The organism is Micromonospora zamorensis (genome assembly GCF_900090275.1).
Classification (GTDB): domain Bacteria; phylum Actinomycetota; class Actinomycetes; order Mycobacteriales; family Micromonosporaceae; genus Micromonospora; species Micromonospora zamorensis.
This window is the reverse complement of record NZ_LT607755.1, coordinates 3,934,758-4,165,443: the sequence shown is the minus strand read 5'-3', so window position 1 is coordinate 4,165,443 and position 230,686 is coordinate 3,934,758. Positions and strand designations below refer to the sequence as shown.

The following is a 230,686-nucleotide window of genomic DNA, read 5'->3' as shown; positions in this document are numbered from 1 at the left end:
TCACCCTCGGCGTCGCCGCCACCACCCCGCTGGACCTGGCCAACGCGTACGCCACGGTGGCCGCCGAGGGCACCTACTGCACACCGGTGCCGGTGGTCTCGGTGACCGACGCGGACGGTGCGAAGGTGCCGGTTGGTCAGCCGTCCTGCAAGCGGGTCATCGACGTCGACGTCGCCCGTGCCGCGACCGATGCGGCTCGCTGCCCGGTGGGCCAGCAGTCGGCGTTCGGGCAGTGCAACGGCGGCACCGCGACCGGTGTGAACGACATCCTCGACGGCCGGCCGGTGGCCGGTAAGACGGGCAGCTCGGAGCAGAACTCGACCGAGACGTTCGTCGGTTTCACCCCGCAGGTCGCGGTGGCCGGCATCGCCGCCAACCCGGACGACCCGGCCGACTCGGTGGGCTCCGCGGTGCAGAGCAAGGTGATCGACGCGGTCGCCCGGGTCATCGCCACCGCTGTGAAGGGTCAGCCGGAGAAGGCGTTCGCCGCACCCAGCCGCGAGTTGGCCGGCGAGGCGCGCCGCCCCGTGCAGCGTCCCGTGGTCCCGGAGCGTCAGCAGCAGCCGACCCAGGACCCCCGCTCGGCCCTGCAACGCTGGCTGGACCGTCGCGGCTGACGGTCTCAGCCCTTGCGACGGCGGGGGCGGTAGCTGGCGAGGGTGGCCGGTAGGCCGCGTCGGACGATCCCGGCCCAGTCGGTGTCGCCGCGCAGCACCGCCGCCGCGGTCTTGCGGGCCTGCTCGGCGGTGAAGTGCGGCGGGAGCATCAGCTCGGCCGGGTCGACCAGGGCGTTGATGACCACCGGCCGGTCGGCGGACAGCGCCCGGTCCCAGACGCCGGGGATCTGCTCCGGCGAGTCGATCAGCTCGCCGCGCAGCCCGAGCACCTCCGCCCACTGGTGGTAGGCGATGTCCGGCAACTGCTGGCTGTCCGGGAACATCGGCGTCCCCTCGCTGGAGCGCTGTTCCCAGCTGACGAACGCCAGGTCCCGGTTGTTGAGCACCAGCACCACGAACCGTGGGTCGGCCCAGCTCCGCCAGTACTTGGCCACGGTGATCAGCTCGTTGACGCCGTTCATCTGCATGGCGCCGTCGCCGATCAGTGCGACGAGCGGCCGGTCCGGGTGGGCGAACTTGGCGCTCAGCGAGTACGGCATGGCGCCGCCCATGGACAGCAGCGTTCCGGACAGGCTGGCCAGCATCCCGGGGCGGACCTGGATGTGTCGGGCGTACCAGGCGGTGGTGGTGCCGCAGTCGACGGCGAGCATCACGTCGTCGGGCAGGCGTTCATTGAGGGTGTGGAAGAGCAACTGCGGGTTGACCGGGTCGGCGGTCTGCTCGGCCAGGTCGCGTTGCACCCGCCGCCACGCTGAGGTGTTGTCGGCGATCTCCGCCCGCCAGGCGGTCGGCCCGGGGCCGGGGCCCAGCTCGTCCAGCAGGGCCCGCACTGTGGGGCGGGCGTCGCCGGTCAGGTTCACCTCGGTCGGGTACCGCAACCCGAGCTGGGTGCCGTCCAGGTCGATCTGCACCGCGCGGGCCTGCCCGGGCGGCGGGTAGAACTCCGAGTACGGCATGTTGCTGCCCACGATCAGCAGCCGGTCGCAGCCGGTCATCAGCTGCCAGCTTGGTCGGGTGCCGAGCAGCCCGATCGCGCCGGTCACCCACGACTCGCGGTGGTCGACGGCGGTGAAGCCGAGCAGTGCCGTGGCCACACCGGCCCCGAGTCGGTTGGCGATCTCGCGGACCTCGTCGCGCGCGCCCAGAGCGCCCTGCCCGACCAGCATGGCCACCCGCTGCCCGCCACGCAGCACCTCGGCCGCCCGGCGCACGTCCGCCGCCGGAGGCACGGTCGGCGTGCTGCTCGGCGCGTTGCTGGTCTGGTAGTAGCCGTGCGCGTGCGGCGGGTCCGGGACAGCCGGCTCGTCCTGGAGGTCCAGGGGGAGGATCAGGGCGGTGACGGTACGCCGCGCCAACGCCGTACGACATGCCCTGTCGACCAGGTGGCGCACCTGCGCGGGGTGGTCGAGCTGGGCCAGGAACGCCGCCGCCACGTCCTTGTAGAGGGCGAGCAGGTCGACTTCCTGGTAGTAGCCGCCGCCCTCGGCGGTGGTCGCGGTGTGCCCGACCAGGGCGACCACCGGTTGGTGGTCGAGCTTGGCGTCGTACAGGCCGTTGAGCAGGTGGATGGCGCCCGGCCCGCTGGTGACGAGGGCGCAGCCCAGCGGTCCGCCGCCGTACTTGACGTGGGCGGAGGCGGCGAAACCGGCGGTCTCCTCGTGCCGTACCTGGATGAACTGGGCCCGCTCGTTGGTGCGTTGCAGCGCGGAGGTCATGCCGTTGATGCCGTCACCGGGATAGCCGAAGTAGCGGTGCACACCCCAGCTGGCCAGCCGGGACACGATGTGGTCCGCGACGGTCGGGCGCCGGGGCAGGGCACCGGCCTCGCCCGGGGCGGTGTGGTCTGCGCTCACCCGGCTGATCCTTCCCGTCCGGTCCGATACTCCGCCGGCCATTCCCCTTCTTCTCCGGACAAACCACCCCGCCGGGCGGGCGTCGGAGGGCGGGGCTGGCCGTCCGGCAGAATCGTCGGGTGCCCGTCCACCAGATCACCGACCCCGACGACGACCGGATCGCCGACTACCGCGCGCTCACCGACGTCGAACTGCGCACCCGCTGGGAGCCGCCGCACGGCCTGTTCATCGCCGAGGGGGAGCTGGTGCTGCGCCGGGCGCTGCGCGCGGGCTACCCGGCCCGGTCGTACCTGGTCGACGCCAAGCGGGTCGACCAACTCGCCGACCTGGACACCGGCGACGCGCCGGTCTACGCCGCGACGCAGGACGTGCTGCAACGGGCCACCGGTTTCCACGTACACCGGGGGGTGCTGGCGTCGTTCCACCGCCGGCCGCTGCCGACGGCGGCCGAGGTGCTCGCCGCCGCGCGCCGGGTCCTGATCCTGGAGGACGTCAACAACCACACCAACCTCGGGGCGATCTTCCGGGGAGCCGCCGCGCTCGGCATCGACGCGGTGCTGCTGTCGCCGTCCTGCGCCGATCCGCTCTACCGCCGCAGCGTGCGGGTCAGCATGGGCGAGGTCTTCGCGATGCCGTACGCGAAGCTCGATCCCTGGCCCACGGGCCTGGATCAGGTGCGGGACGCCGGCTTCACGGTGCTCGCCATGACACCGGCCCCGGACGCCGTACCCATCCAGCGGTTGACCCCGGCGCAGCGGGAACGGGCGGCGCTGCTGCTCGGAGCCGAGGGCCCCGGCCTCACCGCGGCGGCCCAGTCGGCCAGCGACGTACGGGTGGTCATCCCGATGCGGCGCGGGGTGGACTCGCTCAACGTGGCCGCCGCCGCGGCCGTGGCGTTCTGGGAGCTGGGCCGCGACGACCCACCTTTCGGCGGCGCGTAACCCGCTTCTATTTGCATGGCCATGCGTCTTGACGCATAATCTTCCCTGTGTCCAAGGTTCTCACCTCCCTGCCCACCGGCGAACGTGTCGGCATCGCCTTCTCCGGCGGCCTCGACACCTCGGTCGCGGTCGCGTGGATGCGCGACAAGGGCGCGATCCCCTGCGCCTACACCGCCGACATCGGCCAGTACGACGAGCCCGACATCGGTTCGGTGCCCGGTCGTGCGCTCAGCTACGGCGCCGAGGTCGCCCGACTCGTCGACTGCCGCGCCGCCCTGGTCGAGGAGGGCCTAGCCGCGCTGACCTGCGGCGCCTTCCACATCCGCTCGGGCGGGCGCGCGTACTTCAACACCACGCCGCTCGGCCGGGCCGTGACCGGGACCCTGCTGGTGCGGGCGATGATCTCCGACGACGTCCAGATCTGGGGCGACGGCTCGACGTTCAAGGGCAACGACATCGAGCGCTTCTACCGGTACGGCCTGCTGGCCAACCCGCAGCTGCGCATCTACAAGCCGTGGCTCGACACCGCCTTCGTCACCGAGTTGGGTGGGCGTAAGGAGATGTCGGAGTGGCTGCTCGAACGCGACCTGCCGTACCGGGACAGCACCGAGAAGGCCTACTCCACCGACGCCAACATCTGGGGCGCCACGCACGAGGCGAAGACCCTCGAACACCTCGACACCGGCATCGAGACGGTCAACCCGATCATGGGCGTTCGGTTCTGGGACCCGTCGGTGGAGATCCCGACCGAGGACGTCACCATCGGCTTCGACCAGGGCCGCCCGGTGACGATCAACGGCAAGGAGTTCGGCAGCCCCGTCGACCTGGTGCTGGAGGCCAACGCCATCGGCGGCCGGCACGGCCTGGGCATGTCCGACCAGATCGAGAACCGGATCATCGAGGCCAAGAGCCGGGGCATCTACGAGGCACCCGGCATGGCACTGCTCTTCGCCGCGTACGAGCGGCTGGTCAACGCCATCCACAACGAGGACACCCTGGCGAACTACCACAACGAGGGCCGCCGCCTCGGCCGACTGATGTACGAGGGCCGCTGGCTGGACCCGCAGGCGCTGATGCTGCGCGAGTCGTTGCAGCGCTGGGTCGGCACGGCGGTCACCGGCGAGGTGACGTTGCGGCTGCGCCGGGGCGAGGACTACTCGATCCTGGACACCACCGGCCCCGCGTTCAGCTACCACCCGGACAAGCTGTCGATGGAGCGTACCGAGGACTCGGCGTTCGGCCCGTCGGACCGGATCGGCCAGCTCACCATGCGCAACCTGGACATCGCCGACTCGCGGGCGAAGCTGGAGCAGTACGCCTCCCTCGGCATGGTCGGCGGTGGGGCACCGCAGCGGATGATCGGCGCCGCGCAGGCAGCCTCCACCGGGCTGATCGGTGCCATGCCGGAGGGCGGCGCGGAAGCCATCGCCTCCCGGGGCGTCGCCTCCCCCGAGGACGAGGCGCTCGACCGTGCCGCGATGGAGTTCGGCGTCGACTGAGCCGCTGACCGGCTTCAGCGGCTGAGCCGCGGACCGGCCTCGGCTGCGGCGAGTCGAGATCCGGCGTCACGGACGGTAGCGTGTCGGCCGTGTTCCCTACCGTCCGTGAGGTCCTGGCCCTGGACCCCGTCCGCCACTTCGCGCCGCGCGTGGTGGCCGGAGACGCGGGGCTGGACCGACCCGTCCGTTGGGTGCACGTCGCCGAGGTGCCGGACATCGCCACCCTGCTCGGCGGTGGTGAGCTGGTGCTCACCACCGGCATCGGCCTGCCCGGGGACGACGCGGGGCTGCGCGCGTTCATCGGCGACCTCGCCGACGTCGGAGTCTCCGGGCTCGTCGTCGAGCTGGGCCGTCGCTACGTCAGCGGGGTTCCCCGGGTGATGGTCGCCGCCGCCGAGCGGCGCGGGCTGCCCCTGGTGGAGCTGCGCCGGGCCACCCCGTTCGTGCGGATCACCGAGGCGGTGCACGCGCTGATCGTCGACGCGCAGCTCACCGAGTTGCGCGCCACCGAGGAGATCCACCAGCGCTTCAACGACCTGTCCGTCGAGGGCGCCGACGCCGCCGAGGTCATCCGGCAGGCCGCCGAACTGTCCGGTTGCCCCGTGGTCCTGGAGAACCTGTCCCGGCAGGTGCTCGGGTACGACCCGGCGGGCGAGAGCGCCGAACTGCTGCTGGACAGTTGGGAGCAGCACTCCCGGCGGATCCGGCCGACCGGGCGCACCGCGTACGACCCGGACAACGGCTGGCTGGTCACGGCCGTCGGCGCGCGGGGGCAGGACTGGGGTCGCCTGCTGCTGCGCTGGCCGGCCAGCGGCGACGTTCCCGGCGCCCGGTCCAGTGAGCCGGCCGCCGCCCCGCCCACCCGACTCACCATCCTGATCGAGCGGGCCGCGTCCACCCTCGCGCTGGGCCGGCTGATCCGCCGCGACGCCGAAGGGCTGGAACGGCAGATCCACCGCACCCTGCTCACCGCGCTGCTCGACCACTCCCGGCCGGTGGACGAGGTCGCGCTGCGGGCCAAGGCGCTCGGTGTGGTGCTCGACCGCCGGCACCTGGTCGGCGTGATGGTCCGACACCGGGTCGAGGACCCGGTCGGGGAGAGCGGCCCGGAGGCGGGTCAGGCCCGGCTGCGGGACCTGTCCGAGGCCGTCGGCCAGGCACTGCGGGAGGCGAAACTGACCGCGCTGACCAGCGCGGTCGACGACAACTCGGTGGGCGCGCTGCTGGCTTTGACCGACCCGGCCACCGAGGACCGCGCGCTGTCCGCGTTCGCCGGCGCACTCCGTCGGGTACGCCTCGACTCCGCCGCCAGCCGGGCGACCTTCGGTGGCGACGTGCCCCGGTCGACTGCCGGCATCGAATCGTCAGCTGCGCCGTTCGCTGTCGATGTGCACCGCGGTGCTGGTCCGGGTGCCGTGATCGTGGCCGCCGGGTCCGGGGTGGGGAGCCTGCGCGAGGCCCGACGGTCGTTGGTCGAGGCGCGGCAGATCGCCGAGGCGGCCCGGCAGGACCGGCGGGACCTGCCGATCTTCCGCCTGCCGCACGTCGGGCTGGCCGGGCTGCTGCACCTGCTCCGCGACGAGCCCCGGTTGCAGACCTTCGTGGAACGTGAACTCGGCGCCCTGCTGGAGTACGACGCCCGCCACCCCCGGGAGCAGTTGCTCGACACCCTGCGCGCGTACCTGGAGCAGGGCCGCAACAAGACCGCGGGCGCGGCCGCCGCCCACCTGTCCCGGCCGGCGTTCTACGAGCGCCTGGCCCGCATCGCCCGCATCCTCGACGTCGACCTGGATTCGGTAGAGGCCAGCCTGTCCCTACACGTGGCCCTACTGGCCCTGGAAGCAGTCCGAACCCCCTGACCAGCCATGTTGATCAAGAGATTCGCGTCAGAAATCCCAGTCCTGCTGACGCAAACTTCTTGATCACCGGGGAGGGGCGGGGTGAAGCGGGGCGAGGGGGTGGGGTTAGGGGAGGGGGATCAGGGTTTTTGCGTAGGTTGGGGGGATGTGGTTGGGGCCACCGGGGGTGAAGACGTCCGAGTGGGCCACCGCCGACCAGGCGGTCGCCGGGACGGCGTCGACCAGGGCTCGGATCACCGGGGCGTCGCGCCACTGGTCCTGCTCGGCGAGCAGGCCGAGAGCCACCACCGACTCCTCGACCTCGCCCACGCACTCGAACGGCTTGTGCCCGTCCACACCCAGCAGCTCGCGGTAGCCGGGGATCTGCTCCGGGTCGGCCAGCAGGTCACCCCCGAAGATGCCCACCACCCGCTCGCGGGACATGAACGGCGCCATGGCGAGGAAGACGAACCGGCACTTCGGGCAGTTACGGCACCAGCGCTCGCTCGCGTCGTGCAGCTTGAACGCGGCGTTGCAGCTGGTCACCACGTCGTCGTACCGGGTGATCTCGGCGAACAGCCGGGCGATGTGCAGCTCCGACAGTGAGCGCAGCAGCGAGAAGTACGGTTCGGTCAGGCCGGCGTGCTCGGCCAGCGCCGCCCGCAGCAGCCCTTCCGCCTCGACGCCCTTGGACCACTGGTGGTTGATCTCGTGGCCGTCCCAGACCAGGTTCGGGTCGGACGCCGAGCGCTCGTTGGACATCACCACCGGGCCCAGCCCGTGCAGCACCGCGGTGGCGACCGCGATCAGCGAGTTGATGGCGGTGACCGGGATGTGCCCGTTCAGCGCGCCGGCCGCGTTCAGGTCGAAGAGCACCGGGTCGAGCCGCCGTCGGGCGGCCAGCGGGGTCAGCCCGGAGGCCTCGTTCACCGCGACGATCACGTGGTTCGGGTTGACCGAGAACGGCACCGGGTCCAGCTCGGCGCGGCGCAGCGCCTCCAGGCTGACGATCGAGTCCTTGCCGCCACCCACCGCCGAGAGGGGGCGACGGTCGGAGTCGTCGTACACGCGCGGGGGCTCCGGTGAGCCGGCCGGCACCTCCGGGCGCAGCTGGAGCACGTGCGGCAGTTGGTTGCGGTACGCGTACTCCGCGAGGCCCTTGGTGTAGACGGCCGTGACGTAGTCGACGGTGGCCGCGCCCAGCGGCGCCGGCAGCACGAGTCGGGGCGGCGCTGCGGCCTTGTAGTAACTGACGCCGGCGACGAGGTGCAGCACCTCCAGCACCCGACCGAGGGTCGCCACCGTCTCGTCCGAGGGTGGCTCGGCCGGCAGCGGGAGAGTGATCACCTCGGTGAATCGCTGCTCGCCGGTCGGGCCGGTCAGGGCGTAGTCGAACAACACCTCGCCGGTGGCGAAGTCGATCGAGTAGGACGGAAAGGTGAAGGCGTCCATCCGCCGGAGCTGCTCGTTGGGCACACGCCATACTAGGCCCTGGTTCGTCCGGCCGTGTCCGGACCGGGCCCGCCCTGCCGCCGCCGTGACCCCCGAGGAGAGCCCTGTGCGCCTGTCTGACCTGCGCGGACGTACCGTCGCCGTCTGGGGCACCGGTCGGGAGGGCCGGGCCGCTGTGACCGCCATCGCGGCGCACGGCCCGGCCGAGCTGGTCGCCGTCGACGACAGTGCGAACTTCCTGTCGCTGCCCTGGGACGGCCCCCTGGCCGAGGCGGCGCCGCTGGTCACCGGTGAAGCAGGCTTTGAACGGCTGGCCGCCGCCGACGTGGTGGTCCGCTCCCCGGGCGTGCCTCAGACCCACCCGTGGCTGGTCGAGCTGCGCCGACGCGGGGTCATGGTCACTCAGGGCACCGCGCTGTGGATGGCCGACCACGCCGCGCGCACCGTCGGGGTCACCGGCAGCAAGGGCAAGAGCACCACCTCCAGCCTGATCAGCCACCTGCTCACCGCGATGGGCCGGCCGAACGTCTTCGGCGGCAACATCGGGGTGCCGACCCTGGACCTGCCGGACGCGGAGCTGTACGTGCTGGAGCTGTCCAGCTACCAGTGCAGCGATCTCACCGACTCGCCCCGGGTGGCGGTGGTCACCGCGCTCTTCCCCGAGCACCTGGACGCGCACGGTGGTGAGCGGGAGTACTACCGCGACAAGCTCAATCTGCTGGCCCACAACCCGCAGACGATCGTGGTCAACGGCGGCGATCCCCGGCTCGCCGCCGAGCTGGGTGAGCTGCCGGCGGTCCGGGCCGGTCACCCCGACACCACCCACGTCGCCCCCGGCCTCGACGGCACGCCCTGGTTCCATCTCGGGGACCAGGCGCTGTTCCCGCGCGCCGTACTGCCGCTGGTAGGACGGCACAACGAGGGCAACCTGTGCGTCGCTCTCGCCGTGCTCGACGCGCTCGGCATGGACGTGGTGGCCGGCAAGGACCACCTCGCCGTCGCGGTCGCCGAGTTCCAGGGGCTGGCCCACCGGCTCACCGAGATCACCGACCCGTCCGGGCTGACCTTCGTCGATGACACCCTCGCCACCAGCCCGTACGCGGCGATGCACGCGATCGACGCGTACGACGGACGGCCGCTGACGGTGATCGTCGGGGGCACCGACCGAGGTCTGGACTACACGCCGCTGGCCGAGCACCTGGTCGAGCGGGAGCTGACGGTGATCGGCATCCCGGACAGCGGCACCCGGATCGTCGAGGCGCTCGCCGGCCTGCCCAAGGTGCGTACCGAACTGGTCGACGACCTGGTGGACGCGGTAAGGCTGTCCCGCGAGGTGACCCCGGCCGGCGGGGTCGTGCTGCTGTCCCCGGCGGCGCCGAGCTACGGCCGGTTCCGCAACTTCGAGCACCGCTCCGAGGTTTTCGCGCAGGCGGTCGCCGACACCGCCCGCTGAGTCAGCCCCGGTCGGCCGGGGTCGGGTCCGGCGTCTGCATGCCGGGCAGCAGCACGGTGTCGGCGTCGTTGTCGGGCTCCCTCGGCTCCGGTGCCTCGGGCTCCGCCGCGACGACCGGCGGGCGATTCTTGTCCGGGGTCCAGGCGAATGCGAGCGCTCCGCCGAGCAGGGCCAGCAGCATCCCGATGACGAAGCCGCCCAGGTTCGAGGTCAACCAGGAGACCAGCCCGAGCACCAGCGTGACAAGTGAGTAGAAGACCCTCTGCTGCGGGTTGGTGATCAGCAACAGCCCGCAGAGCACCAGGACGGTGGGCACCAGGTACGCGGCGAGCCCTTGCGGCCCGACGTGCAGCAGCACCCCGAGCGGCGCGCGCAGGGTCACCAGCATCTCCGCGCCGCCAAGGGCGATCAGCACCGCGGCGGTGAAGGGGCGGCCCCGCCGCCAGCGGCGCCACCGCCCGCGGGATCCGCGGGCGGCCGGCGCAGCCTGGTGTCGTTTTGCGCTCACGTCAGCACCCGTCTTGGGTGAACGCCATGCGCAGGTTGGGCAGGTTGAAGACGGCGGCCGTGGTGGCGTAGTTGTTCTGCCGCAGGTTTTCGATGACGATCGAGTCCGCCTGCTGGGAGAAGACGCCGGGGTTGCCCTTCACGCCGGGCACTTTGTCCAGGGTGCTGGCATCCTGGCCGATGTCGATGTTCTTGAAGGCGGCGTTGCCGGCGATCTCGTCACCGTCGACCACCAGGGTGCGGGCGCTGACCGGCTTGTCGCCGTTGCCGGCAGTGATCTTCAGGAAGACGCCGCCCAGGTTGATGCTCTGGCAGAGGTTCGTCAGCTCCGCCTTGTCGATCGCCGAGACCATCACCAGGACCTGCCCGCCGGTGTCGCCCTGGTTGGGGCTGTCCGGGATCATCTGGTCGAGGGTGGCGAACTGCTCGAACCCGGTGCCGGTGAGCTTGTCGGCGGTGACGGTGAACGGCATGCCCGAGATGGCGAACTGCGCGGCCAGCACGCCCTGGGCGGTGAGCACGATCATGCCGGCGGCGCCCGCCGCGACGGTGCCGAACGCGGCGGCGAACCGGCGCCAGCGCACACCGCTGCGCGGCGGACCGGGTTCGATGTGTGCGGTCTCCTCCGACATGGGGCTCTCCTTAGAGATCATTCATTGGTGACAATGGGAATTGCGACCCGGGATGCTGCGTATCGAGGCGCAGAGCCGAAGTTACCGCCGAGTAAAGGGCGGGTCAACAGCGTGTAGCGGCAGCCGGTTACGCGGTATCTGTGAAATGCGTCTAAAGTGAAAAACCGCTGCGGTTTCCGACCGTGTGATCAGGGCTGGAGGGTCGGCACGCAGGGCGCGGCCGTGCTCGGGCCGTCGTCCGGGTGTATTGGCCGGGTCGCCCGAGCCGCACCTTCGGTGCCAAGGAACGGCGCGATGGAGGCGTAGGTGAGCACCGGCAACAACTGCGGCAGTTCATTCGCCCGACCCTGCGCCACGCGGCCGCGGATGGTGGCGTAGACACCGCCGACCACTGTGGACACCAGCGCGTCGCGGTCCACGCCGGTGACCGCCGGTCCCGGGCCGGCGTCGGCAAAGAACCGGCGGAAGCTGCCGAGCAGCGCGTCCCGTTCCCGGCGGGCGTCCGGGCCGGCGGCGTCCACCTCGACGAGCGCCATCCGGGCGAACGCGGGCACGCTCGCCAGCACCTCCAGCAGGGTGCGCAGTGCGCCGCGGGCGGCGTCCGGCCAGGCCGGGCCAGCCTCGTGGTAGGCGCTGTCCATCAGCTGTGACACCACGGCGATGCCGTGTCGGTACGCGGCGAGGAAGGCGTCCTCCTTGCCGGTGAAGAGAGCGTAGAAGGCGGGCCGCGTCACCCCGGCGGCGTGGCAGATGTCGCTGACCCGAGCGTTGTCGTAGCCCTTCGTCGCCACCTCGTGCACGAGCCCGTCGAAGAGGCGGTCGCGCTGGGTCGCGGCCACCGCCTCGGCGGAGACCCGGCGCGGGCCGCGCTTGATCGCGCGGTCGGGGTCGCGGCCGGGACGCGCGCCCGGGAGGGGCACCGACGCCGGATGCGGGTGGCTCTGCGTGGTCAACTCATTGACCCCCTTTGATGCGTTGACTTTACGACCCTCCGGGGTTTATAACTTTCTCCACGCTCAGTTGTTGTTCCGTCACCTAAGGTGATCTCCCCCGGATGATCGCCCTGACTCGTCGAAGGAGGGCTCGATGGCTGTCATTATCGCCGAACACGAGCGCCCTCCCAAGGCCGAAAAGGCGCAGGTGAAGCGATTCCGTCGCAGTGCGCCACGCTGGCCCGCCACCTGAACGGCGGCACCTCCACCACCGTCGGCCGGCCCTGACCGCCGCCCGGCCTCCGCCACCACCGCCGGCCGGTCCCGACGGCCGCCCGGCACCCTCCACCACCGCCGTCCGTTACGGACGGCCCCAATCCCCGCCCGGGCGTCCCCGCCCGGCGGTGACCGCCTGTGCGGTCCGCTCATTCCCGTCCCACCGCGGAAGGAAAAACCATGCTCAGGTACGGAAGAATCGGCGGGGGCCTCGTGGCCCTCGCGCTGCTGACCGGTCTCGTCGCCGCCACGCCAGCCTCCGCCGACCCGTCGGCCGCGCTCGCCGGCAACGTGCTGACCTACCCCACGGCCGGCGGCACCGCCGTCGCCGTCAACGACGTCATCCAGGCCAGCCTCAAGACCGGCACCAACGCCACCTTCTACAACTCCACCTCCGGCACCACCGGGATCAAGTGCGCCGCGTCCAGCTTCAGCGCCAAGGTGCTGACCAACCCGACCGCCCCGGGCACCGCCACCGAGAGCCTCACCGCCCAGAGCTTCGGCAGCTGCACCACCAACGTGTTCGGCACCACCGGGGTGCAGAGCATTGCTCTCAACAACCTGCCGTACGCCACCTCCGTCACCAGCGCCGGCGTCGTCAAGATCACCGGCACCACGGCGGCGCCGGTCCAGAGCACCGTCGTGCTGAACTCGCTGCTCGGTACGATCACCTGCGTCTACCGGACCAGCACCAACAGCCTCACCGGCGCGGCGGTCAACACGACCAACTCGATCACCTTCACCAACCAGCCGTTCACCAAGTTCTCCGGTCCGTCCCTCTGCTTCGGCACCGCGTACTTCTCGGCGACCTACTCGCCGGTGCGCGACAGCACCAAGGGCAACGCCGCTGTCTACGTGAACTGACCACGGTCCACGGGGCCGGTGCGCGGCGACCCGCCGTGCGCCGGCCCTCCACGGCGGTCAGCCGGCGGTCAGCTCCTGGTGCAGGGCGCGCATCGAGCGGATCGCCGAGCGGATCTCCTGAAGGTAGCGGCCGGGGCTGAGCGTCGGCTCCGGCAGCCGATCAAGGTCGACCAGACCGGGGTCGACCCCGACCGTGTCGATGCCGCAGCCGTACGGCACGGCCAGGGTGCGCAGCGCGTCGCAGTGCTGGAACGGCACGTAGATCGGCGCGGTCACCAGCAGCACCGCGTCGTCGGGGGCGAGGCGGACGTGCCCGGCCCAGAACCGCTGGGTGTCCGCGGTGTGGGCGCGCCGTCGGTGCGGTTCGCTGGAGGGCGCCGCGAGCACCCGCACTGGTGGCAGACCCGCCGGGAGATAGGTGCGCGACGACCAGGAATGGTGCGGGTGATCCGCGTCGACCCCGTCCTCGACTGCCGGGGTGCTCACCCCGAACGCCAGCCGGACCGCCGCGTCCAGGGCGTCCACCTCGGTCACGCAGCCGGGCACCCCCGCCTCGGCCAACATTCGGTGTTCCCGGTCGGAGAGCGGTCGGAAGCTGCCCAGCACCGCCACTTCGCCGGTCACCCCCAGCCCACCGTCCAGCAGGCGCGCGGCGTACGCGACGCGGCGCAGGCAGGCGTGCGCCAGACCGCCCAGCACCACCAGGTGGGCGTACGCGGGCCGGGCTGGTGGCACGGGGCGGACGAGCCCGAGCGCGGCGGCGGCGGCGTGCACCAGCTCGACGGTGCCGGAATCGAGATCCGGCTCCCGGGCGTCGGGCCTCTCCCGGCCACCCCGGAAGTCCCAGTGTTCGGCGGAGAAATCGTCGAGGAACCGGAGCATGTCGGTGAGGTCACCGGCCGGCCACCTGCCCCCGAAGTGGTCGATCAGCTGGCGCAGCGGGTCGGCGCCCACCCATCCCTCGACCCCGTCGATCATCGCGGACGTGTCCGGGGCCCCGGCGGGCAGCGGAACGCCCGGCCCGAGGAGCACGGGCCGGGTGCGTACCGGCCCTGATCGTGGCGGGTCGGGGAACTCGAGCACCGTCGGATCGTACCGATCGGAGCGCACGGCCCGAGCCAGCCCGACCCGTCAGCCAGGGCGGTCGAGGGTTCCCCACCCCGACCTGAGCAGTCGCAGCACGCCCGCCCCGGCCGCGTACGCCAGGAGCGCCGGGACGGGGGTGCCGAGCGGCTCCGGGGCGCGGGCCGCCGTCGTGCTGTTGATCAGCAGCCCGGCCACCACTGCGGCGTATCCGGCGACGGTCAACGCGGCCCGGAACCGGCCGGCCCGCCCAGCGGTGCGGTGCCGGCCACTGCGCGCCTCCACCGGCCCGAAGATGACGACCAGCACCGACAGGACGACGGTGAGCAGCAGCAGCCAGGGCAGCCGCCACGCCCACCAACCGGCGGAGTCGACCGCCGGGGTGGGCAGCGTCCCGGTCGCGTCGAGCACCCCGATCAGCAGGATCACGGCGGTGAGGTGCCAGAGGAAGACGGTCAGCACCACCAGGTTGACCCCGATCACCACCTGCCAGGGGCGGGTCCGGTGCAGCAGTCGTTCCGCCGGGTTTCGGAGCAGCAGGATCAGGCCCAGCTGACCGGCGGCTACGGCCAGCAGCGCGACGCTGGGTGGCGAGGCGTTGTCGAGCCGTTCGCCGGGCACCTTGAGCATGGCCACCGGCCACGGGCCGAGCACGGTGAGCAGCACCAGCGCGCCCAGCCCGCCGACGAGGAACATCAGGCCGGCCCGGCGGGAGATGGGCAGTGTTCGGCGTACCCCCGGATGCTCGTGTGTCGACGGCCCGGCTGCGTCGGTGGACGGCGGCCCGGTCTGACCGGCGGCCGGCGGCTCGGCGCGGGTGTCGTGCCAGGCGAAGCCGAGCTGGTGGACGGCCAGCCATCCGAAGAGGTAGTTGCCGTAGCTCCACTCCTCCGGCCCGGTCAGCCGGCCGAGGTCGCCGAGGCCGACCAGGGCGACCAGCACCAGCGGGACGACCAGGCCGAAGCGGCGGTGCAGCGCGTACATCGGTGGGGTGAGCGCGACCACCGCCAGGTAGGCGACCAGGAACCACAGCGGGATGGTGGCGAACCAGAACACCTCGCGGATCCGGGTCGGGTCGGTGCCGACCAGCCAGGCGACCGCCGCCGCGGCGGTGAGGACCAGCAGCAGCACGCTGGTGGGGCGGATCAGCCGGGCGCTGCGGTCGAGCAGCCAGCCGGCGGCGTCGCCGCCGCGGGCCCGCAGCCTGGTCAGTGAGGCCGCGTTGGCATAGCCACCGACCAGGAAGAAGACGGGCATCACCTGGGCCAGCCAGGTCAACGGGTACGCCCACCGCAGATCGCCGAGCGCGGAGTGCCCGGTGGTCTGTCCGTCGGCGCCGCGCTCGATGACCGTGACGGCCCAGTGTCCGATAATGACCATGGCGATCGCGAGTGCGCGAAGCAGGTCGACGTACCGTTCCCGCCCGGCCGGGGTGCGCTCGGCCAGCTCGCGCAGACGGCGCATCGCCCCAGGCTAGGCGACCCGACCGCCGCCGGTGGCGATAACGGTTCGACCGTCAGGACTTGAAGTCCGGGGCTGGCTGTCGTAGAAATTCTTCAGTAACAGAGCATGAACTGAAGAGAATCAACGTGCCTCGCGCGGCGGCCGCCGTCCCCCTGACATCGGCGGTCCGCCCGACCCGACCCGAGGAGACTCGATGAACAGGCGTGACATTCTGCGGCGCACCGCTGCCGCCGGCCTGCTGGCCACCCCCGCCGCCGGTCTGCTGACCGGCTGCGCCACCGGAGGCGGTGGTGACAAGAAGGACACCAGCACCTACCAGGGCACCAAGAGCGCCCAGAACCCGCTCGGCGTGAAGGAGGACGCCCCACTCGAGGTGGTGATCTTCGGCGGCGGGTTCGGCGAGGAGTACGCAAAGGCCCACGAGGCCATGTACACCGAGAAGTACCCGAAGGCCAAGGTCAAGCACTCCGTCACGCAGGAGATCAGCAAGACCCTCCAGCCGCGTTTCGTCGACGGCACCCCGCCGGACGTGGTCAACAACTCCGGTGCGGGCCAGATCGACTTCAACGGCCTGGTCAGTCAGAACGCCATCGCCGACCTCGGCGAGCTGCTCGCCGCGCCGAGCCTCGACGTCCCCGGCAAGACGGTCCGGGACACCCTGCTGCCCGGCGCGGTCGAGGTCGGCTCGTACGACGGCAAGTTCCTGGTGCTCAACTACACGTACACCGCGTACGGCATCTGGCACTCCAGCAAGCTGTTCACCGAGCGCTCCTGGGAGTACGCGAAGACCTGGGACCAGCACATCGCGCTCTGCAAGGAGATCAAGGCCGCCGGCATCGCCCCGTGGACGTACGCCGGTCTGCACCCGCGCTACATGAGCTGGCCGGTGATCGCCACCGCGATCAAGCTCGGTGGCCCCTCGGTGGCGACCGCCATCGACAACCTGGAACCGAACGCCTGGAAGTCCGAGTCGATGCGGACCGCCGCGGACGCCTGGCACCAGATCGTCAAGGACAAGTACATCCTGGACGGCTCGTCCGGCCTGGATCACAAGCAGTCGCAGACCGCCTGGTGTCAGGGCAAGGCCGCCTTCATCTCCTGCGGCTCCTGGCTGGAGAGCGAGCAGAAGGACGTCACCCCGGCCGGGTTCAACATGACCATCGCGCCGACGCCGAGCCTGGGCAGCGGCGACAAACTGCCGTTCGAGGCGATCCGGGGCACCGCCGGTGAGCCGTTCATGGTGCCCGCCAAGGCCCGCAACCTCGCCGGCGGCCTGGAGTACTTCCGCACCATGCTCTCCAAGAAGGGCGCCCAGGACTTCACGAAGAAGGTCGCCAGCCTCACCGTGGTCGCCGGTGCCACCGAGGGCGTCGAGCTGCCGCACGGGCTGACCACCGTGGTCAAGGCACTCGACGCGTCCGGCGCCAACGGCTTCAACTGGGTCTACAACAACTACTACCGCAAGTTGGAGCGCAACCTCGTCGACGCCGCGTGCGGCGAGTTCTTCAGCGGCCGGATCGGCCCCGCCGAGTTCCTCGACCAGTGTCAGAAGGGCGCCGACTCGATCGCCCAGGACAGCTCGATCAAGAAGTACAAGCGAGCGGCCTGACCGCCCGGGCCGGTGGGGGAGAGGTCCCCCCACCGGCCGCACCCCCTTCGGAAAGGTCCCCTCGTGAGACATGGCAAGTGGCCGCTGATCGTCACGTTCCTGGTGCCGCCGGTGCTGCTGTACGTGTTCTTCGTCGTCTCGCCGTACCTGCAGGCGTTCCAGATCTCCACCACCGACTGGCTCGGCTACTCCGCCGACGCCAACCAGGTCGGCCTGGCGAACTTCAGGACCCTCTGGCACGACGACTACGTGTGGAACGCGCTGAAGAACAACGCGATCCTGCTGGGCCTGGTGCCGGTGCTGACCATCGTGCTCGGGCTCTTCTTCGCCAGCATGCTCGCCCTCGGCGGGCGCAAGGGCCGCGCCGGGGTGACCGGGGTACGCGGCGGGGCGCTCTACCGCACTGTGTACTTCTTCCCGCAGGTGCTCTCCGTGGTGATCATCGCGCTGCTCTGGAAAGAGGTGTACCACCCCAACCAGGGTCTGCTCAGCGGCGCCGTGCGCGCGGTCGGCCTGCCCGCGCCGACCTGGCTCGGCGACCCGGCGACAGCGTTCTGGTGCGTGCTGGCGGTGATGGTCTGGAGCAACGTCGGCTTCTACGTCGTGCTGTTCGGGGCCGCCATGTCGGCAGTGCCGAAGGAGATCTACGAGGCCGTGCTGCTCGACGGCGCGTCCCGGTTCACCACCCTGCGCCGGGTCACGCTGCCGCTGCTCTGGGACACCATCCAGGTCGCCTGGGTCTACCTCGCCATCTTCGCCCTGGACGGGTTCATCCTCGTGCAGCTGATGACCAACGGCGGGCCGAACTTCTCCACCGACGTGATCGGCGTACGGATGTACGACACCGCCTTCGGCAGCGAGACCAAGTTCGGCTACGCCTCGGCGATCGGCGTGGTGATGTTCTTCCTGACCCTCACGGTGGCGGTGCTGTCGCTGCGGGTCGGCCGGCGCGAACGGATCGAGTACTCGTGACCACTCTGGATCAGCCCACCGTGAACGCCCCGACCCCGGTTGCCAGACGGGACCGCCCGGTGCGGCGGGAACTCGGCCTGGCCAACGTCCTCTCGCACGGCTTCCTGGTCTTCTGGGGCCTGCTCACCGTACTGCCGCTGCTGTGGATGTTCATCAGCTCGTTCAAGACGAACGGTGAGATCCTGTCCGACCCCTGGGGTCTCCCCGGCGCGCTGCACTGGGACAACTGGGCGCGGGCCTGGACGGGCGCGCACATCGGCCGGTACTTCCTCAACAGCCTGGTGGTGGTGGCCGGCTCGGTCAGCCTCACCATGCTGATGGGCGCGACCGCCGCGTACGTCTTCGCGCGGTACGAGTTCCGCGGCCGTCAGGTCGTCTACTACCTGTTCGTCGGCGGCCTGATGTTCCCGGTGTTCCTCGCCCTGGTGCCGCTCTTCTTCGTGGTCCGCAACGCCGGCCTCTTCGGCACCTGGAAAGGTCTGATCCTGGTGTACGCGGCCTACTCGCTGCCGTTCACGGTGTTCTTCCTGACCGCGTTCTTCCGGACCCTGCCGACCACTGTGGCGGAGGCCGCGATGGTCGACGGCTGCGGTCACTTCCGGCTCTTCTTCCGGGTGATGCTGCCGATGGCGCGTCCGGGAATGATCAGTGTGGCGATCTTCAATTTCCTGAGCCACTGGAATCAGTTCCTGTTGCCGCAGGTGCTGATGCAGGGCGACGACTCCAAGTGGATGCTGGCGCAGGGGTTGTTCGCGCTCTCGGTCAGCCAGGGGTACGCCGGCGACTACGCGCGGCTGTTCGCCGGGCTGAGCATCGCCGTGCTGCCGGTGCTCGCGATCTACGTGGCGTTCCAACGACAGGTGCAGGCCGGCCTAACCGCAGGCCAGCTCAAGTAGAGCCCACACCCGACCGCCCCCGCCTGTCCCGTCCCACCCGCCCGTCCCGTCCGCCCGCCCAGCCCAAGATCCGCGCAACTTCGGTGAAACTGCTGCCTCAGCGCGCCGTGAGGCAGCAACTTCACCGAAAGTGCGCGGATCTTGCGCGTGCGGGGGCGGGTGGGGCGCACGCGCGAGGGAGGGCGGGCGGGACGGGGGTCAGGGGGCAGGGAAGAGGCGGGCGTGCAGGGCGGCCGGGTCGGTGACCTCGGGGAGGTCGCGGGCGGCGAGCCAGGCTGCGGCTGCGGCGCCGTCACCGGCGGTCCGTAGCGGCGCGTCCGGCCACTGGCGGGCGATCTCCATCCGGACGGCGGCGGCGAGCGGGGTGTCGGCGGTGAGCAGCCCGCCGCCGAGGACGACCGGTGTCACCGCGCCGGCCGCGCGGATGCGCCCCACGCTCTCGGCCAGGTGGGCGGCGGCCTCGGTGATCAGCGCGGTGGCGACCGGCTCGCCGTGGGTGGCGGCGTCGACGACCAGCGGCGCGAGCCGGGCCAGCTCGACGGGGGCTCGTCGGGTCACGGCCTGGATCGTGGCGTCCACGGTGGCCCGTGGGCGGGGGGCGATCTCGGCGCTGCCCACCAGCTCGGTGAGCACCGCTGTGGCCAGCGTGCCGGGTGTACGCCCGGCGTCCAGGTCGGCGAGCAGTCGGCGTACCGCTTCGCGACCGAGCCAGAAGCCCGAGCCCGCGTCGCCGAGGAGCCAGCCGTGGCCGTCGGCGATCCGGTCGAGCCGTAGGTCGTGGACCTGCGCGGTGATCGCACCGGTGCCGGCGATGAGCACGGTGCCGTCCGGGGCGGCGGTGCCGGAGGCGTACGCGACCAGGGCGTCGCCGTGCACCGCGTACGGGCAGCGCAAGCCCGCGTCCTGCCAGGCCTGGTCGAAGGCGGCCCGTCCGGCCGGGTCGGCGAGCAGTCGGCCGGCGCCGGCCAGACCGATGGTGCCGGCGACGACCCGCGCCGGGTCGACGTCGCTGAGCGCCTCGCGGAGCGCGGTCAGCAGCTCGACGGCGGCACGTTCCGCGCCGTGACTGGTGGGGTTGCCGCCGCCGGCGCGACCGGTGCCGAGGTGTTGCCCGGTGAGGGTCAGGACGGTCGCCCGGGTGGACGTACCGCCGATGTCGAGACCGACCACGGCGGTGTCGAGCTTCGGCACGGGTCTCCTTGCGCTGAACGGCGATCGGGACTGTTCATGCTGGTCGGCGCAGTCGTGGAGGGCAAATCCTGGCGGGCGCGGCGGCCTGTGCGCCAGGTAACAGTTTGAAAACTTCGCCCACGGTCTTGACATAGACAGTCGTTTAGTAAGAAATTTTACCACTAACAGTTAACAGTCCTTCGAAAATGCGAGGCGTCGATGGTTGATCAAGAGGTGGACACCGCTGCGGGGACCGCGGTGGTCGACGCCGATGCGATCGACCGGCGCAACGCCCTCGGATCGACCTCCGACGGGGTGCTGGCCCGGGTCCGCAACGGGCTCGCCGAACTGACCGGCGCCCTGCGCCGCGTCGCCGAGCACGTGCTGAGCGACCCGGAGGCCGCCGCCCGCTCGACAATCGTCGAGCTGGCCGAGCGGAGCGGCACCTCACCCGCGACCATCACCCGCTTCTGCCGGGTGATGGGCTTCGAGGGATACGCCGACCTGCGGCTGGGCATCGCCTCCGAGACCGGCCGGGCACGCTCCGCCGGCTGGACCATCGACATCGGACGCGAGATCCAGCCGGGCGACCCGCTCGCCCGGGTGCTCGACCAGATCATGGCCGCCGACACCCGGGCCATGCACGACACGGCCACCCTTCTCGATCTCGCCGAGGTCGAGCGGGCCGCGGTGGCGATCGCCGGCGCCAACCGGGTGAACATCTTCGGCGCCAGCGGTAGCGCCCTGGTCGGTGAGGAGATGCAGTTCAGCCTGCACCGCATCGGGGTTGCCGCGTGGGCGTGGAACGACGTGCACGAGGGGTTGGCCAGCGCCGCACTGCTGCGCGCCGGGGACGTGGCACTGGGCATCTCGCACACCGGGCAGACCCGCGAGACGATCGAGATGCTCGCCGAGGCGGGCAGCCGGGGTGCCACCACCGTCGCGCTCACCGGCTTTCCCCGTTCCCCGTTGGCCGAGCTGGCCGACATCGTGCTGCTCACGGCCAGCCAGGCGACCACCTTCCGACCGGATGCGCTCTCCGCGCGGCACCCCCAGCTCGTGGTGCTCGACCTGCTCTACATCGCCGTCGCCCAACGCACGCACGACCGCGCGCACGCGGCCTTCCGGCGCACCGCGCAGGCCGTCGACGGGCACAAGTCGGCGAAGGGATCCGTCTCATGATCAGCGCCCAGGGGTACGCCGACGCCGTCCGCCCCGTGCTCGACCGGTTGCTCGACTCGGAGGCCGACGGAATCACCCGGGCCGCCGATCTGATCGCCGAGAGCCTGCGCGGCGGCGGGGTGCTCCAGGCATTCGGCGCAGGGCACTCCGAGGCGTTCGCCGCCGAGCTGGTGGCCCGGGCCGGTGGGCTGGTCCCCACCAACCGGCTCTCGGTACGGGACCTGGTGATGCACGGCGACGCCCCGCGCGGCGTGCTCGCCGACCCCAAACTGGAACGCGACCCCTCCATCGCCCACCAGATCTACGCGCTCGCGGCGCCACAGCCGCGCGACGTGTTCGTGGTGGCGTCCCAGTCCGGCATCAACGGCTCGGTGGTCGAGCTGGCGGCGCTGGTCACCGAGCGCGGTCACCCGTTGATCGCGGTCACCTCGGTCGAGCACACCGCGCGGGTCGCCCCACGGCACCCGTCCGGGCATCGGCTCGCCGACCTCGCCGACGTCGTGCTGGACAACGGCGCGCCGTACGGCGATGCACTGCTGCCGCTCGAGGGCGGCGGCGCGGTCTGTGCGGTCTCCTCGGTCACCACGGCGCTGCTGGCGCAGCTGCTGACCGCGGAGGTCGTACGACGGTTCCACCAGGCAGGGGAGGTACCCCCTATCTACCTCTCCGCCAACGTCCCCGGCGGGGACGAGCACAACCTCGCCCTCGAGTCGCGGTACGCCGGGCGCCTCCGGCGCACGGCATGACCCGAATTTCACAAGGAGACACGACGATGTCGTTTACCCCCGAACACCCGGCCGCACTCGACCGTCGCACGGTTCTGCGTCGCGCCGCCGCCGTGGGCATGCTCGCCACTCCGGCCATCGGCCTGCTTGGCGCCTGCGCCACCAGCGGCAGCGACAACGACAACGAGCAGGTCGCCGGCGGCACCAAGAACGCCGCCAACCCGCTGGGCGTCAAGGAGGACGCGCCGATCGAGGTGATCATCTTCAACGGCGGTTACGGCGAGAAGTACGCCACCGACGTGCACGAGCCGCTGTACAAGAAGGCGTTCCCCAAGGCGGAGGTCAAGCACCAGGCCACGCAGGCCGTCTCCACCGTGCTCCAGCCGCGGTTCGCCTCCGGCAACCCGCCGGAGTTCGTGAACAACTCGGGCGAGAAGCTGATGGACTTCGGCGCGCTGGTCGCCGACGGTCAGCTCCAGGACCTCACCGAGCTGTGGGACGCCCCGTCGGTCGACGACGCATCCAAGAAGGTCCGCGACACCGTGGTGCCGGGCACCATCGAGGCGGGCTCGTTCAACGGCAAGCCGTACGTCCTGTACTACGTCTCCACCGTCTTCGGCATCTGGTACTCGGCCAAGCTGTTCAAGGACAACGGCTGGGCGCCGGCGAAGACGTGGGACGACTTCATCACCCTGCTCACCGCCATCAAGGCCAAGGGCATCACCCCGTACGGCTACGCCGGGGCGAACGCGGCCTACTACCAGTGGAACGTGATCCTCACCCAGGCCGCCAAGATCGGTGGCGTCGACGTTCTCAAGAACATCGACAACCTGGAGGATGGCGCCTGGAAGCAGGACGCGATCAAGCAGGCGGCCACGGCGTGGGCCGAGGTCGGCGCGAAGTTCAGCGACAAGAGCTTCGAGGGGCTCAAGCACACCGACGTGCAGCTGCGGCAGAACCAGTACAAGGTGGCCCTCTACCCCAGCGGTGACTGGCTGGAGGGCGAGCAGAAGAAGGACACCCCGCCCGGCTTCGACTACCAGCTCATGCCGGTGCCGAGCCTGACCGCGTCGGACAAGATGCCGGCCACGGCGCTGCGCGCCACCGCGGGTGAGGGCTACTTCGTCTCGGCGAAGAGCAAGAACCCCAAGGGCGGCCTGGAGTACATGCGCCAGATGCTGTCCAAGGCGGGCGCCAAGGGCTTCACCGAGGTGGTCAAGGCCCCGACCGTGGTCACCGCCGGCTCGGAGGGCTTCGCCTTCCCGCCCGGTGTGGCCAGCTCGCAGGCCGCGCTCAAGGCGGCCGGCCAGGACGTGTTCAACCTGTACTTCGACGGCTGGTACAAGGAGCTCGACACGGAGGCGCGGACCGCCACCAACGAGCTGATGTTCGGCCGGATCAACGCGGACGCCTTCGTGGAGCGAATCCAGAAGCGCGCCGACACGATCAAGAAGGACAGCTCCGTAGCCAAGTTCAAGCGCTGATCGATCGGAGCTAGGGTCATGCGGCACGGCAAGTATCCATTCGTGATCGGGTTCCTGTTCGCCCCGGTCGCGCTGTACGTGACATTCGTGATCTGGCCATACGCGCAGGCGTTCCAGATCTCGATGACCAACTGGCGAGGGCTGTCCGCCCCGCAGTGGGTGGGGTTCGACAACTACCGGAGGCTGCTTGACGACGGGGCCTTCTGGAAGGCGGTCCAGCACCACGGCGTACTGCTGCTTGCCCTGCCGCTGATCACCGTTGCCATCGCCCTGTTCTTCGCCTTCCTGCTGAACGTGGGTGGTAAGAGCAGCGGCGGGCAACGCCAGGGGGTCTGGGGGGCGAAGTTCTACCGGGTGGTGTTCTTCTTCCCCCAGGTCCTCGCGGTGGCCATCATCGCGGTGCTGTTCCAGATGGTGTACCGACCGAACGAGTCCGGCCTGATCAACGGCGTGCTGATGGAGTTCGGCCTGGAGCCGGTCCTGTTCCTGGTCAAGCCGAACCTGGCCCTCTGGTCGATCATCGCGGTCCTCGTCTGGCAGGCCGTCGGCTTCTACGTGGTGCTCTTCTCGGCCGGGATGGCCTCCATCCCGGGTGAGATCTACGAGGCCGCGGAGATGGACGGGGCGACCAAGGTGACCCTGTTCTTCCGGGTCACCCTGCCGCTGCTGTGGGACACCCTCCAGGTGGCCTGGGTGTACCTCGGCATCGCGGCGTTCGACGCGTTCGCCATCGTGGCTGTGCTCTCGGTGGACGGCGGTGGTCCGGACGGCGCCACCACCGTGCTGGCGATGGAGATCTACCGCAACGCGTTCGTCTACTCGAAGTACGGCTACGCCTCGGCGATGGGCGTGGCGCTGTTCTTCCTCACCCTCACGTTCGCGGCGCTGACGCTGCGGCTCACCAAGCGGGAAAGCGTGGAGTACTGATGAATCCGCAGTCGACGCTGCCGCCGACCCCGGCGGCGCTACCGCCGAAGACCGGTGATCCGTCCGACCCCGCCGGGCCGGGGCGTAAGGGCCCCCGCTCGGAGGTACGGCTCTTCGCCGGCCTGGGGCACATCGCGCTCGCCGTCTGGGCGGTGATCGTGATCGTGCCGATCCTCTGGACCTTTCTCGCCGCGTTCAAGAACACGAGCGAGATCTTCAGCAGCCCGTGGACGCTCCCGGCCGAGTTGCGCTGGGAGAACTTCGGGCGGGCCTGGACCAAGGCGAACGTTGGCCGGTACTTCCTGAACAGCGTCATCGTGGTCTCGTGCAGCACCTTCCTCACCATGCTGCTCGGCTCGATGGCCGCGTACGTGCTGGCCCGCTACAAGTTCTGGGGCAACCGGGCGGTCTACTACCTCTTCGTCTCCGGGTTGGCGTTCCCGGTCTTCCTGGCCCTGGTGCCGCTCTTCTTCGTGGTGAAGAACCTGGGCCTGCTGGACACCCACACAGGTGTGGTGCTGGTCTACACCGCGTACTCGTTGCCGTTCACGGTGTTCTTCCTGGCCGCGTTCTTCAAGACGCTGCCGTCGTCGGTGGCCGAGGCGGGCATGATCGACGGTTGTGGGCACAGCCGACTGTTCTTCCAGGTCATGATGCCGATGGCGAAGCCGGGTCTGATCAGTGTCGCGATCTTCAACATCATCGGTCAGTGGGCGCAGTATCAACTTCCGCTGGTGCTGCTCTCCAACGCCAAGGACAAGTGGGTGCTCACCCAGGGCATCGCCGACATCTCGGTCAACGCAGGCTACGAGGCGGACTGGTCCGGGTTGTTCGCCGCGCTGACCATCGCCATCCTTCCGATGATCATCGTGTACGCGGTCTTCCAACGCCAGATCCAGGCCGGCCTCACCTCCGGTGCGGTGAAGTAGCCGGTCACCGCAGCCGCTCGTCGGCCTGCGTGTGCCAGGAGCGCCACAGGTCCGCGTACGCCCCGTCGGCAGCCACGAGATCATCGTGGCTGCCGATCTCGGTGATCCGGCCGTCGGCCAGCACCGCCACCCGGTCGGCGTCGTGCGCGGTGTTGAGCCGGTGCGCGATCGCGATGACGGTCCGTCCGGCCAGCACGGCGGCCAACGCCCGCTCGGTCCGACGGGCGGTGCTCGGATCGAGCGCGGCGGTCGCCTCGTCCAGGATCAGCGTGTGCGGGTCGGCGAGCACCAACCGGGCCAGCGCGAGCTGCTGGGCCTCCGCGGCGCCGAGCTGCCGGGCGCCGTCGCCGATCGCGGTGTCCAACCCCGCCGGCAGGTCGTCGTACCAGTCCGCGCCCACGGTGACCAGCGCGGCCCGCATCTGCTCGTCCGATGCGTCCGGGGCGGCGAACGAGAGGTTGTCCCGCACCGAGCCGATGAAGACGTGGTGCTCCTGGGTGACCAGGGCGATGCGGCGGCGCCGCTCGGCGGGGTCGAGGTCGGTGATCGGGCAGCCACCGATGCTCACGACGCCCTGCCGTGGCGCGTCGATCCCGGCCAGCAGCCGGGCCAGGGTGGACTTGCCGGCGCCCGACGGACCGACGACGGCCAGCCGCTCACCGGGCTGCACCTCCAGGTCGATGCCGTGCAGCACGTCCGGGCCGCCGGAGTAGGAGAACCGGGCCCCGCGTACGACGAGCCGCTCTCCCCGCGACGTGGCCGTCCGGCCCGTCGGTTCCGCCGGGACCATGCCGACGCCGAGGACCCGGGCGTACGACGCGAAACCGCGCTGCGCCTGCTCCGTCCACTGCAACAGCCGGTCCAACGGTTCGATCGCCTGTTGCAGGTAGAGCGCGGCGGCGACCACCGCGCCGAGCGTGACCATGTCCCTGGAGAACAGGTAACCGCCGACGAGCAGGACCAGGGCGACCGGCAGCGGATAGCTGGCCTCGACGATCGAGAAGAACACCGTCCGCAGCGCGAGGGTCGCCCGCCGGGCCCGCCACACCTGGGTGATGCGGCCGGTGCCGTGCCGGATCCGGTCGTCGGTCAGTCGCAGCGCCTCCACGGTGCGGGCACCCTCGGCGGTGGTGGTCAGCGTCTCGGTCAGCTCGGCTGCGGCGGCGCCCTCGGTAAGGTACGCGGAGCTGGCCCGGCGCAGGTACCAGCGGGTCACCGTCACGATCGAGGGGAGCCCGGCCAGCGCTGCCAGCCCGAGCAGTGGATGCAGCAGGAAGACCGCCCCGAACAGCAACGTCAACTGCACCCCGGCGATGACGATGGTGGGCACCACGTCCCGGACGGTGGTGCCGACCGTCGCCACGTCGACCGAGCTGCGGGTGGCCAGGTCCCCGGAGCCGGCGCGCTCGACGACCGAGACCGGCAGCCCGAGAGTCCGGGAGACGAACTCCTCGCGCAGCTCGGCGACGGCCCGTTCACCGAAGCGGTGACCGGCGTACTGGGCGTATCGGGAGAGCAACGCGCTGACCAGGACGCAACCGGCGATGGCCAGCGCCAGCCGGTCCACAGTGGCCACTCCTGCGCCCGCGGTGACCCGGTCGACGATGGTGCCCAGCAGCCACGGCGGGGCGAGCCCGGCGACCGCGGCGGCGCTGTGCAGCGCCAGCACGATCCCGACCGCGCGGCGGTGCCGGCCGATCATGTCCCGCAACGCCTGGCGTACGGTGCGGCGGTCGGCCACCGGCAGCCGGTTCACCGGTACGCCTCCTCGGTGTCGGCGGCCTCGATGTCGGGATCGTCGCTGCCACGGGCCACCAGGTGCCGGTAGCCGGCGTCGGAGTCGAGCAGGTCGGTGTGGCTGCCGGTGGCGGTGATCCGGCCGCCGCTCAGGTGTGCGACCAGGTCGGTCCGGCCCAGCAGCAGCGGCGACGTGGCGATCACCACTGTCGTCCGCCCGGCCCGTGCTGCACGCAGCCGTTCGGCGATGCGCGCCTCGGTGTGCGCGTCCACCGCCGAGGTCGGGTCGACGAGGATGAGCACCTCCGGCTCGGCGAGGAGCGCCCGGGCCAGGCGTACCCGTTGGCGCTGACCACCGGAGAGCGTCCGGGCCCGGGCGTCGATCGGGGTGTCCAGACCGGCGGGCAGCGCGTCGACGACGTCCTCGGCGGAGGCGGCCCGCAGGGCCGCGCCGATCCGGTGGTCGTCGTCGTCGGCCAGGGGGCGCAGGATGTCGCGCAGTGTCCCGGCGAAGAGGTACGAGTCGTGGTCGGCGACCATGATCCGGGAACGGACCTCGTCCAGAGCGACCCCGGTCAGCGGCACACCGCCCCAGGTGGTGTCACTGGCGACGTACCGGCCGAGCCGGTCGGCCAGCGCCAGCCCTTCCGCCGGATCGTCGGCGGCCACACCGGTCAGCCAGCCCGCGCGTACGGTCAGCCCGGTCAGCGGGTCGTGCAGGTCGGCAGGACTGGCCGGCGCGGCCGGGGCTCCCGGTCGGCGAGGGTCGGGCACCGAGCCCGACCACCGACGACCCGGACCACCGACGTCGTCCGAGGTCACGTTGAGCAGGTCGGCGATCCGTCGGGCGGCGACCCGTCCCCGGATCAGCTGGTGACTGCCCTCCAGCAGGAACCAGACCGGCACGATCAGGGTCGCCACGTAGCCGTAGACGGCAACCAGTTCGCCGATCGTGACGTCACCGGTCACCGCCATCCGCGCCGTCAGCCACACCACCGCCGCCAGGAACAGCCCCGGGATGGCGACGGTCGCCGCGTCGATCCAGCTGTAGACCGCGCCCACCCGGTAGCCCTCGGCGCGCAGCTCCTGGGACCTGGCCGCGTACCGTCGGGCGAACAGGTCCCGGCCGCCCACCCCGGCGAGCACCCGCAGGCCGGCCACGATGTCGCCGGACCGGGCGGTGAGGGCTCCCTGCTGTTTGCGGTAGACCGACTCGGCCCGCTCCAGGCGGCGCAGCAGGGGCCCGACGACCAGCCCGACCACCGGCACTCCGACCAGCACGCAGAGCGCGAGCATCGGGGAGATCGACCACAGCACCACGGCGATGACCCCGTACGCGACGACCGCCCCGACGCCCGGCCCGGTCAGCGTCAGCACCTGCGCCGTCCAGTCGATGTCGGAGCCACCGATGGTGGACACCTCGCCCGCGGCGACCCGGCGCGGCAGCACTGCGCCGATCCGGGACAGGTGGCGCAGCAGGACCTCCGCCGAGCGGGCCTTGGCGTCCTCCCGGATGAAGGTCATCGTGCGGTGTCGCATGATGCCCAGGTAGGACAGGCCCAGTCCCGCGACGACGATGGCCACGACCCAGAGCGCCAGGGCGCGCATGTCGCGGGCGCGCAACCCGTCGTCGACGGCGCGGGCGATGAGGTAGGGCCGAGCCGAGAGGCCCATCATCCAGGCCGTGCCGAACAGGCTGCCGCGCAGCACCCGCCAGGGTTGGCGACGGGTGAGCCACCACAGGTATCGCATCGGTCCGCGGGTGTCCGGAGTGCCAGGATCGGGATGAGGGATCTGCGGAGGCACCAGGTCACGCTACCGAGCGCCACCGACACCCCACCGTCCCGAAACGGGTGAGGTGCGCCTCCGTTTCTGTCGGACGGGGGAGGCAGAATCACGTTCGTGCTGGTGGCGGTGGTGTCCGACGAGCGGGGTGGGGGAGTGCTGTGCCCGCTGGATGCCGTCGGTCGACCGGCCGGCCCGGCTGAGGCCGTCACCGACCTGGTCGCCGCGGTCGCCGCGCGGGAGGCCGCCGAGCATCCGCGCTGGGTGTGGTCCGGCGCCGCGTCCGTCTATCCGACGCTGCTGCGCGCCGGCGTCCGGGTCGATCGCTGTCACGACGTGGAGCTGACCGAGGCGTTGCTGCTGGGGCACGCGGGCCGCTGGGGCGAGCCGCGCTCGCTGGCTGCGGCCTGGGCCCGGCTGACCGGCGCGGCGGTGCCGCCCGACCCACCGCCGCGCGCCGCCGCGCCGCCCGGGCACGGCCAGGGCGCGCTCTTCGACACCCTGCCCGGCCCGTCGGGCCCGGGCATCGAGGCACTGACCCAGGTGTACGCCGACCAGCTTGCCCGCATCGCGACGACCGAGCACCCGGGCCGGTTCCGGTTGCTGGTGGCCGCCGAGTCCGCCGGCGCGCTGATCGCTGTGGAGATGGGCATGGCCGGGCTGCCCTGGCGGGCCGATGTGCACGACGAGATCCTGCACGAGCTGCTCGGCGAGGCGTCCCCGGTCGGTGGTCCGCCGCGACGGCTCGCCGAGCTGGCCGCTCAGATCGCCGGCGCGCTCGGCGTACGCCGCCTGCACGCCGACTCCCCGGCGGAGCTGCTGAAGGCCTTCGCCCGGGTCGGCGTGGAGCTGCCCAACACCCGGGCCTGGGTGTTGCGCGGGGTGGACCACCCGGCGGTGCCGCTGGTGCTGGAATACAAGGAGCTCTACCGGATCTGGACGGCTCACGGCTGGGCCTGGCGCGAGCAGTGGGTGCAGGGCGGCCGGTTCCAGTCGGAGTACGTGCCGGGTGGGGTCGTCTCCGGCCGTTGGGCCACTCGGGGCGGTGGCGCGTTGCAGATCCCGAAGGTGATCCGGCGGGCGGTGGTGGCCGATCCGGGCTGGCGGCTGGTGGTCGCCGACGCCGGCCAGTTGGAGCCTCGGGTGCTCGCGGCGGTGTCCGGCGACGCGCGACTGGCAGCGGCGGGCGGGGCCGGCGACCTCTATGCCGCGCTGGCGCGTGACTCGTTCGGCGGTGACCGGGCCAAGGCCAAGGTGGCCCTGCTCGGGGCGATGTACGGGCAGACCGGCGGGGCGGCGGTGCCCGCGTTGGCAGTGTTGAAGCGCAGCTACCCGACGGCGTTCGCCTATGTGGAGTCGGCGGCGCGCACCGGTGAGGCGGGCGGGCTGGTGCGCTCGTGGCTGGGGCGGACGTGCCCGCCGGGTTCGGCCGGGTTCGGTGATCCCGACGATGTCCCATCCGATCCGGAGGAGGCGGCCGACCCGCGCGGTCCCCGGGCCCGTGCCGCCCGGTCCCGAGGTCGCTTCACCCGCAACTTCGTCATCCAGGCCACCGCCGCGGAGTGGGCCTCCACGTTGCTGGCCACGCTGCGGACGGAGTTGTCCGGCACCGACGCCGAGTTGGTCTTCTTTCAGCACGACGAGGTGGTCGTGCATGCTCCCGCTGATCAGGCGGCTGCGGTCGCCGAGGCGGTCAACCGGTCCGGTGAGCGGGCCTCCGCGCTCCTCTTCGGTGCGACGCCGGTGCGGTTTCCGCTCGACCTGTCCATCGTCGACTGCTACGCCGACGCGGCCTGACCGACGGAGTGTCAGTGCCGGCAGGTGCCCGGCGTGTAACGGTTGTGCTATTTCTCCTTTTCGCCCCGCCACCCTCGGCTGGCTGTCCTCGTTGCAGTGTCCGTAGGAAGGGACGGGCCGGTCACGGTCGGTCCCGTGCTGGAGGGGGCGCAGCTGAACCGGATCGCAGGAATGATCATCGCGGCGGGTGGTGGACGACGGATCGGTGGTCCTGAGGCACTGCTGCACCAGGGTGACAAGCCCCTGGTCAATCAGATGATCGACACGATGACCGAGGCGGGCTGCGAGCAGATCGTGGTCGTGTTGGGCGCCGCCGCGGAACAGGTCCAGGAGACCGCCGACCTGGGCAAGGCCACCGTTGTGATCAACAAGGCGTGGGGCACCGGGGTCGGCTCGTCCATCCGGGCTGGCCTGGCCGCCATGGACGACGAGGGGATCGAGGCGGTGGTGGTGGTCCCGGTCGACATGCCGGGTCTGACCGTCACGGCGGTCAGCCGGGTGGCCGCGCTGCCGTACCCGGACGTGCTGGTCTGCGCCACCTACGACGGGTTGCGCGGCTACCCGATGCTCTTCGGCCGTCGGCACTGGCCCGGCATCGCCACCCTCGCCAGCGCGGACGTGGGCGCCCGACCGTACCTGCTGGCGCACAAGGACCAGATCGTCGACATCGCCTGTGACTCGGTGGCGGACGGCAGTCGGGCCGACACCCCCGAGCTGATGGAGCTGTACGGCCTGACCGTCCCGCCGCAGCGGGTCGGGGTCTGAGGCGGACTGAGTATCCGTACGGATGTGCCGGGTCGTCCACTGCCGATACTCGTTGCATGCGTCGACTCACCACCGCCCTGCTGTGTCTGGCCGTTCTCGTCGGCTGCGCCAGGCCGGGCGACGAGCCCGTGCAGGTCGGCCCGGCCGCAGACACCGGTTGGACCACCTACCAGACTGATGTCACGGCCGTCCGGGCCGGCGCGGATCCGCGCTCGCTCGTGCTGACCGTGGCGCTGCTGGGTGACGCGGATGGTTGCTCCCGGAATCCGCGAATCACCTACTTCACCGAGGAGAACAACCGCATCTACGCCAACGTGGTGCAGGATTCGCGCCTCTCCGGGGTGGTCGGGGCCTGTCCCACCCACACGCCGGGCGAGGTGACGTTGACAGCGCCAGGGCCGATTGCCGGCCGGACTGTCGTGCTCAACGAGCAGCCGTGGAAGCCCGACGGTGCGGGGTACCAGCGCTGCGACCCGACGTTCGGTTGTGATCCGATGCCGAAGGATCACTGTGACCAGGCGTGGGTCGGCGTCGTGGTCCGCGGCATGGACGTGTCCCGGCACTCGACCGGATCGGTCGAGGGCTGCGACGGCACCTGGCTGGTCATGACGGTGCCGTTCGATCCGGTGCCCTGCGGTGCCGAGGCGCGGCCCGGCTGCGACGCGTCGGTCAACGTGCGCCGCTACTTTCTGCGGTGGGCCGGCCAGGGCGGTTGGGAAACGATCGCCAACTCGACGGAGGCCGGCTGCGGACGTGTCCGCACCACCGAGCCGGCCTTCCCGAGGAAGCTCTGCGCCGACCTGCCCCGGCCGTGATCGGCGAAAGCGCGTTCCCGACGGCTCCGGGTCGAGCCGACGGTCCAGGAGGCGTTATGTCGGGCTTCCCGGAATGATGCCTGTGAGTCATCAGGATGACTCACAGGCATCACGCTCGTCAGGACATGGCCGCAAGCTCGGTGCGGCGTGGCGGGGTACTTCAGTCCTGCGCCGAGTCCAGCTTTCCGGTGGCGGCCAGGCGCTGGTACCAGTGGGCGCTGTCCTTCCAGGTGCGGACCTGGGTGTCGTAGTCGACCCGGATGATGCCGAAGCGGCGGTCGTAGCCGTAGCCCCACTCGAAGTTGTCCAGCAACGACCAGACGAAGTAACCGCGCACGTCGGCGCCCTGTTCGCGGGCGTCGGCCATCGCGCCGATGTGCCGACGCAGGTAGTCGATCCGCCGGTCGTCGTGGATCCGCCCGTCGGCCTCCACCACGTCGTCGAACGCCGCGCCGTTCTCGGTGATCATCATGGGCTGGCTGGGGTACGCCTGGTGCAGGCGCAGCAGCAGCTCGGTCAGGGCCGGCGGGTCGATGTTCCACCCCATCGCCGTGTACGGGCCGGGCTGCGGCAGGAAGTCGACGTTGTCCGCGGCGACCCACGGCGTCGACGTCGACGCACCGTGCCCGTCGGCGTCGGAGCGGGGCGACACCCCGTCCCAGGCCCGGACCAGGGTGCTGGAGTAGTAGTTGACCCCGAGCACGTCCAGCGGCACCGCGATCAGCTTCTCGTCGCCTTCGCGGACGAACGACCAGTCGGTGACCGACGCGGTGTCGGCCAGCAGGTCGGCCGGGTACGCGCCGTCGAGCATCGGGCCGAGGAACGCCCGGTTGGCCAACGCGTCGATCCGCCGTACCGCGTCGGAGTCCTCGTCGGAGTCGGACGCCCCCCGGATGACGTGCAGGTTGAGCGTCACCGACAGCTCGGCGGCCGGGGCCAGCTCCCGGACCACCCGACCGGCCAGACCGTGCGCGAGGTTGAGGTGGTGCACTGCGGCCAGCGCCGCCGCCGGCTCGGTCCGACCCGGCGCGTGCACGCCGGAGGCGTAGCCCAGGTAGGCCGAGCACCAGGGCTCGTTGAGCGTCGTCCAGGTGTGCACCCGGTCGCCCAGCGCACCGACGATGCCCGCCGCGTACTCCTGGAAGCGCAGCGCGGTCTCCCGCGTCGCCCAGCCGCCGGCGTCCTCCAGCTCCTGCGGCAGGTCCCAGTGGTACATCGTCGCCACCGGGCGGACGCCCCGCTCCAGCAGCCCGTCGACCAGCCGCGAGTAGAAGTCGATGCCCGCCTGGTTGAACCGGCCCGAGCCACCGGGCTGCACCCGTGGCCAGGAGATGGAGAACCGGTACGCGCTGAGGCCCAGGTCGGCGATGTGCCCGAGGTCGTCGGCCCACCGGTGGTAGTGGTCGGCGGCCACGTCGCCGGTGTCGCCGTTGAGCGTACGACCGGGTGTGTGGCTGTAGGTGTCCCAGATTGACGGCCCTCGCCCGTCCTCGGTGGCCGCGCCCTCGATCTGGTACGCGGCCGTCGCCGAACCCCAGACGAAGCTCTCCGGGAAGTGGTGTCGCGTCATCGTTCAGTCCCCTGGATCTCGCAGATGTAGCCCGTCGAGGTGCCGGCGACCAGTGCGGCACTGGCCGTTCCGTCCTCGTAGCGCACGTCGAACTCGGCGCCCGGCCCGTCCCCGGGTGACGGTACCCGTACGCGGGTCCGCTGCCCCTCGGCCGGTGCGTACAGCCGCAGGCGCACATCGTCGGCCCACTCGTAGTCCGGTCGGTCGTCACGGGAGCCGAACGGGATGACCGCGCCGGGCCGGGCCAGCACCGGCAGGCTGTCGAACCCGTGCTTCTCGGTGACCCACGCCGGGCCGGTGACCTGCGCGCCGCTGACCAGGTGTGTCCAGGTGCCGGCGGGCACGTAGTAGGTGACGTCACCGTCGGCGCTGAATACCGGGGCGACCAGCACGTCCGGGCCGAGCATGTACTGCCGGTCCAGGTGCGTCGTGGCGGGGTCGTCCGGGAACTCCACGACCATCGGCCGCATCATCGGCGTCCCGTCGCGGTGCGCCTCCTGGGCGGCGGCCGCCAGGTACGGCATCAGGCGGAGCTTGAGCTGGGTGAAGTGCCGCAGCACGTCGACGGCCTCGTCGTCGAACGCCCACGGCACCCGGTACGACCCTGAGCCGTGCAACCGGGAGTGCGAGGAGAGCAGACCGAACGCGACCCACCGCTTGAACACCACCGGGTCGGGAGTGCCCTCGAAGCCGCCGATGTCGTGGCTCCAGTAGCCGAAGCCGGAAGCGGCCAGGGACAGCCCTCCGCGCAGCGACTCGGCCATCGCGGCGAACGTCGACTCGCAGTCACCGCCCCAGTGCACCGGGAACTGCTGCCCGCCGGTGGTGGCCGAGCGGGCGAACAGGACCGCGTCGCCCTTGCCCCGCTCGGCCTCCAGCAGCTCAAAGACCGCCTTGTTGTAGAGGTACGAGTAGTAGTTGTGCATCCGCTGCGGATCCGAACCGTCGTGCCACACCACGTCGGTCGGGATGCGCTCACCGAAGTCGGTCTTGAAACAGTCGACGCCCATGTCGAGCAGCGCCTTGAGCTTGCCGGTGAACCAGCGGACCGCGTCCGGGTTGGTGAAGTCGACAAGCGCCATGCCGGCCTGCCACTTGTCCCACTGCCAGACCGAACCGTCGGGGTTGCGCACCAGATAACCGGCCTCGCGGCCCTCCTCGAAGAGGTACGAACGCTGCGCGATGTACGGGTTGATCCAGACGCACACCTTCAGGTCACGCTCGTGCAGCCGACGCAGCATCCCCTCCGGGTCGGGGAAGGTCTCCGGGTCCCACACGAAGTCGACCCAGTGGAACTGGCGCATCCAGAAGCAGTCGAAGTGGAACACCGACAGCGGCAGCCCGCGCTCGGCCATCCCGTCGACGAACTCGGTGACGGTCTTCTCGTCGTACGCCGTGGTGAACGACGTGGACAGCCACAACCCGTACGACCAGGCGGGGATCCGGGCCGGTCGGCCGGTGAGCGCGGTGTAGCGGCGCAGCACGTCCTTCGGGCTGGGCCCGTCGATGACGTAGTAGGTGAGCGACTGCCCCTCGACACTGAACTGGGTCTGCGTGACGACCTCGGAGCCGACCTCGAACGACACGTGCTCCGGGTGATCCACGAAAACGCCGTAACCGGCGCTGCTGAGATAGAACGGCACGTTCTTGTACGCCTGCTCACTGGCGGTGCCACCGTCGGCGTTCCAGATGTCGACGGTCTGCCCGTTCTTCACGAACGGGCCGAAGCGCTCGCCCAACCCGTACACCGTCTCGCCGACCCCCAGCGCGAGCCGTTCGTGCACGTGCCGGCGGCCCTCGGCGTCGGTGACGACGCCGATGCTGCGCCCGGTGGACGCGGTGACCAGCCGGTCGCCGTGCAGGAAGTCGACCCGCCACCCGTCGACGAGCGCGACCCGCGCGGTCAGCTCACCGGTGGTCAGCGTCGCGCTGATCCCGGTGACGTCGACGGTGACCGGGTGCGTGTCGCCGGTGCTCAGCCCGAAGTGCGGTTCTCGGGGCAGCCCGCCGGTGTGGTGGGTGATGGTCACCCCGATGACGCCGGGGGCGGGGGAGGAGAACCGGACGGTGACCAGGGGCCGGTTGAGGGTGTCGCCGCGTCCGTTGATCTGGCCGGTCGGTGCGAAGACGGTGAAGCCACGCTCGTCCGGCTCGACCGACTCCACGACGCCGGGGCGCAGGACGCTGACGCCGGGGCGCAGCTGCCAGTACCCGTCGGTGAACTTCACTTCTCGGCTCCTGCCGTGATGCCGCGCGCAAGGGTGCGCTGGAAGATGAGGAAGAAGAGGATGGCCGGCACGAGGCTGATCAGCGCGCCGGCGTTGGTGGTCGGAGCGTCCATCAGCCGGTCGCCCTGCAACGACGCGAGCGCGACCGGGATGGTCTGCGTCTGGTTGTCGATCAGCATGACCAGCGGGATGAGGAACTCGTTCCAGGTCCAGATGAAGAAGAAGATGAGCAGCACCGCGAGGGTGGGCCGCAGGTTGGGGAAGACCACCCGCCACAGCACCGTCCACTTGCCGGCGCCGTCCAGCGCGGCGGCCTCCAGCAGTGAGCGCGGGAACGTGCCCATCACCGAGGCGAGCAGGTAGGTGCCGAACGCGCTCTGGATGACGGTGAAGATGATGATCACCGCGAGTCGGGTGTTGTAGAGCCCGACCTCCTTGGCCACGTAGTACAGCGGGTAGATCAGGGCCTCCTGCGGCAGCATGTTGGCCAGCAGGAACAACCCGACGATCCAGAGCCGACCGCGGACCCGACCGATGCCCAGGGCGTACGCGTTGAGCAGTGACACGGCGACGCCGAGCACCGCCACCGAACCGGCGATGAGCGCCGAGTTCCAGAGCTTGAGCGGGAAGTTAACCTCGGTCCAGTACGTGCGCAGACCCTTGGTGTAGAACTCGCTCGGCCAGCTCAGCGGCCCGCCCGACGAGTAGTCACCGGGCGACTTGAACGCGTTGAGCAGCATGAACGCGAACGGCACCAGCATGACCAGCGCGCCGAGGATGACCAGGGCGAGCACCACCCAGCGGCTGACGCCCCGGTGGTGGCGGTCGGGTACGGGCCGGCGGACCGGCGCGGGGGCTCCAGTGATCGTCACGGCCATCTCAGAACCCCCGGTCCCGGCGCTCGCTGCGGGCCTGCATCCAGATGAAGACCACGGCCACCACAACGATGATCAGCGTCAGCACCGTGGAGATCGCGGAGCCGTAACCGACCTGCAGTTTCTTGAAGAACGTGTAGTAGGCGAAGTACGACGGGACGTTGGTGGCGTTGTCCGGACCACCCCGGGTCAGGGCGAAGATCGGCCCGAACACCTTCAGCGCGGCGATGGTGCAGGTCAGTGCCACCACGAAGGTTTCCGGCCGGATCTGCGGGAGGGTGATCGCCCGGAACCGGTGCAGCCAGTTCGCGCCGTCGACCTCGGCCGCCTCGTACAACTCGGGGTCGACCCGTTGAAGCGCCGCCATGAAGACGACCACCGGGTAGCCGATCTGCACCCAGATCATCACCGCCATCACGGCCGGCAGGGCCGTGCCCGGGTCGCCGAGCCAGTCGTGGCGGAGCGCGCCGAGACCCACCGCGTCGAGCAGGCTGTTGAACGCGCCGTCGGGGCGGAGGATCCAGCCCCAGACGATGCCGGCCACCACGACGGGCAGCACCTGCGGAAGGTAGAAGGCGGCCCGCAGCGCGGCGGCGGTGCGCGGCTTGAACCGGCGGCCGATGACGTCGAAGAGCACCGCGGCGAGCAGCAGCCCGAGCACTGTGGGCACCACCACCATCGCGACGATCATCCAGACGGTGTTGCGGAACGACGCCCAGAACACGTCGTCGTGCAGCAGTTGCTGGTAGTTGTCCAGGCCGACCCAGCGGGGGTCGCCGATGCCGGACCACTTGGTCAGCGACAGGTAGAGCGTGCCGACCAGCGGTGCACCGATGACCAGGAGGAAGAGCACCGCTCCGGGGAGCAGGTAGAGCCAGTACGCCGCGTCGCGGCCGCGGCGTCTGCGGCCGGGTGGCGGTGGGGTCGGGGCCGCCGCCGGTTGGGTGGTGGCGAGGGTCTCGGAGACTGCCATGGAAGATCCTTCCCGGCGGGGCGGGCGGGCGCGTGGGTTGTGCCGGTCGCGCCCGCCGCTCGCCGTGTCACTTGCCGGTGATCTCCTTGACGCCATCGGCGTACGGCTTGGCGATCGTGTCGAGGACCTGGTCGGGCGACTTCGAGCCGTTGATCAGGCCCTGGAAGCCGGAGACCAGGACGTCGTAGTAGCCGGGGACCGGCCAGTCCGGGTAGAACGCGAGCCCGTCGGACTTGCTGACCGTGTTGAAGTCCTCGATCAGCTTGCGGTCCTTCGGGTCGGTGATCTTCGAGGCGTCGGCGGCGACGGGAACACCACCGTTGTTGCCGATCAGGTCCTGGATCTCCGGACGCAGGGTGATGTCGATGAAGTCGTACGCCAGACTCTTGGCCTTGCTGTTCTCCGGCACCACCCAGAGGTTGCCGGAGGAGCCGGCCTGAAGGGTGTTGCCGGGGAAGAGGAAGGTGTCCCAGTTGGCCTTCATCTCGGCCTTGAACCGGCCGTACCACCAGCTACCCGACACGATCATCGGAACCTTGCCGCCGATGAAGGCGGTGCCCATGTCCTCGGCCTTGAGGCTGGCCGAGTTCTTCGCGACGTAGCCCTTGCGCACCCAGTCGGCGAAGGTGTCCGCGCCGTACTTGAGCGGGTCGGCCTTGAAGTCGACCGGGTTCTTGTAGAGCTGGTAGTTGTCGACGAACTGCCGGTCGCCCTTGGACAGGGCGAGCTGGTAGAAGAGCTGCCCGGCCGGGTATTCGGCGCCGGCCATGCCCAGCGGGGTGACGCCCTTGCCGACGAAGGTGTCCATCGCGGCGGTCATCTCGGCCATGCTGGTCGGCACCTTGACGCCGTTGCTCTGGAACAGGTCCTTGTTGTAGTAGACCGTGACGTACTCGCCGTAGTTCGGCACGCCGAACCACTTGCCCGACCCCATCACGCCCTTGTCGCTGTAGCGGGCGGTGGTCTGCAGGCTGGGGCTGAGCTTGCCGGCCCAGCCGCGCTTGTCGGCCTCGGTGCTCAGATCGGTGAGCAGGCCCTGCGAGGAGAGCAGGCCGGCGGTCGCGTTGCCCTTGTTGTACTCCATGATGTCCGGGCCTTCGGACGAGTTGATGATCATGCCCGCGTTCTGCTGGATCTGCTCGAACGCCTTGCGCTCGAAGCGCACCTCGACGCCCGGGTGCTCGGCTTTGAACAGCTCGATGGCCCGGTTCCAGCCGACCCCCATGGCGCTGTTCTCGCTCTCGTAGTGCCAGAGCTTGAGGGTCTTGGCGTCGCTGTCGTCCCCGTTGTCGTCACCGCCGCAGGCGGCCATGGCGGTCGTCGCGGTCGCCGCTATGGCGATCGCGGCGACGAGCCGGCGGAATCGCTGCATTACGATCCTCCTCGTCGAGTATCTAGCCGGTACTTCACTGGGCCCGTCGTCGCGTTGCAGCGCGGCGGCGGGCTGTTCCTACTGGTCAGCCCCCATGGGTTGGCGGCTTCGTGGTGCGGCGGTCGAGCCCCGGATCTCCAACGCGCAGGGCAGCAGTTGCTGGTGACGGTGGTCGCCGGGGTCATCCAGGTGGCGCGTCAGCGCCTCGATCGCGATCCGACCGATCGCCGAGCCGGGTGAGGTCATCGCCGTCAGCGCCGGGGTGGCCAACTCGGCGACCTGCGGCGAGGTGACCATCGAGACGACGGAGACGTCGTCGGGCACCGACAGCCCGCGGCCGCTCAGCTCACCGAGGATGCCGAAGATCGCGGTCTCGTTCATGGCCAGCACGGCGGTCAGCTCCGGGGCCTGCGCGAACGCGGCGGCCAGGGCCGCGCGCCCGCCGGCGGCGCTGTCCTCGGCCGCGATCATGACCGGCTCCAGGCCGTGCCCGGTCATGGCCGCGGCAAAGGCGTCACGGGTACGCAGCGCGGGCCCGTAGCCGCTGGCCAGCGTCGCGGCCGAGTGGTTGACGTAGACGATCTGCCGGTGCCCGAGGCCGACCAGGTGCGCGACGGCATCCCGGACGGTCTGGTCGAAGTCGATGTCGACGTACGAGAGCGTGCTGGTGTCACCGGTGCGGCCGATCAACACCAGTGGCACGCCGGCCTCCTGAAGCACTGTGACCCGCTCGTCGGCCAGCTGGACCTCCATCAGCACGACGCCGTCGAGCATCCGCTGGCTGGCCAGTCGCCGCAGCTCGCCGGGGTCACCCCCGCCGACCGGCGAGAGGACCAGGTGATAGCCGGCGGCGCTGGCCGCCGCGGCGGCACCGGTGACGAAGGCCGTTTCGGTGGCGCCGAGCCCGCGTTCGTCCATCGGCATCAGCAGGCCGAGGATCCGGCTGCGCCTGCTGGCCAGACCGCGGGCCATCGCGTTGGGCTGGTAGTCGAGCTCGGCCATCGCCGCGAGCACCTTGTTGCGGGTGGCCTGCGAGATCGGCCGGGTGCCGGTGAGCACGTACGAGACGGTGCTGACCGAGACCTGCGCGAGGCGGGCGACGTCGTGCATGGTGGCCATCGCGTTACCTCCTCCGGCCGGGGGGTTGGGATCGCTCCCAATTCAGCGTCGAAACGCTTCGACTAAGCGGTTCGACAGGACGCTAGGCCACCTGTTACGGCGACGTCAATAGCCGATGTCGAAAAGAAGTCAGGTGCCGCCCGAGGTGCCCCGCAGACTGCCCGCGTCGTGATCCGGTGCGCAAGATCCGAGCAACATCAGGGATGTTGCTGCCTCGCGCGAGCCGGAGGCAGCAACATCCGGGAAGTTGCTCGGATCTTGGTGCGGGGTGCGGGGTGCGGGGTGCGGGGTGCGGGGTGCGGGGTGCGGGGTGCGGGGTGCGGAGGGTGCGGTGCGGCGGGGGGACGGCGCGGCGGGTCAGGTCAGGTCAGGTCGAACATCGCGGCCGCGTTGTTCCAGCAGACCGCGCGCAACCAGTCGTCGCCCAGGTCGAGCCGGGCCAACCCGGTGAGCTGGTCGGCGTACGGGTAGGGGATGTTGGGGAAGTCGCTGCCCAGCAGCACCTTGCCGGACAGTCCCAACTCGCGCAGCCGGGGCAGCTCGTCGTCGGGGAAGGGGACGAACTGGTCGAAGAAGGGCGTGAAGGCCATCGTGGTGTCCAGCCGGACCCGCTCGTACGCCTCCGCGAGATCCAGGAACGCCCGATAGTCCGGGGCGCCGAGGTGTGCCACCACGGCGGTCAGCCGAGGATGGCGGGCCAGCAGCTCGCCGAACTGCTCCGGGCCGGTGTGCGCGGTGCCCACGGGTGCGTGCCCGGCGTGCACGACCACCGGCACACCCGCGTCGGACAGCATCCCCCACACCTGGTCCAGCGCCGGATCCGTCGGCGAGAAGCCGCCGACCTGGACGTGCACCTTGAACACGCGGGCCCCGTCGGCCAGCGCCGCCTCGACGTAACCGGGCGCGTCCGGTTCGGGGAAGAAGGTGGCCGAGGGCAGGCAGCCCGGGGTGACCCGGGCGAAGTCCAGCGACCACCGGTTGAGGTCCGCGGCCATGCCCGGCCGGTGGGCGTACGCCAGGGCGCTGAACGCCCGCACGCCCAGACGCTGCAGGTACGCGACCCGCTCGGCGTCGCTCCACCGGTACCGGATCGGCCACTCGGTGCCGACCAGTGGGCCGGCCGCGTCGAAGTACGCCCAGATCCTGCGCAGCAGGCGCGGCGGTAGGAAGTGCACGTGCACGTCGGCCAGGCCGGGCAGGCCCAGTCCGCGCCAGAATGCCGGCACCCGCGCGTCGGCGGCTGGCGGCGGCTCCGGTGCCGGATCGGTCATATCTCGATGTCGAACCGGCTCAGCACCGAGGGCGCGATCAGGCCGACGGTCGCGAGCGCCGAGACGGCGGTCAGGGCGAGGCGCATCCCGACCACCTCGGCCTTGCTGCCGACCCGCAGGGCGATGCTGTTCGGCAGGCCGATCATCATCCACATCCGCCGTTTGATCGGGATCGGCCAGAGGATCGGCACGCCGGCCCGGGTGATCATGTCGCCGAGGATGTGCACGAAGCAGCCCACCCCCAGGGCCGTGCCGATCAGCGGATAGCCGCGACCGCCCGGCAGGTTGGCGAAGGTGAACCAGGCCGCCCCGGCCGACGCGAGGGTGATGATCACCCAGCCGGCGCGTTCCGCCCACTCGTCGAACAGCCCGCGCAGCGCCAGGCCGAACATGAAGAACAGGATGGTGATGACCGCCCACTTGCCGTACGCGGCGCAGAGCGCTGTGGTGCCCCAGCCGACCAGCACTGTGAACGGCAGGGTGTGGGTCAGCGTCCGGTGCCCGTTGTTGCGACGCGGGTCCCTGCTGAGCTTCGTGGCGTAGTAGACCCCGAGCGAGATCTTCTCCATCACCTCGGCGGCGAAGAGCGAGAAGACCCCGAAGGTGCGGGCCACGGTGGCCCCACCCTGGTTCCTGGTCACCTTGCCCGACATGTCGAGGTCGGGAAAGAGCGCGCCGCCGGCACACACAGCGGTGCCCACCGCCAACGCGAGCGGCGACTGGTGGTAGTCGGCGAACTGGTCCAGTGCCCAGGACCCCGCCAACCACACCGCCGCGCCGGACAGCGCGTGCTGTGGTCCCATCATCTCGGCTCACCCTCCCCAGGGATCTTGAGCGCCCAAAACTACGCCACTGTAGTCAGCCTCGGCGTCGCAGGGGCATCACCCGGAAGGTCCACATCGGACGCTGTCAGAGAGCGGGGGTGAAGCTCTGCCGGATCATCGGCAAGTATGCCGCGTTGACCTGCCAGTCGAACTCTTTTGTCAACCACGAGACGGTGTAGGAACGCTCGGCCGAGGTGTTGGCCAGCAACCGGAAACTGTGCACCTGTTCGCCTGCGGCGTTCTCCCAGCCGCACTCCCAGACGGCGCCACCCTCGAAGATGTCCATCGCGGAAATGTCCACCTTGCGATAGCCGGGGAGCAGCCCGTCACCGGTGGCGAGTCGCGCCTCCTCGGCCTTCCAGTACGCCACCGGGTCGGCCCGCACCGGCCCGGACTCGACGCTGAGCACCCGGGCCCCGCCCGTCTCCCGGAAGCAGGTCACCGACCCCTCCGTCCAGCGCGCCCAGCCCACCGGCGCGGCGATCCGGAAGCCGGTCGGGTCGTCGTGCCAGGTCCAGCCGTCGCGTAGCCGGTACCGTGCCTCGGTCGGCGGCGCGACCGACGCCACCGGAGTGGACGTCGGCGGCGGTGGCGGTGGTGTCGCGCAGGCGAACGCGGCCGGCCGGGCGCTCGACGCGCCCCCACCGGCACCGGACGGTGGCGTCCGCTCGTCGTTGCGGTAGACCAGACCCACGGTGACGCCGCTGGCGACGAGGAGAGCGGTGGCCGCGCCGCCGAGAGCGATCAGGCGTCGTCGGCGTCTGCGGGGGCGGCTCGCCGGCCGACCGGCCGACGTCGGCGGGTGGTCGGGCGCACCGGCCGTGTCCACCGGAGCGGGCGATCTGGTACGGCTCGCGCTCCGCAGCGCCGCCACCGCCGAGGACATCGGCGGCGCGGCCGGCTGGTCGGGCTCCGCGGCCGCCTGCCGCAGCAGCGGCTCCGCCTCCGCGGCGGTCAACCGTCGCCAGGGGTCGCGTTGCAGCAGGCCGAGGAGCACGGGGCGCAGCGGCCCGGCCCGCCGCATCGGGTCCGGCGGCTCGGTGGCCAGCGCGCTGAGCGTCGCCATCGCGCTCGACCGGGCGTACGGGGACTGGCCCTCAACCGTCGCGTAGAGCGTCGCGCCCAACGACCACAGGTCGGTGCGTGGATCCGACACCCCTTCGCGGGCCCGCTCGGGGGCGACGAACTGCGGTGAGCCGAGCACGGTGCCCGGCCCGGTCATCGCACCCTCACCACCGTCGAAGGTGGCCAGCCCGAAGTCGGTGAGCACCACCCGGCCGTCGTCGGCCACCAGCACGTTGTGCGGCTTCACGTCGCGGTGCAGCACCCCGGCGGTGTGCGCGGCCCGCAACGCGGCCAGCACCGCCAACCCGACAAGAGCGGTGCGCTGCGGGCTCAGCGGCCCCTCGGCGCTGATGATCTGCTGCACCGACCGGGACTGCACGTACTCCATCACGATCCAGGGGCTCTCCCGGTCGTGCACCACGTCGTAGATGCGGACCACGTTGGGGTGGTTGAGCCGCGCGGCGGTGCGAGCCTCGCGCAGTGTCCGCAGTCGCAGCTCCTCGCGCTCGGCCTCGGCCAGCCAGGACGGCGGCACGACCTCCTTCACCGCCACGTCGCGATGCAGCATCTCATCGCGAGCAAGCCACACCCGGCCCATCCCGCCGGTGCCGACCAGGTCGAGCAGCCGGTACCGACCCGCGATCAGCAACTGCTGCACGGTCGCTCCCCCTTGGTCACCCCGGGTTACACGATAGCTACCGCGCCCGCTCTTTTCATCCGCTGAGCGGCCTCGATCCACGCCGGACGGTAGTCCGGATCATGACTATACGGTGCAGGTCAGGGGGGTGGTCGGAAACTGTTTCGCACTGCCGTCCAGTCCGCGCCGGCCCTGGTCCAGTCCCTGTCGTCGGTGATCCAGGCCAGCGTCCACCGGCCTGCGCCGGCGACCTGTTGCCGGGCGTGCAGCCATGCGCCGTACGGGGCCTGCCAGCGGCACTCCCACTCCGCCCCTCCGTCGGCAGCGGCGAGCCGGATCTCGTCGTACCCCGGCAGGGCGCCGGCCTGGGCAGCCACATCGCGGACCGTGCGGAGTCGGACCAGCGGGTCGGTGTCGTCGCCGCTGGCGACGCTGAAGGCCCGGCCGGTGGTCGGGTCCTGGAAGCACGCCACCGCGCCGTCGCGGGAGTAGTACCAGGTCGCCGGCACCGCAACCCGGAACCCGATGGTGTCGGCGTGCCAGACCCAGCCGGGTGGCGGGCGGAACCGTTCGCCCGCCGCGGGGGCGCCGGCCAGCACGGGCGCACCGGCCGCCTTCGGACGGACACACGGGAAGGGTGGCGGAGGAATGCCCGGGCCTCCCGGCGGTGGGCCGGGGCGGTCGGGGTCGTAACCGGGGCCCGGCCCGCCCGGGCCGCCACCACCGTCCGGCGGCCGTGCGGTGGGCCGGCCGGCGGTGTCCCTGGGCTCGTCACCGGTGACGGCCATCGCGGTGCCCACGCCGGCGGCGGCGGCCACCACCAGAGCCACGGCGATCAACGCCGCCCGGCGGATGGTGCGCTGCCGGGCTGGCGGGCGGGAGGCCGGTGGGGTGGAGGCCGGTGGTGTGTCAGCCGGCGCGTTCAGGGCCCGGTCGCCCGGGTGCGCCGGCGGGTCGGGCTCGGGCAACGGGATCGTGAGGTCCTGGTCGTCCGGGTCATGCGCCTCGGGCCGGTCGCCCGAACCTGTCGACCCTTCGGCGGTCGGTTCGGTGCGCCCGGTCGCCGCGGCGGTGAGCAGCCGATGGGCCGCGTCGTGGTCGAGGCGGTCGCGCGGGTCGCGGCGCAGCAACCCGGCGAGGACCGGCGCGAGCTGCCCGGCGTGCGGAGCCGGGTCCGGCGGTCCGGCGGCCAGTGCGCTCAGGGTGGCCATGGCGGTGCTGCGGGCGTACGGGGAGCGGCCCTCTACCGCCGCGTGCAGGGTCGCACCGAGCGACCACAGGTCCGCAGCCATCGTGGACACTCCCTCGGCGGCTCGCTCCGGGGCAACGTACTGCGGGGAGCCGAGGACCATGCCGGGGCGGGTCATCGCACCGTCGCCGCCGTCGAAGGTGGCCAGCCCGAAGTCGGTGAGCATCACCCGCCCGTCGTGCGCCACGAGCACGTTCTGCGGTTTGATGTCGCGGTGCAGCACCCCGGCGGTGTGCGCGGCGTGCAGCGCGTCGAGCACGGCCAGGCCGATCCGGGCCGCGCGGGCCGGATCGAGCGGCCCCTCGGCGTCCACCACGTCCTGAAGGGTGCGGGACGGGACGTACTCCATCACGATCCATGGGCTGCCGTCGACCGCGACGACGTCGTAGAGCCGGACCACGGCGGGGTGGTTGAGCCGGGCTGCGGCGCGCGCCTCCCGCAGGGTGCGCGAGCGCAACTCGTCCCGTTCGCGATCGGCCAACCAACTGGGCGGCACGATCTCCTTGACCGCGACCTCGCGATGCAGCATCTCGTCGCGGGCACGCCACACCCGGCCCATGCCCCCGCGACCCACCAGGTCGAGCAGCCGGTACCGATCCGCGATCAGCACCTGCGCACGCACCTCCTCAGCCGCTGTCCGGGCTACACCCTAACCAGCAGATCGGAAGTCACCAATCGGTCGTCCGCCTCGGCTCAGCAGGCGGCGTGGCCGTCGCGCGCCAGAAGGTTGCCCTCGGGGATGGCGATCCGGGTGCGCCCACCGGCCAGTTGGGCTGCCGCCCGACGGGCCTGCAACGGGCCGTGTTCCCTGCGCGCGGCGGCGTAGCTGGCGGCCGTACGGGCCGCGATGGTGGCCCACCCGTAACGCTCGCCGACCATGGTGCGGGCCCGGCGGGCCACCCGCCGGGCGAAGACCTCGTCGCCGAGCAGTTGACCGACCGCTCCGGCGAGCGCGTCCGGGTCGCTGTGCGGGAACGTCACCCCGGTGACACCGGGCTCGACGATCTCGGCGAGACCGCCGGTCCGGGCCACCGCGAGGGGCGCCCCGGCGGCCGCCGCCTCCAGCGCCACCATGCCGAACGGCTCGTAGAGGCTGGGCACCACTGTCGCGTCGGTGGCACCGAGCATGGCCGGCAACTGGGTGGAGTCGAGGAAACCGGTGAAGCGTACGGTCGAGCTGAGCGCCAGCCGTCGGGCCTCCGCCTCCAACTCGGCGCGGTACGGCCCATCGCCGGCGATCACCACCCGCAGCCCCGGGTGCCGCTCGCGGAGCCGGGGCACCGCGTGCACCAGGTGCTGGACGCCCTTCTCGTAGACCAGCCGCCCGGCGTACCCGACCAACGGGCCGTCCCCGGCGAACCGTGCGCGGGCCGACGCGACCGCCCTCGGCCGGGCCCGCCAGGCCCTGTTGTCGACCCCGTTGGGCACCACGTCGACCTGCGCGGTCGGTACGTCGAACAGTGCGGTGACCTGGTCGCGCATGTACCCCGAGCAGGTGATCACCCGGATGGAGGAGCCGCTGAGCCAGTGCTCGACGCCGTGGATGGTGCGGTTCATCTCCTCGGGGAGCCAGCCCTGGTGTCGGCCGGCCTCGGTGGCGTGGATGGTGGTGACCAGCGGCAGGTCCAGGTGATCGGCCACTGTGATGGCTGTGTGGGCGACGAGCCAGTCGTGGGCGTGGATGACGTCGTAGGCGCCGGCTTCGGTGGCGCGCAGGGCGGTGCGGGTGAGGGTGTGGTTGAAGGCCATGGTCCAGGCCAGCAGGGAGCCGGTGGCGAGGGGGAAGGCGACCGGGTCTTCGGGGGCGCGCAGGATGCGCACGCCGTCGGCGTACTCCTCCAGGGGCGCGCCGTCGGCATGACGGGTGACGACGGTGACCTCGTGGCCGGCGGCGGCGAGGGCGACGGAGAGCGCGTGCACGTGTCGGCCCAGGCCGCCGACGAGCACCGGCGGGTACTCCCAGGAGAGCATCAGCACCCGCAGTTGCCGGGCGGCGTGGATGTCGATCACGTGGGCGTCGGGTGACATGCGGTCCCCTTTGAGTTGTCCCCGGGCGCGCGCCGACCGACACCGGAGTCGATGTCGCCGTCGCGTCTGGATCGGGGCCAATCCTGCCGGGATCGAGATAACCAGCGGAGACACCACCGTTGCGGTCGTGTAAAGCGCTACTGGCCCTTTCGGCGCACCCGCAGCAGCTCGGCCACCGACCACGCCTGGAATGGGCAGCCGGTCGCGGCGTGCGGCGCGAGGCCGTCGGCCGTCTCGCTTACCGAGCCTAGCCCATATTCGGTCAGATGGGCCTCAATGCCGATGAATACGTCATCGACCGACATCTTGCTCCGGCGGCACGCGTCCACGTACGGCCCGAGCAGCCAGGGCCAGACCGTGCCCTGGTGGTAGCCACCGTCGCGCTCGGCAGGACCACCCCGGTGCCGGCCCACGAACTCCGCCGAATCCGGGGCGAGGCTGCGCGGGCCGAGCGGGGTGAGCAGACCGTTTCCGACGCGGCGGAGCGTCGCCTCGTCCGGCTCCATCGGCGCGTACGGCAACGACCAGGCCAGCAGTTGGTTGGGTCGCAACGCGTCGTCGTCGTGCAGGGCGGCTCCACCGAGCGGGTACGCCGGCGCGGGCGCGTCCAGCACGTCGTGCAGCCAGCCGGTCGGCGACGGGAAACGCTCCCGGAACGAGGCGGTCGCCTGCCCGTGCCGTCGCCACAGCTCGTCCGCGTCCTGCCCGGCCAACTCGCTCAGCTCCGCGAGCCCGGCCAACCCGTTGATCCACAACGCGTTGACCTCGACCGGCTTGCCGGTACGCGGGGTGACCGGCACCCCGTACACCCGGGCGTCCATCCAGGTGAGCGCGGTGCCGGGGGCGCCCTGGGTGAGCAGCCCGTCGGCCGGGTCGACGGAGATCCCGTACCGGGTGCCCGCCACGTGGGCGTCGATCACGGCACGCAGCGCGGGCAGCAACTCGTCACCGAGGTCGGTGTCACCGGTGACGGTGACGTGCCGGCTCACCGCGTGCAGGAACCACAGCGTGCCGTCGACGGTGTTGTACTCCACCCGACCGGTGTCGGCCGTGTTGGCCAGCATGCCCTCGGACAGCGTCGCCGCGTACGACCGCAGCAGCTCCCGGCCCTCGTCGGCGCGAGCCGTGCAGAGGAACAACCCCTCGTACGAGATCATCGTGTCCCGGGACCACGCCCCGAACCACGGGTAGCCGGCGACCACGTCGACGGCCCTGCCCCCGGGCCGCACCACGAACGCGTCCGCGGCCAGCGTGAGGGTGGCGTCCACGTCGTCTGCCGGCTTCGCCGCCGCCACCACCTGCCCGTTGCGCCGTCGGGCCGTCTCCACGATCTCGGCGGCCGGCGGCGGCTCCTCGTCGAGTCGACCGGCCCAGGCCCGCACCGACACCGTGTCGCCGGGGCGTTCCAGCTCGCCGACGAAGCGTCCCGCGTACCAGAGGTCCTCGTCCGCGTTCAGACCACGGTTGGCCTCCTCGCGGTGGTGCACGCCCAACCACCACTGCCCCTCGGGCGCCCAGCCCGGGCCGGCCAGCCGGTACGCGCCCTCGACCACCGCGCCGTCGGCCACCGCCTCGACCTGCGGGGTCGGGCCGTCGGCCCGCCGTTCGCCGTGCGCGTCACGCCAGGTGCAGGCGGCCGACAGCTCCAGCCGGACGGGCCCGCCGGCGACCAGCCGGTGCACCACCGCCACGCAGGAGCGGCCGGGCAGCATGGCAAGCTCCCGTTCGATCACCACCGCGCCGATCCGCCACCGCCACCGGGGCAGCCCGTCGACCAGGTCGAAGCGCTCCAGCAACTCGAAACCGCGCGGGTCCACGACGCCGGAGGACCACTCGTGCGCGCCGAGCCGTACCCGCGCGCCAGACGGCAGCGTGACCGCCGGGTCGAGACTGACCAGTCCCACCTGGCGGGAGGCCGGAGTTTCGCCGGGCACCACCAGCAGACCGTGGTAGCGGCGCGTCCGGAGCCCGCCGACGGTGCCCATCGCATATCCGCCGAGGCCGTCGGGAACCAGCCACTCCCGGCTCGCGGCGCTGGTCAGATCGCCGCAGACCTGTGGGCCGAAGTGCATGTCGATCAACTTTCCTCCATCGGCGGCGGGGTGTAACACGCCACGACGAGAATGGCCGCTGTGGTCAAGTACCGCGGCGACGTCAAAGATGTGCACGTGATCACTGACCGATCGTCCTCCGACGCCTCGCCACCCGACGCTGAGCGGCTCCGGCTCGCCCAGGCCGACTCGGGGGAGCAGGACTGGCGCGCATGGGGTCCCTATCTGTCCGAACGGGCGTGGGGGACGGTACGGGAGGACTACAGCGAGCACGGTACGGCCTGGGACTACTTCCCGCATGACCACGCGCGGTCCAGAGCCTACCGGTGGAATGAAGACGGGATGGCCGGCGTCTGCGACGACCGACAGACCTTCGCCTTCGCCCTCGCGCTCTGGAACGGCAAGGACCCGATCCTCAAGGAGCGGATGTTCGGCCTCGGCGGCGACGGCGGCAACCACGGCGAGGACGTCAAGGAGTACTGGTGGTACGAGGACTCCACGCCCACCCACTCCTGGATGCGCTGGCGCTACCACTACCCCCAGGCAGCCTTCCCGTACGACGAACTCGTCGCGGTGAACGCGTTGCGCGGCCGCGACGACACCGAGTACGAGCTGGTGGACACCGGGATCTTCGACGACGACCGGTACTGGGCGGTGACAGTCGACTACGCCAAGGCGTCCCCGACCGACCTCTGCATGGTGGTGACCGTCGCCAACCGGGGCGACCGGGCGGCGACCCTGCACGTGCTGCCCACCCTGTGGTTCCGCAACACCTGGGCCTGGGGCCTGCCCGGCGGCGACCGGATCCCGCGACTGACCGGCCAGGGCACCCGGCTCGTCGGCGAGCACCGGGTGCTCGGCCAACTGCTGCTGGAGGGCGACGGCGGGCCGGTGCCACTGCTCTGTGACAACGACACCAACGCCGAACGACTCTGGGGCCTGCCCGGCCGCTCGCCGTACCCGAAGGACGGCATCAACGACCACGTCGTCAACGGCGCGGCCACTGTCAACCCCGCGCGGGAGGGCACCAAGGGCGCGCTGCACTACGTGCTCGACGTGCCGGCCGGCGGGCAGCGCCAGATCCGGCTGCGGCTGACCCGCACCGCGTCACCACCGGCCGCCGCGCCGCCGCCCCCGGCCGACCTCAGCGACGGCTTCGAGGCCGTGGTCTGGGCGCGGCGGGCCGAGGCGAACCGGTTCTTCGCCGGGGTGATCCCGCCGGCCGCCACCGCCGACGAGGCGCTGGTGGCACGGCAGGCCATCGCCGGCCTGATGTGGGGCAAGCAGTTCTACCACTTCGACGTCAAACGCTGGCTCGAAGGCGACCCGGGCTCGACACCGCCGCCGGCCGGTCGCCGACACGGGCGTAACAGCGCCTGGTGGCACATGACCAGCTTCGACGTCATCTCCATGCCCGACCCCTGGGAATACCCGTGGTACGCGGCCTGGGACCTGGCCTTCCACTGCGTGAGCATCGCCCGGGTCGACCCGGGCTTCGCCAAGGAACAACTGCTGCTCCTGCTCCGCGAGTGGTACCTGCACCCCAACGGGCAGATACCGGCGTACGAGTGGGCGTTCGGTGACGTGAACCCGCCGGTGCACGCGTGGGCGGCGTTGAAGGTGTTCGAGATCGACGGCGGCCGGGACTACGACTTCCTGGCCCGGGTGATGCACAAGCTGCTGCTCAACTTCACCTGGTGGGTCAACCGCAAGGACACCGGCGGCAACAACGTCTTCGAGGGCGGCTTCCTCGGGCTGGACAACGTCGGCCCGTTCGACCGCTCGGCGGCGCTGCCGGTCGCCGGTGTGCTGGAGCAGTCCGACGGCACCGGCTGGATGGGCATGTACGCGCTCAACCTGCTGGACATGGCCATCGTCCTCGCCGAGCACGACCGGACCTGGGTGGACACCGCCACCAAGTTCTTCGAGCACTTCGCGTACATCGCCGCAGCCGCGTACGAGCAGGGACTGTGGGACGACGAGGACGCCTTCTTCTACGACGTGCTGCGCCTCGCCGACGGCACGAAGGTGCCGCTGAAGGTCCGTTCGGTGGTCGGGCTGCTGCCGTTGGCCGCCACCACCCGGCTCACCGCGAAGACCCTGCACCGCCTGCCGGAGCTGGGCGCGCGGTTGCGCTGGTTTCTCACCAACCGCCCGGAGTACGCCCAGGTGATCGGCACCCGCAGGCTCGGCCCCGACGGCCGGCAGCAGCGGCTGCTGTCCATGGTGGGCCCGGAGCAGGTGGTCCGGCTGCTCGCCCGGATGCTGGACCCCGAGGAGTTCCTGTCCGACTTCGGCCTGCGTACGCTGTCCCGCGCGCACCTGGACAAGCCGTTCTCGGTCAGCCTCGGCGGGCAGGAGTTCTCCGTCGGCTACGAACCGGCCGAGTCGACCAGCGGCCTGTTCGGCGGCAACTCGAACTGGCGCGGTCCGATCTGGATGCCGACGAACTTCCTGCTGATCAGCGCGTTGCGCGACTACGCCGCGTTCTTCGGCGACGACCTCCAGGTGGAGTACCCGACCCGCTCCGGGGTGAAGCGGACGCTGGACGAGATCGCCGACGACCTCTCCGCCCGGCTGATCTCGCTCTTCACCCAGGACGACTGGGGGCGGCGGCCCATCTACGGCGCGTGCCAGCTCTTCCAGACCCACCCGGACTGGCGGGACCTGGTGGCGTTCCCCGAGTATTTCCACGGCGACAACGGGGCCGGTCTGGGCGCCTGGCACCAGACCGGCTGGACAGCCCTGGTAGCCGATCTGATCCTCACCCTGCGCCGCTGACCGTCAGCGTTACCCGCCCGCCCCGCCCGCCCGCCCCGCCCGCCCCGCCCGTCCGCCCGCCCGCCCCGCAAGATCCGCGCAACTTCGCTGATGTTGCTGTCTCGGAGCCGCCGAAGGCAGCAACATCAGGGAAAGTGCGCGAATCTTGCAGGTGCATCCGAGCCCCGCCGCTCACGGCGCGAATATGCGCTTCCTTCACTATCGTCATCGGCTGTGGGGGAGTCGGTGAAACCGGTGGGTGAAGTCCACGTCCTCGGGCAGTCGCGGGCCTGGCCCGCCATCGCGATCCCGAGCGCGGCCCTAGTCGTGATGAAGGCCCATCTCGTGTGCCAGGTCCTCCGGTCTGCCCCACCGCGAACTCGCGTGCAGAACGCGAAACGCGCTAGTCGTCCCTAGCAACCTGCCCGGCGTTCCATCGGTGGCGGCGGAATGCCGCGACTGCGACAGCCACCGCGACGAGCAGTGCGGTGGCGCCCTTCCAGGCACGCTCGAACCACGGTCGGTCGTCGCCGAACGCCGCCTCACCAGCTGTCATGAGCCAGAGGCCCACCCACGCCCACTGCCAGCCGCGTGGCCGGGAGAAATGTTTCGGTGAGTCGGAGCTTGCGCCGTACACAGCAACCGAGGCGCCGATGACGATGAGCAGCGGCGGCCCGAAGCGCGAGACGGCCTCCCACAGGGACACCGAGCGATCATGGCAGCCGTCCCATCAATCCACCAGGGCCGATTCTCGCTGAGGTCTGGGAGGAGCGGGCACGGATCTGGCGGCCGGGAACGGGTCTCCCGGGTCAGGCCATTCCGTTAGAAGGGCTCGGGTCCGAGTCGGCCCCAGGCCACGAAGGCGGCCAGGGCGAGGTAGAACAGATTCAGCACGATGAACTTCGCCTCGTTGTGACGCAGGTGGGTGATCATCGCGCCGATCATCAGCAGCACCCAGCAGACGGCGGTCACCGGCACCAGCACCGGTGCGATGTCCAGCACGGCGGGCAGGATCAGACCGGCCGCGGCCAGGGTTTCGAGGACACCGAGGGTCTTGACGAAGCCGACACTCGCGGTCGCCGTCCACCCTCCGCCGTTGGCCCGGGCCAGCTTCTCCTTAGGTACGAACGTCTTGGTGATGCCGCCGGCCAGGGCGACTGCGGCCAACAGTCCGGCCGCGATCCACAGAGCCAGGTTCATGATCTTCCTTCCGGTTCGGGTCGAACACGAGACACCGCCGGCCCGCTCGTTGTGACGGCTCGACACGTGACGTGGCGCACGGCGCGGCGGTGTCACACCAGGCGGGGGAGCGGTGTCCTGTGGGCGGCGCAGCCGAGATCGACGAGACTGGAGGCGGCATGGAAGCCGGGGAGAAGTCATGAGTGAGGGCGGCCCTGCTGTCGAAGCGTTCGTCGCACACCGGAACCTGCTCTTCACTGTCGCCTACGAGATGCTCGGCTCGGCCGCCGACGCCGAGGACGTACTCCAGGAAACCTGGCTGCGGTGGGCGGACGCCGACCTCGCGATGGTGCGGGATCAGCGCGCCTACCTGGTCCGGATCACCACCCGCCAGTCGCTCAACCGGCTGCGGACGGTCGGCCGGCGCCGGGAGTCCTACGTCGGCTCGTGGTTGCCCGAGCCGCTGCTGACCGCGCCCGACGTCGCCGACGACGTCGAGCTGGCCGAAAGCGTCTCGATGGCCATGATGCTGGTGCTGGAGACGCTCGCTCCGATCGAGCGGGCGATGTTCGTACTCCGTGAGGTCTTCGACCTGGCCTACGACGAGATCGCCCAGGCGGTCGACAAGAGCCCGGCCGCGGTCCGCCAGATCGCCCACCGGGCGCGGGCGCATGTCGCTGCGCGTCGACCCCGGGGAGTGGTTTCCGCGGCCGACACCCGGCGGGTGCTCGACGCGTTCCAGCGGGCGATCGAGACCGGCGACGTGCAGGGCCTGCTCGACGTCCTCGCGCCGGATGTCGTGCTCGTTGGCGACGGCGGCGGTATCAGACAGGCGCTGCTGAGGCCGGTCGCCGGGGCTGACAAGGTGGCCCGCCTGTTGGCCAGCAGGCAGTTCCAGGTCGCTGCCCTGTCGCTGCACCCGGCCCAGGTGAATGGCTTCCCGGCGCTGGTGTTCCGATCCGACGGCGAGATCGACACGGTAGTGGCGCTACGCATCGACGATGGCCTCGTCAGCGGGCTCTATGCCGTGCGTAACCCGGAGAAGCTGTCGCACATGCGGAGCGAGAACGCGCTGCGCCGGTGAGCCGCGACCCTCGGCCGTCGGCAACTAGAACGGAGGCGTGGGCGTCTCCGCTGGCTGTCGACGTGAGCGCCGTGTGTCCGCTGTGACGACGCCGAGCAGCACCACGGCGGCCGCGGCGCCGGCGGTGAGCGGTGCGAGGTGCACCGTCACCGGCACCAGCAGGCCGAGGGCGAGCAGGCCGGCTGTCCGGGAGCGGGAAACCCGGGCGAACACCTGGTACTCCAGGGCCGAGCGTCCGGCGAGGAAGAGCGCGGGGCCGCCGAGGATGGCGATGAGCCAGACCGCCGGGAGGTGCCCGAGCGGTTCGGTGATGAACAGTTCGAAGCCGACGCCGGTCAGCACTATCCCCGCGATCATGACCATGTGGGCGAACGCCATCTCGGTAGCGAGCCGTGCGGCGTTGCGGGAGCGGTCGATGGCCGCATCCAGCACCCCTCCCGCCGCATGGAAGTAGATCCGCCAGAGCAGGACGGTGCTCGCCAGCGCCAGGACGAATCCGCCCGTCTGGTCGGCGTGGAACTCGCTGCCGCTGAAGGCGAGCCCGATGACGAAGATCGCCTCGCCGAGCGCGATGAGGAGGAACTGCTGGTAGCGCTCGGCCAGGTGCTCGGCCGCGATCATCTGGACGCCGAGCCGTTGCGCGCCGAGCCGGGGGGTGGGCCACCCGAGCAACAGCCCGGTGTAGTCGATCAGCACGGCGGCGGTCCAGAGAGCCGCGCGAACCGTGCCGTCGTTGACCAGCCCGCCGACCACCCAGAGCGGTGCACTCAAGGCGAACCAGAACAGGATCCGGATGGACTGTTGCGGATCCGGTCGGCCGTGCCCGGCGACGTGGAAGTAGACCACTCGGCCGATCTGGAGGGTCACGAAGGTGATGGCGAACAGTGCGGCCCGCGCGCCGAAGGCGTTGGGCACCGCGACGGCCATCGTCATGGAGCCGACCAACGTCATGACGATCACGGTCTGGACGACCGGCGCCTCCGGGTCCAGCCAACTGGTCGACCAGACCGTCACCGACCAGACCGCCCACAGCGCCAGGAACAGCAGCAGAGCCTGACCGAGGCCCGCGTAGACGCCGCGCTGGCCGTCGGTGAAGTCGGCGATCAGGCGAGCGGAGATCCGGGTTAGGGCGAAGACGAAGACCAGGTCGAGGAAGAGCTCCAGAAAGGTCGCCCGCTGCCGAGTGGCCCCGCTGCGCAGCAGCCCGTCGCTGGACTGCCTCCTCATCGGCCTGCCACGGGCCGGCGCCGTCGAACGACCACGTGCCCTCCCGTCCCGGTGATCTCCTCGCTCAACGAGCAACGGGTGGGCTGTGGCACGCGGAGAAAGAGACCGGCCGCAGGGGCTTTCCATCCCCAACAGTCACCAATCCGTCACCGGGCAGGTACGACGGGTGTGCACCCTTACGCTCGTGGGCGTGCCCGGACCTGCCGAGAAGGCCACCGAACAGGACCGGCGCGACCTCATCGTCGCGGTCGCGCGAGAGCTGGCCGAGGCGGAGGGCTGGGCGGGGGTGACCACCCGACGGCTGGCCGAGCGGGCCGAGATCGACGTCGGAGACCTCTACCGGCACTTCGCGGATCTGGAGGCGTTGCTCGCCGCCGTCGCCGTGTGCGCCTTCGCCGACTTGGCCGCCGACCTGGCGGAGGCGCACGCGGAAGCCGTCGACGGTCCCGAGGGGGCCTGGCCGGCGGTGGCGACCGCGTACCTCGACTTCGCGTACACGAATCCCGAGGTCTATGACGCGATGCTCGCGCTGACCCCCGACCTGGCCCTCGGCGTCGATGGCGTGCCGGCCGCGCCCAGGGCGGTCTTCGCCGAGCTGCGGGCGGCCCTGACCCCGCTGGCCGAGGGGCGTGACCCGGACGTGCTGGCCGAGATGAGCTGGAGCCTGCTGCACGGTGTGGTGATGCTGACCAGGGGTGGGCGGCTGCGCCCCGACGCGCAGGAGGAGCGGGAGACGATGATCGCGGAACGGTTGCTGCGGTGGCCCCGACCGGTGGGCGGAAAGTCGCTGGGTACGTCGAACGATCTGCCCTAAAGTCCCCGATCGTCGGAGGAGTTGATCACGAGGAGCTGGCGGCATGACGGTGGACGCGACTGCGCGGCGGCAGGCGAAGGTGCTGATCTTCGATGCGGACGACACGTTATGGGAGAACAACGTCGTCTTCGAGCGGGTGATCGACGACTTCCTGGCCTGGCTGGATCACCCCACCCTGGACCGGGCCGAGTTGCGGGCCGTTCTTGACGACATCGAGCGGGCCAACGCGGTGGCGCACGGCTACGGCAGCAAGGTGTTCCTGCGCAGTCTGGCGGAGTGCCTGGAGCGGCTGCGCGAACGGCCCGCGACTGAGTTCGAGCGTCAGGAGATCGACCGACTGGCCGTGGCACTCGTCGAACACCGGGTGGAGCTGATGCCCGGTGTGGCCGAGGCGCTCGACGAACTGGCCGTCCGGCACGAGCTGCTGCTGCTGACCAAGGGGGATCAGGCGGAGCAGCAGCGCAAGCTCGACGCCTGTGGCCTGCTGCACCACTTCCGGGCTGCGCACATCGTCGCCGAGAAGAACGTCGAGACCTACCGGTGGCTGGTGCGGGAGCACGGCTTCGACCCGTCCGGTGCCTGGATGATCGGCAACTCCCCGAAGTCGGACATCCTGCCGGCACGGGCTGCCGGGCTGAACGCGGTGTTCATCCCGAACGAGAACACCTGGGTGCTGGAGGACGACGAACTGGACCCGACCGACACCGGCGTCCTACGGCTGGCCTCGTTCCGCGACCTGCTGCGGCACTTCTGACCCCACCGAAGCCGAACAGCGCCCGCGATCATGATCGTGTTACGCCCACATGCCGGTTTTTCACCCTGGGGTAAGTCACGCCCCGGGCCGTACGGCTCGGCTTGTCCGGCCGTCGCGGCCCCGCCTAGCCTGGGCCGGCGTTCACGACCCTTCGAGGTGTGTCGGGGCGCACCGGCGTTCGGCGGGTGGGCACCGTGGAGCTGAGTGCAGAGCGGCCGGCTATCCCCGTTGCCGCGCGTGGCCCCGTGCCACGCCCGAGCGGCGGGGCGCCGTAGCTGTCCGCTCCTCTGCCGGACAGCCGGGGGTCAGGGCCGGGTAGTTGCGGACCCGGTCCTGACCCGACTCAGCCGGCCTCGCCCCGGACGATCGCCACCGCCACTTTGCAGAACTCGTCCATGTCCGGGTTGAACCCGGCCGCGATGTCGGGATGCAACCCGGAGCGGGTCTCCTCCAACAGTCGCTGGCAGACCTGCTCGACCGGTTCACCGGCGTAACCGCTGCGGATCCGGTCGGTGGCCGCCTGAAGCGCCGAGGTCAGCTGGTCCTCCAGCGGGCCCCGCAGCTTCTGCTGCACAGGGTCGAGCCCGCGGGGGTCGAGCGTGACATGTGGCTCCGACATCGGTGCTCCCTTCGTCGGCGTCCGCGGTACCCCACCACGGACGTCGGTCAAACCCCGGTCGGTACGGCGGCGACCCGCACCTGGTACGAAAAGTCCTCCGCCGGCTCCTCGTGGTACGACAATCGGCGGATCTGCCGGTCGTCGGTGTAGAGGGCGACGTCCACCAGGACGCCGAGGTGGGTGAGGCCGATGGACGACACCCGCTTCTTGTCCTGCAGGACCGCGCAGACGCCGCCGAGCAGGGTGCTGGCGTCGGCCGTACGGTGCCCGGGCGGGCAGCGCAGGACCAGGTCCACCTCGATCGGCCCGGGCAACGGCGTCCAGCCGGTGCGCTGGGCCGCGGTGAGAGCGGCCTGGAGCAGGGTGCGAACCCTCGTCGCCTGCCGATGCCCGGCGGCGAAGATGGACAACGCTTCGGTCTTGACCGGTGGCAGGCCGCTCACCTCGAACGTCAGGGCGAGAGCGCGGGTGTCCTGCACGACGGCACCTCCTCGTTGGGACGATCCTGCCGAACCGGGGCAGCGGCGGTGGGACGTTCCCGCGATTACCAACCGATCGGGCAGGCTGGGGGTCGGCCGGAGGCGTGTCGACGGCGGCGGCGAACGCGCTGACTGCGGCGCTAGGAAAACGCTAGCTGACGTCGCCCGCGCTCGGTAGTCGGTCGTTCACCCGGTTGGCCGCGGCATGAAGGCGCAGAACTCGTTGCCCTCCGGGTCGGCCAGCACCCACCACCAGTGGGCCTTGTCGACCGGCTCCCGCAGCAGGGTCGCACCCGCGGCGAGCAGCGCGGTCGGCTCCGGGTCGACCAGGTCGACGTCCCAGTGCAGCCGGTTCTTGACCGTCTTCGGCTCGGGCACCCCAGCGAACACCCAGTAGTCCCAGGGGAACCCGGACGCGCCGACCACCCCCGCGTGGGTCCCCTCGTCCTCGACGGTGCCGCCGACCACCCCGGCCCACCAGGTCGCCTGCGCGACCGGGTCGATCGAGTCGACGACCAGCTCGAACGGGCCCGGCCGGGCGCCGTCGCGGGCCGGGAACGCACAGAACGGGTTGCCCTCCGGGTCTTCCAGCACCCACCAGGTCACCTCGCCGCTCGGCTCGTGGACCAGTCGGGCGCCGTCCGCGAGCAGCGCCGCCGGGTCCGCGTCGGCCAACCGCAGATCCAGGTGTACGCGGGTCTTGCCGACTCTCGGCTCGGGCACCCGGTTCACCCAGATCGACTCGGCGTTCGAGCGCGCCGAGCGCGGGTCCACCCGGGTGTCGCCGTCGCCGGCATCGGCCACGTCACCGTCGAGCATCCGGGCCCAGAAGGCGCCCAGCGCGAGCGGGTCGGCGGCGTCCAGACAGAGGTCCTTGAAGCGTGCGATCACCGTCCCAGCATGCCTGGTCCGGGCGGGCCTGTCCGCGCACGACCCACCTCGACCTCCAGCGCCGCCGTCCTTCCAGGGTCTGCGGTCTTCCGTGCCCGCCGTCTCCTGAGGCTGCGGTCCCAGCGCTTGATCGACTCGGCTTCCTGGAAGGCGGGGTTTCCCGGCGCGGTGACACCGCGGTTTCCGGGAAGCGGAGTCGATCAAGCGCGCGGGCATTCAGGGCACGGCGAAGACGTCACGTCGTCGCGCCGGCTCTCGGTGTGACAGCCAGGTTTCGCGACTCCGCAGGTGGGGCAGAGTAGCCGCACGGAGCATCCGGGTCGGGGTGTTTCCGCAGCTCCCTGGCCCGGGATCGTCTCGCCGTGCGCCGGGGCACGGATGGCCCCTCCCCGGTTTTCGCCGAAGAGAGGGGGAGGGCGATGACGGACCCCGAAACGGCTCGACACCGACGCCGGCCGATTGTTCGGCTGGGGGCGGCGGCTGCCACGCTGGCGCTGGTCGCACCGCTGGCCGCGTGCGGCGCCGACGACGCTGGTGGCCCACCGACGCTCAACCTGTACTACCCGCCGGAGCAGAACCTGCAGAAGGTCGTCGACGACTGCAACGCGCAGGCCCAGGGGCGCTACGAGATCGCCTACCGGGTGCTGCCCCGGCAGGCCGACGACCAGCGGGTGCAGATGGTGCGCCGGCTCGCCGCCGAGGACAGCGGCATGGACCTGCTCGGCCTGGACGTCACGTGGACCCAGGAGTTCGCCAGCGCCGACTGGATCCGCGAGTGGACCGGCCAGGACAAGGCCGAGGTCGAGCAGGGCACCCTCGCCGGGCCGTTGGACACCGCCCGCTACGAGGACAAGCTGTACGCGGCACCGAAGAACACCAACGTGCAGTTGCTCTGGTACCGCAAGGACCTCGTGCCGCAGCCGCCGACCACCTGGGACCAGATGATCAGCGCGGCCCAGCAGCTCAAGGACCAGGACAAGCCGTACCGGGTGCTCACCATGGGCGCCCAGTACGAGGGTCTGGTCGTCCTCTACAACACCCTGGCCGAGAGTGCCGGCGGAAAGATCCTCAGCGACGACGGTAAGCAGGCCGTGATGGACGACGGCACGGTGCGGGCGTTGGAGCAGTTGAAGAAGTTCGCCACGTCGGGCGTGACCTCGCCGTCGTTCAGCAACGCCACCGAGGACCCGGTCCGGTTGGAGTTCCAGTCCGGCTCGGGCGCGTTCCAGGTGAACTGGCCGTTCGTCTACCCGGCCATGCAGGAGGCCAACCCGGAGCTGGCAAAGCAGGTCGGCTGGGCGCGGATCCCCGGCATCGACGAGGGCACCCCCAGCAAGGTCACCATCGGTGGGGTCAACCTGGCGGTCAGCTCCTACTCCAAGCACCCGGAGATGTCCTTCGAGGCGGCGCGGTGCATCCGCAGCGCCGAGCACCAGAAGTTCTCCGCCATCAACGACGGTGTGCCCCCCACGATCGAAGCCGTCTACGACGAGCCGGAGATGACCGAGGCGTACCCGATGAAGGACACCATCCTGGAGGAGCTGAAGGACCCGGCCACCCGGCCGTTGACCCCCGCCTACCAGAGCATCTCCACAGTGATGTCGGCGATCCTGTCGCCGCCGTCGGCGATCAACGCGCAGAAGACCGCCGACGAGCTGCGCGGCGCCATCGCCGATGCCCTCCAGTCGAAGGGGGTGCTGCCGTGAGCGCGAGGAGTGAGCCGTTCCTGCGAGCCCCGCAGTCGCGAAGGAAGGTGGCCCCGTGAGCATCAACGCCACGCCGACGGGCGCCGATGTCGCCGCCGACGAGACCAGCGAATCCACTGGCCAGCGCGCCACTGTGCCCACCCAACGCGGCGGCCGTGGCAAGGGGCCGTTGAGTGAGAACAAGAAGGCCGAACGCCGGTTGGGTCTGCTTCTCTGCGCACCCGCCGCGTTGGTCATGGTCCTGGTGACCGCGTACCCGATCATCTATTCGGTCTGGTTGTCGTTGCAGCGTTTCGACCTGCGCTTTCCCGACCAGCGCGAGTTCATCGGGCTGGAGAACTACGTCACTGTGCTCACCAACGAGTTCTGGTGGACCGCGTTCGGGGTGACGGCGTTGATCACGGTGGTCACCGTGGCCGTCGAGCTGGTGCTCGGCATGGGCCTGGCGATCATCATGCACCGCACCCTGATCGGGCGCGGCCTGGTCCGGACCTCGGCGCTCATTCCCTACGGGATCGTCACCGTGGTCGCCGCGTTCTCCTGGCGGTACGCCTGGACGCCGGAGACCGGGTACCTGGCCAACCTGTTCAGCGACGGCGCACCGCTCACCGAGCGGGCCAGCTCCTTGGCGATCATCATGCTGGCGGAGATCTGGAAGACCACCCCGTTCATGGCGCTGCTGCTGATGGCCGGGCTGGCGCTGGTGCCGGAGGACCTGCTCAAGGCCGCCTCGACCGACGGCGCGACCGCCTGGCAGAAGTTCACCAAGGTCATGTTGCCGGTGATGAAGCCGGCGATCCTGGTTGCGCTGCTGTTCCGCACCCTGGACGCGTTCCGGGTCTTCGACAACATCTTCGTGCTCACCGCCGGAGGCAACGAGACGTCCTCGGTGTCGATGCTCGCCTACAACAACCTGATCCGGGGTCTCAACCTCGGCATCGGCTCGACGATGTCGGTGCTGATCTTCATCACCGTGGCGATCATCGCCTTCGTCTTCGTGAAGCTGTTCGGCACCGCTGCCCCCGGCAGCGACGACGGGGAGAGGCGCTGACATGGCCACCGGTACCGAAACCACCACCCGGGCGAAGGTGCGCTGGGGGCTGCTGGACGTCCTGGTGGTCGTCTTCGCGCTCGTCCCGGTGCTGTGGATCGCGTCGTTGTCGTTCAAGACGCCGGCCACCCTCACCGACGGGAAGTTCATCCCCCGCGAGTGGACGCTGGACAACTACAAGACCATCTTCGACACCGACCAGTTCGTCCGGGCCCTGGTCAACTCCATCGGCATCGCGCTGATCGCCACGCTGATCGCGGTGGTGCTCGGGGCGATGGCCGCGTACGCGATCAGCCGGCTGGACTTCCCGGGCAAGAAGCTGCTGGTCGGCGTCTCCCTGCTGATCGCGATGTTCCCGCAGGTGTCGCTGGTGTCGCCGCTGTTCGAGATCGAGCGGCAACTCGGCCTCTTCGACACCTGGCCCGGGCTGATCCTGCCGTACATCACCTTCGCGTTGCCGCTGGCGATCTACACGCTGTCGGCGTTCTTCAAGCAGATCCCGTGGGACCTGGAGAAGGCCGCGAAGATGGACGGCGCCACGCAGGGGCAGGCGTTCCGGCGGGTGATCGCGCCGCTGGCCGCGCCCGGGCTGTTCACCACGGCGATTCTGGTCTTCATCTTCTGCTGGAACGACTTCCTGTTCGCCATCACGCTGACCTCCACCGAACGCGCCCGTACGGTGCCGGTCGCCCTGTCGTTCTTCACCGGCGAGTCGCAGTTCGAGGACCCCACCGGGGCGATCTGCGCCGCCGCCGTGGTGATCACCGTTCCGATCATCCTGTTCGTTCTCTTCTTCCAGCGCCGCATCGTGTCCGGTCTGACCTCCGGCGCAGTCAAGGGATAGGTGAGTAGTCATGGCTGACATCGTGCTGGACAAGGTGAGCAAGAGTTTCCCGGACGGGACCGTCGCCGTGCAGGACGTCGACCTGGAGATCGCCGACGGCGAGTTCGTGATCCTGGTCGGCCCCTCGGGCTGCGGAAAGTCCACCACCCTCAACATGATCGCCGGGTTGGAGGACATCAGCTCCGGTGAGCTGCGCATCGCCGGGCAGCGGGTCAACGACAAGGCGCCCCGGGACCGGGACATCGCCATGGTGTTCCAGTCGTACGCGCTGTACCCGAACATGACAGTACGGGAGAACATGGCGTTCCCGCTGCGGCTGGCGAAGATGGACAAGGAGACCATCAACCGGAAGGTCGACGAGGCGGCGAAGGTGCTGGAGCTGACCTCCCTGCTGGACCGCAAGCCGGCCAACCTCTCCGGCGGTCAGCGCCAGCGGGTCGCGATGGGTCGCGCGATCGTCCGGCAGCCCAAGGCCTTCCTGATGGACGAGCCGCTGTCCAACCTCGACGCCAAGCTGCGGGTGCAGATGCGCACTGTGGTGTCCCGGTTGCAGAAGCAGCTCGGCACCACCACCGTCTACGTCACCCACGACCAGACCGAGGCGATGACCCTCGGCGACCGCGTGGTGATCATGCGCGGTGGCGCGGTGCAGCAGGTCGGGCCACCGCAGGAGCTGTACGACCACCCGCGCAACCTGTTCGTCGCCGGGTTCATCGGCTCGCCGTCGATGAACTTCCTGCACGCCGCCGTGCAGGACGGCAGCCTGCACACCGCCCTGGGTGACGTGCCGATCGGCGACCGGATCCGTCGGGAACTGGAGTCGGCCGACGCGCCCCGTGAGCTGATCCTCGGCATCCGCCCCGAGCACTTCGAGGACGCCGAGCTGGTCGACGACGACACCCGTCGCCGGGGCATGGAGTTCGAGGCGCCGGTGGACATCGTCGAGTCGATGGGCTCGGACAAGTACGTCTACTTCACCGTGGAGGGCGAGAAGGCCAGCGCCGCCGAGTTGGAGGAGTTGGCCGCCGACGCCGGTGCCGCCGACTTCGCCGGAGGCGGCGGCAACCTGGTGACCCGGCTGTCCGCGGAGTCGGCGGTCGCCGAGGGGCAGTCGCGACGGGTCTGGTTCAACCTGGAGAAGATTCACCTGTTCGATCCGGCCACCGGGCGCAACCTGACCCTGCGCGACGGTCGGGCGGCGGGGGCGCTCGACGACTGACAGCGTCCAGCGAGGTGGGCCGGCGGGTTCGCCCGCCGGCCCTCGCCGTGTCCTGCGCCGCGCGTCCGGTCGTGGCAAGGTGGTCGGAGGTCGAGTCGTGAGGCGGGGGGCGGGATGAACCGACGACTGGCCGCGCTGGCGAACGCGCACGGCGTGTCCACCTGGTACGAGGACTGGCGGCACCGCCGTGTCGAGGTCGCACCGGAGACCGTGGTGGGCGTGCTCGGGCTGCTCGGTGTGGACGCCACCAGCCCGGCTGCCATCGCCGATGCGCTCACCGCCGCCCGTGCCGTCGACCGGGGCGCACTGCCGGAGACGGTGGTGCTCGCCCACGGCACCACCCGGGCACTGCCCAGCCCGGGTGTCGTCACCCTTGAGGACGGCGGCCGCCGCGCGGTCGACAGCGAGCTGCCGGGGGACCTGCCGTTGGGCTGGCACCGGTTGGCCTGCGCCGGCCGCGAGGCGACGCTGGTGGTGGTGCCCCGTCGGCTGCCGGTGCCGCCACGCACCTGGGGTTGGATGCTCCAGCTCTACGCGCTCACCTCGGAACGCTCGTGGGGCATGGGCGACCTCGGCGATCTCGCCGAGTTCACCGGTTGGGCCGGTGACACGGGCGCGGGGCTGGTGCTGCTCAACCCGCTGCACGCAGTCGGGCCGGCGCACCCGGTCGCCGCCTCGCCCTATTCGCCCGCCAGTCGACGCTTCGTCAACCCGCTGTACCTGCGGGTCAGTGACACCGCCGCGTACCGTGCGGCGGACCCGGCCACCCGGGCGGTGGTCGACGCCCTGCGCCCCGACCGTGGGGATCTGATCGACTACGACCAGGTGTGGGCCGCCAAGCGGCGCGCCCTGGAGCTGCTGCACCCGTACGCCCAGCCGGTCGACCTTGCCGCGGACCCGGCGCTGGCCAGCTTCGCCACCTGGTGCGCGCTCGCCGAGCGGCACGGCAACGACTGGCGTGCCTGGCCGGAGGACCTGCACCACCCGGACGCCCCGGCGGTTGCCGAGCAGCGTCGGCAGCTCGCCGACCGGGTGGCCTTCCACGCCTGGTTGCAGCACCTGTGTGACGAGCAACTGGACGCCGTGACGGCGGCGGCCCGGGCGGCCGGAATGCCGGTCGGCGTGGTGCACGACCTGGCCGTCGGCATCGACCCCGGAGGCGCGGACGGCTGGCAGCTCGCCGACGTGCTGGCCCAGGGTGTGCGGGTCGGCGCGCCGCCGGACGACTTCAACCAGCTCGGCCAGGACTGGGGGCTCGCCGCCTGGCGTCCCGACCGGCTCGCCGCCACCGGGTACGCGGCCTACCGGGACATGCTGCGCCGGACCCTGCGACACGCGGGTGGTCTGCGGGTCGACCACGTCGCCGGCCTGTGGCGGCTGTGGTGGGTGCCGCCGGGCGCCGGCGCGGCCGAGGGCACCTACGTGCGCTACGACGCCGAGGCGATGCTCGGCATCCTCGCGCTGGAGGCGCACCGGGCCGGCGCGGTGGTGGTCGGGGAGGATCTCGGCACCGTCCAACCCGCGGTGACCCGTGGGCTGCGCGGGCGCAACATGCTCGGCTCGACAGTGCTGTGGTTCGCTCGCGACGACGACGGCGGGTTCGTCCCGCCGGCCCGTTGGCCGCGCAACGCCCTCGCCACGATCTCCACACACGACCTGCCCACCGCGCCGGGTTTCCTGACCGGCGAGCACGTCCGGGTGCGCGACGAGTTGAAGCTGCTCGGCACCGACGTGGCGGTGGAGCGGGCCCGGGCCGCCACCGACCGGGAGCGGATGCTGGACATGCTGCGTGCCGAGAGCCTGCTGCCCGACCCGGCGCCGACCGCCGAGCCAGCGTCGCCCGGTGCGGCTCCGACACCCGACGACGGCGAGGTGGTGGTGGCGATGCACGCCGCGCTCGCGGCCAGCCCGACCCGGTTGCTCGGCGTCTCCCTCTACGACGTGCTTGGCGAGGTGCGCCAACCCAACATGCCGGGCACTGTGGACGAGTATCCGAACTGGCGGCTGCCACTGCCGAAAACCGTGGCGGAGATCCGCTCGGATCCTCGGGTGACCCGGATCGTCGACCTGCTCAGCACCGCCCGCCCACGACGGGCCGACAGGGCCCCGACCGAGGATTGACGCGGCGCGGTCAGGTCAGCCAGTCGAAGCGGGGAGGCAACCCGAGGAAGTCCGCGTACCGTCCGAGCGCCTGCTCCACCCGAGCCCGCGCCGCGGCGTCGAGCATCGTCAGCGGCTGGACCGTCACGGTGACCGCGGTGCGGCCGACCTTGCGCTTCCACACGCCCACCACCCGCCCGGAGCGGACCACTGTGGCCTGGAAGATCCCGTTGTTGCCGGGCACCACGGCCGCCTGGTGTGCGGGGTCGAGCATCAACGAGCGGTCCCGGTAGCCGAGCAGGTATTCGTCGAAGCCCGGCAGCACGATCGTGTCGTCCAGCGGGGGAGGGGCGGTGTCGGCCAGCGCCGCGTCGACGTGCATCGGCTCGCCGTCGACCCGTACCGTGCTCAGCAAGTCATCGGCGGCGGCGGCCAGGCCGCGCCGCGCGTCGGTCAGGGTGAGACCCGTCCAGCCGGCGAACTCGCGGGCGGTGACCGGCCCGTGCCCGCGGACGTAGCGGTGGGCGAGCAGGGCCAGCGCCTCGTCCCGTTCCAGGTGGCGTGACTCGGGAGCCCACTCGTCCAGCAGCGCGAAGGTCTGTTCGGTGCCCAGGTTCGGTGCCACGCAGGTCACCCCGCGGACACTCGCGTACCAGAGCAGGTGGTAGCCGCGCTGGCCGTCGGTCCCGATGCCGGCGGCGCGCAGGGCGGCGAGGCACTGCGCGCGGGTGAGCCGGCCGCCACCGGCCAGAGCGCTGCCGAGGACGTCCACCGCCCGGTCCGCGTCGGTCTCGGTGAGCCCGAGCTGCGCGCGCCGGGTCGCCGCGCCAGCCAGCGAGCGTACGCCGGTCAGCTCCAGCATCCAGCGGGCGTCTGCGGGAGGGACGAGGTGAACGGTGCCCCGCATCGGCCAGGTGCGCAGTGCCTCACGTCGCTCCAGCGCCGCCTGCACGTCGACGACGCTCTGCCCGGGCAGCCGCGCGCCCAACGACCACAGACCGCTCGCCAGATCCTGCGCCTGCATCGCGCCGAACCACTGGACCACCTCGGCGACGTCGCCGGGCCGGATGCTCGGGTGCGGGCGCAGCAGCAGACTCATCATCCGCAGATCGAGCGCCTCGGACGCCGTGAGCTCCCTGGTCATCGGACCCCTTTCCCCGCAATCGGTTGCGCCAGGTTAGGGCACCCGACGGACAGCGGGACCCACGGCGAGACGTAGATGTGGCACGATCTCCCCTGTCACCATCTGGTGCTGCAGCGGCACCACCGCGTCGCTTCGCGCTTCACTGTGCGGACGGCGTGGTTCTCGGGTGACTTCACACGGGGTGAACGATCAGTGCAGATTTCTTCCTGGAAGACGGCCATCGCCGGCGGTGCCGCTGTTGTGCTGGCCAGCGCCGCAGCCGTAATCGTCAGTCAACTTCCTTCCGCAGCCGAGGACACGCCGCCCTCGATTGTGGAGGACTACGCCTACCCGGGTGCCGCGCAGGTGCTGGCCCAGCGGGGCGTCAAGTTGATCAAGGGTGATGGTCACATCGTCCTGGCCGACTGTGGTTCGACCCCCAACAACCCGCCGGATGATCTGATCCTGGTGCAGAGCAACGACCTTACGTTGCCGGGTGGCGTCAACTTCTGCTTCAAGGCCAGCGGCGCCTCGGGCCTGCTCACCATGGAGATCCCCAAGGTCTACTTCGTCCGTGGCGACGTCACGCGCACGCTCGCGGCGAAGGTCGAGGTCAAGGACGATCCCGCCGTGGTCGAGGTCGAAGAGGTCCTGCCCAGGGAATGGCAGCCGGTCGGCGTTGGTCAGGACCGCGGCGAAGCCACGATCCTCGAACTGCGTTACCCCTTCACCTCCTAAGGGTCTACCACGTCGATTCAGAGGACGGGCTCCGGCCCATCCTCTGAATCCGTGCGTCCGTCGAACCCGCCGCCCTGTCGGCGGCGGGATCATCATGGCGATTTCCAAAACTGCGGTTCAAGGGGTGGATCGTGTCCAGAATACATCGAAGTCTATCGAATAAATGGCGGTTTCGAGGTCGAACGATGCTCGCGGCGGCACTGGTCGCGACCGTGTCGATCAGCGTGCTGGCCGTGCCGGCGTCGGCAGCTGACGACATAGAGGTGGCCGACAGTCGCTATCAGGCGTTGCTGCTGCTCCGGACAGGCGGCCCGAGCGTCGCCCGCGCTGCCGAGCAGGCACTCGTCGGCAGCGACGAAGATGTGGCCACGTTCCTGGTGGACGACTACTTCGCCGCCCGGCAGCAGGACGATCTGACGCGTGTCGAGGAGTATGCCGGCCTCGGCGGCACCACGATGAAGAACGCGGCCGAGAGCGCGCTGCTCGGCAGCGTCGAGGCTCGCCGGACGTTCCTCAACGGAGGGTGGGAGGCCGCTTTCGCCATCGACGAGCGGATCCGCCTTGCGCAGGTCATCAATGCCGGCGGTAATGAGGTCAAACGCGCCGGTCAGGTCGCGCTGAACAGCAGCGACGAGGCCGTTACCGAATTCCTGTCCCGGGGCCAGCACGACGCCCAGCAACTCGATGACCGCATCCGCACCGGTCAGCTGCTTTCGGGAGGCGGCCCATACGTCAAGGCTGCGGCGACGGCGGCCCTGAACGGAACTCCGGAGGACATCCGCGAGTTCCTGCTGTACGGCCAGCATGTGGCCCGGGCGCGTGACCAGGAGATGCTGACCATCTCTCAACTCGCCGACCTGGCCCGGGACGCGGGCCTGCTGGCAGCCCAGGAGACCCTGCAGGCGGAACACGCCGCAGACCGGGCGGTGGAGTCGGCTCGCCTGGCCAAGGAGGCAGCGCAGCGGGCAGCCGCGGAGACCATCGCGGCGAGGGACTCGGCGACGGACGCCGCGGCAGCGGCCGCACGGGCGGCCGCGGCCGCCGGTCGCGCCGCCGACGCCGCAAAGCGTGCGATCGGCGCGGCCAACGCCGCCAGCTCAGCCGCACGGGTGGCGTCCGCGTCAGCGGCTCGCGCCGCCCAGGCTGCCGCACTGGCGGGCAACGCGGCGTCACGGGCGTACACGGCGGCGTCGAAGGCCGCGGGCGACGCCACGAAGGCGCAGCAGGCGCGGGACGCGGCGAAGGTCGCCCGGGACGCGGCGAAGCAGGCACGGCGAGCCGCGGACGCCTCCGAGGCGTCCAAGCGGGCCTCGTCGGCCGCCGACAGCGCGGGGGTCGCCGCAGCGAGTGCGGCCGGCAACTCGATCGCCGCAGCGGAGGCTGCGGAGCAGGCCGCGAATCAGTCGAACGTGTCCTCGGCCGAGGCGGCCAAGGCTCGGCAGGCTGCGGCGCGAGCCCGTGCCAAGGCCCAGGAGTCGCAGCGCGCTGCCAACGCTGCCGCTTTGGAGGCGCGCCGCGCCTCGGTCGCCGCCGGGCAGGCCACCACCGCTGCCCGCGCTTCCGCAACCCATGCCGAGAACGCGGCGCTGGCCGCGGAGGAGGCCGCGGCGCGAGCAGGAGATGCGGCGTACGCGGCTCAGATGGCAACCCAGCACGCGAAGAACGCCATGACCGCCGCCGAAGACGCCGCCAAGGCTGCCGAGCAGGCGCGGTTGGTCGAGGTGGATGCCCGGCAGGCAGACGCCGAACGGCTGGCGGCGATGACCGCCGAAGCCGTGATGGCAGCCGAGGTCGAGCGGACAGAGGAAGCCGAGCGACTCGCTCAGGCTGCCTGGGACGAGGCGCAGGAGAAGCAGCGTGACGAGGAGACCCGGGCGCTGCTGGCTTCGGCCACTGCGCCCGGTGCCGCTCCGGAAGTGGTGCTCGCCAATGGTCGTCGGGTGGCCGCGCGGCTGATGCAGACCGGCGGGACGTGGACGCGGATAGCGGCCGAAGAGGCCCTCATCGGCTCCGAGCTCGACGTGCGGGCGTTCGTGACCACCGGGCTGAACCTGGCGGCCGCTCAGGACGATCGGGCGGTGGTCGCTCACCTGGCGGACAGCACTGACAAGCCGGCACTCAAGACCGCTGCCGAGACGGCGCTGACCAGGTCCGATGCCGATGTGCGCGAGTTCCTGCGGACCCGCAGCTATCCCGGCAAGACCGAGGACGACCGAATTCTCATCGGTCAGCTGATCACTGCCGGTGGACCCACCACGAAGACGGCGGCGCAGGCAGCTCTGAACGGCACCGACCAGGATCGGCACGAATTCCTCAGGGTTGGCCGTTACACGGCGGCTGAGCAGGACGACCGCATCCGGGTCGCCCAGGTGATGAGTGCTGGCGGCCCCGAGACCAAGGCGGCAGCCACGATCGCGCTCGCCGGTCCACGGTCGGCTCTGCGGCATTTCCTCACTGCCGGGCAGCACCAGGCCCGACAGCGGGATCAGGAGACGACAGCGCACGTCGCCAAGATCAAGGCGATGATTGCGGACGCGGGGCGCAGCGCCGCTCTCGCCCGGGTCGATGCTGCCCGCGCGGCGGAAGCGGCGGCACGGGCCCGATCCGCCGCCGCTGAGGCGGAAGGGTACGCGCAGCAGGCCGCCATCTCGGCTGAGCAGGCAGCGACCTACGCTGCGCAGGCCCAGCAGTCGGCGGTGGCGGCCCAACAGTCCGCGGTGGACGCGGCCGCGTCGGCGCAGACGGCCAAGAATGCGGCCGCGAGCGCGCGGGCCGACGCGCAGGCGGCGGAGAGATCCGCGCAGGCGGCGACGACCTCGGCGTCCAGGGCGGCCAACTACGCGGCCGACGCTCAGCAGTCGGCGGCGCGGGCGAAGGCGTCGGCCGAGGAGGCCGGCAAGAGCGCGGCGGAGGCGCGGCAGTACGCCACCGAGGCGCTCCAGGCGGCGATCACCCTGCAACGTCAGGAGGCCGAGGCGCGGCGTGCCGCCGGCACACCCGACCCGGGCAGCGTCGAGTGCAATCTGTACATGCACTTGGAGCGAATCTGCTCCAACCCGCTCCTCGGCGCGATCGAACGTGGTGACAACTGGTGCACCCAGGCGTGGGGCCACGGCCCTCTCTGTGATGGTGTCGTCGAGTACTACGACCGCAAGGACGCCGCAGAGGGCAAGCTGGTCGGGCAGATTCTGCTCACCATCTGTGGCTTCATCCCGGTGGTGGGTGAACCGTGCGACGCCGTCGACGCCCTTATCGCCTATCTGGACGGCGACACCGAAGGGGCACTGCTGTCACTGGCCGCGATGATCCCGGTCGCAGGTTGGATCGCCGGCGGCAAACGTGGCACAGACCTTCTGCGGGAGCTGTACAAGTTCGGGAGCAAGGGCTGCAAGAAGGCCAGTAGTTTCCTCCCGGGGACGCCGGTGCTGATGGCCGACGGATCCACCCGCGCGATCGACAAGCTGAACATCGGCGACGAGGTGCTGGCCACGGACCCGGTCAACTCCGTCACCGAGGGTCGCCAGGTGACCCGGACGATCCACAGCACGGGCGAGAAGAACCTCGTCGAGGTCACCATCGATGCCGACGGCCCGGCCGGCTCGGCCGAGACGACGGTGACGGCCACGGACAACCACCCGTTCTGGGTGCCGGAGCTGAACGAGTGGGTGCAGGCCGCGGCTCTGCTGCCCGGTCAGTGGTTGCGGACCTCGGCGGGCACGGCCGTTCAAATCGCCAAGGTCAGCCGCCACACGGAGGTGACGCAGGTCCACAACCTGACGGTGGACGGGCTGCACACCTACTACGTCGCGCCGGCGGACGTCTCGGTGCTGGTGCACAACACCAGCGCGTGCAAGGTAACCAAGACCGAGCACATGAACGACGTCGAGATCGCGCAGTCCCACGAAATCGGTGACCACCTCGGCGGAAAAGAGTTCGTCGGCCAGCCGCAAAAAGACACCCCGGGCATCGACGGCTGGCTGGACGGCGTGCCAACCAGTTTGAAGGAGTACACAGGTACCAGTGGAAGCGGGGTCCTGCGTCACGCCACAAAGGCCGAGCAGCAGCTCAAGAACGCGTCCTACAGCAATGCGCTCCTCTACATTCGCGCCGAGAACATGGACCACGCGAAGTTGTTGGACTTCGCCAGAGGGGGGCCGATCGAAGCCATCTCGCGGCAGGGTGTCGTGAAGGAGATCCACATCAAGACGAAGACTGGTTGGATTCGCTGCTTGGCCGGTGTCTGCAGCTAGGGTTCGGCAGTGGCAATCGAGTGGCACTGCAGAGTGAATCGTTCCTTCACCTTGCGGGAGGCTCTCGCGCACACGGGCGTCCGACTGGCCGAGATCCTCGGCCAGTCGGGCTCTCCGGTTCAGGTGCAGGCTGCCGCTGCCACGGTCGCGCGGCGGCGTGGCGGCACAGGCGTGCCAGCGTCGGACGCGAAGCTCGATGAGCGACTCGATCCTCTCGCCGACGAATTGAACGACGACCTCGACATGTTCTTCGAGTTGCCCGAGTGCGAGGCGGGGGCCCTGATCAGCGCTGACCTGTTTCTCCCAGGCAGCGAGGATCCTGAGTCCGGCTTGTTCGTCTGGGTGAGCTCACAGCGGGATCCAGCCTCGCAGGTGCTGGCCATTGCTGCGACGATCGCTCTGGCCGAGTGCGGTGACGGGGAGGTCATCGACGAGTACGGGTATCTTTCCGACGTGCGGTTGAATCCGCCAGCCGAGCTGTTCGAGCGGCTGCGCGTGACGGCACCGCAGGAATCTCTCGACGCCGCCGTCGATGCCGTACTGGCCAAGACCCGGCTCAAACGGCGATTTCCCCGCTCCGACACCCCGCCGGAAGCACCACCCAAGGGTGTGGCATAACGGCCCAGGCAGTGGGAAGGCGGTCACCCGGAAGTGCGCGCGCCGCGCGTACGGAAGGGAGTCCCATGACTGCCGCAAGCGAACCGGCCGGGTCGCGGACCCACCGGGCGTCCACCACCGCCGCCAAGACCAGCGCGGCCGCCACCTTCGCGCTGGTCTTCGGGGTGGCCGGCCTGCTCAGCGTGCTGACCGCCATCCTCGCCTGGATCGGGCTGGTGCTCGGCATCATCGGCATCATCCTCGGCATCGTCGGGCTGAAGATGGCCCGCCGGCCCGGGGTGACCGGCCGGGGCGTGGCCATCGGCGGCCTCGTGTTGAGCATCCTGGCCGTCCTGATCGGCCTGGGCCTCGCCGCGGGCATCACCACCTTCGTCAACAACGACAGCGCGGTGGACCGCCTCCAACAGCAGGTCGACGACCTACGCGACAAGCTCGACTGACCCACCCGCTTCGGCGGGCACGCACCGGTGAGCGTGATGACTGTGAGGCATTTTTATGACTCAGAGGTATCGCGCTCACCGGTGCGGGCCGGGCAACCGGTCCCAGTAGGGTGGGCGTCGTGCTCCGCCAGGTCACCGCGATCCGCTACGTCACCCCGCTGCGCGAGGGTGGGTCGCTGCCTGGCGTCGTGGAGGCCGACGACCTGGGCACGTACGTGGCGAAGTTCCGAGGCGCCGGCCAGGGGCCCAAGGCGCTGATCGCCGAGGTTATCTGCGGTGAGTTGGCCCGCCGCCTGGAGCTGCGGGTGCCCCCGCTGGTGGTGCTCGACATCGACCCGGTCATCGGGCGGGCCGAGCCCGACCAGGAGGTGCAGGAGCTGCTGCGCAACAGCGGCGGCGCCAACCTGGGGATGGACTTCCTCCCCGGGGCGCTCGGCTTCGACCCGATGGCGCATCCCGTCGACGCGGCGCTGGCCTCCCGGGTGCTCTGGTTCGACGCGTACGTGGAGAACGTCGACCGGAGTTGGCGTAACCCGAACCTGCTGGTCTGGCACCGCGAGCTGTGGTTGATCGACCACGGGGCCTCGCTGTACTTCCACCACAACTGGCCCCGGGCCCAGGCGGCAGTGCACCGGGCCTACCGAGCTGAGGATCACGTGCTCGCCCCGTACGCGTCACTGTTGGCCGAGGCCGACGCCGAGCTGGCCCCCCGGGTCACCCCGGAGCTGCTCACCGAAGTGCTCGCCCTGGTGCCGGCGGACTGGCTGACCGCTGCCGATTTCGAGACGGCCGACGCCGCGCGGGCCGCGTACCTGGAGCACCTGTCCCGCCGGGTCGCCCGCAGGGCCGACTGGCTGCCGCAGGGGAGCGCGGCATGAGGCATCCCTTCGAGTACGCGCTGATCCGGCTGGTGCCCCGCATCGAGCGCGGCGAGCAGATCAACGTCGGGGTGTTGCTCTACTGCCAGCAACGTGACTTCCTGGCGGCGCGCACGCACCTCGACGCCGACCGGGTCCGCGCACTGGCACCCGACGTGGACCTGCCGGCGGTGGCCGCGGTGCTCGACTCCCTGAACCGGACGTGCGCCGGCGACGGGCCGGCGACCCGGATGCGACTCGGCGAGCGGTTCCACTGGCTGGCGGCTCCGCGCAGCACGATGATCCAGACCGGGCCGGTGCACACCGGGCTCACCGCTGACCCGGCGGCCGAGCTGGACCGGCTGATGGCGGCCCTGGTCCACTGAGCGCGTCCGCCACCCGGTGTGAGCACGCTGGACGGCCCCTGATCGCGCTACGCCAGCGTCGTTGGTGGCGGAGCGCGATCCCCCGTTCAGGTGCCCGGTGCAGGGCGGCGGCTGGTTCCCGCCGGCACCGATGGCATCAGGATCGTCGTCTATGCGGGGCGCAGGGCGAAAACCACCGGGAAGTTGCGGAAAAATTGAGCCCCGCCGATCGGTGGGTGGGATCGTCCGGGCGCCGCCGTTAGAGATCGCGCGCGACGGGTAGTCGCGAGAGCTGACCCGAGACGAGATAGGGGAACATCTGATGGCTGCCCAGACCAAGGTAGCGGTGATCTACTACAGCGCCACCGGCATCACGTACCAGATGGCTCAGGCGGCCTGCGAGGCCGCCGGGGAGGCCGGCGCCGAGGTGCGCCTGCGCAAGGTGCGTGAGTTGGCGCCGGACGAGGCGATCCGCTCCAACTCCGGCTGGCAGGCGCACCGTCTGGAGACCCAGGACGTGCCCGAGGCGATGGTCGACGACCTGTCCTGGGCCGACGTGGTGATCATGGGGGCGCCCACCCGGTACGGCATGGTCGCGGCCCAGCTCAAGCAGTTCATCGACACCACCGGCCCGCTGTGGGCGCAGGGAGCGCTGGCCAACAAGGTCTACTCCGCCTTCACCTCCACGGCGACCTCGCACGGCGGGCAGGAGACCACGCTGACCTCGCTCTTCAACGTCTTCTACCACTGGGGCGGTGTGGTGGTCACCCCCGGCTACACCGACACCAGCCAGTTCATCGCCGGCAACCCGTACGGCGCCTCGCACACGAGCAACAACGGGGAGATCGCCCCGGACGCCGTGGCACTCGGCGCCTGTGCGCTGACCGCGCGGCGTGCGGTGCTGCTGGGCACCGCGCTGAAGGCGGGCATGGCCGGCTGACGGCGGAAACGACCGGTGGCGCGGGCGGGGGCTGGCTCTCGGCCCGTCCGTGCCACCGGTCGTTCCAGCCCTACCCTCCGGCGGAGCGACTATGCGCGCCCGCCGGTGGTGGACAGCTCGTCGGCGCGCGGTGCCGGCAGCAGGTCGGTCAGCAACTCGGTCAGCACGGCGAGCCCGTCCGGGCTGAGCACCGACTCGGGGTGAAACTGCACCCCGGCGAAGCCACGTCCCCGGAGGGCGTGCACGGCCCCGTCACCCGGATCCCGGGCCAACTCCACCGGCCCGTACGCCGTGTCCAGCCGGTCCGCCTCCGCGCGGGCGGTGAACGTCGAGTAGAACCCCACCCGCCGGGTTGTGCCGAACAGCGGCACCTCCCGCTGCAACCCCTGGTAGGGCGCGTCCCTGCGGTGCAGCGGCAGCCCCAACTGACCGGCCAGCACCTGGTGGCCGAGGCAGACGGCGAGGGTGGGTCGGCCGGTCGCCAGCAGCCCGCCCAGCAGCTCCCGCAGCGCCACCATCTTCGGCTCGTCGGTGCTGCCCGGGTCACCCGGCCCGGGACCGGCCACCACCAGGTCGTACCCGTCGACCGAGCCGCTCGCGTGCCACGGTCGGGTGGTCACCGCGAGACCCAACGCGCCCAGCTGGTGGGCCAGCATGCCGGTGAAGGTGTCCTCGGCGTCCACGATCAACGCCTGACGGCCCACCAACCCGGGCAGCCCGGGTGCGTCCGGTGCCCGCTGGTCCAACCAGAACCGCGCCAGCGGTGCGTTGCGCATGGCCAGCGCGTCGCGTACCGCGGGGTCGTCGGCCAGCCGCGCGACCGGCTCGCTCCCACGGTCGGGCGCCGCCGGCCCGAGGCCGAGAGCAGCCAGCACACCGGCGGCCTTGGCGTGCGTCTCGGCCACCTCACCGGCCGCCGTCGAGTGCCGGACCAGGGTGGCACCCACCGGGACCCGCAGCCGGCCGGTGGGGGAGATCTCCGCGGTGCGGATCAGGATCGGGGCGTCGAGCGTCTGTCGGCCGGCCTCGTCGTGGCCGAGCAGGGCCAGCACGCCGGAGTAGTAACCGCGGCCCCGGCGCTCGTGTCGGGCGATCACCCGGCAGGCGTTCTCCATCGGGCTGCCCGTCACGGTGGGGGCGAACATCGTCTCGCGCAGCACCTCCCGCACGTCCCGGGTGCCCCGCCCGGCGAGCAGGTATTCGGTGTGCGCCAGGTGTGACATCTCCTTCAGGTACGGGCCGATCACCTGGCCGCCGTGCTCGGCGACGGTGGCCATCATCTTCAGCTCCTCGTCGAGCACCATGTACAGCTCCTCGACCTCCTTCGGGTCGTCGAGGAACCGCAGCAGCGCCTCCCGGTCCGGGGTGTCACCCGCGCGCCGGAAGGTGCCGCTGATCGGGTTCATCATGACCAGGCCGTCGTCGACGCTGACGTGTCGTTCCGGGCTCGCGCCGACCATCGTCCGGGTGCCGGTGTGCACCACGAACGTCCAGTACGCGCCGCGCTCGGCGACCAGCAACCGGCGCAGCGCGGCCAGCGCCGCCATCAGCGGTGGGCCCTGCACTGTGGCGTGCATGGTGCGGTGGATGACGAAGTTGGCGCCCTCGCCGCGGCCGATCTCCTCGGCGAGCACCCGGTGCACGGTCCGTGCGTACTCCTCGTCGGTGATGTCGAAGGCCGCGTCGATCGTGCGGACCTGCTCGTCGGGCAGGATTGCCAGGGCGTCGGCCAGGGCGATCCGTCGATGGTCGCGGACCTGCAGGCATTCCAGCGGGGCGCCGTCGTCGACGCAGGCGAAGCCGCGTTCGGAGATCTGCCGGAACGGCACCAGGGCCAGCGTCTGCGCACCGGGTGCGCCCGGCGTCAGCGGGATGTCCGCGAGCCGTTCGACAGTGTCGACCGGGCCGGTGAACAGCTCCAGCTCGCCCGCGCCCTCACGGCGTAGCAGGGCGAAGGGACCAGGGTCGACACCGCTGGCGATGGCGGCGATCAGGTCGGTCAGGTGGGTCATCGGGGTCTCCGTCGGGCTGGGCGCCGCCGTTGAGGCAGCCATCCGGCCGGGAGATCCGGCGGCCGCCTGGAGGGCGGCCGCGTGGATGAAGCTACGCGCGGAGGGTGGCCGCCGGGTCGGCGGGCCACCAACTGGTCAGATGCGCGAACATGTGATCCACCCTACGCGCCCGTTGCCCTGTTCGCACCGGGTAACTTGACCGGCGATGAACATTCTCGCGCTCGATCTGGGTACCTCCTCCGTCCGGGGGTTGGTGCTGGACGGGGACACCCAGCCGCTGCCCGGTGCCCTGGCCCGGCGCAAGGTCGACCTCGCCATCGGCGACGACGGCACCGGCACGCTGTCCGGTCCCGACTATCTCGCCTCCCTGGTCGAGTGCCTGGACGAGTTGGCCGACGCGGGGCACCTGCACGACGTCGGTCTGGTGGCGGTCTCCGCGCAGTGGCACTCGGTGCTCCCGCTGGACCGAGCCGGTGCCCCGATGGGCCCGGTGGTCACCTGGCTGGACACCCGGCCCGCGCCGGTCGGCGGCACGGCGGGGCCGGCCGACCCGGACGGCTTCCACCAACGCACCGGCTGCTGGTGGCACCGCTCGTACTGGTCGATGCGGTTGCCCTGGTTGCGGGAGCAGTCCGGCAGCCCGATCGCCCGGTTCGTCGGTCTGCCCGAGTACGTGCTGGGCGAGCTGCTCGACTCGGCGCCCATGTCGATCTCCCAGGCCTCCGGGACCGGCCTGCTGGACCTGCGCACCCTGCGCTGGGACGAGGAGGCGCTGACGCTGGCCGGGGCGCGACCGCAGGACCTGCCGCCCCTCGGGGAGCTGAACTGGCACGGCCGGCTGCGGGCCGACCTGGCCGGCCGTTGGCCGCAGCTGGCGCAGGCCCGGTGGTCACCGCCGGTCGGCGACGGCGGCGCGTCGAACGTCGGTTCGGGCTGCGTCGACCCGAGCCGGGCCGCCGTCACAGTGGGCACCTCCGCGGCCGTACGGCTGATGCAGCGGATCCCGGCCGGCGAGCCGATGCCCCGGCTCCCCGAACGGCTGTGGCGTTACCGGGTCGACCACGACCACGTGGTGACCGGCGCGGCGTACGCCTGCGGAGGCAACCTGTTCGCCTGGGCGGACCGGGAGCTGCGGTTGCCCCGGGGCGCGGAGCTGGACGCGGCGTTGGCGCTGGTGCCGACGGGCGGTGGCCGACCGGCCGACCCCCGCTTCGGTGGCGACCGGGCGCCCGGCCTGGCGCCGGCGGGCAGCGGCGAACTGCGTGGCCTCAGCTTCAGCACCACCTCGGTGGACATCCTGGCCGGGCTGATGCAGGGGCTGTGTGACCTGGTCACAGAGGATCTCGCCGTGCTGGAGTCCACCATCGACAAACCGGTCGGTGTGGTGCTGGGTGGGGGTGCCGTGGCAGCGTCGGTGTGGTGGCGGCAGGCCTTCGCCGCCGCGCTCGCACCGCGGCCGGTGTCGCACCAACGCAACCCGGAGATCGGCGCCACCGGCGCGGCACTGGTGGCACTTGGCCGGTTCGGTGACGCGATCGGCCTCGCCGACATCGGCCGGACGGACGAGCTGGTCCTGCCGACCACGGCAGGACGGTCCCACCCGCAGTATCCTTCCTGAACCTCCGCGTTGCCCGGGCCGTTGACAGCGCTCCCGAGCCTGGTTGGATGGACGGCGCTCCCCGGACCGCGGTGGACGCGGTAGGACGGAGGAGGCAGGGTGGCGGTAGGTCCCGAGCCGGCGAACGGCGCGGTGTCGAACCATCGCCGGCGACGCTTCGACGTCCGAGTGGTGCCGCACCGGCGGCGCTCGCCGTTCCGCCTGCGGGACTGGCGGATGAGCACCAAGCTCGCCACCGTGCTGGTGGTGCCCTCGATGGCGTTCCTGCTGCTCGCCGGTGTGCAGACCAGCGCGCTGGTGGGGCGGACGACGGTGTTGAACGACTTCTCCAGCCAGGTCGGCATCGGCCGACAGATCACCGCCGCCGTGCACCAGCTCCAGCAGGAGCGCGACCGTTCGGCGGGTGAGTTGGGCGAGCTGCGCAGGGGCGGCGAGCGGGAGACCACGGCGACCGACCTGAAGCCGTTGCAGACCGCCACCGACCGGGCTGTCGCGGACCTGCGCCGGGCCGCCGAGCCGCTGGCCGACGCCGACGCGTCCTGGCGGGTGGCCTTCTCCGAGGCGCTGGAGGCGTACGACCAGGTGGTCGACATCCGTCCCGCCATCCCACCGGCGGTGCTCAGCAGCGAGACCATCCTGAGCAACTACCACCGGGCCATCGGCGCGCTGATCGACCTGCTCGCCGAGCCGACCCCTGGTCAGGACCAGCCGGCGTTGAACGACGCGGTGCTGCGCTACGTCCAACTGGCCCGGGTCAAGGAGCTCTCCTCCCGGGTGCGGGCCCAGCTCTACGCCGCCGCCCGCGCCGGCGGGTACGGCACCGAGGACCGGGTGCTCCTCACCGATCTGCGCGCCCAGCAGCTGACCGCGCTCGGCGCGTTCCGGGTGGCCGCGACGTCCGACCAGATCCGCCGGTACGACGAGACGTCGGTGGCCCCGATGTTCGTGGTCGCCACCCGGCTGGAGGAGCGCAGCCTGCCAGCCGGCGACAAGGCGCCGGAGGTGCTGCCGTCGGAGCAGTGGTGGGGGGCCAGCCAGCAGCGGCAGGAGCTGCTGCGCCAGTTTGAGGCGGGTGTGCTCGACGACGCCGTGCGGCAGGCCGACGATGCCAGCGACGGGCAGTTGCGGGCCACCCTGCTGGTCGTCGGCGGGATCGTCGCGGTCCTGCTGGTCGCTCTGCTGATCTCGTTGCTGGTCGGTCGTTCGGTCGCCCGGTCGATGCGGTTGCTGCGGAGCCAGGCGCTCCAGATCGCCCAGGTCGAGCTGCCGGAGGCGCTGGACCGTCTGAAGACCGTCCGAGGCGGGGTGCCGGACATCGATGTCGCACCGGCGGTGGTCCGCTCGCTCGACGAGATCGGCGAGCTGGCCGAGGCGTTCGTGGCGGTGCACCGCAGTGCCGTCACTGTCGCCGTCGAGCAGGCGCTCATGCGACGCAACGTCAACGCGATGTTCGTCAACCTGGCCCGCCGGAGCCAGGTGCTGGTGGAGCGCCAACTGGAGCTGCTGGACGACCTGGAACGCGAGGAGAGCGACCCGGACCAGCTGGAGAACCTGTTCAAGCTCGATCACCTGGCCGCTCGTATGCGTCGTAACGACGAGAGCCTGCTGGTGCTCGCCGGCACGGACTCCACCCGTCGGTGGAACCGGCCGGTCGGTCTCGGTGCGGTGCTGCTGGCCGCCGCGGCGGAGATCGAGCAGTACCAGCGGGTCCGGATCGAGGCGGTGGCCGACGTGCACATGGTCGGGCACGCCGTCGGCGAGCTGGTGCACCTGCTGGCCGAGCTGCTGGAGAACGCCACCGCCTTCTCGCGCCCGGACACCAGCGTGGTGGTGACCGCCCGGGTCGACTCCGGGGGTGCGCTGATCGAGATCGCCGACCGTGGCCTGGGCATGAGCCCGACGGCGTTGGCCGAGGCGAACGCCGTGCTGGCCACCCCGCCGGCCGCGGACGTCGCGGCGGTGGAGCGGATGGGTCTCTTCGTCGTCAGCCACCTGGCGTCCCGGCTGGGCGTACGGGTGCGGTTGGACGACCACCAGGGCGGCCTGGTCGCCCGGCTCGCGTTGCCCGCGGTGTTGCTGGCCCCGGCAGGCTCGGTGGAGTTGGATCCGCCGGCGCCGGCCCGGATGCTGGCCACGAGCGCCGCCCGGGGAGTGGCCCGGCAGCCCGGAGCTGTGCGGGAGGCCGTCGCCTCCGGGCCGCGCGTCGAGGCACGGGACCTGCCGGTGGCCGGTCGGCCACCGGGTGTCGCCGTGCCGCGCCAGGGCCGTCCGGTGCCGGTGCGCGCCGAGGACGTGTTGACCCCGGCCGGCGCTCGCGACAACGGCGGGGGCTGGTGGTCGCGGCAGGATCCGTCCGCGCCGGTCGTGCCCGCGCAGCCGGTGCCACCGGCGATCCCGGTCACCGCCGGTACGAATGAGCGAGGGCTGCCGATGCGGGTGCCGATGGCACAGTTGAGCGCGGTCACCCGCTCGGCACAACCAACGTCGGCACCGACCCGCACCGACCCGGACCCGGAGGCGGTCGGCGGCATGCTCTCCCGGCTCTACAGCGGAGTGCGGCGCGCCGAGGCCGAGGACACCACCGAGATACCCGTGCCACCGTCCAGGGGGCACGACGAAGGGGGACGACGACAGTGACGACGTTGAGCCAGGAGGCGCGTGACCTGAGCTGGCTGGTGAGCGCGTTCGCGGAGCGGGTGCCGGGCGTGGCGCACGCGGTGGTGGTCTCCTCCGACGGGCTGCTCGTGGCGCTCTCCGACCACCTGCCCCGCGACAACGCGGACAAGCTGGCCGCGGTGACCTCCGGGCTGATGAGCATCACCGCGGGCGCGGCCCAGATGTTCGACGGCGACATCGTCAAGCAGACGGTGGTCGAGATGGGCCGCGGCTACTTCCTGGTGATGCAGGTACGCGACGGTTCGATCCTGGCCACCCTGGCCGCCGGTGACGCGGACATCGGTGTGGTGGGTTACGAGATGGCCCGGCTGGCCAAGCAGGCGGGGGAGATGCTCACCCCGGCGCTGCGGGCGGAGTTGCAGCAGGCGCTGCCCCGCTGACCGACCCCGGCGCTGGGTCCCGGACGGTCACCGGCTCACCGGAGCCGAGCCGTCCGGGCCCGGCTGTCCGGGAGGCGGCCGCTCAGAAGCCGCCGTCAGCGATCACGGAGCGGTACCAGGTGGCGCTGCTCTTGAGCACCCGCCGCTGGGTCGGGTAGTCCACGTAGACCAGTCCCCACCGCTGGTCATACCCCTCGTTCCACTCGAAGTTGTCCAGCAGTGACCAGACGTGGAAGCTCTCCAGCGGCACGCCGGCGGCGATGGCCCGGTGTGCGGCAGCGAGGTGGTCCCGGAGGAAGTTGATCCGACCAGCGTCGTGGACGGTGCCGTCCACGGCCAGCGTGTCCGGTGTGGGCAGCCCGTTCTCGGTGACGGTGAGTGGGATCGGGCCGTAGTCGCGGGTGACCCGGGTCAGGATGTCGTACATGCCGTCGGGGTAGATCTGCTGCCACTCGGCTTCGGAGGTCGCCCAGCGGTGCTCGGTGCCGCCGTCGGCGGTGACGTAGATGGGCGTGTAGTACTGCACGGCCAGCAGGTCGATCGGTGCGGAGATGATCGCCAGGTCGCCGTCGCGGATGCCCTGGACCATCCGGCTCTGCGGGCCCAGATCGGCCAGCACGTCCTCCGGGTAGCTGCCCTTGAACAGGGAGTCGAGGTAGAGGCGGTTCTCGTAGCCGTCGTAGAGGCGGGAGGCGGCTGCGGCCTGCGGCGAGTCGTCAGCGGGATAGCAGGGGTGCAGGTTGAGCGCGGGGCCGATCCGGCTGGCGCTGCCGGTGGCGCGCAGCGCGCTGACCGCGAGCCCGTGCGCGAGCTGCAGGTGGTGGGCGACCAGGTAGGCCGCGTCCGGGTCCTGCCGGCCGGGGGCGTGGTGGCCGACGAGGTAGCCGTTCTGCACCACGGTCTTGGGCTCGTTGATGGTGAGCCAGGCCGGCACCCGGTCGCCGAGGGCCTCGAAGACCGCGTCGGCGTAGTCGGCGAAGCGGAGGGCGGTCTCGCGCGACTCCCACCCGTCGGCGTCCTGCAGGGCCTGCGGGAGGTCCCAGTGGAACAGGGTGGCCATCGGGGTGATGCCGCGCTCGTGGAGGCCGTCGACGAGGCGGCGGTAGAAGTCGAGCCCGCGCTGGTTGGGTGCGCCGGTGCCGTCGGGCTGGATCCGTGGCCAGGAGATGGAGAAGCGGTAGCTGCGCAGCCCGAGGTCGCGCATGAGGTCGAGGTCCTCGGCGTACCGGTGGTAGTGGTCGGCGGCCACGTCGCCGGTGTCGCCGTTACGGGTGCGCCCTGGGACGCGGCTGAAGGTGTCCCAGACCGACTCGCCGCGCCCATCCTCCTTGGCAGCGCCCTCGATCTGGTACGCGGAGGTGGCCGCGCCCCAGCCGAAGTTGTCCGGGAAGCGCAGAGGGCCGGCGGGCCCAGTAGGTATCGACATGGATTCTCCTCATGGATACGGGGCCACCGCCGAATGTTCGGGAGCGCTCCCATGATAGGGCAGGCGCGGCCGGCCGGTCATCCGGCCGTCGAGGCGGCCGGTGCTGGCGTGGTGGAGGCGGGTCTGGCCCCGAGCAGCGAACGAGGCCGTCCGGGCGGCGCAACGCGCCTGTCCCGTCGGCCTCTTTTCCTATCGTGTACGGGGGTTTAGTGTGGGGACGGGGGAGGGCAACCCCCGTCCCCACCGTAACTGCACACACACGGGCGAGATTTGGGTCCTGCCGTGCGTGTCGCGCGGGAGCCGGGCCACGCGAGTGGCTCTGGTTCCACCTCCCTCCATGTGGCGGGACGATGGCTGACGACGGCGTCCGGGCTGGCCCGTCGTCGGCCCTCGGTTCTGGTTCACCGAGCCCGTCAGAGACGGCCCCGGTGATCTTCTACTTGGAACCTTGTCGATGGAAGCGCTCCCATCGACCGATGTTGCGACTGTAACGCCCGTCACGCCTTTGTGAAAGACCCAAAACGAGATCGAAACAAGGAGCTGATCCAGCGCTCCGTGCGCTTGTTGTGGGAGCGCTTCCATGGCACACTGTCGATTCGACGCGACAGGAGCCACATCGCGTGAGTGCGGGTCCACCGAGGGCAGCCGGCAGCACCACCTCCGGTCACGGTCACCCGAGCGCAGCCGGCGGGACCCCCTCCCGTGCGGGCCGCACCGCCCTACCCCGGCCGGGCCCGGGGAAGACCACCTTCCCGGCGCCTCGAATCCCCCGCGGACCACCACCCTCGCGGGCAGGCGCCTCGCCGGGGACCATCCCGGCCTGGTCCGAGGAGACACCGCGCACATGAGACAACTGGCAATACGCCGGCGCGTGGCGCTCGCCGCCGCCGCGCTGCTCGCCATCGGCGGGGTGACCCTGCCTGCCGGCGCCGCACAGGCCGCACCCGCCTGCGACGTGGTCTACGCGACCAACGACTGGAACACCGGCTTCACCGCGAACGTCACCATCAAGAACCTGGGTGACCCGGTGAGCAACTGGACGCTCAAGTGGACCTTCCCGACCAGCGGTCAGCGGGTCACCCAGGGCTGGTCGGCCAAGTTCAGCCAGACCGGCAGCGAGGTCACCGCGACCAACGAGTCGTACAACGGCAACCTCGCAACCGGGGCCTCCACCACCATCGGCTTCAACGGCTCCCACTCGGGCAGCAACCCGAAGCCCACCTCGTTCACCCTGAACGGGACGCCCTGCAACGGCACCCCGGCCAACCAGCCGCCGACGGTCTCGCTCGGCCTGCCGACCGGGCCGTTCACCGCTCCGGCCGACGTGCCGCTGACCGCCACCGCCAGCGACCCGGACGGGACGATCAGCAAGGTCGAGTTCTACCGCAACGGCCTGCTGATCAACACCGACACCTCCGCCCCGTACGCGTACACCCAGGAGGACCTGCCGGCCGGCAGCTACACCGTCCAGGCCAAGGCCTACGACAACGCCAACGGCATCGGGGTCGACGAGAAGGCGTTCACCGTCGGTGCCGCCACCGGCCCGACGCTGGTCGCCACGCCGTCCGCGGTGAGCGTCGCCGAGGGTGGCACCGCCACCTTCAACCTGAAGCTCAGCGCCGCGCCGACGGCCAACGTGCCGGTCACCCTCACCCGCACCGGCGACACCGATGTCACGGTCTCGCCGGCCACCGCCACGCTGACCCCGAGCAACTGGAGCACCGGAGTCACCGTCACGGTCGCCGCGGCGGAGGACGCCGACACCGCCGGCGGTGCCGCCACAATCACCGCCTCCGCCACCGGGCTCGCCTCGCTGGCGGTCACCGCCACCGAGATCGACAACGACACCCCCGGCGACAACACCTACATCGCGAAGTTCCTCGACCAGTACGGCAAGATCAAGAACTCGGGTTACTTCAGCCCCGAGGGCGTGCCGTACCACTCGGTGGAGACGCTGATCGTCGAGGCGCCCGACCACGGGCACGAGACCACCTCGGAGGCGTTCAGCTTCTGGCTCTGGCTGGAGGCCTACTACGGCAAGGTCACCCAGAACTGGGCGCCGTTCAACAACGCCTGGACGGTGATGGAGAAGTACATCATCCCGACGCACGCCGACCAGCCGACGGCGGGCTCCGCGGGGACGCCGCAGTACGCCGCGGAGTACAACCTGCCCAGTCAGTACCCGTCGGCGCTGAACCCGAACGTCCCGGTCGGACAGGACCCGCTGCGCTCGGAGTTGCAGTCCACCTACGGCACCGGCGACATCTACGGCATGCACTGGCTGATGGACGTCGACAACACCTACGGCTTCGGCCGCTGCGGTGACGGCACCACCAAGCCGGCCTACATCAACACCTTCCAGCGCGGCACCCAGGAGTCGGTGTGGGAAACCGTCCCGCAGCCCTCCTGCGACACCTTCAAGCACGGCGGTCAGTACGGCTACCTCGACCTGTTCGTCAAGGACACCGGCGCCCCCGCCAAGCAGTGGAAGTACACCAACGCCCCGGACGCCGACGCCCGCGCCGTGCAGGCCGCGTACTGGGCGCTGACCTGGGCCAAGGAGCAGAACAAGCAGGCCGACGTAGCGGCCACCATCGCGAAGGCCGCCAAGATGGGTGACTACCTGCGGTACGCGATGTTCGACAAGTACTTCAAGAAGATCGGCAACTGCGTCGGGGCCAGCACCTGCCCCGCCGGCAGCGGCAAGGACTCGGCGCACTACCTGCTGTCCTGGTACTACGCCTGGGGCGGCGCGTACGACGCCAGCCAGAACTGGTCCTGGCGGATCGGCTCCAGCCACAACCACTTCGGCTACCAGAACCCGTTCGCGGCCTGGGCGCTGACCAACACCCCGGAGCTCAAGCCGCAGTCCGCGACCGCGGTCGCCGACTGGACCAAGAGCTTCGAACGGCAGCTGGAGTTCTACACCTGGTTGCAGTCCGCCGAGGGCGGCATCGCCGGTGGCGCCACCAACAGCTGGGACGGCAGCTACGCCCAGCCGCCGGCCGGCACCAGCACCTTCTACGGCATGTTCTACGACGTCGACCCGGTCTACAACGACCCGCCGTCGAACCAGTGGTTCGGTATGCAGGCCTGGTCGATGCAGCGCATCGCCGAGCTGTACCAGCAGACCGGCAACGCGAAGGCCAAGGCGCTGCTGGACAAGTGGGTGCCCTGGGCGATCGCCAACACCACCCTCGGCACCAACTGGTCGATCCCGTCGGACATGGCGTGGACCGGTCAGCCGACCACCTGGAACCCGTCCAACCCGCAGCCCAACACCGGCCTGCACGTCGAGGTCATCAGCAAGGGTCAGGACGTCGGTGTCACCGCCGCCTACGCCCGGATCCTGATCGCGTACGCGGCCAAGTCCGGCAACGTGGCGGCGAAGGACACCGCCAAGGGGCTGCTCGACGCACTGTCGGCCGCCAGCGACGCCAAGGGTGTCTCCACCACCGAGAAGCGTGGCGACTACCGGCGCTTCGACGACGTCTACAACGCGTCCACCGGGCAGGGCCTCTATGTCCCGCCGGGCTGGACCGGGAAGATGCCGAACGGCGACACCATCGCCGCCGGCAAGAGCTTCCTCGACATCCGGTCCTTCTACAAGAACGACCCGGACTGGCCCAAGGTGCAGGCGTACCTGGACGGTGGTCCGGAGCCGAGCTTCAACTACCACCGGTTCTGGGCACAGGCTGACGTCGCCATGGCGTACGCCGACTACGGCAGCCTGTTCCCGAACGGCTGAGGCGACCCGGGGTGGGTGGCGTGGACCGCCCACCCCGGGATCCGCCCGGGTCCGGGGAACGCCGGACCCGGGCCGGCGGACGGCCTGACACCCACGGTCAGGCCGGGGTGGGCCAGCCATCTGGCCGACGCAGCGGATCGGCTGGCCCACCCCACCGCCCGGACTGGAGCCAGCCGCGAAAAAGCCCAGAAATTCGGGCCGTCACGGGATCACGCCGAAGCACACGACGGAGTAACGTACGTCACCGGAGAGGCCGCTCCCCCCGTGGCGGCCTCTCCACTTTTTTGCCCCGCCACCGCCCACTCCGGACCGTCGCCAACCGATCCCCTTCGGGTCAGCGGGGCGGTGCGACCGGGTCCACGGTGACCGGATGACGCAGACCCGGGTGCCCGGCCGGCAACGACCGCCGCAGCACCACCCAGCTCAACGCCAGCGCCGCGGCGACCAGTGGCCAGGTCAGGGCCACCCGGGCCACCACCAGCGCGAGCACCTGCCCGCCCAGGTAGAGCGGCACGAACACCGCGACCCGCAACACGTAGGTCGCCGTCCACACCCAACTGGCCCGGCCGTACCCGCGCAGCAGCGCCGGGTCCCGCCGCCACCGGGCGCGCTGGCCCAGCACCGCCCCGACCAGCACACCGAGCAGCGGCCAGCGCACCACGATGCTGACCGCCCACGCCAACGCGCTGGCGGCGTTGGAGAGCACCTGGAGAAGGAAGAAGTTCTCGGCCCGGCCGGTGCGCACCGCGATCAACGCCGCGACACAGACCGCCAGCAACCCGATCAGCACCGAGCGCGGGCGGTCACCGCGACGCAGCCGTACGCCGGCCACCACCGCGCCCACGGCGAGCGCCGCGCCGACCCCACCCCACAGCGACTCGCCACCCAGCAGCCAGCCCACCGCGAACGCCAGCGGCGGGAGCGTGGCGTCGATGGCGCCGCGTCGCCCGCCCAGCAGGTCCGTCAGCGATTCCGGCCGGGCCGGCCCAGGGTCGGCACCCGTCCGCTGGTCCGGGCCGGGTACGGCCCGGCCGCTGTCGCCCTCCGGTGCACCGCCCACCACCGCCTCCTCGTCTCAGGCACAACCTAACGGGCGGCGGGCGGCGGGCCACCGGTTGGTCGGCCACGACCGGCCGCTACGGTGTGCGGATGCGCGCGACGGCACGGGGTTGGACCGCGGTCTGGTTGGTCGTACTGGCCCTCGTCCAGGCGGCCGCCTTCCTCGCCGTCTGGCGGGTGGCCGTGCACACCGAGATCGGTCAGTGGGTGGACACTGTCGCGCTGACCGGCAACCGGATCGGGCAGGACACCATCGACGGACCCGTCAACCGGATCCTCAACGCGATGTCGGTGGTCTCCCTGGTGGCCGCCACCGCGATGATCGGGTTCATCGCGCTGATCCGGGGGCGGATCGCCCTCGCCATCACCGCGACCCTGCTGATCGCCGGGGCGAACGTCTCAACCCAACTGCTGAAGCACGGGCTGAGCCGGCCCGACTTCGGCCTCGACCCGGAGCGCGCCGCGGTGGGCAACAGCCTGCCCAGCGGGCACACCACGGTGGCCGCCTCGGTAGCGATCGCGCTGATGCTCGTCCTGCCCCGCAAGGTGCGAGTGGTCGGCGCCATCATCGGTGCGGGCTACGCCGCCATCGCCGGGGTCGCCACCCTCTCCGCCGGTTGGCACCGGCCCAGCGACGCCGTCGCCGCGTACCTCGTGGTGGGTGTCTGGGCGGCCCTGGCCGGGCTGGTCCTGCTCGTCTTCCAGCGGGAGCAGGCCGAGGTCGCGCCCGGCGACGCGCACCGGGTCGCCGCGCTGGTGCTCGGGGTGGGCGGTGTGCTCGCCCTGGTCGCCTGTGGGCTGGCCCTGGCCTGGCTGATCGAGCTGCGGGACACCGGACCGGACGAGCTGAGCCGGCGCCCACTGTTCATCGGGTACGCGGGCAGCGCGGCCGGGATTGCCGGCACGATGGCGGTGGTGATGGCGCTGGCGCTCACCGTCGTGCACCGGCTGGTGCCTCGGGTCAAGGGCTGAGCCGGCCGGTGGAACCGGTTCGCGCGGCGTTCTCCGTCGAGTGCGCGCGGCTCACCGAGATCCTGGCCGAGCTGGTCGACGCCGACCTCGGCCGTCCCACCGACTGCCCGCCGTGGACCGTCCGGGAACTGATCGCGCACGTACACACCGGCGTCGGCCGGCTGACCGGCATGCTCGCCGCACCGGCCCCGCCGCGCGCCGAGGTGGACGCCGCCGGCTACTTCGGTGGGGCGAAGTTCACCCCGCAGGTGGACGCCGACCGGATCGACGGCGGGCGGCGCGACGCCGCGCAGGTGGACCGCGCGGGGCTGGCGAGCGCGTTCGACCGAGCCTGGCGGGCCACCGACGCGGCGGTCGCCGCCGCACCGCCCGACCGGGTGGTGCGAACCCGCCACGGCGACGCGATGCGTCTCACCGAGTTCCTACGGACCCGGGTCGTCGAGGTGGGCGTGCACGGTCTGGACCTGGCCGCGGCGCTGGGCCGGCCGCCGTGGCTCACCCCGCCGGCAGCCGCGGTGATCGCCGACCTGCTCACCGGCGGACGCCCGGTGCCGGCCGAACTGGGTTGGGACCGGTTGACCCTGATCCGCAAGACCACCGGCCGGGTGGCGCTGACCGCACCGGAACGGGCCGCGGTCGACGCGGCAGGCTTCCGCTGGCTCGCCTTCGGTCGCTGACCCGGTCAGCTCGCGGAGCGGGGCGCGGGGACGTGCGGGGCGACGCCGCGCAGGTGCGTCAGGACGACCGGGTCGATCCGCCCCGGCACCAGCCGCTCCTCCAGGTTCTCCAGCCCCGCCCAGGAGATCAACGCCGCCTCCGTCCCGTCGTCGGTCACCGGGTGGCCCAGCGCCGTGAGCAACGCCGCCACCTCCTCGGCCACCGCGCCGCTGAGGTCGAGGAGGGTGGCCGGGTCCGGACGGCTGAACAGCATGGTGTGCACGGCGAGTAGTCGACCCAGCTCGGTGACCGGATCAGGGTGGTCGTCCACGCGAAGGTCGACCACCACGTCGCTGGTGCCGCCGTACCCGCCGCCTCGCTCGACCACCAGCAGGCCGGCGCTCTGCCTGCCCCGCCGGTCGCCGCCGGCCTGGTCGCCGGCCCGCAACGCGGCCACCAGCCGCTCGGCGAACGGCAGCGTCGACCCGGCCAGCCAGGCGTCGCCGAGCGCGTCGACGACCTCCGGGCCGGTGAGCACGTTGCCCTGTGCAGCCCAGCCGTCGCCGGTGCGCCCGCCGGCCCACGGATGGCAGGCCGGCCCGGTCCAACTCGCGCCCGCACCGCTGGCCCCCACGACGCCGAGCTGGCGGTGCTCCCGCTCCGGGTCGGCGGCGACCAGCCCGGCCACCACGTCGGCGGCGGCCACACCGGTACGCAGCAGGGTGAGGCCCTGCGGGCGGTACGCCAGGTTGACGTGCGCCTGGGTGGCCAGTGCGCCGACCTCGGCGGCGGCGGCCGGCACCAGCGCCCCGGCGGCGAGGAACTTGCTGGCGACGGCGACGCCGTGCAGGCGGCCGTCGGCGGAACGGGCGACGAGCGAGAAGGTCACCCGCCGAGACTATCCGGCCTCGGCGGCTTGACATCCCCGTGTGTCGATGGGTCAGAACGGTGGTGCGGCGGCCTCCGGCGGGGCGCCTCGTGCCCGGCGGGCGTCGATCACCGCGACCGTCGTCAACACCACCACCCCGACCGCCGTGGCGATCACACCGGGCAGGTGCAGCAGAGGCACCGACGCCGCCACCAGCACGGTGAGGGCGATCCACCGGGACGGGGAGACCCGCCCGAACACCTCGTACTCCAGGCGGGCCCGGCCGGCCAGGAACAGCGCCGGCCCACCGAGCACCATGGCCAGCCACGCTCCCGGGATCCGCTCCAACGGATGCTCGATGATCAGCTCGTAGCCGATCGCGGTGGCGGCGAGACCGATCACCATCACCAGGTGGGTGTCGGCCGCCGAGCGGCCGATGTTGGCGGGGTGCCGGGACTTCACCACCGCCTCGCCCAGGATCCGCCCCGCCCGCTGGACGTAGATCCGCCACAGCAGGATCGAGGTCGCCAGCGCCAGTGCGAACGCCCACACGTGTCCCGCCTCGTACGACCCCGCGCTGTACGCGAAACCCGCCACCAGGATGGTCTCGCCCAGCGCGACGAGGAAGAACTGCTGGTACCGCTCGGCCAGGTGTTCCCCGGCGATCTCCCACTTGGAGACCGTCGAGCGGCCCAGCCCCGGCACCGGCCAGCCACAGCGGGCGGCCAGGTACTCGATGACGAGCGCCGCCGACCAGAGCACCACCTGCGCGTTGGTGGTCAACATCGCACCACCGATCCAGAAGACCCCGCTGAACGCGAACACGACCGCCATGCGCACCTTCAAGCGGCGGTACGGGTGCGCTCCCAACGCGATCGACAGGATCAACGGCCGGGTCACCTGCGCGATCACGTACGCCACCGCGAACATCAGCGCCGTCTCGCTGAACGCCCGGGGAATCGCCACCCCCATCACCATGCTGCACACCAACGCGGTGATCACCACGGTCTGCAGGGGCACCTTGTACGGGTCGTAGCGGCTGGTCGTCCACGCGGTGCCCTGCCAGACCGCCCAGAGCGCGAGAAGCAACAGCAGTGTCTTGCCGCCGCCGGTGACCGTGCCCCAGCCGTGCTCCCGACCCGGATCCTGGGTCAGGTCCTCGAACGCGCGTGCCGAGATCCGGGTGAGTGCGAAGACGTACACCAGGTCGAAGAAGAGTTCCAGGAAGGTGGCCCGGCCGGGATTGGTCGCCGCAGGGACCGGCTCCAGGCGTCCCGCTGCCCTGGAACCCATGGTCAGCGGCCTGCGCCGTTGGTTCGGTCCACCTCGAAGTCGTAGCACCATCGGCAGTGGGCACGGCCGGGAACCGGCGATTCTGCCCAGTACGGGGATCTTGCTCGCATGCCCCGTCAACGGGCACGATCGACCGGTGACGAATCGATGGGGCATGACGGTGCCGCTGGGCGGCATTCCGCTGGCCGACCACGCTGCGGTCTACGCGACGCTCGACCGGGCCGGGTTCACCGACGTCTGGTCGTCCGAGGTCGCCGGGGCCGACGCGTTCACCCCGCTTGCCCTCGCCGCCGCCTGGCAACCTCGGCTGCGGCTCGGCACCGCCATCACGCCGGTCTTCACCCGGGGCCCCGGGCTGCTGGCGATGAGCGCGGCGGCGTTGGCCGAGGCCGCGCCGGGTCGGTTCTCGCTCGGCATCGGCGCGTCCTCGCCGGTGCTCGTACGGGACTGGAACGCGGTGCGGTTCGACGAGCCGTTCCGGCGCACCCGCGACGTTCTGCGTTTCCTGCGCGCCGCGCTGCGCGGCGAGACCGTCGACGAGGTCTACGAGACGTTCACCGTGCGCCGGTTCACGCTGGAACGACCGCCTGCCGTGCCGCCGCCGATCCTGCTCGCCGCGCTGCGCCCGGGGATGCTGCGGCTGGCCGGCGCGGAGGCCGACGGGGTCATCCTCAACTGGCTCAGCGCCGACGACGTGCCGCGTGCCCTCGCCGAGCTGGGCGAGCGGCGTCCCGGCTTCGAGGTCGCCGCCCGGATCTTCGTCTGCCCCACCGAGGACGCCACGTACGCCCGCGCGCTGGGCCGCCGGCTGATCACCAGCTACCTGACCGTTCCCGCGTACGCCGAGTTCCACCGCTGGCTCGGCCGCGACGAGGCGCTCGCGCCGATGTGGGAGGCCTGGGCCGCCGGTGACCGGCGTGGCGCCAGCGCGGCGGTGCCGGACGACGTGGTCGACGCCCTGGTGCTGCACGGCTCGCCGGAGCGCTGCCGCGCCCAGGTGCGCCGCTACGCCGACGCGGGCGTGGACGTACCGATCTTCGCGCTGCTGCCCACCCCCGAGGTGACCGCCGGCGGCGCGAGCGCGCTGACCACCCTCATCGCCCAGCTGGGCACCGACCCTGTAGGAGCGTCCGCGTGAACCTCACCGACCGGATCGTGGTGGTCACCGGTGGCGCCGGCGGCATCGGGGCCGCGCTGTCGCGCCGCTTCGCCGCGGAGGGGGCCGCCGCCGTGGTGGTCGCCGACCTGGACGCCGACGCGGCGGACGCGGTGGCCGACGCCATCGGCCCGATCGCGCATCCCATCGCCCTCGACGTCACCGACGAGGAGCAGGTACGCGAGCTGGTCGCCGACACCGAGGAGCGCTACGGCCGGATCGACCTGTTCTGCGCCAACGCGGGGGTGACCACCGGCGGGGGAGTGGAGGTCGACGACGCAGGCTGGGACCGGGCGTGGCGGGTCAACGTGCTCGCCCACGTCTACTCGGCCCGTGCGGTGCTGCCCGGGATGCTCGCCCGGGGCGGTGGGCATCTGATGCACACCTGCTCGGCGGCGGGCGTGCTGACGGCGGTGGGCGACGCCGCGTACACCGCGACGAAGCACGCCTCGGTGGGGTTCGCGGAGTGGCTGGCCATCACCTACCGGGACCGCGGCATCCGGGTCAGCGCGCTCTGCCCGCAGGGCGTGGACACCCCGATGCTCGCCGGAGGGATCGTCGAGGGCCACCTCGGCGCCCGGGTGATCGCCGCGTCCGGTGCGGTGCTCACCCCGGACCAGGTCGCCGACGCGGCCATCGCCGGGTTGGCCGAGGAACGTTTCCTGATCCTGCCGCACCCGGAGGTCGCCGACTATGCCCGCCGCCGCGCCGAGGACCCGGACGGTTGGCAGGCCGGTATGCGCAAACTCATCCGCCGCCTGACGGCCTGAAGGCTTGACGGCTTGGCCGCCTGACGGCTTGGCCGCCTGACGGCTTGGCCGCCGTCAGCGCGGTGGGACGCGTCCGGCGGCCAGGAGGTGCGCGCTCGATCCGAGCAGCGTCGGCTCGGTGCTGTAGAGCCGGGCCAGATCCAACGCTGCGGCGAAGACCGCGTCCTGTGCCGGCCCGCCGGCCGCCGCCTCCGCGGCCGGCCACGCCGGGCCCTCCACCCCGTGTACGACGACATCGGTGAGCCCCGCCGCCGCGCACTCGTCGGTGATCTCCTCGACCCGGTGGAAGTAGGCATGGGTGAAGCCGATCCGTGGATCGTTGGTGCCGTCGGTCAGCAGGGCCCTGGCCTCGTCGAGCAGTCGCTCGTCCAGGCGTCCGGTGGCGGCGAAGTCCAGCGGGCCGGCGAAACGGGAGATGACAGCGGCCACGACGTGACCACCGGGACGCGTGACCCGGACGGCCTCCCGCAGCGCCCGTAGCCGGTCGGCGCGGCGCACCAGGTGGTAGAGGGGCCCCAGGAGCAGCGCCACGTCGTATCCGCCGTCGGCGTCGGGGAGCGCACGCGCGTCGGCGACCCGCGCCTCGACGGGAGGCTGCCCACTGCGCGCCTGCTCCACGTGGCTCGGCACGAGGTCGACGAGGCGGACCTCGTAGCCGTCGACGGCGAGGGCCCTCGCGTACTCGCCGGTGCCCCCACCGATGTCGAGGACACGGGCACCCGGGCCGGGCAGGAGGTCCCGCAGGAGCTGCATCGTGCGGGTCCACTCCAGTCGTGCCTGCGGGCGGGCGGACAGCCGCTGGTCCTCGCGGTAGCGCAGGGTGTAGTAGTCGACGATCTCGCTCGTGTGCTGGTCCACCCCCTGATGCTCATCGTTGCGTGGACGAACCGCCAGCGGGTTTCGGCTCCAGCGCCATGGTTCATCCCCCGGCTGCGGGAGCGCATTCACCTCCGCCGGGGAAGAGGAGTGCGTCCATCGCCACCGATCATCGGTTCATGGATGTCAGTGGCTGGTCGTCAGGTTCCGGTTTTCGCGGGGGCCGGTACGGCCACGAGCACGGAGTGACGACCGCCGGGGCGGCCGACCCGACCAGACGGTGGGCGGCGGCCTGCGTCGTCGGTGCGACGGCCAGCCGTTCGGCGTGAGTCGCCGGCCGGACCAACCATGGCTCACGCCTCGACGACCTCGACCTTCGACGATCGGAGCGCTCATGAAGCATGCTGACCCTGGCCCTGAATGGGCTGCCGCCCCCTCACCCTGGGCGGTCCTTGCCGCCTACGCCGTCCCGCTCTGCGTCCTGCCGTCGGCGATCTGGCGACTGTCCCTCGTGTTCACCGACGATTCGGCCACCACCTGGTACATGGTCTTCCTGTCCGTCCTGTCGATGGGGTTGGCCCTGTCGACACTCGGGCTGGTGTACCGCTGGGGGCAACAGGTGCCGCACTGGGTGCCGCTGCTCGGGAGGCGTTCGATCCCGGCCCGCCCGGTCGTGCTCGTCGCGCTGGTCGGCGGCTCGCTGCTCGTCGCCATCTGCCTGTATCTGTTGCTGAACAGCATGTTCCATGTCGTGGACCGCGGCTGGGTGGGGATAGGGCGCGGCGAACCGGCACATCCGGCTCCGGGCTGGGAGGTGCTGCGGTACTACGCCCCGCTGGTCGCCTGGGGTCCCCTCGCCATCGCCGTGGCCGTCGACTACGGCCGCCGCGCCCTGCGCCGATCCCCCAACCCACCCCCGGTGATCAAGAGCTTTCGGTCAGGAGCGGGCCCTGACCTGACGCAAACCTCTTGATCACCGGGGGAGGCCGGGGCCGGGGCCGGCCGGGGGAGGGGGTGGGGGTGGGGGACTAGTTGGGGTGGCGGGACTGGCGGGCTCGGTGGAGGGGGGACGGGTGGATGGACCAGAGCAGGCGGCGCCACCAGGGGCGGGCGGAGCGCAGGTTGGCGACATAGGCCGTGGCAACTTCGGCGGCGCGGGCCGCCTGGTCGGCCGCCGCGGCGTCGGGGGCGAAGCCCACCCGATTGAGCAGCGCCGCCAGCTCGTCGACGGCCGGCTCGTCGCCGCTGCCGGTTGGGCCTTCGCCGGTTGCGGTTCTCCCGGTAATGCCGCTGTGGGTTGGGCCGCCTCCGGTCGCGCCCTTGCCGGTTGGGCCTTCGCCGGTGGCGGCGCTGTCGGTCGCGTTGCCTCCGCTCGCTCTTGCTCGGGCTTCGGCGAGGGCCTGGCGGGCGTGTCGGGCCACCTCGGTGGCGGCCAGGTCGTCGCCGACCGGTCGACCGGCCAGCCGGAGCGCGTCGGTGACCTCCCGCCAGGCGCCGGCGATGCGTTGACCGGGGTCACCCTGGACGAGGCGGGTACGGGTGAGCGAGCGGCGCATCGCCAGCAGGGTGAGCAGCAGCGCCCCCACCAGCAGCAGTAGGCCACCGCTGCCGGCGCCCAGGAGCACCACTGTGGACGGCCGGCCAGAGTTGGGCGGCCCGTTCGGGGCGGCTACCGGCTCCGGCGAGGCGCTCGGCTCCACAGTGGGTGCCGGCGCCTCCGACGGTGGCGGATCCTCCGGTGTCGGCCGGAAATCCTCCTCGACCGGCCTCGGCTCGCTCTTCGGACGCGGCAGCGGGTCGAACGACACCCACCCCAACCCGTCGAAGAGCACCTCGGGCCACGCGTACGCGTCACCGGCCAGCACCGGCCCCTGCCCACCGGCGCGGAAGCCCACCACCACCCGGGTCGGCAGGCCGGAGAGCCGACCGAGCACCGCGAACGCCGCCGCGAACTGCTCCGAGGTGCCCTCCTGCCCGCCGCCGTTACGCGGCCCGAAGAGGAAGAAACTCAGATTCGGGTACGCGTGCCCGCTCGGCGCGTCCGCCGCCACCCGGTAGTGCTCGGCCAGGAACTGCTCGATCGCCAACGCCCGCGCGAACGGCGCGCCGTTCTCCTCGGCGAGTTGCGCGGCCAGCCGGCGCATCGGGTCGGGCACCCCGTCGGCGACCCGCAGCACACGGGCCACCTCATCGCCGGCGGGCACGTTGGCGGTGGCCAACAGGTTCGAGTCGGGGTGTTCCTCGGCAGAGGTCACCGCGTACCGCAGCCCCGGCGTCAGCCCTTCCGGCCGGATCAGTGTCCCGCTCGCTGGGTCGTACGCCACCCGTGCGCCACTGACCTCCTGAGGCGTCGCGACGGCGGGCAGCAGCCGACCGCTCAGCTCTGCCACGGTGATCTGCTGACGGACCGTTCCCACAGTGCTGTCCCGGGGTGGCGTGGCAGCCGGCAGGATCCGGCCAGCGTTGCGGTACGTCGCCCCGACCCGCCAGGTCACCCCGTCGTAGTCGCTGAGCACCGCCAACCGGATCCGCACACCGCCACTGGTGTCCGCCGGCCCCGAGGAGGCGCCCGGCTCCGGCTCCGGCGAGGCGTCGTCGGACGGCGGAACCGGCGCGCCGGAGCGTTCCGTGCTCACGTCGAGGAGCTTCTGCTCCGGGTGCAGCGCCCAGCCGGAGATCCGGATCAGCGGGTTCTCGTCGAGCGTCTGCACCTGCGGCGGCTCCACGTACCGGCGCGGATCCACCGGTCGGCCGTCGACCTGACCGGCGACGACCGGGCCGAGCACCGCGACCAACCCGACCACCAGGGCCACCCCGAGCGCCGCGCTGGTGGCCAGCCGAAGCCGCACCGCCGCGCGTACCCGGGGAGTCAGGCTGGCGGCGGGATCGTCGCCGGCCGTTGCCGTGCTGGGCGGGCTCGCCAGGCCGAGCGCCGCGACCGCGACGAACGCCACCGTCGCCCCGACCGCCGGTTCGGCGTTCGGGCCGACCGCGTAGAGGGCGGCGGCGTAGAGCCCCGCTGGCGGCAGGTAACCCAGCAGCACCCGGCCGGCGCGCAGCGCCACCTCCGCTCCGGCCAGCCCGGCCAGCCAGGCGGCGACGACGGGCACCAGCACGGTGTCCGGTGCGGGCTCCACCGGAATCATCGCGGTGAGTAGCCGGGGGATGCCGTTGCGAGCGGCGTCCGCGGTGACCTCCAACAGGCCACCAGGAAGCTCGGCGTGGTTGGCGGCCAGCCGCAGCGACCAGAGCGTCCAACCGGCCATCGCGGCCACCGACAGCGGCGCCACCAGCCAGGACGGCAGCCGCCGGGTGGCGACACTGACCAGCACCGAACCGACCGCCGCGCCGATGACCAGCCGGGTCAGCAGGTCGCCCGCGTACACCCGGCCCAGCACCACCCCGGCGAGCGCGGTCAACCCGATCAGCGCCATCGGGACGGCGGCCGCCCTCAGCACCCGCACGACGCGCGTCACCACCGGCGTACCCCGTCCCACTCGGCGGCGAACTGCGCGCCGTCCGCCGCGTCGACCACCACCAGGCCGGCCGCGCCCGGCGGCGTCGGCTCGGCCGCGCCGAACACCCCGACCACCACCGAGGGGTACGCCCCCCGAAGCGCCCCCACGTGCCCCAACTCGCCCCGGCCACCCGGGCCGGTCAGGAAGATCAGCGTGTCGCCGAGCCGGTCCTGACGCAGCCGGGTGGTGGCCGCGCGGACCGCGTCGTCGTCGCTCGACAACTCGGCGGCGGCGAGTCGATCCAACGGCCCGAGCGCGCCGCCCCCGTCCACCTCCCCGCCGGGTGTCACCGGCGCGGCCGGCTCCGCGGCGGCGAACAGCAACACCACCGGCAGGTCCGCGCGGTGCGCGGCGGTGACGATCGACGCCGCCGCCTCGCAGGCCGACTCGAACGACTCCACCACCCCACCCACCCGCTCCGGATGGGCGGTGGCGCGATTGTCCAGCAGGACGACCAGGCGGGGCAGGCTGGTGTCCACATTCTCCCGCACCATCAGCTCACCCACCCGGGCGCTGGTCCGCCAGTGCACCCGGCGCAACTCGTCACCCACCACGTACTCCCGCAGCGAGTCGAACGTGATCGACCCGTGGGGGACCCCGTCCACCCGGCCGTCGAGGCTGCGCCCCGCGCCGGTGGGCACCGCCGTCAGCGGGTGGACCCGGGGGTACACCCAGACCGGCACCGTCGCGCCGTACGGGCGGGCCAGCGCCACCAACCCCAGCGGGTCGCGTCGGGTCACCCGCAGCGGCCCGACCGGCACCACCCCACGTCGGTGTGTCGGCACGTCGTAGCGGACCTCGGTGTCCCGGCCCGGACGCAGGCGCAGCACCGGCACCGGCACGGTGCGGTCCCCGCACCGGTCCTCGGCCAGCAGGTTCGCCGACCGCAACCGGCCGGAGTTGCGCACTGTCAACGTCATGCTCGCCGGCTCTCCGCGCGCCACCCGATCCGGGTCGGCCAGGCGGGTCACCGTCAACCGGGGCCGCCAGGCCGCGACCAGTGCGGCGTAGCCGACGGCCGCGCCGGCCGCCGCGCCGAGCAACGTCAACTCGGGGTACGCGAACCGGAAACCCACCCCCAGCAGGACGACGGCGGCGACGAGCAGCCCGACCCCGCGGGCGGTGATTCCCATGCCGCTGCTGCCGGTCAGCCCTGCACCGGAGCTGGCTGCCCCGACGGCAGAGGCACCGGCACCGAGGCGACGGCCTGGCGCAGCACCTCCCCGGCGGTCACACCGCGCACCTGGGCGTCGGGGGTGAGCAGCAGCCGATGCGCGAACACCGCCTCGACGAGCGCCTTCAGGTCCTCCGGCATGATCCAGCCCCGCCCGTCGATCAGCGCGTACGAGCACGCCGCGCGGGTCAACGCGATCACCCCCCGGGGACTGACCCCGACCCGCACCTGCGGGTGGGTGCGGGTCGCGGCGGCCAGCCGGACCGCGTACGCGTAGAGCGGCTCGGCGATGTGCACCCGTCGGGCCATCCGGACCATCTCCCCGACGGTGGCGGTGTCGGTGACCGGGGCGAGCGCCTCGGGGGAGCGCACCGTCGCGCCGCGCAGCACCTCGACCTCCACCGCCTCGTCCGGGTAGCCCACGGACAGCTTCACCAGGAAACGGTCCAATTGCGCCTCGGGAAGCCGGTAGGTGCCGTCCATCTCCACCGGGTTCTGGGTGGCCACCACCAGGAACGGCGACGGCACCGGGTGCCGGACCCCGTCCACGGTCACGGTGCGTTCCTCCATCACCTCCAGCAGAGCCGACTGGGTCTTCGGTGAAGCCCGGTTGATCTCGTCGGCGATGACGATGTTGGCGAAGACCGGCCCCGGATGGAACTCGAAGTCCCGGGTCGCCTGGTTGAAGATCGTCACCCCGGACACGTCCGAGGGGAGCAGGTCGGGGGTGAACTGGATGCGCCGCCACTCACCCTTCACCGTGGCGGCGATGGCCCGCGCCAGGGTCGTCTTACCGACCCCGGGCACGTCCTCCAAAAGCACGTGACCCTGTGCGAAGAGCGCGGTCAGCGCCAGCCGAACCACCTGCGGTTTGCCGAGCACCACCGCGTTGACGTTCTCGGCCAGCCGGGCGGCCAGGGCCGCGAAGCCCTGGACCTCCGGTTGGGTGAGCGGCTCGTGGGTGTTCACGGTCGGCGGTGCTCCTTGCCTGGTGGTTCAGCAGGTGGGCAGGACATTGATGTTGTCGCCGCCCTCCAGGTTGAGCCAGGCCCACGGGATGTAGTTCTTCTTCCCGTTGAAGTCGACCTGCACCCACCAGGTGCTGCGCTTGTGGTTGTTGTAGACGTAGGAGTCGACGTCCTCGCCGGCCTTCTTGCAGTACGCCTTCAGCCGGGTGCCGGGCTTCGCCCAACCGGCCTGCTGGTCGTTGTCCTGCCGGGTCACCTTGAAGACCTCGTTGCCGTTGCGGCCGTCAACTTCCCTGTCGCAGTAGGTGCGCTGGTCACCGTCGGACCCGTTGTTGCAGGTCGCGATTCCGTACAGCGACGGCGTGGCCTGCGCCCGCGTCGCCGTGCCCTTACCGGCGGCGTTGGTCGCCGTCACCGTGAACGTGTAGTTGGTGCCCGGCGCCAAGCCCGGCACCGTGATGCTGGAGCACGCCCCGGCCTTCGCCGGCTCACCCGGCGTGCTCACCGAACAGGTGGCCTGACCGCCGCCGGCGTCCACGGTGAACGTCACCGTCGCCGAGGTGGCGGTCGACGACGAGCCGGTGACCGTGACGCGTGGTTCGGCGACCGTACGCGCGGTGGCGGTGGCCTCCGGGCCGGGCCCTGCCTCGTTGACCGCCTTCACCTTCACCGTCACGTTCTGGCCGTTGCCCAGCCCGGTGACGGTCGTGCGGGTGTCGGTCACCTCGCTGGCACGCCCGCCGACATCCACCAGGTATTTCGTCACCGGTCGGCCGTTGGCCTCGGCTGGCGCCCACTGCACCGTGACCGCACCCGGCTGGTTGGCAACCGTGCCGGCGCGCAGGTCGAGCGGCCGACCGGGCGCTGCGAAAGGCACCACCGTGTTGCTGACCGGCGACGCCGCCGACCCCGCGCCCTTGTCGTTGACCGCCACCACGGTGAACGCGTACTGGGTGCCGAACTCCAGCTCACCGGCCGGCACCACCAGCTCCGTCTTCGTCGACTCGCCAGCCGGGGCGTTCGTCCCCGCCGAACTGGCCGTCAGCGCGTACCTCGCGATCTTGTTGCCCTGCCCGTTCGCGGCCGGCCACTTCACCAGGACCGTGCCGTCCGGCCGCTCCTGGGCGGTGACGCTCGCCGGCGGATCAGGTACCGCGGCGGTCGGAGTCACCGGGTTGCTGTTGCGCGGCGGACCGTCGCCCTTGGCGTTGACGGCGTGCACCGCGAACCGGTACGTCTCACCGTTGGTGAGGCCCTTGACCTCCACCGCACGCTGGTTGGCGCCCACCTGAAGGCGCTGGCCGGCGCCCTCCACCACGTACTTGATGATCTCGGCGCCGTTGGCGGCTGCCGGCCGCCAGCTCACCCGCGCCTGCGCGTTACCGGCGGCGGCGGTGACGCTGCGCGGCGCGCTCGGCTTGCCCACCCGGGGCTTCTTCGGCGGGGGCGGTGGCGGGGCAACCGGAGGCGGATCGCCGCCGAGCACGTCGTTGGCGTACTTGTTGACCTCGCGCACCTGGTGCTTGTCGTCCACCACCCGGGCGGTCGCCGAGTCGGGGGAGTTGATGAACAGGTGATTCTCCCGGACCTCCAGCTCCAGCGGGCCGTTCGCCCGCCCGCCGATGGTTTCGACCAGCTGACCGCCCCCGTCGAAGGCGTAGATGGTGCCGGTGGCCTCGTCGGCGCAGTAGAACCGGTCCGCCCAGGCCACCGCCGGGCTGAGTCGGTCGCCCTCGCCCGGCACGGTGAACGCCCTCTCCTCACCACCGTCACCCACCACCAGCACCCGCCGGTCGGCGGGCACGGTGATCGGGACCCGGGAGCCACTGGTGCGCGAGGGCAGTGCCGCCGGACCGGACAGCGTCAACTGCGTCGGGTGGACCTTGCCGCTCTGCACCCGCACCAGCTTGCCGGCCGTACGGTCGAGCACCGCCACCCCGTCGTCCAGGGTGGAAACCTGCAACTCGTGGCTGGCCTCGGCGACGTCGTAGGAGTCGACACGCTCCGGCCGGAGCCCGGCACCGGGTGAGGCCGCCGAGGCCGGAGCGGACGGCAGTTTGGCGGCGGTGATCGCCGAGACAGTGCCCTGGCTGGGGACAGCGATCCACAGCCGGCCCTTACCGTCGAAGGTGCCGCCGGTGATGCCCGGCGGGTAGCGCACCGGCTCACCGACCGGAGACAGCGACCGCGGGTCGAGCTGCCGAACGATGCCCTGCACGGCGTCGACGATGAACGCCGCGTCCTCGTGCAGGGCCACGCTCACGCCCAGGCCAGGGGTCGTGCGGGTGGTCGCGGTCAGTTGCAGGGTCGCCAGGTCCAGAGAGCTGACCTGCCCGGTCTGGAGGTCACGCAGGATCAGCAGCCGATCGGTCTGGGTCACCTGCATCGGGTGCTGGCGGGCGGCGGGAATCTCGGTGCGGGTGTCCACCCGGGCGGTGACCCCGTTGACCCGGGCCAGCTCACTGCGCGCGGCGCTCCACAGCCAGGAACTCGCGTCGTAGTTGGCCACCGCGTTGTCCGCCGCGCCCAACCCGAGGACGGTCAGCCCCATGGCGGCCAGCAGCGCGGTCACCGTGCCGATGGTCACCAGCCCGCCGCGAAACCGGGACCGGAAGCGGGGGGCGTCGGTCCGTACGGCGTCGTCCATGCTGGCCACAGCCGGCTGCCTTCCCTGAGTCGTGGCAGGTGGCGCGCCTCACGGCGACCCCTCCCCTGAGCCGGGTGCCATCATATGGCGCTGCTGGTGGCGGGGGAACCCGCACGGTCACCCCTGTGGATACCGAGCGTGTGCGTTGTGGACGCCCAGCTCAGCTCGGCGACGGCCGCCCTGAGGGCTTTCCGCTCGACGGGGTGCTGCGCTCCCGCGCCGTGCAGACCTGCCCCGAAGTCGCAAAGCTGTCAGTTGAGTAGACCGCCAACACGGTGAAGCAGTGGTCCACTCGCGAGTTCAAACCGTTGACCGTGTAGCTGGTCTTCCCCGGGTCCACGGTGGCCACCACGCCCAACGCCTGCCCGGCACGTCCGGCAGCGACCATGAACGGCACCGCGCCACCGGACGGATCCGTCCAGGTCAGCGTGATCGTTGTCGAGTTGTCCCGAAGCTTCAGATCCCCCGGAGGAGGACCGGCCGCCGTCGGTGCCGCCCCCGTCGGCGCCACCGCCGTCGGTGCGCTGCCCCCGGGCGGCGGGTCGTCGCGGGTCAGCACGACCGCACCCAGCCCGGCCACCGCCACGACAGCCACCCCGGCCGCGACCACCGCGCCGATCAGCGTCGCACGGTTGCGGCCCGCCGAGGCGCTCTCGTCGGCGTACGCCGGCCGGTACGCGTCCGGTCCGGGGTGGTGGTACTGCTGACCCGGGTACGGCGCCTGGAACGGCCGGTGATCCTGGATCGGGCGGTGCTCCTGCGTCGGGTACTGGTCCTGCTCCGCCTGGGTCGGCTGCTGGCCCTGGTGGTACTGCGAGGCCGGTCGCGGCGTGGTCGGCGGCGGCGCGCTGCCCCCACCCGGTGACCAGGCAGCCGGAGACGGCTCGACGGGGTGCGGCTGAAGGGCGCCCGGTGTCGGCTGGGACGTGACGGGCTGGGCCGAACCGGCGAAGTCCCTGGCCTGACCACTGCCGGGCGCGACGGCCGGGAGGACCTCGGTCTGGTCGGACGCCGCGGCCCGGGCCCGCTGCGTCGGCACCACTGCGGCATCGAGGTTGTCCGGCCCGAACTCACCGCCGTCCGCGCCGGTGCGCTCCGCGTCCGTTTGGAGCGGCCCAGCGTCGCCGGCGCCGGCAGTTGGCGGTGGGCCGGTGCGGCTCCACGGTGGCGCGGTCAATCCCCACGGCGGTGCGGGTGGTGCGCTGACCGGCGGCGCGGAGACGGGTGGCGCGCTCATCGGGCGCGCGGGGAAGGAGGGCGCGCTCATCGGCGGCGCGGAGATCTGCTGGCCGAACGCAGGTGGTGCGGACACGGGGTAGGTGTGCCCAGGTGGCCCGGATACCGGGTGCGCCGGGGGTCCGGAGACCGGGTGGGCCGGTGGCGCCGAGACGGGGTGGCTCGCTGGTCCAGAAACCGGGTGGGCCGGTGCGGAGACGGGGTGGCTCGGTGGTGCGGAGACCGGGTGCGTCGGCGGTCCCGAAACCGGGTGGGGGAGGGCCGGTGGTGCGGACACTGGCTGCGGAGCAATGGGCGGCGCGCTGATCGGGTGGGCTGGTGTTCCGCTGACCGGCTGCGCTGGCCCTGGGTGACTCCTGCTTGGGGATTGGCTGCTCGGAGAGGCCGGCTGGGCAGCGGATGCGTCGACCGGTGCGCTCGCCCCGGTGGCCCTGACTCCCGTTCGGGCAGCCTCCTCGGCGAGTAGCGGTTCGATCTGCCGTACCTGGATCGTCGGGTCGTCCCAGCGGGGCGCCGGCAGCCCGGATGCTGGCGTCGGGGAGGCCGGGGTTGGGGCGGTTGCGCTCGATGGCCGGTGGGAAGCGTCGACCGCCGGGTCGTCGCCGACCCGTTGACGGGGCGCTGTGGCGGGCCCGGACGGTGATCGGTGTGGTGGCCGCTGACCGGACGACGGGATCGGCTGGCTCTCGGCCCTCGGCCGGGGTGGCTGGCTATCGACCCTTTGCCCGGCTGGCTGGCTATCCGCCCTCGGCCCTGGCCGAGGCGGCGCTGGGACGGCGTTACTGGGCGGGGTGGGTGCGGCGGGTGCTCGTACCCCTGGAGGGGTTGACCGGGGTGTGGCCGGTGGAGCCCAGGGTGAGCTGGTGGCGGCCTGGCCACCAGCGGGGGGTCGCATCGCGGCCAGGGTCGCCAGCGACAGCGTCGGCCCGGACAGCGCCGACCGGGCGCCGGCGTCGGCCGCCGCACCGACCGGCTCCGCGATGGGCGTCGGCGGTGGCCCGGGCTGCTCGGTCGGCGCCGAGGCGGGTGGGGCGAGGTAGGCGCGGGCGGCGCGGACCACCGGGTGGTGCTCCCCGAGCACTGCGGGCCCGGCGGTGGCGACGCGGGTGTAGTTGCGGCGGGCCTCGTGCCGGTTGCCCAGCTCTTCGGCTACCTCGGCGAGCTCGAAAGCGAGCGCGAGCAGCACCGGGTCGGAGTGCTCCCACCGCCGCTCGCCTGCGGCGAACGCCTCCTCCAACACCCGGCGGGAAGCGAGCGGATCGTCCGCCTCGCGGTGCAGCCGTGCCAGCAGGTGCGCGGTGTGCAGCACCTCCGGGTGATCATCGGTGTACGGAGGGGGAGGGGAACCGACAGCCTCCGCGAGCAGCTGCCGGGCGGCGCTGAGGTCGCCGGCAGCGCGCAGGGCGAGGGCCCGGTGCTGGGCGGCTGCCAGAGGGGAGGGATGGGACACACGGCAATGCTGCCGTCAGAGGGCCACCGGACGCTACCCGGACACGCCTGGGCGCCGTGTCGGTGAGGCGTTTCAGGCGGCCTGAACAGGGGTGGAAGCGTCGGAACGGAGGGGCCGGAAGGCGATGTGCATGATCCACGAGCGGCGTGTACAGTAACTCCCCGTGCGGCCCGCCGTGCCGAACACCGGATGGAAAGATCATCTGGTCGGCGAGGTAGGCTGCACGTGTAGGTCCGGGTGGCGGAATGGCAGACGCGCTAGCTTGAGGTGCTAGTGCCCGTATAGGGCGTGGGGGTTCAAGTCCCCCTCGGACACCAGATATTTGCTCCACGGTGCGTGCTGAGATCGACTGCAGCGCGCACCGTTTGCGTTTTCGGGCAGGTGGGTCAGCCGGAGACCGGGTTGCCGGTAGACCTCGGCCTTGTCGGCCGGGTCGGCGTCGCGGAGCACGGCGGCGATGTCGCCGAGCGCGTTCACGAGGGCCGCGATCTCTGCTCGGCTCATCCGGCGCGGGGTGGTGTCCGCGTTCGCGTGCAGATCTGCTTCCGCGCGGGCGCGTTCGGCCTGTGTCTGGGCGATCCAGCCGGTGACGACCGCGGGGTCGGCACCAGCGTCGAGGGCGGCGCGGTAGCGCTCCAGCTTGGCGTCGCACTCGGTAATGATCGTCTGGGCTGCTCTGCTCGTTGCGGGCGGATGATCCAGGGGCTGGGCGTCGGCCATCGCGGTGATCGTTTGCTGGATGCGGTGGGGCGAAGGCGGAGGCCAGCCAGGTGTCGAGCGGGTCGGTGAGAGCGTCTTCCCGCAGGTACACGTTACGGGGGGTGGGGACTGGTTGGCGAGGGCGTACTCCTGGGGGAAGCGGCAGCGGTAGTAGGCGTCGCCGTGGTTGTACTGGCCCTGCATGCGTCGGTCGCAGGCGGCCCGTCGGCGTCGTTGCAGTGTCGCTTGGGCCCGCTCGAAGGTCTCGTCGTCGATGAGTGGCTCATGGGTGATGTCCTTGGAGACCACCCATTTGTCGCGGGGGTTCCAGCGCATGACGCCGGTGTGGCCCATTGCCACGTCGTCGACGTCGAGCAGCACTTCGTCAGTGCGTTGCTTGTTCCAGACCCGGCGGCGGGTCTGCTGCACCGATAGGTGACAGTTTTAAGCGCAACGGGCGCAGATCAAGGCCCCGCCAGGTGTACCAGTCCCAGCTCTCAACGAGCGCGGTTGCTGTCCGCTTCCGGGACTCGTATTCGTCGCCAAGCTGGGCGAACCGCGCGGCAGGATCAGACATGTCCAGGATCGTACGGATCACGTTCTCGGCCTGACCCGACTCGTACACCGGATCTGCCGCGGATCGCCCGCTACCCAAGGTATGGCGGCTACTCGGCAACCGGTGCGTCACTCGGCCCGGCGTTGGAGCGGAACTGAAGTACGTCCATGGCCTGAGGCAGCAGGATCGGCGGATCCGCTTCTCGCATCGCGAGTAGACCAGGTATCGCTCCACGAGTGATGGCCGCATAGATCGCCCGCTGCGTCTCTGGCGGAAGCGACTCCCAGGTGGCCTTGGCGGCACAGAGGTAGCAGCGCTCGTCGGCATGTTCTGGGAGATAGGTCGTATAGCGCTGGCGGCAGCCCGAGCAACGGTAGTCGATCATGGTGCAATTGTCGTCCGACGGCTGCTGCCGCTAGCTCGATTCAGGGCGTTCAAATGCCACCGGTCCGTCAGCACCCCGGCGCGCCTGATATGTGAGCCCGGCGGATCCCCCAACGTGCGGTAGCCGCAACAGACACACGGGTACGGGACGTCCATGCGATCAGTGTGCTCGACACCCGTGCCCCACCAATGGCAGCCGCAGCCCTTCGGTCTGCAGAGCGACCACAGAGACGCTGCGGGCGCCGACCGGGTCGGTCTTGCGGCCCTGGCCGGTGGCGAACACCCGGGCCCGGGCGGACAGCCTCGCGGATGTCCGGTCGTGCACTCCCGCCGTGGCGGCGTCACCACCAGCAACTGCAGCAGCACCACCTCCGCCAGGAACGACACGTTGCCGAGAACCTGCGTTGCGATGGGGATGCCGAGGTTCGCCGAGTTTACGTACCCGGCGGCCATGCCCCAGATCGGCCGTTCGCCGGGCTTGCGACCGAACAGCCAGCTCGCGCCGACCCAGCCGAACCCGACGACCGCGGCCGTGCTCATCCCAGCAGCCCCCAACGACAGGCCGCTCCTGGATTACCGCAGCGCGCTGAAGAAGGCGCGCAGGTCGGCAGCGAGCAGGTCGGGCTCTTCCTGGGCGAAGAAGTGGCCGCCGACCCTGGGCTCGTGCCAGTGGGTGAGGTTGGCGTAGGTGCGTTCGGCGAATGACCGGGGCAGGCCGGCGTCCTCCACGCTGACCGTGATACCGGCGGGTACGGCGACCATTGGCAGATGTGGGGCTAGGCGATCGTCACGGTAGGGCCGGAAGGACGTGCCGATGCAGTTGGTGACCCAGTACAGCATCACGGTGGTCAGCAGTTCGTCGAAGCCGAACCGGCGGGAGATGTCACCGCCACAGTCGCTCCAGCGCTGGTACTTCTCGATGATCCAGGCGGCCAGTCCGGACGGCGAGTCGCTCAGCGCGGCCGCAAGGGTGTCGGGCCGTGTTTCCTGGAGGATTCCGTAGCCCCAGTCATCTTGGGCCTTCGCGTCGAGCATGGCGATGAACGCCTCCTCGGCTGGGCTGAGGTCGCCCCTGCGGTCCGCTGGCGGGAACTTGATGTGCTGCGAGAAGATCCCGATGACCCGATCTGGGTGGCGGGCGCCGAGCCACGTCGACACGCCGGACCCGATATCGCCACCGTAGGCGCCGAAGCGGTCGTAGCCCAAACGGGTCATCAGCTCAGCCCACACGTCCGCGACAGCCGCCTCGGTCGTCGGGCCCTCGGCGAGTGGACCGGAGAAGACGAAACCGGGCAGGCTCGGTATGACGAGGTCGAAGTCTGCGAGCCGGGACACCAGGGGCAGCATCTCCGTGTACGTGCTGGGCCAGCCATGGGTCAGGGTCAGCGCCGTGGCGTCGGGCGATGCCGAGCGAACATGAACAAAGTGGACCGGCGTGCCTCGGACCGTGGTGACGAACTGAGGGTACCGATTGAGGGCACGCTCGACCGCGCGCCAGTCGAATCCATCGAGCCAGTACCGCACCAGACCTGCCAGGTACCCAGGGTCGGTGCCGGCGGCCCACGGCTCTCCTGGGGCGGCTGGCGCGAGCCTTGTCCGCGAAAGCCGAGCTCGCAGGTCGTCCAGGACGGCTTCGGGCACATCGATGTGGAAGGGCGTCACCCGATCATGATTCCATCGCAAGGAGTCACTCGGCAGCCGCCCGAATGGGCAGGCTGGTGGCCTTTCTGCTTGTGTACAGCAACGGAGTCAGTGACCGAGTGAATCGCCGAGGCGTGCGGACGCTCGGGGGACCGTCACGGCTGGAGTGGGTCAGCCTTCCGGGTGCCCGTCGTAGACGCAGATCTTGTACTCGGTGGTCTTCAGCGCCAGCCTGAGCTCACGGATCTGCCGCGTGATCCGGTCGTGCTGGTCGCGCATGATGCGTCGGCGTCCGTGACGGTGCTCGGGCCCCTGCTCAACGAGCGAGATGTAGCGCTTGAGGTCGGTCATGGTCATGCCGGACAGGCGCATCCGGGTGAGGAAGACGAGGCGGCGCAGGTCGGATGCGGAGTACTCGCGGTACCCGGAGGCGTTGCGGGCGGGCCGCACGAGTCGTTCCTGCTCGTAGTAGCGGAGGGTGTGCGTCGACAGGCCGACAAGCCGGGCCGCCTCGGCGACACTCCTGACCGGCCCGGAGCAGCAGGCGGTTACAAGGTCACGTACGCGGATCTGCCGGCGACCGAGCGTCAAGCGCCGCCGCAGGTGGTTGGTGCAGCGGAACAGTCGGTGCGGCGCCACTGGTTGGCCTGCCTTGCAACTGGGAGCAGATTGGGTGCAGGTTGGCGAAGAGGTCACCGCGACCGAAGTGCTCACCAACGCCGGACATAGACGAGGACTATGACCTGCGGTGATGGAGATCGAGCGGTGTGGTGTGACCTCCCAGTGGATGCCGAAGTGGTCAGGGCTCGCTGCACGCTCGCTCATGCCGAGAACGGGGCACCTGATCATGGCGATGGGATGCTGCGGTCCACCGTGCGCCCGACCTTTTAATCCTGGCCTCAGGTTGATCGGGGACAATGAGCGGCAAAAGCATCGATTGGAAGGGGGCGCGTCGGCGTGCGGATCATGATCGCGGATGACGACGCGGCCATCCGTGAGTCGCTGGAGCGGGTTCTCCAGGTCGAGGGTTACGACACCAGCACCGTCGCCAACGGTCTCGCCGTGCTCGACGGGGTCGGTGGGGCCGGCGGTGACACGCTGGATCTGCTGATCCTTGACGTGATGATGCCCCGCCTCGGCGGGTTGGAGACCTGCCGGCGGTTGCGGGCGGCGGGTCGGGATCTGCCGGTGCTGATGCTGACCGCTCGTGACCAGGTCTCGGACCGGGTCGCAGGGCTGGACGCGGGCGCCGACGACTACCTGCCCAAGCCGTTCGCCACCGAGGAGTTGCTGGCCCGGGTGCGGGCCTTGCTGCGCCGGCGCACGCCGGGCGACGGGGAGTCGCAGGTCCTGTCGTTCGCCGACGTCCGGCTCGATCCCGACAGGTTCGAGGCGTGGCGAGGCGGGCGGCCGCTGCGCCTGACCCGGACCGAGTTCTCCCTCCTGGAGGTCCTCGTGCGTAACGCGACCCGGGTGTTGACCCGCGACGCGCTGTTCGAGGCGATCTGGGGCTTCGACATGAGCGCCACCGCCAACAACCTCCAGGTGTACGTGAGCTACCTGCGCCGCAAGATGGAGGCCGAGGGTGAGCCGCGATTGATCTACACGCTGCGCGGCCTGGGATACACGTTGCGGGAGAGTCCTCCGTGAGCTGGCCCGCCGGCCGGAAACCGCGCCGGCTGACCCGATGGTGGCGCCGGCGGTCACTTCGGACCAGGCTGACGGTGATCGCGGCGACGGCCATCGCGGTCAGCGTGTTCATGGCCTTCCAGGTGGCCAGCGAGCTGCTGGACTGGGAGCTGCGGGACACCGCCGAGGATCAGCTGCGCGCCGACTCCCGCGTCCTGGCGACGGACGCGGAGCGCGCCGGTCTGGCGCAGGTCCAGCTACCGCCGTATCCCGGATCCGTTCGACTGGTGCGGGTCATCCTGCCCGACGGATCGACCCGGACGCCGGCCGGCCAACCCGCGCTGCCCCCGGTCAGCGAGCACGCCGGGCGCGTGGCGCAGGGCGCGTCGGCCGACCTGATGGAGTCGAACGACATCGACGAGGACGGCTACCTCATCTACACGCTGCGGGCGGGCGACGGCGCGGTCCAGGTGGCCCGCGTCGCCAACGACAGCCCGATCAACCGGTTCGGGTTCGGCATGCTGCTGATCGGGCTGCTCTGCGTGGTCGGCGGCGCCCTTGTCGGGCGGACCGTGGCGCGGACCGGGCTGGCACCGATCGACCGGCTGACCGCCGCCGCGGTACGCGTCGCGCACACCCAGGATCTCGACGCCGACATCCCGGATGAAGGCGGCGGGGAGATCCGGCGGCTGATCCAGTCGATCAACGACATGCTCGCCGCGCTCCGCGACTCCCGGCGGGCCCAGCGGCTGCTCGCCGAAGACGCCGCCCACGAGCTCAAGACCCCGCTCACCAGCCTGCGCCTCAACGCCGAACTGCTGATCCGGCTCGATCGGCGCGGCACCCTGGACAGCGCGCTGCCGGCGGAGAGCCGGACCCGGCTGCTCAACGACCTCGGCGCACAGGTAGCCGAGTTGAGCACCCTCGCCGCCGAACTGACCGACCTGGCGCGCGGTGACGTCACCGACGAGAGCACCGACCTGCTCGACCTCGCCGACGTGGTGGTGGCCGCCGCGACCCGGGCGCGTTCCCGCGTGCCCGACTTCGAGGTCGCGCTCGACGTCACCTCCGTGTGGGTGAGCGGGCGTCCCGCTGCGCTCCAACGGGCGGTGCTCAACCTCATCGACAACGCCGGCAAGTGGTCCCCCGCGGACCAGCCGGTCCAGGTCCGGCTCCGTGCCGAGGGCGCGTCGGCGGTGCTCGAGGTCGACGACGCCGGGCCGGGCATCGACGCCGCCGACGTACCGCGGGTGTTCGACCGGTTCTACCGTGCCGACAGCGCCCGGGCGTTGCCAGGATCCGGTCTGGGGCTGTCGATCGTTCAGCGGGTCGTCGACGCCCACGGCGGCCGGGTCACCGTCGCCCGCTCCGCACGCGGTGGCGCGCTGCTTCAGGTCGACCTTCCGGCCGCGGCCCCGCCCGGTCGAATCACGCGGCCCACCGCCGGATCATGAAAAAGATCCGGGACGGGCCTGAGGCTCCGTCCCGGATCTCGCCCGTGCCGCCGCGCTCACCGTTGCAGCGCGGGCTCCTCGTCGTCGGCGAGCGGCTGTTGCCCGTCCGGCGGCTCCACCGGTCGGGACAGCCGGCCCGGCCACCACATCCGCCGGCCGATCAGCAGGGTGAGGGCGGGCACCAGGACCGATCGCACCAGCAGGGCGTCGAGCAGCACGCCAAAGGCGACCAGGAACCCGACCTCGATCAGCATCACCAGCGGAAGTGAGACCAGGACCGCGAACGTGGCCGCCAGGACCAGGCCTGCCGAGGTGATGACGCCACCGGTGGCGGACAGGGCTTTGAGCATGCCCTCTCTGGTGCCGAGACGCACGGCCTCCTCCCGGGCACGGCTGGCCAGGAAGATGTTGTAGTCGACGCCGAGCGCCACCAGGAACAGGAATGCCAGCAGCGGCACCGAATAGTCGATGCCCTTGAACCCGAGGATCGTGTCGAAGACGAACACGCTGCCGCCGAAGGCTGCGGCGAATGAGACGACCACGGTGGCCATCAGGACCAACGGGGCCACGACCGCGCGCAGCAGCAGCCCGAGCACGATCAGGACGACGGCGAGCACCAGCGGGATCACCAGCTTCTCGTCGCGGCTGGTGGTCACCTCGGTGTCGAGGTTCTCCGCACCCGGCCCGCCGACGATCGCCTCCGCCCCGCTCACCGCGTGTACGGCGGTGCGCACCCGCTTGATCGTGTCGTACTCCGCGACGGTGTCCGGCGCGTCCGTCGGGAACACGGAGATGTCGGCCCAGCCACCCTTGGTCTGACCCGGGATGGCCATGGCCACACCTCGGGTGCCCTTGACGATGTCGAGCACCCGCTCCTGGTACGCCGGCCGCGTGAAGATCGTCATCGGCTGGCCGCCGAGCTCCGGGAAGTGCTGGCGGAGAACGGTGAAGCCGGTGACCGACTCCGGCGCGGACAGGAACTGGTCCTGCTCCCGCAGGGCGCCGGTATTGCCCGCCAGCCCGAGGGTGAGCACGCCGAGGACTCCGAGCGAGCCGAGCGTCGCCACCCACCGGCGGCGGCTGATGGCGGTGCCAAGCCGTCCCCACAGCCCCGGCTTCTGCTCCACGGTCGTGCTGAACCGCGGGATGGCCGGCCAGAAGATCCGCCTGCCGAGCACCACGAGCACCGCCGGGAACAGCGTCAGCATGGCCACCAGCGCGCACAGAATGCCGGCCGCACCGATCGGGCCCAACCCGCTGGTGCTGTTCAGGTCCGCGACGAGCAGGCAGAGCAGGCCGGCGACCACGGTGGCCGCGGACGCGACGATCGCCGGCGCCGCGCCGCGCAACGCGTGGATCATCGCAACCCGGACGTTCTCGTGGTGGTGCAGTGCCTCCCGATACCGAGCGATGAGCAACAGCGCGTAGTCCGTGCCGACGCCGAATACAAGGATCGTCAGCAGCGCCGAGTTCTGGTCGTTGACCACGATGCCGAAGCCTTTGACGAGCAGGTAGACGGTCGCCATCGCGGTCAGTGCGGCCGCGCTTACGACCACCAGCGGGATGAACCACAACACCGGGCTGCGGTAGGTGAGGATGAGTAGGAGCGTTACGACGACGACGGTGGTGAGGAAGACCTGCAGGTCGATGCCGTCGAAGACGGCGTCCATGTCGCCGTCGACCGCGGCCGGCCCGGTCACGTCGAGTTCCAGGCCGGCGGGGCGGTCCTTCGCGGCGTCACGCAACGGCCCGACGATGGCCTCCGGTGCGCCGTAGGTCGTGCTCACGTCGAGGGTGAACATCATCGCCTTGCCGTTGGTGGAGAGTCTTGTCGGTGGGCCCTCGTCGTCCTCGCCGGCCGGGGCCGCCACCTTCGGCGGGTACCGCTTGGCAAGGGTGTTGTAGTGGCGCTCGGCCGTCGCGCGGTCGGCGTCGGTCATGCCGCCGGCGCGGTGGTACACGAACACGAACGTGTTGTCCTCACCGCCGGGGAGACTGTCCTCCAGCACCGCCACCTTGGTGGACTCGGCACCGGCCGGCAGGGTGTCCACGGCTCTGTCGGTAGTGACCGAGCTCAGCTTTCCGCTCAACGGCACCATCACCGCCGCCAGCGCCACCCACAGGCCAATCACCAACCACGGCACCCACCGGCCTGCCAACCGACCGTCCGGCGCTTCCCCGGACGGCGCTGCGTTGACTGCCATCACTAGCCTCCTACAGACGGGTCACATCGCTTATCTGATGCCGACTTCCTACCGAGCGAATCTGAGACGACTGTTAGAACGGCGCTCAGGCCGGTTGGCCGAACCGGGTGCCCAGCGCACGCACCACCGTGGTGGCGTCGTCGAAGAGCCGAACCTCACGGACGCGGAGTGCTCGAAAAGGGTGACGTGTGCAGGGCGGTGATTGGGTAGCGTCGCGGGCGTGATCGAGCTTGTCGAGCGGCATACGGTTCTCGCCGTTGTGGTCGGGTCGCGGGCGTACGGGCTGCATGACCTGGCCTCCGACTACGACCGGCGTGGTGTGTATGTGGCGCCCACACGGGCGTTCTGGCACCTCGACAAGCCGCCCACGCACCTCGACGGTCCGGCGGTGGAGCAGTTCTCCTGGGAGTTCGAACGCTTCTGCGTCCTGGCCCTGCAGGGCAACCCGACAGTCCTGGAGGTGCTCTGGTCTCCGCTGGTCGAGACGATCACCGTCGACGGGGAGTGGTTGCTGGCGGCACGGCAGGCGTTCCTGTCGAGGCGGGTGGCGGAGACCTACGGCAACTACGCCCGGGATCAGCTCAACCGAGTGGCGGCCCGCCGCGAGCGCACCGGCGAGACGAATCACAAGCAGGCCATGCATATGATCCGGCTGCTGGTCGCCGGGGCGCATGTGCTTCGGACCGGGGAGGTGCTGGTCGACGTTCGTCACCTGCGCGACCGGCTGCTTCCGGTGCGGCGCGGCGAGCTGCCCTGGGATGAGGTCGCCGCTTGGACGGCGGATCTACTGGTTGAGCTTGCCGACGCGACCGCAAGCACCGTGTTGCCTGATCAGCCCGACCGGGTTGACGTGGATCGGCTGCTCACGGCTGTCCGGGAAAGGAACCTGTAGTGACCACCGAGGTGCCGCCGTGGGCCGCCGAGGCAGCCTGCGCCCTGCCTCGTCCGCTGCTGTTCGCCACCGTCAGCGGCGCGCATCTGTACGGATTCGCATCCATCGACTCCGATCTGGATTTGCGGGCCGTGCACTTGCTCCCGGCTGAGGAGGTCGTCGGGTTGCGCGCCGGTCCGCAGACGTTGCAGCACATGAGCGTGCGCGACGGTGTCGAGTTGGACGTGGTCAGCCACGATCTGCTGAAGTTCGTCAAGCTGTTGAACAGCCGCAACGGGTACGTCCTGGAGCAGTTGCTGTCACCGCTGGTGGTTGTGACCACCGCGGTGCACGCCGAACTCATATCCTTGGCCCCGCGGCTGGTCACCCGTCACCATGCGCACCACTACCTCGGATTCGCGGCCACCCAGGAAAAGTTGTACGCCAAAACCGGGCAGCTCAAGCCTGCGCTGTACACGCTGCGGGTCCTGCTCACCGGGATCCACCTGATGCGGACCGGCCGCGTAGAGACGAACCTTGCCTTGCTCGGAACGAGGTTGTCGTACGTACCGGATCTCATTGCCGCCAAACGGGAGGCCGAGCATGGCCCGCTCCCCGCGGGCGTTGCAGGGTGGCTCGCCACCGATGTGTCGCGGCTGCACGCCGAGTTGGAGGCGGCCCGGGACATCTCGGTGTTGCCCGAGCGCGTAGATCCGGCAGCCGTGGACGCCCTGCACGACCTGGTGGTGCGCACCCGACTGCATGGCTTCCAGCCAGCGCCGTGAGTCAGCGGGCTGAGGTCCGCCGCAGGTCCGTCATCTCAGACACCTATCCCACGGGCAACGTCCTGAGCAGGCCCTTCAGGCTGGCGACCTCTTCGGCGGATCCGAAGGCGTCAGCGCTGGCGCTCCCGCGGAAGCGGTAGGGCAGTGCCCGCACATGTCAAAGAGCGGCTGCCGACAGCATGTCTATCGGAATTCGCGAGCGGACGAACATTGCGCGAGCCCCCTGTCACCAACAGTCCCCGCCTCGGGCGGGCGGCCACCGCACGACGATCAGCCCGGTGATGTAGTAACCGATTTGATCGACGCGGGTGGCAACGTCGAGTTCGACGGTCGTCGCCGTGGTGCGTAACCGGTGGACTTCCCAGTGGCGGTACCGCAGGTCGCGTAGCCAGGTTTCCTTGACCTCTCCCGCGAACAGCATCGGTGATGCCGCCGGTTCGGTGATACAGGCAGCCCACCTCGAGCTCTCGCCCGATATGCGACCGGGCGGTGGCGTGCCGCGCGCAGGGACCTGAGCGAGAATGGGCCAGTTCGACCCGCAACCCTGGAAGGACCCTCCCTTGGCCGGTGGACTCGTAGCCCTGCTGGATGACGTGGCGGTGCTGGCCCGGGCCGCTGCCGCGTCGATCGATGACATCGGGGCGGCCGCCGCGAAGGCCGGCGCCAAGGCTGCGGGCGTCGTCGTCGACGATGCTGCCGTCACGCCGCAGTACGTGCGGAGCCTGGCGGCCGAGCGCGAGTTGCCGATTATCAAACGAATTGCCGTGGGGTCGCTGCGCAACAAGTTCTTCATCATCCTGCCGGCGGTGCTGCTGCTCAGTCAGTTCGTGCCTTGGCTGCTCACTCCGATCCTCATGCTCGGCGGCGCCTACCTCTGTTATGAAGGCGCGGAGAAGGTGTGGGCCAAGATCGCCCATCACGGTGCCTCCGGCGCGGGCGAGGAGAAGGTGCAGGACGAGACGACACTGGTGTCTGGGGCGGTACGAACCGACCTGATCCTCTCGGCGGAGATCATGGTCATCAGCCTTAACGAGGTGATCGATGAGGCGTTCTGGTCCCGCCTGGCGATCCTGGCTGTCGTCGCCGTCGTCATAACCGTCCTGGTGTACGGCGTGGTGGCCCTGATCGTAAAGATGGACGACGCCGGGCTGCGCCTGTCGCAACGTTCCGGCGCCGTCGCGACGTTCGGCCGCGGTCTGGTGAGGGCGATGCCGGTTGTCCTCACCGTGCTGACGGTAGTCGGCACCGCGGCGATGCTGTGGGTGGGCGGGCACATCCTGCTGCTAGGCACGAACGAGCTGAACCTGCACTTCCTGTACGAGGCCGTGCATGACGTGGAGGTCGCTGCCCACGACGCCACGGGTGTTCTCGGCGGGCTCGTCGGCTGGCTCGTCAACACGGTGGCCAGCGCGATCCTCGGGCTGATCGTCGGAGCGCTGGTCGTGCTGGTCATGACTCTCACGCTCCACCGCCGCACATCCAAGGCTGCGGCTGCGACTGCGGCGGCCACGACTCGTGCTGACGGCACCATCCCCGCACCGCCGAGCCGTGCAGCTCAGCGTCGCGACGCTCCTGCGGACCGAGCGCCGCGCGGTTGACCACAACATCATCGCAACTCGACCACGGGGTCATGCGTTCTGGTCACCCCGAGGTGATCATGGCGTACCGCAAGCCGTCTGACGGCAGTGATCTGCCGGATTGGAAGGAAGCCCTCATCCTGCGCGACTACCGCCGCGCCGGCCACACATTGGCCGACGCCGCTTCCGGCATCGCCAACCTCCACAACATCATCCTCGCCGGCTGACCACCGGTTCGTCGCCGAGCAACGCCTTCACCCAGTTACGAGACATCCCTTAGGACGCCGATTCCACGGGCAATGCCCTGAACAGGGATTTTCGGTTGATGGCCTCTTCGGCTCCGCCAAAGAGGTCACCAGCACGGCTAGACTTGCGCGGGCTTCAGAGTTGCGCTGAGCGTCATCGGCGGTGGGGCAATGGGTCGTGTTGCCCCTCGGACACCAGATATTTGCTCCACGGTGCGTGCTGAAATCAACTTCAGCGCGCACCGTCTGCGTTTTCGGGCTGGCAGGTCAGCCGGAGACCGAGTTGCCGACAGACCTCAGCCTTGTCGGTGGGGTCGGCGTCGCGGAGTACGGGGGATCGAGGAACAGCTCGGCCATCCGGGGTAGCCGCCTCCGCATCTCGTCATCGTTGTCGAAGTCGAAGTCCTCACCCATGTCGGGCTCGCGGGCCTCGTCGATGCCGACCGCAACGTGTTCGCGAGCCTTCATCGCTTCGTAGAACTCGTCGTCATCACCCTCCGTGACCTGCTCGTAGGCCTTGCTGGCTACGTAGTTCACCGACTCGGCGAACAACGCGCCGTCGTCTTCCTCGGCCGCCGCTTGTCGTACCACGGGATGGTCAGCCAGTCCGTCGGGGGAGGCCAGGACGCGCTCATACCACTCGCGCCCTAGCGCGATGACTCCCGCCCGGAAATCGATAAAGCTGTCGTCCGAGCATCCTCCGCCGATCAGGTATGCAGCCGCCCACACGTCCCAGCGGTAGAGGGCGTCATGGAGCTGATCGAACAGCTCCTGGAACTCGAGGATGCGCTCCGATGATGTTGCGGCCAAGCGCGTCACCAGCGCCGCGGCAACCGCCTCACCGTCGTCGCCGGTCCGCCCGTCGAGACCCGCCCCGGCCGACTCCACGACCGCCCAAAACTCGTCAACGTCCACGGCGCGAGAGTCTCCCACGGCCAACCGACACAAAGCAGTCCGCCGTTCTGCGCGCGCTCGGCCTGCCGCGGTGATCGCAGAAGAACCGCCCGCCGGTTTGGTCGCGATGGTGCCCTGGTCGAGGTCACCGTGCTGGGCGCCGTCCCGGCTGCGGCTGTGCTGACGGCACAGGCGGATTCTCAGATGATCCTCAAGATATCCCACTCCGAGGGCCACTGGCGGCACGGCTGGTGTGTGCTGTCGCTACTGATCTTCCCCCTGTTCTGGAGTTTTCATGAGAGATAGACCGACTTTAACCTTGTCCGTCCTGCTCGCCGTGACCCTCGTGGCGACCGTTGCGCCCCCGGCAAGCGCGTCCCCGACCAGCTCCGGCGAAAAGCGCTTCCAGCCGAGTGTCACCTACGACCTGTCGGTGACCGACGCCGAGCGCGACGCGATCCACGCGGAAGTCGAGGCGTTGGCTGGACGCGTCAGCAGCGCGCGGGCGGGGGACGGCACCTACAACCCGCTCAGTCTGGTCGGGGCGATGCTGGACGGGTCGAGCTACGACTCCATCTCCCGGGGCGGCACGGCCGCGACGGAGTACCCCTTCCCGGTCAGCAACACCGAAGCCAACCAGAACGAGTACGACCGCAAGGTCGCCAAGCTCGCCTGGGTGGTCAAGCTGGCCACTGACCTGGGGTTCCCGGTGGTCGTCCAACGCCAAGCCGACAAGTACGTCTACGCGGAGATCGGTGACCCGGACGCCCCGGAAATGGTCATGGCGTTGAGTCACCTCGACTCGCCGACGGCTTCCGTTTCGCCGGCGCAGCTGGCGCGCTGGCGGGACGCCGACGGCAACCTCGGCACTCCTGGTGCCTACCACTCGCCCTATGTCCAGGACGGCTGGGTCTACGGGGCGGGCATTCAGGACGACAGCGGTCCGACGCTGGCGACGCTGCTCGCGGCCAAGGCGCTGCTCAAGGCGGGGTTGCCCCTCGACCGACGCATCCGCATCGTCATGGGAATCTACGAAGACGGCGGTCCCGGCACGCCCACGGCGGCGAACACCGCCAATTTCCAGTCCATCCCGTACAACTCGAACCCGAGCTTCTACGACAACTGGGCCTACAAGAACCTCAATCGGGAAGAAACCCCGATCGCGGCCTACACCTCCGACTCGCGGTTCCCGGTCATCGTCGGCAACTCCGGATCGGTGACCCCGGCGGTGTCGATGAGCTTGTCCGCGGACAGCGCCAAGGCCTTCCGGCTGACGGATGCCACGGCTGGCGTCACACTGCGCGAAGGCGACCCGACGCTCAAGGACATCGCCTACGGCAGCACCACGCAGATCGCCTCGCGGGCGATCTTCACCCTCGACGTGGCGGGGGCCGGCTCCGCTGAGCGCGACCGGTTCGTGTCGGCGATCGTCGCCGCCGCGACCACGAAGGGTTGGCTCCCGGCTGCTTCCGGCACCACGCCCAAGGTTCAGACCACGATCAGCGGCGACTCGCTGACGCTGGAGATCAACACCGATGTCGCGATGGAGATGCCGACCCCGCAGTACGGCAAGAACGCCGTCGTGTGGGGGATGTTCCTCCTCTCCAAGGGGCTCGGCTCCTTGGGAGACACGGCCGCCGACATGCAGTTGAAGAAGGCCGCCGACGGCATCGCCGACCTGTTCTTCCGCGACGGTGTCGAAGGCGAGGCCTACATCGGGAAGTACATGGGCATCCCGGCGAACCTGTTGCGCAACGCGAGCAACGGCACGCCGAACCTGACCTTCGCCCTCATGGGAAACATCAATTCAGAGACCCCGACGCGCTTCTACACGGACGCCTCCGGCAGCCTCAGCATGCCGATGTACGTGCGCAGCATGCACCTCAACGCGGCTGACTCCGGCCAGGCGACGGCGGCGGTCACGGACGCCTTCCAGTCGAAGGGGTTCACCATCGGCAGCCTTGGCTCGCCCATCGGCGCCGGGTTGTACGTCACTCACGACAACCCGCTGACGGCTCTTCAGTTCGGGAGCTACCAGGCCTCCATCGACCACAGCCCGCAGGAGTTCGCGGATCCGTATTCCCTCCGGGACGTGGTGTACCCACAGGGCACGACCGGTGGCACGCTGGCCAGCAACTTCCGCAACAAGATGACTGCCTTCGGCGCCGTCATCCCGGGTAACGAGCGCTGGTGGCACACGGCCAACGAGCGGATGAAGGTCGACTCGGCAGTGCAGATGACCAAGATCATGGCCGACGGCATGTTGGAGATGGCCCGCTACTCCGGGCCCGCCGGCGCCAAGTTCATGTGGGCGGACATGCCGGGGCTGAACGCCGACCGCGCGGACCTCGACCTGCTCGACGTCACGATCGGAACCTACAAGGACGCGTCGCCGACTGTCGGCGCGAACCAGCTGGGCAACCAGGCACTGCTCGGCGCCACCTCGTTCAATATCCCGATGTGGAACGGGCGCGGCAACACGGCCCCGACGCAGGCGGCCTTCGCACTGGGCCACGAGCCGGGAGGGGTCTACCTGCCCCTGAACGACGCCGAGTACCTGAACAACTCGTACGTGGCGCCGATGCGTCTGGAGTTCAAGGTGGAGCGCCCCGACCACATGTCGGACGCGGCTTGGGCGAAGTTCGTCGCCGGAGGCTACGGCGGCTTCCAGTTCAACATCCTCGTCGGCGGCGCGGTTGTGCCGCTGGCCGTTCCCGCGGGGCAGAGCGCGGACAAGTACTTCTCCTCGCGCATCTCGGCCACCAACCCCAACGCCATCTACCTGTCGGTCAACCTCGCGATCACCGATGCGCCGTACGCCGGGGTGAAGCCCGTCCTCGCGGATTCCAAGACGGACCTGTACAAGCTCAACCCGACGTACCTGGCCTCCAACCCGGATCCGTTCCCGGGGCGCGGTGCCGTCGAACAGCGGGGCTTCTTCGTGTTCGGTGATGGGCAGAAGAACGCGGAGTTCTCGTCACCCGACGCCGTCTACGTGACGGTCGCCAACGCGGCCGTCGACGCGAAGCCGTCGGCGGTGGTCAAGAAGCTGAAGGGCAACACCAACGAGTTGACCATCACGGTGAAGCAGACCCGCATCGACGGCAGCGAGTCTGCTGTGACGGGCACGTTCACCATCAACAACAACGCTGCTGGCACTTACGCCGTCGGCGATTACAAGGTGTACGTCGACACCAAGGGCAACACCCAGGTGCGGTCGATCTCCATCGTGTGACGCCTGTGACGCGGAAGTTCAGCACGCACCAGAGGACACGCGCGGTGGCACGACGCCTCGACTCGGGGTAAGTGCCAACGGGGTGCGAGGCGCATTGACAATGGAGTGGAACCATTACCGACGGTAATGGTTCCACTCCGTTGCGCGTCACTGCGCGGGCTGGTACGCCAGCCGTTGGAGCCTTCGCTGCTTGACCCTGCCACGCGGGTGGACCGGCACATGTCCCCTGTTCGCGGGGCTTGGCCGCGTCCCCGCAGCGTGCGCGATGATCCGGGTCAGCTACACACCGGCAAGCCGAGCGCGGAGCAGCATGACTGGGGCAACGAGAACTGAACATCCGGCCGGGCCGGACGTCGAGCACCGGGCGTCCGAGGAGCTCAGCCGGCGCGGCCAGTTCGTCCGGGCCTTCGTCGAACACGCGGCCGAGCGTCCGGCGAGTGAGCGGAGGACCGTCCGGCTGCCGACGCTGATCACCGTGACCGCGCTGGTAGCGGTGGGCGCCGTCGTCGTCGGGGTGTTCTGGCACCTGGTCAAGCCGATGAGCCCCGCCCAGAAGGCGGCTTTCAAGGGCAAGGCACCGGCCAGCTCGGCCCCGCCGGTCGCGGGCTTCACCGGGGTCGCCGGCTGGGACTGCGAGGCGCGTGCCGACCGCGGGTTCGACGCCCAGGGCCGCACCGCGCAGTGGCGGACGATCGGCACCGGCGGCTGGAAGCAGGACGGCTGCCGCGGCACGTTCCAGACGCTGCCCCTGCCCACCGCGGAGCAGACCCAGCCGCAGACGGCGACATGGTCGTTCAGCACCGGCGAGCGCATCACCTCCTGCCAGGTCGGCGTCTACGTGCCGGCGGTGCCCGGAACCACACTCGCCGACGGCGTCAAATACACGATCACCACCGGGACCTCCGGCACGCCGTACGCCAACTTCACTGTCGACCAGCGCAAGGCCGCCGGGACCTGGGTCGGCGTCGGGACCTTCCCGGTGCACCGCAACCAGATCGCCGTGCGGCTCGACGCGAAGGACGCCTCCGGGGCCAAGCAGGCGCGGATCGTCCTGGCCCAGGTGCGGGCGAACTGTGCGTCCTGAGGTGGCCGCGGCCAAGATCGAACGGGTCTCCACCCGGGCGTGGAGCCGGCACCGCACGATCGGTGCGGCCGTGCGCGCCGCCAAGCCGGGCACTGTCGTGGCGGTGGCGGCCGGCACCTACCGCGAGTGCCTCGTGCTGGACGGCACGGTCACCGTCATGGCCGAGAACGTGGACGGTCTGGTCGAGCTGGTCGCGGCCGAAGGGCCCGCCCTGATGGTGCGCGCCGGCACGGTCACCGCGCGCGGCCTGACGATCCGCGGCGATGTCACAGTCACCTCCGGACACCTGAACCTGGAGGACAGCCGTGTCGCCGCCGGGTCGGTGCAGCTCACCGGCCGTGCCACGGCCCGGCTGACCGGCTGCTCGGTGGACGGCGCCGAGGGCGTCGCGGTGGGCGTGGTCGACGGGGCCAGGCTCGACGCCGAACGGCTGCGGGTCACGGGAGCGGCGGTGGCCGCGACCGGGTCGGCCGTGCTCACCCTCACCGACGCCGTGCTCACCGACACCCCGGGGGTCGCGGTCCGCCTCGCTGGGAACGCCTCGGCTGTGCTCACCGGTTGCGACATCGGCGGAGCCGCCGAGGCCGGCATCGAGGTCCGCGACGCCAGCGTGTTGCGCCTGTCCGGCAGCCAGGTGCACGACGTCGGCGGCGACGGCGTTCGCGTGCTCGGCAACCTGCCCGGCGACCGCGCCTGGTGGGCGACCGTGCGGCCCGGACGAGCCGACGACCACGAGATCGCCGAGCCGCCGGAGGGCACCGGCGTCGTCGTGCGTAACTGCGAGATCAGCCGTACCGGCGCGGCCGGGCTCGTCACCGGCGGCACGTCCGGCGCGCTGCTGGTGGACACCACCGTGAACCGGGCCGGCACCTCCGGGGTGCTGGCAACCCAGCACAGCCGGCTGGGCGTACGCAATTCCACAGTGACCGACAGCGTGCAGACCGGGCTCGCCCTTCTCGACGACGCCGAGGTTCGCTGGACCGGCGGCGCGCTGAGCACCGCTGCCGCCAACGGCGTCTTCGCGGTGGGCGCCAGCCGGCTGCTGATGCGCGACAGCGCCGTGACCAACTGCGGGTTCACCGCCGTGCACCTGACCGGCGCGGCGGCGGTCACCCTGCTCGACGTCACCGTCGAGGGCACCTCCGAGCTGGGCGTGCGCGCCTCCGGTGCGGCGATCCTGCACGTGCGCGGCGGCCGGGTCGAGCGGGCCGAGCTGGGCGGCATCCAGATCGACGAGACCGCCGACGCCCAGCTGCGCGGGCTGACCGTGGCCAGGTGCCACACCGGTGTACGGGTCGACACCCCGCACCGGCCGCTGCTGCAGGACTGCGTCATCCGCGACATCGCCCAGACCGGAGTGGAGATCGCGGCCGGTGCCGCCCCGGCGATCACGCGCACCGCCGTACGCGGCTGCGGTGCCGCCGGCATCTTCATCGATGTCGACGCCGAACCGATGCTCGACGACTGCGAGGTCGCCGAGATCGGTGGCAGCGGGATAGCTGTCTGGACCGGCGCGCGCCCGTCAGTGCGGCGACTGACGGTCACCGACACGAAGAAGAACGGCATCTATTTCGGAGCGGGCGCCCACGGCAGCATCGCCGACTCGACGTTCTCGCGTACCGGATATCCCGCCATATACATCGGCGACGACGCCGACCCGGCGTTCCACCGGTGTGCCGTACGCGAAACGGACGAGGACGTCAGCCAGGGCGACCGGGCGTCGGCGACCTTCACCGAATGTCACAGCTCGGGGGTCGGCGCGGCGCGCTGGCCCTCGGTCGCCGTTCCGGCGGCGGGCGTTGCCTCGGCGACGGTCGCCACCTCGGCGGCCGGCATCGCCCTGCAGCCCGACACCGTCGAGCTGCAGCCGCTGCTCGACCAACTCGACGAGCTGATCGGGCTCACCCGCGTCAAGCAGGACGTCGGGACGATGGTCAAACTGATGCACCTGGTGAAACGGCGCCGCGAGGCCGGCCTGGCACCCCCGCCGATGTCCCGGCACCTGGTGTTCGCCGGCAACCCCGGCACCGGCAAGACGACCGTCGCCCGGCTCTACGGTCAACTGCTCGCCGCGCTGGGCATGCTCAGCAGCGGCCATCTCGTCGAGGTCGACCGCGGCATGCTCGTCGGCGAGTACGTCGGGCACACCGCACCCAAGACCCAGGCCGCGTTCGAGCGAGCGCTCGGCGGGGTGCTGTTCATCGACGAGGCGTACGCGCTGGTGCCCGAGGGACAGGGCAGCGACTTCGGCCGCGAGGCGATTTCCACGCTGGTCAAGCTCATGGAGGACCACCGCGAGGCGGTCGTCGTCATCGTGGCCGGCTACCCCGACCTGATGCGTCACTTCATCGCCGCCAACCCGGGTCTGTCGTCCCGGTTCTCGCGCACCCTGACCTTCGACGACTACTCCGAGGTCGACATGGCACGGATCGTCGCGAAACAGGCCAAGGACCACGACTATCGGCTCTCCGACGGCGCCCAGGACCGACTGGCCGAGTTCTTCGCCACCATCGACCGCGGCGAAGGCTTCGGCAACGGCCGGTACGCGCGCAAGGTCTTCCAGGCGATGACCGAGCAGCACGCCGGGCGCATCAGCGCCCTCGACGACCCCAGTGACGAACAGCTCAGCACGCTGGAAGCCGCCGACCTGACCGACGTCGACTTCGACGTCCGAGGCTGAGGAGCCTGATGAGCCGCCTGGCCTTCCACCGGCCCGCCCGGATGCTGTTGCCGCAGCTGCCGGAGCAGACGGTGACCCTGCCCAGCCCGCCCGAACCGCCCACCGACAACCAGGCGAACTCCGCGTGGACGCTGATTCTGCCGCTCTTGAGCAGCGTCGGCATGTCCGCGTACATGATCACGTTTGGCAAACCCGCGCTGATCATCATTGGTGTGCTGTTCTTCGTGACCTCCGCAGGCGCGGTCATCGCGATGCGGATGCAGCAGCGCAGCACCAGCGGCCGCACCGCCCGCAAGCAGCGCGTCCGCTACCGCCGGCACCTCGCGCTGGCCCGCGACCAGGCCCGCGAGGTCGCCCAGGCCCAGCGGACCGTCGCGGCGCTCGCCAACCCCGACCCGCAGCGGCTCTGGTCGATCAGCATCAACCGGCACCGCGTGTGGGAACGACGCCAGGACGACGCCGACTTCCTGCGGGTCCGGATCGGGCACGGGGCCGTACGGCTGGCCACCCCGATCGAGCTCGACCCCAAGATGGATCCGCTGGGCGACTACGACTGGGACTCCATGCAGGCGGCGCACCGCCTGATCGACCGGATGGGCCACCTCGACAACCAGCCGATGATCATCGACGTCGGCAACGCCGGAGTCATCAGCGTCGTCGGCGACCCGGCCCGCACCGACCTGCTCACCCGAGCCCTGCTGTGCCAGATCGCCGTCCTGCACGCCCCCGACGACGTCACCCTGGTGATCGAGACCGCCAGCTCTGAACACTGGGAATGGACCAAGTGGTTGCCGCACACCTTCGAGCCGGACGCCCGCAGTGACAGCGGATCGGTGTCGCTGGTCGCCGAGGGCCCCGATGTCCTGGCCACCTTCCTGCAGGCCGAACTCACCCAGCGCACCGAACTGCAGACCACCCGGCGTAATGGGTTCAGTGGCGATCGCCCCGCCGCCAAGCAGCGGCGGTTGGTCGTGCTCTTCACCGGATTCGCGCCGTTCTCCGAATGGGGCCGCTCCGACCTGATGGCCGCCCTGCTCGCCGGGGCCGGACCCCAGCTCGGCCTCACTCTGATCTTCTGCGGCGAACGGGAGTTGGACGAACCCAGCCGGGTCGACCTGCGGATCCGCTTCGACGACGCCGGACACGTGGTCACCGAAGGACGCCGCGATCTGGTCGTCACCCCGGCGCTGCGCTGCCGGCCCGACGACGTGTCGCCGTTGCTGGCCGAGCTCATCGCGCGCAACCTCGCGCCGCTGCGGCTCAGCGACGAACGCGAACAGGTCCTCACCCGCACCCGCTCGCTCAGCGAGATGATCCTCGGCACCGACCCCGGTCGCGGCGACGTCACCAGCCGATGGGTCACCGCCGGCGACCCGCGGATGCTGCGCGCGCCGATCGGGGTCGACGGCGAAGGCCAGACCGTCGTGCTCGACATCAAGGAATCCGGGCAGGGCGGCTCCGGCCCGCACGGCCTGATCGTCGGCGCCACCGGCTCCGGCAAGAGCGAGTTGCTGCGTACGATGGTCACCGGCCTCGCGCTGACCCACTCGCCGGAGCTTCTCAGCTTCGTCCTCATCGACTTCAAGGGCGGCGCGGCGTTCGCGCCGCTGCAAGGCCTGCCCCACGTCTCCGGGCTGATCACCAACCTCGCCGACGACGCCGCCATGATCGACCGGGTGCTCGCCGCCCTCATGGGTGAACAGCAGCGCCGTCAGCGGATCCTGCGTGATGCCGGCAACATCGACACCGTGCGCGAATACCAGATGCGCCGCGCGGCCGGCGCCGTCGCGGCCGACGGCACCCCGCTCGAACCGCTGCCCACGCTGCTCATCGTGGTCGACGAGTTCGGCGAACTGCTCTCCGGGCGCCCCGAGTTCGCCGAGCTGTTCGTCCAGATCGGCCGGGTCGGCCGCAGCCTCGGCATGCACCTGCTCATGGCCACCCAACGGCTCGAGGAGGGCAAGCTGCGTGGGCTGGACTCGCACCTGTCCTACCGGATCTGCCTGCGCACCTTCAGCGCCGCCGAGAGCCGAACGGTCATCGGCACCACCGACGCGTACAAACTCCCCCCGATCCCCGGCTCGGCGTACCTGAAAGTAGACGAGTCGATCTACCAGCGGTTCCGCGTCGCCCACGTCTCCGCCCCCTACGTCAGCGCGGAGGAACGGTTCAGCATCGGCCGCGGCGACGGCGCGCTGCTCCCGTTCGACCTGCGCACCCACACCTCGATGGCGCAGGAGACCGAGGAGCCGCAGCTCACCGCCCGGCCCGGCCCGACCGAGCTGAAGATCGTGGTGGACCGGCTGACCTCGGTCACCAGCCCCGCGCACCAGGTGTGGCTGCCGCCGCTGCCCGCCGCGCTGGCCCTCGACCACCTGATCGGCCGACCTTCCGTCCAGGCGGAACGCGGCTACTCCGCCCACGTCTGGCCGCTGTCCGGGCGCCTCGCCGTGCCGATCGGCCTGCTCGACCTGCCCATCAAACAGGACCAGGAGACGCTCGTCATGGACTTCGGCGGCGCTCACGGGCACCTCGCCGCCGTCGGCGCGCCACGGACCGGGCGCAGCTCGCTCCTGCGCACGATCATGCTCGCCGGAATGCTCACCCACACCCCCGAGGAGATGCGGTTCTACTGCATCGACTTCGGCGGCGGGACACTTCACCCGTACGCGGCGGCACCGCACGTCGGCACGGTCGCCGGTCGCGCCGAACCCGAGCTGGTCAGCCGCACCTTCGCCGAGATGCGCGCACTGATCGTCGAACGAGAACGCACCATGCGCGCCAAGGGCATCGAGACCTTCGCCGACCTCGGCGCCCCGCACGTCTTCCTGATGATCGACAACTGGGGTGCGCTGCGCACCGAGTTCGAGGGCGCCGAGGCCGCGGTCAACGAGATCGCCGCGCGCGGCCTGGGCGCCGGAGTGCACCTGGTGCTCACCTCCGGACGCTGGAACGACATCCGGCCCGCCCTGCGAGACAGCATCGGCACCCGCATCGAGCTGCGCCTCAACGATCCGAGCGAATCCGACGTCAACCGCCGCATCGCCGCCCGGGTGCCCGCCGGGGTGCCGGGCCGCGGCATCAGCGCACCGGGCATCTACTTCCAGCTCGTGCTGCCCCGCCTCGACGGCGTCGACTCCGCGGACGGGCTGCGCGAAGCCCAGGAGGACACCATCGCCCAGGTCGCCGAGCACTGGGCCGGTCCTGCCGCGCCTCCGATCCGGTTGCTGCCGCAGCGCATCACTGTCGCCGAGCTGCCCGCCCTGGCCGCTGCCACCCCCGCGACCGTGCCGATCGGCGTCGCCGAGAACGACCTGCGCACCGTCGGGCTCGACCTCACCACCGGCGACCCGCACTTCCTCATCTACGGCGACGCCGGTTCCGGCAAGAGCACCTTCCTGCGTACGTGGCTGGCCGGGCTCACCGAACGCATCTCCCCGTACGACATGCGGGTGGTCCTGTTCGACTACCGCCACTCGCTCGTGGACGCCGTGGAACCCGAACACCTCGGCGCGTACGCCGGTGACGCCGACAGCGCACGGGTCTACGTCCAGAGCGTCGTCGACAAACTCAAGGAACGGATCCCGCCGCCCGGCATCACCCCCGCCCAGCTCAAAGCCCGCGACTGGTGGGAAGGCACGGAGATCTACGTCGTCGTCGACGACTACGACCTGCTCTCCGGCGGCCCGCAGGCCGTGCTCGCCCCCCTCATCCCGTTCATCCCGCAGGCCCGCGAGGTCGGCCTGCACCTCGTTCTCGCCCGCCGGGTCGGCGGCATGGTCCGCTCCGGCATGTCCGACCAGCTCGCCAGCCGCATCCGCGACATGGGCTGCGGCGGCCTCGTGCTCTCCGGCGACCACCGGGAAGGCGTCATCCTCGGCGACGAACGCGCCGCCCAGCGCCCGCCCGGCCGCGGCGTCCTGGTCCGGCGCGGCCACCCCGGCCAGCTCATCCAGACCGCCGTTCCCGTGCCGGCGCTCGAACCCGTCAACTGAAAGGCCTTCGCATGGCGAACGAACACACCCGGGTCACAGTGGTGGGCACCTATCGCAGCGTCGACATCGCACTGCCGTCGCTCAGCCCGGTGGGGGAGTACAGCCCCCGCCTCGCCGAAATCTGCGGCCAGGACGGCTCCGACCAGCTTCCACCCGTCTGGTCGCTGGCCCGCCCCGACACCGGGCCGTTCGCCCTCGACACCGGACTGCTGCAGGCCGGTGTCGTCGACGGCGAGGTGCTTTACCTGTACGACCTCGCAGCGGGCACGGTCGACGTCCTCGACGTCAAAGACATCGACGAGGCCGTCGCCGAGGAAACCGAACAGCTACGCCGCAACAGCGTCCACCCCGGGCCTGTCGTGCTCGCCCTCGGCCTCATCCTGCTGATCGCGGCGGCCGTCCTGCTCTCGCTGAGTTACGGCACCGACACCGGTGCGGCTGTGGGGCTCACCGTCGCCAGCATGGCTCTGCTCGGCACCGCCTGGGGGTTGCGCCAACGCCAGACCGCGGTGCCGGTCGGCCTCGTGCTGACCGCCGCGCTCACCGCCGTACCCGGCCTCGCCGGCGCCGGTCTGCTCATCGCCCGTGGCCTCGGCGGCAGCGACTGGGCCTGGGGCGGCGCCGCCATCGGCGCCAACACCGCGATGCTCATGGCGATCGCGATGCTGCCCGAAACGATCTTCGTCGCGGCCGAGGTATCTCTGCTCGCGGGCGGTCTGACCGTCGCACTCACCGCCGGCCTGGAAGCCGACACCGTCGAATCCGCCGCGATCGCCGCTGCGGTCGCCACCGGAATGCTGGCCCTCGGCCGCCGCATCGCCGCCCTCATCACAGCCTGGACGCCCGTGCGGCCCATCCCCGAGCTCGTGCACACCTCGGCCCGGATCCTGCCCATCGTGCTGGCCGGTCCGGTCCTCGCCCTCGCCGTGGCGATGCCCGTGCTGGCCCTCTCCGGACGTTGGTTCGCCGTGATCCTCGCCCTCTTCATCTGCATCGCCATCGCCGTCAGGGCACGCGGAGCGGCGTTCACCACCGAGCTCTACCTACTCGGCGGGGCGGCAACCATCGGCGTCTTCGGGCTGCTGGTCGCCGCAGCCCGCGCGTACGCCACCTCCGGCGGCGTGGCAGCGGTCATCCTGCTCGGGGCGGGACTGCTCGTCATCGCGGCCGGAGTCGCGATGAGCGTGTTCATGCCGCCAGCCAAGCCACACGGACCCGGCCCCAAACCGCCGATCCGCCGCAGCCGCGCCGAAGCGCTCGGCGTCCTCGCGGCGATCCTCATCGCGCCGCTGACCATGGGCGTCTTCGGCGTCTTCGGCCACCTGATGATGATGGGACGCACGATCTTCTAGCTCTTCAAGGACGTCAAGTGGCCGAGCTCGATCGCGCGGCGGGTCAGCTCGGCCTTATTGTTGGCGTTCAGCTTCGCGCGGATCCGCTTCGCGTACGTGTTGACCGTCGCCTGGGAAAGGCCCATCCGCGTAGCGATCTGCGAGTGCGTGAAGCCGGACGCAATCCACCGCAACGTCTCCACCTCCCGCGGTGCGAGCCCGCCCTGCTCGTCGGCGGGAGAACCCGGCAACTCGGCCGGGAACCGGTCCGCCAGCCGCGGGCACAGGTAGAAGCCACCCTGCGCGGTCACCCGCATGGCCTCCCGCACCGCCTCCTGCTCCGCGAGTCGGCTCACGCAGCCGCGCGCCCCGGCCCGGATCGCCGCCATCAGCTTCGGGCGGCCCGTCCAGTCCGCGCTGACGAGCAGATGCCCGAACGGCGTGGCCCCGCGGACCAGCCCCAGCGTCGACGCATCCGGTTCCGCTGCATCCAGAACGACCAGGTCGTACGTCGCACCGGCCGGCAGGTCCGTCAGCGCAGCCACCGCCGCGACCATCCGCAGATCCGGATCGTCGCCGGCCAGCTTTTCCAGGCCGGCTCGCCAGATCGGTTGATCTGCCACGACAGCGACTTCCAACATTGCTACCTCCCACACCAGGTTCCGCCATAGAACGGCTGAAAGCCCGTGCCGGTTCGAGGACGTCGCAAAGTTCCTCCCGAAACAGCCTCCGACGTCCCCGAACAAGTGTCTTGCCGTCTGCTCTGTCGTCGCTCCTAGTCTCGAAGCGCATGCCCGCCGCCAGTCGAGGAGACCGACGTGCCCACCGAGACCAGCGCCGACGGCACAGTCGTCGACTACGACAGCGACGGCCGTCCCGTGCGCCAGCAACTCCCCGACGGAACCGTCTTCGACGGGTTCACCGCCGACGGCAGGCCCAGCCACGGGACCCTCCCGGGGAACCAGGACGTCTCCATCACGTACGGCGGTGACGGGTCGAGTACCTGGACCTACGCGGACGGTACGACGGTGGATCGGAATGCGGCTGGTGACGTTACGCGTCAGGTGACCGCGGATGGTGCGTCGTTCGACGGGTTCACCGCGGACGGCAGGCCCACGCACGGCACGCTGCCGGGGGCCGATGGGCAGCCGGCGCAGGCGGTCGACATCGCTTACGGCGGTGACGGGTCGAGTACGTGGTCCTATGCGGATGGCACGTCGGTGGATCGGAATGCGGCTGGTGACGTTACGCGTCAGGTCACTGCGGATGGTGCGTCGTTTGACCGGTTCACCGCGGATGGCAGGCCCACCCATGGGACCCTTCCGGGAAACCAGGACGTCTCCATCACGTACGGCGGTGACGGGTCGAGTACGTGGACCTACGCGGACGGTACGACGGTGGATCGCAATGCGGCTGGTGGCATTACGCGTGAGGTGACGGCGGATGGTGCGTCGTTCGACGGGTTCACTGCTGATGGCAGGCCGACGCATGGCACGGTGCCGGGGGGCGATGGGCAGCCCGCGCAGGACGTGTCGATCGCCTACGGCCCCGACGGGTCGAGTACGTGGACCTACGCGGACGGTACGACGGTGGATCGCAATGCGGCTGGTGGCGTTACGCGTGAGGTGACGGCGGATGGTGCGTCGTTCGACGGGTTCACTGCTGATGGCAGGCCGACGCACGGCACGCTGCCGGGGGCCGACGGCCAGCCGGCGCAGGCGGTCGACATCGCTTATGGCGGTGATGGGTCGAGTACGTGGACGTACGCCGACGGCACGACGGTCGACCGTAACGCGACTGGTGGCGTTACGCGTGAGGTGACGGCGGATGGTGCGTCGTTCGACGGGTTCACTGCTGATGGCAGGCCGACGCACGGCACGGTGCCGGGGGCCGACGGCCAGCCGGCGCAGGCGGTCGACATCGCCTACGGCGGCGACGGCAGCAGCACCTGGACCTACGCGGACGGCACGACGGTCGATCGGAATGCGGCTGGTGGCATTAGGCGTGAGGTGACGGCGGATGGTGCGACGTTCGACCGGTTCAACGTCGACGGCAGGCCGACGCATGGAACGGTGCCGGGGGCCGATGGGCAGCAGGCGGTCGACATCGCTTATGGCGGTGATGGGTCGAGTACGTGGACCTATGCGGACGGCACGACGGTCGATCGCAATGCGGCTGGTGGCGTTACGCGTGAGGTGACGGCGGATGGTGTGACGTTCGACGGGTTCACTGCTGATGGGAGGCCGACGCATGGAACGGTGCCGGGCGCCGATGGGCGGCCCGCGCAGGACGTGTCGATTGCTTATGGCGGTGACGGGTCGAGTACGTGGACGTACGCCGACGGCACGACCGTCGACCGTAACGCCGCTGGTGACGTCACCCGCGAGGTGACCGCGGATGGTGTGACGTTTGATCGGTTCACCCCTGAGGGCAAGCCGACGCACGGCACGGTGCCGGGGTCGGATGGGCAGCCGGCGCAGGCGGTGGACATCGCTTACGGCGGTGACGGCAGCAGCACGTGGACCTATGCGGACGGCACGACGGTCGATCGCAATGCGGCTGGTGGCGTTACGCGTGAGGTGACGGCGGATGGTGTGACGTTCGACGGGTTCACTGCTGATGGGAGGCCGACGCATGGAACGGTGCCGGGCGCCGATGGGCGGCCCGCGCAGGACGTGTCGATTGCTTATGGCGGTGACGGGTCGAGTACGTGGACGTACGCCGACGGCACGACCGTCGACCGTAACGCCGCTGGTGACGTCACCCGCGAGGTGACCGCGGATGGTGTGACGTTTGATCGGTTCACCCCTGAGGGCAAGCCCACGCACGGCACGGTGCCGGGGTCGGATGGGCAGCCGGCGCAGGCGGTGGACATCGCTTACGGCGGTGACGGCAGCAGCACGTGGACCTACGCCGACGGCACGACGGTCGATCGCAATGCGGCTGGTGGCGTTACGCGTGAGGTGACGGCGGATGGTGTGACGTTCGACGGGTTCACTGCTGATGGGAGGCCGACGCATGGAACGGTGCCGGGCGCCGATGGGCGGCCCGCGCAGGACGTGTCGATTGCTTATGGCGGTGACGGGTCGAGTACGTGGACGTACGCCGACGGCACGACCGTCGACCGTAACGCCGCTGGTGACGTCACCCGCGAGGTGACCGCGGATGGTGTGACGTTTGATCGGTTCACCCCTGAGGGCAAGCCGACGCACGGCACGGTGCCGGGGTCGGATGGGCAGCCGGCGCAGGCGGTGGACATCGCTTACGGCGGTGACGGCAGCAGCACGTGGACCTACGCCGACGGCACGACGGTGGACCGCAATGCGGCTGGTGACGTTACGCGTGAGGTGAGCGCGGATGGTGTGACGTTCGACCGGTTCACCCCTGAGGGCAAGCCCACGCACGGCACGGTGCCGGGGTCGGATGGGCAGCCGGCGCAGGCGGTGGACATCGCTTACGGCGGTGACGGCAGCAGCACGTGGACCTACGCCGACGGCACGACGGTGGACCGCAATGCGGCTGGTGACGTTACGCGTGAGGTGACGGCGGATGGTGTGACGTTCGACCGGTTCACCCCTGAGGGCAAGCCCACGCACGGCACGGTGCCGGGGTCGGATGGGCAGCCCGCGCAGGCGGTGGACATCGCCTATGGCGCTGACGGGTCGAGCACGTGGACCTACGCCGACGGCACGACGGTCGACCGCAATGCCGCTGGTGACGTCACCCGTGAGGTGACCGCGGATGGTGTGACGTTCGACCGGTTCACCCCTGAGGGCAAGCCCACGCACGGCACCGTGCCGGGGGCCGATGGGCAGCCCGCGCAGGCGGTGGACATCACTTACGGCGGTGACGGCAGCAGCACCTGGACCTACGCCGACGGCACGACGGTCGACCGCAATGCCGCTGGTGACGTTACGCGTGAGGTGAGCGCGGATGGTGTGACGTTCGACCGGTTCACCCCTGAGGGCAAGCCCACGCACGGCACCGTGCCGGGGGCCGATGGGCAGCCCGCGCAGGCGGTGGACATCACTTACGGCGGTGACGGCAGCAGCACCTGGACCTACGCCGACGGCACCAAGGTCGACCGCAACCCTGACGGCGAGGTGGTTCGGCAGACCACCTCCGAGGGCACCGTCTTCGACGCGTTCAACGGCGACGGTAGGCCCACCCACGGGACGGTTCCCGGCCGGGGCGGCGACCCGGCGCAGCAGGTCGACATCACCTACGGCGCCGACGGGTCGAGCATCTGGAGCTACCAGGGCGACGGCTCGAAGATTTTCCGCGCCGCGGACGGGACGGCGACCCGGCAGGAGCTGAATGACGGCAGCGTCTTCGACGCGTTCAACGGCGACGGCAGGCCCACCCACGGGACGGTTCCCGGCCGGGGCGGCGACCCGGCGCAGCAGGTCGACATCACCTACGGCGCCGACGGGTCGAGCATCTGGACCTACCAGGGCAACGGCACCAAGGTGTATCGCAACGCCGAGGGCGACACCACCCGGCAGGTGCTGAAGGACGGCATGACCTTCGACCAGTTCGACGCGAAGGGCAACCCCACGCACGGCACCGTGCCGAGCACGAACGGGGAGCCGGCCCAGCAGTTCACCATCACGTACGCCCCGGACGGGTCGAGCACGTGGAAGTACGGCGACGGCACGACGGTCCGGCGGGACCCGGCGGGAACCGTGACGGGGGTGCAGGCCGCTGGGTGGACGTTCGACAGGTTCGACGGGCAGGGACGGCCCACGCACGGCGCCGAGGACGGCAAGACCAACGCCGTCGACATCAAGTACTCCGACGACGGCTCGAGTGTGTGGACGTACCAGGACGGCACGGTCGTCAACCGCAACCCCGGCGGTGACGTCGTACTGATGCAGGCCGACGGGTGGATATACGACACGTTCGACGGTCGGGGCCGCCCGTTGCACGGGAGCAAGGACGGCAAGAACGTCACCATCTCGTACGGGGCCGACGGGCTCACCACCCTCATGTACGACTCGAAGAACGGGATGATCACCGACGGCAATGGCAAGCCGGTCGCCGTCGTCGTGGACGGCAAGCGCTACGAGTACGCCGTGCAGATCCCGCTGCTCGGGGAGTCGATCAGCAGTGTGCGTAAGCAGCGCGACTCGATCGACGGCAACCTCAAGGCGATGGCGATCCACCTGCAGTCGATCTGTGAATCGTGGAACAGCCCGGCGGGGGACAAGTACGAGGCCCTCACCACCGACCTGAAGAAACTCACCACCGATACCCAGGGCCTGCTCGATGACGCCGTCGCGGCGATGCAGAAGTCGTACGACAACTACGTCGGGGCCGAGGGCGCGAACCTCACGAGCATGACGTCCAAGGGTCGATGACGCAGCGCTGAGCCCGGGGACTGTCACGGTGTCCTGCAAAGAGGTCACTCGCGCTGTCCGCGCCGCACCACCATCCTGATGAAGGCATAACAGCTGTCGACGGCAGCGGAAGGAAGAAGTTGCGATGGACCACATTCTCGTAACACCGGAAATGATCATGGACGCCGCGGCCAGCTGTGACGTGACCGCGACGGATATCGACGGCGAGCTTGCCAGCCTGCGGTCGACTGTGGTGCAGATGCAGGCGATCTGGCACGGCGTCGCGGCCGGACAGTTCGAGATCCTCATGAACGACTTCGACGTGTTCGGCCGGATGCTGCACAACGCGCTGACCGACATCGGCAGTGGCCTGCGCGGCAACTTCCACAACTACGTCGATGCCGAGCAGGCCAACATCAACAGCCTCGTTGCCGTCAACCAGGACATCCCCGGCGCGAACCTCTAGCCCTCCCGCCACGAACAGGAGAGATCCATGCCAGATCCCACCACCAGCCACCTGCGCGTCCCGGCGGAGCTGGAGATGGCCGGGCAGACGCTCAACGCCAAAGCCGCCGAAATCGAAGACCAGCTCGCGGCGCTGATCAACAAGCTGGTGCCCCTGCAGGACCAGTGGCAGGGTCCGGCCCAGTCCTATTACCAAGGTCTGCAGCAGGAGTGGAACATCGCCGCCAACGGCCTGTTCGGCGAGGCCGGTGTCCTCGGCAGGATCGCCTCGGCGATGAACCTGTCGTGGAACAACTACGCCGAGGGCGAATGGGCCAACGTGCGTACCTGGTCAGGGCGCTGAGGGAGGATCCCATGTCGGACTTGGACCGGATGCTGGAGCAGGCGCAGGCGGTGCAGGACCAGGTGGCCGCCATGCGCGACCGGCTGTCGGCCACCGAGGTCACCGGCACGGCCGCCAACGGTGCGGTACGGGTCTCGGTGACCGCGGCGGGCACCTTCACCGGCGTACGCCTGGGTCGGGACCTGTTCGCCGACACCGACCCGGAGGAAATGGAGGAGTTGGTGCTCGCCGCTCTCCAGGACGCCGGCGCACAGCTGCGCGAGTTGACCGAGCACCGGATGAGCTCACTCAACGAGATCTTCCAGTCGATCCAGCAGTAGCCGGGTAGACAAGAGCAAGCCGGCACCATGCCGATGTGCGTCGCCGTGCCGCCGGCGGCGTCCTGACGAGTTGCTAGCGCGAGCCCGGATGCCCTGGCGGACGGGGACGCGGCCGGGGTGGCGGCCCCGGTCTCCGGCACCGGGCTGACCCGGGACGCGGACGACCGGCGGCTGACCGAGGCGTACCTCACCGGGGGCCTGCCGGACGGGCCCGCGCGCCGACCCCGCGCCAGACCTGACGTTCACCCCCGCACCCCCGCGGCCCCGCGGCCCCGCGGCCCCGCGCTCGGAGTGGGCGGCGCCGGTCCGGCTGCCCTGCGTGCCCACCATCGAGTCGGCACGCCATGACTCGCCGCCGGGTGCTGGCGGCAGGAGCCCCACGGGTCGCCACACCCTGTCGTGGTGCGCGAAGATCCCGTTCGAGCTGTTGACCAGGTCCGGCACCCACGCTGCGCCGCAGCGTGCCCTCATCTCCGCCGTTGGCACCTCGCGCCTGTAGGTCACCCACCGGGCGCTCCCGCATGGAGGGGGTCTCCGGGCCGACCGGCTGCCGGCCGGGATTGACGTGAGCGAGCAGCGAACTGCTCGGCCGCGCTGCCCGGCGCGGTTCGGTGATCAGCGCGAGCGCCCCCGCCGCGCACGTCACCGAGTGGGCGCCCGGCCCCGCGTTGCTACGCCCTCGGTAGGCCCAGCGCGGCCCTGGCGTCGACGTTGCGCTGCTCCCGGGTGGCGAGCCGGGCCAGGCCCTCGGCGATGGACGGTGGCGTACGCGTCCGCGGAGCGAGCCGGTCCCATCTCGGTTCCCGCTCGCCCGCTCAACAGTCCAGGATCAGCGCGCCGAGGGCGTGCAACACCTGCCTCCGCTCCGGGTTCGCGACGGCCAGCAGGTGCAGGCCGTCCATCAGCGTCGTCTTCGTCTCGGTGTGCAGACGCATGGCCGCGGCGCGCACCTCGGCGACCGGCAGGGGCTCACCCCGGGCGGCTTCGTGGGCGTATCCCAGCAACCACGCCATCGCCGCGTCCGAGGCTTTCACGACCGGCAGGGCGGTGTGCAGCGCGGGCAGGACGCTCAGCACCGCGTCGCCCTCGCCGAGCAGCCCGGCGAGCAGCCCGTTTCGGCGGACCGGGTCGGTCTCGGCGAGGAAGGCGTCGCGGACCTCGGGGTGCCCGTTCGCGGCCAGGGTGTCGGCGGCCTGGTCCGCCGCCGTCCGCGTATCGGGCGCCGGACCGGTCGGCTCGGAGTCGCTGAACCAGCGCACCGGGACCGGCTCACCCGGCACCTCGGGCATCCGGACGAGCAGGTCCAGCCCGGCCGTGGTGACGGCGGTCGGCACGGCCACACCGGGCTCGCCGACGATGAAACGGATGTCTCCGGCGAACTCGCCGGCGCGGATCCGGGTGGCCAGTGCCTCGTCGCGCACCTGCGCCGGGCGCGCCCAGGCGTACCACGGCAGATCCTCGATCACCCAGCCGTCGGGCAGCGCGTACGTCCCGTCCGGCGACTTCCGCAGACCGAACGGCGCGGGCGGCACGAACCCCTCCGGGCGTACGTGCCCCCGCACCAGCCGCCGCACCGCCCACTGCTGCAGCGTCGGCGACATCTGTGCGTCGACCCGCGTGGTGCGCCGGACGATCGCCGGGTCGCTGGGCCGCTCGGTACGCGCGGCCGGGCGGCCGGGCAGGGCAGCGGCCCCGTCGAACAGAGCCGTGCGCGGCGCCCCGTCGGTCAGGTGTTGTGCGGGCGCGCCCAGCTGGACGGTCTCCGCGAGCTCGGGCAGCCCGGTGGTCGCCCCCGCCGTGCCGCGGAACAGCTCGTCGTACGCGGTCAGCCAGTCCAGCGTGAACGACCGGCCCAGCGCCTCGCTGACCGGCGCCGGCAGGTCGATGGTGGGCAGGTCGCGGAAGGCGGCAGCGGCGGCACGCACCTGCTCGCCGAGCAGGGCGTGGTGCAGCAGCAGGACGGGCACCGAGCTCACCAGGTCGCCGACCGTACCCCGCAGTCCGTCGATGGCGGCGGCCACCACCGCCGGGGTGTTGCCACCACGTTCGGCCCGGGTCCGCGCGGCGCTGGTTGCCTCCCGGATGCTGGCGTCGAGCTGGCCGGTGATCCGTTGCCGGGTGGCGTCGTCGATGTCCCGGCCGGGGCGGTGCAGGGCCGCGTGGATGTCCGCACGGGCCTGGTCGACGACCGGGCGCGCGGCGCTCTCGTACGCCGTCGGCGTCGCCTCCGGCAGCGGCCTGGTGTCGTCGCCCTCGACGGGTGTGTTCGCGTTCGCGTGCGGGCGCAGCGCCTCCGTGGTGAAGTACCCGGCCTGGGCGTCGTAGAGGGTGCCGCGTACGGCGGTCAGCAACTGCTCGTAGCGCACCTGCCAATCGTGCTCGGCCGCCTGGAATGCCGGGTCGTCGTCGCGGGTGCCCTTGGCGATCACCAGCGCCCACACCTGGTCGAACAGGTGACGCCCGGCGGCGACGAATTCCGTCCGGAGCCGGTCGGCCACCTCGGCGGGCAGCCCGTCGAGCGACGCGGATTGCGGGCTCCGCCCGGTCCAGGCGGCCGCGTCGGCCAGCGCGTCGGCGAAGGCGCCGACGAGATCGGGCCGGAACTGCTCGACGCGCCCGGCGGTGCCGATCCGGGCGGCGTAGTCGGTGCGCAGCGCGTCCTGCCACGCCGTCCACTGCTGCGTCCGCGCGGCCTGACTCAGCGTAACGATCGGGGTGTACGGGTCGCGCAGCTCGGCCAGGGCGTCGTCGAACGCCTGTTGCTGCAACGCCTCCAGCCCGACGACGTGGTTGTCGTGCGCGGCGAGGTGGCCGCGGGCGAACTGTGCGCCGAGTAGCCGGACGGCGTGCGTCGAGATCGTGGCGTCGAGCGCGCCGGGCCGGCCGGCCCAGTCGCCGAGGAAGCCGTGGAAAGCCCGCGCGGCGTCCTGGGCCGCGGCCACCGCCAGGCCGGCGGCGATCAGGCCGGCGCGCAGATCCGTCCATCGCTGGGCCACCTGCTCGTCCCAGTCGTCGCCGCCCGATCGGTCGTAGGTCGCCTGCATGCTCGTGCGGAAGGCGGCCCGCATCGCCGCCAGGTGACCAGCGGGCACGTCGAGCCCGCGGTCGTACTCAAGGGTGCTGACGGTGCGGCGGAAGATGTCGTCCGCGAGTTCGGCGACGGAATCGTCGACCGTTGCGCCGGCCGGGGCCTCGACCGGGGCAGGCCGGGCGACAGCCGCGTCCAGCAACGCGGGCAGGTCGCGCGCGGCCCGATCCACCTCGGTCGCCCAGCCGCGACCGACGTCGCCGGTCTCCCACAGTTGCTGCCAGGACCGTGCGGTGCGGGCGTCGAACGTGGCGCGTACGGCGGGCAGCACCTCGTCGAGGCGGTCGGCCTGCTCCGGATGTGCGTCCCGCCATTGCCGGAGGGCGGCGTGGAACCGGCTGTCCACGTCGAGCCCGGCGGCGTGCAGCACCTGCTCGGCCAGCGCGGCCTCGATGAGCTGGCCGGCGTCGGTGGGTAGCCGGAGGTTGTGGCCTGCGGTCGGGTTCGTCGATGCGCCGAACCGGTACGACGTCGCGGTTGGCGCCCCGGCCGGGGGGTCGGTGAGGGCGGACGCGCGGAGGCTGATCTGTGGGGTGCCGGGTAGGCCGGTGAGCAGCCGGTCGGCGATACGTTGTGCGCGTTGCGGCGTGATGGGCTGGCGGGTGCCGAGGAATTCGACGGTTGATACGGGTGGCTGCGACGGGTGCAGCGCGGCCAGCGCGGCCCGGATGGTCGGCAGGCTGGTCACGGTGCCGCCGACGATGACGGTCAGGTTCGGGCCGGGGCGTAGCGCCAGCCAGGTGGGTGCGGGCCCGGCGTGGAGGTGCACGACGTTGCCTTGCACGGTCATCGAGAGGCCTTCGGGCATCGCGGTGACGTAGGGCGCCTCGTGGGCGAGCGGCGCGCGCATCGAGACGGCCGGTGCCGGTGCCGATGCCGGTACCGGCGGCGGCGTCGGTGCCCGTGGCGGCGTCGGCGTCGGTTCCGCCATGACCGGCGGCGCCTCCGGTTGCGGCACTGCCTCCGGTTGCGCCGCGGCGTCGGTCGGCGTGCCGGGGGCCGGGTCGTGCGGCGGGTCGGCCGGCGTGGTTGCTGCCGGGTGCCCACCGGGCGTCGGGTCGGGAGTCGGCACCTCGGCGCCGGTCGTCTGTTCGGGCTGCGGCTTGCGAAGCACGGTGCGTGGCGCCTCGGCGGGGGTGCCGAGCACGACCTGACCCTTGTCGGTGGTGGTGACGGTGCGGGCGGTGTTCGCCTCCACCGGACCGCCGATCCCGGCACCGGGATCCGTCGCGGGCTCGTCGCTGCCCAGCGTGCGGCCCGGATCGGGCCGTTCGCCCGGGGCGCCGGCGTGGGCGCGGGCATCCCGCGCCCGACCCGTCGCGGGCTTGTCACTGCCCGGCGTGCGGTCCGGATCGGGCCGTTCGCCCGGCGCGCCGGCGCGGGCATCCCGCGCCGTCGCGGCGGCGCTGCTCTCCGCGGTGCTGGTCGGCTTGACGAACGTCAGCGCGCCGTCGTCGGTCTGCGTTGCCGATCCGTGAGACGGGCCGCGGCTGGACAGGCCGCCACCCCTCGGACCCGGGGCACCGCCGCCCCCCGAACCCGGAGCACCGCCGCCCCCGCCGAACGAGCGGCCACCGGTGGGCTGGGCACCGTCCATGGTGATCGCCCCGGACTCGGGATCGAATCTGATCTGGTCGGCGGTGATCACTCGCGAGTTCGCCGGAATGAGAGTGCCGTCCGGCAGCATGCGCAGCGAGTCGGTCCTGCCGTCGTCGCCGCCGCCGTCGCCGCTCCCGCCGCTCCCGCTGCCGGTGGCCGTCCACCGCTTGATGGCCACCGACCGGGTCTGCGTGCCGATCTCGGCCACCTGGAGCGACGTGGCGGACACCTCCACCGGCTCCACCGCGCCCTCGGTCTCGTTCCAGCGGTAGTGGGTGTTGTCCGGCGACGTGCCCTGTCCGGTGCCCCCCCTGCTGAGCGACGGGTTGCCGGCCGGCTTGCCAACCGTGGCGGGCGGGGCGTCAGGGGCCGGACCCCAGGGGTTCGGCGGTGCCACCACGCCCTCGGTCCTGCCCAGTGGCGTCCACTGGTGGCTCGCTTGGTCCTTGACCAGCACTGACGTGGGCTCACGCTGGAAGAACACCTCCGCGCCGTCGAGCCGTTGCCCGATCGACTGCGGCTTGCTGACCTGCTCGGCGGTGAATCTCTCACCCGGGTCGATCGAGCGTGACTGCCAGCCGTGGCGCACCCCCGGTCCGTCCAGGTCGTGGAAGGCCGTTTCGCCGGGCCGTGGCTTCACCGGCGGCGCCGGCGTGAGCGCCGGCGGCTTCTGGAACGTCAGAAGGTCCACGGTGCCGTCCGGGTTCTGCCGGAGCATCTGCGTCGGCGGGGCGGTCCCGTCCGGACGAGTCGCCGATGCGACCGAGTTGACGTCCCACGACCTGCCGTGGGCCGAGTAGCTGAGGATCTGCTCCTGCGGCTTGCCGTTCAACGGCTGCGAGTGCAGGACGTTCTCGCCCGGGCGCAGCGTGGTCGGGCCCATCGTGCCGTCCGCGCGCAGCTCGGTGTAGGAGAAGGACGTTTCCGGATCGGTAGCGGCTTCCTGGAGGGGCGGCACCACGTACGCACCGTCGCTGAGCCGGCGCCCCACACCCGGGAACACCGGCTCCGCGGACACCCGCACAAGATCGGTACGCCCGTCGGGGCCGGTCTGCAGCAGCTGACGCCCGGGGACCGGGGTCCTGGCCCGGGGCGTGGCCGTAGGCACCGAAACCCGGGTGACCGCCGGCTCCGGCGGCAGCGGCACGGCGCCGATGTCTCCCGCGTCCGCTGCGACATCGGCGTTACCGGGAGCGTTCGGGTTCGTCGATGTGCCGAACCGGTAGGACGTTGCGGCTGCCGCCCCGGGTGGGGTGTCGGTGAGGGTGGATGCGAGGAGGCTGATCTCTGGGGTGCCGGGTAGGCCGGTGAGTAGCCGGTCGGCGATTTGTTGTGCGCGTTGCGGCGTGATGGCTCGCTCGCGGGTGTCGGCGAACTCGACGGTTGATACGGGTGGCTGTGACGGGTGCAGTTCGGTCAGCGCGGCCCGGATGGTCGGCAGGTTGGTCACGGAGTTGTCGACGATGACGGTCAGGTTCGGTCCGGGGCGTAGCGCCAGTCGGGTGGGTGCGGGACCGGTGTGCAGGTGCATGACGTTGCCCTGCACGGTCATCGAGAGGCCTTCGGGCATCGCGGTGACGTAGGGCGCCTCGTGGGCGAGCGGCATCCGCATCGGCACGGTCGGTGCCGGCACCGGTTGCGGCGTCGACGTCGGCGTGGGGTCCACCATCACCGGCGGGGCCTCCGGTTGCGCCACGGCGTTGGTCTGCGTATCGGGGGTCGCGTCGTGCCCCGGGGTGGCCGGGAGGTTGTGGTCTGGGGCCGGGTTCGTCGATGCGCCCAACCGGTAGGGCGTCGCGGTTGGTGCCCCGGGTGGGGTGTCGGTGAGGGTGGAGGCGCGGAGGCTGATCTGTGGGGTGCCGGGTAGGCCGGTGAGTAGCCGGTCGGCGATCCGTTGTGCGCGTCGCGGCGGGATGGCCTGCTCGGCGGTGTCGACGAACTCGACGGCAATGGGTGGCTGCGACGGGTGCAACGCGGTCAGCGCGGCCCGGATGGCTGGCGGGCTGGTGGGCATGTGCACGACGACGGTCAGGTTCGGGCCAGGGCGTAGCACCATCCAGGTGGGTGCCGGTCCGGCGTGGAGGTGCACGACGTTGCCCTGCACGGTCATCGAGAGGCCTTCGGGCATCGCGGTGACGTAGGGCGCCTCGTGGGCGAGTGGCGCGCGCATCGGCCACTGGACGGCCTGTGCCGGTGCCGGTTGCGCCAGGGCGTCGGTGGGCGTGTCGGGGGTCGCGTCGTGCGCCGGGGTGACCGGGAGGTTGTGGTCTGGGGTCGGGTTGGTCGATGCGCCGAACCGGTAGGACGTTGCGGTTGGTGCCCCGGGTGGGGTGTCGGTGAGGGTGGAGGCGCGGAGGCTGATCTGTGGGGTGCCGGGTAGGCCGGTGAGTAGCCGGTCGGCGATTTGTTGTGCGCGTTGCGGCGTGATGGCTCGCTCGCGGGTGTCGGCGAACTCGACGGTTGATACGGGTGGCTGTGACGGGTGCAGTTCGGTCAGCGCGGCCCGGATGGTCGGCAGGTTGGTCACGGAGTTGTCGACGATGACGGTCAGGTTCGGTCCGGGGCGTAGCACCAGTCGGGTGGGTGCGGGCCCGGCGTGGAGGTGCATGACGTTGCCCTGCACGGTCATCGAGAGGCCTTCGGGCATCGCGATGACGTAGGGCGTCTCGTGGGGGAGTGGCGCCCGCATCGACACAGCCAGCGCCGGTGCCGGTGCCGGTGGCGGTGCCGGCGTCGGGTCCACTGTCACCGGCGGGGCCTCCGGTTGCGCCACGGCGTCCGCCCGGGTGCCTCCCGCGTCCGCCCGTGCCGGTGGAGCCGACGCGTCCAGCAGTCGCGAGTCGACCCCCGTTGCGGCCGACCGGTCGGAACGCCCGGCCACCGCCGTGTCCACCTCACCCGGCCGTGGCGTGGGCCCCGCGAGGTTCTGGTGGTGGGCTGGGCTGGCGGTGGTGTTGCGGGGTGGGTCGAAGAACGTGACGTACAGGTCGCGCAGTTGCTGGGGGGTCGGGTGGGTGGCGCTGGCGGCGGTCTCGTCGAGCACGCGCCCGGGGCCGTGCGGCGCGACGGGGCCGGCGGTGTGCTGTGGTGCCGCGACGTCGACGTCGACGTCACGGGGAGCGGTCGGGTTGGTCGATGTGCCGAACCGGTAGGACGTTGCGGCTGCCGCCCCGGGTGGGGTGTCGGTGAGGGTGGATGCGAGGAGGCTGATCTCTGGGGTGCCGGGTAGGCCGGTGAGTAGCCGGTCGGCGATTTGTTGTGCGCGTTGCGGCGTGATGGCTCGCTCGCGGGTGTCGGCGAACTCGACGGTTGATACGGGTGGCTGTGACGGGTGCAGTTCGGTCAGCGCGGCCCGGATGGTCGGCAGGTTGGTCACGGAGTTGTCGACGATGACGGTCAGGTTCGGTCCGGGGCGTAGCGCCAGTCGGGTGGGTGCGGGACCGGTGTGCAGGTGCATGACGTTGCCCTGCACGGTCATCGAGAGGCCTTCGGGCATCGCGATGACGTAGGGCGCCTCGTGGGGGAGTGGCGCCCGCATCGACACCACCGGCACCGGCACCGGCACCGGTGTCGACGTCGGTGTCGGCACCGGTGTCGACGTCGGGTTCACCGTCACTGGCGGCGTCTCCGGTTGCGCCACTGTCTCCGGTTTCGCCACGGCGTCGGTCGGCCTGCCGGGGGTCGCGTCGTGCGCCGGGGTGGCAGTCGGCACCTCGGTGCCGGTCGTCTGTTCGGGCTGCGGCTTGCGAAGCACGTTGCGCGGCGCATCGGCGGGGGCGCCGAGCACGACCTGACCGTCGGTGGTGGTGGTGATGGTGCGGGCGCGCCTCGCCATCTCGGCGCTGGTCGTCTGTTCGGGCTGCGGCTTGTGAAGCACGTTGCGTGGCGCCTCGGCGGGGGTGCCGAGCACGACCTGACCGTCGGTGGTGGTGGTGATGGTGCGGGCGGTCTTCGCCTCCGCCGGACCGCCGATCCCGGCGCCGGGATCCGTCGCGGGCTTGTCACTGCCCAGCGTGCGGCCCGGATCGGGCCGCTCACCCGAGGCACCGGCGTGGGCACGGGCATCCCGCGCCATCGCGGCGGCGCTGCTCTCCGCGGTCCTGGTCGGCTTGACGAACGTCAGCGCGCCGTCGTCGGTCTGCGTTGCCGATCCGTGAGACGGGCCGCGGCTGGACAGGCCGCCACCCCTCGGACCCGGGGCACCGCCGCCCCCGCCGAACGAGTGGCCACCGGTGGGCTGGGCGCCGTCCATGGTGATCGCCCCGGACCTGGGGTCGAATCTGATCTGGTCGGCGGTGATCGCTCTCGGGTTCGCCGGAATGAGAGTGCCGTCCGGCAGCATGCGCAGCGAGTCGATCCCGCCGCCGCCGCCGCCCCCGCCGCCGCGCCCGCCCCCGCCGCTCCCGCTGCTGGTGGCCGTCCACCGGTCGATGACCACCGACCGGGTCTGCGTGCCGATCTCGGCCACCTGGAGCGACGTGGCGGGCACCTCCACCGGCTCCACCGCGCCCTTGGTCTCGTTCCAGCGGTAGTGGGTGTTGCCCTGTCCGGTGCCCTCCCTGCTGAGCGACGAGTTGCCAACCGTGACGGGCGGGGCGTCGGGGTCCCGGCCCCAGCCCTTCGGCCGCCCCACCACGCCCTCGGTCGTCCCCAGTGGCGTCCACTGGTGGCTCGCTTGGTCCTTGAACAGCACTGACGTGGGCTCACGCTGGAAGAACTGCTCCTTGCCGTCGACCCGTTGCCCCCCGATCGACTGCGGCTTGCTGACCTGCTCGGCGGTGAATCTCTCACCCGGGTCGATCGAGCGCGGCTGCCAGCCGTGGCGCACCCTCGGTCCGTCCAGGTCGTGGAAGGCCGTTTCGCCGGGCCGTGGCTTCACCGGCGGCGCCGGCGTGAGCGCCGGCGGCTTCTGGAACGTCAGAAGGTCCACGGTGCCGTCCGGGTTCTGCCGGAGCATCTGCGTCGGCGGGGTGACCCTGTCCGGGCGAGTCGCCGGTGCGACCGAGTTGACGTCCCACGACTTGCCGTGGGCCGAGTAGCTGAGGATCTGCTCCTGCGGCTTGCCGTTCAACGGCTGCGAGTGCAGGACGTTCTCGCCCGGGCGCAGCGTGGTCGGGCCCATCGTGCCGTCCGCGCGCAGCTCGGTGTAGGAGAAGGACGTGTCCGGGCCGGTGGCGGATCGCTGGGGGACCGGGTCCGCGAGCGGCTGGCCGGGTCCCGGCCGGCTGGGACCCGGCACCAGGTGCGCATCGTCGCCGAACCGGCGCCCTACACCCGGGAACACCGGCTCCGCGGACACCCGCACGAAATCGATACGCCCGTCGGGGCCGGTCTGCAGCAGCTGACGCCCGGGGACCGGGGTGCTGGCCCGGGGCGTGGCCGTAGGCACCGGAGCATCGGCCCGGGTGGCCGCCGGGTCCGGCCGCAGCGGCACGGCGCCGTGCTCGATCTGGGCGCCTCCCGCGTCCGCCCGCGTCGGTGCCGGTGCCGGTGCCGGTGGAGCCGACGCGTCCAGCAGTCGCGAGTCGACCCCCGTTGCGGCCGACCGGTCGGAATGCCCGGCCACCGCCGTGTCCACCTCAGGCCGCGGCGTGGGCCCCGCGATGTCGGCGGTACGGGGCGGGGCGACGGTGCCGTCGGCGGTGATGCGGGGGGCCTTCTCGAGGATCTTGTTGAGACGTTCGTTTTTCAGTTCCGAGTTGAGGGGTGAGGTGCCGGTGGCGGTTTCGTCCGGTACGCGTTCGGGGTTGCGGGGTGTGGTTGGGGTGGTTGGCGTGGCGGGGTGTTGTGGTGCCGCGATGTCGGCGGTACGGGGCGGGACGACGGTGCCGTCGGCGGTGATGCGGGGGGCTCTTTCGACGAGCTTGTCGAGGCGTTCGTTTTTCAGTTCCGAGTTGAGGGGTGAGGTGCCGGTGGCGGTTTCGTCCGGTACGCGTTCGGGGTTGCGGGGTGTGGTTGGGGTGGTTGGCGTGGCGGGGTGTTGTGGTGCCGCGATGTCGGCGGTACGGGGCGGGACGACGGTGCCGTCGGCGGTGATGCGGGGGGCCTTTTCGAGGATCTTGTCGAAGGGCTGGGCTCCTTGTTTCTGAGCGAGGGGTGCGGAGCTGATGGCGGTTTCGTCGAGTACGCGCTCGGGGCCGCGGGGCCCGACTGGCGCCACGGCGTGCGAGGTGTTGGTGGCGGGCACGTGGTCCGCGACGCCGGGCCGGCCGGCCGGCGGTATCAGGTGGTTGCCGCTGTTCAGCACCGACGGCTCGGGCAGGCCGCCGGGGCGCATGGCGGGGGGCAGCGACGTCCCGTGCGGCACGGTGGCCGGGCCGGCCGGCGGGGTGGCGTGGATCGTCGGGCCGGTCACCGGCGACTCGGGAGAGACGCCACGACCCTGGGCCGTCGCGGTCAGACCCCGCTCGGTCGTCTGGGGCTGGGCGGGCTGGCGGACGACGTTCCCCGCAGGGGCGTTGGCCTGCGGGGAGAAGTCGCCGCGCGCGCCGACGTGGGGATCGGTGCGGTCGAGGTTCGCCATCCGTAGCCCGTCGGCGCGCGTGCCACCCTGTGGTGCGGCCGTTGTCGTGGTGGGGGGCGGTGCGGCGAGCGGCTGGTTGAGGTGGCCGGTTGCCTGCTGGGTGGACGCGTTCGCGTTCACCGCCTTGGAGCCGCCCGGCGCACCGGCCGCCAGCCGGCTTGCGTCGCCGGCGGACGAGGCCGACACGGTCGGTGCGGTGTGGCCGGCGGTCGGCACCACCGGCGCGGCCGTTATGTCGCTGGCGCTCACCGCAGGCGTGGCGTCGCTGACGCGGGGTGTGCTGGCGATGTCCGGGCCCTTGACCGGCGCCGAGCTGGCGAGCCGCCCGTTGGCGCTTTCCGGCCTGGTGATCTTCGGCGCCTGCATCTTCGGGACCGGCGGGGCGCCGCGGGGACCCAGCAGCGGTACCGAGTTGACGCTCGAGAACAGACCGCGGATCGAGAACAGACCGCCCAGTCCGCCCGCGAGCAGGACGCCCAGCAGGATCTCCGAGCTGCCCACCTCCATCGGCAGGCCCATCGCCCCGAAGACGACTCCCCGGGTGCCGAACTCCAGCGCGACCTGCATGGAACCGAACGTGAGGAAGCCCAGCGCGAAGTCGATCACCATGGTGGCGATCCGTCCGGCCACTGCGCTCATTGCCGGCAGCAGGCTGGCGAGCAGGCTCGACAGGGCGGCGAGCGCGGGTGCCAGCACGAACGCGAGGCCGATCGTGAGCAGACCGAGGATGGCCAGCACGGCCTGGATGATCCCGGCCGCCCGCTCCCGCTTGATCTGCTCCTCGACCTTGGCGGCGTACTCGTCGAGGAAGTCTGCGAATTCCCGCGCCGCCTCGGCCATCTTGCGCAGCTTGACGTTCACCGCGTTCGCCGCGATCGACGCCGAGAGGTATGCGAACCCGAACCACTCGATGCCGTTGTAGGCCGACATCATCGTGCCGCCGAGGGACTCCAGCCGTTCGGCCTGTGCACGCCAGTCGGCCGCGAGCTTGCGCAGCTCCTCGGGGTTCGCGTGCCCGTTACGCTCCTTCGACACGGTGCGCCGTCAGCCGTCAGCCGTCGGTCTTCGGCGTGGGATACGGGTTGGTGTTGTAGTCCACGGTGATCGGCGGCAACGTGGTGTCCTGCTGTTCCCCGCCGCCCTCGCCCTCGTCGGCGATGGCGTGCACGAAATCGTCGAACATGTCTGTCACGGCGTGCTCGGCGGCGTTGTAGTTCGCTGCTGCCATCACGGCGCCGTAGCGGATCTGGTCGAGGATGCCCGGCGTCTCCACCTTGGTGGGGTCGGTCGGGTCGGGGGTGCCGAACAGGCGGTTCTGCACGTCTTTGAGGCGCTCGTTGAACGTGTCGGCCGCCTCGGAACTCTCCCCGAGCCAGCCGATCTTGAGCTGATCCCAGGTGGCGCCGATCTCCTTCCAGTCGTCCTGGAGGCTGGTGACCAGCGAAGCGAGGTAGACGCTTGCGGACCGGTGCATGTAGTACATGTCTACGTTGATCCGCACCGCGGAAGCGTCGTAGTTGGTTGCACCGTCACTCACCATGCACGCTCCGTAGGTTGCACTTCACCCTCCCGGTCGACCGTAGCCACGCGGCAGGGCAGCACCCCAGACCCCGTTCCAGCGCCGGTGGGTCGTACCAAGAGGGACGTTGCCGCCACCCCGATACGCGCGCAGCGTGTAGGCATGAGCGATTCCACGCCCCCTGTCGTCCCGGTCGATCTGACCCAGGAGTGGCCGACCGGCCGTCACGTCAGCGGGAAGAACGAGGACCTTATCGGCTTCGAGGCGCCCACCTCGGACGGCCAGGGCGGCTACACCAACAGTGAGGGTCAGCCGGTTGACGAGCACGGCAACCTGCTGCCCGACCCGAGCGCCTCCACGGGTGATCCGGGCGAGCCGGATCTGCGCAGCTACGATGTCAGCCCCGGCCAGATGTACGACGCCGAAACGACGATCCTTCAGGCGACGACGGGCCAGATCGCCGACTTCGAGCACTTCCGCGACTCCGCGATCGCCAGGTCGAGCTGGATCTTCTGGGCCAGCAAGGAGTCGGACACGATCCCCGTCGCCCATGACGGGGTCCCGCTCAACAACAACGTCAAGTGGATCGGCCCCTATGACGACGGCAGCGGCTTCTACGCGCCGTACAAGGATCCGCACCCGGAACAGACCGCGGAGATGCAGTACAGCCAGTTCCAACTGTTGCAGGGCTGCGGCGCCGTGCTCGGGCTGGTCGGTGAGTTCGTCGGCAGGCTCAACAACGCCGCCCAGATCTACGCCGGCGCGGACATCAACTCCACCGTCCCGGACGGCACCAGCACCGCCTGAGCCTCAGCCGGTAACCGGTCCCGTCGGTAGCGAGCCGGCTGTGGGTCGTCCCAAGAGGGACATTGCCGCCACCCCGATACGCGCGCAGCGTGTAGGCATGAGCGATTCCACGCCCCCTGTCGTCCCGGTCGATCTGACCCAGGAGTGGCCGACCGGCCGTCACGTCAGCGGGAAGAACGAGGACCTTATCGGCTTCGAGGCGCCCACCTCGGACGGCCAGGGCGGCTACACCAACAGTGAGGGTCAGCCGGTTGACGAGCACGGCAACCTGCTGCCCGACCCGAGCGCCTCCACGGGTGATCCGGGCGAGCCGGATCTGCGCAGCTACGATGTCAGCCCCGGCCAGATGTACGACGCCGAAACGACGATCCTTCAGGCGACGACGGGCCAGATCGCCGACTTCGAGCACTTCCGCGACTCCGCGATCGCCAGGTCGAGCTGGATCTTCTGGGCCAGCAAAGAGTCGCAACTGAATCCGGAATGGCGTGAGGGGGACGCGTACGGCAGTATCTATCGCGAGCCTGGCTTCACCGACAGCGGCGGCGGCTATTACATCAACTGGGTGGACCCGCACCCGGAACAGACCGCGGAGATGCAGTACAGCCAGTTCCAGCTGTTGCAGGGCTGCGGCGCCGTGCTCGGGCTGGTCGGTGAGTTCGTCGGCAGGCTCAACAACGCCGCCCAGATCTACGCCGGCGCGGACATCAACTCCACCGTCCCGGACGGCACCAGCACCGCCTGAGCCTCAGCCGCCGTTGGCGCCGATCTCGGCTTCGCCCTCGAGCGAGAAGTACACGGTCACCACCGTCTTGCGGTCGCTGCGCTGCACCGCCATGTGCGAGATGCCGGCGATCGCGACGGGTACCGTGCCGGACACCTCCTGCTGCTTGCCCGCCCCGCCGGTCCAGTTCACGACCGCCCACCGCTTGTCGTCCGGGCCGTAGCCGTACAGCCGGTAACCGGTTCCCTTGGTCAGACCGGTCAGCGTCGCACGCACCTCGGTGAACCCGTCCTTCGCGGTCAGCGTCACCGTCATGCGCACCCCGCTGTCCACGTCGGTCGTCGAGGCCGCCGCGCTCCCGGCGGCCCGGGCCGCCGGCGCGCTGGGCTCGCCGGGGTGCTCGCGCAGGATCGCGGTCGCGGCGGTCGCGCCGAGCGTGACGGTCGCGGCCAGCAACCCGATCGAGACAATCAACGACTGGGTACGCCGGACCGGTCGCTTCTCCGCAGCCGGTTGCGTGGCCAGGGGGGCCGGAGCAGGCGCGGTCGACGGGGCCGGCCGCTTCACGGGCTTGGTGCGCACCTCCGGTGCGATCTTCGGCTTCACCGGCACGGCAGCCGGCTCGGCGGCGGCCACAGGCGCGACGGCCGGCGCCACAGGCACGACAGGCACGACAGGCACGACAGGCACGATGGTCGGCACGACAGGCGCGACGTCCGGCACCGCGAGCGATAGCGCCGACGCGGTGGGTGCGGCGGGGGGCGGAGCGGGCGCGGCGGGCGGCCACGGGGGTGGCGCGGCGGGCGGCGCAGCCGGCAGGACGAGCGCGGCGGGCGGCCCCGTGGGCGCGGGACCTTCCATGGCCGGCGTCGGCGCGGGAGCTTCCCTGGCCGGCGCCACGGCGGTGCGCGTCGCCGGAGCGGGCGGCGCGGGTTCGACCACCGGTCCATCAGTCGCGGCTGCGGACTCCGTGGGGCGGTTGCGGCCGGACCGGCGGGGCCAGCCGACCCGGGACCGCGGCTCCTCGGGTTCCTCGATCGGCGCGAACCGGGCCGGGAACGCCGGTGGGACCGACGTGCCGAGCGCGCCGTACATGCTCGCCAGCCTCTCCCGATCGTCGAGGAGCAGGGCCATCGCCGCAAGTGACTCGCACACCTGCGCCGCCTCCTCGCGGCAGGTTCCGCACGTGTCGAGGTGGGCGCGCACCCGCTGGGCCGAGGCCGCGTCGAGTTCGTCGAGGTAGTAGAGCCCGAGCAACTCCTCGACGTGCTCGGTGCCGTCCGCCACAGATATCAATCCCCGGTCCGCTTCCGCTGGTCCGAGCCCTCGCCGGGCTCCCTGCCCATCCTCGTCGAACGCCGGGGCGCCGCGAGACACCAGGCGAGCATGCTTGATTCGTACGGGACGGGAAAGTCCCTCATCGGGGGGCATCGCCACCGCAACCGACCGGGACGCTGGAGGATTTCCGCGGTTCGTGAACCGGCCGGGGCCGGGATCCGTCTCAGTGGCGCCCGTGGAACACGGGCCCGACAGCTTGGAGGAGCCCCGGTGTTGACAGTGGCCATCGTCTCCGATCAGCCTATCTCCCGGGCTGGCCTGGAAAAGCTGGCATCCGACGACGGCGGTCTGCGCGTCGCGGCCACCGTGGCGAACGTGGACGAACTGCTGGCCGGTGGTCAGACGTTCGACGCGGTGGTGCTGGAGCTGCCGTCCGGCGGGACGGACAACATCGCGAGGGCGGCCACGGTGGGCCGGCCGCTGGTGAGCGCGGCGTGGCACCGGTCACCGAGCCTGCTGGCCGCCGTCCGGGCCGGGGCGCGGGGTTGTTTCAGCAGCCTCAGCGAACAGCGTGACGTGCGGGAGGCGGTGCGGGTGATCATCCGCGGTGGCTTCTACGTCTGCCCGCGGCTGGTCGATCAGTTTCAGGGCGAGCTCGCGCGCGGCGGGGGCGAGGAGCAGAACGGGCTGGCGCCGCGGGAGGTCGAGACGCTGCGGTTCATCGCCTCCGGCTTCACGCACGCGCAGATCGCGACCCGCATGGGCCTCTCGCAGGCGACGGTGAACACGTACGCGAAGCGGATCCGCGCGAAGCTGAACGTCAGCAACAAGGCGGAGCTGACCCGGATGGCGATCGAACTGGGCCACTTCAGCCACCCTCGCCGGCTGACCCGGACGGCGGCCTGACCGGCCGCCGCCACTCGGTTGCCCGGTCGCGCGGTCAGTGATCCGGGCGGATTGTCCTGCCCTACGACGGCGGCCGCCGTTCCGCTGGCGGTTCACGAATGTCGGATTCGCGTCCGGCCAGTGCCTCGCGCAGGGCCCGTAGCGCGTAGAAGGTGCGTGATCTCATCGTGCCCGGTGGCACGTCCAGGACTTCGGCGGCCTCGGCCACCGACCGTTCCTGAAAATAGATCTCGATAAGCGTGATCCGCAGCCGCTCGGGCAGGGAGGCCAGCGCCGCCCGCACCTCGGCGGCGTCCCGCGCCCGTTCGACGTGCTCGAGTGCCTCGCCGGGGTGGGCCTCGACCGCCCGGCCCTGGTCGATGAGGATCTGCTTCGCGACCGTGAAGATCCACGCCCGGCTCCAGCGGCCGTCGGCGTGGCGCGCCTCCGGATGACGCCAGGCACACAGCAGTGCCTCCTGGGCGATGTCCTCGGCCCGGTGCACGTCACCGCCGGTCAACCGGGTCAGGAAGCTGAGCAGCACCGGGCCGTGGACCTGCTGGAGGTGGCGCAGCGCGGCCTCGTCCACCTCCGGAGACCGGGCGGAGGGGGCCGCCGCGGGCAGGGAGGAACCAGGCTCCGGCTGCCCCGGAGAATTAGTTGAGCCGTCAGTCACCGACGGTGGGACCGGCATGGGTGTGGTGCTGCGGTCGACGTTCCACGGACCGAGCATCGACTACGAGGTGGAGACGACCGGCGGCACCGTCACGGTGACCGAGTCGGGCAAGGACTCCCGCGAGGCGCTGGCCGAGGGAACCCACGTGAACGGTGACCATCGCCGCGGACCGGGCGTACCTGCTCAACCGGGAATGACCCAGGTGAGGGCCGGCCGGCCTTCCGCGTTGCCGGCGGGCCGTCACCACTGGCGTGTCCCCCGAACGCGGACCTTCAACCCTCCCGCCCGGTTGGGTGATGATCTGTTCATGGCGCCGACGACCTCGGGGCCGGGAGCCAGCGCTGCCAACGTCGTGTGAAGAGAGGACTTGCCGGCGCCCCTGTGGCAGGACGACCGTCGACCAGTGAGCGGCGGAGCTGAGGAGACGCGACGTGGGAGTGCTAGAGGACTGCCTTGAGCTGTTCACCATGGCCGGGCCCGGCATGTTCCTGTACCAAGGAGCCGGCTCGGACTCCATGCAGCCCAACGCTCAGGTGTACGACCTGGCCGCGCGCACCATGGTGGCGGATGGCGTCGCATTGCTCGTTCCCGATTCGGCCTTCAAGTCCCCGACCCTTCGTGCCTACCTGCGGGATGTGGTAGCCGGCGATGGCCGGCTCGTGGTGGTCCCGTTCGGGCAGGAAGACTCCGGGCTCCTGCCTCTGGAGAGCGCGGTTCGGGCGCAGGACATGGTGGGCATCGTGATCGGCGTGCCGGGAAGCGCCGTCCAGGGCGGTGTCCCGACGGGCCTGGGGGCCCGTCTCGTGCCTGTCGAATCGACAGCAGAGCTTGGTACGCCCGCCCGGTCGGCTGCCGCCTACCGCCTGCTGCCCGAGGCGCTGGTGGCGAACCGGCGAAAGCTTGCCGAGCTGGCCAGGGCCGATCAACAACCCTCCGTGACCAAGCTCGTCAGCTATTCCGCGACCGGGGGGAGCCGGACAGCCGGCGGTGACGACTTCGCCGCGGGCGACCTTTCGCCGTTGGCCGGCGTGTACCACGCGCGCTTCGGGGACCTGCCCAACCTTCCCCTCGCGCAACTGCTCGTCTCCACGAGCCCGCTGTCCCGCCCGCACCTGACGGACGCCCTCGGTCTGCACTCGATGCCCATGCCCCTGGCGAACGTGCTGCGGGAATTCGAGTCGGGCCGGGCGGCCGCCGCACTGGTTCACGCTCCCTCCGACTCGCCTACGCCCGGGTCGTTCTGGGTGGTGAAGGACGACGCCGGGCAGTTGCTGTGGGCGAGCGGCACCGAACCGGTCGCTCCGGTGGTCCTCGACGGGGCCGTCGACCCGAGAGTTGCCGTCCTGGAGCACCCGTACAGCGAGTTCGTGGTCGTCGCGCCGGATGGGTCGCCGTACCGGCCGGAACTGCCGGCCGAGCCCACGTGGACGCCGCGGGTGTCGGCTAATGCCCGACGAACGGGCAACACGATTCTGCTCGGCCCGGACCGGCCATCCGCCGTGAGCGAGGAGATCATGGCGGCTCTCGAACGCTACGACGGCCCGAGCATCCTGGTCAACGTGCGCCGCGGCGCACGGAGCGGGCACGGATCAACGCTGGACAAACTGATCGCCGAGAGCCTGCACCACACCTTGGCGAAGAACCCCGCGATCACACTGGTGGTGGCCACCGAGAGCAACGACGAACTGAAGTTCATCGTCGCCGACCAGCATGGGCGGTCATCCGTGCAGCCAACGATGAAGGGCTTCGAGCGGGTCTGGGATGTGCAGGGGGCCCGGTCGCCCCACGGGGAGACATACCCCAGTCTCACCCCTGCGTTCGGGCGAGCCCTGGCACTCGCCGATCCGCCGAAGGCCGTTCCCTCGGAACTGGTGGCGAACCTCATCACCCAGCCGACGTGGGTGGCCGCGGAGGAATACCTGAAGCAGTTCTCGGCCGACTTGGTCAACCGGCAGGTCGCGGGGGAACTGACCGGTCTGGAATCGGCGAGCGTGGCCAACGGGGAGCGGCCCTCCCGGTCCGGCAACGGGAAGATCAAAGACAGCCCCTTCTACCGGCCGGATCGGACCCTGCCGGCCTTCCGGGTCTTGATCGAGCAGGAACTGCGGGCGCAGGGGGATCCGAAACCGGACGGTGGGCCTCCGTTGGAACCGCAGCACGCCCGGATCACGGAGCCGATCGAACCACACACCCGGACGGCCGACTCCAGTTTGTCCCTCGGCTACCTGACCGCGCGCGGACTGGACGCGGCGCACCTCGGCGAAGAGGTCGGTGACTACATGACGGGCCTGTTGTGGTTGCGGGAACTCATGCGGGCCGCGACAGATGTCGACAAGACGAAGTTCAGCCTCGCCGACGCCCGTGCCGTGGTGGGCGCCAAGGGCGAACTGGAGGAGGAGCGGGCGGCCCGCCGTCCGCACCAGCCCGAGATCTTCCGCGCGCACGCCGCCGTCGTGGAGGCGATCGCCAAGATCATAGCCGTCGGGGGGGTCGACGCCAACTGGCGCGAGCTGATCAAGGCCGCCGACTGCCTCACCGGTACAGACCGTCTCGCCTGGCACTTCATCTTCCGCCATGTCATCGCCCCGTCGTCCGAGCCGGAAAGAGCGGCGATCAAGCGCATGCAGGAATACCTCGTCACCTGTCACGACAAGGCTGGTGTGTGATGCCCGGCGCCTCCGCTCCGCCGATCTGCCTCGACGGCTACACGCCGACCTCTTCCGGCATCTACCTCCAGCCCTCCGGCTCCAGCGATCACGCGCCCCCGCATGTTCAGAACGCACCGCGTATCGACGGCTTGGTGCAGGTGCACGTGAACCACGATGTCCAGGGCGTGCGGGACGCGCGACCGGTGCTGGAGCGCGAGGAGCTGACCACCGTCGCGCGCATGTCGGTGAGCCTCTCCCCGGAGCGCAGTAGAACCATCACCCGCGACGAGGCGCTGTCCGTCGCCAAAAATTTTGGGATATACCTCGACCTGCCGGGGCGTGCCGACCTGATCGACCAATTCGACGACCAGTTCCTACCCATCACCGGTGAGCGAGGCGTCACCACCGCGGCCTCCGCGACAGGTGTCCGGGTGATACCTGAGAACCACCTGGTCCAGACGCTCACCACACCCGCGGATCTGCGGAAACTGGAGCGCTATCCGGCGATGCGCGGTCAACTGCGGCTGGTGTCGGACAACGTCGAGATCGGCGTACCACCTGCGGTGGCAGCCACGCTGTCGGAGGGGGCCGAGGAGCCGACGACCGGGCTCGCCGATCCGGTGGCCGTCAACGGCTACGCCGATTTGATGTCGCATCTTGACGATCTCAAACCGGGTCAGCAGGCAACGGTCACCGCGCATGCCTCCGGACGCACCCACGAGGTGTCCGCGAGGATGCACCCCTGGGGTTTGGCGGTATCGGGACCGCTACCTCGGCATCCGGACTCCATCGCCGTGTCACTTCCGGTCCCCTCAGCCACTGCGCTGTCGGCCCGGGACCTGGCCTGGCTCGACGGCATCGCCCTCGCCATCAAGGCGCAGCTCGACGACCCGAGCCTGTCGCTCGACGACCAGGCCCGCCAAAGGCTGACAGACGAGATCGAAGGCCTCCGCACGGAGTTCGGGGAGGCGCGAAAGGCCGGCGGGCTGCCCGACAAGCCCGTCAGTGAAGTCATCTTCGAGGCGAAGGCCGGCACGCTGCGGGAATGGCGGGAAGATGGTGCAGAAACGGCCGGGCGCTTCGATGACAGGGCGAGACGCGCGGACAACCCGCAGGAACGAGCCATGCACGTGCTCCGAAGCGCGTTGCACCGTGATTTTTGGCTCGAGACCCACGCGCTGGCGGCTGGCGTGCCGCAAAGAGGCACCAGCGAGTCGAGCGACGATCAGGACACCTTCCCCGCCGTAACGGGCGACGGCGAAGCCATACCGCTGACCCGGATGACGTCCATGCCGGCCACGGATGCCGAGCGCCGCGAGTTCCTCCCGTTGGCCCGGAGGATCCTCGGGCCAACGGTGCGACACGTCACCGACGAGAACATGGCGACGCTGGTCGCGTACGCCACGGAGGCGTACGACGATCGCATCGACGGCGGGCCGGTAGGAACCGATTCGCTGCGGCGCCGGCACGGCTACGCCACCCTCAGGAAGGACCTCGAAGAGAGTCGGAGCAGGACGGGCCCGCGGGCCAGCCTGGAGCGTAACGTAAACCGCTATATCGAAGAGGAAAATCCTCGGACGACCGACGATCGAAAGCACGAACTGCTAAGACTCGGTCTGCATCTGCTCGCGAACGAATCGCGCATCGACAGAGAGCGTTATCGCGCTGTAATCCGCACGTCGGACCTTTTTCTCGACTGGGCCCAACGTCGTTACACGAAGAAGCACTCCGGCCATCTGCCGCCCGGTCCCGTGCCGTTGGGCATGTTGGCGGAGCTGGTTCGCGACAAACTGGGTCCCGGAGCCTCCTTGAGCTCGTGGGACGTGGCGCACATCGCCCAGGCGAGCAGCGTTCGGCAGGACTGGTGGGTGACGTCCCGCTTGCCGAGACGGAGAATCTCCCGGATCGTCAGTCAGCCGGGACTCGGGATGGTGACGCAACCTGTCTCCAGGGTGCACACAAGATTCATCGAGCGCCGATTGGACAACGGGGACTCGACGCGAGACCGCAATCAGGAGGTGAGGGACCTTCGCGCCCGGCTGGAGGCGGCGGGCCCCTCGGTGGGCGTCTCCGACGAGGACCTCGCACGACTGGTCGCGACGCGGCGCCGGCTCTATGCCAAATCGTGGGATCGCCGTTACACCTCCATGGGCCTGTCCCACTACCAGCAGATGGCGCGGGAACTACTTGGCCGTGACCAGGTGACCCCGGACGTGTTACGGGACCTCGCCGTGATGACGCGCCCGGAGTCCTCCCTGCGCTTCGGCGGCGCCCACACTCGGTTCAATCATCGGAAAATCCGGCAGCAGCTTGCCGAGAAGGCGTTCGAGAAGTGGCGGCCCGGCACGGATAGGCCCGGCACTCGACCCGTCCCCCCGGCGGTCGGTAGTCAAGATCACAGCCGGATGGTGACTGGTTTCCACACCATCGACCTGGACGCGGGTGTCGTCCGCGAGTTGACCGCTTGGATCAACCAGTCGGTACCGTTCGGCGGTAATCAGATCGCCGAGGATGTCGTCAGACGTAAGATCACGTCTCTGTTCGGCCAGACGCTCGACGACGGCACACCGCTGGAGATCGCCGTCGATGGCACCATCTATGACATCCGGCTCTGGGCGATTCCGAACGCCGGCCCGGAAGTCGATCCGGAAAGCCTGCCCAATCAGCCCGGCCTGTTCCCGGGCGCGCAGGAGGTTCGAAGCTACAGCTTCTTCGAACGGGCGAACTGGGCGACGCAGATGGATGCGACCTTCTTCGACATCGGTGCGGGCCATCGATTCCTGGCCGGCGTGCGGTCCGATGCGGCGCTGACCTACGGCCACGTCAGCGGCTCGGGGAAGCGGGCTCTCAGCAGCACCACCATGGCCAGGTATCGGCAGGCCCGGGTCAAGGAGGATCTGGGCTGGGTCAACCTTCCGGTGAACTGGACGCTGCGGGTTCAGGAACGCAGAACATACCATCGCAAGCGCGATGCCGCGTCCGAGTTGCCGATGGCGCCGAGCGTGGTCAATTCCATCCGGCCGGGCACCCTCCGCAACGACAACGATGGTGGGCGGTGGCTCGAGCGCACCTTCACGGACGGCGAGGGAAACCCGGTCACGCACACGATCAGATACGCGGTGCCGGAGTTCAATCTGCCCTACTCGAGAGAGCAAAGCCAAAGCGATGAGCTGAAGGATAAGACCGACCCCGATTACGGGACGAAGATGCCGGTCACTGATCCAGGTGATTTCCAGGTGTGGAACATTGATCACGGCGTCACCCGGATCCAACTCGCGGATCAGGTGATCGCCGGTGTCCGGGCCATTCTCACGCCCGAGGGCTACGCCTTCTGGAAGACGCATCTCGAGCGATATCTGTCGAACGATGAGCTTGGACTGCACTTCGCGAATCTCGTGCGTGCCAAGGGCGAACGCGGCTACCAGCAGACGTTCCGTGTGCTACTCGAGAGCGACGGTCGTCGCCTCAGCCTGAGCCTCGGCGCCAGGGACAACAGCCCGATCACGAACGTCACCAAGATCAGTCAGGTGAGCCGGAGCACGGAGAGCCGGATCGACGACGTGACGGCCTCGGTGCTCAGGACCCAGGACATCGAGTACGTCGACTCCATGGGCCGCATCTCGGTCACCGAGTCCGCCCGGGTGCCGGACTCACGGCTCGTTCGGGCCATGGGGCGCCTGGTGAAGCCGGTCGGCCATAGTGCCGGCCAGTTCATCCAGCAGAGCCGGACCTTCCTGACCCGCGCCGTCCGGGTGGTCGGTGAGTTGCAGGTGGCGTTGGTCGAGTTCGACCTGGAGTTGAGGGTTCACCATTATCCCGACAAGCACCTGACGGCCGCCGGCGACAAGGGCGACCCGCTCCACGAGGAGTCGAGAGATGTGTCGGGCTTCGCGCATGTCCTGGTGCACAAGGACGATCTCCAGAAGTTGAGCACCGTCGCAGGCGACCCCACCCCCTCTTCCAGCAAGCTCACGTCCGACAAGATCGCTACTGCTACGAGCGCGACGGAAAAGACGAACTCCGCTGATCCCCGCTGGTGGAACCCGGGCAGCGGCTGGGGCCTGACGATGGACGTCGTCCATCGCCTGGAGGGCGTTGAGACGCTCTATAACAAGATCGTCCCGCTGTTGGTCGAGGGAGGGCACCTTCCCAAGGCGGCGAACACCGCAAGGGGCGACGCTACGTCGCCGTGGGACATCTTGCAAAAAATGCCGCTGACCGGAGCACTGGAGAATAATCCCGGCCTGGACTACCGCAACTGGCAGGCGCTCATCCATGAGCTGTCGGAGGACAATCTCCTGTCCAGGGCGGCCGACGTCATGGATTCCACATCGAACGACCGGGGTATTGTTTGGCTCTTCAGGCATCCCGCCTCATCGATCCGCATGGAGAATGCCCGCACCGTCACCCTGACGGCGGAAACACTCGGCTCCTCGTTCAAGGAACAGACCCCGTACGAGTTGCAGTACGGTCACATGCACACCGTGGCGACCACCATCAAGCAAGCCAAGGTGTCGGCCCGGGAAGGTGGACTTGTCGCCGGCGCGGGTGGAAGCGAGGGCGGCGCATCGCTGCAGGGCGTGCTGAGCGGCCAGTACGGCTCCAGAGAGTCCGAGAACAGCGGACGGACGCAGTCCAGTTCGGTGATGTCCGACACCGACGGTCAAAAGATGAAAAGTCGGAGTTTCACGGCGGAGATCCGTTGGCACTGGGCGGTCAAGCCCGTTGGCGATACCGCCGGACCCGTCACCGGCTCTGGCGATACCGCCGGGCCCCGCACCGCCACAACCGGCAGCGGCACAGTTGACGCAAGAGCCATCATTCTCCAACCGGACGCGCTCAATGACACCGGCTCTACCGACTCCTTGGGCAGGCTTGTCGTCGTGCCCGCCACTGGCGACCACCCGGAGCTGACCGCCGAAAACCTGCCAGAGGACTTCATGCGGCGGGCCATGGAAGATCCGAACGAGCAGTCTCCGATAACCAGGATGGATGCCGTCGCCTACACCGTGATCGGAACCTGGGGTGCGGAAAAGTTGCAGGCCGCAGCGACGGAGGCGATCGCGGGCGAGGAGAAGCGGCTATCGGCGAACGGGCTGCGCGGGCGGGTCGATCGGGTTCTCGAGGACCTGCGGCTGAATCCGGAGATCCGGGCGCAGCAGCTGGAGTCGTTCCTGTCGACCGCGCTGAGCCGGGACGCCTACAGGGGCTTCTTGCTCAGGGCGTTCACGGGGGCGAGCGTGGTGATATCGGTGGGCGGCGGCACCGTGGGTCTGACCGCCGTACCGGTGGGGGTTCCAGAGATCGTGAAAGTGTGGAAGCCCTACACGCAGCAGGTCACCGAAGCCCAGGCGGGTAAGGAGACCGGCGCGGAGAACATGTGGCAGGCGGGGGCAGGGGCCGGCGGGTTCCTCGGCAAGAGTGGCTTGAAACCCGTCATCGAGGACGCCCCGAAGAGCGACGCTGGAAACAGCGAGCTGGTGCTCGGGACCGGCAGCTACACCCGGGTGAAGGGGAGGGGAAAGGTAGCCGCCGAATCAACCACGCTCGGCAAATATTCGGGCTTGTTCCAGAACGCTCACTATATGATCGTCCGTGTCGCGGTGGTCCATCAGGTCCAGGCGGGCAACACCGTCCGTCGGGTCGCGGGCGAGGTGCTGCTGAACATCAAGGTGACAGATGCCATCCCCTACGCCCGTCTCTTCCGTAACCCGGAGCTGATTGCCGACCACATCGCGGCGGCACAATCCGTCCGGCCGACTGCGGACACCCGGACGACAACGGTGAGGCCGTCGACCGCTCAAACGCACGCGTCCCACGGGGCGACGGTGTGGCCGATGCTGCTCAGTGGCGGCAACGGGCAGACAGGCGTTGCTCCGCTGGTCGCGGCGTTGGCCGAGGGGGCAGCGCCATTCCACTCCGCCGGGCTCGTCACCTACGTCAAGTCGCTGCCCGCCAGCTTGAATCCCTTCATGGGGAAGTTGCTCGACGGTGGCGTGTCCTGGTCCTACCGCAGTGACGATCACCGAGATTTCACGATAACGATGAGCGCCGAACAGGTGGGCCCCGCCTCGGGGAGTCACGACGGCGGTAGCGGCGCCAAGTCGTACACCCGGCAGAACGACGCACGCAACGAAAGCCGCCGCTGGAACAGTGGGCACGTTGCGGCCGGCGCCAGTAGTGGGATGGGCCAGCCGGACAAGCGCGACGGGCTCAAGATCCAGGGCTTCGATCTCGGGTTCGTGGCCGTTTCCCTACCGGGCGGCTTCAGCCGGAACACCGGCCGCACTGATATGCACGGTTCGAACCTGTTGTCGATGGAAGGCGTGCGCGCCGACAACCTGACCGGCTACTTCCAGAACGTCAGGTTCTACGGCACGGTCGAGGAGACCCCAGCCAGCACGAAGACAACCCTGAGGAACGTCTTCGGCGGGGTTAGGAAGGGGCAGGTCTTCGATGCCACAGTGAAGCTCATCGTCCTCGAACCCAGGGACGGCTCCACCGCTCTGGGCGCAGACGAGCGCCCCCTCGATTTTGGTCTGAGCCAGGAGCTGCCGGAGAACGCGCTGCTCGTCTCCGTACGCGGGCTCGGAGCGATGCGCACGGCACTCTCGTCGGCCGGCTTGGGCGGCTCCGGGAGGCTGAAGGACACCAGCGATCAACTCAACTACGAGTCGTTGCCCAAGAAGCTGGGGGCGATGCTCACGGACGAGGGCGCCAGGTTCCGATCGCTGTCGACGGGCAGGGGGGACCTCCACGCCGGCAGCAAGGGCTTCGTGGTGAGAGCCCGCGTCGCCGAGGTTCAAGACTTCTACTGGGTGGAGAAGTCCGAGCTCGAGAAGTACGACCACGGAACCAATCTCGTCGGCAACACCGCGCTCGACACCCTCCGAGCACATGCGGGGGTGTCGCTCACGGTCGCCGCCACGCCGGATGGCGTCAACTGGGTCGGGCCCACCGGTACCGTCGGCAAACAGCGGGCCACGACCCTCGGCACCGATCAGTCGCTGTCGGACGAGCGCCGGGCGTGGCTGCGCAGGACCGCGTCCCTGTTCGTCGTGCACGTCAGGCTGCAGTACGAGGTCGAGTGGCCGGGGAAGCGCGAAGCGCAAAAGGTCGAGGCGATCGGGTACACGGATATCGTCGTGTCCAAGGAGGACGCCCAGGCGCTGGGAATTCCGGACGACGCGCTGGCCGCCGCGGTGCCGGCGAAGAGCCGCGCCAAGGTGTTTCCCGACTATCAGGGACCGGCCGCCGCAAGTCGGGATGCCGGGTCCGCAGCCGCCGTCTCGGCCGCCCAGCGGTTCCACCTGCTGCTCCGGCAGGCGGACGCCGGGCTGCACGCGATGCGTCCTCCTGCCGGCGTGAGCCGGGTGGAGATCACCAACGTCTACTCGATCGCGGACGGCGGGCACGCCGACCCGAAGGGCAAGAGACCCGCGTCTGAACGCCCCGTGGTCTGGTACGAGCTCGTGCGCAGCGACGAGGAGTTGGTGTTCGTCCTGCGGGTCCACCTGACCGGTGACCCGGAGGCCGTTTCGCAGGTCAAGGCGCAGACGAAGGCGGGGGTGGAGCTCCACCTCAACAAGCCGGGACACCGGCTGCCGATGGCCGACCGTCGGCTCCGGGTCGAGGTGCAGTTCGTCGATGCCGGGCAGGCGCACCTCATAGTTCCGGTGCTGTCGGGGGAGGCGCCGACCGGCCAGGGCTGGGCAGGGGATCAGTTCCCGGCGTTCTACGCGCACGAGGTGCTGCGTGCCATCGGCGCGACCGGCCATCAGCGCCCGCGCGGCAAGGCCCCGGCGACCGTACCGATGGAGGTCCGTGACGCGGACCTTCAGCAGATCATGGACGTCCTGGAACCGATGTGGCCGTGGCGCGGTGTTCCCGGAGGTGAGCTGCAGCCGAGGCCGGTCCGACGGCTGGAGATCGCTACTGAGCGGTGGCGTCAGGGTTCCACGGATGCGGAGCCGTTCCGCTTCGTGGACACCCCTGACGGCAGGCGCTTGCGCGTGGTGCCCGGTGCGGGTGAACAGGTCGCGGTGCGCTACGAGCTGGTGCGCGGCGATGACGAGATGTTGTTCGTGGTGCGGGTGCACCTGACCGGCGGCGCGGACGCGGTCGCCGAGGTGCGGCAGTTGGCTACCCGGGGCGTGCAGGAATACCTCAACGATCCCCGACACGTGCTGCCGATGGTGAACCTGCCCATGCGCGTCGAGGTGCAGTTCGTCGACGCCGCACGCGCGCACCTCACGGTCGCGGTCACCGCGCCGGGCACCCAGATGGACCAGCCGCACTGGGCGCAGGGCCAACCGCCGGCGTTCTACGCCCACGAAGTGCTGCACTTCCTCGGCGCCATCGATCACCGGCCCCCGTCACGACGTCGCGACAGTGACCTGCCGGCCGACCTGCGGACATCGTTGATGAGCCCTCCCGTCCCGGGCGAACGGATGGTGGTCCTCGACGAGGATCTGCAACAAATCATGGACACCCTGGCCCCGATCTACGCGGGCGTCATCGGCGACCATGGTCCCCTCATCCGCCCCGACGGCGCCGCCACTGCCGCCGCGGGTCCGAGCAACGTCGCCGAATCCTGGAACAACGGGCTCTCCAGAGCACCGCGAATGCCCGACCCGGTGCGAACCCCCTCGCCCGTACCGGACGTCGTTACGGTCACCGACCTGCTCTACGCCGAAGCCATGGTTCCCGTCCTCCGGATGCGAATCGACCAGGCCGAGCGCCGGCTCTCACCGGACGATCCCGAAGTGCAGCAGACGAATGAGGCGTTCCAAGAGCTCAACAGCTTGGTCGACGAAGCCGGAAAGGCCGGCGAACTGCCGGACAAGTCCCTCAGCCAGGCCCTGCTCAAGGCCTCCTTCAAGGATGTCGTGGGTTGGCAGGACACCGCGCGTGCCAAGGCGGAGGCCCTCGCCGATCGGACGTCGGGTGGCCGGGGTGCGTCGCAGACCCGGCGCCAGCTTCAAAGCGTGCTGTACCGGGACTTCCTGATCGAGACCAGTGCGCTGGGTCTCAAGCCGGAGGATCCCGGCAACGCGCAGTTCCTGCCGATAGTCAGGGCGGCGTTCGACCCGGCGGCGTCGGCGGTGACCGACGCGGACATGCAGAGGTTGACCGGGTTCGTCGCCGACCTGATCAAGGCCGATCAGCCAGTCACGATGGAGACCCTGACCCGACGCGCCGGCTTCCACCGGCTGCGCCTGGAACTCGATTCCGGTTCCGTCGCCGGAGGGATCGCAGCGGTCGACGCCGCCGTCGCAGGGTGGGAGACGTCGTCACCCGCCCAGGAGTTGGCGCAGCGCGATCGCCGGCTCGAGTTGCGCGCCATCGGCAGAACCCTCGTGGAGGAGGAAGGGACCTTCGACCCGACGCCCGCGAACCTGGATGCGCTGAACCGGGTGATCGAGTCGGCCTACCGGCGGTACGCGAAGGTGAATGACGGTGCCCGCCCGCACGGGCCGATTCCGGCGGCGGCACTGCAGGATCTGTTCCACCACAAGCTCGGTGATCGGGCGACTCTGACCTGGGCGAGCGTGCAGCGGGTCGCAGGTGAGGCGGACGCCCGCCAGTCCTGGCGAGACCGGCACCCGGTGCGGGCGTTGACGGCCAAGACATTCGTCGAGGCAGATCTTCCCGGGCTGGCCACGACGGTTCAGAAGGTCAACGCCGGGCACAGCAAGAAGATCCGACAGGAACCAGGCCAGGCTGACTCGGTCGCAGCGCGCAACGCCGAGCGGGACGCGCTGTGGGCGCTGGTGAACCCGGCCGCGTCGCCGTCCCCCGCGCAGCCGGCGGATCTGGTCGGCGCCGTCGAGCTCGCGGTTCTCGACCGACAGGCAGGGTCGTCGACTGCGCAGGCCGCTCCGCCATCGACCGCCGTAGCGCCCGGGGTCGGAGAAAAGGACGTCGCCGCACTGGTCGCAGTCCGACGTCGGTTCTACGCCGATGAGCGGGATCTCCAGTACACCGGCTTGGCCGACTACCAGCAGATGGCATCCGAACTGCTGGGCATCGAGGGCGTGGTGGGTGCGGCCGAGCTGCGCGACCTGGCCATCATGATGCGTCCCATCCCACGACGCCTCCCGCCCGGCAGCAAGGACAGGTTCGGCGACCGGGCCGCACGGCAGTGGCTCACGAGGCAGGCGATCTCGAAGTGGAACTCGGGGCCGCCGCAACACCGGCCGGACCCGCAGAATCCGCAGGTCGCGCCGGATGCGAGAACCGACCGGAGCCGAATGGTCAGCGCCTTCCACGCCGTCGGCGAGATGCCGTTCGTGGCGGATCTGACCGCCTGGATCAACCGGGCGGTGCCGTTCGGCGCAGGGCAGGTCACCGAGGAGGTCGTCCAGCGCAAGCTGGCCTCCCTGTTCGGCCAGGTGCTCGACGACGGAGCGGCGCTGGAGGTCACCGTCGACGGCAACACCTACGACATTCGGTTGTGGGCCGTGCCCACCCGAGGGCCGACGGTGGACACGGACAGCCTTCCCGCCGCGAAGAGCAGCAATCGGTTCGATGGCAAGCAGGAAAACCGGATCTACGGTTACGGGGAGCTGGCGTCCTGGTACACCTGGGCGAAGGCGAACAGCTACGACGCCGGGCTGGTCTACCGTGCCGCGCTCGGGCAGGCCGAAGCGCTCAGCGGCGCTCGGATCGACCTGGTGGCCACTCTGGGCCGGATGCCGGGCAAGGGCCAGCGGGAACTCAGTTCCTTCACCCCCGCCGAGTTCCAGCAGCTACGGATCAAGGAGCCCCTGGGCTATGTGAACCTGCCGGTCAACTGGGCGTTGCGGGTGGAGGCGCAGGGGGCCGGGAAATGGCGGGAGTTCACCTTCCGGACCGGGGACGGCGCGTTGCGCGAAGACAACGTGCGCTACGCGGTGGCACAGTTCCAACTGCCCTACTCCGCGGAGGAGAGCGGTGTTCCACGGCCCGCGGAGAAGAGCGGTAAAAAGCCGGCGAGCAGGCCTGACCCCGGCTATCTGAAACCGGTGGCCATCACGAGGCCCGAGCAGTTTCCGGTGTGGGAACTGGATCACGCGGTCTCCCGCATACAGCTCTCCGACGCGGTGCTCAGCCAGGTGCAGAAGGCGCTGCCCGTCGAGACGTACGCGTTCTGGAAGCCGTACGTCGAGGCGAACCTGTCCAACGACCAACTCGCCCTCCGTCTGGGCGACATCCTGCGCCCCCAAATCGACCGCCACTACCAGCAGGTGTTCCGCCTGACGTTGCAGGCTGACGGCCAGCGGTTGAGCCTGAGCCTCACCGCCGGCCGCCGTGACCAGCCGGTCAACTCGGTGACGAAGATCAGCGACGTGAGTCAGAACGGGGAGACCCGGTTCGACCGGGTGCAGGCCGTCGTGGCCAAGACCCTGCTCAGCGAGGACACGACGCTGACGCGCCGGGCAACGCTGACGCTGGGTTTCCGGGCGCTCGAGCGGTACTTCCGGACCGGAGGTCGGGCCCAGTTCGGCTGGCAGAGCGGCGACCAGCTCATCCGCCATCACCGGGCCCTGATGACCCGGGCCGAGCGGGTCCTCGGTGAATTGCAGGTCGTGCTGGCCGACTTCACCGTCCGGTTGGAGGTCCACCACGAGCGCGACGGGGGGACAACACCCCACACCCGCGGGGTCGACGTCAACGGCTTCGCGCACTTCATGGTGCACAAGGATGCGCTGGCGGGGCTGGCAACCGCTGACCCGGTGGGTGCCTCCGGCCGAGCCGGCGAAGCGAGTGGAACAGCGGCGTCGCGGCCCGTCGTGGAGCCTGTCGCCGAGGAGCCCCCAGCCAGGTGGTGGACCCCGGGCCCCGACTGGGGACCGACGATGGACTACGTCAAGAAGCTTGGTGGCGTGCCGAAGCTCTACGACCAGATCGTCGGGCTCATGGTCTCCAAGGGGTACCTGCCGAGGGAGGCGGCGGGTGTCGGTGGCGCAACGCCGTGGGACAGGTTGCAGAAGTTGGGGGTGACAGGCGCGGACGTCAACAAGACCGGCGTGGAGTATGCGAACTGGGAACTGCTCCTCACCAAGTTGAACGAGCGCTCCCTGCGGGCGGGGGTCGACTACGTGCTGAACATCGACCCAGCGCAACCGGGTGTCGCCTGGGTCTTCTCGCACCCCTCGGACCCGGTTTCCCCCGAGCGTTTGCTCACCATCGGCCTGTCGGCCGCGACTACCGGTCGCACCACCTACGTCGGCGCCAGTGACAAGCAGGTGCAGGTCGGCCACACCAGCATCGACACCATGACCACCAAACGCACCAAGGGCACGGTCAGGGACCTCTCCGGATACCTCGGCGCCGGTGGGAACGAGGGGGGCAGCTTCTGGCAGGGGCAGGGGGGCCGCCAGGCCACGCGGACGAAGAAGAACAAGGTCGGCGAAACCCAGTCCACCGCGCTGACGTCCGACACGGACGGCCAGAAGATGCCCAGCCCGATCTTCGACGTGGACATCCGGTGGACGTGGGTGGCCCTGCGCAACGGAAAACAGGTGGCGCTGCCCGCGACGGTTGACGCGAAAGCGACGATCCTGCAACCGAAAGACCTGAATGACGCGCTCACCGCATCGCCCCCGGCACCGCTCACGTTCGTCCCGACTTCCGATGGATCGCCGGCGCAGATTCGAATCGACAGCGTCCCGCCGGCGGGTTCCGTCAACAATCCACAACTGCGCTCGGTGTTGGCGGACATCGGGACCGCCATCTACAACACGCTCGGTGCTCGAGGAGTCGGGAAGCTTCAGGAGAAGCTGATCGAGAACCCGCCCGGCCTGTCTGCGGTCGCCGTCTGGAACGGACTCAACCGTGCCGTCTACCGGAGCGTGCTGCTGAGAGCGCTCGCCGCGGCGGCGATGATTCCGGTCGGGAACCGACTGGTCGACCTTTCCGTCCGCCCGGTCGGTCGCCCGAAGATCGTGAAGGTCTGGTTCCCCTACACCCAACAGATTCTCGAGAGCCAGGTGGGCCGCGAGGAGGGCCAGGAGGGGCTGAGTGAGGGGGGCTACCTGGGCGCTGCCTATGGCGGCGCAGAGGCCACCGCCGGTAACGAGTTGGTGCTCGGCGGCGGCAGCGCCACCAGGTTGACCGGGAGCGGAACGGCTTCCCTGGGCGTGCAGACGGTGGGTAGCTATCGAGGGCTCTACCAGGACCAGAAGATGGCGGTCGTGCGTACCGTGGTCATCAACCGGGCCCAGGTGGGCGACACCGTCGTCGAAACCTTCGGTGAGGTTATCCTCAATGTGCTTCTGAAGGATGTCATCGCCAACCGGGATGCCTTCGACGGAGCCGAGTTGCTGGACGAGCACCCCGCCGAGGTGAGCGCGGCTACGACCCCGAAACCTTCGCCGGTCCTGGCGCTGACCACCGAACTGCGGCCGCCGGTCAGTCTGGAGCATGGTCTGTCCTGGGCCGCGATGTGGCCGATGCTCTACGGCGCGACAGACCCGGCGGCGACCTCCCGTCAGCAGACGGGTTACGGGAAGCTGAGCGAGAGGCTGGCTCAGGAGGCCGGCACGTTCGAGTCGCCAGGGCTGGTCGCCCTGCTCACCGCACTACCGTCCTGGCTGAGTCCGTACATGGCGAAGATGCGCGACGGGGGCGCGCTCTGGAGGTTCAACCCCGACGGCCGGTCCTTCGTGGTGTCGATGTCGGCTGAGTTGGTCGGGCCGGCCTGGGGCAGCCGCCCTGGCGGAAACGGCATCAAGGTCTACGAACGGGGCAACCGCTATCGCGACGCCAGCCGTCGCTCCAAGGCGACGCGTGCTGTGGGCCTCAGTGGCATAGGAACAGGTCGACCGGACGACCTGAACGGCGGTTTCGTGTCGGGATCACTGGGCATCGGGTCGGCCCGTGGAGAGGAGCAGAGCGACACGCGCGGCTCCAACCTGCTCTTCATGACGGGGCTACGAGCCAACAAGCTGACGGACTTCAACCAAATGGTCCGATTCAAGGTGACGATCGAGGAAACCACCGCGCGCTCCCCGACGGAACTGGTCAAGAAGGCGTTCGGCGGTCAGCGCCCGGCGCGCCGCGTGAGCTTCACAGTCGATGAGGAGCACGTCGTCAGCGTGCCCACGGAGGGCACGATGCCCAAGGGGGCGCCCAAGCAGGAGATCACGTTCGGCCTCAACAGCGCGTTGCCGCCCGGAATTCTGATCGAGGGGATCTATGGCGTAAAGAATATTTTCGAGGCGGTGGAATCCGCCGGTGTGGGGAAGGCGGCGGAGGCGCCGGCCGCCGACGGCCATCTCAATTTCGAGACAATGCAGACGAGCCTGGGCACCATGCTCAGCGAGTCTGGGGCCTTGTTCACCGCGGTGTCGATCCACGGTGCGGTGTTGGATCCCGGCCGGGGCGGCCTCCGCGTCAAGGCTCGCTTCAGTGACGTCCTCCAGCTCTCCTACATGGAGAAGGCCGAGAAGGAAAAGTACGATCACGGCACCGATCTCGTCGCTGACACTGACGTCTCGACCAGGCGGGAGAACGTGGCCGGCTCCGTCACCGCCACCGGGCCGGTAGCGCCCGGTCAGTCGGTCGGGGGTCAGGTCGCCGCCGGCCGCCAGTGGAGCCGGGCCCGCGGCATCGACCACACCGCGTGGATCGAGCACCGGGCCTGGCTCCGCAGGGACAGCTCCGTCTTCTTCGTCTTCGCCCTGCTGGAGTACGAGGTCACGTTGCCGGGCGCCAAGAAAAGCTACAAGGTGCACGGTAGCGTCGGAATGGTGGTCACGAAGGAGGAGGCCATCGACTGGGGCATCCCCGAAGCGGCACTCCGGTCCGTCGTGCCGGCCGACAAACGGAACAAGGAGTTCCCGCGCCCCGACGGAGCGGGTCAGTCGGCGTCGGAAGGTCCATCCGCGACGCCAGCCGGGCCCCTCTCGGACAAGCAGCGGCAAATCGTCACGGCGTACGACAAGACGGTCAAAGGTCTGCGCACCATCACCACCCGCCCGCCATCGACCTCGGGCTCTACCGCGTCGCCGTCCGGACGGGGAGCGGCCGGGCCGTCAAACCCGAGGGCGGGCGTCCAAAGGCCGTCGCGTGCGCCGAGGCCGGACCCCGACCAGATGTTGGTCCCGAGCGGCATGGAGGGTTTCCAGAACGATCAGCACAGGTTCCAGTTCCCGAACCTTCCGGCCGAGTGGCAGGCGGCCTACGACGCCGCTCGGCCCCATCGCCTGCGCACCGAGCGCTACAACCCGGCGAGGAACGCCCTCGACACGGACAGCAACCTGCTGCGCGGCGAGCTGACGACGATCGACTTCCGGGTCCGCGAATTCCAGGCTCCGGACGGTACGAAGGTGCGAGCCTTCGACGTGCACCTGGATCTGGTGTCACCCGACGACCGGGTCACACCGGATGCCCGCGCCGCGTACGGTCGCTCGGTGCAGGACACCCTGAACCAGATGGTCAACGGCCAGCACCGGTTCGACGACGGCTTCCGGTTGCACGTCAACTTCACCTTCGACACCCCCACCTGGGCGGGCGGGCTGGCCGACGCCTGGAGGTCCGACCCGGGGCGCAGCCCGGCCGTCGAGATCACCGACGACGCGTCCCCTGACACCGACCAGCACCTGTGGAAACTCAGCGACACCGCGGCAGTCGGGGTGCACGAGATCATGCACTACCTGGGCGCGAAGGAGGGTTACTCCTCCGCCGATCGGCTGTTCCACACCCCGCAGCTGCCAGGCGTGATGGGCAGGAACGTGCACACGCTGCCGACCAGTTCCTCGGCCGGGTCGACGCCGTACCTCGACGACAGCGATCTCGCGGTCATCGCGGCGGTGGCCGCTACCGCCGGGCCGGTCGCGGATCCTGGCCTCAGCGATCCCGGCCCGGAGCCGGAGTGGCTACGGACGTCCCTCGCCCGCATCGAGCGGCCGTACGAGGACACGCCGAACCTGCTCAGTGACATGTCGGTGCCCGGTGTCCGGGCGACGCCACCGCCGAAGGACCTCCGGGCCACCGCGCGCCAGCAGCCGGGCCAGTACTTCGTGTGGCTCAGTACGGCCCGTGACGTGGCGGTGGACCGACCCGTGTTCGAGTGGCTGAACGAGCGGTTGGAACAACTCGCCCAGGCCGGCAGGACACCTATCGTGGTGACCCGCGGGCGGCCCACCCTCGACGACGTCTCCGGCAGCTCGACGAGGGGGGCAGGGGCCGACAAGCGCAGCCTTTCCGTGCTGCTCAACAGGTACGGCGTCGCTGTCGTGCACGAGTTGCCGCAGAGTTCCGGCGGACTCGGTGGGTTGAACCTCGACAACAGCTGGAAGGTCCGCGGATCCACCCCCGCGGCAGCGACCGACCGCCAGGCGGACGCCACCTGGTCGAGGATCGACGCGGCGGTGGTGGAGGCCGCGCGCCGCCTGGCCCGACCGACCGTTCGTCCGGTGTCCGAGGCGTTCGGGGCGCTGGTGTGGGGCGCGCGGAGCGTACGCGAGCAGTTCGAACTGCTGCGGTCGCGTCCGGCGGACCTGATGAACGCGGCGCACCTGGAACAGGCCGCCGGGATGGCCGAGCGGGTCCCGGCCAGCATGAACGCCGCACTGGTCAAACCCCTGCTGCGCTTCGGCACGGACGACGAGATCGTGGTCACGTTCACGGAGTCCACGGCGCGGCAGCAGCCGAGCACGCTGCTGCAAGCGGTCGGCCGGCTGGACCAGGCGGGCAAGCTGACGGACCCGCGGGAGCCCGGCGGCGCCACCGGCGACTTCATCGACCTGGTCCAGGCGGTCCGGCGGGGCGCGGACGAGGCGGAGCACAGCCGCTTCGACTTCGCGGTCTCTCTGCTCAAGGCCATCGGCCAGGTCAAGGCCGGCAGGTTCGACGACGCTGAGACGTTCATCGCCGAGAACCGCGGACGGCTCGAAGCGGCCCAGAAGACCATCTGGGTGGACGCGCTCGAGGAGCTCAAGAGCGTCATGGCCGACGACACCGATCGCGGCCGCCTGGAGCAGGTGCTGGCGGCGGTCTACGAGTGCTGAGCGGGCGCCCCGCGGTCGGCTCGGCAGCGGGGCGCCCCACGGGCGGCGGATCAGGCGGGCGGGGGGCCGCTGGCGAGCTCGCGCCGCAGCACGGGCAGCACCTCCGCACCGATGAGGTCCAGTTGCTCCAGCACCGTGCTCACCGGCAACCCGGCGTGGTCGATCAGGAAGAGCTGACGGTGATAGTCACCGACGTACTCGCGGTAGCCGAGAACCGCGTCGATGACCTGCTGCGGGCTCCCCACCGTCATCGGTGTGGTGTCCATGTGCTCCTCCAGCGAGGGCCCGTGGCCGTAGAGGGGCGCGTTGTCGAAGTACGGCCGGAACTCCCGGACCGCATCCTGTGACCTCGGCCGGACGAAGACATGCCCGCCGAGTCCGACGACCGCCTGCTCGGCGGTGCCGTGGCCGTGCGCGGCGTACCGCTCGCGAAAGGTCTGCACGAGCCGGGCCGTGTGCTGCCAGGGCCACATGATGTGGTTGGCGAAGAAGCCGTCGCCATGGGCGGCGGCCAGCTCCGCGGTCTCCTCGCTGGACACCGACGCGTGCCAGACGAACGGCGGATGGCCTGCGAGCGGCCGCGGCACCGCCGTGAAACCCCGCAGCGGCGTACGGAACTCGCCGGACCAGTCGACGGTGTCCTCGTCCCACAGCCGGCGCAGCAGCCGGTAGTTCTCGGTCGCCAGCCGGCGACTGTCGTCGGGGTCGCGGCCGAACCACGAATACACCGGACCGAAGATGCCCCGGCCGAGCATGAGGTCAAGCCGGCCGCCGCACAGATGCTGCACCGTCGCGTACTCCTCGGCGAGCCGGACCGGATCGTTCGTGGTGATCAGAGCCGTTGCCGTGGACAGCAGTATCCGGCTCGTCCGTGCGGCCAGGTAGCCCAGCAGCACAGCCGGCGCCGACACGGCGTACGTCGTGGTGTGGTGCTCTCCGACGGCGAAGACATCGAACCCGGCCGCCTCGGCGTGCTCGGCGATCCGCGCCGTGCTGAGTAGCCGCTCGTGATCCGTTGGCGCCCGACCCGTCACCGGGTCGGGGGTGCGGTCGCCGAGACTGTAGACACCGATCTGCATACCCCCCAGACGAACGGGGCCGGTGACCGGTTCAGATCGTGGCCCGGCTCATCCGCCGGGCGTGGCCGGCGCACCGGCGTCGCGGGGCAGATATGCGGTGACGACGACCCGGGTGCCGCGGGTGACGGCGAAGTGGGAGAGATCAGCGATGCCGACGGGTAGTTCACCGTCAAGCTCCTGCACGCCGGCGCGGCCGGTCCAGTTGACCAGCGGCCGCTGCCGGCCGTCGAAGGTGTAGCCGTAGAGCCGGTAGCCGGTGCCCTCGGCCAGGCCGCTCAGGGTGGCCCGCACGGTGACCCGGTCGCGTTCTTCGGTCAGGAAGACGGACAGGTTAGCGCCAGAGTCCCGGTCCGTCGCCGAGGCGACGGCGGTACGGACGATGTTCGTCTGCACTCCCGGGGCCGGCGGGGCGAGCAGCGCCCTCGCGGAGATTCCGGCCACCGTGAGGGCTGCCACGAGCAGGGCGCCCAGGCCCGCGAAAGTAACGGCACGCCGGGACAGGAGGCGCTTCCGTCGGACACGCTGACCGTCGTCCGGATGCGCGATGCCCGGCGCTCGGTCGAAGCCGCGTTGGGCGGGATGCGTGACGGGCCGTCGGGCGGTCCGCGTCGGCAAGGGTACGGCCGTCGGCGTGGTCTGTTCCTGGACGGGCGAGGGCTTTTCAACCAGCGTGGCCGGCGGGGGTGCGGCCGGGGGTGCGACCCGTGGCAGCGCGACGGCTGGGGGTGCGACGGGTGGGGGTGTGACCGGTGCCGGTGCCACCCGCTGCTGCGGTGGCTCCCTGCGCCCGAGGTCCGGCCCAGCGGGGGCAGACGCCTCCCCGGTGGCCGTCTCGGCACCCGTACCGCCGCGCCGCAGTCGGAACCGGCGTCGGTCGGTCTCCTGGGCCTCTCTGCCCGGCTGGCCGGCCGGCTCCTGCGGCGCGAACCGCGCCGGAAAGGCCGCCGGCACCGCCGCCCCCAGCGCCCCGTAGCGGTTGAGCAGGTGATCCCTGTCGTCGCTGAGCAGGGCCAGCGCGGCGAGCGTCTCGCACACCTCGGTCGCCGCAGCCCGGCACTGCTGGCACGACTGGAGATGGTGGCCGACCTGCTCCGCACTACGCCGGTCGAGCGCGTCGAGGTGGTAGAGAGCCAGCAGGTCCGCCACATGGGCTTCCGTACCGGAGACTTCTTCCACCTGCATCAGACCCTCGGTTCACCGACTTTCCACCAGTAATGCTTGAAACGTGCCCTGCCGACGCGCGGTTCACGTCGGCCGCGACAAACCCAGCAGCACCACTCGTTGCGCTGGGTCAGCTTGGCGGACGGGGCGCCGGGCGTCGCGCGGCAGCATCACCCCGCCGGCGGCCCCGAGCGGGTGTCGTCACGGCGCGTCTGGACGCTGCCGGGGCGACCTGGCTCCGATCGACGCCTTCGGCAGTGCCACGGTCTCGGCCCGGGTTCCCGGCCCGTCGCTGGCCACGGACGCCGTGCTGTCGGCTTGTTCTTCGTCCGGGTTCAGCTTCCCGCCGTCCGAGGGCGGTGGGTCGCCGACCGTTCGCCGGGAGACCGACGGCGCCCGTGGCGCGGAGGCCGGAGGAAGAGCGCCGCCGCGAACCGGCGGCGCGGCGGTCACCGGCCCGGGGCCGTCGTCGTCACCGTCGTTCTCGGTGTCGTCGCGCAGCAGCCGGCGGATCCGGAACACGAGCAGGACCGCTGCCGCGAGCGCGACCAGCGCCACGATGGCCAGCAACGCCGACCGTCCGCCGGAGCTGCCGGAGGTGAGCCGTCCGCCCGATTCCCGCCCCGGTAAGGCCACCTCGGCCTCCTCGGGCAGCACCTTCGTGACCGCGGCGGCGGCATTGATCATGCCCCAGCCGTATCGGCCGTCGGGCTGTGCGCCGTCGCCCATCTTGTCCGACGTCACCTGGAGACGATGGGCGACCTGCTCCGGGCTCAGGTCCGGGTACGCGGCCCGGACCAGCGCGACGGCGCCGGCGACAAAGGCCACCGCGTACTGGGTGCCGCTACCCGCGACGGCGCCGACCCCGGTGATCCCGACACTGCTCACGTTGACGCCCGGGGCGACCACGTCGATGCCGCCACCGCGATAGTCGGCGGCTCGCTGGCCGTCGACTGCCACACCACCCACGCGCAGCACACCGGGGCCGATCTCCGCGCCCGGGTTGACCGGTACCGAAGCACGTGCAGCGCCGATCACCACGACGACGTCCCGGGCCACCGCCTCCATGATCGCCTTGGCCACCTCGGGCTTGCTCGTGTCGACGAAGTTGCCCAGCGCGATGACTGTCGCGCCCGCCTCGACGGTGGCCTCGATGGCCGCAGCAGAGTCGGCCGGCTGGGCCTTGGCGTCGTTGCCCACGACCCGGACCGGCATCACCGTGGCTTCGGGGGCGACGCCCTTGACGTCACTGCCGTTGGTGGACTGCCCAACCACCAGACCGGCCATCGCGGTGCCCGAGCCGAGGCAGTCCGTGTCGCCGCGGCCGCTGCCGCTGGTGATGTCCATGCCGACGGCCACGTGACCACTGAGCGTCGGCAGGCTGCCGTCCACACCGGAGTCGACGATCGCCACGAGCTGCCCCTTGCCGCGGCTCTGCGGCCAGGCCTGGTCGGCGGCCAGGCGCAGGCTCGCCCAGTCGGAGCGACTGCTCGACGCCGCCGTGGTCGCACACTGCCCCGCCTTCGCGCGGGGCTGCGTCGGTGCCTTGCTCGGGACCGCGGCCGCGCCGGAGACCCGCTCCGGAGGGATGGTGGGCCGCGCCTTGGCGGTGGGCGTGGCCTTGGCCTTGCCGGGCAGCGGTTTGACCGGCGCGGCCGGCGCCTTGTCGGGCAGCACTCCGTACTTGACGCCCTCGCCGACGGCGTCCCAGGGCAGCACCAGCAGCCACCCGGCTCGCAACTGGCCCGGTTCCTTGAGGGTGGCGCCGTCTGGTTGCCGGCGGCCGGTGTTGAGGTTGCGGATCTCGACGGACCGCGCCCCGTCGCCGAGGAACCGGGCGGCGATGCTGGTGAGGTTCTCCGGTTCTCCCTGGTACGACGACGTGACGGCGTAGAACTTGACGTATTCGTCGGCGGCCGAAGCCGGGCTCACGGCTCCGACGATCAGAGCCACCATGACGAACACCGCGAGGCAGGCACCACGTGCCGACCGGGTGATCCAGAACATTCTCTACTTCCCTTTGTCGTCGCCCAGGGCGGATCTGCACACACGACGGCCGAGACGGCATCGTGGTTCACGGCCGGAGGCAATCTGCGGCGGCATCGCGATCCCTTCGTGCCACGCCGCCCTCCGGCGCTCAACAGGTGCGAAGGCGGCGTGCCTCAGCGCGGTGTCGTGGACGTGGCTCGGGGAAGGTGCACCGTGACCGACGGCGCGCCGTTCGCCACGCTGATCGTCACGAAGACCAGGTCGCCCAGTGCCACCGGCAGGTCACCGGAGACCTCCTGCACCGTGTCGGTGCTGGTCCACGACGCGATCTCGCGCGTCTGGCCGTCGAGCGTCACCGCGTACAGCTGGTAGCCGGTGCCGGCGCGCAGGCCGGTGACCGTGACCCGCACGTGCACTCCGCTGTCGGTCTCCGACGCGAACACCGAGGCCGCCGCGCCGGTGCGGGGCTCACTCCCGCTCGCCGCGACCGTCACCACCTCCGGCCCGGCCTCGTCACTCACCTGATCCAGAACGAAGAGGGCGCCGAAGCCGACGAACAGCACCACCGCAAGCGCAAGACCGGCCCGCACCAGCGCGAGCCGCTGCCGCCGGGGGCGCGGCTGCCGCCCGGGCCCGACGGACATCGGACGCCCGCCGGCCGGACGAACCGAGCCCGAGCCGCCACGGCGGGCAGCGGGCGCCGCCGGTCGGGTGACCGGCGACGCCTCCTCGACAGCCATATCGTCGCTGAGCAGCGCGAGGGCGGCGACGACCTCGCACACCTCGCGGGCCGTCACCCGACACGGCGCACAGTCGCGCAGGTGCCGGTCGACGGCGTCGCTGTCGGCGCGATCGAGGACACCCATGTAGTGCGGACCCAGCAGGTCCGTCACATGGTCGCCCAGGGCGGGTAGGTCCGGCACGCCGCTCAGCTTCCCGGCTCGCCGTGCCCGGCCGGCGTCACTGCTTTACAAATCGCCACTTCTGGTCTCTCTGGGTGTCCTGACGGTCAAACTGTTGGATCCAGTATCCGTTCCAGGTGGTGCCGTTGTCCCTCGTCGGCCCGATGTCCACGCCCAGCAGCTCCATCACGAAGCCGGAGCGGCGGTTGGTCATGACCACGTTCCCGGCGCCGACGTCCTCCAGCAGCCACTGCTGATTCTCGTCGTTGTCGTCACGCGCGTACACCGCCATCTTCGACCCCTTCTGCAGGGAACGGTCCTGCACGGACAGGGCCATGTTGTTCCACGCGCTCGTGATGATCACGTGCCGCCTGTCCGGCGCGGGGTAGAGCTTCCAGCGCTGGTCCTTGTACCCCTCGTCCTTCCACAGCTGGACCCGGCTACCGGGCTGCGTGTTCTGGTTGATGCCAGGGAGCTCCACGATCGACTGGGCCCACGGGCTGTCCAGGCGGTACGTGGCACCCGCCTCGTACGCGAACAGCTTCGGGCCCTGGGGCTTCTCACTGGGCTTCGCGGACGGGCTGGTGCTCGGCGAGGCCTGGACGCTCCGGCTCGCCGACGGCGTGGGGCTCGGCTTCACGGTGGGGCTCGGCTTCGTCACGGGGACGGAAAGCCGGTTGTCCTTCTCGTACTCGGCGACGTGCGCCGGAACCTGGTCGGCCAGCTGGGTGACGTTGACGCGGGGCAGGCCGGCCGCCCGCCGCACCGGGTCGATTCCCCACTGGTACGCGCTCAGCGCCAGTCGATACGGGTCCTCGCCGTTGAGCTCGGACAGTTGCTGCGCCATGTCGCACATGGCGATACCGAGTGCGGGGATCGCGTCCGCAGGCCGCCACACCGACGTTCCCTCGCCCGGCTGGTACTGCTCCCACATCGTGGGCGTGAACTGGGCGACACCCTGACGGTCCGACGTGCGCTTGTTCACGTCGAAGTCGGACAGTGTCCGCAACTGTGCCGCGATCCGGGCCGGCGTGATCTGCGGGCAGACCTTTCCGGCGACCTGGATCGGTTGGACGAGAGCGTCGGGCACCTTGACCTCGCCGGCCGTCCCGGAAGCGGCCGACTGGGTTACCGCCTTCTCGGAGAACTGCGGCTGCTCGGCGTACCAGGCCGCGTACGCCTTCACCTTGTCGACGTAGGGCTTGGCGTCTTTCGGGACGCCGCGGGCGTCGAGCACCGCCTTGACTCCGGTCTGCTCCGCGGCGATGGCGGCCGGCCAGAGGTCTCCATCGATGTCGGCGGAGCGCAGATGGCCCACGTTCTCGCAGGTCCGGTGACCCAGCGCGATGATGTTTGCCCGCCGGTCGGCGCGACTGGCATCGGACGAGGGCCGCCACTTCTCCCACGCCGCCTGGTCGAGACCGGCGATCATGTCGGGGCTGCTCTTGAAGCCGGACGCCGCCATGATCTGCGCGGCGAGCTTCGGCGGATTGAGGGCGGGGCAGGACAGGGCTGCCTCCACGATGGCGGGCACGTCACCGTCCGGAACCGGCTCGCCGACCAGCTTGTCCGGGTCCGCAGTGGCGGCCAGTTCGAAACCGACGGCCCCGGACGCCAGGATGACGCCGACCAGGGCGACGATCTCGACGCGCTTACGCGTCGACGAGATGAGCCGTCGCCACGGGCGGCGCTGGCCACTTGCGGTTGCTTTCATCGACTCACTCTTACGCTCAGTGGGTGTGGGCACGTGTCGTGCACATGACGGCCGGGCAGCTACCCCGGTTCACAGCTGATCGGATTTTCTTGGGCGTGCCTCGCCCGCATCGCCGTTGCCGGTCGGCCGTCTCTCGCCTGCGGTTCCGAAATCGAAGCCCCGGCTGACGAGGGCCTCCCGCATGGCCCGCAGTGCATAGAAGGTGCGTGACTTGACGGTGCCGGCCGGGACGTCGAGCGCGTCGGCGGCCTCGGACACCGACCGTTCCCGGAAGAAGATCTCGACCAGCGTGATGCGTAGCCGCTCGGGCAGGGAGTCGAGCGCGGCCCGGACCTCACGCGCGTCGAGGAGGCGCTCGATGGCGTCGTCCTGCTGCGCATGATCGTCGATATAGTCGACCGGCAGCTCCGCCGGACGGACGTCGGCGGAGCGCATCTGGTCGATCAGGATGCGTTTGGCCACGGTGAACAGCCAGGCTCGGTTCCAGTTTCCCTCGGCGTTACGCGCCTCTGGATTCCGCCAGGCCCGCAGCACCGTCTCCTGCACGATGTCTTCGGCTCGGTGAACGTCACCCCTGGTCAGGCGGGTCAGGAAGCTCAGCAGCACGGGCGCGTGGACCTGCTGCAGATGCCGCAGGGCTGCTACATCTTCGGGGCTGTCCATGCCCTGACCCGGACCGTCCGCTGGGGACTGGGCGCCAGCTGCCGTGCCGCTGGCGCCGCTGACTTCTGGGGAGGGTCGCACGCGGCAAAGACTTGCACCGGGATTGCGGATTGTCTACTCAGTGACACTGACGGTGACAGTCTGGCCGGTGGTTGTCTGGGCTGTTCATCGATCGCGCCGAGGTGTCCGGTGGCGTGGCGTCGGCCGCTGAAAACTCACGGAGTGTGACGACCATGTCGGGGCGTTCGGTTGATTGGCAGACGGCCGAGACGGCATTTGACCAGCGTGAACTGTGCCGGGGCACGCGCCCGGCAAGCCGTTGCCTGGGGCAAGCTAACCTACGTCCACTGTTCACTCGGCGGTAACGTCGACTGTTCACTCGGCTGTAAACACGGTCCCGACATCTGCCGCGTCCCCTGCCGGACCGCGACCGGTTCGGCGGGCCACCGATGGGAGGAGGGCCGAGCATGGACACCGCTTGGGTGGTGGCGGTGGCCTCCGTGGTCGGCGGTGTCGTCGGCGCTTCGATCATGGCGCTGAGCATGCGTCGCACGGCCGCCGCGAGGAGCAACGAGCTGGCACAGCTCGAACAGTTGGTGGAGCGGCGGGCGGAGCAGGTGACCGCGTTGAGCCATGAGCTGCGGACCCCGCTGAGCATGATCAAGGGGGCGGTCGATCTGTTGCGGGAGGGCACCCCGGGCCCGCTCACCGCCGCGCAGGCCCGCTTCCTGCAGGTCCTGGACCAGCAGTGCACGCAGGTCATCGGGCTGTGCGAGAGCCTGCTGATCCAGGCCAAGATCGAGGCTGGGTTGTTCACGCCACACCTGGAGAGGGTGGACGTGTCGGTGGTGGTGCGTGAGGTGGTGACCGCGATGCGGCCGTTGTGTGCGCAGCGGCAGCAACGCATCAGCCTCGACATGCCCCAGGTGATGCCGCGCATCCGGGCCGACCCGATGCTGCTGACCCAGGCGCTGACCAACCTGCTGTCGAACGCGAGCCGGTTCACCACGACCGGCGGGAATCTCGACGTGCGGGTCATGCTGATCGACACTGGCGTGGCGGTCTACGTATCCGACGACGGTGCGGGCATGAGTCAGGCGGAGCGGCAACGCCTGTTCCACCGCTTCGCCACGGGTCGGCCGCTGGCCGACGGCACCGGCCTCGGCTTGGTGATCACGAAGACGATCGTGGAGCTGCACGGAGGCGAAATCATGGTGCACACTGCGTCGACCCGGGGGACCACCATCCTCCTGACCCTGCCGGACCGGCCGTGACGCGCGCCGGCGAGCAGCCCGGGAGTGGGCCTACCGCGCTGGTGGTCGACGACGAGCCGCAGATGACGATCATCGTGGAGTTCGCTCTGCAGACCCAGGGCTTCACCGTCCTCACCGCCCACGACGGGGCTACCGCCCTGCACCTGCTGCGGACGCATTCGGTGGACCTCGTGGTGCTGGACGTCATGATGCCCACGATGGACGGGCTGGCCCTGTGCCAGCGCATTCGCGCGCGCTCGGAGGCGCCAATCATGTTCCTCACCGCGCTGGCCCAGCGTGACGACATCATCGCTGGGCTGGAGCACGGTGCCGACGACTACGTCACCAAGCCGTTCCACCCGCGGGAGGTGGCGCTGCGGGCGCAGGCGCTGGTGCGTCGCCGCCGGGGGTCGGGCACCACGGTCCAGGTCGGTGAGCTGGTCATCGAGCCGGCCACCCAGACCGCGACGTTGGCGCAGCACCGGCTCGACCTGCCGTTCACGGAGTTCAAGCTGCTGCACCACCTGGCGGTGCGCCGCGGCGTGCCGCAGTCGTGGCAGGACCTGCTCCGGGAGGTCTGGGGCACCACGGACCTGATCGGCGGACGAGACGTGGTGAAGTCCGCGGTGTACCGGCTGCGCTCCCGGCTCGCCGGGACGCCGAACGGATCGGCGTACGTGCGCACCCTGCGGGGGGTCGGCTACCTGATGCCCGAGATGGCCGCCGGGACCGCCGAGGACGGGGACACGTCCCCAGCGGCCAGGTGACGGCGGCGTCACCATTACTTACACCGCCGTCACCGGGGCACCGTTCACACGCCTTTAACGTGGCCGTCACACCACTCGCATTGATTCGGGCGGCTTAGTAGGGGAGACCACGTCATGGCGACGAACAAGATACGGGGCAACCGCGCACTGCTGGCGACAGCGATGGCGGCCTCGCTGCTGCTGGGCGCGGCCGGCTGCGCCCGCGAGGGTGGCGCCGAGGCCAGCAAGGACAGCGGTGTGGCGCACGTGGTGTGCGGCGCCACCGAGGACTGGTGCGCGGCGACCACCAAGAAGTTCACCGAGTCCACGGGGGTGAAGGCCGACTTCGTGCGGCTCTCCAGCGGCGAGGCGCTGGCGCGCATCAAGGCCGGCAAGGGCAACGCGGAGTTCGACGTCTGGTACGGCGGGCCCGCCGACGGGTACGCCTCCGCCGGCGACGAGGGGCTCCTGGAGGCCTACACCTCGCCGAACGCGGGTGTCATCCCGGCCAAGTACAAGGACCCGCAGGGCACCTGGACCGGCGTCTACGTCGGCGCCCTGGGCTTCTGCAGCAACAGCAAGCTGCTGACGGAGCGGGGAATCGGGCTCCCCGACTCGTGGGCGGCCCTGCTCAACCAGAAGCTCGCCAAGGACATCGGCATCGCGCACCCGTCGACCTCGGGCACCGCGTACACGACGCTCTGGACCCAGGTGCAGCTGGCCGGTGGCGACGAGGGCAAGGCGCTGGACTACATGCGCAAGCTGCACCCGAACGTCCTGCAGTACACCAAGTCCGGCTCGGCGCCCGCCCAGATGACCGCCCGTGGTGAGGTCGCGGTGGGGGTTATCTTCGCGCACGACTGCGTGGCCACCATGGAGGCCGGCTTCCCCGACCTGAGGCTGAGTTTCCCGGCAGAGGGCACCGGTTACGAGACCGGCGGTGTCGCCCTGGTGAAGAACGCCAAGAACCCGACCAGCGCCCGCAAGTTCGTCGACTGGGCCCTCACCACCGAGGCGCAGGAGGTCGGCCCGAGCGTCAAGGCGTACCAGTTCCCGACGAACCCGGACGCGAAGGTGTCGGACAAGGTCGTCCCGCTCTCCGGCATCAAGATGGTGGAGTACGACGCGGTGGCGGCAGGTAAGGCGAAGTCGGCGCTCAACAAGCGTTTCGACGCCGAGGTCGCGCAGGCGCCGAAGTCATGACCACGTTGTTGTCCGATCCCGGGGTGATCGCCCCGATCCCACCCGGGGCGGTCGCGCCGAGGCGGCGCCGCCGCCTCGGCGCGGGGCTGCGGGTCCTGGTCGGGGTCTGCGCGGCAGTGGTGGTGATCGGTGCGGCGATCCCGCTCGTGGCGGTGCTGGCCACTGCCTTCGCGCCGGACGCGCTGCCCCGCTACGTCGAGTTCTTCAGCTCCTCCGTCGATCTCGGCATCCTGCGGAACACGTTGGTGCTCGGGGCGCTGGTCGGGTTGTGCGGCACCGCCCTGGGGTTCCTGTTCGCGTTCGTCCAGGCCCGACTGGACGTGCCGGGTAAGAAGATCCTGCACCTCATCGCCCTCATGCCGATCGTCAGCCCGCCGTTCGCGGTCGCCACCGCCACGGTGGTGCTCTACGGCCGGCGCGGCGTGATCAGCAACGGCTTGTTCGGGCTGGAGTACGACATCTACGGCCTCGACGGCCTGGTGTTCGTGCTGTCGCTGTCGCTGTTCCCGGTGGCGTACCTGGGCCTGCTCGGCATGATGCGGGGCCTGGATCCGGCACTGGAGGAGGCGGCCATGAACATGGGTGCCAGCCGCTGGCAGATCATGCGCCGCGTGATCCTGCCGCTGCTGGCCCCCGGGCTCGTCGCCCCGTTCCTGCTGCTCTTTGTGGAGGCGATCGCCGACCTGGCCAACCCGCTGGTGCTCGGTGGCGACTACACGGTGCTGGCCAGCCGCGCCTACCTGGCGGTCACCGGTGAGTACGACACCACCAGCGCCGCCGTCTACTGCGTGATCCTGCTGGTGCCGTCCCTGGCGATGTACTTCGGCCAGCGGTGGTGGCTCAACCGCAAGGTGCGTACCACCATCACCGGGCGACCGTCCGGCTCCGTGCACCTGATCACCGGCTGGAGCCGGTGGCCGGTGTACGCCCTGGCGCTGTTCGCCGCCGCGATCATCGTGAGCATCTACAGCACTGTCATCCTCGGCTCGGTGACCAAGGTGTTCGGCGTGGACAACACCTTCACCCTCGATTACCTCAAGGAGGTGCTGCTCGGGGTGGGAGTGGAGGCCGTCCTCGACACGTTGACGTTCGCGGTCATCGCCACTCCGATCGCCGCCATCCTCGGCCTGCTCATCGCCTGGCTGGTGGTTCGCCACCTGCGACGTACGGCCTGGCTGCTCGACCTGGGCGGCACGCTGGGTGTCGCCGTGCCGGGCACCGTGCTGGGCATCGGCTTCGTCCTCGCCTACCGGCCCGAGCGGTACGTCGGCGACTACCTGGTGTTCCCCAGCCTGGTGGGTGGTAGCGCGGTCTTCGCCGGCGCGATGGCCATCGTGGTGGCGTTCGTGATCCGTAGCGTGCCCGCGGGGCAACGGACGGCGGTCGGTGCGCTGACCCAGTTGCATCCGCAGATCGAGCAGGCGTCGACCGACCTCGGGGCCAACTCGCTGCAGACGTTCCGTTGGGTGACCCTGCCGTTGATCAAGCCGGCCCTGCTCACCGGGTTGAGCTACAGCTTCGCCCGCAGCATGACCTCCGTGTCGACCATTGTCCTGCTGGTCACGCCGGAGACGAAGATCATCACATCGCAGGTGCTCAGCGCCGCGAGCACCGGCCGGTACGGGGTGGCATTCGCCTACTGCACGGTGCTGACCGTGCTCGTCCTGGTCGCCTTCGCGATCATCCGACTGCTCGTCGGCGGGGGCGCCGCACTGCACCGCACCGCCAAGTCTGAAAGGCCGAAACGATGACCGTTGCCGCGCCCACCGAGGCCGCTGCGCTCGCACCCGCCGGACGTGGTGAGGCCAGCACCGGACGCCTGCAACTCGAGGCCCTGACCAAGCGTTTCCGGAGCCGTCCCGAGGACGTCACCGCAGTCGACAGCGTCTCGCTCGACGTCCTGCCGGGGGAGTTCATCACCCTGCTGGGCCCGTCGGGCTGCGGCAAGACCACCACGCTGCGCATGGTGGCGGGTTTCGAGGACGCCACGAGCGGCAGCATCCTGCTCGACGGCAAGGCCATCGACGACATGCCACCGCAGCGCCGACCGATGGCGATGGTGTTCCAGAGCTACGCCCTGTTCCCGCACATGACCGTCGCGCAGAACATCGCGTACGGGCTGAAGCTGCAGCGGCGCACCAAGGCCGACATCGCCGAGGGCATGCGGATGGCGGTGACCAGCATGAACCTCGTCGGGCTGGAGGACCGTAGTCCGCACGAGCTCTCCGGCGGCCAGCAGCAGCGGGTCGCGTTGGCCCGGGCACTGGTGGTGCAGCCGAAGGTGCTCCTGTTCGACGAGCCGCTGTCAAACCTGGACGCGAAGCTGCGCGACGCCATGCGGACCGAGATCCGTCGCATCCAGAAGATGTTCGGGATCACCAGCATCTACGTCACCCACGACCAGGACGAAGCGATGAGCATGTCCGACCGGGTCGTGGTGATGAACAAGGGCAAGGTCGAGCAGGTGGCGACGCCCGGCGAGATCTACGCCCGCCCGGCCAGTGTCTTCGTGGCGGACTTCATCGGTCGGGCCAACTTCATCGAGACGGTGCCGGAGAGCATCGCCGACGGTAAGGCGACGGTGACGGTGCTCGGCCGGCGGCTGACTGTGCCCACCCACTCGACGGTGGTGGCCGGATCGGGGGACGCGTACCTCATGGTCCGTCCCGAGACGGTGACGTTGTCGCCGGTCACCGATGGTGGGACCGGCCTGGGCGTGGTGCTGCGGTCGACGTTCCACGGGCCGAGCATCGACTACGAGGTGGAGACGACCGGCGGCACCGTCACGGTGACCGAGTCGGGCAAGGACCCACGGGATGCGGTGGCCGAGGGAACCAATGTGGACGTGGCCATCGACGCGGACCGGGCGTACCTGCTGAATCGGGAATGAGCCTGTGGCGGCCCTGCCGGCCTCCCCCGCAGTGTCGGCGGGCCGCCACCGGTCGACAACATCTGTATAAGAAGGAGTAGGCGTGCCCGCCAGCCCGGAGCCGATCGCCCCCGCCGACGGTGGCCAGCGAGCTGGTGATCGGGCATCCTGCCACGTCTGGTAGAGGTCCCGTCGGTCTTACTTGTCGAACCGGATCTCGACGCGCCGGTTGCTGGCCCGGCCCTTGGGGTTGTCCTTGCCGCCGAGGGTGTTCGGCGCGACGGGCCGGGTCTCTCCGAAGCCCTTGATCTCATAGGTGACCTGGCTGCCACCTTCCGCGGACAGCACCGCTCGGACCGCCTCGGCTCGCCGGAGGGACAACGCCAGGTTCTGCGCGTCGTCGCCCACCGCGTCGGTGTGCCCGAAGATCTGCACCGTGCCGGTGGCCTCGGCGCGTAGTCGTCTCGCGATCTCGGCCAGCCGGGTGCGGGCTGCCGGCGAGAGGTCGGCCTTGCCGAACGCGAAGAGCACGTCCGCCGCCAGAATCAGCTCGATTCGTCCGCCGGACTCGGCTTCCAGACTGTTGCCGTCGAGATCCTCGGTACGCAGGTAGATGTCGTCTGTCGGTGCCAGGATGTCGATGATCGGGGCGTCGACCCGCGCGCCGGCCGCCAGCGTGGGCCCGGGCACGACCGCGGTCCCGGAGGTGGGTGTCGGCGTCGGCGCCGCCCAGGCGGCGACCGGTTCGCTGACCAGCAGGAGGGTCAACGCGGTCGCGGCCAGGGCCGTACGCCCGCTAACCGAGCGGAACATTCTCGAACACCGGGACACGAGGGATGACGACATCCACGGCGGTGACGTCGTCCGGCGGGGCGCCGAACATGGCGTACAGGTCCACTGACTGACCGGGAGCGACGAAGACTGAGGCGAGGCCCGACGAAGCGAGGTACGTCACCTGACCGGGTTTCGCATCCGAGTCGCCGGCCCGGGCTACCAGGTGCCGCTTGCGGTTCTTCCGGTCGACCAACGTCACGCCGGAGAAGGCCAACGAGACGGTCTCACCTTGAAAGGCGCTGGCGATCTGCCAGCGTCCCGGGCTGCCCGCCGGATCCGTACGGGTCATCCGAACGTTGAGGTTGACGAACCCGTTGTCCCGTCGCAGCTGGTACAGCTCCACCTTCACCCGGAACAGACTGCCGCTCTCGCTGATCTGGATGTCCCGGCTCGCGATCACCGTGCCCATCTCGTCGGGCTGACCGGGCGCGAAACCGGTGGTCCCCTTCGCGGCACCGCCGGAGTCGTCGGTCCCGCCGAGACTGTCGCAACCGCAGACGGCCAGGGCCATCACCAGTGCGAGCGAACCAGCGGCGACTGTGGTGCGCAGACGCACGAATACTCCCTAGTGGGCTGGTCGGAGCGGGCGCGATCAACTCCCGGCACGATAGTCGATGGCATCCACTGGCGAGGGTGGGGCGGAGAACTCGTCGTCGTGGGGTTTCTTAGCGATCAGTACGGACGCGACCATGCGAGAAAGCAAGATATTCAGCGATGTCCGGGAGTGAGTGCGAGCCCGCAGTCGAGCACTCCGGCTCGCCGCGACGGCGTCCAGGTCGGCGAGGGCACGAACGACATCCTGCGAACCGCTGTCGCGAAGGCGCTCGTACGCGCCGACCTGACCGTCTGATGCTCCACGGTCCTATCGGAGCATCAGACGGTCACCGGTCAGGACAGTCGCAGCCGAGGTTCGAGGACCACCTCGAAGAGCCGGTCCCACGGCAGCTCGACACGCGCTGACTCGAAGCGAGCCAGCGTCGCCGTGAACGTCTTCGCGCCTCGGTGTCCCAGCACGATGCGGTGCCCCGCGAAGTGGTCGGCGAAGTACCGCTCGGTCACGGGTACCAGCCGCTCCCTGACCCAACCGTCGAAGTAGGTCTTCTGCTCGGGAGTGAGCGCGAGCGGATCCCAGCCCCGCGCCCGTGCGTGCGCGTACGCCTCGACCTGCACGATGTTCTTCCACGGGTCGTCCTTGACGAACCGGTAGAGCAGGTACTCGGCGTGCGCCTGGCCGGGCCCGCGCAGGTCGGGCACGCCGAATCCGCTTCCGGATGAGCGCAGGTACGCCCACCGGGCGGTGCCGTGGCTGAGCGCCAGGCCGAGCGCGTTGCCGCCGGTGTTCCACCCCGAGTACGACAGCAGCGCCGCGAGATCCAGCTGGTTCTCCATCCGCGCGACCAGGTCGTGGTCGGCCTTGTTCACGATGAGCGGGTCCACCACGATGACCGAAGTGCCGGCGGCCAGCAGCTTGCCGATCCGCCCGACGAAGGCGTCCAGGTCAGCGGCCCGTTGCCCGGGTGCCGTCGAGGGGGTGTTCACGGCGAGCACGATGTCCGCGTCGCCGCTGACGACCCGTCCTCCGACCGAGGTGACGTGCCGCCGGATGTTCTCCGCGAACGGGATGCCCTCCAGTTGTGCGGTCCAGGCCTCACCGGAGACGCCGGCGTACTCCACGCGGTAGGTGGGGCCGGTGCCGGCCGCGATCACCCGCGCGACCAGCAGCGCGTTGACCTCGTCGGCACCGGGGAAGATCTCCACCCGGTCGCCGACGCCGAGTTGGTCGACGAGCGCCTCCAGTTCCACCCGCTCGGCTCGGGCCAGGCCGACCGGCGCGGTGTCGTCCTCGGAGAGCACGAGGTGGTTGATGGTGCCGTCGGCGACCCACTCGACCATGAGCCGGTTGACCTGGTGGTTGCGGGCCCGCGCGGCGAGATAGTCCTCGACGACCTGGTCGGGGATCTGTGTCCGGACGGCGTCGAGTTGCGCTCGCAGTTCCTCCTGCCCGAGGTTCGTCACCTGGTCGTAGAGCTTGGCCCAGGAGACGAGCAGGTCGCGGTACCGATCCAGCTCGGTGCCCGTGCTGGTGATGGCGAGACGCTGGATGGTGTCGTGCACCTCGATCACCGCCTCCGGCCGGGTGGAGCGCAGGGTGCGAATCGCAGCCAGGTTCGCCAGGGCGGCGGCCAGCGTCGGGGCTGCGGTGCGGGAGGCGATCAGGCCGCCGTACGCGAGCATGCTGACCGAGATCACGTACCCGTCGACTCCGTTGGTGGTGCCGAGCCAGCGGGCGATGGCGGCGCCGTCGCCGGGGGTGAAGAAGCGGCCCAGCGACTCCCGTGGCGGCAGCTGCACCTGGGCGCCGGCGCTGGCCGCGGTCATCTGCGCCGCGTACGTGTTGACGGGGCGGTCGTCCAACGGGACCAGCGCCACGGTCAGCTGCCGCTTGGCGGGCCCGGCGAATGCGGGCCGGCCCACGGTCAGGGTGGTCAGCCCGGCCATGCCGGTGGCCAGAAGGGTGCGTCTTCTCATGTTCACTCCTCTATTTCGGTGCGCTCGCCGCGCGGGGGGTGGCCGGCACGAGCCGGCGGGTGATCCAGAGCGGTGAGGTGACGGCGTTGCCCATCACCACCGCGTGGGCACCTGCCTCGAAGGCCTGGCCGATCTGTTCCGTGTTGCGGTACCGCCCTTCGGCGATCACCGGCACGGGCAGCAGTGCGACGAGTCGCTCCACGAGCCCGAGGTCGGGCCCGTCGGTTGGTGGGCTGGCCGGTGTGTAGCCGGACAGCGTGGTGGCGACGGCGTCTGCGCCGGCCTCGACGGCTGCGACGCCCTCGGCGGCGGTGGAGACGTCTGCCAGGATCAGTGCGTCGGTCCGTTCGCGGAGCACGCGGACCGTGTCGGCGAAGGCGCGGCCGTCCGGTCGCCGGCGGTCGGTGGCGTCGATCGCGACGATCTCCGCTCCGGCCAGCGCCACCTCGAGCGCGTGGGCAGCGGTCGGGGTGATGAAGACGTCAGCGGCGCCGTGCTTGTACAGCCCGATCACCGGGACGTCGACGGCGGCCCGTACGGTCCGGATGTCGTCTGGTCCGTTGACCCGGACCGCCACGGCGCCGCCGCGTACCACCGCGGCCGCCACCCGGGCCTGGACGTACGGATCCCGCATCGGATCGTCCGGGTCGTCGGGCAGCGGTTGGCAGGACACGACCAGCCCGCCGGCCAGGTCGTCGAGCACATTCACCTGTTGGTCCCTTCGATGTGGGGTCAGTCGATGGCCAGTCGGGCGGCGCCGACCAGGACCGCGTCGACGCCCAGCGTGGCGGGCAGCAGTGGAACGTCGGCCCAGCCGGCGGGCACCTCGGCCGAGTAGGCGGCGGACGCGGCGGGCAGCAGGGAGCCGGCGGCCCCGCCGGCGACCAGGACAGCGTCCGGATCGAGCAGCGCCACCAACCCCGCGAGGGTCGCGCCGAGGACGGCTCCGGCCCGCTGCACGACCCGCTGGGCGGCCCCGTCGCCGGTCGCGGCGCGCTCGGCCACGGTCCGCCCGGTGACGTGGGTGCCGGTCTCGATGGCGTACGCGGCGGCCAGCCCGCTGCCGGAGGCGATCGCCTCCAGGTGCCCGTGGCGGCCGCACCCGCACCGCAGTCGTTCGGCGCCCGGGGCGGGCAGGTGCCCGACCTCTCCGGCTGCCCCGCGGGCGCCGGCCTCGACCCGGCCGTTGCGGACGATCGCCCCGCCCAGCCCGGTGCCGACGGCCACCAGCAGCACATGAGCGCGGTCCCGTCCGGCGCCGGCCCAGCTTTCGCCGAGCGCGGCGGCGTTCACGTCGTTGGTGACCCGCACGTCGCGACCCAGCCGGGTGGCCAGCGCGTCGGCGACCGGGGTGCCCGTCCAGCCCGGCAGGCTGTCGGTGGCGTACCGGATGCTGCCGGTCGCCGGGTCGACAGTGCCGGCGGTGCCCACGCCCACCGGTCCGGCGGTCGCGCCGAGCAGGTCGGTGGCCAGCCGGGCGGCGACGTCCAGCACCGCCTCGGGCCCGGACCGGGCGGGCGTGGGCGCCTCGCGGCGCTCCAGCACCCGTCCGGCCCGGTCGACGAGCGCGACTGCCGTTTTGGTGCCACCGATGTCGATACCGACAACCGGTGTCGTCATCCCTTGAGGCCGGTGTGCGCGAGGCCCTCGACGAACTGCTTCTGCGCGATGACGAACACCACCAGGACGGGCAGGGCGGTCATCGACGCCGCGGCCATCTGGACGTCCCACATGGGGCCGCCGTAGGCGTCGACGAACTGGGTGAGCGCCTGGGGCAGGGTGAACTTCTCCGGAGAGGAGAGGAACACGATCGGTTCCAGATAGAGGTTCCAGCTGTGCAGGAAGGTGAAGATGGCCACCGCGCCCAGCGCCGGCCGCGACAGCGGCAGGGCGATCCGCCAGAAGGTGGCGAATCGGCCCAGCCCGTCAACCCGGGCCGCCTCCTCCAGCTCACCAGGCAGGCTGATGAAGAACTGCCGCATGATGAACGTCGCCAGGACGCTCGGCGCGCCGAAGATCGGCACCAGGATCAGCGGCCAGTGGGTGTTGACCAGGCCGAGTTTGAAGAACATCTGGAACAGCGGCACGATCGTCACCTCGCTCGGAATGAGCAGGCCCGCGAGGACGACCAGGAACAACACGTTCTGGCCCCGGAACCGGATGCGCGCGAAGGCGTAGCCGGCCAGCGCCGCCACGGCCATGGTGCCAACCGTGACGACCAGCGCGATGTAGAGGCTGTTCAGGTACTGCTGCCCGAAGGGCTGCAACTCGAACACCCGCTCATAGGCGTCGAATCGGGGATTGGTCGGCAGGAGCTTCGGCGGGAAGGCGAAGATGTCCGCCACCGGCTTCAGCGACGAGGTGACCATCCACCAGGTCGGGAAGACGAACGGGATCGCCAGGACCAGCAGCACCCCGTAGAGCACCAGCTTGGTCCGGCGGGACAGGTCACGACTCATGGAAGACCCACCTCTTGCGCATCTGCCACTGCAGCACGGTGAGGGCGAGCACGATGGCGAACAGGACGATCGACAGCGTGGCGCCGTAGCCGAAGTGATGGAATTGGAAGGCCTGCTGGTACAGGTAGTAGACGAGGACCGTCGTCGATGCGCCCGGGCCGCCCTGGGTGAGCACCGAGATCTGCGCGAAGACCTGCAACGACCCGACCACGGTGATGATCGACGTCAGCAGGATCGTGGGGCTGATCAGCGGTACGGTGATCCGCCAGAACTGGCGCATCCGGCTCGCCCCGTCCACCTCGGCGGCCTCGTACAGCTCGCCCGGCACACCCTGAAGGGCGGCCAGGAACAGCACCATGTTCAGGCCGACGTTCTTGAACACCTGCACGACGATCACGGACACCATCGCGGTGCCCTCGCCGCGCAGCCAGTTCGGCCCGTCCACGCCAATGGTGTCGAGCAGACCGTTGATCCCGCCGTTGTCCTGAAGCAGGAAGCCCCAGACGATGGTCCAGGCCACCAGCGAGACCACCACGGGGGAGAAGAACAGCGTGCGGAACACGATCGTGCCCCGCAGCTTCTGGTTCAGCAGGACTGCCAGAAGCAGGGCCAGGCCGAGGTTGAGCACCACCAGCCCGACGGAGAACAGCCCGGTGGCGCGCAGCACCTCGCCGAGGTTGGGATCATCGGCGAGAGCCTTGTAGTTGTCGGTGCCGACGAAGTCGAAGGTTCCGGCGAGCACGTTCCACTCGTGCAGGCTGTACCAGAGCACGAGGATCAGCGGCAGGATCACGAAGACGATGCTGCCGAGCATTTGCGGGGCGATGAACACGTAACCGGCGAGCTGGTCCCGGCGGCGGCTGGTCCAGAACGGCCGGGCCGGGCCCGGGGCGGGCCCGGCAGCAGCCGAGCCCACCCTGGTGTCCGTCTGGGTCATGATCGTTTGCCTTACTTCGCCAGCAGTGGCTGGATCTTGGTGCAGACGCCGTCGAGTACGGCCTTGACGTCCGCGTTCGGCTGCCACAGCGGGTCGAGCCCGGCGCGGACCTGCTGGCTCAGCTCGGCCTGGCCGGAGTGACTGGGCTTGACCACGCCGTTGGTGATGCCGTCGATGACGACCTTCTGCAGCTGCTCCGGCTTGAGCTTCGGGTTCGTCTTGGCGAGGGTCTCGGCGGTCAGCTGCGACTGCCGGGGTGCCGGGAAGAACTGGGCGAGCTTCGCCGAGTTGGTGGGGTTGGTGAAGAAGGCCAGGAAGTCGGCCGCCTGCTTGGCGTGCGGGCTCTTCTTCATGACACCGACACCCGCCTGGCCGACCACCGCGTAGTTCCCCTTCGGGCCGGCCGGCAGCGGCACCAGGTCCCACCCGAAGCCACCGTCCTTCAGCAGCGAGGCGCGAGAGATCTGGGTGACCGTCATGGCCGAGTCACCGGCGAAGAAGTCGGCGGTCGTGCCCGGACCGGGCAGCGCCTTCTGGGTGAAGGTGGCCTTGTGCAGGGTGGTCATCGCGTCGACCATCTCCGGGCTGTTGAAGCCGCAGGACTTGCCGTCCTCGCTCCACGCCTGGGCGCCCCATCCGGTCCAGAAGGTGGACAGGTTGTCCCAGCCCTTGTAGTCGAAGTCCCGGATGACCATGCCGGCCTTGCCGGAGTCCGCCGCCGCCGCCGCGGCGGTTGCCAGGGCGTTGTCCCAGTTCCACTGGCCGGCCGCGATCAGCTCGGCCGGGGTCTTCTGCCCGGCCTTCTTGACCATGTCGTTGTTGACGAACACCCCGAACGGCGAGGTGGAGAAGGGGTACGCGTACAGCTTGCCGTCGTCCTGCCAGAGCTTGAGCGTGGCGGGGGAGATGTCCTCGTACTCGTAGCCCTCGGCCTTCTTGAGGGTGTCGTCCAGGGGCAGCAGCGCGCCCGAGGTGACGAAGTCGGGGGCGGAATTCTCGAACACCCACGCGAGGTCCGGTGCGTTCCCGCCCGCGATCTGCGTGGTCAGGGTCGTGGTGTACGTGTCGAACGGCAGCGGATCGAACTTGATCTCGGTCACGTCCGGGTGGCTCTTGCGGTACTCGTCGGCGATCTCGTTGAACAACTTGAGGTGCGCCTCGTTGGCCGACCAGACGGTCATCCGCAGTGCCGCCGGGCCGCTGTCGTCGGCGTCGTCACCGCCACCGCAGGCGGTCAGGGCGAGCGTGCCGGCCAGTGCGACGGCGACGCCGCGCAGGGCCTTTCCTGCCTTCACAATGTTCTCCTTACGGGGGTGTGTTCAGTAGCCCGCGATCTGTGGCCAGCGCTGTTCCACGCCGGCCGCGGTGAGGCGGTCCTGGAAGTCGGCCAGCAGACGGGGGGTGTTGCGGACCGCACGCGGGGACTCGCCCTGCGCCAGACAGAAGTCGGCGAGCAGGCCGGCTACCTCGCCGACGTTCCACTCGACGGGGTGCAGCCGATAGCTGCCGTTGGTGATGTGGGTGGTGCCGATGTTCTTGCCGGCCGGCAGCAGGTTCTCCATCCGCTGCGGGATCAGCGCACCGAGCGGGATCTCGAACGGGCACGAGCCGACGTCGATGTAGTTGTCCCCGCCGGTCGACGGGTGCAGGTCGATCCGGTACATGCCCACGCCCACCGCGTCGGGGTAGCTGACCGCGCCGTGGTCGCCCCGGACCGCCAGGGACAGGTCCTGCTCGGCCACTGTGTACTCGGCGCGGATCCGGCGGGACTCGCGGATGTACGGGGCCTGGGCCAGGCCGTCCGCGCTGCCGGTCACGTCGCCGCGTAGCCGCAGGCCCGGGAAGCCGGTGCCGCCGTCGGGCCGGGGCGCCTCCGTCTGCATCCAGTAGAGCACCGAGTACGACAGTTCGCGGGCCTTGGACAGGTGCCACGACGCGTTCGGGACGTCGATGACCGGTCCCTCGAAGTAATCGATCATCGGCCAGTTGACCAGCGTGATGTCGCTGCCGTACGCGCCGTCGGTGAAGTTGCGCCGCGCGGCGATCCGGCGGAACGTCCACAGGTTGCCGTCGCCGGGGTTGAGGCGTTGGTCGGCGTTGACGCTCAACGGGTCGTCGTCCGGGTTGGGGGTGAAGCTGCGCTCGACGATCTCCAGTGTGCGCGGGTGCGGTGACTTCCAGGACAGCAGCCGGTCACCCCAGAAGTCGGGCTTGTAGTCGCGCCAGAAGTCGTACCCCGCGGGACGGTCGATGGTGTGGTCGCCGTCGACGTGGTCCAGGGCGAAGCAGACGGACACTGCCTGCATGTTCAACGGCTGAGCCTCGGCCGGGGCGCTCGGCTCACCGGTTTCCGCCTGCGACTCGAACCCGGTGACGTACTCGGTGCCCGTCAGTGGCAGCAACTCGCCGGTCTCGGTGGCGTCCAGGACGTACGGCGCGACCACGTCGATCCGCTCGTCCCGGTCGCGGTGCGCGAGGGTAACGCCGGTCACCCGGTCCCCGTCGGTCTCCGCGGCCACCGGCCGGTACGGCTGGAGCACCCGAATACGGCCCGAACCGAGGTGCGGCGCGAGCATCTGTTCGAGGACGGCGACGGCCACCCGCGGCTCGTGGCAGAGCCGGCTCACCCAACCCGCACCCGGGTTGAGGTCGGTCCAGGCCCGGGACCGTTCGGTCAACGGGTAGTGACGACGGTAGTAGTCGCGAATGCCGTTACGCAGTTCCCGGTAGCTGGCGGTGGCGCCGAACTGCTCGATCCAGGAGTGCTCGTCCGGGGGGACGGCCTGGCTGGTGAGCTGCCCGCCGAGCCAGTCGAACTCCTCGGTCAGGATGACGGACCGGCCGGCCCGGGCCGCGGCGAGCGCCGCGGCGACGCCGCCCAGTCCGCCCCCGACGACGAGGACGTCCGTACGCATGAGTACCACGTTTTTCCTTCCAGTTGCGCGATCGACCGCTCAGCGCCGGTCAACCGCCGGATCAGGGGTGCCGAGGGTGATGCCCTCGACGAGTTCGCAGGGGAGAAGTCGCTGCTGGACGCCGTCCGCGCTGCCGTCGATGACGCCCGTCAGCACCTCGACCGACTGCCGGCCCATCTCCTCGCGGGGGATGCGGAATCCGGTGAACGTGATGTCGGTGGGGACCGCGACCGTCGGGTCTCCGAGGGTCACGATCGACAGGCCGCCGGGCACGGTCAGGCCGCGCCGACGGGCTGCCGACTCCAGCGCGACCGCCGTGGCGAAGTCCTCGACGAAGACGCCGGTGGTCCCGTCGGCCAGCAGGGTGTCGATGGTGGCGTCGGCCTCGCTGGCCAGCGCCGACATCTGCCCCGCGCTCTCCGCGGTCGCCGCGGTGGCATGAAACCCGCGGCGCCGGTCTTCGGAGGATTCCGCGGTGGTGCCCGCGCTCACGTACGTCAGGCGGCGGTGACCGTGCCGCAGCGCGATCTCGACGAGTTGGGACACCGCCGAGGCGTAGTCGGCGCCGACGTAGGGGACCGGGCCGCCGGCGTCGTCCCGGCGCCCGACGGCGACGTACGGATATCCATCGCGGTTGAGCCGGTGCAGCTCCGCGCCGTCGATCTCGCGTCCGAGCAGGATGCACCCGTCGGCCAGACGTAGCCGGTTGTCCTGGTGGAAGATTCGTCGCCGGCCGTCCACCACCGGCGCGCTGGTGAACAGCAGCAGGTCGCAGCCGAACCGTTCGGCGTAGTCCTCGATGCCGAGCAGGAACGGGTGGAAGAAGTCCCGGCTGCCGCTGGGGAACGCGGGCTCGTACGTGAAGACGCCGATGATCCGGTTGTACCGCGAGGCGAGGCGGCGGGCCACGGGGTCGGCGGCGTACCCGGTCTCGGCGATGACCCGCAACACCCGGTCCCGGGTCTCCGGTGCGATGCGGACCTCGGCGTCGGTCCGATTGTTGAGCACCAGCGACACGGTCGCCTGACTGACACCGGCCATCCGCGCGATGTCACGCTGGGTGACGCGTCGAGGGGGAGCGGTCACGTCGGGTCCTTCCGGTGGGGCTAATGCGTATTAGCCTCGGTGTTGGGAAGGAGCTTGGTGGGTGGGCCGGCACGTGTCAAGGGGTGTCCGCAACATTTCGTGGAGATGAACCCCCTGGACTAATGCGCATTAGCGACCGGGTTCCCGATCGGCTGGCGGTGGCGCGGGCGGACCAGGAGGGCGGCGAGCCGGCTCTTGACAGAAACGCGGTCGAGCGCGCAGCATTCAAGAAACATAGATGCTAATACGTATTAGCTCGGTGATGCCAGAGGTGTCCACCGAGCGGTGTCCCCTGTGTTCTTACTCAGCGTCACGCCGCACCACTCGTGCCGACGAGCTGACCGACCGAAGAGGAAGCCGCATGACGAGACCATCCACCCCGTCGTCCCGACGTGCTGTCCTGGCGGCCGCCAGTGCCGGCCTGCTCGTCGCCGCCGTGGCCGGCGCCCGGCCAGCAGCCGCCGACGCCGCGCTCGACTTCCCCCAGTTCACCTACCAGGGCACCGCGTTCGACAAGGGCACCCTCGCCTACAACCCGACGAACGAGTTCATCTTCCCGAGCGTCATCCGGGCTGCCGACTACTTTCCCAACCCGCTCGGCACCTACTACCTGTACTACGCACCGCACGAGCGTCCCGGTGGGATCGCCCTCGCGTACTCCGACTCGATCAACGGTCCGTGGACCGAATACGTCGCCAACCCCCTGATCGGCAACACCTGGCTGCCGTACTACTCGACGGTCAGCCACATCTCCTCGCCGCACGCGGTGTGGATCGAGGGCGAGGGCAGGCTCTTCCTCTACTTCCACGGCGAGAACTCCATCACCCGGTACGCGACCTCCGACGACGGCATCCACTTCAGCTACGGCGGTACGGCGGTCAGCCGGGACGACACGACCGGCGGCGAGACCTCGTACGCCCGGGTGTTCGAGCAGTCCGTGCCCCGCCTGGGCACCCGGTACCTGATGCTCTTCATGGACAACCCGACCGCTGCGCTGCCGGGACCGACCGGGCCAGTGTCGCGGCGGATCCGCTGGGCGGTCTCCAACGACGCGCGGACCTGGGCCATGCAGCCGGAACCGATCGTGACTCCGCAGGGCATCGAAGGCCCGAACGCCTCTGGACCGTTCTTCCTGCGCTGGGACGGCCGCAACCTGGTGATCTACCACGCCGCCGACGGCAACATGCACGCGGTGGACGTCGGGCAGGACTTCGACCAGGAGATTCACCTCGGCGTCGTGCACGACTCGATGTCCGCCGCGCCCGACCTCGGCCGTTCGGCCGCGCCGACGTTCTACTTCGACGGGCGTACCGCGCACATGTACTACGAAGCAGGCGGCCGGCTCACCGCGACCATCGGACACGCCACCGCAACCCTGGCGAACCCACTCCCCGTACGGCAGCTCGATTGTGTGCCGGACCGACCGGTTCTGTGGCCGCCGAACCACAAGCTGGTCGACGTCAACGTCACCGTGGACCTGCACGACGGGGTGCTCGGCCCGAACGCGTTCACCCTGGCCAGCGTGACCGGGGGTGACGCCGCGGACGTCAGCGGATTCGCCATTGGCACGCCGGACACGAGCGGCAGGCTACGGGCCGAACGAGCCGGCAACGCGGGGGACCGGGTGTACCACCTCACGTACACCGGCCATGACGAGATCGGACGGCCGGTCGGCTGCACCGTCGCCGTCACCGTCCCACACGACCAGGGCGGCAACCGGTAGGTCGTCGCCGCAGTGCGCCCCACCACCTGGTGGGGCGCACTGGCGGGCGTGTGACAGCTGGTCCAGCGTCCGGGCCGGGCTCAGGCGGGAAAACCGCCCGCCCGGAGCAGAGCGCCGGGGAGTTGCTTCCCGAGCCTCCGTTGCAGCCAGGAGACGGCCGAGGTGAGTTCCTCCAGATTCAGGCCGGTGGGCCGCCCCATCCGGTCGAAGAGGTAGACGAGATCCTCGGTGGCGACGTTTCCGGTCGCCGCAGGTGCGAACGGGCAACCGCCTGTTCCGCCGATGCTGGCGTCGAGGGTGGTGACGCCCGCCTGGACTGCCGCGACCGCGTTGGCCACGCCGGTGTGCCGGGTGTCGTGCAGGTGCAGCCGCAGCGGTGTGCGGGACTGCGTGATCTCCCGGGCGAGCGTCAGCCGTTCGGTGACGTCGGAGGGTACGGCCACTCCGATGGTGTCGGCGAGGGCCAGTTCGTCCGGACCCACGTCCCGCACCCGGGCGAGCACCTCCCGCAGCCGGTTCGGCGGGACCTCGCCTTCGAACGGGCATCCGAACGAGGCACCCACTGTCACCGTCGTGAACACCCCTGCCTCGCGAGCCGCCTGCACCAGCACCGCGGCCGTGTCACAGGCCTGGGCGGTGGTCATGCCCTGGTTGCGGCCGCAGAAGGTGTCCGTGGCCACGACGACGACGTTGATCTCGTCGACCCCCGCAGCCAGAGCTCGGTCCAGGCCGCGGCGGTTCATCACCAGGCCCGCGTATCGGACGCCGTCGTGGCGGGGGAGCGCGGCCATCAGCTCGTCCGCGTCCGCCATCTGCGGAACGCGGGCGGGGTTGACGAAGCTGGTCACCTCCACTCGCCGGGCTCCCGCGCGTACCGCCCGCTCGGTGAGTTCCACCTTGTCGGCGGTGGTGAGTAGCGTCGCCTCGTTCTGCAGGCCGTCACGGGGCGAGACCTCGACGATGTCGACCATGACTGTCATCGCTCCTCCGACAGGTACGCGACGGCCCTGGCCTCGCTGATCACCTCGGCGTACTTGGCTTGCAGGTCGTACAGGCTCGCCTCGTGCGGGCCGGGGGCGCGGTCCGCCACCGCTTCGGAGACCACCAGCGGGACGAGGCCGTGCTGGATCGCGTCCACCGCCGTGGCACGGACACAACCGCTCGTGCTCACGCCGACCAGCACGACGGTGTCGATGCGCTCCGCCCGCAGGGTGGAGGCCAGCGACGTGCCGAAGAAGGCGCTGGCGTACTGCTTGACCAGCACCAGTTCATCCTCGGCGGGGGAGACCTGCGGCATCAGCTCACCCATCGCGCCACCGCCGGAGAAGAGCTGCTGAAGGGCGGTGACCTTCCGGACGAACAGGCCTCCGTCGACACCGCCGGGCCCGTACGCGACGCGGGTGTGCAGCACGGGAACCCGGTGGTCGCGGGCTGCGGCGATGACCCGGCCAGCCGACTGCAGGCAGTCCGCGGACGGCAGGCACAGTGGGCTGGCCGGGTCGAAGTAGGCCCGCATCAGGTCGATGACGAGCACCGCGGGACGGGCGCCGGGCAGGAGCGCGCCCCCGAATCCGTTGTCGCTGCTGTCCGGCACGGGGCTCATCGGGCGACAGGTGGCCGAGGAGCAGGAAGACCGGTCTCCTCCAGGCACCGGTCCAGGATGGTTTCCATCGGCGGTCCCATGTCGAACGTGGGCAGTGGGTCCGGACGTCCCTGGCGCAGCTCGGCCCGTACCCCCTCGGTGGCCGCGACGTCGACGGTGCCGGCCTCGTCGCAGACCACGCCGAAGCGGCGGGCCCCCGTGGGGCTGACCAGGCCCCGGCGGACCTCGAGGCCGACGAGTTCCGGGTCGCGGGCGAGCGGGTCGCCCCACCCGCCGCCACCCCAGGTGACGAAGTGCAGCACGTCCCCGGGAGCTACTGGCACGTCGTGCACCTTGCTGCCCAGGATCTCGGTGCCGCCGTCGGCGCGTTCGAGCCACTTGCGGCCGCGTGCACCGGGCTCGCCACCGTTGACCCCCCACGGATAGGTGAGCCAGCGGTCGTCGTGGATCGCGATCGTGCCGGCCTCCAGGAACCGGTAGGCCACGTCGACGCCGTTCCCGCCGCGATGGAGCCCGGCGCCACCCGTGTCCGCGATGGTCTCCCAGCGTTCGATCCGCAGCGGATAGTAGGACTCCAGGTACTCGCACGGGATGTTGACGAACGACGGCCACAGCGAGTGGCCGTCCGGGCCGTCGCCCACCGGCCGGCCGGGAACCCCACCGAATCCGATCGAGTACAGCTGGAACCACTCGCCCTTGCGCTCACCCGGCCCGTAGGTGCCCGAATACATGAAGTGCGGCGATGACGAGAAGCCGGCCGCGTTGAGCAGCCCGGGGTTCGTCTGACCGAGCAGGCCGCCGAACAGGTCGAAGACGCGACCGATCCCGTGGTTACGCGCGTTGAGGGCGGCAGGATACTTGGGCTTCCAGAACGAATCGTCGGGGATCGTGACGTCGACCAGCGGGTAGAAGCCGTCGTTCCAGAGGATCTGCGGGTCGGCGACGGTGATCATGTAGATGCCGAAGAACATCCGGACGAGGTTCTCGTTGATGTAGTAGTTGATCGGACCCTGCGCCTGCGGGCTGCTGCCGGTGAAGTCCAACAGCACCTTGTCACCGGTGCGGGTCAGGCTGAGCTTGAGCTCGTAGGGGCCGTAGCCGAGGCCGTCGTCGCAGATGTAGTCGGTGAACGACAGCGTCTCGCCCTCCTTGAAGACCGCTCCGAGCAGGACTTTCATCGCCCGGTAGTTGCGGTCCAGGAGCTGGTCGAGCGCGGAGTTGTAGGTGTCCACCCCGAACCGGGCGCACATCTCCTGGACCCGGCGGGAAGCGGTCCGGCACGCCGCGACGATGCCGTTGAGGTCGGCGCGGTTCCAGTCGGGCTTCCGCACCTGGTTGAGGATGATCCGCAGGGGGTCCTCGGCGAGCACGCCCTCGCGGTACAGCTTGAAGGGCGGGATCACCACGCCCTCCTCGAAGATGGTGCGGGCATCGGTCGGCATCGACGCCGGTGTCTTGCCGCCGACGTCGGACATGTGCCCGAACATCGCCGCCCAACCCACGATGCGGCCCTCGAAGAAGATGGGCAGCACCACGAGCCAGTCGTTCGCGTGGCTGATCGCCGCACCGCAGGAGTAGGGGTCCGACGTCAGCAGGACGTCGCCCTCCTCGATGTCGCCGTCGAAGTTTTCCAGGAAGTCGGGGATGGACAGCCCGAACTGTCCCACCATCATCTTGCCGTCCGGGTTGGCGATCAGCGGAAACTCGTCGTGCTGTTCACGGATCCCCGGCGACAGCGCGGTCCGGAAGAGCACCTCGTCCATCTCGTAGCGGGCGTTGCGCAGCCCGTTCTCGATCAGGTCGATGGTGACCAGGTCGACATCCACGGAGCGAAGCGGTCCGGTAGCGGTCTCGATGAGGCGTGCCATGGTCAGTTCTCCCGGTGGGTGTCGGCGGGGCGGATGAGGAGGCTGCCGCTCGGGTGCACCGCAGCCGTGTGCCCGGGCAGCACGAGGGTGGTGGAGTCCATCTCGGTGATGATCGCCGGACCGGGTACGACGTTGCCCGCTCGCAGCAGGGCCCGGTCGTAGATGCCGGCTTCCACTTCCGCGCCCTCGACCCAGATGCGGTGGTGGGCCCGCATCGCGGGGCTCGGGTCCGCGTCACCATGCTCCAGCTCGGGCGCGGCGACCTGGGGCCGGGGACCGTGAGCGGTGGCCCGGACGGTCACCAGCTCGTGTTCGGCATCGAGAACGAAGGAGAACAGTCGTTGGTGATCGGCGTCGAACGCCGACCGCAGGGCGGCCAGCCCACCGCCGGCCCCGTCGAAGGCGTCGATGTCGACTGCCACCGGGATCTCGAAACCCTGTCCGTGGTAGCGCAGGTCGGCGGAGTAGACGACGTGCTGCTCATCCTCGGGTACGCCCTGATCGCTGAGCGTGGAGCACGCCTTGTCCGCGAGTTCGGTGAGCACCCCGCGAAGGCTCTCGTCGGTCATCTCGTTGAAGCGGCGCACCAACGTCCGCACTGACTCGTCGCGCAGATTGGTCGTCGCGTCGCCGTAGGCGCACAGCACTCCCGGCGACGGCGGAATGATCACCGGCCAGGCCCCGGTCAGTCTGCCGAGAGCGTTGGCGTGCAACGGGCCGGCGCCACCGAAGGCCACCAGTGCGTAGTCGCGCGGGTCGAAGCCCTGCTGCACCGACACCAGCCGCAACGCCCCGAACATGTTCTCGTTGACGATGTCGATGATGCCCGCGGCGGCGGCCTCGACCGACTCCAAACCGGTGGCGTCGGCGATCGACTTCACCGCTGCTCGTGCCGCCGCACGGTCCAGCGTGATCTCGCCACCGGCCAGTTCGGTGGGCAGGTAGCCGAGCACCACGTTCGCGTCGGTCACCGTCGGTTGCTCACCGCCCGCCGCGTACGCGGCAGGACCGGGTGCGGCGCCGGCCGACTGCGGCCCTACCCGGAGCGCCTGGGTCAACGGCGGTACGTGGGCGATGGATCCGCCACCGGCACCCACGGTTCGTACGTCGACGGAGGTGGCGCGGACCTTGAGGTCCCCGACCGTGGTCTCCCGACCCACCCGCGGCGTGAGCCCCTGAACCAGGGCGACGTCGGTGGAGGTGCCGCCCATGTCGAAGGTCAGGAAGTCCGGGTAGCCGGCCTGCTCCGCCACCCAGGTCGCACCGGTAACCCCGCCGGCAGGGCCGGACAGCAGCAGGTTCACCGGGTTGTCCGCGGCGACGGCCGCGGAGACCAGACCACCGTCGCTGCGCAGGATGCACAGCCGGCCGTCCACCCCGGACTCGCGCAGCTGCGCCTCAAGGTTGGCCACGTAGCGCGCCACCTGCGGCTGCACGGCCGCGTTCGCGACGGTGGTGATGGTCCGCTCGTACTCGCGAAGCTCCGGCAACACCGAGGACGACAGCGACACAGGTACGCCCGGAAGCTCCTCGGCGGACAGCTCGGCCACCCGGCGCTCGTGCTGCGGGTTGGCGTAAGAGTTGATCAGGCTGACGCTCAACGCCTCGATGCCCTGCGCGCGGAGCTTGCGCAGCTTCGTACGGACGTCAGCCTCGTCGAGTTCGGTCACCACCGCGCCGTCGGCGCCGATCCTGCCGACGACCTCCACGGTGTCCTCCAGCGCCGCCAGTGGCTCCGGCTTCGGCCAGATGATCCAGCCGGCCAGGCCACCTGGCACGAAGGAACGGGCGATCTGGAGCACCTGCCGGAAGCCGTCGGTGGTGACCAGCCCAACCCGGGCGCCCTTGCCTTCGAGGATCGCGTTCGTGGCGACCGTGGTGCCGTGGAACACCTCAGTGATGTCCGACATGGGCACGCCGGCGGCCTCGCAGGCCCGCTCGATGCCACGCAGCACCCCGATGGACTGGTCCTCGGGCGTGGAGGAGGTCTTGGCCCGGTAGGTCTCTCCGGTCGCCTCGTCGATCAGCAGGATGTCGGTGAACGTTCCCCCCACGTCCACACCGAGTCGGTAGGTCATGGTTCCTCCTCAGATGACGCCGGCAGAACGCAGCGACGCCATCGCGTCGTCGCCGAGCCCCAGCAGGTCGCGATAGATGTCCTCGTTGTGTTCACCGAGCTCGGGGCCGACGTGCCGGACCCGGCCCGGGCTGTCAGAGAGCTTGGGTACGACGTTGTGCATGGCGAACTCCCCGAGGCCGGGGTGGGTCAGCCGGACGATCGCCTCCCGCGAGGCGAAGTGCGGGTCCTCGAGCATGTCCCGGGCCCTGAAGATGCGGCCTGCCGGAACGCCCTGGGCGTGCAGCCGTTCGAGCAGATCGTCGGCCGCCAGCGTCGAGCTCCATTCGGCGACCAGGCCGTCCAGCTGCTCCATCCACCGGCCTCGGGCGCCGTGGGTGGCGTACTTCTCGTCGGTGGCCAGCTCGACCCGTCCCATCGCCTCGGCGAGCCGGCGGAAGACCGTGTCCTGGTTCGCCGCGATCAGCACCATCTCGCCGTCGGCCGTCGGGTAGACGTTGCTCGGGGACACGTTCGGAAGGGTCGTTCCGGTCCGCTCCCGCTGGTAGCCGGCGATCTGGTACTCGGGGATGAGCGACTCCATCATCGCCAGCACGGCCTCGTAGATGGCCGAGTCCACCACCTGGCCTCGACCGGTGCGTCCGCGCTGGTGCAGCGCCACCAGGGTGCCCAGGCAGGCGAACGTTGCCGCCAGCGAGTCTCCCAGAGAGACGCCGGCCCGGGCCGGAGGGCGATCGGGGTCGCCGGTCACGTACCGAATTCCGCCCATCGCCTCGCCGATCGATCCGTATCCGGCACGTGACGAGTACGGGCCCGTCTGCCCGAAGCCGGTCACGCGGGTGACGATCAGGCCGGGGTTGATCTCCCACAGCCGCTCCGGGGCCAAGCCCCAGCGCTCCAACGTGCCGGGCCGGAAGTTCTCGATCAACACGTCCGCCCGCGCGATGAGCTGGCGTACCAGATCCTGACCCTGCTCGGTCCGCAGGTTCGCGGTCACGGACTTCTTGTTCCGCGCCACCACCGGCCACCAGAGCGACTTGCCGTACGGCTTCTCGCGCCCCCACTGCCGCATGGGGTCGCCCTGACCCGGGTCCTCGACCTTGATCACCTCGGCGCCGAAGTCACCCAGGAGTTGACCGCAGAACGGCCCCGCCAGCAGCTGCCCGAGCTCGATCACCCGGATGTCGTCAAGCGGCAGTGGAGTGCTCATGAACCCCTCAATCAACGTCTCTTTGCATGCAATTCACAGGTCTGTGACTGTCGTTACAGCAGGTTGTGCTGGGAAAGTAGGCCCGTGCTCCTCCGGTGTCAATGCTATGCGGGAAGATTGCATACAACCTTCCGTGTTGCTACGGTGCCGAGCATCATGAGTGACCACACGCCACCGCGGGAGGCCGACAACGGCCACGCCGCCGACGACGCCTATCGGCTGATCCGGGAACAGATCCTGTCCGGGCAACGGTCGGCCGGCGCGTGGCTCCGCGAGGGCGAGTTGGCCGAGTCGTTCGGGGTGAGTCGCACGCCTGTCCGGGAGGCGCTCAGACGGCTGACCGCGGAGGGACTGGTCCGCCACGAACGCAACCGTGGCGTGCAGGTCCAGGCGTGGAGCATCCACGATCTCGACGAAATCTTCAGCCTGCGGGCCGTGCTCGAGCCGTGGGGCTGCCGACTGGCGGCGACCACGGGCACCATCGACGTGGACGCGCTCGACGCGCTGGCCCACCGGATGGACGAGGTGGCGCCGGACGGGCGACCGACCGATGTGGACGAGCTCACCGAGCTGAACAACCGGTTCCACCGGATGATCCTTGAAGCGTCCGACAACAGCCGACTGGCCGGCGTTGTCTCATCGGTGATCCAGATGCCGCTCGTCTGGCGTACCTTCTCCCGCTACAGCCCGGACGCGCTGCGCCGTAGCCTGGCTCACCATCACGAACTGGTGGCGGCCCTGGCCGCGCCCGACCCCGACTGGGCGGAGTCGGTCATGCGCAGCCACGTACGCGCGGCATGGCATTCCATCCGGCTGCGAGACGGCGGCGACCGGGCGTCTGGCCCGGAACTGGCGGACCAGGTCAGCCCAACCGCAGGTCAACCGCCACTCTGATCATGGGGTCGGGTTCAGCGATCGCGCGAATGTGCCGGGGTCAGACGCGGATTCTGCTCACCATCGCGCCCGACCGCGTCCGCGCAATGGCCTGACCTCCTGCTCAAGCGAGCCGGCCGTCATGGGCGAGCAGGGCGATCTGGGTGCGGTTGTCGAGGTCCAGCTTGGTCAGGATGTGCGAGACGTGGGCCTTCACTGTGGTCACGTTCATCAGCAGCTCGGTGGCGATCTCGGCGTTGGAGCGTCCCTGCGCGATGGCCCGTACGACGTCACGTTCCCGGGGCGTGAGCAGGGCCAGCCGGCCACGCGCGTGCTCGTAGGACTCGGCGCCGGACGCGACCCGCTGCATGAGACGGCGCGTGACACCCGGCGACAGCATCGGACTGCCGGCGGCGACGGCGCGGACAGACTGGCTGATCTGCTCCGGCGGGGTGTCCTTGAGTAGGAAGCCGCTGGCCCCGGCCCGTAGCGCCCGCACCACATGCTCGTCGGTGTCGAACGTGGTGAGCACGATGATCTCTGGCGGCCGGGCGCGGCGGCGCAGGCGTTCGGTGGCGGTGATGCCGTTGACGCCGGGCATCCGGATGTCCATCAGCACCACGTCGGGCATGTGCCGGTCCACCGCGGTGATCGCCGCAGCGCCGTCGGCGGCCTCGCCCACGACGACGATCCCGTCAGCGCCGTCCAGCATCATCGTCAGCATTCCCCGTACCAGAGGGTCGTCGTCGACGATGACGACCCGGACCAGGCCCGTCACCTCGACCACGGCAGCCATGCGGTGAGGTGGAACCGACCCGAGGCGTCGATGTGGTGGGTGACGCGGCCACCGGTGAGGGCGGCCCGTTCGGCGAGACCGATCAGGCCCGCGCCGTCGTGCCCGGTGGCACCGCTGTCGGGTGTGGTCGGGTTGCTCACCGTGATGCTCAGGCCGGAGTCGGGCGCCCCGCCGAGGGCGAGTCGGACCGGCTGCCCGGCGGCGTGCTTGCGGGCGTTGGTCAGCCCCTCCTGCGCGATCCGGTAGGCGGTGCGGCCGACCGTCGGGGGGACCTCGACCGGCGGGCCGAGGGGGTCGTCGACCTCGATGTGCTGCCCGGCGGCCCGGGCCTCCTCGACCAGGCGCGGCAGATCGGCGAGGGTCTGTCCGAGTGGCGTGTCCCCCGGTGCCTCGGCGTCGTCACTGCGTAGCAGCGTGATGACCTCGCGCAGCTCGTCGAGGGCGTGGTGCGCGCTGGCGCGGATAACCCCGGCGGCGGCGCTGAGCCGCTCGGGTGGCGCGTCCGGCCGGTACTCCATCGCGCCGGCGGCCGCTGCCAGCAGCGACAGCCGGTGGGCCAGCACGTCGTGCATCTCCCGCGCGATCCGGCTGCGCTCGGCCGCCCGGGCCTCGACGACCCGGTGTTCCTGCTCCTGCTCCGCCCGCCAGGCCCGGTCCCGCAGTGCCGCCAGCAGGGCATGTCGAGCCTGCGCCCAGGTGCCCCAGCCCAGCAGGGCAGCGTACGCGGCCGTCATCAGCACCAGCCGCCACCCGTACGGCAGGCTGGGTATCGGCCGCCACACCGCCTGCACCGCCTCGCCCGCCACGCCGACCGCCGCCACCACCACGGCCTGCCGGAACGGCCGGTTGCGGGCGGTGAACAGCACCGCGAAGCTCGCCACCGGGGTGGCAACCGGCGACAGTGCCACCAGCAGGCCCGCCAGCACACCAGCGACCTCCGGGCGGCGGACGACCACCGGGACGAGGGCCAGGGCGGCCACCGCCAGCGCGACATCGGCGCGGACCAGGGCGGTCGGCCCGGAGCGGGTAGCGGACCACAGCACGGTCGCGATGAGCACGCCCATCGCCACGGTCGCCACTCCCACCGGGACGGAACGCCACGTCCGAGGCCGGTCCACGTCGCACGTCGCCGCATCCACCAGCGCAGGCTAATGGGCTCGCGGAGGGCAGGGCCACCTCCTTTGGTAGTACGCGTCGTCGCCGACGGGTGTACGCGCCGCGGCGTCGGGACCGACGTGCCCGACCCGGGCCGGTCCACAGACTCGGGGCATGACGAACAACCTCTTCCTGCGCCGAGCCGCGGTGGCGGCCGGTGCGATCCTGGTGGCGACGGCGGAGTTCGCGATCCTGCACTCGGCGGCCGGCGTCGACCTGGCGGCCGGCACCCCGGACGCGACCCGGCAGATCACGTTGGCCGCGGTCGTGGTGGCCGCCGCCGTCGCGGCACTGCTCGGCTGGGCGATGCTCGCGGTGCTGGAACACCTCACCAACCGGGCGCGCGTCTGGTGGACCTCGATCGCGGTCGCGGTCCTGCTGCTGTCACTGCTGGTGGGGCCGCCGAGCGGCGTCGGCGGGGGAGCGAAGGCGGCGCTCGCGCTGCTGCACCTGAGCGTCGGCGTCGTCCTCATCCTCGGCCTGCCCCGGCCGCGCCGGGAAGGGCTGAACCGATGACCGCGCTGACCGTACGCAAGCAGCATGGCGCCTTCGTCCTCGACTCCGGTGCCGGGCCGCGCGCCTGGCTGCGTACCACCGGCTGGACCTGGCGATGCGGCGAGATCCGAACCGACGCGGGCCTCTGGACGGTCGAGCCGACCGACCGCCGGCGCATCGGGGTCACAGCGCGGGCCGAGCACGGCGCCGCGGTGCGGCTCGACCCGAGCCGGTCACACGTGCCGGGGCCGGGCGGGGTGACGCGCTGGGCGCCTGGTCGCTGCGGCGGTGAGCTGGTCCGCGACGGGCATCTGCTCGCGGTGCGCCTCCCCGGCCGGGCGGGCGGGCCGATCCGCGTCGACGTCACCGGCGAGTGGGCCGAGCTGGATCTGGTGGCGCTCGCCGCCTGCTTCGCGCTGCTGACCCGACGGCGGCAGCGCACCCTGGTCATGATGGCGGTCATCAGCACCGCCGGTCGCGGCCCCGTGGGTTGACACGAGTGTGTCCGGCCTCGTGTATTCGTTCGGAGCGAGCTCCTCCTCCGCGGGCCGACCGGTGTCGGAGCGCCTGCAGGTGGGCGACGTTGGTTCGCTCGCTTTCGCACACCACCAGCTCGCCGTCCAGGACGGCACCCGGCCCGACGGTTGCGGTGAGGGCTCGGCTGAGGATTCCGATTTCCAGGGATGAGGCCAGGCTGGCTGGACCTCATCCCTCGACGATGCGTCACCGCCAACTCGTTCCGGCTTCCAACAGGGCTACTGTGACGAGGGTGAGCGCACCGGGCGAGTCAGCGCAGACCGCCAGCCTGGATATGGCCGCGGCGTCGGCGTCGCGCCAATGGCCCAATCATCAGGCTCGAATCGCCCCCAAAGCCCTAATACTGCCAAATTTGGCGTTAATGACGTCCGCCAAAGCTGCGGCAGCCCGGTCGCGAAGCATGGCCGCTGAGCCTCGCCGCAATTCGACCGGGCCGGTGGCATGAATGGCGAGCCAGGAACGCCTGTCGCCGCTGCTGCAGGCCGTCGTCGGCATCGGTAGCGACCTCGACCTGCGTAGCACACTGTCGCGGATCGTCCTGGCGGCCTGTCAAGTAGCGGGCGCCCGTTACGGTGCCTTGGGCGTCATCGGACCTGACCGCAGCCTCGTCGAGTTCATCACCGACGGAATGACCGTCACCGAGCAAGACCATATCGGTGACCTTCCCGCCGGTCGTGGCGTGCTGGGTCTGCTCATTGATGAGCCACTGCCGATCCGGTTGCAGGACATCAGCAGCCATCCCCGTTCGCTGGGCTTCCCGCCCGGCCATCCGGTGATGCGCTCCTTTCTCGGGGTTCCGGTGCGCATCCGCGATCAGCTGTACGGCAACCTCTACCTGACCGAGAAACGGGGCGCTGCCGAGTTCAGCGAAGCCGACGAGGAGATCGTCATCGCCCTCGCCGCGGCCGCCGGGATCGCTCTCGACAACGCCCGGCTCTACGCAGCGGCGGGCCGGCGCCAACGCTGGCTCCAGGCGACTGCGGAGATCACCGACACTCTCGTCGGCCAGGTCGATCGCACCGATGTGCTGCGGCTGGTGGTGGACCACGCCCGCGAGGTCGCCGAGGCCGCGCTCGTCGCGATCCTGCTCCACAACGAGACGACCGGTGAGCTGCGTGTCGAGGTCACCGCGCCGCCGAACGCGGCGCTGGACCGGGCGTCGATCCCCCTCGGCGGAACGCCGTTCGAGCAGATCATTGCCGCCGGCGGCCATGTCCTGATCGAGAATCTGGACGCCGCTGCGGTCTGGCCCGCACCGTTGCCGACAGGACCGGCGCTGCTGGCGCCACTGGCGATGACCGGAGCGGTGCAGGGGGTGCTCGTGGTGATCCTGCCGACGAGCAGCGTGGGCTTCGACGGCGAGTCCGACATCAACATGATCACCACGTTCGCCTCCCAGGCCGCCCTCGCCGTCGACAGGGCTCGGGTACAGGAGGAACGCGAGATGATGGTGGTGCTCGCCGATCGGGAGCGCATCGCACGGGATCTGCACGACGTGGTGATCCAGCGGTTGTTCGCCACCGGTCTCGGACTGCAGGGATTGACGCGTCGAGCCGAACCTGCAGACGTCCGGGAACGCCTGGACCAGTCCATCGACGAACTCGACGCGACCATCCGCGACATCCGTAACGCCATCTTTGGGCTGCACAAGCCAGCCCCCGGATCGGTGCGCGCCGCGCTGACGGTGGCCGCTGACGATGCGACGAGGACCCTGGGTTTCCGACCGCACCTGACCATCACCGGGGCTGTTGACCTCGCCGTCTCAGATACGCTGCGGGCCAACCTGATCGCGGTCCTGCGGGAAGCGCTGTCGAACATCGTCCAACACGCGCGCGCGACAACTGTCACGATCGCTGTCGCGGTTGACGCAGGCCGACTGATCTTGCGGGTGGCCGACGACGGCGTCGGAATCGGCGCCGCGGCGGGCGGCAACGGGCTTGGCAATCTCCGCAGCCGCGCCGAGGAGAGCGGCGGCACCTTCGTCGTCACCGACACCCAGCCCCATGGCGCCATGCTGGTGTGGGACGTGCCCCTCGAGGGCTGACCGCTCCGCCAATCCCTTCACCGCCTCCTGAGAGTCCCGGCTCCACCAGGCCTTTCGGCACTTCGCGCACCAGCTGCCGTCCGCGATCCTGGAGACGCGGCCACCCCATTGCCGGTCGAATCGGGCAATGCCGGTCGCAGACAGGAGGCCGTCGATGGCAGAGTCCGAGGGACAGGTCGTGGTCGTCGTCGACGCCAACGCCCACACCACCGCCGTCATCGCCACCGGAGCCAGGGAGGCCACCCGACTCCACGTCGGCCTGCTGCTGGTCCATCCGCTCCCGACCTCACCACCATGGTTGGCCGGCATCGTGCCACCGGGTGCCGGCGGTGCGCCGAAGTTGGCCCAACAGCTGCTCGAGCAAATGGTTGAGAAAACAGCGGCTGCCCACCCCGGCATCGTCGTGCAGGGCATCCTGCGCAGCGGCAGTCCAGCGGGCGCGCTGCTCGCCGGCTCCGACAACGCAGAGCTCATTCTGGTCGCGGCCGACGACCGCATCCGGTACGGCGGCCTGCTCGCCGGACCAGTCAGCACGCAGGTAGCCGCGCATGCCCGAACATCGGTCATTGTCGTGCCCACGTCCGAACGCCCTCGGTCGGCCGGGCCGGCGAAGGTGGTGGTGGGCATCGACGGCTCCCGTGGCAGCGCCGAGGCGGTCGCGTTTGCGTTCCTGCAGGCCCGGGCGCGCTCGGCGCAACTGCACGCGATCCACGTGTGGGAGTCGCCGAACTGGCACGGCCTCAAACCGGACCTTATGCCCGCCTTCACGGCCGGGCCACTGCATGCGGCGGCCGACCAGATGCTTTACGAAGCGACCATCGATGGGGAGGTCACCTATCCAGAAGTCACGGTGGTGCGGAAAGTGCTGTACGGCGACAACCCGGTACGTGCCCTCATCAATGCCGCCGATGATGCCGCCCTCGTCGTCGTCGGCGCCCGCGGTGGTGGTGGTTTCGGTAATCTGCTGCTCGGTTCGATCAGCGACGGCCTGGTGCGGTACGCCACTCGCATGGTCGCCATCGTCCGCGATGGATGATCTCGTGGTCGGGTCGAACGGCCCCGCAGTCCGCGGGTCCGGTGGCCCTGAGGCTGCGCGGCGGATCGGGATGCACTGAGCCTGCCATGCGCTGTGGGGGCCTGCCACGTGTCGTCGGATCAGCGGGAGCTGCCCCGCATCAGGTTCGTGGCGAGGACCGCCGCCTGGGTGCGCCGCTCGAGGCCGAGTTTCGTCAGGACGCTCGAGACATAGTTCTTCACCGTCTTGTCGGCCAAGCACATCTCCTGCGCGATTTCCTTGTTCGTCATGCCCTGCGCGATGTGCCGAAGGATCTTCAACTCCTGGTCGGTCAACGACCTGAGCTCATCGGGAGCCTCCACGCCATCGCGGATACGCGACAACACTCTGGCGGTGACCGCCGGATCGAGCAGCGACTGCCCAGCGGCAACCCGGCGTACCGCGTCAAGTAGATCGACACCACGGATCTGCTTCAACACATATCCGGCAGCCCCGGCCATGATCGCCGCGAAGAGCGCCTCGTCATCGTCGTACGAGGTCAGAATCAGCCCGTGAATGCTGGGGTCGATGGCGCGCACGTCCCGGCAGACGTCGATCCCGTTGCCGTCAGCCAGGCGGGCGTCGAGGATCGCCACGTCGGGCTGCAGCGCCGGTATGCGGTGCAGAGCCTCCACCGCTGACCCGGATTCCCCGACGACCTCGATGTCACCGTCCTGAGTCAGCAGCTCGCAGATGCCGCGACGGACAACCTCATGGTCATCGAGGAGAAAAACACGAATCATCCCTCCGTTGTACTCCTTGGTGGCCTGGTTGAGCAGGGTCCAACGGCCCTTCCTGGTGCAACCAGGATGAGACACAGGACTGCTTCAGGTCCTATGGCCCTGCCCGTCCGCTCCGACGCACGTTGACATCTACGGCCGGAGTTCTCAACCGGCAGGTCCCGGCTTGGTGGCCGTGATCAGTGCTGGACCGACCGGGCTGTCGGCGATCAGCGGTGCCCGGCTGTTCAGCCGCAGTCTGGGCTTGGGTGGGGCTCGACCGTGGGGATCCAGCGTTCGGCACGTGCCAACGCGGGTACAACGGCCCCCACCGGCAGGGCCTACCGCCTCTGCCGCGAACAGCGGTGCAGGCGCAGTCTGAGCGCATGCAGACCGACAGCGCCACGGCGAACACGGCAGCGACACAGGAGCACCTGTATCGCGCCGCTGGCGCCGCGCCGTCGATCGTCCACACCCAGCTGTGGCGCTGGGACGCCGATGCGTCAGGCCTGCACCTGTACGCCGACCGCGAGGCGTTCGGGTCGGGCACGCGCCCGACGGACAGCCGACAATTGCACCCCGGCGCACCGGCAACGACCTGAGCCCGCACCGACCGTCTGGTCGCGGTCCCTCGTGTTGGGCGGACGGCGGCCGGGCTCAGTGAGCCGACCCATCGGGCGCACGCCCGGCGGGACACCGCACGATCAGCCCAAAAAGGAACGTGAGCGCGATGGTTGACATCGCCCGGAACCACGACGCCGCAACCCCCACCGCCGCCGGCCCCACGATGCCACCGACGGTGCCCCTGGCCGTCGCTGTGCCCGACACCGCAGCCCGCCGGACCGTCGACGACCGGCACCACGTAGACGTCGACGCCCGGCACACCGGTCGCGAGTCGTCAGCGGTACTGCCTGGCGCCGAAAGCCGCTCCGCTGTCGCGGCCCGTTACCTGCTGGCGGGTATCCGGATCGCGCTGGGCTGGGTCTTCCTCTGGGCCTTCCTGGACAAACTGTTCGGGTGGGGATTCGCCACCCCGACGGCGCGGTCCTGGCTCAACGGCGGCAGCCCCACGGCAGGCTTCCTCGGCGGCTCCGAGGGCCCGTTCAGCGGCTTCTTCACCGCCATCGCCGGCAACACCGTCACCAACGTGCTGTTCATGGGTGCGCTGCTGGCCGTCGGCACCGCGCTGATCCTCGGCATCGGGATGCGACTCGCCGCTATCGGCGGCGCGATGCTGGTCGTCATGATGTGGGCAGCGGTGCTGCCGCCGTCGAGCAACCCGTTCATGGACGACCACCTCATCTACGCAGCCATCCTGATCGTCCTGGCCCTGCTCGGCGCCGGCAACACTCTGGGCTTCGGCAAGGCGTGGTCGGCCACCCCGCTGGTCCGTAACGCGACCTGGCTCAAGTAGCCAGGCCCGCTGCGGGTCACCCGATGTCGTGGTGGCCCGCAGCGCCCGGCCTCCGGCGCCGGCGCGGCAGTCGCCGACACGGCGGCCAAGAAGATGGCCATGTTCGAGCTTTCCGGACACCGCACGCTGTTCCAACAGTCCGACCTCTTCTTCCAGCTGATGACCACCACCGTGCTCGCACAGACGTAGTGGGGACCACCCCGCTTGCGGTCAGGGAGTTGTGTTCTCGGCAATGGGTGCGGCAACGGCGGGCCGGCGGGATCAAGGGAAAGGTTGTCAGCCATGAGAATTCTCATCGCCGCCGCAAGCAGGCATGGATCCACAGCAGAGATTGCCTCCCACATCGCGACCGCCCTGCGGGGCGCACTGCCGTCTGACTCCGTCGATGTCGTCGCTGCGGCAGAGGTCACAGACGTGACCTCCTACGACGCACTGGTGCTGGGAAGCGCGGTCTACATGGGACGTTGGTTGGAGGAAGCCCGCAGCGCGGCAGCGCGGATCACGTCGAATCCACCGCGATCGGTGTGGCTGTTCTCCAGCGGCCCGATCGGTGACCCGCCCAAGCCCACTGAGGCGCCGGCCGAGGTCAGTGACATCGTCACGTCCGTGAACGCACGCGATCACCGCGTCTTCGCCGGTAGCCTCGACCGCCACCGTCTCGGTCTCGCGGAAAAGGCCATGGTCATGGCCTTGCGCGTCGCGGACGGCGACTTCCGGGACTGGTCGGAGATCGACGCCTGGGCTGGCCAGATCGCCTCTGAACTGCGACAGCCTGTCGCCGGCAAGCCTTCCGGCACCTGAGCATTACTGCCGCAACGAAGCACACCGCTCATCGCACGTGCCTGGTGAAGGGTGTGCGTTGCAGCTGTCGCTCTGGGCCCCGGTGGTGTTCCGCCCACCGCCGGCGACGCGGGCCGTCAGGCGCGAAAGTAGGTCTGGGGTCGGCACTCCAGTTTCCACGAGGCTGATCGAACGCCACGGCCCACCCGAAGGATTCGTAGGAGGTCTCTGTGACCACCGGTTTCGCCCGGCTCAGCGCCGTAGACCTGACCAGCCTGGCGATCGAGGCGCCTGACACTCCGATGCACGTCGGCATGGTCGCTGTGCTCGACGGCGCGTCGATCTGCGACGCGGACGGGCAGTTGCGGCTGGCCGAGATCCGTGCCGACATCGACCGGCTGCTCAGCAGGGTGCCCGAGCTGCGTCGGATCGTTCACCACCCGGGGTGGCTGGCAGGCCCACCGCTGTGGGTCGACGATCCGTCGTTCGACATCGGCCGGCATGTGAACGGCATAGCGCTGTCTCCACCCGGCGGTGAAGCCGCGCTGATGCGGGTGGCCGAGGAACTGCTGGCGCCGCTGCTGGACCGCGCCCACCCGATGTGGCGGATCTGGCTCGTGACCGGCCTACCCGACGGTCGCGTCGCCGCCATCCTTGCGCTTCATCATGCGATCGCCGACGGCCTCGCCGCGGTCAGGCTCCTCGAAGCCCTCCTCGCTCCCACCGCAACGGCCACACATTCCGCCTGGTCTGCTGCCGCCGCACCGGGTTGGCGCATGCTGGCTCGTGACAACCTCCGGCTCAGACTGACCACCCCCCGGCGGCTCATCCACCCGCCACGGACCTGTCGACTCGCCGGCTCGCTCTCCAGCAGCCGGCAACTCCTCGGCCACGCATGGCATGCGCCCCGAACCTCACTGACCGGCCCGGTCGGCCCACACCGTGCGCTCGCCGTCCTACGTCTCGACCTCGCAACCGTCAAGGACGTCGCGCACGCGCATGACGGGAAGGTCAACGACGTCGTGCTCAACCTGGCCGCCGGAGGCTTGCGCGCTCTGCTGCGTTCCCGGGGCGAGCGCGTCGACCGGATCGACATCCACGCCGCCGTCGCGGCGTCACCCCGCACCCGTACACCAGCAGTTCGCACCGGCAACCGGGCGGGCATCATCGTCGTGAAGCTTCCGCTCGGCGAACCCGACCCGGCCGTACGACTGCGTCTGATCAGTGCGAACAGCAACAATGCCAAGCATGAGCAGCAGCTCACCACCGCGCAGGGCTTAATGCTCTGGTTGGCGAGGCTGGGCCTGCTGCGGCGCTTTACCCGCAGGCAACGACTCACCACCATCGTCGAGAGCAACGTGACCGGCCCACCCGCCCCGATCCGGCTGCTGGGGGCAGATGTCATCGACATGATCCCGATCGGGGCGCTCGCCGGCAACCTCGCCATCTCGTTCCTGGCGTTCTCCTACGCCGGCGTGCTCACCATCACCGTCAGGGTCGACGCCGAACGCCACCCCGACGTTCCGGTGCTGGTCGCCGCCATGGCAGACGATTGGCGCTCACTCATGGCCCTCTCCGGGACTGATCAGCGGGAGGCGGCGACGTGGTGACAGGCGCAGAGCGGATGACCGTCGTGGGGGTCTTTCCCGGCGCGATCCTAGGGGACGGGGCTCGGAAGCCCCGGAGCCCGCTGCGATGACTGCGGTTGTCGAGGCCGTGCCCGATGAGGGGGCCGACCCGACCGGACCGGAGTCCCGCGTCCGCACCCGGTTGTACGAGAACGGCGTCTGCGTCGCGCGGGACTTTCCGGTCGCTGAGATCGCCGCGCATCTCCATGACCCGACGTCCGTGGTGTGGCTCGATCTGTGTCGGCCCACCGCGATGGACTTCGAGATGCTAGATACCCAGTTCGGGTTGCACGAGCTCGCCATCGAGGACGCCCTCCAGGAGTCGCAGCGCCCAAAGCTCGACCGGTACGCGACGCATCTGTTCATCAGTGCTTACGCGGTCGAGATCGAGTCACCGGGCGTCCGGCTGCGTACCAGTGAGATAGCCGTGTTTCTGACCGACCAGGCGCTGATCACCGTGCGCAAGGACGAGGGCTTCGACATGGCGCCGGTCCTTGCCCGCTGGGACTCCTCGGCCGATCTCGCCGGTCACGGCGTCGCGTTCCTGCTCCACGGCCTGCTCGACCATATCGTCGACGGGCACTTCCGTGCAGTGGGGCAGCTCGACGAGGGCATCGAGAGGCTGGAGGAGCTGCTGTTTGGCGAGCGCCGGGCGCAGGTCCAGACTGTGCAGCGGCGCTCCTTCGAGCTGCGTCGCGACCTTGTCGTTCTGCGTCGGGTGGTGCTGCCGATGCGGGAGGTCCTCAACAGCCTGCTGCGTCGCGACCTGCATGTCGTCGACGAGGTTATGACGCCGTATTACCAGGACGTCTACGACCACGTCCTACGGGTGACCGAGTGGACCGAGTCTCTGCGCGATCTCGTCGCGACGACAGTCGAAACGAACCTGACGATCCAGGCGAACCAGATGAATCTGATCATGAAGAAGGTGACCAGCTGGGCGGCGATCATCGCCGTCCCGACTGCGGTCACCGGCTTCTACGGCCAGAACCTTCCCTACCCCGGATTCGGCTCCCAGTGGGGAGTGCTGGCATCCACAGCCTTGATCGCGGCGCTTTCCGCAGGCCTGTACGGGGTCTTCAAACGCAAGGACTGGCTGTAAAGGGGTCTTCTGGCCCTGACCATCTGGCGGTGGCGAGCGCAAGCTGAGCAGCATCGGCGAACTCGGCGCATTCCGCTCCCGCGAGAGCAGCGCGGCGCTCCCGTCCCCGCTGCACCGGTCAGTCGTGGGCATCGCGCCAACGGCCAATGGCAAAGCGTTGGCCGCGACCGGCTCCTGACGGTTGTCCGCGTGACCGCCTCGCGCCCTCGGTAGACCGTCGTCATGCACGCGCGCACTGCGATGTTTCCGCTATCGATAGGAAAGGCGGCGGTCCTGATGACCGCGACCCGCACCTCACCTCTGGACACCGCATCCACACTCCACGTGGCGGCGGGTGAGCCGTTGGGTTCCGACGAGCTGCAACGCATCGACGCGTACTGGCGGGCGGCGAACTATTTGTCGGTCGGGCAGATCTACTTGATGGGCGACCCGCTGCTGCGCGAGCCGCTGCAACCCGCGCAGGTCAAGCCGCGGCTGCTCGGGCACTGGGGCACCACGCCCGGCCTGAACCTCCTCTATGCCCACCTGTCACGGATCATCGCCGCCCGCGGCCAGGAGGTCATCTACGTGACCGGTCCCGGCCACGGCGGCCCCGGGCTGGTCGCGAACACCTGGTTGGAAGGCACCTACTCCGAGATCTACCCGCGGATATCGCAGGACGCGATCGGGATGCAGCGGTTGTTCACCCAGTTCTCCTTCCCCGGCGGCGTTCCGTCACATGTCGCGCCGGAGACGCCTGGGTCGATTCACGAGGGCGGTGAACTGGGCTACTCGCTGTCGCATGCCTACGGCGCGGCCCTGGACAACCCTGACCTCGTCGTGGCGTGCGTCATCGGCGACGGTGAGGCCGAGACCGGCCCGCTGGCCGCCTCGTGGCACTCGAACAAGTTCCTCGACCCCGTCGGTGACGGTGCCGTGCTGCCGATCCTGCACCTCAACGGCTACAAGATCGCCAACCCGACCGTCCTGGCCCGTATCGGCGACGACGAACTCAGCAAACTTCTGGAGGGGTACGGCCACAAGCCCTACCTCGTCGCCGGCGACGACCCCACCACCGTCCACCAGCTCCTCGCCGCCACCCTCGACGTCGCCTTCGACGAGATCACCGAAATTCAGCGGGCCGCCCGCGAGGATGGGGTCACCGACCGGCCCCGCTGGCCGATGATCGTGCTGCGCACCCCCAAGGGGTGGACCGGCCCGCAGGTCGTCGACGGGCTGCAGGTTGAGGGGACGTGGCGTGCCCACCAGGTCCCGCTGACGGCGGCCCGCGATGATGCCGCCCACCTCGACGCCCTCAAAGCGTGGATGCATTCCTACCGGCCCGAGGAACTGTTCGACGCCGACGGCGCACCGCAGTCCTGGGTCGTCGACTGGCTGCCCCGGGGCGAGTTGCGCATGTCGGCGAACCCGCACACCAACGGTGGCCGGTTCCCCCGCGACCTGGAGCTACCCGAATTCCGTGACTACGCGGTCAAGGCCGGTGAGACCGCTGAGGCGACGCGGGTGCTGGGCGGCTGGCTGCGCGACGTCATGGCAGCGAACGTCGAATACCGCAACTTCCGCCTCGTCGGCCCGGACGAGACCGAATCGAACCGACTCGGCGCCGTCCTCGACACCACCGGCAAGGCGTGGCAGGCCCGAGTCGACGACGTGGACCAGCACCTGGACCGGCACGGCCGCGTCATGGAGATCCTCTCCGAGACCACCTGCCAGGGCTGGCTGGAGGGATACCTGCTCACCGGCCGGCACGGGCTGTTCTCCTGCTACGAGGCCTTCATCCACATCGTCGACTCGATGTTCAACCAGCACGCCAAATGGCTCAAGACCACCCGGCACCTCGGCTGGCGCAAACCCGTACCGTCGCTGAACTACCTGCTCACCTCGCACGTCTGGCGCCAGGACCACAACGGCACCTCCCACCAGGACCCCGGCTTCATCGACCACGTCGTCAACAAGAAGGCCGAAGTCGTCCGGGTCTACCTGCCACCGGACGCCAACACCCTGCTCTCGGTGGCCGATCACTGCCTCCGCAGCCGCGACTACGTCAACGTCATCGTTGCCGGGAAGCAACCCGCCCCAACCTGGCTGGACATGGACGAGGCCGCCCTGCACTGCGCCCGCGGCCTCGGCATCTGGGACTGGGCGAGCAACGACGACGGCGACCCCCACGTGGTTCTCGCCGCCGCCGGGGACGTACCGACCTACGAGATCCTCGCCGCGACCGATCTGCTTCGCCAACACCTGCCCGACCTCAGGGTGCGGGTGGTCAACGTCGTCGACCTGATGCGCCTACAGCCCGACTCCGAGCACCCGCACGGCCTGCCGGACCCGGAGTTCGACGCCATCTTCACCACCGACCGGCCGGTCATATTGGCCTACCACGGCTACCCGTGGCTGATCCACCGGCTGACCTACCGGCGCACCAATCACCACAACCTGCACGTCCGCGGCTACAAGGAGGAGGGCACCACAACGACACCGTTCGACATGCTCGTCGTCAACGACATGGATCGTTTCCACCTCGTCATGGACGTCATCGACCGGGTTCCCGGCCTTGGCCGCAGGGCAGCCGTCCTGCGCCAGCAGATGGTCGACAAGCGCGCCGAGCACCGTGCCTACGTGCGGCGTACCGGTGAGGACCTGCCCGAGATCCGCGACTGGGTGTGGCCGCGCACCCCATAACCGGTCGGACGTTCAATCACTCAGAAGGAGATCCGACCATGAGCACTGACGCTTCCATCCGAGCCGCCGACACCCGCGCCGAGGCCCGGGCGCTGTCCGCCGCCGCCGCAGCGGCGGGGCACGCCCCGTCGATCCACAACACACAACCCTGGCGGTGGCGTGTGACCGGCAACGAGTTGGACCTCTACCTTGATCACAGCCGGGGCCTCGAGGTCACCGACCCCGACTCCCGCCTCGCCGTCCTGAGCTGCGGTGCGGCGCTGCACCATGCTCTGGTCAGCCTCGCCGCAGCCGGCTGGCACACGCTCGTCGCCCGTCTGCCGAACCCCGCGCACCCCGACCACCTCGCGCAGTTGCGCATCGACCACCGAATCCCGGTAACCCCGGCTGCGGTACGCCATCTGCAAACCATCGCGCTACGGCACACCGACCGCAGGCCCGTCGTGAGTGACCCGGTCGCCACCGACAAGCTGCACTCCATCGTCACGGCCGTCGAATCCGCCGGCGCTCACCTACACCTGCTCCAGCCCGACCAGGTGTACGACCTGGCCACCGCCGTCGATCACGCCCAGCGCACCGAGGCCGACGAGGTCGCCTGGCAGGCCGAGCTCGCCTACTGGACCGGCGGCACCCGGCCGCTGGGCAGCGGCATTCCGGACTCCGCCATCGGTGACCGCGCACCGCGGACGACCGTGCCCGGTCGCGACTTCGGCCACTACGGCGACCTGCCCATCTCCGAGGCGCACGAAAACGCCGCCACATTCGCGATCCTCTACGGGCTTGAGGACGGCAAGCTCGACTGGCTCCGCGCCGGCGAGGCGCTCTCCGCCGCCTGGCTCTCCGCCACCGAACTGGGAGTATCAGTCCTGCCGTTGAGCGCCACGATCGAAGTGGCCGTCACCCGTGAGCACCTGCGGCGCCTACTGGCCAACCTCGGTCACCCGCAGCTCGTGCTGCGCTTCGCTACCTCGGACCCGGCCGGCACCGCCGCTCCACACACCCCGCGAATCGCCGCCGAACAGATCGTCGAGCGCGCCTGACCAGCGGTAATGCACAACCGGCCACGCGAAGCTGTCACCACGATCGAAGAAGGCGGCGAACGACAATGACCGTACCGAAGACGCAGGTCGCACCGGATGTGGGCTCGGAGCCCGGGCCGAACCGCGTTCTGCGCCCCACCTCGGCCGAAGCCGGTGGCCTGTCGTCGCGCGACGCCGCCGCGCGGTTGGCACGTGACGGCGGCAACGTGCTGCCGACGCCGCAACCCACACCGCTGTGGCGAAGGATCGCCACGCAGTTGCGCGACCCGCTGGTGCTGGTCCTGCTCGCTGCGGCAGGGTTCACCCTGGCGACTGCCGACTTCACCGACGCGGCCGTCATCCTGTTGGTCATCGCCGTCAACACCACCGTCGGGGTGCTACAGGAAATCAAGGCGGAGCGGGCCATCACCGCACTGTCCGCGCTGACCGCCCCGGCCGCCCGGGTGGTCCGCGACGGCAGGCAACGCGAAGTCCCCGCTGCGGACCTCGTCACGGACGATCTGCTGATCCTGGCTGAAGGCGACGTCGTACCCGCAGACGCCCGCCTCGTGGAGTCGGTCGCGCTGCTCGTCGACGAGGCGGCGCTGACCGGAGAATCCGCGCCCGTCGACAAATTCGTCGCCGCCACCGACGCGGACTCGACACTGGCCGCGTCGGCAGTCGTATCGGCGGGCACGGTCGTCGTCCGGGGCCGCGGTCGCGCCGTCATCACCGCGACCGGCGCGGCCAGCGCGATGGGCCGCATCGCCGCCATGATGGTCACCAGCCCCGGCCTGACGCCCCTGCAGCGTCGCCTGGCCGGAGTGGGCCGCCAGCTCGCTGTCGGCGCGCTGCTGCTCTGCGGGCTGGTCCTGGCCATCGGTCTGGTGCGCGGACAACCGCTGCAGCTGATGATCGTCACCGCGATCAGCCTGGTGGTGGCAGCCGTACCGGAGTCGCTGCCGGCCGTGGTCACCCTCAGCCTGGCGCTCGGCGCACGCCGGATGACCGCCCGTCACGCGGTGATTCGCCGGCTGCCGGCGGTGGAGACCCTCGGATCGGTGACGATCCTGGCCACCGACAAAACCGGCACCCTCACCGAAGGCACCATGGTCGTGCGGCAGTTGTGGACCCCACACGGGGACGCCTCGGTCAGTGGTTTCGGCTTCGCTCCGGATGGGCGGATCCACCGAGGCGGCGAGAACATCGTCGCCGGCCAAGCCGGGGACCAGGCTCCCGACCTCGTGGAGCTGATGCGGGCGGCCGTGCTCTGCAGCGATGCGTCGCTGCGGGCGCCCAGCCCCGACAACGACGACTGGATGGCCGTCGGTGATCCCACGGAGGCGGCGCTACTGACCGCTGGCGGCAAGCTCGGCATTGACGTCGACGAGCTGCACCAGGGGTTACCCCGGCATGGCGAGGCACCGTTCGACAGCGACCGCAAACGGATGAGCACCGCACACCAGTTGGCCGACGGCCGCATACGGATCATCTGCAAGGGGGCCCCGGAGGCGCTGCTGCAGCCGGCGATCGTCACCGATCACCCCAACGTGCTGCGTCGGGCCACCGACCGCGCCGACACCCTCGCCCGAGAGGGTTACCGGGTCCTCGCCGTGGCCCAGGTCGAACGCGACACTATGCCTGGCGACGCCGCAGGTTACGAGCACAGCCTGCGACTCCTGGGCCTCATTGCGATCCTCGACCCGCCGCGCGCGTCTGCCGCAGCCACCATCGCCGCGTGCCGCGACGCCGGCATCACCCCGGTCCTCATCACCGGCGACCACCCCGCCACGGCCACCGCGATCGCCACCGAACTACACATCATCGATGCCGGTGGCACGGTGGTCGACTGTCGTACCACCGATCCCGGCCCGGCAGCCACCCGCGGCGTGCGGGTCTTCGCCCGCGCCACCCCGCAGCAGAAGGTTGTCATCATCGACGCCCTGCGTGCCGCCGGCGAGGTCGTCGCGATGACCGGTGACGGCGTCAACGACGGCCCAGCACTGCATCGCGCCGACATCGGCGTGGCAATGGGCAAGCGCGGCACCGAAGTCGCGCGCCAAGCCGCCGACCTGGTCCTCGCCGACGACGAGCTGGCCACCGTCGTTGCCGCCGCCCGGGAGGGCCGCCGCGTCTATGCCAACATCCGTCGGTTCCTGCTCTACGCCCTGTCCGGCGGCGCCGCCGAGATCGCCGTGATGCTGGTCGGGCCGTTCGTCGGCCTGCCCCTGCCGCTGCTCCCGGCCCAGATCCTCTGGATCAACCTGCTCACCCACGGCCTACCCGGCCTGGCAATGGGCAGCGAACCCGCCGACCCCGACGCCATGCGCCAGCCCCCACGCCCACCGGCTGAAACCGTTCTCGGCGCCGGACTGTGGCAACGCGTCCTGCGCATCGCGGCGGTCATCGCCGCCGTCACGATTGGCGTCGGCGTGTGGGCACACACCACCGAGCGGCCATGGCAGACCTTGACGTTCCTCGCTCTGGGCCTCACCCAACTCGCCGTGGCCCTGGGATCACGCGCCCGCCCCGGCACAGCGGCCAACCCCATGCTGTTCGCTGCCGTCGGCGCCGCTCTGCTGCTGCAACTCGCCGCCATCTACGCTCCGCCGCTGCGTCAGCTGCTCGGCACCGAACCGGTCACCGTAACCGACCTGCTGATCGTGACGGCCGTGTCCGCCCTGGGCTACGCCGCCATCCGCCTCGACCGCCGCATCCACTCGACCCCGCCAACACCAGCGGAGGTTGGTAGGCCCATTTCGGAATCCCCGGCGTCGACCTGAGCTGGCTGGGCGGTTCACGAGAACCCGTACGACGAGACTGACAGGATTTTGTCATGCAGAAATTCTCCCTGACCGCACTGGCCCGTCAGCAGCTCAAGCTCGCGCACAGCGCCTCCAGCGGCCGTAGCAGCTCCACCGTTCATGGCGGCCACGAGCACCAACTCCGCCAGACGGTGATCGCGCTGACCGCCGGCCAGATGCTCAGCGAACACGAGAACCCCGGCGAGGCCACGGTCCACGTACTGCACGGCCGGGTCCGGCTCGGCGCTGGCGAAATGTCCTGGGACGGCGTACCTGGCGACCTGCTGATCGTGCCGGATCGCCGGCACACGCTGGAAGCGCTCGAAGACGCCGCGGTGCTGCTCACCGTCGCCAAGCACTCATGACCGGCCCACCCATTCTTGTCGGAGTCGACGGGTCTGACTGCAGCCTCGTCGCGGTTGACCTCGCCGTTCGTGAAGCCGCGCTACGGGGACGTCCGGTACGCATCGTGTACTGCGACCCCATGGGCCGATCACCCCGCCTGGGCGCACAACGACCCGGCAAGCGAACTGGCTGGCGGCCTTTTGTCCGACCCGCAGCAGGCGATCCCGGCCGCGACGACATAGCACGCCGCCAGGTCATCGAAAGCCCCCTGACCGCCGGCGCGTTTGCGGCGGTGTAGAAGCACCATCTTCATGCCGCTGACCGGCCTCCTGGCCGCGCACCTCGGCTGGCGCGGCGCGGTCCTCGTCCTCGCCGTCATCTGCCGTCCCCCGATTGTTGTCGCGGCAGACCGGCTACGAGGCGACCACCACTCGTCCTGTAGGGCCTGGGGCGACGCATACGCCGCCGTGCCGTGTCGCACCAGCTCTGCTGGCCTGCGATCAGGCGGGCTGCGATGCCGGCCGCAGCTCCTTTGGTGGCTAAGTGACGAACCGCGGTCTCCTGACCCGTGCCTCTGACAAATGCTGGGTTTACGTGGGTGACTCGCAAAACACCAACACGCCTGACGGTCATACCTCCCGGGGGTATCTTGATGGCGAGGAGGCGATGAGGATGTCGCACGAGGACGAGCACCATCGGATGCAGACCCCGGGTGAGGCGGTGGACCGACACAGCGGCCACGGTGATCACCGGAGCCGCCGAGGTGACCCGGGCGGACAGCCTGTACAGCCTGGCACCCACGACAGCCATGCTGGGCACGGCGGGCAAGCTGCGGTGTGGTTCAGCCCTTCATACCTGGACTGTGACGTCTCGTTCGGTGGGAGCGTGCTCGGCAGCGTACGGTGAAGCCTCCTCGGATGCACGGCTGCTGCTGCTATGCCGACGCTCGGCGGCTTCGTGACCGTGGCTGCAATCCGTCCTCGACGTTTCTCCTTGCTCGCCGATCGCCCATCAACAGCGAGCCGAAAGCCGTCATCGTGGCCGACCTGCACAGCGCCTCCGAGAACCATGTCGATCGCACCGCCCGAGTGATCAAGGGCTTCCTCAGCAGTGAGCGGCCACCCGCCGACAAGGCACTGGTCGAGACATGGACGCCGATCGCGTTCGTCGAACTACGCGCGCTGCGAGCCTCCGTGCGTCACGCCCTCGCCGGCCGGCTGATGTCGACCGGCGCGGGGAGTGAAGAGGTCGCGCGACGCCTGGCGATCGTGGCGACCGAGCTTGCCGCCAACGCGATGGCGCACACCGGACCTCCCACGACGGTGCGGCTCTTCCGGACCGCCACGACGTACATCGTCGAAGTGGCGGACAACAATCCGTGGCTCGCCCCCCAGGTCGCCGGGGAACGGTTCGCCAGAGCCGGTGGGCTCGGTCTGCACATGGCCCGCAAATTGTCGCTGCGCATGGGCTGGTACACCGACGCTGGAATCAAATACGTGTGGGCGGAGGTCGCAATCGCGGCGGCGGGGTCACGGCACCGTCCTGCTGCGGCTGGGTCCGAAGTAGCGCGGCGGCCGTTCAGCCGCTCCTGGCGCCGTCCTCGGCGATCGACCGAGATGTGAACAACCCGCGCCGGGAGACGCGCGGCTGCGTCGATTGCGCGTAGGGTCGCCCATGGATCGGTTCGCCGGGTCACCGGCGAGTCAGCGCCCACCGGGCGTGCTGCCCGGAACGTCGGCAGTCCCACAGGGACCCCTTTACGTTCGAGGGCCGAGTGTTGGCAGACGATCCGGTCATCCGATCGTCATCGACGTCACCAGCCGGGTGACGGGCCTGCGCCGCGCCCCTACCAGGCGACGCCAGTCGCCGGTGGAAGGCGAACCGTCATGACCGCACCGTTGAGCTATCCGGTACGCGTGAACGCGCGAATGGATCCACACCTGTCACGGTGGCTGTGGCTCGTGAAGTGGGTCCTGATCATCCCGCACTACCTCGCCCTCGTCTTCCTCTGGATCGCGTTCGTCGCGCTGTCGGTCGTCGCGTTCTTCGCGATCCTGCTCACCGGCCGATATCCCCGGCCGATCTTCGACTTCAACCTCGGCGTCCTGCGGTGGACCTGGCGTGCTAACTACTACGCCTACAGCGCCCTGGGCACCGATCGCTATCCGCCGTTCACCCTGGCCGAGGTGCCTGACTACCCGGCCCAACTGCACGTCCCCTACCCCGAGCATCTCTCCCGTGGTCTGGTCCTGGTCAAGTGGTGGCTGCTCGCCATCCCGCACTACCTGATCGTCGGCTTCTTCGTCGGCGGCGGCACCTGGCTCGCCACCCGCTCCGACGCCCAGAACTTCAGCTGGGCCAGCATCGGGCTGATCGGACTCCTGGTCCTGATCGCCGCGATCATCCTGGCGGTCACCGGCCGCTATCCCGACGGCCTCTTCAACCTGATCCTCGGCCTGAACCGGTGGGTGCTGCGGGTCGCCGCGTACACGTCGTTGATGACGGACGCCTACCCGCCATTCCGGCTGGACACCGGCGGTACGGATCCGGCTGAGCCGGTAATCGTGGCTGCGCGGTGAGACCGGTCCGGTACGCCCGGCGACAGCCGGCCGCCTCTAAACGCCAGGAGTAAAGACATGGATCCACTCGCACGACCTGACCCTGTCCGCCTGAAGGTCTGCATCGTCGGCGCGTCCGGGAAACTCGGGCAGTACATGGTGAAACATGCACTGGATCGCGGCTACCAGGTGGTAGGCGTGTGCCGAGAAGAGAGCGTAGGCAAGCTCGACGCGTTCAAAGGACGCATGACGGTCATGGCTGGAGCGACCGACGATCGCGATGCCATCGCACGTGCGGTCGCCGGATGCGACGGGGTGCTGACCGTCCTGGTTCCGCGCGGTGTGTACGGCTACTCGTCGGGCACCGCCCAGGCAGTCCTCGACCACGCACGGCCCGGGGCGCGTCTCGTCTTCTCCTGCGGGTGGCACATCAGCCGCGACGGCCACGACGTGTACTCCTTGAAACTCAAGGCGCTCGTCAAGATCGCCGGCCCCCTCGCGAAACTTGCTCGCTTCGCCGACCTCGGTGATCAGGTCGAAGCCTGCCGGCGCATCTTCGCCAGCAACACCCGATGGACGGTGGTCCGCGGCAGCGACCTGCAGGAGGGCGACAGCCAAGGGCTGCCGGTGTGGAGCCGACACGTAGGCGACCCGATCCTGGCGAGCAACCTCACGCGCCGGGTGGACTTCGCCCTTTTCATGGTGGACGCCCTGACAAACGATCAACTGGTTCAGGAAGCACCGGCGATCGTCGGCTGCCGCACGCCGTCGGCGCTCGCCCATCCCGCCACGGGTGCGGGCGCACGATGAGCGTGAGACGCGACATGGCGCGGTCTCTGCCGACCGACGCACTTCGCCGGGTCACCGGAAGTCTGTTCCTGCTGGGCTCGGTCACGTTCGCGGTCGCGGCCACCGTGCTGTCCTCGACGTTCGACTGGCCCGACATCCTGCGAGAACCAGCCGGTGTGGTGTTGCCGGCGTTCGCCGCCGGGGGTACCGGCCTGGTGTGGACGTGGTTTGCCACCGCGTGGACCTACGCGATCCTCGCCGTACCCGTCCTGCTACTCCCCGCCGCGCTCGGCCGCAGCGACGACGCCGCGCTGCGGATCGCCACCTACGTCGGTGCCAGTTCGGTAGTGCTGTCACTGATCGGCTTCCTGTGCTGGGTCTTCGTCGTTCCTGCCCTGACCCAGTCCTACGTCACGGGCGACGCCACCACCCGGGCCGCGGCCGGTGCCGCGTGGACCGCGCAACACCAGTTCGGTGGAGCACTTCTCGGTGAACACCTCGGCCAGCTGATGGCGGTGGGCTGGTCGGTGACGGTCGGCATCATCATCGTGCGAACCCGGGTACTGCCTCGGTGGCTGGGGCTGGTCGGCCTCGCCGTCAGCCTGCTCTACCTGCTGAACCAGGGCGACATT

General features: G+C 70.4%; 167 protein-coding genes and 1 tRNA gene (2 of these 168 only partly in view). 91 read left to right on the top strand and 77 right to left on the bottom strand.

Annotated elements, in window-relative coordinates:
- Positions 1-617: the end of a transglycosylase domain-containing protein gene (locus tag GA0070619_RS18205; protein ID WP_231927093.1), read on the top strand. The gene continues 1,582 nt to the left of window position 1, outside the view; 617 of the gene's 2,199 nt are visible here — the last part of the coding sequence; its start codon lies beyond the left edge, outside the window; it ends in the stop codon at positions 615-617.
- A gap of 5 nt (positions 618-622) precedes the next feature.
- On the opposite strand, the gene GA0070619_RS18200 is transcribed toward GA0070619_RS18205, so the two are convergent.
- Complete coding sequence (locus GA0070619_RS18200; protein WP_088949167.1) at positions 623-2,470, bottom strand: thiamine pyrophosphate-requiring protein; 1,848 nt, start codon at positions 2,468-2,470, stop codon at positions 623-625.
- Between the two features lie 95 nt (positions 2,471-2,565).
- Here GA0070619_RS18200 and GA0070619_RS18195 point away from each other — a divergent pair, with 95 nt between their 5' ends.
- The 3 genes from GA0070619_RS18195 (at position 2,566) to GA0070619_RS18185 (ending at position 6,769) form a co-directional block, all read left to right on the top strand.
- A complete protein-coding gene (locus tag GA0070619_RS18195) occupies positions 2,566-3,411 on the top strand; it encodes a TrmH family RNA methyltransferase (RefSeq protein ID WP_231927488.1) in 846 nt (281 codons plus the stop codon).
- Positions 3,412-3,458: 47 nt separating this feature from the next.
- The gene (gene argG, locus GA0070619_RS18190) at positions 3,459-4,910 is read left to right on the top strand and encodes an argininosuccinate synthase (protein WP_088949165.1); all 1,452 of its coding nucleotides are present in this window, start codon (positions 3,459-3,461) and stop codon (positions 4,908-4,910) included.
- Positions 4,911-4,999: 89 nt separating this feature from the next.
- Positions 5,000-6,769, top strand: a complete 1,770-nt coding sequence (locus tag GA0070619_RS18185) for a PucR family transcriptional regulator (protein WP_459544675.1) — start codon at positions 5,000-5,002, stop codon at positions 6,767-6,769.
- Between the two features lie 105 nt (positions 6,770-6,874).
- Here the strand turns inward: GA0070619_RS18185 and GA0070619_RS18180 are convergent, their stop codons facing one another.
- Positions 6,875-8,224 (bottom strand): hypothetical protein, encoded by a 1,350-nt coding sequence (locus GA0070619_RS18180; RefSeq protein WP_088949163.1) that lies wholly within the window; start codon positions 8,222-8,224, stop codon positions 6,875-6,877.
- Positions 8,225-8,306: 82 nt separating this feature from the next.
- Here GA0070619_RS18180 and murD point away from each other — a divergent pair, with 82 nt between their 5' ends.
- Positions 8,307-9,653, top strand: a complete 1,347-nt coding sequence (gene murD, locus GA0070619_RS18175) for a UDP-N-acetylmuramoyl-L-alanine--D-glutamate ligase (protein ID WP_088949162.1) — start codon at positions 8,307-8,309, stop codon at positions 9,651-9,653.
- A 1-nt stretch (position 9,654) separates the two neighbouring features.
- On the opposite strand, the gene GA0070619_RS18170 is transcribed toward murD, so the two are convergent.
- The 3 genes from GA0070619_RS18170 to GA0070619_RS18160 form a co-directional block, all read right to left on the bottom strand.
- On the bottom strand, positions 9,655-10,161 hold the full coding sequence (locus GA0070619_RS18170; protein ID WP_088949161.1) for a DUF6114 domain-containing protein: 507 nt from the start codon (positions 10,159-10,161) through the stop codon (positions 9,655-9,657).
- Position 10,162: 1 nt separating this feature from the next.
- Positions 10,163-10,792 (bottom strand): DUF6230 family protein, encoded by a 630-nt coding sequence (locus GA0070619_RS18165; RefSeq protein ID WP_088949160.1) that lies wholly within the window; start codon positions 10,790-10,792, stop codon positions 10,163-10,165.
- A gap of 188 nt (positions 10,793-10,980) precedes the next feature.
- Positions 10,981-11,745: a TetR/AcrR family transcriptional regulator gene (locus GA0070619_RS18160; RefSeq protein ID WP_088949159.1), complete on the bottom strand. Its 765-nt coding sequence runs from the start codon at positions 11,743-11,745 to the stop codon at positions 10,981-10,983.
- A gap of 435 nt (positions 11,746-12,180) precedes the next feature.
- Here GA0070619_RS18160 and GA0070619_RS18155 point away from each other — a divergent pair, with 435 nt between their 5' ends.
- Positions 12,181-12,864, top strand: a complete 684-nt coding sequence (locus GA0070619_RS18155; RefSeq protein WP_088949158.1) for a Tat pathway signal sequence domain protein — start codon at positions 12,181-12,183, stop codon at positions 12,862-12,864.
- Positions 12,865-12,921: 57 nt separating this feature from the next.
- Here GA0070619_RS18155 and GA0070619_RS18150 read toward each other — a convergent pair whose 3' ends face one another.
- Complete coding sequence (locus GA0070619_RS18150) at positions 12,922-13,947, bottom strand: hypothetical protein (protein WP_231927092.1); 1,026 nt, start codon at positions 13,945-13,947, stop codon at positions 12,922-12,924.
- A 48-nt stretch (positions 13,948-13,995) separates the two neighbouring features.
- Entirely contained in the window at positions 13,996-15,411 is a 1,416-nt protein-coding gene (locus GA0070619_RS18145; protein WP_088949157.1) for an acyltransferase family protein, read from the bottom strand.
- Positions 15,412-15,604: 193 nt separating this feature from the next.
- Here GA0070619_RS18145 and ngcE (GA0070619_RS18140) point away from each other — a divergent pair, with 193 nt between their 5' ends.
- The 3 genes from ngcE (GA0070619_RS18140) to GA0070619_RS18130 all read left to right on the top strand — a co-directional run bounded on the left by ngcE (GA0070619_RS18140) (position 15,605) and on the right by GA0070619_RS18130 (position 18,888).
- Complete coding sequence (ngcE, locus tag GA0070619_RS18140) at positions 15,605-17,020, top strand: N-acetylglucosamine/diacetylchitobiose ABC transporter substrate-binding protein (protein ID WP_088949156.1); 1,416 nt, start codon at positions 15,605-15,607, stop codon at positions 17,018-17,020.
- 63 nt (positions 17,021-17,083) lie between these two features.
- The gene (locus tag GA0070619_RS18135) at positions 17,084-17,992 is read left to right on the top strand and encodes a carbohydrate ABC transporter permease (protein ID WP_088949155.1); all 909 of its coding nucleotides are present in this window, start codon (positions 17,084-17,086) and stop codon (positions 17,990-17,992) included.
- On the top strand, positions 17,989-18,888 hold the full coding sequence (locus tag GA0070619_RS18130; protein WP_088949154.1) for a carbohydrate ABC transporter permease: 900 nt from the start codon (positions 17,989-17,991) through the stop codon (positions 18,886-18,888). Before GA0070619_RS18135 ends, GA0070619_RS18130 begins: the two co-directional genes overlap by 4 nt.
- 198 nt (positions 18,889-19,086) lie before the next feature.
- On the opposite strand, the gene GA0070619_RS18125 is transcribed toward GA0070619_RS18130, so the two are convergent.
- Positions 19,087-20,079, bottom strand: a complete 993-nt coding sequence (locus tag GA0070619_RS18125; RefSeq protein WP_231927091.1) for an N-acetylglucosamine kinase — start codon at positions 20,077-20,079, stop codon at positions 19,087-19,089.
- Positions 20,080-20,277: 198 nt separating this feature from the next.
- Here GA0070619_RS18125 and GA0070619_RS18120 point away from each other — a divergent pair, with 198 nt between their 5' ends.
- Genes GA0070619_RS18120 through GA0070619_RS18100 form a run of 5 tightly spaced genes read left to right on the top strand, consistent with a single transcriptional unit; the run spans position 20,278 to position 25,305 of the window.
- On the top strand, positions 20,278-21,240 hold the full coding sequence (locus tag GA0070619_RS18120; protein WP_088949152.1) for a MurR/RpiR family transcriptional regulator: 963 nt from the start codon (positions 20,278-20,280) through the stop codon (positions 21,238-21,240).
- Positions 21,237-21,986 (top strand): sugar isomerase domain-containing protein, encoded by a 750-nt coding sequence (locus tag GA0070619_RS18115; protein WP_088949151.1) that lies wholly within the window; start codon positions 21,237-21,239, stop codon positions 21,984-21,986. The genes GA0070619_RS18120 and GA0070619_RS18115 overlap by 4 nt, the downstream gene beginning before the upstream one ends.
- 26 nt (positions 21,987-22,012) lie before the next feature.
- Complete coding sequence (gene ngcE / locus GA0070619_RS18110) at positions 22,013-23,449, top strand: N-acetylglucosamine/diacetylchitobiose ABC transporter substrate-binding protein (RefSeq protein ID WP_088949150.1); 1,437 nt, start codon at positions 22,013-22,015, stop codon at positions 23,447-23,449.
- An 18-nt stretch (positions 23,450-23,467) separates the two neighbouring features.
- Positions 23,468-24,376, top strand: coding sequence for a carbohydrate ABC transporter permease (locus tag GA0070619_RS18105; RefSeq protein WP_088949149.1), 909 nt, complete (start codon positions 23,468-23,470; stop codon positions 24,374-24,376).
- Positions 24,376-25,305, top strand: a complete 930-nt coding sequence (locus tag GA0070619_RS18100) for a carbohydrate ABC transporter permease (RefSeq protein ID WP_088949148.1) — start codon at positions 24,376-24,378, stop codon at positions 25,303-25,305. Before GA0070619_RS18105 ends, GA0070619_RS18100 begins: the two co-directional genes overlap by 1 nt.
- Before the next feature lie 4 nt (positions 25,306-25,309).
- Here the strand turns inward: GA0070619_RS18100 and GA0070619_RS18095 are convergent, their stop codons facing one another.
- Both GA0070619_RS18095 and GA0070619_RS18090 read right to left on the bottom strand, forming a co-directional pair.
- Complete coding sequence (locus GA0070619_RS18095) at positions 25,310-27,007, bottom strand: ABC transporter ATP-binding protein (RefSeq protein WP_231927487.1); 1,698 nt, start codon at positions 27,005-27,007, stop codon at positions 25,310-25,312.
- A 50-nt stretch (positions 27,008-27,057) separates the two neighbouring features.
- A complete protein-coding gene (locus GA0070619_RS18090) occupies positions 27,058-28,794 on the bottom strand; it encodes an ABC transporter transmembrane domain-containing protein (RefSeq protein ID WP_231927090.1) in 1,737 nt (578 codons plus the stop codon).
- A 150-nt stretch (positions 28,795-28,944) separates the two neighbouring features.
- Between GA0070619_RS18090 and GA0070619_RS18085 the strand changes: the two genes are divergently transcribed.
- The 3 genes from GA0070619_RS18085 (at position 28,945) to GA0070619_RS18075 (ending at position 32,204) form a co-directional block, all read left to right on the top strand.
- The gene (locus GA0070619_RS18085) at positions 28,945-30,624 is read left to right on the top strand and encodes a bifunctional 3'-5' exonuclease/DNA polymerase (protein ID WP_370453029.1); all 1,680 of its coding nucleotides are present in this window, start codon (positions 28,945-28,947) and stop codon (positions 30,622-30,624) included.
- Positions 30,625-30,795: 171 nt separating this feature from the next.
- Entirely contained in the window at positions 30,796-31,389 is a 594-nt protein-coding gene (locus GA0070619_RS18080) for a nucleotidyltransferase family protein (protein ID WP_088951889.1), read from the top strand.
- Between the two features lie 56 nt (positions 31,390-31,445).
- Positions 31,446-32,204: a hypothetical protein gene (locus GA0070619_RS18075; protein WP_088949144.1), complete on the top strand. Its 759-nt coding sequence runs from the start codon at positions 31,446-31,448 to the stop codon at positions 32,202-32,204.
- Positions 32,205-32,364: 160 nt separating this feature from the next.
- Here GA0070619_RS18075 and GA0070619_RS18070 read toward each other — a convergent pair whose 3' ends face one another.
- From GA0070619_RS18070 to GA0070619_RS18015, 12 genes are all read right to left on the bottom strand, one after another.
- Complete coding sequence (locus GA0070619_RS18070) at positions 32,365-33,774, bottom strand: GH1 family beta-glucosidase (protein WP_088949143.1); 1,410 nt, start codon at positions 33,772-33,774, stop codon at positions 32,365-32,367.
- The gene (yicI, locus tag GA0070619_RS18065) at positions 33,771-36,002 is read right to left on the bottom strand and encodes an alpha-xylosidase (RefSeq protein WP_088949142.1); all 2,232 of its coding nucleotides are present in this window, start codon (positions 36,000-36,002) and stop codon (positions 33,771-33,773) included. The genes GA0070619_RS18070 and yicI overlap by 4 nt, the downstream gene beginning before the upstream one ends.
- Complete coding sequence (locus GA0070619_RS18060) at positions 35,999-36,880, bottom strand: carbohydrate ABC transporter permease (RefSeq protein ID WP_088949141.1); 882 nt, start codon at positions 36,878-36,880, stop codon at positions 35,999-36,001. The genes yicI and GA0070619_RS18060 overlap by 4 nt, the downstream gene beginning before the upstream one ends.
- Position 36,881: 1 nt before the next feature.
- The gene (locus GA0070619_RS18055; RefSeq protein ID WP_088949140.1) at positions 36,882-37,850 is read right to left on the bottom strand and encodes a carbohydrate ABC transporter permease; all 969 of its coding nucleotides are present in this window, start codon (positions 37,848-37,850) and stop codon (positions 36,882-36,884) included.
- 67 nt (positions 37,851-37,917) lie between these two features.
- The gene (locus GA0070619_RS18050) at positions 37,918-39,222 is read right to left on the bottom strand and encodes an ABC transporter substrate-binding protein (protein WP_088949139.1); all 1,305 of its coding nucleotides are present in this window, start codon (positions 39,220-39,222) and stop codon (positions 37,918-37,920) included.
- A gap of 78 nt (positions 39,223-39,300) precedes the next feature.
- Positions 39,301-40,341 carry a LacI family DNA-binding transcriptional regulator gene (locus GA0070619_RS18045; protein ID WP_088949138.1) on the bottom strand — a complete coding sequence of 347 codons (1,041 nt, stop codon included), beginning with the start codon at positions 40,339-40,341 and terminating at the stop codon, positions 39,301-39,303.
- 362 nt (positions 40,342-40,703) lie between these two features.
- Positions 40,704-41,612 (bottom strand): amidohydrolase family protein, encoded by a 909-nt coding sequence (locus GA0070619_RS18040; RefSeq protein ID WP_088949137.1) that lies wholly within the window; start codon positions 41,610-41,612, stop codon positions 40,704-40,706.
- On the bottom strand, positions 41,609-42,418 hold the full coding sequence (locus GA0070619_RS18035) for a metal-dependent hydrolase (protein WP_088949136.1): 810 nt from the start codon (positions 42,416-42,418) through the stop codon (positions 41,609-41,611). The genes GA0070619_RS18040 and GA0070619_RS18035 overlap by 4 nt, the downstream gene beginning before the upstream one ends.
- Before the next feature lie 103 nt (positions 42,419-42,521).
- Entirely contained in the window at positions 42,522-44,159 is a 1,638-nt protein-coding gene (locus GA0070619_RS33135) for a serine/threonine-protein kinase (protein WP_231927089.1), read from the bottom strand.
- 119 nt (positions 44,160-44,278) lie between these two features.
- On the bottom strand, positions 44,279-45,997 hold the full coding sequence (locus GA0070619_RS18025; protein WP_231927088.1) for a serine/threonine-protein kinase: 1,719 nt from the start codon (positions 45,995-45,997) through the stop codon (positions 44,279-44,281).
- A gap of 83 nt (positions 45,998-46,080) precedes the next feature.
- Positions 46,081-47,415: a glycosyltransferase family 4 protein gene (locus tag GA0070619_RS18020; protein WP_172862068.1), complete on the bottom strand. Its 1,335-nt coding sequence runs from the start codon at positions 47,413-47,415 to the stop codon at positions 46,081-46,083.
- A 137-nt stretch (positions 47,416-47,552) separates the two neighbouring features.
- Entirely contained in the window at positions 47,553-49,496 is a 1,944-nt protein-coding gene (locus GA0070619_RS18015; protein WP_088949135.1) for an amylo-alpha-1,6-glucosidase, read from the bottom strand.
- A 42-nt stretch (positions 49,497-49,538) separates the two neighbouring features.
- On the opposite strand from GA0070619_RS18015, the gene GA0070619_RS18010 reads away from it, so the two are divergent.
- Entirely contained in the window at positions 49,539-52,247 is a 2,709-nt protein-coding gene (locus GA0070619_RS18010; RefSeq protein WP_088949134.1) for an MGH1-like glycoside hydrolase domain-containing protein, read from the top strand.
- A 382-nt stretch (positions 52,248-52,629) separates the two neighbouring features.
- Here the strand turns inward: GA0070619_RS18010 and GA0070619_RS18005 are convergent, their stop codons facing one another.
- Together GA0070619_RS18005 and GA0070619_RS18000 are read right to left on the bottom strand one after the other, a co-directional pair.
- Entirely contained in the window at positions 52,630-52,932 is a 303-nt protein-coding gene (locus GA0070619_RS18005) for a hypothetical protein (protein ID WP_088949133.1), read from the bottom strand.
- A gap of 116 nt (positions 52,933-53,048) precedes the next feature.
- A complete protein-coding gene (locus GA0070619_RS18000; protein ID WP_088949132.1) occupies positions 53,049-53,426 on the bottom strand; it encodes a DoxX family protein in 378 nt (125 codons plus the stop codon).
- A 178-nt stretch (positions 53,427-53,604) separates the two neighbouring features.
- Here GA0070619_RS18000 and GA0070619_RS17995 point away from each other — a divergent pair, with 178 nt between their 5' ends.
- Positions 53,605-54,489 (top strand): RNA polymerase sigma-70 factor, encoded by an 885-nt coding sequence (locus tag GA0070619_RS17995; RefSeq protein WP_088949131.1) that lies wholly within the window; start codon positions 53,605-53,607, stop codon positions 54,487-54,489.
- A 24-nt stretch (positions 54,490-54,513) separates the two neighbouring features.
- Here the strand turns inward: GA0070619_RS17995 and GA0070619_RS17990 are convergent, their stop codons facing one another.
- On the bottom strand, positions 54,514-55,716 hold the full coding sequence (locus GA0070619_RS17990) for a low temperature requirement protein A (RefSeq protein ID WP_157744046.1): 1,203 nt from the start codon (positions 55,714-55,716) through the stop codon (positions 54,514-54,516).
- A 190-nt stretch (positions 55,717-55,906) separates the two neighbouring features.
- Here GA0070619_RS17990 and GA0070619_RS17985 point away from each other — a divergent pair, with 190 nt between their 5' ends.
- The gene (locus tag GA0070619_RS17985) at positions 55,907-56,530 is read left to right on the top strand and encodes a TetR/AcrR family transcriptional regulator (RefSeq protein ID WP_231927087.1); all 624 of its coding nucleotides are present in this window, start codon (positions 55,907-55,909) and stop codon (positions 56,528-56,530) included.
- A gap of 43 nt (positions 56,531-56,573) precedes the next feature.
- Positions 56,574-57,284: an HAD family hydrolase gene (locus tag GA0070619_RS17980; protein WP_088949128.1), complete on the top strand. Its 711-nt coding sequence runs from the start codon at positions 56,574-56,576 to the stop codon at positions 57,282-57,284.
- A gap of 343 nt (positions 57,285-57,627) precedes the next feature.
- Here the strand turns inward: GA0070619_RS17980 and GA0070619_RS17975 are convergent, their stop codons facing one another.
- From GA0070619_RS17975 to GA0070619_RS17965, 3 genes are all read right to left on the bottom strand, one after another.
- Positions 57,628-57,903: a hypothetical protein gene (locus tag GA0070619_RS17975; protein ID WP_088949127.1), complete on the bottom strand. Its 276-nt coding sequence runs from the start codon at positions 57,901-57,903 to the stop codon at positions 57,628-57,630.
- A gap of 47 nt (positions 57,904-57,950) precedes the next feature.
- The gene (locus GA0070619_RS17970) at positions 57,951-58,382 is read right to left on the bottom strand and encodes a RusA family crossover junction endodeoxyribonuclease (RefSeq protein ID WP_088949126.1); all 432 of its coding nucleotides are present in this window, start codon (positions 58,380-58,382) and stop codon (positions 57,951-57,953) included.
- 186 nt (positions 58,383-58,568) lie between these two features.
- Positions 58,569-59,273: a VOC family protein gene (locus GA0070619_RS17965; protein WP_088949125.1), complete on the bottom strand. Its 705-nt coding sequence runs from the start codon at positions 59,271-59,273 to the stop codon at positions 58,569-58,571.
- A 419-nt stretch (positions 59,274-59,692) separates the two neighbouring features.
- On the opposite strand from GA0070619_RS17965, the gene GA0070619_RS17960 reads away from it, so the two are divergent.
- The 5 genes from GA0070619_RS17960 (at position 59,693) to malQ (ending at position 66,214) form a co-directional block, all read left to right on the top strand.
- Positions 59,693-60,979: an ABC transporter substrate-binding protein gene (locus tag GA0070619_RS17960; protein WP_088949124.1), complete on the top strand. Its 1,287-nt coding sequence runs from the start codon at positions 59,693-59,695 to the stop codon at positions 60,977-60,979.
- 55 nt (positions 60,980-61,034) lie between these two features.
- Positions 61,035-62,030, top strand: coding sequence for a carbohydrate ABC transporter permease (locus GA0070619_RS17955; RefSeq protein WP_088949123.1), 996 nt, complete (start codon positions 61,035-61,037; stop codon positions 62,028-62,030).
- 1 nt (position 62,031) lies between these two features.
- A complete protein-coding gene (locus tag GA0070619_RS17950; protein ID WP_088949122.1) occupies positions 62,032-62,874 on the top strand; it encodes a carbohydrate ABC transporter permease in 843 nt (280 codons plus the stop codon).
- Positions 62,875-62,884: 10 nt separating this feature from the next.
- Entirely contained in the window at positions 62,885-64,093 is a 1,209-nt protein-coding gene (locus GA0070619_RS17945) for an ABC transporter ATP-binding protein (RefSeq protein ID WP_088949121.1), read from the top strand.
- 114 nt (positions 64,094-64,207) lie between these two features.
- Positions 64,208-66,214 carry a 4-alpha-glucanotransferase gene (malQ, locus tag GA0070619_RS17940; RefSeq protein ID WP_088949120.1) on the top strand — a complete coding sequence of 669 codons (2,007 nt, stop codon included), beginning with the start codon at positions 64,208-64,210 and terminating at the stop codon, positions 66,212-66,214.
- A gap of 10 nt (positions 66,215-66,224) precedes the next feature.
- On the opposite strand, the gene GA0070619_RS17935 is transcribed toward malQ, so the two are convergent.
- A complete protein-coding gene (locus GA0070619_RS17935; RefSeq protein ID WP_088949119.1) occupies positions 66,225-67,337 on the bottom strand; it encodes a winged helix DNA-binding domain-containing protein in 1,113 nt (370 codons plus the stop codon).
- A 75-nt stretch (positions 67,338-67,412) separates the two neighbouring features.
- Between GA0070619_RS17935 and GA0070619_RS33540 the strand changes: the two genes are divergently transcribed.
- The 7 genes from GA0070619_RS33540 (at position 67,413) to wrbA (ending at position 75,524) form a co-directional block, all read left to right on the top strand.
- Positions 67,413-68,054, top strand: coding sequence for a hypothetical protein (locus GA0070619_RS33540; protein WP_231927086.1), 642 nt, complete (start codon positions 67,413-67,415; stop codon positions 68,052-68,054).
- A 131-nt stretch (positions 68,055-68,185) separates the two neighbouring features.
- Entirely contained in the window at positions 68,186-72,304 is a 4,119-nt protein-coding gene (locus GA0070619_RS17925) for a polymorphic toxin-type HINT domain-containing protein (RefSeq protein WP_231927085.1), read from the top strand.
- A gap of 9 nt (positions 72,305-72,313) precedes the next feature.
- On the top strand, positions 72,314-72,922 hold the full coding sequence (locus tag GA0070619_RS17920) for a hypothetical protein (protein ID WP_157744045.1): 609 nt from the start codon (positions 72,314-72,316) through the stop codon (positions 72,920-72,922).
- 65 nt (positions 72,923-72,987) lie between these two features.
- Positions 72,988-73,362 (top strand): hypothetical protein, encoded by a 375-nt coding sequence (locus GA0070619_RS17915; protein ID WP_088949116.1) that lies wholly within the window; start codon positions 72,988-72,990, stop codon positions 73,360-73,362.
- 119 nt (positions 73,363-73,481) lie between these two features.
- A complete protein-coding gene (locus GA0070619_RS17910; RefSeq protein ID WP_088951884.1) occupies positions 73,482-74,240 on the top strand; it encodes a HipA family kinase in 759 nt (252 codons plus the stop codon).
- A complete protein-coding gene (locus tag GA0070619_RS17905) occupies positions 74,237-74,605 on the top strand; it encodes a DUF3037 domain-containing protein (RefSeq protein WP_088949115.1) in 369 nt (122 codons plus the stop codon). The genes GA0070619_RS17910 and GA0070619_RS17905 overlap by 4 nt, the downstream gene beginning before the upstream one ends.
- Positions 74,606-74,906: 301 nt before the next feature.
- Positions 74,907-75,524: an NAD(P)H:quinone oxidoreductase gene (gene wrbA / locus GA0070619_RS17900; RefSeq protein ID WP_088949114.1), complete on the top strand. Its 618-nt coding sequence runs from the start codon at positions 74,907-74,909 to the stop codon at positions 75,522-75,524.
- Between the two features lie 89 nt (positions 75,525-75,613).
- Here the strand turns inward: wrbA and GA0070619_RS17895 are convergent, their stop codons facing one another.
- The gene (locus GA0070619_RS17895) at positions 75,614-77,536 is read right to left on the bottom strand and encodes an anthranilate synthase family protein (RefSeq protein ID WP_088949113.1); all 1,923 of its coding nucleotides are present in this window, start codon (positions 77,534-77,536) and stop codon (positions 75,614-75,616) included.
- Between the two features lie 205 nt (positions 77,537-77,741).
- Between GA0070619_RS17895 and GA0070619_RS17890 the strand changes: the two genes are divergently transcribed.
- The 3 genes from GA0070619_RS17890 (at position 77,742) to GA0070619_RS17880 (ending at position 82,210) form a co-directional block, all read left to right on the top strand.
- Positions 77,742-79,154: an FGGY family carbohydrate kinase gene (locus tag GA0070619_RS17890; RefSeq protein ID WP_088949112.1), complete on the top strand. Its 1,413-nt coding sequence runs from the start codon at positions 77,742-77,744 to the stop codon at positions 79,152-79,154.
- Between the two features lie 99 nt (positions 79,155-79,253).
- On the top strand, positions 79,254-81,791 hold the full coding sequence (locus tag GA0070619_RS17885; RefSeq protein ID WP_172862066.1) for a sensor histidine kinase: 2,538 nt from the start codon (positions 79,254-79,256) through the stop codon (positions 81,789-81,791).
- Positions 81,788-82,210 carry a roadblock/LC7 domain-containing protein gene (locus tag GA0070619_RS17880; protein ID WP_088949111.1) on the top strand — a complete coding sequence of 141 codons (423 nt, stop codon included), beginning with the start codon at positions 81,788-81,790 and terminating at the stop codon, positions 82,208-82,210. Before GA0070619_RS17885 ends, GA0070619_RS17880 begins: the two co-directional genes overlap by 4 nt.
- Positions 82,211-82,292: 82 nt before the next feature.
- On the opposite strand, the gene GA0070619_RS17875 is transcribed toward GA0070619_RS17880, so the two are convergent.
- Entirely contained in the window at positions 82,293-83,636 is a 1,344-nt protein-coding gene (locus tag GA0070619_RS17875; RefSeq protein ID WP_088949110.1) for a GH1 family beta-glucosidase, read from the bottom strand.
- 844 nt (positions 83,637-84,480) lie between these two features.
- Between GA0070619_RS17875 and GA0070619_RS17870 the strand changes: the two genes are divergently transcribed.
- Positions 84,481-87,384 (top strand): glycoside hydrolase family 48 protein, encoded by a 2,904-nt coding sequence (locus GA0070619_RS17870; RefSeq protein ID WP_088949109.1) that lies wholly within the window; start codon positions 84,481-84,483, stop codon positions 87,382-87,384.
- A gap of 334 nt (positions 87,385-87,718) precedes the next feature.
- Here GA0070619_RS17870 and GA0070619_RS17865 read toward each other — a convergent pair whose 3' ends face one another.
- The gene (locus tag GA0070619_RS17865) at positions 87,719-88,342 is read right to left on the bottom strand and encodes a DUF3159 domain-containing protein (protein ID WP_185755509.1); all 624 of its coding nucleotides are present in this window, start codon (positions 88,340-88,342) and stop codon (positions 87,719-87,721) included.
- A gap of 185 nt (positions 88,343-88,527) precedes the next feature.
- On the opposite strand from GA0070619_RS17865, the gene GA0070619_RS17860 reads away from it, so the two are divergent.
- Positions 88,528-89,415, top strand: a complete 888-nt coding sequence (locus GA0070619_RS17860; protein ID WP_172862065.1) for a phosphatase PAP2 family protein — start codon at positions 88,528-88,530, stop codon at positions 89,413-89,415.
- An 8-nt stretch (positions 89,416-89,423) separates the two neighbouring features.
- The gene (locus GA0070619_RS17855; protein ID WP_231927084.1) at positions 89,424-90,092 is read left to right on the top strand and encodes a maleylpyruvate isomerase N-terminal domain-containing protein; all 669 of its coding nucleotides are present in this window, start codon (positions 89,424-89,426) and stop codon (positions 90,090-90,092) included.
- Between the two features lie 5 nt (positions 90,093-90,097).
- Here the strand turns inward: GA0070619_RS17855 and GA0070619_RS17850 are convergent, their stop codons facing one another.
- Both GA0070619_RS17850 and GA0070619_RS17845 read right to left on the bottom strand, forming a co-directional pair.
- Positions 90,098-90,961: a DUF1028 domain-containing protein gene (locus GA0070619_RS17850; RefSeq protein ID WP_088949107.1), complete on the bottom strand. Its 864-nt coding sequence runs from the start codon at positions 90,959-90,961 to the stop codon at positions 90,098-90,100.
- A gap of 51 nt (positions 90,962-91,012) precedes the next feature.
- Complete coding sequence (locus GA0070619_RS17845; RefSeq protein ID WP_088949106.1) at positions 91,013-92,233, bottom strand: low temperature requirement protein A; 1,221 nt, start codon at positions 92,231-92,233, stop codon at positions 91,013-91,015.
- 154 nt (positions 92,234-92,387) lie between these two features.
- Here GA0070619_RS17845 and GA0070619_RS17840 point away from each other — a divergent pair, with 154 nt between their 5' ends.
- A complete protein-coding gene (locus GA0070619_RS17840) occupies positions 92,388-93,371 on the top strand; it encodes an LLM class F420-dependent oxidoreductase (RefSeq protein WP_088949105.1) in 984 nt (327 codons plus the stop codon).
- A complete protein-coding gene (locus GA0070619_RS17835) occupies positions 93,368-94,159 on the top strand; it encodes an SDR family oxidoreductase (protein ID WP_088949104.1) in 792 nt (263 codons plus the stop codon). Before GA0070619_RS17840 ends, GA0070619_RS17835 begins: the two co-directional genes overlap by 4 nt.
- Positions 94,160-94,213: 54 nt before the next feature.
- On the opposite strand, the gene GA0070619_RS17830 is transcribed toward GA0070619_RS17835, so the two are convergent.
- Positions 94,214-95,017, bottom strand: coding sequence for a class I SAM-dependent methyltransferase (locus tag GA0070619_RS17830; RefSeq protein ID WP_088949103.1), 804 nt, complete (start codon positions 95,015-95,017; stop codon positions 94,214-94,216).
- 352 nt (positions 95,018-95,369) lie between these two features.
- Between GA0070619_RS17830 and GA0070619_RS17825 the strand changes: the two genes are divergently transcribed.
- Positions 95,370-95,948 (top strand): hypothetical protein, encoded by a 579-nt coding sequence (locus tag GA0070619_RS17825; protein WP_157744044.1) that lies wholly within the window; start codon positions 95,370-95,372, stop codon positions 95,946-95,948.
- A gap of 55 nt (positions 95,949-96,003) precedes the next feature.
- Here GA0070619_RS17825 and GA0070619_RS17820 read toward each other — a convergent pair whose 3' ends face one another.
- The 5 genes from GA0070619_RS17820 to GA0070619_RS32485 all read right to left on the bottom strand — a co-directional run bounded on the left by GA0070619_RS17820 (position 96,004) and on the right by GA0070619_RS32485 (position 104,594).
- Positions 96,004-98,409 carry a transglutaminase TgpA family protein gene (locus GA0070619_RS17820; protein ID WP_088951880.1) on the bottom strand — a complete coding sequence of 802 codons (2,406 nt, stop codon included), beginning with the start codon at positions 98,407-98,409 and terminating at the stop codon, positions 96,004-96,006.
- Between the two features lie 38 nt (positions 98,410-98,447).
- Positions 98,448-99,626, bottom strand: a complete 1,179-nt coding sequence (locus tag GA0070619_RS17815; RefSeq protein ID WP_088949101.1) for a DUF58 domain-containing protein — start codon at positions 99,624-99,626, stop codon at positions 98,448-98,450.
- 14 nt (positions 99,627-99,640) lie between these two features.
- Positions 99,641-100,636 carry an AAA family ATPase gene (locus tag GA0070619_RS17810; protein ID WP_088949100.1) on the bottom strand — a complete coding sequence of 332 codons (996 nt, stop codon included), beginning with the start codon at positions 100,634-100,636 and terminating at the stop codon, positions 99,641-99,643.
- A gap of 27 nt (positions 100,637-100,663) precedes the next feature.
- A complete protein-coding gene (locus tag GA0070619_RS17805; RefSeq protein ID WP_414855606.1) occupies positions 100,664-103,291 on the bottom strand; it encodes a fibronectin type III domain-containing protein in 2,628 nt (875 codons plus the stop codon).
- 151 nt (positions 103,292-103,442) lie between these two features.
- A complete protein-coding gene (locus GA0070619_RS32485) occupies positions 103,443-104,594 on the bottom strand; it encodes a fibronectin type III domain-containing protein (protein ID WP_157744043.1) in 1,152 nt (383 codons plus the stop codon).
- A 760-nt stretch (positions 104,595-105,354) separates the two neighbouring features.
- On the opposite strand from GA0070619_RS32485, the gene GA0070619_RS32480 reads away from it, so the two are divergent.
- Together GA0070619_RS32480 and GA0070619_RS17795 are read left to right on the top strand one after the other, a co-directional pair.
- The gene (locus GA0070619_RS32480; protein WP_157744042.1) at positions 105,355-105,558 is read left to right on the top strand and encodes a hypothetical protein; all 204 of its coding nucleotides are present in this window, start codon (positions 105,355-105,357) and stop codon (positions 105,556-105,558) included.
- 641 nt (positions 105,559-106,199) lie between these two features.
- A tRNA-Leu gene (locus GA0070619_RS17795) sits at positions 106,200-106,285 on the top strand.
- Here the strand turns inward: GA0070619_RS17795 and GA0070619_RS34125 are convergent.
- From GA0070619_RS34125 to GA0070619_RS17780, 5 genes are all read right to left on the bottom strand, one after another.
- Entirely contained in the window at positions 106,239-107,003 is a 765-nt protein-coding gene (locus tag GA0070619_RS34125) for a hypothetical protein (protein ID WP_414855641.1), read from the bottom strand. The two genes, GA0070619_RS17795 and GA0070619_RS34125, sit on opposite strands and share 47 nt — an antisense overlap.
- A gap of 49 nt (positions 107,004-107,052) precedes the next feature.
- A complete protein-coding gene (locus GA0070619_RS32470) occupies positions 107,053-107,244 on the bottom strand; it encodes a hypothetical protein (RefSeq protein WP_157744041.1) in 192 nt (63 codons plus the stop codon).
- A gap of 88 nt (positions 107,245-107,332) precedes the next feature.
- Positions 107,333-107,608, bottom strand: coding sequence for a hypothetical protein (locus GA0070619_RS32465; protein WP_157744040.1), 276 nt, complete (start codon positions 107,606-107,608; stop codon positions 107,333-107,335).
- Between the two features lie 572 nt (positions 107,609-108,180).
- Positions 108,181-109,269, bottom strand: coding sequence for an epoxide hydrolase family protein (locus tag GA0070619_RS17785; RefSeq protein ID WP_088949099.1), 1,089 nt, complete (start codon positions 109,267-109,269; stop codon positions 108,181-108,183).
- Between the two features lie 150 nt (positions 109,270-109,419).
- Complete coding sequence (locus GA0070619_RS17780; protein WP_197699553.1) at positions 109,420-109,887, bottom strand: MerR family transcriptional regulator; 468 nt, start codon at positions 109,885-109,887, stop codon at positions 109,420-109,422.
- A gap of 327 nt (positions 109,888-110,214) precedes the next feature.
- On the opposite strand from GA0070619_RS17780, the gene GA0070619_RS17775 reads away from it, so the two are divergent.
- On the top strand, positions 110,215-110,898 hold the full coding sequence (locus GA0070619_RS17775) for a response regulator transcription factor (protein ID WP_172862064.1): 684 nt from the start codon (positions 110,215-110,217) through the stop codon (positions 110,896-110,898).
- 74 nt (positions 110,899-110,972) lie between these two features.
- Complete coding sequence (locus GA0070619_RS17770) at positions 110,973-112,331, top strand: HAMP domain-containing sensor histidine kinase (protein ID WP_231927083.1); 1,359 nt, start codon at positions 110,973-110,975, stop codon at positions 112,329-112,331.
- A 56-nt stretch (positions 112,332-112,387) separates the two neighbouring features.
- On the opposite strand, the gene GA0070619_RS17765 is transcribed toward GA0070619_RS17770, so the two are convergent.
- Positions 112,388-114,535: an MMPL family transporter gene (locus GA0070619_RS17765; protein WP_088949096.1), complete on the bottom strand. Its 2,148-nt coding sequence runs from the start codon at positions 114,533-114,535 to the stop codon at positions 112,388-112,390.
- A gap of 220 nt (positions 114,536-114,755) precedes the next feature.
- On the opposite strand from GA0070619_RS17765, the gene GA0070619_RS17760 reads away from it, so the two are divergent.
- Positions 114,756-115,427, top strand: coding sequence for a nucleotidyltransferase domain-containing protein (locus GA0070619_RS17760; protein WP_088949095.1), 672 nt, complete (start codon positions 114,756-114,758; stop codon positions 115,425-115,427).
- Positions 115,427-116,191 (top strand): nucleotidyltransferase domain-containing protein, encoded by a 765-nt coding sequence (locus GA0070619_RS17755; protein WP_088949094.1) that lies wholly within the window; start codon positions 115,427-115,429, stop codon positions 116,189-116,191. Before GA0070619_RS17760 ends, GA0070619_RS17755 begins: the two co-directional genes overlap by 1 nt.
- A 226-nt stretch (positions 116,192-116,417) precedes the next feature.
- Here the strand turns inward: GA0070619_RS17755 and GA0070619_RS17750 are convergent, their stop codons facing one another.
- On the bottom strand, positions 116,418-116,612 hold the full coding sequence (locus GA0070619_RS17750; RefSeq protein ID WP_088949093.1) for a hypothetical protein: 195 nt from the start codon (positions 116,610-116,612) through the stop codon (positions 116,418-116,420).
- A gap of 100 nt (positions 116,613-116,712) precedes the next feature.
- Between GA0070619_RS17750 and GA0070619_RS17745 the strand changes: the two genes are divergently transcribed.
- Both GA0070619_RS17745 and GA0070619_RS32460 read left to right on the top strand, forming a co-directional pair.
- Positions 116,713-117,789, top strand: coding sequence for a DUF808 domain-containing protein (locus GA0070619_RS17745; protein ID WP_231927082.1), 1,077 nt, complete (start codon positions 116,713-116,715; stop codon positions 117,787-117,789).
- 59 nt (positions 117,790-117,848) lie between these two features.
- Positions 117,849-117,995 (top strand): hypothetical protein, encoded by a 147-nt coding sequence (locus GA0070619_RS32460; protein WP_396688309.1) that lies wholly within the window; start codon positions 117,849-117,851, stop codon positions 117,993-117,995.
- Positions 117,996-118,280: 285 nt separating this feature from the next.
- Here GA0070619_RS32460 and GA0070619_RS17740 read toward each other — a convergent pair whose 3' ends face one another.
- Positions 118,281-118,928 (bottom strand): DUF4240 domain-containing protein, encoded by a 648-nt coding sequence (locus GA0070619_RS17740; RefSeq protein WP_088951876.1) that lies wholly within the window; start codon positions 118,926-118,928, stop codon positions 118,281-118,283.
- Positions 118,929-119,202: 274 nt separating this feature from the next.
- On the opposite strand from GA0070619_RS17740, the gene GA0070619_RS17735 reads away from it, so the two are divergent.
- The 5 genes from GA0070619_RS17735 to GA0070619_RS17715 all read left to right on the top strand — a co-directional run bounded on the left by GA0070619_RS17735 (position 119,203) and on the right by GA0070619_RS17715 (position 131,253).
- On the top strand, positions 119,203-122,142 hold the full coding sequence (locus GA0070619_RS17735; protein WP_088949092.1) for a M20/M25/M40 family metallo-hydrolase: 2,940 nt from the start codon (positions 119,203-119,205) through the stop codon (positions 122,140-122,142).
- A 310-nt stretch (positions 122,143-122,452) separates the two neighbouring features.
- A complete protein-coding gene (locus tag GA0070619_RS17730) occupies positions 122,453-123,226 on the top strand; it encodes a golvesin C-terminal-like domain-containing protein (protein ID WP_088949091.1) in 774 nt (257 codons plus the stop codon).
- Positions 123,216-125,906 carry a right-handed parallel beta-helix repeat-containing protein gene (locus GA0070619_RS17725; RefSeq protein ID WP_157744039.1) on the top strand — a complete coding sequence of 897 codons (2,691 nt, stop codon included), beginning with the start codon at positions 123,216-123,218 and terminating at the stop codon, positions 125,904-125,906. Before GA0070619_RS17730 ends, GA0070619_RS17725 begins: the two co-directional genes overlap by 11 nt.
- An 8-nt stretch (positions 125,907-125,914) precedes the next feature.
- Positions 125,915-129,901, top strand: a complete 3,987-nt coding sequence (gene eccCb, locus GA0070619_RS17720; protein WP_088949089.1) for a type VII secretion protein EccCb — start codon at positions 125,915-125,917, stop codon at positions 129,899-129,901.
- A gap of 11 nt (positions 129,902-129,912) precedes the next feature.
- The gene (locus GA0070619_RS17715) at positions 129,913-131,253 is read left to right on the top strand and encodes an EsaB/YukD family protein (RefSeq protein WP_088949088.1); all 1,341 of its coding nucleotides are present in this window, start codon (positions 129,913-129,915) and stop codon (positions 131,251-131,253) included.
- Here the strand turns inward: GA0070619_RS17715 and GA0070619_RS32455 are convergent.
- Positions 131,250-131,855, bottom strand: a complete 606-nt coding sequence (locus GA0070619_RS32455) for a response regulator transcription factor (protein WP_157744038.1) — start codon at positions 131,853-131,855, stop codon at positions 131,250-131,252. The genes GA0070619_RS17715 and GA0070619_RS32455 overlap by 4 nt on opposite strands.
- A gap of 195 nt (positions 131,856-132,050) precedes the next feature.
- Between GA0070619_RS32455 and GA0070619_RS32450 the strand changes: the two genes are divergently transcribed.
- The 4 genes from GA0070619_RS32450 (at position 132,051) to GA0070619_RS32825 (ending at position 137,699) form a co-directional block, all read left to right on the top strand.
- Entirely contained in the window at positions 132,051-136,592 is a 4,542-nt protein-coding gene (locus GA0070619_RS32450) for a beta strand repeat-containing protein (RefSeq protein ID WP_157744037.1), read from the top strand.
- A gap of 124 nt (positions 136,593-136,716) precedes the next feature.
- Positions 136,717-137,037: a WXG100 family type VII secretion target gene (locus GA0070619_RS17705; RefSeq protein WP_088949087.1), complete on the top strand. Its 321-nt coding sequence runs from the start codon at positions 136,717-136,719 to the stop codon at positions 137,035-137,037.
- Between the two features lie 27 nt (positions 137,038-137,064).
- A complete protein-coding gene (locus GA0070619_RS32830; protein WP_088949086.1) occupies positions 137,065-137,379 on the top strand; it encodes a WXG100 family type VII secretion target in 315 nt (104 codons plus the stop codon).
- Positions 137,380-137,390: 11 nt separating this feature from the next.
- The gene (locus tag GA0070619_RS32825; protein WP_172862063.1) at positions 137,391-137,699 is read left to right on the top strand and encodes a YbaB/EbfC family nucleoid-associated protein; all 309 of its coding nucleotides are present in this window, start codon (positions 137,391-137,393) and stop codon (positions 137,697-137,699) included.
- A gap of 815 nt (positions 137,700-138,514) precedes the next feature.
- Here the strand turns inward: GA0070619_RS32825 and GA0070619_RS17690 are convergent.
- Positions 138,515-149,944: a hypothetical protein gene (locus GA0070619_RS17690; RefSeq protein WP_088949084.1), complete on the bottom strand. Its 11,430-nt coding sequence runs from the start codon at positions 149,942-149,944 to the stop codon at positions 138,515-138,517.
- A 16-nt stretch (positions 149,945-149,960) separates the two neighbouring features.
- On the bottom strand, positions 149,961-150,446 hold the full coding sequence (locus tag GA0070619_RS17685; RefSeq protein ID WP_157744036.1) for a hypothetical protein: 486 nt from the start codon (positions 150,444-150,446) through the stop codon (positions 149,961-149,963).
- A 144-nt stretch (positions 150,447-150,590) separates the two neighbouring features.
- On the opposite strand from GA0070619_RS17685, the gene GA0070619_RS17680 reads away from it, so the two are divergent.
- Positions 150,591-151,235, top strand: a complete 645-nt coding sequence (locus GA0070619_RS17680) for a hypothetical protein (protein ID WP_088949082.1) — start codon at positions 150,591-150,593, stop codon at positions 151,233-151,235.
- A 40-nt stretch (positions 151,236-151,275) separates the two neighbouring features.
- The gene (locus tag GA0070619_RS17675; protein ID WP_157744035.1) at positions 151,276-151,977 is read left to right on the top strand and encodes a hypothetical protein; all 702 of its coding nucleotides are present in this window, start codon (positions 151,276-151,278) and stop codon (positions 151,975-151,977) included.
- Between the two features lie 3 nt (positions 151,978-151,980).
- Here the strand turns inward: GA0070619_RS17675 and GA0070619_RS17670 are convergent, their stop codons facing one another.
- Positions 151,981-153,243 (bottom strand): zf-HC2 domain-containing protein, encoded by a 1,263-nt coding sequence (locus GA0070619_RS17670; protein WP_172862062.1) that lies wholly within the window; start codon positions 153,241-153,243, stop codon positions 151,981-151,983.
- A 261-nt stretch (positions 153,244-153,504) separates the two neighbouring features.
- Between GA0070619_RS17670 and GA0070619_RS17665 the strand changes: the two genes are divergently transcribed.
- A complete protein-coding gene (locus GA0070619_RS17665; protein WP_157744034.1) occupies positions 153,505-154,140 on the top strand; it encodes a response regulator transcription factor in 636 nt (211 codons plus the stop codon).
- Between the two features lie 61 nt (positions 154,141-154,201).
- On the opposite strand, the gene GA0070619_RS17660 is transcribed toward GA0070619_RS17665, so the two are convergent.
- Positions 154,202-154,708 carry a sigma-70 family RNA polymerase sigma factor gene (locus tag GA0070619_RS17660; RefSeq protein WP_231927081.1) on the bottom strand — a complete coding sequence of 169 codons (507 nt, stop codon included), beginning with the start codon at positions 154,706-154,708 and terminating at the stop codon, positions 154,202-154,204.
- 103 nt (positions 154,709-154,811) lie between these two features.
- Here GA0070619_RS17660 and GA0070619_RS32820 point away from each other — a divergent pair, with 103 nt between their 5' ends.
- From GA0070619_RS32820 to GA0070619_RS17645, 3 genes are all read left to right on the top strand, one after another.
- Positions 154,812-155,153: a hypothetical protein gene (locus GA0070619_RS32820; protein ID WP_088949078.1), complete on the top strand. Its 342-nt coding sequence runs from the start codon at positions 154,812-154,814 to the stop codon at positions 155,151-155,153.
- Between the two features lie 109 nt (positions 155,154-155,262).
- A complete protein-coding gene (locus GA0070619_RS17650) occupies positions 155,263-157,461 on the top strand; it encodes a hypothetical protein (protein WP_088949077.1) in 2,199 nt (732 codons plus the stop codon).
- Entirely contained in the window at positions 157,461-174,440 is a 16,980-nt protein-coding gene (locus GA0070619_RS17645) for a hypothetical protein (protein WP_088949076.1), read from the top strand. Before GA0070619_RS17650 ends, GA0070619_RS17645 begins: the two co-directional genes overlap by 1 nt.
- 50 nt (positions 174,441-174,490) lie before the next feature.
- On the opposite strand, the gene GA0070619_RS17640 is transcribed toward GA0070619_RS17645, so the two are convergent.
- The 6 genes from GA0070619_RS17640 to GA0070619_RS17615 all read right to left on the bottom strand — a co-directional run bounded on the left by GA0070619_RS17640 (position 174,491) and on the right by GA0070619_RS17615 (position 181,948).
- Positions 174,491-175,519, bottom strand: a complete 1,029-nt coding sequence (locus tag GA0070619_RS17640; protein ID WP_088949075.1) for a CE1758 family FMN-dependent luciferase-like monooxygenase — start codon at positions 175,517-175,519, stop codon at positions 174,491-174,493.
- A gap of 48 nt (positions 175,520-175,567) precedes the next feature.
- Positions 175,568-176,701 carry a zf-HC2 domain-containing protein gene (locus GA0070619_RS17635; protein WP_157744033.1) on the bottom strand — a complete coding sequence of 378 codons (1,134 nt, stop codon included), beginning with the start codon at positions 176,699-176,701 and terminating at the stop codon, positions 175,568-175,570.
- A 180-nt stretch (positions 176,702-176,881) separates the two neighbouring features.
- Positions 176,882-178,687, bottom strand: coding sequence for a S8 family serine peptidase (locus GA0070619_RS17630; protein WP_088949073.1), 1,806 nt, complete (start codon positions 178,685-178,687; stop codon positions 176,882-176,884).
- Between the two features lie 155 nt (positions 178,688-178,842).
- Positions 178,843-179,592 carry a zf-HC2 domain-containing protein gene (locus GA0070619_RS17625; RefSeq protein ID WP_088949072.1) on the bottom strand — a complete coding sequence of 250 codons (750 nt, stop codon included), beginning with the start codon at positions 179,590-179,592 and terminating at the stop codon, positions 178,843-178,845.
- A gap of 37 nt (positions 179,593-179,629) precedes the next feature.
- Positions 179,630-181,285 carry an RICIN domain-containing protein gene (locus tag GA0070619_RS17620; RefSeq protein WP_088949071.1) on the bottom strand — a complete coding sequence of 552 codons (1,656 nt, stop codon included), beginning with the start codon at positions 181,283-181,285 and terminating at the stop codon, positions 179,630-179,632.
- A 69-nt stretch (positions 181,286-181,354) separates the two neighbouring features.
- Entirely contained in the window at positions 181,355-181,948 is a 594-nt protein-coding gene (locus GA0070619_RS17615; RefSeq protein WP_088949070.1) for a sigma-70 family RNA polymerase sigma factor, read from the bottom strand.
- A 467-nt stretch (positions 181,949-182,415) separates the two neighbouring features.
- Between GA0070619_RS17615 and GA0070619_RS17610 the strand changes: the two genes are divergently transcribed.
- The 5 genes from GA0070619_RS17610 to GA0070619_RS17590 all read left to right on the top strand — a co-directional run bounded on the left by GA0070619_RS17610 (position 182,416) and on the right by GA0070619_RS17590 (position 188,040).
- Positions 182,416-183,222, top strand: a complete 807-nt coding sequence (locus GA0070619_RS17610; protein WP_158240938.1) for a sensor histidine kinase — start codon at positions 182,416-182,418, stop codon at positions 183,220-183,222.
- The gene (locus GA0070619_RS17605; protein WP_197699552.1) at positions 183,219-183,968 is read left to right on the top strand and encodes a response regulator transcription factor; all 750 of its coding nucleotides are present in this window, start codon (positions 183,219-183,221) and stop codon (positions 183,966-183,968) included. The genes GA0070619_RS17610 and GA0070619_RS17605 overlap by 4 nt, the downstream gene beginning before the upstream one ends.
- A gap of 114 nt (positions 183,969-184,082) precedes the next feature.
- Positions 184,083-185,150: an ABC transporter substrate-binding protein gene (locus GA0070619_RS17600; protein WP_088949068.1), complete on the top strand. Its 1,068-nt coding sequence runs from the start codon at positions 184,083-184,085 to the stop codon at positions 185,148-185,150.
- Complete coding sequence (locus tag GA0070619_RS17595) at positions 185,147-186,901, top strand: ABC transporter permease (protein ID WP_088949067.1); 1,755 nt, start codon at positions 185,147-185,149, stop codon at positions 186,899-186,901. The genes GA0070619_RS17600 and GA0070619_RS17595 overlap by 4 nt, the downstream gene beginning before the upstream one ends.
- The gene (locus GA0070619_RS17590; protein WP_088949066.1) at positions 186,898-188,040 is read left to right on the top strand and encodes an ABC transporter ATP-binding protein; all 1,143 of its coding nucleotides are present in this window, start codon (positions 186,898-186,900) and stop codon (positions 188,038-188,040) included. The genes GA0070619_RS17595 and GA0070619_RS17590 overlap by 4 nt, the downstream gene beginning before the upstream one ends.
- A 177-nt stretch (positions 188,041-188,217) precedes the next feature.
- Here GA0070619_RS17590 and GA0070619_RS17585 read toward each other — a convergent pair whose 3' ends face one another.
- Entirely contained in the window at positions 188,218-188,832 is a 615-nt protein-coding gene (locus tag GA0070619_RS17585; protein WP_157744032.1) for an OmpA family protein, read from the bottom strand.
- Entirely contained in the window at positions 188,816-189,409 is a 594-nt protein-coding gene (locus GA0070619_RS17580; RefSeq protein ID WP_088949064.1) for a hypothetical protein, read from the bottom strand. Before GA0070619_RS17580 ends, GA0070619_RS17585 begins: the two co-directional genes overlap by 17 nt.
- Positions 189,410-189,577: 168 nt before the next feature.
- Here GA0070619_RS17580 and GA0070619_RS33855 point away from each other — a divergent pair, with 168 nt between their 5' ends.
- Positions 189,578-189,703, top strand: coding sequence for a hypothetical protein (locus tag GA0070619_RS33855; RefSeq protein WP_269458512.1), 126 nt, complete (start codon positions 189,578-189,580; stop codon positions 189,701-189,703).
- 38 nt (positions 189,704-189,741) lie between these two features.
- Here GA0070619_RS33855 and GA0070619_RS17575 read toward each other — a convergent pair whose 3' ends face one another.
- The 8 genes from GA0070619_RS17575 to GA0070619_RS17540 are packed head-to-tail and all read right to left on the bottom strand — an operon-like array spanning position 189,742 to position 198,779.
- Positions 189,742-191,382, bottom strand: coding sequence for a DUF4127 family protein (locus tag GA0070619_RS17575; protein ID WP_088949063.1), 1,641 nt, complete (start codon positions 191,380-191,382; stop codon positions 189,742-189,744).
- 10 nt (positions 191,383-191,392) lie between these two features.
- Positions 191,393-192,091, bottom strand: a complete 699-nt coding sequence (locus GA0070619_RS17570) for an N-acetylmannosamine-6-phosphate 2-epimerase (RefSeq protein ID WP_088949062.1) — start codon at positions 192,089-192,091, stop codon at positions 191,393-191,395.
- A gap of 23 nt (positions 192,092-192,114) precedes the next feature.
- A complete protein-coding gene (locus GA0070619_RS17565; RefSeq protein ID WP_088949061.1) occupies positions 192,115-193,002 on the bottom strand; it encodes an ROK family protein in 888 nt (295 codons plus the stop codon).
- The gene (locus GA0070619_RS17560; protein WP_088949060.1) at positions 192,999-193,841 is read right to left on the bottom strand and encodes a carbohydrate ABC transporter permease; all 843 of its coding nucleotides are present in this window, start codon (positions 193,839-193,841) and stop codon (positions 192,999-193,001) included. Before GA0070619_RS17560 ends, GA0070619_RS17565 begins: the two co-directional genes overlap by 4 nt.
- Complete coding sequence (locus GA0070619_RS17555; protein ID WP_088949059.1) at positions 193,831-194,778, bottom strand: carbohydrate ABC transporter permease; 948 nt, start codon at positions 194,776-194,778, stop codon at positions 193,831-193,833. Before GA0070619_RS17555 ends, GA0070619_RS17560 begins: the two co-directional genes overlap by 11 nt.
- A gap of 11 nt (positions 194,779-194,789) precedes the next feature.
- On the bottom strand, positions 194,790-196,073 hold the full coding sequence (locus tag GA0070619_RS17550) for an ABC transporter substrate-binding protein (protein WP_088949058.1): 1,284 nt from the start codon (positions 196,071-196,073) through the stop codon (positions 194,790-194,792).
- 24 nt (positions 196,074-196,097) lie between these two features.
- Positions 196,098-197,693 carry an FAD-dependent oxidoreductase gene (locus GA0070619_RS17545; protein ID WP_088949057.1) on the bottom strand — a complete coding sequence of 532 codons (1,596 nt, stop codon included), beginning with the start codon at positions 197,691-197,693 and terminating at the stop codon, positions 196,098-196,100.
- A 39-nt stretch (positions 197,694-197,732) separates the two neighbouring features.
- Positions 197,733-198,779: a LacI family DNA-binding transcriptional regulator gene (locus GA0070619_RS17540; protein WP_088949056.1), complete on the bottom strand. Its 1,047-nt coding sequence runs from the start codon at positions 198,777-198,779 to the stop codon at positions 197,733-197,735.
- Between the two features lie 361 nt (positions 198,780-199,140).
- On the opposite strand from GA0070619_RS17540, the gene GA0070619_RS17535 reads away from it, so the two are divergent.
- On the top strand, positions 199,141-200,502 hold the full coding sequence (locus GA0070619_RS17535; RefSeq protein WP_197699551.1) for a glycoside hydrolase family protein: 1,362 nt from the start codon (positions 199,141-199,143) through the stop codon (positions 200,500-200,502).
- A gap of 80 nt (positions 200,503-200,582) precedes the next feature.
- Here GA0070619_RS17535 and GA0070619_RS17530 read toward each other — a convergent pair whose 3' ends face one another.
- The 5 genes from GA0070619_RS17530 to GA0070619_RS17510 are packed head-to-tail and all read right to left on the bottom strand — an operon-like array spanning position 200,583 to position 207,260.
- Positions 200,583-201,482 carry a hydroxymethylglutaryl-CoA lyase gene (locus GA0070619_RS17530; protein ID WP_088949055.1) on the bottom strand — a complete coding sequence of 300 codons (900 nt, stop codon included), beginning with the start codon at positions 201,480-201,482 and terminating at the stop codon, positions 200,583-200,585.
- Positions 201,479-202,105 (bottom strand): isochorismatase family protein, encoded by a 627-nt coding sequence (locus GA0070619_RS17525; RefSeq protein ID WP_088949054.1) that lies wholly within the window; start codon positions 202,103-202,105, stop codon positions 201,479-201,481. The genes GA0070619_RS17530 and GA0070619_RS17525 overlap by 4 nt, the downstream gene beginning before the upstream one ends.
- Entirely contained in the window at positions 202,102-203,973 is a 1,872-nt protein-coding gene (locus GA0070619_RS17520) for a hydantoinase B/oxoprolinase family protein (RefSeq protein WP_088949053.1), read from the bottom strand. The genes GA0070619_RS17525 and GA0070619_RS17520 overlap by 4 nt, the downstream gene beginning before the upstream one ends.
- Before the next feature lie 2 nt (positions 203,974-203,975).
- On the bottom strand, positions 203,976-206,051 hold the full coding sequence (locus GA0070619_RS17515) for a hydantoinase/oxoprolinase family protein (protein WP_088949052.1): 2,076 nt from the start codon (positions 206,049-206,051) through the stop codon (positions 203,976-203,978).
- A 9-nt stretch (positions 206,052-206,060) separates the two neighbouring features.
- Positions 206,061-207,260: a CaiB/BaiF CoA transferase family protein gene (locus GA0070619_RS17510; RefSeq protein WP_088949051.1), complete on the bottom strand. Its 1,200-nt coding sequence runs from the start codon at positions 207,258-207,260 to the stop codon at positions 206,061-206,063.
- A gap of 156 nt (positions 207,261-207,416) precedes the next feature.
- Here GA0070619_RS17510 and GA0070619_RS17505 point away from each other — a divergent pair, with 156 nt between their 5' ends.
- Entirely contained in the window at positions 207,417-208,154 is a 738-nt protein-coding gene (locus GA0070619_RS17505; RefSeq protein WP_088949050.1) for a GntR family transcriptional regulator, read from the top strand.
- A 103-nt stretch (positions 208,155-208,257) separates the two neighbouring features.
- Here GA0070619_RS17505 and GA0070619_RS17500 read toward each other — a convergent pair whose 3' ends face one another.
- Both GA0070619_RS17500 and GA0070619_RS33850 read right to left on the bottom strand, forming a co-directional pair.
- A complete protein-coding gene (locus GA0070619_RS17500; RefSeq protein WP_088949049.1) occupies positions 208,258-208,929 on the bottom strand; it encodes a response regulator in 672 nt (223 codons plus the stop codon).
- Positions 208,908-210,068 carry a sensor histidine kinase gene (locus GA0070619_RS33850; RefSeq protein WP_197699550.1) on the bottom strand — a complete coding sequence of 387 codons (1,161 nt, stop codon included), beginning with the start codon at positions 210,066-210,068 and terminating at the stop codon, positions 208,908-208,910. Before GA0070619_RS33850 ends, GA0070619_RS17500 begins: the two co-directional genes overlap by 22 nt.
- Positions 210,069-210,198: 130 nt before the next feature.
- On the opposite strand from GA0070619_RS33850, the gene GA0070619_RS33525 reads away from it, so the two are divergent.
- From GA0070619_RS33525 to GA0070619_RS17470, 4 genes are all read left to right on the top strand, one after another.
- The gene (locus GA0070619_RS33525; RefSeq protein ID WP_088949048.1) at positions 210,199-210,600 is read left to right on the top strand and encodes a DUF6069 family protein; all 402 of its coding nucleotides are present in this window, start codon (positions 210,199-210,201) and stop codon (positions 210,598-210,600) included.
- Positions 210,597-211,073 (top strand): hypothetical protein, encoded by a 477-nt coding sequence (locus tag GA0070619_RS17485; protein ID WP_088949047.1) that lies wholly within the window; start codon positions 210,597-210,599, stop codon positions 211,071-211,073. The genes GA0070619_RS33525 and GA0070619_RS17485 overlap by 4 nt, the downstream gene beginning before the upstream one ends.
- A 488-nt stretch (positions 211,074-211,561) precedes the next feature.
- Positions 211,562-213,160 (top strand): sensor histidine kinase, encoded by a 1,599-nt coding sequence (locus tag GA0070619_RS17475; protein ID WP_231927080.1) that lies wholly within the window; start codon positions 211,562-211,564, stop codon positions 213,158-213,160.
- Between the two features lie 154 nt (positions 213,161-213,314).
- Entirely contained in the window at positions 213,315-214,196 is an 882-nt protein-coding gene (locus tag GA0070619_RS17470) for a universal stress protein (RefSeq protein ID WP_172862061.1), read from the top strand.
- Positions 214,197-214,315: 119 nt separating this feature from the next.
- Here GA0070619_RS17470 and GA0070619_RS17465 read toward each other — a convergent pair whose 3' ends face one another.
- Positions 214,316-214,957 (bottom strand): response regulator, encoded by a 642-nt coding sequence (locus GA0070619_RS17465; RefSeq protein ID WP_088949044.1) that lies wholly within the window; start codon positions 214,955-214,957, stop codon positions 214,316-214,318.
- Between the two features lie 362 nt (positions 214,958-215,319).
- Here GA0070619_RS17465 and GA0070619_RS17460 point away from each other — a divergent pair, with 362 nt between their 5' ends.
- From GA0070619_RS17460 to GA0070619_RS17395, 14 genes are all read left to right on the top strand, one after another.
- Complete coding sequence (locus GA0070619_RS17460) at positions 215,320-215,535, top strand: hypothetical protein (RefSeq protein WP_088949043.1); 216 nt, start codon at positions 215,320-215,322, stop codon at positions 215,533-215,535.
- Between the two features lie 128 nt (positions 215,536-215,663).
- A complete protein-coding gene (locus GA0070619_RS17455; RefSeq protein WP_231927079.1) occupies positions 215,664-216,347 on the top strand; it encodes a DoxX family protein in 684 nt (227 codons plus the stop codon).
- Between the two features lie 282 nt (positions 216,348-216,629).
- Positions 216,630-217,148: a flavodoxin domain-containing protein gene (locus GA0070619_RS17450; protein ID WP_088949042.1), complete on the top strand. Its 519-nt coding sequence runs from the start codon at positions 216,630-216,632 to the stop codon at positions 217,146-217,148.
- A 209-nt stretch (positions 217,149-217,357) separates the two neighbouring features.
- Positions 217,358-218,737 carry a wax ester/triacylglycerol synthase domain-containing protein gene (locus GA0070619_RS17445; protein ID WP_088949041.1) on the top strand — a complete coding sequence of 460 codons (1,380 nt, stop codon included), beginning with the start codon at positions 217,358-217,360 and terminating at the stop codon, positions 218,735-218,737.
- Positions 218,738-218,822: 85 nt separating this feature from the next.
- Entirely contained in the window at positions 218,823-219,857 is a 1,035-nt protein-coding gene (locus GA0070619_RS17440; RefSeq protein ID WP_088949040.1) for a magnesium transporter CorA family protein, read from the top strand.
- A 276-nt stretch (positions 219,858-220,133) separates the two neighbouring features.
- Positions 220,134-222,539, top strand: coding sequence for a phosphoketolase family protein (locus GA0070619_RS17435; protein WP_088949039.1), 2,406 nt, complete (start codon positions 220,134-220,136; stop codon positions 222,537-222,539).
- A gap of 38 nt (positions 222,540-222,577) precedes the next feature.
- Complete coding sequence (locus GA0070619_RS17430) at positions 222,578-223,579, top strand: Acg family FMN-binding oxidoreductase (RefSeq protein ID WP_088949038.1); 1,002 nt, start codon at positions 222,578-222,580, stop codon at positions 223,577-223,579.
- Positions 223,580-223,644: 65 nt separating this feature from the next.
- Positions 223,645-226,341, top strand: coding sequence for a cation-translocating P-type ATPase (locus GA0070619_RS17425; RefSeq protein WP_088949037.1), 2,697 nt, complete (start codon positions 223,645-223,647; stop codon positions 226,339-226,341).
- Positions 226,342-226,394: 53 nt separating this feature from the next.
- Positions 226,395-226,727, top strand: coding sequence for a cupin domain-containing protein (locus GA0070619_RS17420; protein ID WP_088949036.1), 333 nt, complete (start codon positions 226,395-226,397; stop codon positions 226,725-226,727).
- Entirely contained in the window at positions 226,724-227,005 is a 282-nt protein-coding gene (locus GA0070619_RS17415) for a universal stress protein (protein ID WP_088949035.1), read from the top strand. Before GA0070619_RS17420 ends, GA0070619_RS17415 begins: the two co-directional genes overlap by 4 nt.
- A gap of 739 nt (positions 227,006-227,744) precedes the next feature.
- Positions 227,745-228,329: an ATP-binding protein gene (locus GA0070619_RS17410; protein ID WP_088949034.1), complete on the top strand. Its 585-nt coding sequence runs from the start codon at positions 227,745-227,747 to the stop codon at positions 228,327-228,329.
- Positions 228,330-228,593: 264 nt separating this feature from the next.
- Positions 228,594-229,286 (top strand): DUF4389 domain-containing protein, encoded by a 693-nt coding sequence (locus GA0070619_RS17405; protein WP_088949033.1) that lies wholly within the window; start codon positions 228,594-228,596, stop codon positions 229,284-229,286.
- 57 nt (positions 229,287-229,343) lie between these two features.
- Positions 229,344-230,075, top strand: coding sequence for an NAD(P)-dependent oxidoreductase (locus tag GA0070619_RS17400; protein ID WP_088949032.1), 732 nt, complete (start codon positions 229,344-229,346; stop codon positions 230,073-230,075).
- Positions 230,072-230,686, top strand: partial view of a DUF4386 domain-containing protein gene (locus tag GA0070619_RS17395; RefSeq protein WP_231927078.1) — the 5' portion only. The gene runs 207 nt beyond the window's last position; only the first 615 of its 822 coding nucleotides appear in the window; its start codon is at positions 230,072-230,074; its stop codon lies off the right edge, out of view. The genes GA0070619_RS17400 and GA0070619_RS17395 overlap by 4 nt, the downstream gene beginning before the upstream one ends.

Excerpts from the sequence above, each read along its gene's own strand:
- GA0070619_RS17960 (WP_088949124.1), top strand. The coding sequence starts at position 59,693 with ATGACGGACCCCGAAACGGCTCGACACCGACGCCGGCCGATTGTTCGG.
- GA0070619_RS17935 (WP_088949119.1), bottom strand. The coding sequence starts at position 67,337 with ATGACCAGGGAGCTCACGGCGTCCGAGGCGCTCGATCTGCGGATGATG.
- GA0070619_RS17635 (WP_157744033.1), bottom strand. The coding sequence starts at position 176,701 with ATGCAGGTGGAAGAAGTCTCCGGTACGGAAGCCCATGTGGCGGACCTG.
- GA0070619_RS32460 (WP_396688309.1), top strand. The coding sequence starts at position 117,849 with ATGGCGTACCGCAAGCCGTCTGACGGCAGTGATCTGCCGGATTGGAAG.
- GA0070619_RS33540 (WP_231927086.1), top strand. The coding sequence starts at position 67,413 with ATGTGGCACGATCTCCCCTGTCACCATCTGGTGCTGCAGCGGCACCAC.
- GA0070619_RS17875 (WP_088949110.1), bottom strand. The coding sequence starts at position 83,636 with ATGTCGATACCTACTGGGCCCGCCGGCCCTCTGCGCTTCCCGGACAAC.
- GA0070619_RS17735 (WP_088949092.1), top strand. The coding sequence starts at position 119,203 with ATGAGAGATAGACCGACTTTAACCTTGTCCGTCCTGCTCGCCGTGACC.
- GA0070619_RS17415 (WP_088949035.1), top strand. The coding sequence starts at position 226,724 with ATGACCGGCCCACCCATTCTTGTCGGAGTCGACGGGTCTGACTGCAGC.
- GA0070619_RS17400 (WP_088949032.1), top strand. The coding sequence starts at position 229,344 with ATGGATCCACTCGCACGACCTGACCCTGTCCGCCTGAAGGTCTGCATC.
- GA0070619_RS18090 (WP_231927090.1), bottom strand. The coding sequence starts at position 28,794 with ATGCGATACCTGTGGTGGCTCACCCGTCGCCAACCCTGGCGGGTGCTG.
- GA0070619_RS17510 (WP_088949051.1), bottom strand. The coding sequence starts at position 207,260 with ATGAGCACTCCACTGCCGCTTGACGACATCCGGGTGATCGAGCTCGGG.
- GA0070619_RS17470 (WP_172862061.1), top strand. The coding sequence starts at position 213,315 with ATGGCAGAGTCCGAGGGACAGGTCGTGGTCGTCGTCGACGCCAACGCC.
- GA0070619_RS32470 (WP_157744041.1), bottom strand. The coding sequence starts at position 107,244 with ATGTCTGATCCTGCCGCGCGGTTCGCCCAGCTTGGCGACGAATACGAG.
- GA0070619_RS17975 (WP_088949127.1), bottom strand. The coding sequence starts at position 57,903 with ATGTCGGAGCCACATGTCACGCTCGACCCCCGCGGGCTCGACCCTGTG.
- GA0070619_RS17520 (WP_088949053.1), bottom strand. The coding sequence starts at position 203,973 with ATGGCACGCCTCATCGAGACCGCTACCGGACCGCTTCGCTCCGTGGAT.
- GA0070619_RS17405 (WP_088949033.1), top strand. The coding sequence starts at position 228,594 with ATGACCGCACCGTTGAGCTATCCGGTACGCGTGAACGCGCGAATGGAT.
- ngcE (WP_088949150.1), top strand. The coding sequence starts at position 22,013 with ATGTCGTTTACCCCCGAACACCCGGCCGCACTCGACCGTCGCACGGTT.
- GA0070619_RS17450 (WP_088949042.1), top strand. The coding sequence starts at position 216,630 with ATGAGAATTCTCATCGCCGCCGCAAGCAGGCATGGATCCACAGCAGAG.
- GA0070619_RS17435 (WP_088949039.1), top strand. The coding sequence starts at position 220,134 with ATGACCGCGACCCGCACCTCACCTCTGGACACCGCATCCACACTCCAC.
- GA0070619_RS17575 (WP_088949063.1), bottom strand. The coding sequence starts at position 191,382 with ATGAGAAGACGCACCCTTCTGGCCACCGGCATGGCCGGGCTGACCACC.
- GA0070619_RS18100 (WP_088949148.1), top strand. The coding sequence starts at position 24,376 with ATGAATCCGCAGTCGACGCTGCCGCCGACCCCGGCGGCGCTACCGCCG.
- GA0070619_RS18145 (WP_088949157.1), bottom strand. The coding sequence starts at position 15,411 with ATGCGCCGTCTGCGCGAGCTGGCCGAGCGCACCCCGGCCGGGCGGGAA.
- GA0070619_RS18035 (WP_088949136.1), bottom strand. The coding sequence starts at position 42,418 with ATGATGGGACCACAGCACGCGCTGTCCGGCGCGGCGGTGTGGTTGGCG.
- GA0070619_RS17895 (WP_088949113.1), bottom strand. The coding sequence starts at position 77,536 with ATGACCCACCTGACCGACCTGATCGCCGCCATCGCCAGCGGTGTCGAC.
- GA0070619_RS17455 (WP_231927079.1), top strand. The coding sequence starts at position 215,664 with ATGGTTGACATCGCCCGGAACCACGACGCCGCAACCCCCACCGCCGCC.
- GA0070619_RS17775 (WP_172862064.1), top strand. The coding sequence starts at position 110,215 with ATGATCGCGGATGACGACGCGGCCATCCGTGAGTCGCTGGAGCGGGTT.
- GA0070619_RS17730 (WP_088949091.1), top strand. The coding sequence starts at position 122,453 with ATGACTGGGGCAACGAGAACTGAACATCCGGCCGGGCCGGACGTCGAG.
- GA0070619_RS17590 (WP_088949066.1), top strand. The coding sequence starts at position 186,898 with ATGACCGTTGCCGCGCCCACCGAGGCCGCTGCGCTCGCACCCGCCGGA.
- GA0070619_RS17630 (WP_088949073.1), bottom strand. The coding sequence starts at position 178,687 with ATGTTCTGGATCACCCGGTCGGCACGTGGTGCCTGCCTCGCGGTGTTC.
- GA0070619_RS17430 (WP_088949038.1), top strand. The coding sequence starts at position 222,578 with ATGAGCACTGACGCTTCCATCCGAGCCGCCGACACCCGCGCCGAGGCC.
- GA0070619_RS17645 (WP_088949076.1), top strand. The coding sequence starts at position 157,461 with ATGCCCGGCGCCTCCGCTCCGCCGATCTGCCTCGACGGCTACACGCCG.
- GA0070619_RS17870 (WP_088949109.1), top strand. The coding sequence starts at position 84,481 with ATGAGACAACTGGCAATACGCCGGCGCGTGGCGCTCGCCGCCGCCGCG.
- GA0070619_RS33525 (WP_088949048.1), top strand. The coding sequence starts at position 210,199 with ATGACGAACAACCTCTTCCTGCGCCGAGCCGCGGTGGCGGCCGGTGCG.
- GA0070619_RS18055 (WP_088949140.1), bottom strand. The coding sequence starts at position 37,850 with ATGGCAGTCTCCGAGACCCTCGCCACCACCCAACCGGCGGCGGCCCCG.
- GA0070619_RS17425 (WP_088949037.1), top strand. The coding sequence starts at position 223,645 with ATGACCGTACCGAAGACGCAGGTCGCACCGGATGTGGGCTCGGAGCCC.
- GA0070619_RS17620 (WP_088949071.1), bottom strand. The coding sequence starts at position 181,285 with ATGAAAGCAACCGCAAGTGGCCAGCGCCGCCCGTGGCGACGGCTCATC.
- GA0070619_RS17995 (WP_088949131.1), top strand. The coding sequence starts at position 53,605 with ATGAGTGAGGGCGGCCCTGCTGTCGAAGCGTTCGTCGCACACCGGAAC.
- GA0070619_RS34125 (WP_414855641.1), bottom strand. The coding sequence starts at position 107,003 with ATGCGCTGGAACCCCCGCGACAAATGGGTGGTCTCCAAGGACATCACC.
- GA0070619_RS18155 (WP_088949158.1), top strand. The coding sequence starts at position 12,181 with ATGCTCAGGTACGGAAGAATCGGCGGGGGCCTCGTGGCCCTCGCGCTG.
- GA0070619_RS18010 (WP_088949134.1), top strand. The coding sequence starts at position 49,539 with ATGGCCGCTGTGGTCAAGTACCGCGGCGACGTCAAAGATGTGCACGTG.
- GA0070619_RS17715 (WP_088949088.1), top strand. The coding sequence starts at position 129,913 with ATGGCGAACGAACACACCCGGGTCACAGTGGTGGGCACCTATCGCAGC.
- GA0070619_RS18165 (WP_088949160.1), bottom strand. The coding sequence starts at position 10,792 with ATGTCGGAGGAGACCGCACACATCGAACCCGGTCCGCCGCGCAGCGGT.
- GA0070619_RS17990 (WP_157744046.1), bottom strand. The coding sequence starts at position 55,716 with ATGAGGAGGCAGTCCAGCGACGGGCTGCTGCGCAGCGGGGCCACTCGG.
- GA0070619_RS17765 (WP_088949096.1), bottom strand. The coding sequence starts at position 114,535 with ATGGCAGTCAACGCAGCGCCGTCCGGGGAAGCGCCGGACGGTCGGTTG.
- GA0070619_RS17505 (WP_088949050.1), top strand. The coding sequence starts at position 207,417 with ATGAGTGACCACACGCCACCGCGGGAGGCCGACAACGGCCACGCCGCC.
- GA0070619_RS17485 (WP_088949047.1), top strand. The coding sequence starts at position 210,597 with ATGACCGCGCTGACCGTACGCAAGCAGCATGGCGCCTTCGTCCTCGAC.
- GA0070619_RS18075 (WP_088949144.1), top strand. The coding sequence starts at position 31,446 with ATGCGTCGACTCACCACCGCCCTGCTGTGTCTGGCCGTTCTCGTCGGC.
- GA0070619_RS17845 (WP_088949106.1), bottom strand. The coding sequence starts at position 92,233 with ATGGGTTCCAGGGCAGCGGGACGCCTGGAGCCGGTCCCTGCGGCGACC.
- GA0070619_RS17565 (WP_088949061.1), bottom strand. The coding sequence starts at position 193,002 with ATGACGACACCGGTTGTCGGTATCGACATCGGTGGCACCAAAACGGCA.
- GA0070619_RS18095 (WP_231927487.1), bottom strand. The coding sequence starts at position 27,007 with ATGATCGGCCGGCACCGCCGCGCGGTCGGGATCGTGCTGGCGCTGCAC.
- GA0070619_RS32830 (WP_088949086.1), top strand. The coding sequence starts at position 137,065 with ATGCCAGATCCCACCACCAGCCACCTGCGCGTCCCGGCGGAGCTGGAG.
- GA0070619_RS17525 (WP_088949054.1), bottom strand. The coding sequence starts at position 202,105 with ATGAGCCCCGTGCCGGACAGCAGCGACAACGGATTCGGGGGCGCGCTC.
- GA0070619_RS18080 (WP_088951889.1), top strand. The coding sequence starts at position 30,796 with ATGATCATCGCGGCGGGTGGTGGACGACGGATCGGTGGTCCTGAGGCA.
- GA0070619_RS17745 (WP_231927082.1), top strand. The coding sequence starts at position 116,713 with ATGGGCCAGTTCGACCCGCAACCCTGGAAGGACCCTCCCTTGGCCGGT.
- GA0070619_RS17650 (WP_088949077.1), top strand. The coding sequence starts at position 155,263 with ATGGCCGGGCCCGGCATGTTCCTGTACCAAGGAGCCGGCTCGGACTCC.
- GA0070619_RS17640 (WP_088949075.1), bottom strand. The coding sequence starts at position 175,519 with ATGCAGATCGGTGTCTACAGTCTCGGCGACCGCACCCCCGACCCGGTG.
- GA0070619_RS17950 (WP_088949122.1), top strand. The coding sequence starts at position 62,032 with ATGGCCACCGGTACCGAAACCACCACCCGGGCGAAGGTGCGCTGGGGG.
- GA0070619_RS18040 (WP_088949137.1), bottom strand. The coding sequence starts at position 41,612 with ATGACCGATCCGGCACCGGAGCCGCCGCCAGCCGCCGACGCGCGGGTG.
- GA0070619_RS17820 (WP_088951880.1), bottom strand. The coding sequence starts at position 98,409 with ATGGCGCTGATCGGGTTGACCGCGCTCGCCGGGGTGGTGCTGGGCCGG.
- GA0070619_RS17535 (WP_197699551.1), top strand. The coding sequence starts at position 199,141 with ATGACGAGACCATCCACCCCGTCGTCCCGACGTGCTGTCCTGGCGGCC.
- eccCb (WP_088949089.1), top strand. The coding sequence starts at position 125,915 with ATGAGCCGCCTGGCCTTCCACCGGCCCGCCCGGATGCTGTTGCCGCAG.
- malQ (WP_088949120.1), top strand. The coding sequence starts at position 64,208 with ATGAACCGACGACTGGCCGCGCTGGCGAACGCGCACGGCGTGTCCACC.
- GA0070619_RS32820 (WP_088949078.1), top strand. The coding sequence starts at position 154,812 with ATGGGTGTGGTGCTGCGGTCGACGTTCCACGGACCGAGCATCGACTAC.
- GA0070619_RS18060 (WP_088949141.1), bottom strand. The coding sequence starts at position 36,880 with ATGGCCGTGACGATCACTGGAGCCCCCGCGCCGGTCCGCCGGCCCGTA.
- GA0070619_RS17440 (WP_088949040.1), top strand. The coding sequence starts at position 218,823 with ATGACTGCGGTTGTCGAGGCCGTGCCCGATGAGGGGGCCGACCCGACC.
- GA0070619_RS17815 (WP_088949101.1), bottom strand. The coding sequence starts at position 99,626 with ATGGGAATCACCGCCCGCGGGGTCGGGCTGCTCGTCGCCGCCGTCGTC.
- GA0070619_RS17840 (WP_088949105.1), top strand. The coding sequence starts at position 92,388 with ATGACGGTGCCGCTGGGCGGCATTCCGCTGGCCGACCACGCTGCGGTC.
- GA0070619_RS17545 (WP_088949057.1), bottom strand. The coding sequence starts at position 197,693 with ATGCGTACGGACGTCCTCGTCGTCGGGGGCGGACTGGGCGGCGTCGCC.
- GA0070619_RS17530 (WP_088949055.1), bottom strand. The coding sequence starts at position 201,482 with ATGACAGTCATGGTCGACATCGTCGAGGTCTCGCCCCGTGACGGCCTG.
- GA0070619_RS18105 (WP_088949149.1), top strand. The coding sequence starts at position 23,468 with ATGCGGCACGGCAAGTATCCATTCGTGATCGGGTTCCTGTTCGCCCCG.
- GA0070619_RS17465 (WP_088949044.1), bottom strand. The coding sequence starts at position 214,957 with ATGATTCGTGTTTTTCTCCTCGATGACCATGAGGTTGTCCGTCGCGGC.
- GA0070619_RS17460 (WP_088949043.1), top strand. The coding sequence starts at position 215,320 with ATGCAGACCGACAGCGCCACGGCGAACACGGCAGCGACACAGGAGCAC.
- GA0070619_RS18020 (WP_172862068.1), bottom strand. The coding sequence starts at position 47,415 with ATGTCACCCGACGCCCACGTGATCGACATCCACGCCGCCCGGCAACTG.
- GA0070619_RS18000 (WP_088949132.1), bottom strand. The coding sequence starts at position 53,426 with ATGAACCTGGCTCTGTGGATCGCGGCCGGACTGTTGGCCGCAGTCGCC.
- GA0070619_RS18050 (WP_088949139.1), bottom strand. The coding sequence starts at position 39,222 with ATGCAGCGATTCCGCCGGCTCGTCGCCGCGATCGCCATAGCGGCGACC.
- GA0070619_RS17825 (WP_157744044.1), top strand. The coding sequence starts at position 95,370 with ATGAAGCATGCTGACCCTGGCCCTGAATGGGCTGCCGCCCCCTCACCC.
- GA0070619_RS17515 (WP_088949052.1), bottom strand. The coding sequence starts at position 206,051 with ATGACCTACCGACTCGGTGTGGACGTGGGGGGAACGTTCACCGACATC.
- wrbA (WP_088949114.1), top strand. The coding sequence starts at position 74,907 with ATGGCTGCCCAGACCAAGGTAGCGGTGATCTACTACAGCGCCACCGGC.
- GA0070619_RS18115 (WP_088949151.1), top strand. The coding sequence starts at position 21,237 with ATGATCAGCGCCCAGGGGTACGCCGACGCCGTCCGCCCCGTGCTCGAC.
- GA0070619_RS17420 (WP_088949036.1), top strand. The coding sequence starts at position 226,395 with ATGCAGAAATTCTCCCTGACCGCACTGGCCCGTCAGCAGCTCAAGCTC.
- GA0070619_RS18120 (WP_088949152.1), top strand. The coding sequence starts at position 20,278 with ATGGTTGATCAAGAGGTGGACACCGCTGCGGGGACCGCGGTGGTCGAC.
- GA0070619_RS17915 (WP_088949116.1), top strand. The coding sequence starts at position 72,988 with ATGACTGCCGCAAGCGAACCGGCCGGGTCGCGGACCCACCGGGCGTCC.
- GA0070619_RS17555 (WP_088949059.1), bottom strand. The coding sequence starts at position 194,778 with ATGACCCAGACGGACACCAGGGTGGGCTCGGCTGCTGCCGGGCCCGCC.
- GA0070619_RS17890 (WP_088949112.1), top strand. The coding sequence starts at position 77,742 with ATGAACATTCTCGCGCTCGATCTGGGTACCTCCTCCGTCCGGGGGTTG.
- GA0070619_RS18045 (WP_088949138.1), bottom strand. The coding sequence starts at position 40,341 with ATGGCCACCATGCACGACGTCGCCCGCCTCGCGCAGGTCTCGGTCAGC.
- GA0070619_RS17905 (WP_088949115.1), top strand. The coding sequence starts at position 74,237 with ATGAGGCATCCCTTCGAGTACGCGCTGATCCGGCTGGTGCCCCGCATC.
- GA0070619_RS17600 (WP_088949068.1), top strand. The coding sequence starts at position 184,083 with ATGGCGACGAACAAGATACGGGGCAACCGCGCACTGCTGGCGACAGCG.
- GA0070619_RS17750 (WP_088949093.1), bottom strand. The coding sequence starts at position 116,612 with ATGCTGTTCGCGGGAGAGGTCAAGGAAACCTGGCTACGCGACCTGCGG.
- GA0070619_RS17610 (WP_158240938.1), top strand. The coding sequence starts at position 182,416 with ATGGACACCGCTTGGGTGGTGGCGGTGGCCTCCGTGGTCGGCGGTGTC.
- GA0070619_RS17560 (WP_088949060.1), bottom strand. The coding sequence starts at position 193,841 with ATGAGTCGTGACCTGTCCCGCCGGACCAAGCTGGTGCTCTACGGGGTG.
- GA0070619_RS17980 (WP_088949128.1), top strand. The coding sequence starts at position 56,574 with ATGACGGTGGACGCGACTGCGCGGCGGCAGGCGAAGGTGCTGATCTTC.
- GA0070619_RS17705 (WP_088949087.1), top strand. The coding sequence starts at position 136,717 with ATGGACCACATTCTCGTAACACCGGAAATGATCATGGACGCCGCGGCC.
- GA0070619_RS17585 (WP_157744032.1), bottom strand. The coding sequence starts at position 188,832 with ATGTTCCGCTCGGTTAGCGGGCGTACGGCCCTGGCCGCGACCGCGTTG.
- GA0070619_RS17595 (WP_088949067.1), top strand. The coding sequence starts at position 185,147 with ATGACCACGTTGTTGTCCGATCCCGGGGTGATCGCCCCGATCCCACCC.
- GA0070619_RS17615 (WP_088949070.1), bottom strand. The coding sequence starts at position 181,948 with ATGGACAGCCCCGAAGATGTAGCAGCCCTGCGGCATCTGCAGCAGGTC.
- GA0070619_RS18070 (WP_088949143.1), bottom strand. The coding sequence starts at position 33,774 with ATGACGCGACACCACTTCCCGGAGAGCTTCGTCTGGGGTTCGGCGACG.
- GA0070619_RS17475 (WP_231927080.1), top strand. The coding sequence starts at position 211,562 with ATGGCGAGCCAGGAACGCCTGTCGCCGCTGCTGCAGGCCGTCGTCGGC.
- GA0070619_RS32825 (WP_172862063.1), top strand. The coding sequence starts at position 137,391 with ATGTCGGACTTGGACCGGATGCTGGAGCAGGCGCAGGCGGTGCAGGAC.
- GA0070619_RS17945 (WP_088949121.1), top strand. The coding sequence starts at position 62,885 with ATGGCTGACATCGTGCTGGACAAGGTGAGCAAGAGTTTCCCGGACGGG.
- GA0070619_RS17500 (WP_088949049.1), bottom strand. The coding sequence starts at position 208,929 with ATGGCTGCCGTGGTCGAGGTGACGGGCCTGGTCCGGGTCGTCATCGTC.
- GA0070619_RS32465 (WP_157744040.1), bottom strand. The coding sequence starts at position 107,608 with ATGATCGACTACCGTTGCTCGGGCTGCCGCCAGCGCTATACGACCTAT.
- ngcE (WP_088949156.1), top strand. The coding sequence starts at position 15,605 with ATGAACAGGCGTGACATTCTGCGGCGCACCGCTGCCGCCGGCCTGCTG.
- GA0070619_RS17680 (WP_088949082.1), top strand. The coding sequence starts at position 150,591 with ATGAGCGATTCCACGCCCCCTGTCGTCCCGGTCGATCTGACCCAGGAG.